General features: G+C 43.1%; 166 protein-coding genes and 1 tRNA gene (1 of these 167 running past the window's edge). 75 read left to right on the top strand and 92 right to left on the bottom strand.

Annotated features, from left to right (window positions below; all coding sequences use genetic code 11):
* The 9 genes from GKS34_RS16680 to GKS34_RS23300 form a co-directional block, all read right to left on the bottom strand.
* Positions 1-4,809, bottom strand: the 5' portion of a protein-coding gene (locus tag GKS34_RS16680; RefSeq protein WP_163386107.1) for a DEAD/DEAH box helicase. The gene continues 1,506 nt to the left of window position 1, outside the view; 4,809 of the gene's 6,315 nt are visible here — the first part of the coding sequence; it begins with the start codon at positions 4,807-4,809; its stop codon lies off the left edge, out of view.
* Between the two features lie 36 nt (positions 4,810-4,845).
* Positions 4,846-6,513, bottom strand: a complete 1,668-nt coding sequence (locus GKS34_RS16675) for an AAA domain-containing protein (RefSeq protein ID WP_163386106.1) — start codon at positions 6,511-6,513, stop codon at positions 4,846-4,848.
* A 106-nt stretch (positions 6,514-6,619) separates the two neighbouring features.
* Positions 6,620-12,019 carry a sacsin N-terminal ATP-binding-like domain-containing protein gene (locus GKS34_RS16670; protein WP_163386105.1) on the bottom strand — a complete coding sequence of 1,800 codons (5,400 nt, stop codon included), beginning with the start codon at positions 12,017-12,019 and terminating at the stop codon, positions 6,620-6,622.
* A gap of 45 nt (positions 12,020-12,064) precedes the next feature.
* Positions 12,065-12,838: a hypothetical protein gene (locus GKS34_RS16665; RefSeq protein ID WP_163386104.1), complete on the bottom strand. Its 774-nt coding sequence runs from the start codon at positions 12,836-12,838 to the stop codon at positions 12,065-12,067.
* Positions 12,839-12,915: 77 nt separating this feature from the next.
* Positions 12,916-17,871: an Eco57I restriction-modification methylase domain-containing protein gene (locus GKS34_RS16660; RefSeq protein ID WP_163386103.1), complete on the bottom strand. Its 4,956-nt coding sequence runs from the start codon at positions 17,869-17,871 to the stop codon at positions 12,916-12,918.
* 17 nt (positions 17,872-17,888) lie between these two features.
* Positions 17,889-18,977, bottom strand: a complete 1,089-nt coding sequence (locus tag GKS34_RS16655; RefSeq protein WP_205602094.1) for a Fic family protein — start codon at positions 18,975-18,977, stop codon at positions 17,889-17,891.
* A gap of 97 nt (positions 18,978-19,074) precedes the next feature.
* Positions 19,075-20,289, bottom strand: a complete 1,215-nt coding sequence (locus GKS34_RS16650; protein ID WP_163386102.1) for a protein NO VEIN domain-containing protein — start codon at positions 20,287-20,289, stop codon at positions 19,075-19,077.
* A gap of 9 nt (positions 20,290-20,298) precedes the next feature.
* On the bottom strand, positions 20,299-22,140 hold the full coding sequence (locus GKS34_RS23305) for a helicase-related protein (RefSeq protein WP_205602093.1): 1,842 nt from the start codon (positions 22,138-22,140) through the stop codon (positions 20,299-20,301).
* Positions 22,091-23,194, bottom strand: coding sequence for a DEAD/DEAH box helicase (locus GKS34_RS23300; protein ID WP_205602092.1), 1,104 nt, complete (start codon positions 23,192-23,194; stop codon positions 22,091-22,093). Before GKS34_RS23300 ends, GKS34_RS23305 begins: the two co-directional genes overlap by 50 nt.
* Before the next feature lie 565 nt (positions 23,195-23,759).
* On the opposite strand from GKS34_RS23300, the gene GKS34_RS16640 reads away from it, so the two are divergent.
* From GKS34_RS16640 to GKS34_RS16585, 12 genes are all read left to right on the top strand, one after another.
* Positions 23,760-25,061 carry a hypothetical protein gene (locus tag GKS34_RS16640; protein ID WP_163386101.1) on the top strand — a complete coding sequence of 434 codons (1,302 nt, stop codon included), beginning with the start codon at positions 23,760-23,762 and terminating at the stop codon, positions 25,059-25,061.
* 605 nt (positions 25,062-25,666) lie between these two features.
* Complete coding sequence (locus GKS34_RS16635) at positions 25,667-28,927, top strand: SusC/RagA family TonB-linked outer membrane protein (RefSeq protein WP_163386100.1); 3,261 nt, start codon at positions 25,667-25,669, stop codon at positions 28,925-28,927.
* Positions 28,928-28,942: 15 nt separating this feature from the next.
* Positions 28,943-30,673, top strand: coding sequence for a RagB/SusD family nutrient uptake outer membrane protein (locus GKS34_RS16630; RefSeq protein WP_163386099.1), 1,731 nt, complete (start codon positions 28,943-28,945; stop codon positions 30,671-30,673).
* A gap of 100 nt (positions 30,674-30,773) precedes the next feature.
* The gene (locus GKS34_RS16625) at positions 30,774-31,622 is read left to right on the top strand and encodes a sugar phosphate isomerase/epimerase family protein (RefSeq protein WP_205602091.1); all 849 of its coding nucleotides are present in this window, start codon (positions 30,774-30,776) and stop codon (positions 31,620-31,622) included.
* Positions 31,623-31,680: 58 nt separating this feature from the next.
* Positions 31,681-34,134 (top strand): ThuA domain-containing protein, encoded by a 2,454-nt coding sequence (locus GKS34_RS16620; protein ID WP_163386098.1) that lies wholly within the window; start codon positions 31,681-31,683, stop codon positions 34,132-34,134.
* 82 nt (positions 34,135-34,216) lie between these two features.
* Complete coding sequence (locus GKS34_RS16615; RefSeq protein ID WP_163386097.1) at positions 34,217-35,239, top strand: AraC family transcriptional regulator; 1,023 nt, start codon at positions 34,217-34,219, stop codon at positions 35,237-35,239.
* 169 nt (positions 35,240-35,408) lie between these two features.
* Complete coding sequence (locus tag GKS34_RS16610; protein ID WP_163386096.1) at positions 35,409-36,086, top strand: SOS response-associated peptidase; 678 nt, start codon at positions 35,409-35,411, stop codon at positions 36,084-36,086.
* Positions 36,087-36,610: 524 nt separating this feature from the next.
* Positions 36,611-36,868 (top strand): hypothetical protein, encoded by a 258-nt coding sequence (locus tag GKS34_RS16605; protein ID WP_163386095.1) that lies wholly within the window; start codon positions 36,611-36,613, stop codon positions 36,866-36,868.
* Positions 36,869-36,997: 129 nt separating this feature from the next.
* A complete protein-coding gene (locus GKS34_RS16600) occupies positions 36,998-37,864 on the top strand; it encodes a hypothetical protein (protein WP_163386094.1) in 867 nt (288 codons plus the stop codon).
* A gap of 322 nt (positions 37,865-38,186) precedes the next feature.
* Positions 38,187-38,936: a hypothetical protein gene (locus tag GKS34_RS16595; RefSeq protein ID WP_163386093.1), complete on the top strand. Its 750-nt coding sequence runs from the start codon at positions 38,187-38,189 to the stop codon at positions 38,934-38,936.
* 177 nt (positions 38,937-39,113) lie between these two features.
* Positions 39,114-39,284 (top strand): hypothetical protein, encoded by a 171-nt coding sequence (locus tag GKS34_RS16590; protein ID WP_163386092.1) that lies wholly within the window; start codon positions 39,114-39,116, stop codon positions 39,282-39,284.
* A gap of 210 nt (positions 39,285-39,494) precedes the next feature.
* Complete coding sequence (locus GKS34_RS16585; protein WP_163380139.1) at positions 39,495-39,734, top strand: hypothetical protein; 240 nt, start codon at positions 39,495-39,497, stop codon at positions 39,732-39,734.
* Positions 39,735-39,786: 52 nt separating this feature from the next.
* Here GKS34_RS16585 and GKS34_RS16580 read toward each other — a convergent pair whose 3' ends face one another.
* Positions 39,787-40,017, bottom strand: a complete 231-nt coding sequence (locus GKS34_RS16580) for a hypothetical protein (RefSeq protein ID WP_163386091.1) — start codon at positions 40,015-40,017, stop codon at positions 39,787-39,789.
* 180 nt (positions 40,018-40,197) lie between these two features.
* Here GKS34_RS16580 and GKS34_RS16575 point away from each other — a divergent pair, with 180 nt between their 5' ends.
* Both GKS34_RS16575 and GKS34_RS16570 read left to right on the top strand, forming a co-directional pair.
* Positions 40,198-40,740, top strand: coding sequence for a uracil-DNA glycosylase family protein (locus GKS34_RS16575; protein ID WP_163386090.1), 543 nt, complete (start codon positions 40,198-40,200; stop codon positions 40,738-40,740).
* Complete coding sequence (locus GKS34_RS16570) at positions 40,727-41,572, top strand: agmatine deiminase family protein (RefSeq protein ID WP_163386089.1); 846 nt, start codon at positions 40,727-40,729, stop codon at positions 41,570-41,572. The genes GKS34_RS16575 and GKS34_RS16570 overlap by 14 nt, the downstream gene beginning before the upstream one ends.
* Before the next feature lie 877 nt (positions 41,573-42,449).
* Here the strand turns inward: GKS34_RS16570 and GKS34_RS16565 are convergent.
* The 4 genes from GKS34_RS16565 to mltG form a co-directional block, all read right to left on the bottom strand.
* Positions 42,450-42,534 (bottom strand) — tRNA-Ser (locus GKS34_RS16565).
* 140 nt (positions 42,535-42,674) lie between these two features.
* Positions 42,675-43,634, bottom strand: a complete 960-nt coding sequence (locus GKS34_RS16560; RefSeq protein WP_163386088.1) for a YihY/virulence factor BrkB family protein — start codon at positions 43,632-43,634, stop codon at positions 42,675-42,677.
* Complete coding sequence (locus GKS34_RS16555) at positions 43,631-44,059, bottom strand: acyl-CoA thioesterase (RefSeq protein WP_163386087.1); 429 nt, start codon at positions 44,057-44,059, stop codon at positions 43,631-43,633. Before GKS34_RS16555 ends, GKS34_RS16560 begins: the two co-directional genes overlap by 4 nt.
* Positions 44,059-45,105 (bottom strand): endolytic transglycosylase MltG, encoded by a 1,047-nt coding sequence (gene mltG, locus GKS34_RS16550; RefSeq protein ID WP_163386086.1) that lies wholly within the window; start codon positions 45,103-45,105, stop codon positions 44,059-44,061. Before mltG ends, GKS34_RS16555 begins: the two co-directional genes overlap by 1 nt.
* Positions 45,106-45,324: 219 nt before the next feature.
* On the opposite strand from mltG, the gene GKS34_RS16545 reads away from it, so the two are divergent.
* From GKS34_RS16545 to GKS34_RS16525, 5 genes are all read left to right on the top strand, one after another.
* On the top strand, positions 45,325-45,954 hold the full coding sequence (locus GKS34_RS16545; RefSeq protein WP_163386085.1) for an L-threonylcarbamoyladenylate synthase: 630 nt from the start codon (positions 45,325-45,327) through the stop codon (positions 45,952-45,954).
* A 63-nt stretch (positions 45,955-46,017) separates the two neighbouring features.
* On the top strand, positions 46,018-46,653 hold the full coding sequence (locus GKS34_RS16540; protein WP_163386084.1) for a WbqC family protein: 636 nt from the start codon (positions 46,018-46,020) through the stop codon (positions 46,651-46,653).
* Between the two features lie 84 nt (positions 46,654-46,737).
* A complete protein-coding gene (locus GKS34_RS16535; RefSeq protein ID WP_163386083.1) occupies positions 46,738-49,263 on the top strand; it encodes an ATP-dependent Clp protease ATP-binding subunit in 2,526 nt (841 codons plus the stop codon).
* A gap of 261 nt (positions 49,264-49,524) precedes the next feature.
* Complete coding sequence (locus GKS34_RS16530; protein WP_163386082.1) at positions 49,525-50,454, top strand: hypothetical protein; 930 nt, start codon at positions 49,525-49,527, stop codon at positions 50,452-50,454.
* 2 nt (positions 50,455-50,456) lie between these two features.
* A complete protein-coding gene (locus tag GKS34_RS16525; RefSeq protein ID WP_163386081.1) occupies positions 50,457-51,746 on the top strand; it encodes a hypothetical protein in 1,290 nt (429 codons plus the stop codon).
* Between the two features lie 32 nt (positions 51,747-51,778).
* On the opposite strand, the gene GKS34_RS16520 is transcribed toward GKS34_RS16525, so the two are convergent.
* Positions 51,779-54,058, bottom strand: coding sequence for a GH92 family glycosyl hydrolase (locus GKS34_RS16520; RefSeq protein WP_163386080.1), 2,280 nt, complete (start codon positions 54,056-54,058; stop codon positions 51,779-51,781).
* 14 nt (positions 54,059-54,072) lie between these two features.
* A complete protein-coding gene (gene galE, locus GKS34_RS16515; RefSeq protein WP_163386079.1) occupies positions 54,073-55,095 on the bottom strand; it encodes a UDP-glucose 4-epimerase GalE in 1,023 nt (340 codons plus the stop codon).
* 159 nt (positions 55,096-55,254) lie between these two features.
* Between galE and rpsU the strand changes: the two genes are divergently transcribed.
* From rpsU to hpf, 3 genes are read left to right on the top strand one after another with little or no spacing between them, the layout of a single operon-like run.
* Positions 55,255-55,449 carry a 30S ribosomal protein S21 gene (gene rpsU, locus GKS34_RS16510; RefSeq protein ID WP_162344160.1) on the top strand — a complete coding sequence of 65 codons (195 nt, stop codon included), beginning with the start codon at positions 55,255-55,257 and terminating at the stop codon, positions 55,447-55,449.
* A gap of 56 nt (positions 55,450-55,505) precedes the next feature.
* A complete protein-coding gene (locus GKS34_RS16505; RefSeq protein ID WP_163386121.1) occupies positions 55,506-56,390 on the top strand; it encodes a tyrosine-type recombinase/integrase in 885 nt (294 codons plus the stop codon).
* Between the two features lie 31 nt (positions 56,391-56,421).
* The gene (gene hpf / locus GKS34_RS16500) at positions 56,422-56,727 is read left to right on the top strand and encodes a ribosome hibernation-promoting factor, HPF/YfiA family (RefSeq protein WP_163386078.1); all 306 of its coding nucleotides are present in this window, start codon (positions 56,422-56,424) and stop codon (positions 56,725-56,727) included.
* 73 nt (positions 56,728-56,800) lie between these two features.
* Here the strand turns inward: hpf and GKS34_RS16495 are convergent, their stop codons facing one another.
* Complete coding sequence (locus GKS34_RS16495; protein ID WP_163386077.1) at positions 56,801-58,456, bottom strand: ArnT family glycosyltransferase; 1,656 nt, start codon at positions 58,454-58,456, stop codon at positions 56,801-56,803.
* 78 nt (positions 58,457-58,534) lie between these two features.
* Positions 58,535-59,629 (bottom strand): Gfo/Idh/MocA family protein, encoded by a 1,095-nt coding sequence (locus GKS34_RS16490; protein WP_163386120.1) that lies wholly within the window; start codon positions 59,627-59,629, stop codon positions 58,535-58,537.
* Between the two features lie 198 nt (positions 59,630-59,827).
* Here GKS34_RS16490 and GKS34_RS16485 point away from each other — a divergent pair, with 198 nt between their 5' ends.
* The 3 genes from GKS34_RS16485 to GKS34_RS16475 all read left to right on the top strand — a co-directional run bounded on the left by GKS34_RS16485 (position 59,828) and on the right by GKS34_RS16475 (position 62,119).
* Positions 59,828-60,781 carry a glycosyltransferase family 2 protein gene (locus GKS34_RS16485; protein ID WP_163386076.1) on the top strand — a complete coding sequence of 318 codons (954 nt, stop codon included), beginning with the start codon at positions 59,828-59,830 and terminating at the stop codon, positions 60,779-60,781.
* Positions 60,762-61,610: a lysylphosphatidylglycerol synthase transmembrane domain-containing protein gene (locus GKS34_RS16480; RefSeq protein ID WP_163386075.1), complete on the top strand. Its 849-nt coding sequence runs from the start codon at positions 60,762-60,764 to the stop codon at positions 61,608-61,610. The genes GKS34_RS16485 and GKS34_RS16480 overlap by 20 nt, the downstream gene beginning before the upstream one ends.
* A gap of 95 nt (positions 61,611-61,705) precedes the next feature.
* Entirely contained in the window at positions 61,706-62,119 is a 414-nt protein-coding gene (locus tag GKS34_RS16475) for an NUDIX domain-containing protein (protein WP_163386074.1), read from the top strand.
* Positions 62,120-62,827: 708 nt separating this feature from the next.
* Here GKS34_RS16475 and tsf read toward each other — a convergent pair.
* The 9 genes from tsf to GKS34_RS16430 form a co-directional block, all read right to left on the bottom strand.
* Positions 62,828-63,655 carry a translation elongation factor Ts gene (tsf, locus tag GKS34_RS16470; RefSeq protein WP_163386073.1) on the bottom strand — a complete coding sequence of 276 codons (828 nt, stop codon included), beginning with the start codon at positions 63,653-63,655 and terminating at the stop codon, positions 62,828-62,830.
* A gap of 108 nt (positions 63,656-63,763) precedes the next feature.
* Entirely contained in the window at positions 63,764-64,525 is a 762-nt protein-coding gene (gene rpsB / locus GKS34_RS16465; RefSeq protein WP_163386072.1) for a 30S ribosomal protein S2, read from the bottom strand.
* A gap of 47 nt (positions 64,526-64,572) precedes the next feature.
* Entirely contained in the window at positions 64,573-64,959 is a 387-nt protein-coding gene (gene rpsI, locus GKS34_RS16460) for a 30S ribosomal protein S9 (RefSeq protein ID WP_163386071.1), read from the bottom strand.
* A 12-nt stretch (positions 64,960-64,971) separates the two neighbouring features.
* Positions 64,972-65,415: a 50S ribosomal protein L13 gene (rplM, locus tag GKS34_RS16455; RefSeq protein ID WP_162344171.1), complete on the bottom strand. Its 444-nt coding sequence runs from the start codon at positions 65,413-65,415 to the stop codon at positions 64,972-64,974.
* A gap of 299 nt (positions 65,416-65,714) precedes the next feature.
* Positions 65,715-66,317, bottom strand: coding sequence for a Uma2 family endonuclease (locus tag GKS34_RS16450; RefSeq protein ID WP_262888588.1), 603 nt, complete (start codon positions 66,315-66,317; stop codon positions 65,715-65,717).
* A complete protein-coding gene (locus GKS34_RS16445) occupies positions 66,287-66,997 on the bottom strand; it encodes an RluA family pseudouridine synthase (protein WP_163386069.1) in 711 nt (236 codons plus the stop codon). Before GKS34_RS16445 ends, GKS34_RS16450 begins: the two co-directional genes overlap by 31 nt.
* A gap of 631 nt (positions 66,998-67,628) precedes the next feature.
* Positions 67,629-68,693, bottom strand: coding sequence for a sensor histidine kinase (locus tag GKS34_RS16440; RefSeq protein WP_163386068.1), 1,065 nt, complete (start codon positions 68,691-68,693; stop codon positions 67,629-67,631).
* Between the two features lie 8 nt (positions 68,694-68,701).
* On the bottom strand, positions 68,702-69,391 hold the full coding sequence (locus GKS34_RS16435; RefSeq protein ID WP_163386067.1) for a response regulator transcription factor: 690 nt from the start codon (positions 69,389-69,391) through the stop codon (positions 68,702-68,704).
* A gap of 149 nt (positions 69,392-69,540) precedes the next feature.
* Positions 69,541-70,335, bottom strand: coding sequence for a DUF3108 domain-containing protein (locus GKS34_RS16430; RefSeq protein ID WP_163386066.1), 795 nt, complete (start codon positions 70,333-70,335; stop codon positions 69,541-69,543).
* A 184-nt stretch (positions 70,336-70,519) separates the two neighbouring features.
* Between GKS34_RS16430 and recA the strand changes: the two genes are divergently transcribed.
* Positions 70,520-71,569, top strand: coding sequence for a recombinase RecA (recA, locus tag GKS34_RS16425; RefSeq protein WP_163386065.1), 1,050 nt, complete (start codon positions 70,520-70,522; stop codon positions 71,567-71,569).
* A 30-nt stretch (positions 71,570-71,599) separates the two neighbouring features.
* Here the strand turns inward: recA and GKS34_RS16420 are convergent, their stop codons facing one another.
* Entirely contained in the window at positions 71,600-72,847 is a 1,248-nt protein-coding gene (locus GKS34_RS16420) for an ABC transporter permease (protein ID WP_163386064.1), read from the bottom strand.
* A gap of 114 nt (positions 72,848-72,961) precedes the next feature.
* On the opposite strand from GKS34_RS16420, the gene queA reads away from it, so the two are divergent.
* Complete coding sequence (queA, locus tag GKS34_RS16415) at positions 72,962-74,011, top strand: tRNA preQ1(34) S-adenosylmethionine ribosyltransferase-isomerase QueA (protein WP_162343083.1); 1,050 nt, start codon at positions 72,962-72,964, stop codon at positions 74,009-74,011.
* 176 nt (positions 74,012-74,187) lie between these two features.
* On the opposite strand, the gene GKS34_RS16410 is transcribed toward queA, so the two are convergent.
* Complete coding sequence (locus GKS34_RS16410) at positions 74,188-76,206, bottom strand: monovalent cation:proton antiporter family protein (RefSeq protein WP_163386063.1); 2,019 nt, start codon at positions 76,204-76,206, stop codon at positions 74,188-74,190.
* A gap of 127 nt (positions 76,207-76,333) precedes the next feature.
* A complete protein-coding gene (locus tag GKS34_RS16405) occupies positions 76,334-76,813 on the bottom strand; it encodes an Mpo1 family 2-hydroxy fatty acid dioxygenase (protein WP_163386062.1) in 480 nt (159 codons plus the stop codon).
* Positions 76,814-77,009: 196 nt separating this feature from the next.
* On the opposite strand from GKS34_RS16405, the gene nhaC reads away from it, so the two are divergent.
* Together nhaC and GKS34_RS16395 are read left to right on the top strand one after the other, a co-directional pair.
* Positions 77,010-78,497: a Na+/H+ antiporter NhaC gene (nhaC, locus tag GKS34_RS16400; RefSeq protein WP_163386061.1), complete on the top strand. Its 1,488-nt coding sequence runs from the start codon at positions 77,010-77,012 to the stop codon at positions 78,495-78,497.
* On the top strand, positions 78,494-79,096 hold the full coding sequence (locus GKS34_RS16395; RefSeq protein ID WP_163386060.1) for a 3'-5' exonuclease: 603 nt from the start codon (positions 78,494-78,496) through the stop codon (positions 79,094-79,096). The genes nhaC and GKS34_RS16395 overlap by 4 nt, the downstream gene beginning before the upstream one ends.
* Here GKS34_RS16395 and GKS34_RS16390 read toward each other — a convergent pair.
* Both GKS34_RS16390 and GKS34_RS23625 read right to left on the bottom strand, forming a co-directional pair.
* Positions 79,089-79,685 carry an IMPACT family protein gene (locus GKS34_RS16390; RefSeq protein WP_163386059.1) on the bottom strand — a complete coding sequence of 199 codons (597 nt, stop codon included), beginning with the start codon at positions 79,683-79,685 and terminating at the stop codon, positions 79,089-79,091. The two genes, GKS34_RS16395 and GKS34_RS16390, sit on opposite strands and share 8 nt — an antisense overlap.
* A gap of 49 nt (positions 79,686-79,734) precedes the next feature.
* Positions 79,735-79,863, bottom strand: coding sequence for a hypothetical protein (locus GKS34_RS23625; protein ID WP_262888584.1), 129 nt, complete (start codon positions 79,861-79,863; stop codon positions 79,735-79,737).
* 52 nt (positions 79,864-79,915) lie between these two features.
* Here GKS34_RS23625 and GKS34_RS16385 point away from each other — a divergent pair, with 52 nt between their 5' ends.
* Positions 79,916-80,893, top strand: coding sequence for a glycosyltransferase family 2 protein (locus tag GKS34_RS16385; protein WP_163386058.1), 978 nt, complete (start codon positions 79,916-79,918; stop codon positions 80,891-80,893).
* Here the strand turns inward: GKS34_RS16385 and GKS34_RS16380 are convergent.
* From GKS34_RS16380 to GKS34_RS16360, 5 genes are read right to left on the bottom strand one after another with little or no spacing between them, the layout of a single operon-like run.
* Complete coding sequence (locus GKS34_RS16380; RefSeq protein WP_163386057.1) at positions 80,888-82,165, bottom strand: M16 family metallopeptidase; 1,278 nt, start codon at positions 82,163-82,165, stop codon at positions 80,888-80,890. The two genes, GKS34_RS16385 and GKS34_RS16380, sit on opposite strands and share 6 nt — an antisense overlap.
* Positions 82,162-83,379: a type IX secretion system outer membrane channel protein PorV gene (gene porV, locus GKS34_RS16375; protein ID WP_163386056.1), complete on the bottom strand. Its 1,218-nt coding sequence runs from the start codon at positions 83,377-83,379 to the stop codon at positions 82,162-82,164. The genes GKS34_RS16380 and porV overlap by 4 nt, the downstream gene beginning before the upstream one ends.
* Positions 83,376-86,639 carry a type IX secretion system sortase PorU gene (gene porU / locus GKS34_RS16370; RefSeq protein WP_163386055.1) on the bottom strand — a complete coding sequence of 1,088 codons (3,264 nt, stop codon included), beginning with the start codon at positions 86,637-86,639 and terminating at the stop codon, positions 83,376-83,378. The genes porV and porU overlap by 4 nt, the downstream gene beginning before the upstream one ends.
* The gene (gene pssA / locus GKS34_RS16365) at positions 86,623-87,327 is read right to left on the bottom strand and encodes a CDP-diacylglycerol--serine O-phosphatidyltransferase (protein WP_163386054.1); all 705 of its coding nucleotides are present in this window, start codon (positions 87,325-87,327) and stop codon (positions 86,623-86,625) included. The genes porU and pssA overlap by 17 nt, the downstream gene beginning before the upstream one ends.
* Positions 87,324-87,977 carry an MBL fold metallo-hydrolase gene (locus tag GKS34_RS16360; RefSeq protein WP_163386053.1) on the bottom strand — a complete coding sequence of 218 codons (654 nt, stop codon included), beginning with the start codon at positions 87,975-87,977 and terminating at the stop codon, positions 87,324-87,326. Before GKS34_RS16360 ends, pssA begins: the two co-directional genes overlap by 4 nt.
* Positions 87,978-88,033: 56 nt before the next feature.
* On the opposite strand from GKS34_RS16360, the gene GKS34_RS16355 reads away from it, so the two are divergent.
* From GKS34_RS16355 to GKS34_RS16345, 3 genes are read left to right on the top strand one after another with little or no spacing between them, the layout of a single operon-like run.
* A complete protein-coding gene (locus GKS34_RS16355) occupies positions 88,034-89,089 on the top strand; it encodes an NAD(P)/FAD-dependent oxidoreductase (protein ID WP_163386052.1) in 1,056 nt (351 codons plus the stop codon).
* 30 nt (positions 89,090-89,119) lie between these two features.
* The gene (locus GKS34_RS16350) at positions 89,120-92,569 is read left to right on the top strand and encodes a biopolymer transporter Tol (protein WP_163386051.1); all 3,450 of its coding nucleotides are present in this window, start codon (positions 89,120-89,122) and stop codon (positions 92,567-92,569) included.
* Between the two features lie 16 nt (positions 92,570-92,585).
* Positions 92,586-93,464 (top strand): YicC/YloC family endoribonuclease, encoded by an 879-nt coding sequence (locus GKS34_RS16345; RefSeq protein WP_163386050.1) that lies wholly within the window; start codon positions 92,586-92,588, stop codon positions 93,462-93,464.
* A gap of 8 nt (positions 93,465-93,472) precedes the next feature.
* Here GKS34_RS16345 and GKS34_RS16340 read toward each other — a convergent pair whose 3' ends face one another.
* From GKS34_RS16340 to GKS34_RS16260, 17 genes are all read right to left on the bottom strand, one after another.
* Positions 93,473-93,832, bottom strand: coding sequence for a DUF2237 family protein (locus tag GKS34_RS16340; RefSeq protein ID WP_163386049.1), 360 nt, complete (start codon positions 93,830-93,832; stop codon positions 93,473-93,475).
* Between the two features lie 83 nt (positions 93,833-93,915).
* Positions 93,916-94,590 (bottom strand): energy transducer TonB, encoded by a 675-nt coding sequence (locus GKS34_RS16335; RefSeq protein WP_163386048.1) that lies wholly within the window; start codon positions 94,588-94,590, stop codon positions 93,916-93,918.
* 74 nt (positions 94,591-94,664) lie between these two features.
* The gene (locus GKS34_RS16330; RefSeq protein ID WP_240459336.1) at positions 94,665-95,030 is read right to left on the bottom strand and encodes a VanZ family protein; all 366 of its coding nucleotides are present in this window, start codon (positions 95,028-95,030) and stop codon (positions 94,665-94,667) included.
* A gap of 25 nt (positions 95,031-95,055) precedes the next feature.
* Positions 95,056-95,433, bottom strand: coding sequence for a glycine cleavage system protein GcvH (gcvH, locus tag GKS34_RS16325; RefSeq protein WP_163386047.1), 378 nt, complete (start codon positions 95,431-95,433; stop codon positions 95,056-95,058).
* 50 nt (positions 95,434-95,483) lie between these two features.
* Positions 95,484-102,554 carry a T9SS outer membrane translocon Sov/SprA gene (gene sov, locus GKS34_RS16320; RefSeq protein ID WP_240459335.1) on the bottom strand — a complete coding sequence of 2,357 codons (7,071 nt, stop codon included), beginning with the start codon at positions 102,552-102,554 and terminating at the stop codon, positions 95,484-95,486.
* A gap of 103 nt (positions 102,555-102,657) precedes the next feature.
* Positions 102,658-103,260, bottom strand: a complete 603-nt coding sequence (gene ruvA / locus GKS34_RS16315) for a Holliday junction branch migration protein RuvA (RefSeq protein ID WP_163386046.1) — start codon at positions 103,258-103,260, stop codon at positions 102,658-102,660.
* On the bottom strand, positions 103,257-105,521 hold the full coding sequence (locus GKS34_RS16310; protein ID WP_163386045.1) for an NADP-dependent malic enzyme: 2,265 nt from the start codon (positions 105,519-105,521) through the stop codon (positions 103,257-103,259). Before GKS34_RS16310 ends, ruvA begins: the two co-directional genes overlap by 4 nt.
* Positions 105,522-105,554: 33 nt before the next feature.
* Positions 105,555-106,655 (bottom strand): DUF4837 family protein, encoded by a 1,101-nt coding sequence (locus GKS34_RS16305; RefSeq protein ID WP_163386044.1) that lies wholly within the window; start codon positions 106,653-106,655, stop codon positions 105,555-105,557.
* 77 nt (positions 106,656-106,732) lie between these two features.
* A complete protein-coding gene (locus GKS34_RS16300) occupies positions 106,733-108,124 on the bottom strand; it encodes a lytic transglycosylase domain-containing protein (RefSeq protein WP_163386043.1) in 1,392 nt (463 codons plus the stop codon).
* A gap of 19 nt (positions 108,125-108,143) precedes the next feature.
* Positions 108,144-109,577, bottom strand: coding sequence for an Asp-tRNA(Asn)/Glu-tRNA(Gln) amidotransferase subunit GatA (gene gatA / locus GKS34_RS16295; protein ID WP_163386042.1), 1,434 nt, complete (start codon positions 109,575-109,577; stop codon positions 108,144-108,146).
* Positions 109,578-109,581: 4 nt separating this feature from the next.
* Positions 109,582-109,791: a Sec-independent protein translocase subunit TatA/TatB gene (locus GKS34_RS16290; RefSeq protein ID WP_092176689.1), complete on the bottom strand. Its 210-nt coding sequence runs from the start codon at positions 109,789-109,791 to the stop codon at positions 109,582-109,584.
* Positions 109,792-109,904: 113 nt separating this feature from the next.
* Positions 109,905-111,101: a murein hydrolase activator EnvC family protein gene (locus GKS34_RS16285; protein ID WP_240459334.1), complete on the bottom strand. Its 1,197-nt coding sequence runs from the start codon at positions 111,099-111,101 to the stop codon at positions 109,905-109,907.
* Between the two features lie 49 nt (positions 111,102-111,150).
* Positions 111,151-111,894: a lipoprotein insertase outer membrane protein LolB1 gene (lolB1, locus tag GKS34_RS16280; RefSeq protein ID WP_163386040.1), complete on the bottom strand. Its 744-nt coding sequence runs from the start codon at positions 111,892-111,894 to the stop codon at positions 111,151-111,153.
* Positions 111,887-113,632, bottom strand: coding sequence for a tetratricopeptide repeat protein (locus GKS34_RS16275; protein ID WP_163386039.1), 1,746 nt, complete (start codon positions 113,630-113,632; stop codon positions 111,887-111,889). The genes lolB1 and GKS34_RS16275 overlap by 8 nt, the downstream gene beginning before the upstream one ends.
* A gap of 193 nt (positions 113,633-113,825) precedes the next feature.
* Positions 113,826-114,257: a dUTP diphosphatase gene (gene dut, locus GKS34_RS16270; RefSeq protein WP_163386038.1), complete on the bottom strand. Its 432-nt coding sequence runs from the start codon at positions 114,255-114,257 to the stop codon at positions 113,826-113,828.
* Complete coding sequence (locus tag GKS34_RS16265; protein WP_163386037.1) at positions 114,247-115,776, bottom strand: polysaccharide biosynthesis C-terminal domain-containing protein; 1,530 nt, start codon at positions 115,774-115,776, stop codon at positions 114,247-114,249. Before GKS34_RS16265 ends, dut begins: the two co-directional genes overlap by 11 nt.
* Positions 115,777-115,794: 18 nt before the next feature.
* Positions 115,795-116,580: an enoyl-CoA hydratase/isomerase family protein gene (locus GKS34_RS16260; protein ID WP_163386036.1), complete on the bottom strand. Its 786-nt coding sequence runs from the start codon at positions 116,578-116,580 to the stop codon at positions 115,795-115,797.
* Between the two features lie 312 nt (positions 116,581-116,892).
* On the opposite strand from GKS34_RS16260, the gene GKS34_RS16255 reads away from it, so the two are divergent.
* Both GKS34_RS16255 and GKS34_RS16250 read left to right on the top strand, forming a co-directional pair.
* Positions 116,893-118,359: an NADP-dependent isocitrate dehydrogenase gene (locus tag GKS34_RS16255; protein WP_163386035.1), complete on the top strand. Its 1,467-nt coding sequence runs from the start codon at positions 116,893-116,895 to the stop codon at positions 118,357-118,359.
* 201 nt (positions 118,360-118,560) lie between these two features.
* Positions 118,561-119,850 carry a glycosyltransferase family 4 protein gene (locus tag GKS34_RS16250; RefSeq protein ID WP_163386034.1) on the top strand — a complete coding sequence of 430 codons (1,290 nt, stop codon included), beginning with the start codon at positions 118,561-118,563 and terminating at the stop codon, positions 119,848-119,850.
* A gap of 4 nt (positions 119,851-119,854) precedes the next feature.
* Here the strand turns inward: GKS34_RS16250 and GKS34_RS16245 are convergent, their stop codons facing one another.
* The 12 genes from GKS34_RS16245 to GKS34_RS16190 form a co-directional block, all read right to left on the bottom strand.
* Positions 119,855-121,345: a lipopolysaccharide biosynthesis protein gene (locus GKS34_RS16245; protein ID WP_163386033.1), complete on the bottom strand. Its 1,491-nt coding sequence runs from the start codon at positions 121,343-121,345 to the stop codon at positions 119,855-119,857.
* 137 nt (positions 121,346-121,482) lie between these two features.
* Positions 121,483-122,766: a Gfo/Idh/MocA family protein gene (locus GKS34_RS16240; protein WP_163386032.1), complete on the bottom strand. Its 1,284-nt coding sequence runs from the start codon at positions 122,764-122,766 to the stop codon at positions 121,483-121,485.
* 45 nt (positions 122,767-122,811) lie between these two features.
* Positions 122,812-124,263 carry a DUF1501 domain-containing protein gene (locus tag GKS34_RS16235; RefSeq protein WP_163386031.1) on the bottom strand — a complete coding sequence of 484 codons (1,452 nt, stop codon included), beginning with the start codon at positions 124,261-124,263 and terminating at the stop codon, positions 122,812-122,814.
* An 81-nt stretch (positions 124,264-124,344) separates the two neighbouring features.
* Positions 124,345-127,602: a DUF1553 domain-containing protein gene (locus tag GKS34_RS16230; RefSeq protein ID WP_163386030.1), complete on the bottom strand. Its 3,258-nt coding sequence runs from the start codon at positions 127,600-127,602 to the stop codon at positions 124,345-124,347.
* Between the two features lie 261 nt (positions 127,603-127,863).
* On the bottom strand, positions 127,864-129,402 hold the full coding sequence (locus GKS34_RS16225; RefSeq protein WP_163386029.1) for a RagB/SusD family nutrient uptake outer membrane protein: 1,539 nt from the start codon (positions 129,400-129,402) through the stop codon (positions 127,864-127,866).
* 5 nt (positions 129,403-129,407) lie between these two features.
* Positions 129,408-132,554 (bottom strand): SusC/RagA family TonB-linked outer membrane protein, encoded by a 3,147-nt coding sequence (locus GKS34_RS16220; protein ID WP_163386028.1) that lies wholly within the window; start codon positions 132,552-132,554, stop codon positions 129,408-129,410.
* 540 nt (positions 132,555-133,094) lie between these two features.
* A complete protein-coding gene (locus GKS34_RS16215) occupies positions 133,095-133,760 on the bottom strand; it encodes a glycosyltransferase family 4 protein (protein WP_240459333.1) in 666 nt (221 codons plus the stop codon).
* 378 nt (positions 133,761-134,138) lie between these two features.
* Positions 134,139-134,843, bottom strand: coding sequence for a class I SAM-dependent methyltransferase (locus tag GKS34_RS16210; protein ID WP_163386026.1), 705 nt, complete (start codon positions 134,841-134,843; stop codon positions 134,139-134,141).
* On the bottom strand, positions 134,843-137,284 hold the full coding sequence (locus GKS34_RS16205; protein WP_163386025.1) for a hypothetical protein: 2,442 nt from the start codon (positions 137,282-137,284) through the stop codon (positions 134,843-134,845). The genes GKS34_RS16210 and GKS34_RS16205 overlap by 1 nt, the downstream gene beginning before the upstream one ends.
* Positions 137,285-137,389: 105 nt before the next feature.
* On the bottom strand, positions 137,390-138,367 hold the full coding sequence (locus tag GKS34_RS16200; protein WP_163386024.1) for a PorP/SprF family type IX secretion system membrane protein: 978 nt from the start codon (positions 138,365-138,367) through the stop codon (positions 137,390-137,392).
* A 1-nt stretch (position 138,368) separates the two neighbouring features.
* Positions 138,369-142,733, bottom strand: a complete 4,365-nt coding sequence (locus tag GKS34_RS16195; RefSeq protein WP_163386023.1) for a T9SS type B sorting domain-containing protein — start codon at positions 142,731-142,733, stop codon at positions 138,369-138,371.
* A 472-nt stretch (positions 142,734-143,205) separates the two neighbouring features.
* Entirely contained in the window at positions 143,206-143,694 is a 489-nt protein-coding gene (locus tag GKS34_RS16190; protein ID WP_163386022.1) for a DUF6508 domain-containing protein, read from the bottom strand.
* A 284-nt stretch (positions 143,695-143,978) separates the two neighbouring features.
* Here GKS34_RS16190 and ffh point away from each other — a divergent pair, with 284 nt between their 5' ends.
* From ffh to GKS34_RS16170, 4 genes are all read left to right on the top strand, one after another.
* On the top strand, positions 143,979-145,316 hold the full coding sequence (gene ffh / locus GKS34_RS16185) for a signal recognition particle protein (RefSeq protein ID WP_163386021.1): 1,338 nt from the start codon (positions 143,979-143,981) through the stop codon (positions 145,314-145,316).
* A gap of 876 nt (positions 145,317-146,192) precedes the next feature.
* A complete protein-coding gene (locus GKS34_RS16180) occupies positions 146,193-147,224 on the top strand; it encodes a chemotaxis protein CheB (RefSeq protein WP_163386020.1) in 1,032 nt (343 codons plus the stop codon).
* Positions 147,225-147,753: 529 nt separating this feature from the next.
* Complete coding sequence (locus tag GKS34_RS16175; RefSeq protein ID WP_240459332.1) at positions 147,754-149,637, top strand: leucine-rich repeat domain-containing protein; 1,884 nt, start codon at positions 147,754-147,756, stop codon at positions 149,635-149,637.
* Between the two features lie 25 nt (positions 149,638-149,662).
* Positions 149,663-149,944, top strand: a complete 282-nt coding sequence (locus GKS34_RS16170) for a hypothetical protein (RefSeq protein WP_163386019.1) — start codon at positions 149,663-149,665, stop codon at positions 149,942-149,944.
* Here GKS34_RS16170 and GKS34_RS16165 read toward each other — a convergent pair.
* A complete protein-coding gene (locus tag GKS34_RS16165) occupies positions 149,925-150,998 on the bottom strand; it encodes a glycosyl hydrolase (protein ID WP_163386018.1) in 1,074 nt (357 codons plus the stop codon). The two genes, GKS34_RS16170 and GKS34_RS16165, sit on opposite strands and share 20 nt — an antisense overlap.
* A 1,359-nt stretch (positions 150,999-152,357) precedes the next feature.
* Here GKS34_RS16165 and GKS34_RS16160 point away from each other — a divergent pair.
* The 11 genes from GKS34_RS16160 (at position 152,358) to GKS34_RS16110 (ending at position 162,903) form a co-directional block, all read left to right on the top strand.
* Positions 152,358-153,170 carry a class I SAM-dependent methyltransferase gene (locus tag GKS34_RS16160; RefSeq protein ID WP_163386017.1) on the top strand — a complete coding sequence of 271 codons (813 nt, stop codon included), beginning with the start codon at positions 152,358-152,360 and terminating at the stop codon, positions 153,168-153,170.
* A 1,384-nt stretch (positions 153,171-154,554) separates the two neighbouring features.
* Positions 154,555-155,295 carry a hypothetical protein gene (locus tag GKS34_RS16155; protein ID WP_163386016.1) on the top strand — a complete coding sequence of 247 codons (741 nt, stop codon included), beginning with the start codon at positions 154,555-154,557 and terminating at the stop codon, positions 155,293-155,295.
* Positions 155,296-155,563: 268 nt separating this feature from the next.
* Complete coding sequence (locus tag GKS34_RS16150; protein ID WP_163386015.1) at positions 155,564-156,490, top strand: prenyltransferase/squalene oxidase repeat-containing protein; 927 nt, start codon at positions 155,564-155,566, stop codon at positions 156,488-156,490.
* A gap of 571 nt (positions 156,491-157,061) precedes the next feature.
* Positions 157,062-157,301: a hypothetical protein gene (locus tag GKS34_RS16145; RefSeq protein ID WP_163386014.1), complete on the top strand. Its 240-nt coding sequence runs from the start codon at positions 157,062-157,064 to the stop codon at positions 157,299-157,301.
* A gap of 265 nt (positions 157,302-157,566) precedes the next feature.
* The gene (locus tag GKS34_RS16140) at positions 157,567-157,980 is read left to right on the top strand and encodes a hypothetical protein (RefSeq protein WP_163386013.1); all 414 of its coding nucleotides are present in this window, start codon (positions 157,567-157,569) and stop codon (positions 157,978-157,980) included.
* Positions 157,981-158,397: 417 nt separating this feature from the next.
* Positions 158,398-158,808 carry a DUF6157 family protein gene (locus GKS34_RS16135; RefSeq protein ID WP_163386012.1) on the top strand — a complete coding sequence of 137 codons (411 nt, stop codon included), beginning with the start codon at positions 158,398-158,400 and terminating at the stop codon, positions 158,806-158,808.
* A gap of 230 nt (positions 158,809-159,038) precedes the next feature.
* Entirely contained in the window at positions 159,039-159,878 is an 840-nt protein-coding gene (locus GKS34_RS16130; protein WP_163386011.1) for a CPBP family intramembrane glutamic endopeptidase, read from the top strand.
* A gap of 128 nt (positions 159,879-160,006) precedes the next feature.
* Positions 160,007-160,573, top strand: a complete 567-nt coding sequence (locus tag GKS34_RS16125; protein ID WP_163386010.1) for a YdeI/OmpD-associated family protein — start codon at positions 160,007-160,009, stop codon at positions 160,571-160,573.
* 154 nt (positions 160,574-160,727) lie between these two features.
* Positions 160,728-161,327: a DUF998 domain-containing protein gene (locus GKS34_RS16120; RefSeq protein WP_163386009.1), complete on the top strand. Its 600-nt coding sequence runs from the start codon at positions 160,728-160,730 to the stop codon at positions 161,325-161,327.
* Positions 161,328-161,783: 456 nt separating this feature from the next.
* On the top strand, positions 161,784-162,278 hold the full coding sequence (locus GKS34_RS16115) for an RNA polymerase sigma factor (RefSeq protein ID WP_163386008.1): 495 nt from the start codon (positions 161,784-161,786) through the stop codon (positions 162,276-162,278).
* On the top strand, positions 162,262-162,903 hold the full coding sequence (locus GKS34_RS16110) for a hypothetical protein (protein ID WP_163386007.1): 642 nt from the start codon (positions 162,262-162,264) through the stop codon (positions 162,901-162,903). The genes GKS34_RS16115 and GKS34_RS16110 overlap by 17 nt, the downstream gene beginning before the upstream one ends.
* A 151-nt stretch (positions 162,904-163,054) precedes the next feature.
* On the opposite strand, the gene GKS34_RS16105 is transcribed toward GKS34_RS16110, so the two are convergent.
* Together GKS34_RS16105 and GKS34_RS16100 are read right to left on the bottom strand one after the other, a co-directional pair.
* Positions 163,055-163,933, bottom strand: coding sequence for a mechanosensitive ion channel family protein (locus GKS34_RS16105; RefSeq protein WP_163386006.1), 879 nt, complete (start codon positions 163,931-163,933; stop codon positions 163,055-163,057).
* 11 nt (positions 163,934-163,944) lie between these two features.
* The gene (locus tag GKS34_RS16100; protein WP_163386005.1) at positions 163,945-164,817 is read right to left on the bottom strand and encodes an alpha/beta hydrolase; all 873 of its coding nucleotides are present in this window, start codon (positions 164,815-164,817) and stop codon (positions 163,945-163,947) included.
* Between the two features lie 391 nt (positions 164,818-165,208).
* Between GKS34_RS16100 and GKS34_RS16095 the strand changes: the two genes are divergently transcribed.
* Positions 165,209-165,814, top strand: a complete 606-nt coding sequence (locus GKS34_RS16095) for an outer membrane beta-barrel protein (protein WP_163386004.1) — start codon at positions 165,209-165,211, stop codon at positions 165,812-165,814.
* Positions 165,811-166,470 carry an outer membrane beta-barrel protein gene (locus GKS34_RS16090; protein ID WP_163386003.1) on the top strand — a complete coding sequence of 220 codons (660 nt, stop codon included), beginning with the start codon at positions 165,811-165,813 and terminating at the stop codon, positions 166,468-166,470. Before GKS34_RS16095 ends, GKS34_RS16090 begins: the two co-directional genes overlap by 4 nt.
* 214 nt (positions 166,471-166,684) lie before the next feature.
* Here the strand turns inward: GKS34_RS16090 and GKS34_RS16085 are convergent, their stop codons facing one another.
* A complete protein-coding gene (locus GKS34_RS16085) occupies positions 166,685-167,098 on the bottom strand; it encodes a hypothetical protein (RefSeq protein ID WP_163386002.1) in 414 nt (137 codons plus the stop codon).
* A 237-nt stretch (positions 167,099-167,335) separates the two neighbouring features.
* Positions 167,336-167,944 (bottom strand): Uma2 family endonuclease, encoded by a 609-nt coding sequence (locus GKS34_RS16080; RefSeq protein ID WP_163386001.1) that lies wholly within the window; start codon positions 167,942-167,944, stop codon positions 167,336-167,338.
* A gap of 231 nt (positions 167,945-168,175) precedes the next feature.
* Here GKS34_RS16080 and GKS34_RS16075 point away from each other — a divergent pair, with 231 nt between their 5' ends.
* Positions 168,176-168,370 (top strand): hypothetical protein, encoded by a 195-nt coding sequence (locus GKS34_RS16075; RefSeq protein ID WP_163386000.1) that lies wholly within the window; start codon positions 168,176-168,178, stop codon positions 168,368-168,370.
* Here the strand turns inward: GKS34_RS16075 and GKS34_RS16070 are convergent.
* Positions 168,354-169,808, bottom strand: coding sequence for a sodium:solute symporter (locus GKS34_RS16070; protein ID WP_163385999.1), 1,455 nt, complete (start codon positions 169,806-169,808; stop codon positions 168,354-168,356). The genes GKS34_RS16075 and GKS34_RS16070 overlap by 17 nt on opposite strands.
* 110 nt (positions 169,809-169,918) lie before the next feature.
* On the opposite strand from GKS34_RS16070, the gene GKS34_RS16065 reads away from it, so the two are divergent.
* Positions 169,919-172,933, top strand: coding sequence for a serine hydrolase domain-containing protein (locus GKS34_RS16065; protein WP_240459331.1), 3,015 nt, complete (start codon positions 169,919-169,921; stop codon positions 172,931-172,933).
* Between the two features lie 24 nt (positions 172,934-172,957).
* On the opposite strand, the gene GKS34_RS16060 is transcribed toward GKS34_RS16065, so the two are convergent.
* Positions 172,958-173,359: a response regulator gene (locus GKS34_RS16060; protein WP_163385998.1), complete on the bottom strand. Its 402-nt coding sequence runs from the start codon at positions 173,357-173,359 to the stop codon at positions 172,958-172,960.
* A 314-nt stretch (positions 173,360-173,673) separates the two neighbouring features.
* Here GKS34_RS16060 and GKS34_RS16055 point away from each other — a divergent pair, with 314 nt between their 5' ends.
* Positions 173,674-174,096, top strand: a complete 423-nt coding sequence (locus GKS34_RS16055; protein WP_163385997.1) for a Dabb family protein — start codon at positions 173,674-173,676, stop codon at positions 174,094-174,096.
* 10 nt (positions 174,097-174,106) lie between these two features.
* Here GKS34_RS16055 and GKS34_RS16050 read toward each other — a convergent pair whose 3' ends face one another.
* The 8 genes from GKS34_RS16050 to GKS34_RS23850 form a co-directional block, all read right to left on the bottom strand.
* Entirely contained in the window at positions 174,107-175,870 is a 1,764-nt protein-coding gene (locus GKS34_RS16050) for a capsule assembly Wzi family protein (RefSeq protein WP_163385996.1), read from the bottom strand.
* Positions 175,845-176,135 carry a thiamine-binding protein gene (locus tag GKS34_RS16045; protein ID WP_163385995.1) on the bottom strand — a complete coding sequence of 97 codons (291 nt, stop codon included), beginning with the start codon at positions 176,133-176,135 and terminating at the stop codon, positions 175,845-175,847. The genes GKS34_RS16050 and GKS34_RS16045 overlap by 26 nt, the downstream gene beginning before the upstream one ends.
* Positions 176,136-176,138: 3 nt before the next feature.
* Positions 176,139-176,699 carry an aminoacyl-tRNA hydrolase gene (gene pth, locus GKS34_RS16040; RefSeq protein ID WP_163385994.1) on the bottom strand — a complete coding sequence of 187 codons (561 nt, stop codon included), beginning with the start codon at positions 176,697-176,699 and terminating at the stop codon, positions 176,139-176,141.
* A 138-nt stretch (positions 176,700-176,837) separates the two neighbouring features.
* The gene (locus GKS34_RS16035) at positions 176,838-177,428 is read right to left on the bottom strand and encodes a 50S ribosomal protein L25/general stress protein Ctc (RefSeq protein WP_163385993.1); all 591 of its coding nucleotides are present in this window, start codon (positions 177,426-177,428) and stop codon (positions 176,838-176,840) included.
* A 27-nt stretch (positions 177,429-177,455) separates the two neighbouring features.
* Positions 177,456-178,382, bottom strand: coding sequence for a ribose-phosphate pyrophosphokinase (locus tag GKS34_RS16030; protein ID WP_163385992.1), 927 nt, complete (start codon positions 178,380-178,382; stop codon positions 177,456-177,458).
* A 122-nt stretch (positions 178,383-178,504) separates the two neighbouring features.
* Positions 178,505-182,524 carry a response regulator gene (locus GKS34_RS16025; protein WP_163385991.1) on the bottom strand — a complete coding sequence of 1,340 codons (4,020 nt, stop codon included), beginning with the start codon at positions 182,522-182,524 and terminating at the stop codon, positions 178,505-178,507.
* Between the two features lie 294 nt (positions 182,525-182,818).
* Positions 182,819-183,046: an avidin-fold protein gene (locus tag GKS34_RS16020; protein ID WP_240459330.1), complete on the bottom strand. Its 228-nt coding sequence runs from the start codon at positions 183,044-183,046 to the stop codon at positions 182,819-182,821.
* Entirely contained in the window at positions 183,012-183,128 is a 117-nt protein-coding gene (locus GKS34_RS23850; protein ID WP_494337703.1) for an avidin-fold protein, read from the bottom strand. Before GKS34_RS23850 ends, GKS34_RS16020 begins: the two co-directional genes overlap by 35 nt.
* 99 nt (positions 183,129-183,227) lie before the next feature.
* Here GKS34_RS23850 and GKS34_RS16015 point away from each other — a divergent pair, with 99 nt between their 5' ends.
* From GKS34_RS16015 to GKS34_RS15995, 5 genes are all read left to right on the top strand, one after another.
* Positions 183,228-184,031, top strand: a complete 804-nt coding sequence (locus GKS34_RS16015; RefSeq protein WP_240459329.1) for an endonuclease/exonuclease/phosphatase family protein — start codon at positions 183,228-183,230, stop codon at positions 184,029-184,031.
* 159 nt (positions 184,032-184,190) lie between these two features.
* Complete coding sequence (locus GKS34_RS16010) at positions 184,191-185,183, top strand: glycoside hydrolase family 43 protein (protein ID WP_163385990.1); 993 nt, start codon at positions 184,191-184,193, stop codon at positions 185,181-185,183.
* A 14-nt stretch (positions 185,184-185,197) separates the two neighbouring features.
* Entirely contained in the window at positions 185,198-186,157 is a 960-nt protein-coding gene (locus tag GKS34_RS16005) for a glycosyl hydrolase family 18 protein (RefSeq protein WP_163385989.1), read from the top strand.
* Between the two features lie 49 nt (positions 186,158-186,206).
* On the top strand, positions 186,207-187,172 hold the full coding sequence (locus GKS34_RS16000; protein ID WP_163385988.1) for a nitrilase family protein: 966 nt from the start codon (positions 186,207-186,209) through the stop codon (positions 187,170-187,172).
* 7 nt (positions 187,173-187,179) lie between these two features.
* Positions 187,180-187,602, top strand: coding sequence for an NUDIX hydrolase (locus tag GKS34_RS15995; protein ID WP_240459328.1), 423 nt, complete (start codon positions 187,180-187,182; stop codon positions 187,600-187,602).
* 15 nt (positions 187,603-187,617) lie between these two features.
* Here the strand turns inward: GKS34_RS15995 and rocF are convergent, their stop codons facing one another.
* The 4 genes from rocF to GKS34_RS15975 all read right to left on the bottom strand — a co-directional run bounded on the left by rocF (position 187,618) and on the right by GKS34_RS15975 (position 193,696).
* A complete protein-coding gene (gene rocF / locus GKS34_RS15990; protein WP_163385987.1) occupies positions 187,618-188,568 on the bottom strand; it encodes an arginase in 951 nt (316 codons plus the stop codon).
* A 108-nt stretch (positions 188,569-188,676) separates the two neighbouring features.
* Positions 188,677-189,978: an acetyl-CoA hydrolase/transferase family protein gene (locus GKS34_RS15985; protein ID WP_163385986.1), complete on the bottom strand. Its 1,302-nt coding sequence runs from the start codon at positions 189,976-189,978 to the stop codon at positions 188,677-188,679.
* Entirely contained in the window at positions 189,975-192,620 is a 2,646-nt protein-coding gene (locus tag GKS34_RS15980; protein WP_163385985.1) for a cation-translocating P-type ATPase, read from the bottom strand. The genes GKS34_RS15985 and GKS34_RS15980 overlap by 4 nt, the downstream gene beginning before the upstream one ends.
* Positions 192,617-193,696, bottom strand: coding sequence for a site-2 protease family protein (locus tag GKS34_RS15975; protein WP_163385984.1), 1,080 nt, complete (start codon positions 193,694-193,696; stop codon positions 192,617-192,619). The genes GKS34_RS15980 and GKS34_RS15975 overlap by 4 nt, the downstream gene beginning before the upstream one ends.
* 248 nt (positions 193,697-193,944) lie before the next feature.
* On the opposite strand from GKS34_RS15975, the gene GKS34_RS15970 reads away from it, so the two are divergent.
* From GKS34_RS15970 to GKS34_RS15955, 4 genes are read left to right on the top strand one after another with little or no spacing between them, the layout of a single operon-like run.
* Positions 193,945-194,361 carry an OsmC family protein gene (locus tag GKS34_RS15970; protein ID WP_163385983.1) on the top strand — a complete coding sequence of 139 codons (417 nt, stop codon included), beginning with the start codon at positions 193,945-193,947 and terminating at the stop codon, positions 194,359-194,361.
* Positions 194,358-194,597, top strand: coding sequence for a hypothetical protein (locus GKS34_RS15965; RefSeq protein ID WP_163385982.1), 240 nt, complete (start codon positions 194,358-194,360; stop codon positions 194,595-194,597). Before GKS34_RS15970 ends, GKS34_RS15965 begins: the two co-directional genes overlap by 4 nt.
* Before the next feature lie 26 nt (positions 194,598-194,623).
* The gene (locus GKS34_RS15960; RefSeq protein WP_163385981.1) at positions 194,624-195,625 is read left to right on the top strand and encodes a PDC sensor domain-containing protein; all 1,002 of its coding nucleotides are present in this window, start codon (positions 194,624-194,626) and stop codon (positions 195,623-195,625) included.
* Positions 195,618-198,512, top strand: a complete 2,895-nt coding sequence (locus GKS34_RS15955; RefSeq protein ID WP_163385980.1) for a PAS domain-containing hybrid sensor histidine kinase/response regulator — start codon at positions 195,618-195,620, stop codon at positions 198,510-198,512. Before GKS34_RS15960 ends, GKS34_RS15955 begins: the two co-directional genes overlap by 8 nt.
* On the opposite strand, the gene GKS34_RS15950 is transcribed toward GKS34_RS15955, so the two are convergent.
* From GKS34_RS15950 to serA, 7 genes are all read right to left on the bottom strand, one after another.
* Positions 198,505-199,809 (bottom strand): dihydrolipoamide acetyltransferase family protein, encoded by a 1,305-nt coding sequence (locus tag GKS34_RS15950; RefSeq protein ID WP_163385979.1) that lies wholly within the window; start codon positions 199,807-199,809, stop codon positions 198,505-198,507. The genes GKS34_RS15955 and GKS34_RS15950 overlap by 8 nt on opposite strands.
* A gap of 86 nt (positions 199,810-199,895) precedes the next feature.
* Entirely contained in the window at positions 199,896-201,155 is a 1,260-nt protein-coding gene (locus tag GKS34_RS15945; protein ID WP_163385978.1) for a competence/damage-inducible protein A, read from the bottom strand.
* A gap of 113 nt (positions 201,156-201,268) precedes the next feature.
* Positions 201,269-201,763 (bottom strand): dihydrofolate reductase, encoded by a 495-nt coding sequence (locus GKS34_RS15940; protein WP_163385977.1) that lies wholly within the window; start codon positions 201,761-201,763, stop codon positions 201,269-201,271.
* A gap of 11 nt (positions 201,764-201,774) precedes the next feature.
* Positions 201,775-202,737, bottom strand: a complete 963-nt coding sequence (locus GKS34_RS15935) for a DUF4412 domain-containing protein (protein WP_163385976.1) — start codon at positions 202,735-202,737, stop codon at positions 201,775-201,777.
* Between the two features lie 84 nt (positions 202,738-202,821).
* Positions 202,822-203,745 carry a universal stress protein gene (locus GKS34_RS15930; RefSeq protein WP_163385975.1) on the bottom strand — a complete coding sequence of 308 codons (924 nt, stop codon included), beginning with the start codon at positions 203,743-203,745 and terminating at the stop codon, positions 202,822-202,824.
* 836 nt (positions 203,746-204,581) lie between these two features.
* Positions 204,582-205,025 carry a DinB family protein gene (locus GKS34_RS15925; RefSeq protein WP_163385974.1) on the bottom strand — a complete coding sequence of 148 codons (444 nt, stop codon included), beginning with the start codon at positions 205,023-205,025 and terminating at the stop codon, positions 204,582-204,584.
* Between the two features lie 155 nt (positions 205,026-205,180).
* A complete protein-coding gene (gene serA / locus GKS34_RS15920; RefSeq protein ID WP_163385973.1) occupies positions 205,181-207,073 on the bottom strand; it encodes a phosphoglycerate dehydrogenase in 1,893 nt (630 codons plus the stop codon).
* Between the two features lie 264 nt (positions 207,074-207,337).
* Here serA and GKS34_RS15915 point away from each other — a divergent pair, with 264 nt between their 5' ends.
* From GKS34_RS15915 to GKS34_RS15865, 11 genes are all read left to right on the top strand, one after another.
* Positions 207,338-207,541: a hypothetical protein gene (locus GKS34_RS15915; protein WP_162343948.1), complete on the top strand. Its 204-nt coding sequence runs from the start codon at positions 207,338-207,340 to the stop codon at positions 207,539-207,541.
* Positions 207,542-207,553: 12 nt separating this feature from the next.
* Positions 207,554-207,934 carry a DUF983 domain-containing protein gene (locus tag GKS34_RS15910; protein ID WP_163385972.1) on the top strand — a complete coding sequence of 127 codons (381 nt, stop codon included), beginning with the start codon at positions 207,554-207,556 and terminating at the stop codon, positions 207,932-207,934.
* Positions 207,935-208,077: 143 nt separating this feature from the next.
* The gene (locus GKS34_RS15905; protein WP_163385971.1) at positions 208,078-208,755 is read left to right on the top strand and encodes a TetR/AcrR family transcriptional regulator; all 678 of its coding nucleotides are present in this window, start codon (positions 208,078-208,080) and stop codon (positions 208,753-208,755) included.
* Positions 208,748-210,460 (top strand): peptidase domain-containing ABC transporter, encoded by a 1,713-nt coding sequence (locus tag GKS34_RS15900; RefSeq protein WP_163385970.1) that lies wholly within the window; start codon positions 208,748-208,750, stop codon positions 210,458-210,460. Before GKS34_RS15905 ends, GKS34_RS15900 begins: the two co-directional genes overlap by 8 nt.
* Before the next feature lie 5 nt (positions 210,461-210,465).
* A complete protein-coding gene (locus tag GKS34_RS15895) occupies positions 210,466-211,821 on the top strand; it encodes an HlyD family secretion protein (protein WP_163385969.1) in 1,356 nt (451 codons plus the stop codon).
* Positions 211,818-213,212, top strand: coding sequence for a TolC family protein (locus GKS34_RS15890; RefSeq protein WP_163385968.1), 1,395 nt, complete (start codon positions 211,818-211,820; stop codon positions 213,210-213,212). The genes GKS34_RS15895 and GKS34_RS15890 overlap by 4 nt, the downstream gene beginning before the upstream one ends.
* Positions 213,213-213,214: 2 nt before the next feature.
* The gene (locus GKS34_RS15885) at positions 213,215-214,258 is read left to right on the top strand and encodes an App1 family protein phosphatidate phosphatase (RefSeq protein ID WP_163385967.1); all 1,044 of its coding nucleotides are present in this window, start codon (positions 213,215-213,217) and stop codon (positions 214,256-214,258) included.
* A 177-nt stretch (positions 214,259-214,435) separates the two neighbouring features.
* Positions 214,436-214,660 carry a hypothetical protein gene (locus GKS34_RS15880; RefSeq protein ID WP_163385966.1) on the top strand — a complete coding sequence of 75 codons (225 nt, stop codon included), beginning with the start codon at positions 214,436-214,438 and terminating at the stop codon, positions 214,658-214,660.
* A 46-nt stretch (positions 214,661-214,706) separates the two neighbouring features.
* Positions 214,707-215,867: a helix-turn-helix domain-containing protein gene (locus tag GKS34_RS15875; RefSeq protein WP_163385965.1), complete on the top strand. Its 1,161-nt coding sequence runs from the start codon at positions 214,707-214,709 to the stop codon at positions 215,865-215,867.
* Positions 215,868-216,371: 504 nt separating this feature from the next.
* Positions 216,372-229,520 carry an MBG domain-containing protein gene (locus tag GKS34_RS15870; RefSeq protein WP_163385964.1) on the top strand — a complete coding sequence of 4,383 codons (13,149 nt, stop codon included), beginning with the start codon at positions 216,372-216,374 and terminating at the stop codon, positions 229,518-229,520.
* A 41-nt stretch (positions 229,521-229,561) separates the two neighbouring features.
* Positions 229,562-230,542, top strand: coding sequence for a PorP/SprF family type IX secretion system membrane protein (locus tag GKS34_RS15865; protein ID WP_163385963.1), 981 nt, complete (start codon positions 229,562-229,564; stop codon positions 230,540-230,542).
* Positions 230,543-230,686 lie beyond the last annotated feature (144 nt).

Here is a 230,686-nt window from a genome sequence, read left to right as displayed (position 1 = left end):
CTTTTCGAGATACCCGGTACCACCAGGAACGGTGTCAAAAAGCAGGAGGTATCGATCAAATTTTCCTGTATGCTGATTGTGCTCTCTGTATTCAGAAATGGCAATATGTTGAGGATTCCCATTGAAATACTTCTTTAATCCCAGCTCAATACCGGCTTGAAACATCTTGATTTCTGCTTCGGAGTTAAAGTCTTGAACAGGCAAAAGAATTTTCAGCACTTCTGTCTGTATTTCCCGAAACAGAAACACTTCAGCAAATACTTCATCAGGCTTTCCCTGGTACGTTGCATTTTTATGCTTACAGTATCCATAATGAAATTTGTAGTCTTTCTCCCTGATATTTGAAGTGGACTTTCCACAATACCCACACGTGACAAAGCCATGCATGGGTACTTCGGTGTTACTGATTTTTATCCGTCTGGCATCTACCTGTCCTTGCCTTCCCAAATTGGCATCCGTAATGGTTACGTTTTTGACAAACTCTATCCCAAATGGAATTTCTTTCATTGCCCAGGCACCAGCAGATTGGTTGGCTTTAAAATCGAAATGTCTATTGACATGAAAAATGACACTTTCTCTGTCTTCTTTGTCGTCTTTTAAAAAAGCATCTGCTTCATTATTGAAGGATTTTACACTGGTAAGCCTTGCAAAATAGTGAAGATTCGAGGCTGCACCCCAGGAGGAATCACCACATTTGGGACAGTTGGGTTGTGAGGCTTGAATCGAACCGATCTCCAAATGATCGCAGATGGAGCAAAACCGTTTTTGATGGAAATTATGCTTATCTGTCCAGCCAAAGGTATTCAGACCGGATACTTTGAACTTGTAAGACTGGGAATAGAAGTGATTTTCAGGGGCCAATTCTCTGATTGCCTGGCTGGCACTCCTGACAATTTCAAAGTCCTTGCTTATTGGGGGTTTTGTACTTTCCTCTGCCTGGTTTCCCAATACTTTAGCCAGGAGTGTCACCCCCGTTTCCGGAAATGCATAATTTGGAAGCGCACCTACATTGGTCAGGTATTCCAGGGTATTTCTTTTTCGGATACTACTGATTATGCCACTGAGGTTTTTTGCTTCAGCTTCCAATTCCTTCCGCTCTGGGTCAGATGCCCCTAGTGTTGATTTCTTCAGTCTGTGTAGTAAATCTGTTCTTTTGTCCTGAATATCCCCAATCTCTTTTCTGAGATTTTCAAAAATGCTGCGATGCGAATGATAGTAGTGGTCGCTTTTCAGACTTTGGTGAAGCCCATCGAAAACATCATCACCCACCTCGTTTTGATATTGTAATTTGAATCGTTCAAAGAGCTGTGCTTCCTTTGATTTGACGAAATTCAGGATACGGTTCATGAAAAAATCTTCATTTAAAAGACTCTCCGTGGAGAGTTTCATAAATCTAATATTGGGCGGAATATTATTTGCTCGATGGTCAGCTGAAGTCCAGCTATCTATGCAATAGGCGAAAAAATGCCTTTTGAGTATTTCCTTTGCTTCCAGATAGCATCCCGGAGTATTCACTTCTCCAGCCATCATATCCAAAGGAGCTTGGTAATAAAACAAATCGTGGGACTTGCTTTGAGCAAAATTCACCAACAAGGCTGAACCGGATTTTCTCCCTGCCCGACCAATCCGCTGCAAGAAGTTGGATGGCAAAGGCGGAATGGAATTATTGATGGCTGTGTTCAACGTACCTATGTCAATACCCATTTCCAGGGTACTAGTAGCTACCATTACATTTTTGGAGTTGAACCGGGGCCTTTCCTTGAAATCCTTTTCAAGCAACTCTCGGCGCTTTCGTTCCAATAAACCGGTATGTTCGGCAGCATAAATACGCGGAGACCGGTTTCTGTTGTAAACCAACTGATAATAATTTGGCTCGGCAATCATGTCCTCAGGAGTGATACTTGAATAAGTGCCAGAACACCTATACATCAGGCATTTACCTCCCGTTAACCCCAAATAAGCATCCGGGGTGTATACCTCATGCTCGCAGGAATCACAGCGTATGGTTTTTACTGATTTGCTCACGCGAAGACTTTGTGGATTAATGGCAAAATTCACCTGACCTCCCGCAGTTTTTCTGTCCAACACTGCCAATGATTCCAATGCGAGAATCAGCTCAGTGAAAAACTCATTCACAAAATCCACATGATTGCTGGCCATTTGGAAGGACTTTTTGAAATAGCTGTGAAACCAATTGGTCTGCTGAGCAAAGGTACTGTCCAATAACCCTCTTGTTTCTTTTTCGAAAGTCAACAACTTAGGAAGCCGGTTTCTCGGATGAAATCTTTTATTGAGGAAATGTCGCTTGTCTTTATTCCAGTTTAGGTCCCAAAGCTTTAAATCATGCTCTCTAAATTTATCAAAAAACGGGTGGTTGATCCCTCCTCTGTTTCTGACCCGATGCAGAACCAATGCCAAAAAACGGTCAAAATCTTCTTTTTGAATGCTTTGTGAGGCTTCATTGCTTTCCAACCATGGATAAACTTTCTCCCAAACCTGAGCAAGGGCAGCCCTATCAAAAAAGACACCCGATGAACCTGTTTTTTCCAGTGTTCTACCAATCAGGGAGTTGTACCCAAATTCCGCATATATTTCCCATCTGATCCGATGATCAAACTCTCTTTGAAAAGCAGTAGCGTATTTTCCGTTATCCGAATAGTCCCTTGGAGAGGCTTTGCCCAAATAATCTGTAGGAAAAAAACGGTAATAATAGGCATCAAGAGGATGCTTGTCGCTTTCATCTGCATTGGTTTTCCAGTACGTTATAAACTGATCCGCCAGCTCAGCAAGATTTAAAGCCCCTTCCTGTTGATTGATTACTTTTTGAAGAGAGGATCTGAAAGTAAAGCGGTAATTTCTGGCTTCCACAAAACTGGCTTGATGGGCCGCATCCTGTACCGCATTGGTAAAGGCCAGCACTTTTCGTTGCTTTTCATTCTGTCCATCAAGGTCGGAAGACAAAGTTTGACTGACCGCAATTGAACTTAGTGTAGGAATACGGGTACCAATGATAGCAACCGTATTTCTGGTATTACATTCCGGACAATAATGCTCTGCTCTTCCTTTATCATTGATCTTTTTGAAAGCAGAGATATCCACCCGGCCTTCCTGATACGTGTTGTGAAACTCTAAATTCTCCCCACTGACATGGTACCTGAAATGGTCTGAAGGTTCATAGCCTACCGCTGCTGCGTCTTTATTGGAAAATTTACTGGTCTCATTGAAAAAGTAGATGTGCTTGTGATTTTCAAAGAATTTCCCGTAGACATCATTCACATCCCTTTCGAATCGCTCTTTATTATCATGTTTGACTCCTAACCAACCTGACGCTCCGCATTCCCGACAAAACCATGGTGGCATCGCTAGGGTATAATCTTCCGGATTAACACTATCCTTCCAGGTAAACCTTGGCTTAGATTCCACTGCTCTCAGTACTCCACTGAGTTCCCGGATCCAAAGCTGGGTTTGAGCAAAAAGAAATGGAGATTCCTTCCCACTTAATATATCCAACTCTTTCGCTTGCGTAATAATCGCAAAAAGTGACTGAATCAATGTTTCTTTGGGACTGAACTTAAGCGTCTCACTCCATTGGGGGTAAGTATCCCTGTAGTTAACATTTTTATTAGATAACATTTTAGCCAATTGCTCAAGCGTAAAAATCCCTTCTCTTTCATTCAGCACTTCTACCAAATCACGGACAATACGCAACTCCCTTAATTGATTGGATAAGTTTTCCTTACTCAATCCCCAGATTTGTAGCTGCTTTTGAACAAAGACCTCAAAGGGTTCATCTGGAGCAGGGCTGCCGTCTTTGAGTGCTTTGATGCTTGGATTTTGGTCCCTCAGACCATCTATTGCTTCGAAGAAATCTTCAATCTGCTGTCTTTTCTCCGAAATCACACATTCACTCTCAATAGCTTCACCAAATACCTTGGAAGCATACTCCGCTAATAATTGGGGAGCATCCGGACCTGATCCGATGGTTGCCGAAGTTCCCACCGGACAAAGGTGATTCTTCGGTACATTTATTTTTAGCTTCAGCCTTCTAATCAAATTGGCCACGTCTGTACCCTGTGCTCCGTCATAGGTATGCAATTCATCCAATACCAGGAACTGAAGTAACGTGGGATCTTGAAAATTCCCTGCCCAAAGATCATGGTAATTGGCCTTCATTAAGGCATAATCCAACATCTTAAAATTGGTCAGGAGGATGTCAGGGGGGGAGCCAAGGATAGTCTCCCTATTCTCGATGATATTTTTTGGCCCCATGGTCGTGGGGAAATTTTTATTGTCTTTCCCTTCTCCGATGAAAAGGCCTGCAGTAATCTTTCCCTTAAGTCTTTCATCTTGGTGGATAAACTCCGCCAACCGCTCTGCCTGATCGGTGGCTAGCGCATTCATGGGATACAGAATAATTACTTTGATGCCAAATCGGTTTTGCTGATGATAGCAATAGTCCAATACGGGAAATAAAAAGGACTCTGTTTTTCCCGAACCTGTTCCTGTGGTAATCAAGGTGGGTTCTGGTTTTTTATCTTCGGTGCTAAGCCGATGCCAGGCCTTCACCTGATGATCGTATGGAGGCCAATCTGGTTTGATAGTTAGGGGTATATGGGCTATCTCTTCTGGGTTAGCCTTTACAAATGGCAAACGAAGCGAGATATACGGCCCCTTAAATATCCCCTCTACGGGGTGAGTAATAAAGTCATAGAATGCCTGATGCACTTTCTTGTCCTGAAAAGTAAAGGTAGCCTTGAGATAGGCTAGAATGGACTCTTTGATTTCTATGGCTTGTTGAAGGCTTAGCATTCTTGATCTATCAGTTTATTGTCCAATTAAATTATTTTATAGACATAACCTCTTAAACTCCTCAGTCTTATTTTCTGTCTTATCCAAAATCAAGGACACCTCCAAGGACTTTGAACTGATAAAGTCTATCTCTTCCGAACTGATAATCAACGTTCCTTTTTTTGCTCTACTCGTAGCTACATTGAAAAGGTTGTCATTCAGATCAAATCCTCCTGCGTTTTTTAATGGAAGAAATAAGATGGTATAATCTACCGTGATGCCTTGAACTCTATGAATGGTGCTAATCGTTGTACGATTAAACTTATTAGAGAACCGATTGAAGTGATAATAAATCCTTTTTTCATTGTCAATGTAAGGCGTCAACAAAGCCACCTCGATATTTTTATTTGAATTCACCAAATCAGCTCCAATTTTTGCCACAATCATGTTCAAATCAATTTGATTTCTGATTTTTACTGAAATAGGAACTGTCGCAAGTGTGGTGCCTCCTTCGTTATGAAAAAGAGATTTAAATTGAGAGGTGAGGTTATTGTTGTTTTCAAAATCGGAAACACTTTCCAGTGAATTGTCATAGAAAATCCCAGTTAGCTTTGCAGAAGGTATTGGAAGTCTTCTGGTCTTGGTCAATCTATAAGAAAACTCCGCCTTGTTGAAAGCATATGTTTTTAATCCATCAATGATCTTATCTATCCTTTCATTGATTTCACCGGATAGCTCTCTACTCAAGACCATAGGAGGTAACTGTTTATGGTCCCCAATGACCAAGAACTTATGGGCAAGTTCTTTGAACATGGCAATAGTTGCCAAAAAGGCCTGTGATGCTTCCTCAATGATCAACAAATCGTACCTTTTCCCTTCCTGTATCAGTTCAAAAATTTTCTTTGAAAGCTGGTAGTAGGTAGACAAGAGCAGTTCTTTCTGAATAGGAGTGATGGAAGTAATCGGTTTTAAAGCAGGAATCTTCCTTTTCTCGTCAGAAGAAAGATTGGTCTTGAAGACAAGCCCGTTCTCAAGGGCATCTCGTAAGCCTGGCTGTTGGGCAATTTCTTTAAGCGCATTATTGGTCAACGCAGTCAAGCAGACTGATTTCTTATGGTTCAGAAAATGTGCACAGATTTGGGCAGCTAAGTATGACTTACCAGTTCCTGGAGGGCCTTGAATGACTACCTGATCGTTTAAATCGAGTAATTTAATGATGTCAACAGAAACATCTTTAGCATTATCAAGATTTACCGGTTTCCATTTTTCTTCGCTTATTCTACTGTTTAAATTTAAAATCTCATTTTCAGGAAACTTTGTCACAAATGCTAATAGGTTATGAAGATAGTCGAGAGGTGGATCTGGAACGGCTAATACAATTCTTGGATGGATTTTTTTCTTTAAATATTTTTCTCGAACTTCCTCTAATAGCGCATAGTCGAAATTTGAAACCAGTACGTAGATCCATTTTTCATCATCAGAGTTCAGAATGCCTATCGTTTTTACAGGCGTATTTTTGGAGGATAACCTGGGCTTTTCTGAAGTCCGGAAAGTGGTATAAGTAAACATCCAGTCAGCGGCAGACTCAGGTGCATCCGGTCCTACAAAACACAATTCATATTCTTGTTTGATTCTTGGTACAGTATCACTTTTAAACCTCAGAACCACATTCCCATCTGCTGTGGTCCCCCATATTCTCCCGAGGAATAGTTTCCCCTCTTCCATCAAAATCTTCATTCGGGAATTGGCATACCTCTTCCATTCTTCCTCTTGAAGTTCAATCTGCCATCTATAAAATTCCTGATGGGCGTCATTGGGGAAGGCGTTAGGATTAATCTTCATCTTCATTTCCAGCACTTAAAGCTTCTAAACTGTCTGTCTTTGATTTTTTACGGATATCCTCAAATATGCCTCGATATTCTTCTTTGAACTTTGTCCTTACAATCAACATTACTTCTTGGAGATCCATGGCGCCATCCATAAAACTATCAAGTACCGAAACAGAAGGTTTAGCTTCTATTCTGAGGACTTGATAATCTGCTTTTAGATCATCGATTACTTCTTCCCGTGATTTGCAGAACTTGGCATCTGAGAAACTAGGGCCTATCCAAGAATAAAGAAATGTATTTGGATGTTCCAGTTCTTTCCATGCTGAAGCTTTTAAATATAAGAGTCCTGATTTTGCAGATCGACATTTAATTGTATATGTAATTCCGTCTTTATATACAGGCTGCAACTGAGAATAATGATGTGATTCCATTAAATTTTGTTCTGCTTCACTGATATTGTACCCATTATGATACAGATAAGATAAGCCTTTAATCAGTGCTGCAAGATTCAAGTCTTTCCTAAAATCTTTCGGCGCATTATCTCCAAATACTCTCATGATAGCCGCCTCTTCTTCCTGGGAATAAGGAACTTCATATTCCTCCTTTTCGGTGTCAGATATTCCAACATCATTTACATTACCATTCGATGAATTACTTTCGGGTACAGCATCAGATCCTTTTTCATAATTTGAAGCAGGTTCCTGAATTTCATTTATTAATTCTTCCTTGGTCTCTTTTGCAACCAGTGAACTAGCTTTATTCTGCGATTCGTCTATTTTGTTTTTCTTCCATTCTGGAGGATAGCTGATGTTTTTTTCCTCCAATAGTTCGATCACCTCGTCTTCCGATAAAATCAACAAGTCAATTAGTGTTTTCTTATTTACTTTTTTTAAGCGCAAAAGCTTCCCCAAATACTCAAAAAGCTCTGCCGCATTGACACTTTTCCAGCTCCTTAAATAATAAATATTGGAATCAAGGATTAAGAATTGATTATCTGTATTTACAATTGGAGGATCGGTTTTTTGACATGCCAATTCTATCTTATTTGCTTTATAAAAAATCAAGGGATTTAAAATTTCATCAAATTCGAATTTTTTACTGTCCAGGTCATCAGGCAATTCGAGAAGTGCAATAAACTTCAGTCTCAATAATAAACGTTCCTTAAAACCATCATTACCTAAATTTTTGAATTGTGGCTTAAAATCTTCTGAGGTGAGAGCGGGTATGGTAATTTTGCTAGCTATTTTTTTTAGGTCGTCGTGAATAAGGTTTGGTGCCTTGGTTATTCCAATATCAATGCTTTGATCTATGTAGTAGAGTTCTGTTATTGGCTTCCAGTCACCCAATTGATTGGGAATTGAACCGTCTCGTAGGAACTGTTCGAATACTTCTCTTTCTTGTCCGGTAAATTGCGAGTTTTCAACAATCTTGATAAATGTCTGCCAGACGTTTGATTTCTTGAGACTGGAAATCGAGGGTTTCTCGTTGAATACTGATATACAAGCGATTAAATCAAGTTCCATTTTAAAACCAAGCAATTTTTCAACCGGCTGGCCTTCAAACTCTTTTTCTGATAGGTCAATTAGCGGCAAAAATTCTTTAGTAAATAAAATTCCCTTGAGTTTGTTACTATATATTTCACTAGGTTTTCGTAATTCGCCATCTTGGCAGGGAATGCTTTTTTGGTTTTGAATTGTCCAAAGAATCAGATTTTCGGATTGATAGGTATTGAATGCACAACGATATGTTATTTTCGTGAATACACTTCTTTTAATAAATTCATCTTTTAAAAACGATTCCCAAAAGTGTTTATTAAACTCATAATTTTCCATAAATTGAAGTAAATCCAATTCAATATATGGTTTAATTTGATGTTGTGCTCCATACCCTTGTTGGGCATTTGACTTGATGTATGGAAATTTAGTTTCAAGATAATCTAGAAACAATTTGTTTATCCTTGCCCTTATTTCTATCTCTTTTTTAAAAATTCTAAAATTTTGAAATACTCCAATATCATTGAGGAAGGACTTAATATTCGGGTGAATTTCAAGGTATTTCGGTGAAATAAATCTACTTCCAAGCGATTCGGAATCAATTATTTTTTCGAAATCGATATTTGGATTGAACTCTGATGAAAAGAAAAGATTAAAGGCTTCCGATTTTATTCCTTCTTCTTTAGTAAAAAGGGAGAGGTAATTTAGACTGCTGTAATGCTTTTTAGTAAGTTCCCTGTCCTCATGTAGTTTATTAAGCTCTTGAATGATGACCTGGTGGTCTTCCCAGCTCGATTCTACATCCTCATTTATAAAGACATATTCATCTAACTTATGCTGAATAGTATCTTCTTCAGTTTTTAAAACTTTAGCTCCCATGGATTCAAAGAATTCCGCCCATTGTGCAAGGAGATGATCACCATATTCGGAAGAGATTAAATTTTGGATGGGTATGGATACCAAGGCATTTTTGTCTTGGCTTTCTTTGGAATAATAGCTTCCGATGATCGCCTCTTTAGGCTCTATAAAGGTTCCCGCTTCAGTTTTGACTTTTATTTTGATCTTAGCAATTTCGTTTTTGAAATGGCTTCGGTTTTCGAATATCAATTGAGTATAAGAGACGAGGTCGTTTTCAGAAACAGATTCGATTTCAGGAAGAATGTATTGTCCAATAAAATCCTTCGCATCGGTCTTTACCCCAAATGTTCGAAAAATTTTTGACCAGTCGCTTGCTTTTTCATTTTGTATGTAATCTTTAGATATAAAGCTTATGTCGATTTCCGGGTGATTTTCGTAAAGGGTCTCAAGCGAATTGGTTCCTGTGTAATCCGCTGATAGATAGCAATCACCTAAAGATTTAACATCTTCATCTGAAGTGAAAACAGGTAATTTTGAAGCTTTTTCTTTGTAGGAGTTTTCATTTTCCCCGGATTCTTTGGACAAGGTTTTATATATTAACTTCCACAATTGTTTGCTGCCGGCCAGATATTCCAAGTTTTCACTAAAGTGCTTGTGGATAACAGTGGAGCTTGAAAAAATCTTTTTTGCCAAAGGTAATGCACAATCCTCTGACCAATCAGCCACTCCGAGTTTTGCCCAAAAAGCATCAGTTGGCACCTCATCAGAAAAGTAACTTTTTGGGTCAATAATGGTCACCATCGATTCCGGTAGAGCATGATCATCTATCAGTTGGTTGATTTCGGTATTGGATAGGTAAAGACTGCTGCTATTGAAATCTGTAATCATTTCGGACTCTCGATCAAAAACCGGAAATGCCCTAAACTGGTCTTCTCCGAAGAATTCCTTTTCTGGTAAGATTTCATGGTGTTTGAAAAGCAGTTGAAAAAACATTCTGTTGTTTTTAAAGATTTTGGCATTCGCTTTTGCAGCGGTTGATCCTAATATTTCCTTTTTGATAAAAGATAAAGGGGAATATTTTTTTACCTCAGTCTTCAGGAATTCCAGCTTGTTCAGCTTTTCGTTTAATACCGGAATGTCAAGCCAATCTAAAAGCGAGGCATCCTCTCCTAAACTGAAATATACCTCATCTTCACACTTAAGATCCCCGTTCTTGGAGAGAAAAATTTCCTGGTCAGAATATTCACTAAGGACTCCTTGCTCATTAAGGAAGGAGACGAATGCTAAGTTTTGATCGGGCATTAGCAGGTATTCAGCAAATTCCTCATTTTTCAAAAGGGAGGATATGGAATCATGAGTTAAGACTTCTCCAAACTCATATTGCTCCAAGAGAATCTTGATGTCATGAGAGCTGGAGAAAGAAAGAGCAAGTATAGGCCCTTCGATAGAAAGATATTTTCTGAAATTTTCCTCACCAAGTAGAGAAAGTAAACCAGATTTATCCACAGTAAGGTCCATAATTTTTTGTGGATTTCCACCCAAATCTGGTAGGAATGCCACCTCTGATAACATCTGCTCAAATCCAGATTGGAATCTTTCAAGGAAAAGCTTTTTGTCTTTTTCCTGGGTGTATTGAATCAATTTCCCAAAATCCGGAATCAATTTTAAAAATTCAGGTGTCTTATACTTATTAGAAAGGTCTTCAAGCCAATTGACAAACTTTTTGCCTCCCTCTTCGAACAGGTAAAGATTCCATTCCAAGTCAGAATGAATATTGTTTCTTGAGCCATCAGGAATAAAGTCCCCGTTCATTAAAAAAGGAAATCCAAGACTTTCATCTGTGGGTAAATATGTATAAATTTTTGTGTCATCTGAAATTTCAATGACTCCTCTATTTTTTTTGGTAGCAAATTTTAAATTTGAAAATTGAAGATCCTTGTACTTTTCAGGAACACGTTCATCTTCAAAACCAATTAAAGCATTAAGCCTTGTTCTTACTTTTTCATCTACTTCAATTTCTAAATACTTACTTACCTCCCAATTCAATTCACTTACACTGGAAGTAAAATTCAAATTAATCCCTGAAAATGAAATTGACTTAACATTCCTTAGAAATAAAAGAACCCTTTCATCAACAAATACTGTTTCAAAAACCCTCTCAAGTTCATCAAAAGTAACTTTACCCTTCTTTAATTTTATACAGAATGCTACGTTAGGTGAAGTAAAACCATTATTTCGAACTTCGATTGGCATTTCGCTAATCGGCGTCCAAATTGGAATTAATTGCCAAACAGTATCAATACCCTTTTGACGATGGAAATCTTCATCAAATCGAAAGGAATAGCTACCTGAATGTACTAAGACATAATTTGAAAGCTTAAAAATAGACTTGAACCCAATTCCTTTATATCCAATCTTATCTGGATCAAATTGCTTATTGCCTGAGTCTGCATCACAAATAGCGTTAACATTTCCAGCTGAAAAAGGAAGGCCGTTATGGGTAACCAGAATATAATCTCCCTTCAATTGAAATCTAATATTTACTTTATTTTTACCAGAGTCAGGGTAGTCATCCGCATTCTGTATCAATTCAAAAATAAAAGTTTCAGGTTTGCGATTTAAATCAGACGAAATCCTTCTAGCGAAACCAGTCAAAGCTGATCTTGCTTTTCCCCTTGTAGAATAAAAATCTCCGCTGATTTGATTAATCAATTGTTGAGGAGTCATTTCTATTTCACTTGGAGGACGAAATTTCAAATCTATATGAAAATAAAATTCATCCTTCTTTTGGATTCTTATTTGGTCTTTGGGTACGTTTAGATTTACCCAATAAAGAGTTCCTTCTTCAAATTGAACCCCTCTTGGTACACCTAAAGTGATGTTCGATTTCGTTAGAGGATGTAGAATTAAATCTCTACTATTTGGATGTCTAATGTCATAAAAAAAACCTTGGCCATTAGCTTGATTAATAGCAAACTGAGCTTGAAATTTTAAGGCTTTGACTTCCCAAAAAATTTTTAAAAACTCAATTACCTCTTTTTGGGTCTTCATACCGGAAGATATTTTGTGGATCTTTTTAAGTATAATTCAAATTGATTAACTGGTAAATAAAAAGTTATTAAGGCTACATTCATGAATTATATTTAGCCATCTTTTCTCTTTGGTCCAATAAAAATCATTTTCGGTTACGTAGTAAAGATTTAGGATATCGAAATAATCATTTGGCTGGACTTTCATTGATTTTTGCTTGGTGAAAAGTTCGAAAAAGGAATCCTTTACTGGGAATATTAATGGAAACTTCTCATCAATTTGTTTCAAGGTCTTTTTAAGATCCTTTGAATCTTCAAATTCAATTTCTTTATTATGCTCAATCCTTAAAAAAGATTCAATATCAACTAGGATTCCAAGTAAAAACTCATTTTTTCTTTCAGTCCTACTGATCTCTTTAAATGAAATTTTAAGCTCTTTCTTGTTTGAATTGATTTCTTCATGAAAATCATTTTTCATCTTCATGAATGAATCATAAGCTTGCTTATTATGTAAATAGGTGCTATAGTCGGCCAATCCATTTGTGGATATTTGGTTTATAATGGGTTTTAAATCGATGACTTCTAGGTTTAGTTTATGGATTAAATTTTTTGCCACATAATGAAATGGTGTTTCATTAATAATTTCATCTGCAAAATCAATAATTGCTTTGGCAGTAAATTTTACTTGTTCTTCATCCAATTTGTTTTTGATTGCCCTGTGAGAAAAACCAATCTCCATCACATTATTCCAGGTAGCAACCAACTTTACATTTTCTGGTTTCTGAATTGACTTGTTGCCTAAACCGTACCAAATGTTTGTGTCACAAATTACTTTTTTCATGTTTTATCGTTTTAATAGAAATATTCAATCTTCTTACCCTGCTCATCCATCCACCCGGCGTTCTAAAATCTAAAAGGTTAAATTCCCAATCTCCCCTCAAACACCTCCCAAGCCTGCTTATAATCTTCGACCCGATCACACTTATCGAAGGGCGCATAATAAGTCACCTTTTTCCCTAGATACAATTCAGACTTGGTGATGGTGTGCTCGTAGGTTTCTCCGGCTTTCATATCCTTGATTTCGTTCCATTCGGCCCGGTCGAGGCCTACGCCGGTGAGGCCTTTGGAACAGGTGAAAACGATATTCCCACGCTGATCGTACCAGGTGTCGTCCTCGTTTTGCTGCAGGACGGGAAACTGTACATTGTAGATCAGGATCAGTTCTTCAAGAGTCAGCCCAAGGGTCATGGCCGTGATCACATCTATCTCCACCAGTGCCTGACGGCGCTCAAACCAGTTCCGGAGCGGGGTATGCCAGTTCCAATCTGGTGTCAGGGAAGCAAAGGGCTTTATGCGGACATCCTCTTTGGTCCAGGTATCTTCCCTAAAATCCTCCTGATAATGCCGCCCCCAAAGTGGGGCGTAATACTTATTCAAGCAATTCAATAAAAGCGTACGGGAAAACAGGCCAGATTTGAATTTATCTGCTATACCTAATGGGAAAGCCTTGATTCTACTGTCGGTTAAATTGGAAGTTCCTACAGTTTTTATGAAGAAATCTAAAACAACTGAGGAAGTAATTCCAGCAAACTCTATAAGTTCAATTTCAGATTTGAACGTTACAGAAATTAATCCATAAATATGTGTTGTTTTTGGAGGTATTATCGCTCCATTTAAAGTCCTTTCTCCTGCTTGGGAAAGCATCTTTCGGAAACCTATTTTATAGTAATCCAACCAGTTATCATATCTTGGTGACCCATCTGCATTTACTCCAATCTCAAAAGCCTTGATGGTATTTCCATAGCCTGCTGTAACATTTTGGGGAATGTAGTTGGTTCTGGCAATGTAGGAATCCTCAACTTCCGCCAATTCCACTACATCGTAATGGGAGTTAAGGACACATTCCTCTCTTGGGGTTTTGTACAATGGATTGGAAACAAAGAAGTGAGGTCCACTGTAAATCATTTCATATTCTTCAAGATTCGGATATTTGGTGTTTCTTGAAATATTTCCTGCATTTAGGTCATTGGTTTCGTCCCAGCAAACTGTAATCTTGGTTTCAAAATTTTCGGTCTTATTTCCAAATTCACCTAATTTTTCCAGTACTGCCATGATTTCCTTGGCATGGATGCTGACTAATTTGGTGGACTCCCAATCATCAGAACCTTCAAATGTCCTTGCTAATGTTTTAAGCTCCTTTAAGGTAAAGTTTACAATTCTGGAAGCATGGGGCTTGATATTCCATATCATCTTTCCAGTAGTTTCATCCTTAACTTTGTGTCCTCCAGCTGTACCGCTTCCATCATGAAGAAAACACCCATAAATTGTAGAAGGGTGAAACAAATTGTTAATTGATTGAAAGGAAGGGGTAGCTTTTTTTCCAGAATAAATATGGGTTCCATAAGAATTATGATGGTCAATTTCGGAAAATAGCATTAGTTCATTCTTAAACTGAAAATGATATTTCAGTCTCGGATAAATTTCTCTCCTAAGCGAGTGTCCATTAGGATCATCATAAATTCCTTCTGGGTGCAGCAATCCAAGGAACCCTCTATCCGAAACCCAATGGAGTCCGTTCTCGAGGACACATTTGTAGAGGTTGGTCTGTTGTCCTTTAAGTAAGGGATAGTTTTGGCCAGCATTCATAAAGACGGCTGCCGCTTCTGTGCCGATATATTCTTCAAAGTAGGCTTCCCGCTGAGGTTCTTCCTCCAAGAAAGCTTCTTGCAGTTTTCGGACTTTTGGAGCAGATACTTTCCGTATCACCAGTTCTGGAAAGGTCTCTGACATCAGCCCTTTTTCTTCAAAAGTAAGCTTCAGCCAAGGCGGATTTCCCACGGCCACATCAAATCCCCCTCTTTCCTTAAATACCTCGATAAACTCCAGTTGATAATGGAAAAAGCGGAACTGCTCCGCCAGTTTCTGCACGATCTGGGAACGTGAATTGGTAAAGAGGCTGATACGCTCCTTGTCCATCTTTTGGGAGAGTCGCTTCAGGGTTTCTCCCTTATTTTTATTGTACGTCTTGAGTGTTAGTTGCTGGGGCTCTGGAGCAGCAAATAAGTTGGACTGTACCGGCTTGGGAGGAATAATAAAGCCTCCCGCTTCCTGTACTTTGGCTTCCAGGTTGTCCAGGTCCATATGCAGGATGGCCTCGATATCGGTCAGCCATTCCCTGCGGGTCGGGAGTTGACTTGCCTGTCGCATATCCCAGAACCAGAGACTGCACCAGTAGTCCATGATCATCTTTAGCTTATAGTAAGGTGCATTGGTTTCTCCACGTTTTTTGGCGAGTTTTTCCTTCTCGCTATAACTTTTGGCTGTCATAGCCACCTGATCTCCTTCACCATAGGCACCGAAGAAGGTATCCCGCACCTTGGTCTCGATATTTATGGAAGCCTGGAATTTATAATGTTCCTCCAGCAGGAGGTCTATTCCTTTCGAGATCAATTGTAGCTGCTGATATTCATCCGCGTCTATGGGTTTGCAGAATTCTTTCTTCCACTCACTTACTGCCTTGGCTTCGGCAGCATGGGCTTCCTTGAGCAGTTTGATACCCGCAGAAGGCACCATATTTTTGTCCGGAAGCAGGAAGTGGTAGATATCATCCGGCTTTCGCTTACCCATCGAGATATGCTTTGGCGCTTTCTCCCACCACTCTTTGGGAAGGGATTTTTTTGATGATTGGGAAGGATACTCAGCAATAATTTCCGTTTTCGTGTACACTTTCAGCCAGGCACCGACCACGGCATTTCCTACCCCCAGTCTATAGCCGAAGAAGGGCGTCTGCATATCCTGATGGATCACATTGAGCCAGAGGGAAAGCTTGCCCAGTTCTACGGCGGTAGGGTTTAAATCGACACCATAGACATTATTAAGTGCGATATAGGCTTTGATTTTCTGCAGTTCTTCGCGGTATTTGTCCGGGGCGACTTTCTTCTTGAGCTCCTCCTGTCGGTAGCTCAGGTAAGCTTCGGAGAGTTGGTTGATCACCTCGTTGTGAAAAGCTGCCGCACCCATGGCGGGTTCGAGGATTTTCAGATCAAGCAGGTCCAGGGCTTTCATTTCCCCCTTGTCCAGGCGCTCCAAGATTGGCTTCAAGGTGTATTTGACCGTACACTCTGTCAGTACTTCCGGGGTATAGTAGGAAGCGGATTTTTGTCGGTCACGACCGGAAAGTCGGTAGATAAAAGTGCCCTGTGGGATGATTTTTACCTTTTCATCCTTGTCCCTGTAGATTTCATCCGGATCGAAATCGTCAATGCGGTGACGCGGCACCAGATAGGAACCCTCGGTGCGGGCCACCTTCTCGGACGTTTCCTTGGCTTTAAGCTTGCGGTGCACTTCAATATTATCTGTCTCGGCGAAGAAGCCCCGGAAGGCCAATAAGCTTTCATAGACCGAACCCAGTTGATTGATGCCCAGGTTGGCGTAGGAGATCCTTCCACGGGTCTTACCCCTTTGTTTACGGGAAAGGGAAAGCTGACAGATCACATCCTGCCAGATGACATTGCGAATCTTGACCTTGGGAAGGATTTCCAGTTTGCCGTCATCAAAAAGCGGTGAATCTAAATGCCGAACCCTGAAACTTTTGTTCCGGGTTTCATCCGCTTTTTCCTTGTATCCCGTACCCAGCAAGTGAAATAAGCTGCTCAGCGATTCATGGAAGAAATAGCCATTTTGGGAACTAGCCGTATTGAGGGGCACCTGCTCCAGGTCACGCAGCATTTCCAGCGAGTACCCATGTTGATACACCGCATCATCCGCCGGCAAAATATCCAGGTCATTCCTTGACTCCGCATAGAATAGGAACAGCAATCGATACACGTAATTCAGACACTCATTTTTTAGCGTGTCTGCCTCGATACGTAACCCATTCTCAATTTTTAATTCTTCATTGTCAACGTTTTCAATGTCATTTTCAGTAAGTACACTGCTCTTTTCATAAGACCTTTCTTCCGAAAACCTCAGAGGTCTATTTTCTTGATTCTTCAAGAAAAAGACGGCTTCATTTGCCAGGGCTTCTACGGCATGAATCACCCCTTCCTTCAGGTCTTGGGTGACTTCGTAAGCGGACTTATGTGAATCCTCCTCCAACTGATCCATCAGCACGATTTCGGACTGAGGAGCCAACGCTTCCCTGGCCAGCAGGAAATAAAACAGGGCATAGTATTCGCGCTTGACTGAACCTTCGGAGAAGAGTTCTTCCAGATCAAAACTCAAGTAAGAGCCGCGAAACCATTTTTCCTGTTCCAGCAGGAAATACGTATTTCCTGCACAAAGCAAGATATACTTGGGTCTTCGGTGCTGATCCAAAAGGAAGAGTTCTGAAAGCGCTTTGTTGATAATCATGGGTGAAATGGTCAAGCCATCAGGGACCTGGAAGACATTTCCCCACTGGGAGCGGTGGTATTTTTGGGGCGGGTTCGGATTGCTTTCTTCGTCGAAATGATAGCGTTGTTCAAACAAGCCATCAGGGTCTTCCTCCCCCTCCTTGATCAGGGCACGCATTTCCATGATCATCAGGAAAGGTTTGTCACCACGATAAAGCGTATGACGTATAGGCAGTACCGTCTTTTCATCCACATGAAAAAGTTCCTGATATTCGGGTTGGTTGCCGGGGTAACCCAATGCATTCAGTACTTCCGAATGGAAGCGATGGGTTTCAGTGATCTTGTCTTTTGTTCTCCAGTTTTCCTCCAGGTAGGCCTGCTTGAATTTAAAATAACGGTCCTTGAGCGCCGTAATGCGCTTGATAAATTCCTTGATATCCTCAGGGGCATATCCGGTCTTATCGAGTACCTTTTTAGTAAAGTCCTCGTCAAAGTAATTGGCGGCAAAAAAGTCTCCGGTATTTTGGATGAATTTGATCATAGGTCTATCACTATTGACTACTCAAGTGAGCTGTTTTCGAGAATATTCATTAAAGCAGTATTGAGGTAAAGTTTTTCCTTACCTACTTTTTTGGATTTCAAAAAACCTTCTTCTTCCAGGGCACTCAGGTAGTTGCCTACTGTCTTGGGAGTGCCCAATCCTATATTAATCAACGATTGTCTTTTGGTATAAGGGAGTCTGAAAATAACTTCGACCAGGTCTTTGGAATAGACTTTTGGGAGTTTGGCCCGAATAGCGTCAGCAGTCTTTTCCATCAATTGTGTCACCTGATCCAATCTTTTCAGCCCGTGGTTCGCCGTCTTTTCGACCATTTCCAGCATGTATAGGATAAAGCTCTCCCAATCCCCCTGCTCGGTAACTTCTCGTAGATGGTGGTAGTACTCATTTTTGTGTTGAATGATATACTCGCTGAGATAAATTGCCGGTATTTCGAGTAGCCCGCTTTGATTCAGGAACAGCAATAGCAAGATTCTTCCGGTACGTCCATTGCCATCAGCAAAGGGGTGGATCGCTTCAAACTGATAGTGCATCAAAGCCATCCTGATCAGCGGGTCAACGAAATCCTCTTCGTTGATGAATTTTTCCCAGTTGGCCAGTTTTTTGCGAATCAACTGCTCTCCGGTGGGAGGGGTATAGATTACCTCACCGAAAGGATTAGATAAAGTAATGCCCGGGGTGTTTCGAATCCCTGCTGTATTTCCTTTGATCTTCTGTACCAATTCTATGCAAAGGTTGGTGGTGATAAATGGTTTGGATTTCATTCGATCCAAACCCAGCCAAAGAGCTTCTTTGTAGCGAAGCACTTCTTTGGTTTCTGGACTTTCAAATTTTTTATCAGCTATTAGTGCCTGGTACAAGTCATCATTAGTGGTGATGATATTTTCTATCGCAGAACTCGCCTTAGCTTCCTGCAGATGTATCGTGTCGAGAAAAAGTGTCGGATTAGGTAAGTTCCGGATGGCACCATTCATTTGAGCCAAAGCCCGACTGGCTGATATGGTTTTTAACAAGATACTTTTAGTCTCCAAATCCACTTTTGGAGGAAGTAGGGGGAGATCGTTGTATGGAATAGTTCTGTCAAACATAATCAGCTACAAGGGTAAAATTTACATGTGTATTGGGTACAAGGGTAAATTTATTGATTTTTTACTCTCATCTGGAAAAAGGAGGAAAATTTTACCCTCATTTCTTCAATGAAATTTTAGAATTAAAATTCACCTGATACGAAACAGGCATCAGGCAAATCGAGGATAAATCTCCACTAATTATTTTCAATTCTGCCGGAGAAACGCTGTCTTTAAAATGGAATAATCGATAGAGGTAGTATTTTTCTGGATACCTTTTGCTACATTCCAACTCATTTCGGGTGATGTAGAATATCGATTCAAAATTTCCTTTAGTGGTTTTTACTTCGATGAATTTTGGCTTCCCATCCGGATGAAATGAACGGATATCATAGCCCAATCCATCACCCTCTTCTCTTGATGAATGTTTAATTTTTTTCGCCAGATCAGGCCGTCCTTTTTCGATCAGATACTCTTTTTCAAAATTGACGACCCACAATTCTCCCGCATCGCCAGTCCGCCTATTCTCAATTTCATTTTGGATAAAGTTGATCAGGGCCCCTTTGAAAGTGGGCTCCTTTTTCATGACGGATAGCTCTTCACTATTCAGATAGGAAATGGAAGTCGAACCCACAAGTGAGCGTTTTGATTCTCTCTGGACTGTTTCTTTCAGGTGCTTAACTACGGCATAAATAAAGTCCTGGGTCAATACATGATGATTTGGATCCTGATAGCAGGTATCGTCTAATCTTCTGGCGTGCATTGCGAGCAATTCTTGATCTTTTTGGACTTCTGCTTTGACAAGCTCACAAAGGCCCAGATAGTGCCCGATATTTTCGATCCTCCCTCGGCGCGGATAATATGGGTACGCTACTTTTTCAGCGAAATCCTTAAACATCCCGAATTTGTACAAAAAGTACCTTTCCGGATATTTAAGAACGAGGTAAACCAAAATAGCCCGATGATCTTGATAATCATTGTCGTTCCCAAAATGTTCCCGGTTTAAAATCTTAAAATCAGATCTGAAATTTTCGATCCGCTCTCTAATGTCGAAGTCTTCGTCAAAAAGGATTCGGAGCATATCCCGGGTCCTTTCAGGAGCCAGTTCTGCATTTTTTCGAAGCATTCGTTTTGGCCAATATTTTCCTGAGGACAGGAGGTTTTTAGCCTCGTCCATTGAGGATTCAATATTGGCGGCCAGGTCTGCAGCCTCAAGGTTAAAATGATCTTGAAAGTGCTTGATGGCTTTCCATTTGTATCGCTCTTCCTGGTTGATTCGGTTAAATTCCCTTTTGTATTCAGAAATGTAGTTTTTGATCAGATTTGGGTTCATTGTAAAAAATTAAAGGTTATAAAACACGGCAATCACCTTGAGGTGCGCTTCATTGTTCAGCGAATTCAAATCCTTGAAGTACTGACTGGATTGGCTGATAATGGTTTCCACATATCGCTCTTCGTCTTCTATCCGCCGCTTGATAAATCCGGTTTGAGGTACATCGGAGAAGGTGAGTTCCAAATGATCCTTCGCTGATTTTTCCCAATTTTTGAGTTTTTCTACATATACTGCCAACTGCTTCTCCATTTCCAATTGCTTGATTTGCTGTTTCTGATCCATGTGCATCAGCTTGGCGAAATCGATAACATCTGGAAGTAATGCCCTCAAACTTTCTAAGTGTTCCTCCTCAATTTGTTGGGTCAGCAAATTCTGTTCGATGGCAAACCTTTGGATAAAATCCCTTAGCGAATCAGGCTTTTCATGAAGGCCGCCCGCAATTTTCATGGGAATGGCAAAGAAGTCTGAGATCACCGATTGGCCGAGATTATTGCTTACCTGGCCATGGATCACATACCAGGCGGTCCCGATAGGAATCTTTCCATGTCTCGCCACCAAAGCAACTTCCTTATCCACGGAAGCCTCCAGTTTGGTCATCAGGAATCGAATGACTGGATGAAGGTCATATAGGATTTGGAATTTTGCCCATTCACCTTTTTGCTTCCTCGCCTCTACAATGGCATTCTGAACTGTATTTTTGTCCAAGGAAAGCCTGTAGGTTCCGTTCAGGGTCGGTTTGGACTCCTTGGGCAGGTCGAAAAGCACCCGGTTTAGCTCTTTGGTGTTTTTGATTTCGAGATAGGTGGCGTCCACAAATTCTGCTTCATCATATTCCATCAACCTTTCTGCTTTCAACTGTTCGATTAAATCCTGGTAATAGTCCCCATCACTGGCATAAAGTGAAAGCTCTGGAACAATGGGTTCTGGTTCAACAAAACTGGTAGTCACATCCGAATCACCTCCGAAAAGGTCATCATCGGAAACATCAGGCAGCGCAAAACCAAAGAAAATATCTTCATTTTGCTCCATAATCGCCTCCTCTACCTTGATTTCTTCCGATTTGCTGTCATAGAGTTTGAAGACGGACGCTGCATCCCCAAGGCTGTTGTAAACTTCTTCTTCCTTTTTGGTTAGATTTTCGAGGATATGAAAATCAGTCTTTATCCCTTCCATATCTGATTTGGCAATCAGGTAATGGATAAATGGTGTCTCTGTCTGCCCATATCGGTCAATCCTACCATTTCGCTGTTCCAGGGTGATAAGCGACCAGGGAATATCATAGTTGAACATGATATGGCAGTAGAAATGGAGATTGACACCTTGCGAACCAGCATCAGAAGTAAGCAAAATTCTGATTTTGGAATCTTTTTTCCCAAAGTCTTCTACCAGACTCTGCTGTTCCATATCCGATAGCCCTCCGTGAAAAGTTTTTAGGCTATCGTCATCGAGTTCAAAATCTTTTTTCAGGTTTTCAGAAAGGTAATGGATCGTGTCTATTCGCTCGGCGAAAACCACAATGCGTGTATCTTTAGTTCTTCCTGACCAGCCCAATTCGATGAGTTTTTCTTTAAAGGATTGGTACTTAGAATCTTTCTTGTTTTCTATGATGTATTGAAGGTCAGTTTTTAGCTCCTCCAAGAGCAGGATATTGTCTTCTGCATTATTGGAAGTTTTTCCACCCTCTTTGATGCGGTTTATCCTTCTGGAGATACTTTGAAAAGCAGCAAGTGGGGAGGACATATAGGCTTTGAACAAGCCAATGGAGAAGAGTAAATCGCGCTTTTCTTTTCGGGCACCTTCATCAAAGAGGTTTTTTTTCAGTTTCCAGATTAATAGTCTGAAGCGCTTCAAACTTGATTTTTTGTTGCTTGGAGAGAAATTCTTCTTCCTTTTCTGTAATCTGACAGTGGATAGGGACGATCTTCCTTTCCTGAAAATTTGCCCTGACCTGATCATCCAAAATATGCTTTTTAAACCTGCGCACATAATAGGGTTCCACACCAGATTTATCATAATCGCCTGACCTGGGAATGGCTGTCGGTTCGATCATCTGAATCAGGTTGGCAAAAGTTTCTTTTTTGCCATTGTGGGGCGTAGCCGAAGTCAACACCAATGATTCACAGCGAGTGGCCAGGAATTGAGCCAAATCCCCACGCTGACTGCTGCTGTTAGCAACTGTATGACACTCATCGATGACTATAACGTCCCATCTTGACTTTTCTATAAAATGCCGGAATTTGGCATTATTCTTCAGCGTATCAATGGAAATGATGGTCTTGTCATAATACTCGAAAGGATTTTTGTTTGCCGGCAGTTCTGTCCTGATTTGAGCAATACCATGGGAATCTAATCGCACCAAAGGAATCGCAAAACGGTTCCAGATTTCCTGTTGGAATTGACCCAAGATGGATTTTAAGGCTAATACCATGATTCGTTTGCCTTTTCCTCTTTTGATCATTTCCGCCAGGAATATTCCCACCTCTATGGTCTTGCCCAATCCAACGCCGTCTGCAATTAAGAGTCTTGGACGGGGTAGTTTAAAAGCTTTTATGGTAGGGTCTAGCTGGTAGTCTGAAAGGTTGAATGCGGCTTTATGAGCAACATGGATTTTGTTGCCATAGTGCGTACTGTTTCTCAGCTGGGTTTCCAAAAAAAGTTTTGTTCTCCTGTATCCAAAGTCCGTGTCGGCTACCAAATTCGTTTTGGCTGGATCCAGCACCCGTATATCAACATCCAGTTTGGTGTCGAATTTATAGCTCTTTCCCTTCACCAACTCACTAATGCCTTCTACGTCCAAAATGGAAGAACCATCATAATTCTCAGTGATTTTCGTAATTAAAAAATCTTCTCCTCTTGTACTAATTCTAGCCCCAGGAGCAAATTGTTGCTGAAGTGCTTCACCCATTCTCAAAATTTGTTTTACTAAAATAGTTCTAAAAGCAGCTAAAAATAAAAAACTTACGGCTTAAATTAAACCTTTAATGTTGAAAAGAAAAACTAAATTTTATTGATTCTTTGTATCCTTATCGAACAGATCGAATTTTTGGGATTTTTCCATTGTTTTTTGTTCTAGATGTACTAGACGACACAAGTTTGATTCCATTTAATGTTTAAAGGGTTTTTGGCCTAGATGATTTAATCTTAGTTAACGAAGATGGCGAAACCTGGATATTTGTGCATGGGTTTTTTAAAATAACACAATTAGTTCTTCGACTTCGGGATTTCTGGTGGAGGAGTGGGGGTAACGCAGCTAAGTAGTAAATCCTGGAAAAAATTTTAATTTTGTTCAATTACAAATTCAAAATACCAAGTTCTTGGTAGACTGGCAAATTAGTTTATAATTCGCTAAAATGATGCTTCTCGGGATCCTTGGTGGTGTATAATCGTTGCCAATTTTGGGGATTCTTACTATACCAAAGCTGGAGTGCCGTAAACCACTGCCAACAGCCATGTAAACAAAAGGAAGGAATATGTCAAAAAAATTAATGCTTAAAGTCACCAAAGAAGAGATTTTTCTAACCAATGAACTATCAATTGGAATTAAGCACACCAATCTTTTTGGCAAGGAGATTTTATTCAGAAAAGAGGTGCTCTTTTGGGTAACCGAAGTAGTAAAATTTATAGATGGAATATTATTTATTAAAGTTATAGATTTTGACTCGGAACATGGAAACTTCGATACCACGCAGCCAGGCTCAGAATATGCTATTGCAAAGATAGAATTTGAAAAATTTGAGAAGGAAAAATTTGAACCTATTTTAAGTTCCTATAAAGCAAAGGATTTGAATACCTTATGTGGAATTGAAGTTGGAGGTAGGCCTTCAGAAAATAGCAGACCGGAAAATGCTCGGAATAAATTTATAGAGGCGCAATTTTCAAAAAATACTAACATGCAAACGGGAATAGGACCCTCCCAGTTTGATAGCATTCATAAGGCAATAATTATTAAAAGGAACTTCGTTGTTAGTTTCGATGAATTCGAAATCATAGAAGGTGGCGTTCGCTTCAAGAAATCAATACTTGATGAGGTACAAGAGGAAGTGGAATTTTTTATTGGAAATCCGCTCCTTTTAAAAGAGTTTAATTTAATTAAAGGATGGTTCAAGAAAAAGTTAAAAATAGAGGGTATAACGGTTTTTGCTGAAATAAAACTTGATACAAATGAAATCACCGTTTTAAAAGCTGAATCAAAGGAAGTGGAGCTGATAAATAATGAATTAATCGAAGCCATCCAACTTGAAAGGGTAACAAACCTTGCCTCTAAGATCACTCCAAATAGTCAAGACGATTTCCTTTTTTCTTTAGATGAGTTATTTCAAGAAGCGGATTTGGAAGATTTTGGGGGAAATTTGTTTGGTCAATCCGAAAATGATATTCTTGACATTCTTTTGAAGAACGACGGCATTAGAAATGCAAAGCATCTACGCTATCTAGCCGATAAGGTCCAAAGTGTTCAATTCAAAATTCAATTCACATTCCTGCCAAATTTTGGGTTTTTATTTTCACATATTGGCAAAAACAAATCCCACTACATTTTGGAGCTGCTAAACTCAAATGCCACCTATATCTGGAAATTCCCGTCAGAACATGGAGAAGATAATCATTTTTATTTGGTAAACGAAGAATTGAAGAAGTTGTATGAACTAAAGAGGCGTAACTACAGGAATCAAGCAGACGAATCAATATTTCAAGTTGTGGTTCACAACGGAGTTGGTAAAGGTGAAGTTGATATCGCTTTTTGGAAACGAGGTTTAAAAGATGCTTTAGACTAAGAGGGGATGACGATTTTTTTTCTGCCTGCATGGAGTTTTTGGAGCGGTGACTGGAATTTCCCATTTCCTTATCCAGTGAAGAACTCCGGCCATTAACCAGTGAAGATTTTGAATGCTTTAGGGCAATGAGGGTGGAGTAATTTTTGATGCCAATAACAGAATTATAAAGCAATCCGGTTTACGCAAGAACTACTCTGAAGTCCAATATCAGGTTGCTTTTTGGGGCTCCCCCTTTGGGTCGGGCTACCGCTTCGCTTCATTCCAATCTTTTTCCTCCTGCACCACCGGCCTAAAAAAAGGATTTTCATTGCTATCCCTAAGCCTACTTACATCATCAATTAAATCATACCAGGTTAACTGCCGATCGAAGATTGATTTTTTAAAATTAAAGTTTTCCTTCTCAAACGGTTCAATTTCCTCAGGACCTGGATTATGGGTAACTCAAGAATTAAAAGTTTTTGTTCAATATATTTCGCCGATGAAATTTAAACATAATTGTAAATTTTACTTCCTATATTGATTTTTGTAATAAAATATATGTTAAAATCTAATAAATATAGAATAAAGAAATGAAATAAATGATATTATAAAATTAAATATTAGCTATGGAACCCAAAAAAACAAAAATCTATTTTCTGACGCTCACACTTGCCTTATGTGGTTTAGGAAATGTTAATGCTAATGAAATAATCCTTTCAGAGAAGGGCACTGAAAACCTCGAAGGAGGTTTTGCAAACTACATTCATTTTAATAATGTCCATGTAAAGGACATAGAAATTTTGAAAGCCATCATATTTCAAAAACAACCAAAAGTTATTGAGGTTGACCAAAATTTGGATGTTATTATATCCGGGAAAGTGACAGATTCTAATGGTGAACCAATACCTGGAGTGACGGTGTCTGTCCCAGGTACAAGTACAGGAACTATAACAGACTTGGATGGAACATATTCCATAACTGTCCCGGAAGGTGCTACATTGGTGTTTTCATTTATTGGTTTTGAAACTCAGCAAATTCCCGTTGGTGATCAGAGTATAATTAATACCATATTAAATGAGGACATGACTTCATTAGATGAAGTGGTAGTAGTTGGATATGGGACTCTTCAAAAGAAACTACTAACAGGAGCTACTTCTCAAGTTAGGGGATCTGATTTAGCCGACCGTTTACTTACAAGCCCATTAAACGCCTTACAGGGTATGGCACCAGGAGTAACGATAACTCAAAATGGTGGCCAGCCAGGGTCAGAATCAAAGATATATATCCGAGGCATGGGGACGATTGGAAGTGGCAGTCCGCTATATATTGTTGATGGTGTCCAAACTGAAAGCATTGAATATCTTAATAGCACTGAAATTGAATCCATTGATGTATTAAAAGATGCCGCGTCTGCGGCTATTTACGGATCCAGAGCATCCAATGGTGTAGTTTTAATCACCACTAAACAGGGAACAGCTGGAAACAAGCAAATTACTTTTGATGCATATTACGGGTGGCAGAGTTTGGCAAAGAAGCCAGATCTTTTGAATGCTCCGGAATATGCTATGCTCATGAATGAAAAATTCGAAAATTCGGGGGATGCGCCATTTTTTCAAGGACAACGAATGGAAGAAGTAAATTCTATGGGGGAAGGGACTGACTGGATTGGCCTCTTGTTTGAAGAAAATGTTCCTACTCAAAATTACTCATTAGGATTTTCAGGTGGTACAGACCAATCTGTTTATTCAACAGGGCTTACTTTTACTGAGCAAGGTGGGATTTTTGGAGGTACCTCACAGAATAATTTAAAACGTTTCACTTTCAGGATAAATTCTGAACATGATTTTTATGATAATATCTTGAAAATCGGAGAGAATTTAACTGTTACGCATGTCGACCTACAAGGAGCTCATCAAGATGGTCGTGGTGGCAATTATGTTAATCAAGCACTCTCAATGCCACCTATCTTGGGGAATAGGGATTCCAACGGTAATTTCGTTGATAACTCTACCGGTTTATTGGCGGATTTTGGAGGAGGTTCTTTGTCAAATCCATATGCGATGTATGTCCTTAATAACCAACAGAAAAATAATACTGTAAAGATTTTAGGTAATTTTTATGCGGAATTACAACCAATCGAAGGACTTAAGATTAGATCTAGTATCGGGACAGTATATGAAACTTCAAATTTTAGAAGTTATATACCCACTCTTCCGCCTTTAGGTCAATTTGCGAATCCATCAGTTCGTCCATTCGATGAGGTCATCCAAAGCAATAATAACCGCACGCGGTGGGTAATTACTAATACAGCATCTTATGTATTGAACCTTAATAACCATGTTTTTGATATGGTTATTGGTTCTGAGGCACAGGAAACCAATGGTATTTTTCTCAGTGCTGGAAATAAGAATTTAATTTTTCAGGAGTATAAATATGCGTTCATTGATAATGCATTGGGAAAAAGTAATGAGGGTCTAATGAGTATGGATGGATATCCTACTGAACATAAATTGTTGTCCTATTTTGGTCGTATCAATTATAATTTTAATGAAAAGTATCTGTTTAGTGCGACCTTACGTTCGGATGGTTCTTCAAATTTTTCAGAAGAAAATCGAAGAGGATATTTCCCGTCATTTTCAGCAGGTTGGGTTATTTCTGATGAGCCCTTTATGGAATCCTCAAAGTCATGGTTAACTTCTTTAAAATTTAGGGGAAGTTGGGGACAAAATGGAAACCAAAATATTCCACCATTTAGATATCTGGCCACGGTTAATTCCAATTACTCCTACTCTTTAGGAACTCAAGAAAATGGGTTTCTTGCCCCAGGAGCCGCCTTGAACCGAATGTCAAATCCTGATTTACAATGGGAGAAATCAGAACAAACCAATATTGGTTTTGATGCATACTTGTTTGGAGGAAAGGCCAATGTAAATTTAGACTATTACCACAAAGCAACCAAAGGTTGGTTACTTTCTCCACCAACCCAAAGTGTTCTTGGGTTATCTCCCCCATGGATAAATGGAGGTAATGTCAATAATGAGGGAGTAGAACTTGCATTAGGATATTTTGAGAATTTAGGTGATTTTGATTTAAGTTTAAATATAAACGGCGCATATAATAAAAATATAGTTACAGATGTACCTAACGATATAATTCACGGGCCTGGGGGGGCTTTGTGGGATAATTCACAGGAATATTATCGGACACAAACCGGCTACCCATTAGGGTATTATTGGATGCTGGAAACTGACGGAATATTCCAAAATACCAATGAAATTGAAAATTATTCAATAGATGGTATTAGGATTCAGCCTAGTGCTCTACCTGGTGATTTGAGATACGTTGATCAAAATAATGACGGTGTTATTAATGATGATGACCGCATAAATGTTGGAGATCCTTTTCCTGATTTGGTTTACGGCTTCAATTTAAATTTAAATTATAAACAAGCCTTTAGTTTAATGGTAAATGCAAATGGAGTGGCTGGTGTCCAGGTTGTACAGTCATATTATAATTATGCGAGATATTTCCCCAGTTATACATCCGAAGCTCTTGGGAGATGGCACGGAGAAGGTACATCCAATCATTATCCACGTTTGGATAAAGCAAATACCAATTGGACAAATAATTCAGATATATATGTTTATCAGGCTGATTTCCTCAGATTGAATAATATCACCCTAAGTTGGGATGTTGCTAAAACTTTTACTGCTCACCCTCTTAGCCAGTTAAGATTTTATGCTGCAGTTTTAAATGCCTATACCTTCACTAAATATAATGGTATGGATCCAGAAATAGGAAGTGGAACAGGTTATCAGATTGGTCAGGATAATGGGTTTGTCCCTAACCCACGGACAATTATGATAGGTGTTAATATAAAACTTTAAACATTTACAATTGCTATGAAAACTATAAAAATATTTCTCGTTTTATTGATTATTTTATTACAAACCGGATGTAGCGATGAATTTTTAAATACAGAACCCTTGACTGAAAAAACGGAACCTTTCTTTTTTAAAACACAACAAGATGCTTACCAAGCTCTCATAGGCTGTTATGCAGGTTTTCTGGATTACGATAACACATCCTATTCTTGGTGGGCAGAATACACCACTGCTGAAATTTTGGGCGATGACGGAGTGGCAGGTTCTGCTATTGGGATAAATTTGGAGGCTGATGCAGTAGACCGTTTTGATATAAATGTCAACCCTTCATCATTAAATATATATAAGGCTCATTATAATGCTGCTTGGGTTGCAATCAACCGAATCAATACTTTATTGAGTAAATTAGATTTAATTGATTGGACGGATATGAGTGGCGGTGAAAACTTAACCAGAGAAATGGCCGAAGGAGAAGCAAAGGTATTAAGGGCCTACATCTATTTCTGCATGGTTCGTCGTCATGGCAATATTCCATTAATCACTGAAAACACTGAAAACCCTGCGAATGAGCCACAAGCTGATCCAAGTTTGATATACGTTCAGATTTTGCAGGATTTGGAAGATGCAGCAAATTTATTAAATAAGGGGGGATATTCTCCAGAAACTTCTACTGGTAGAATGTCTGAATGGGCTGCAAAAGCTTTGGCAGCGCGTGTTTATTTGTTTGCCACCGGATATTATGGTAAAACCGGTCAGGAAATTCCTCTAGGCATTGGCAAAGGATCAGTGGATAAAATGGGGTTAATATCGAAAATTAATGAAGTCTTATCAGAAAATGAGATAAAAGGATATCTAACGGACATCATTAATAATGGAGGGTTCTCCTTGATTCCTAATTTCCAATCCTTGTGGATAACAGGATCAGTAGAGGCACAGAGACTCGATCCCAATTTCCCAGGCTATGTGGGGGAAAATAATCCCGAAGTAATCATGTCAATGAAAACCACTTATCTCAATGGAAATCATAATGGCTTTTCAAAATGGATAGGACCTAGACAGGTGAATTCTGATATTGTATATGGTACTGGTTGGGGAATCGGGCTTCCACTTGCAAAAGGATGGGATTTGTTTGACCCCAATGATACTCGTAGAAGCGCTTCTTTGTTGAATCTTCTTCTTGAAAGAGGAGAGGAAGGTTACAATTTATGGAGTACAAAGGATCAGCGCTCCTTTACCGGCTTTTATTATAAAAAATACATTCCCCTTAATGCTGAACCTGGATTACAAGATGGTACGCGTAGAGGTGGAGGGGGGTGGCCGAATTCTTGGTACCAAGACTATATTCTTATTAGGTATGCGGATGTCTTGTTGATGGCTGCAGAAATGGGTATTGATGCCCAGGCAAATCTTGATGCCGTCCGCGTTCGTGCTTACGGACAATCGTATGTCGATGCTAATCCATTAACCCCTACTTACGAAAATATAATGCATGAACGCCATTTAGAGTTCTTTGGTGAAGGGATCCGTTACTTTGATGTATTAAGGCAAGGGGTTGAGGAAGCTGCGCAAATTCTTACTATTCCAGCACCAGGAATAGTAGTTAAAGACGGGCCTAATATATATGGGAGCACTAATATCATCGTAGATGGGGAAAATGTTCAAAAAACTTCTGGATTGCAGCAAATTCCATGGGATGAAATAAATCTTTCGGATGGCCTTCTTATTCAGAATGTTGGTTGGGAAAGATAAATTTGATTTAGAATATCATATTGAATTTTAAGTTCAAAATTCCCAACTGGTGCTTCTTAAAAAACTAGTAAATATTTAGTTCAACTTAAAAATATACCTTATGGCTATTAAAATTGGATGCTTTGCCCTTATTAACCCATTCCAAACTTTAGATAAGCAGGTTAAACAAATAAAAGAATGGGGCTTTAATTATGCTGATATCACTGACAATGCTGATGGGGCATGTTTGGGCTCTCATTTCGGCTTCAATGCCGTGGCAAGCCTTGACGCAAATGCTTTTGATTTAAAACGGTTATTTGAATCCAATGGCATAACCATCACCAGCGTTTGTGCCCATGCTACTTTGTTAGATCCTTCGGCTCCATGGCGCTATGGTACCTCCCAAATTGTGAAGGCTATAAGAATGGCAGCTTCTATTGGTGTGAAACATGTAATTACTACCGAGGGAGATACCCATACAGAGTTCGGAAAGAGTCTAACAACGGACGAGGGTATATTTTTAATGCGTGAAAAGCTTCATGAACCTTTGCGAATGGCCCAGGATTATGGGGTGAAGATCTTATTGGAACCTCATGGGCACCTTACTGATTCTGTGTCTACCATGGAAAAAATTATTGATGCCTGTAATTCCGATGCCTTGGGGATCAATCTTGATACCGGAAACATGTGGTTAGGCGGAGGAGATCCAGTTGAAATGATTCATAAGCTAGGGAGTAAAATTGAGCATGTACACTGGAAAGATCTTCCTGAGGAATATATGGAGGAAAGAGGAAAAATTTTCGGTTGCGGCATGGCTCTAATTCCATTAGGTAAAGGTGTAGTAGGTATAGAGAATATTTATGAAGAACTCGTCAAAGCTGGATTCGATGGCTATTCAACCCTAGAGGTTGCTGGAGAGGAGGCAGTGCTAGAAAGTTATAATTATTTGAAAGCTTTAGGAGCTGAATAATTCAATCTGAAAAAGCAGCTGACTGGTTGGTCGGCTGCCTTTATATACTTTAACCCATATGGATCTATTACATCGTAACTTGTTTTTATCGACATTAGTGCTTATAACCGCCATATTCTCTTGCAAACAAGAAAGTGAGAGAGAAAAACACATTTTAATTTTCTCCAAAACGGTTGAATTCCGGCACGCCTCCATTGAAAATGGAAGGGAAATGTTTTTAAAATTGGAAGCTGAAAAACGGTTTAAGGTAGATACTACTGAGGACGCAGCTTTTTTTAATGATGATTCGTTGCAAAAATATAGTGCAATAGTATTCCTTAGTACTACAGGGGACATCTTAGACCATGCTCAACAGGCGGCTTTGCAGCGATATGTACAAGCTGGCGGTGGTTTTTTGGGGGTCCATGGGGCCAGCGGAGCAGAATACACTTGGCCGTGGTATGGTAAATTGTTAGGTGCACGCTTTGAAAGTCATCCATCTGAGATTCAAACAGGAGATATTTATGTAACTGAAAAAGATCACCCAGCCAACAGGGACCTTCCTTTTCCATGGGAGCATACAGAGGAGTGGTATAATTTCGAATCCATAAGTCCTGATATTAAAATTTTAGCGAAGGTAAACGAAAGTTCCTTCCAGGGAGGAAAACACGGCGACAACCACCCAATTTTTTGGTGTCAGGAATTCGAAGGAGGAAGATCTTTTTACACTGCCTTGGGACATAGGCCAGAAGCATACAGAGACAGTACTTTTATATCCCATATTTTAGCTGGATTGGATTATGTAATAGGAGACAATTCACCTTTAGATTATGGAAAGGCCACGATTTTGCCAGCCCCAGAAGAAGTGCAGTTTCACAGGAACATTTTATTGGACAGCTCTTATGTGGAGGAGCCAATGGAGCTGGCGGTTGCTAAGGATGGTCGTATTTTTTATATTGAAAGGAAGGGTAGAATACGGGTTTACAATCAAAAGACGAAAGAGGTAAAGGTTGTCGGAACTATTCCAGTTTATCATCGTTACGAGGACGGCCTATTGGGCCTTACCCTTGATCCTGATTTTGAAGATAACAAATGGATTTATGTTTTTTATTCAGCCCCTAATAATGCATTCAACTATCACCTTTCCCGTTTTACCTTAAATGGAGAAGAGTTAATAAACTTTGAGTCGGAAAAAATACTTCTCAAAATTCACGAGGAGTATTCGGTAAGCAATCATACTGGTGGATCATTGTCTTTTGGTCCTGAAGGAAATCTTTTTATTGCCACTGGAGATAACACTAACCCATTTGGAGACTCAAAAGGTTACGCTCCAATAGATGAGCGGCCGGGAAGAATAGATTTTGATGCTCAACGCTCATCGGGGAATACTAAAGATTTGAGAGGAAAGATTTTAAGAATCCATCCAGAAAAGGATGGCAGTTATACCATACCTGAGGGTAATCTTTTTAAGGATAGTAGTCAAGGTAGTCCAGAAATCTATGTAATGGGTACACGAAATTCTTTCCGTATATCCGTCGATCCGAAAAATTCATGGCTGTATTGGGGGGATGTAGGACCAGATGCCGGTAAGGACAGCATTCAGGGGCCACGTGGGTATGATGAAATAAATCAGGCTCGGGAAGCAGGCAATTTTGGATGGCCATACTTTGTTGGAAATAACCTTCCCTACGCCCACATAAATTTTAGTAATGGAAAAATTGGTAAAATCTTCGATGTTCAGGCACCAATTAATAATTCCCCACGAAATACGGGAGCTAAAATATTACCCCCGGCCAAAGGGGCTTTTATTTATTATCCTTATGTTAGAACTGAGCAGTTTCCTCTTTTGGGACAAGGTGGTCGAACAGCTATGGCTGGCCCTGTATATCATTTCGATCCTGACCTAAAATCTAATATTAAGTTACCTGAATATTATGACTCAAGCCTTTTTATCTATGATTGGATTCGAAATTGGATCATGGTTGTGAGAATGGATAATCAAGGCAATTATTCAGCTATGGAACCTTTTATGCCTTCCACTGATTTTGAAAAAATTATTGACATGGAATTGGGGCCTGATGGGGCTTTGTATATATTGGAATATGGAAAAGTTTGGTATGCCCCAAATACAAACGCGAGGCTTAGTCGGCTGGAATTCAATGAGACACTTCCGGAGGTTTATTCTGAAAATTTGGAAAAAAACAAGTTAGAAAAAAAAGTAATTCCCAATAATTCAGAGCAGGTTAATATAAATGAAAAGTCGGGAAATTTTCTAATTTCAAAAAGTGATTGCAAAGCTTGTCATGCAGTTGACCAAAAATTAGTAGGCCCTTCCTATATAGAAATTGCGATACGTTATAAACCAGAACCTGATATTATAGATATGTTGGCCGATAAAATAATTAATGGTGGTGCAGGTGTGTGGGGTGAAAACCTTATGAGTGCGCATCCACAGCACACAAAAGAAGAGGCTAAAGAAATGGTAAAGTATATTCTAAGCTTAAAAAGCAATTTGCCCGAGATAAAGAAATAAACGATGAAGTTCAGATTATCTAAAATTATTTCTCCTGGATAGATTTTAGAATGATTTGTCATTTCCAAGATACAATAACCAAATGCAAACAAAAATCCCAAAATACAGAGAATTGGATAAAATCTATCACCCAGATTCTTGCGATCCATTAATAAAGGCTTTTAAAAATGGGAAAATAAAGTTTGCCGGCCTTAAAAGGTTTAATTATCCAGGTGAAGAGCTTCCAGACAGGGTGTTGCCAGGGGTCAACAGCCTGGGTTTTTGGGATGCAAAAATTAGACAAACCTGGGGACTAGGATGGCATCGAAACGAAGGGATTGAATTCACCTTTTTGTCTTCAGGACATTTAGATTTTTCCTTGGGCAAGAAGGAATATTTCTTAAAATCAGGAGATTTAACCATAACCAGGCCCTGGCAGCCACATAAAGTAGGAAATCCAAATGTGGAAATAGGTAAATTGTACTGGTTGATTATTGATGTTGGGGTTAGGCAACCCCATCAAAATTGGGAATGGCCTGATTGGGTAATGCTTGCGCAAGAAGACTTGAATATGCTTACAAAAATTTTAAGACAAAATGAAAAAGCTGTTTGGATGGCAGATAACAAAATTCACCAATGCTTTCAAAAAATCGGGGCCTGTCTAGAGGAGTCAAAATATAAAATACCTCATTCTAAACTTAATTTATTAATCAACGAGCTATTATTGTTGGTACTTGAAATGTTTAACAATGAAAAAGAAGAAATAAAGTTGGATGGTACCTTGACCGATAATCTCCGAACGGCAGAGTTGTTTTTTGAGGATTTAAAGAATGATTATGATCGCCCCTGGACATTAGAGACAATGGCTGTTCATTGTGGACTGGGAATTACCAGTTTGACAAAATATAGTAAACAGTTGACGAATCTACCGCCTATTAATTATTTAAATAGTATTAGATTAGAGGCAGCTGCTGAATTGTTAAGAAATGATAATGATAAAAACATAGCTGATATATGTTATGAATGTGGATTTTCCAGCAGTCAGTATTTTGCAACTGCTTTTAGGAAAATGTATAAATGCACTCCCAAAGAATTCAGGTTGATGGTATGGGAAACGGAAAGATAAAAGCTTATCATATAAGTTGGGCTACCGTTTCCATTCCAATCTTTTTCCTCCTGCACTGCCTGCCCAAAAAAAGGATTTCCATTGCTATCCCTTAGCCAAATTTCAGGAGAGAAGTTAAATAGGTACCCCTATTATTTGTAAATTGAATGCTTACCATAAACCGGAAACCATGTGTGGCAGATATTCCGAAAAAAATGACCTAAAGAAAATTGAGGACCAAATGAAATTGAGGTTGTCCGAAAAGGCCAAAAACTGGAAGCCATCCTTCAATATTGCTCCTTCACAATTGGCCCCGGTAGTAACATCTGATGAACCTGATCTGATGGATGTCTTTCATTTCGGTTTGGTGCCACACTGGGCGAAGGACAAAAAGGTTGGATATAAAATGATCAATGCCCGCTCGGAAACCCTGCTTGAAAAACCCTCCTTTAAACCCCTTGTGGTAAATAATAAAAGGTGCCTGGTCCTTGCTGACAGTTTTTTTGAATGGAAAAAGGAGGGCAAGGAAAAGCAGCCATTTCGGATTTTACTTGCCGATCGTGAGGTCTTTTTTTTCGCCGGGCTTTGGTCGAGTTGGAAGGATCCTGATGGGGAAATTTATAATTCATACTCCATAATCACCACCTCCCCGAATAAATTGATGGAAAAAATCCATGACCGAATGCCAGTGATTTTGACAAGGGAAGAGGAAAAATTATGGTTGGATCCCGATCAAAACCCCAAAGATTTGTTAAAATTGTTGAACGCTTACCCTGCTGATTCCATGGAGGCATATGAAATCGAGCATGACGCAAGCAACAAAAAGTGGAATGATTATAATCCATGCGAGATTCAATGTGACCATTAAGAAACAATTAAAAACACATTAAATATCCAAGGAGGTCAACAAACCCGGAAACAATCACCCTGGTATTCTGGATCCGGTTTCGGAATAGAAAAATTAGGCCTCTATGCACTTATAGACAGTTTTTCTATAGAAGCTGGATGGGGTATTCCTATTTCACCTTTTCATACTTTCCGTGGTAACTTCAAATTTCATAATCTTTAATAGCCGTTCGTCCTTGTCCCTCAAATTCCCCTGTTCTCTACAGCTGGATAAACCCTTTTAGTGCTAAAGACCATTACTTGATTCCTTTTTATTCCAGCTTTTCCAATACCATGATCGATCCTGTTCCCGGTTGTGAATTATGATCCATGCAAAGATAGGGGCAGCGGTACACCCGCCAAGGATACGCTTCGCCCGACAAAAAAAATAGGGATTTCCGGAGGAAGCCTTCCACCATTTTTTTGCCCGGCCCTTGGCTTGGGTGCCCCTGGCAGCCCCCGTTCTCTTGGGCATAATCAAATTTCAAACCTTTAACAGTTAAAGTCATGTCACAATTTAAAAAAACTTACATCGGCAAAGGAACCCAGGTAAAGGACCTAAACATCATCAGGGTATCCATCTCCAAAGAAACATTGGAGGAAGTTCTAAAAGACCATATGGTCGACTACGACGGCAAGGAATACCTGGTATTTGAAGTCGCCTCCCTGAAAGAGCCGGATCAATATGGGAAAACCCATACGGCCTATATCAGCAAAAAAGTAGTTGCACCGAAAGGGGGGAGGTCTAAGAAATCGAAACCTTGACAAAGAGCCCTCCGGGGCTTTTCTTTCTTTTCAGACCATATTTATGATATTTCATTGAAACGTAGGCTTAAAATACTTGCTCTTGCTATGCCTAACATGTGGCTTTATCTTTTTAATTTTATTTTCAAAATGAAGAAAATGCTTGAAGATCTGCAAAAGCACCTGAATAGATTAATGAATGGCCAAAATAACCGGCCTGTCCCTGAATTTGAAGGGTATTCACCGGCAGAAATGCATTCGATTTTGCACTTTACTTTTGAACCAAGCAGTCCAATTAGTTTGCAGAAATTGGATGCTGCCGATTACAGAAAAATACCATTATTAAATCAGGTTAAATACCTCGCTACATTAATAGAGGATAAGGGTGAGCTCAAATTGACAAAATTGGGATTCCTTCCGTTGAATGTGGTGGCTGATATCTATGATCTAGGCCTAATTAAGGACAAATATTTTGAACTACGATCAGCTAAACAACTTCGGGAAGCAGATGTACCTGCTATTACTTTATCAAGGATATTGCTTATCATCTCGGGACTGGTAAAAAAACGGTCAAATAAACTGAGTTTGACCAAGCAGGGACAAAAAATCATACAAAATGACGATGCGCTAACCCGATTGATCATAAGAACCTACGGGGAAAAGTTCAATTGGGCCTTTTTTGATGGGTTTGGAGAAAACGGTATCGGCCAAATTGGTTTTGGGTTTTCCCTCATCCTATTAAGCAGATACGGCCATGAATGGCAAAGGAACAGCTTTTATGGCCAAAAATATTTTAAGGCATTTCCGGATTTGCTAAATGTCCCCGATCCCCCATATAGCAACCGAATTGTTGATTGTGAAAATTGTTTTTCCTATCGTGTTTTTGAAAATTTTATGAGATACTTTGGTTTGGTAGAGGTAAAATACGAGGGCGAGCTTTGGAAGAACAACCTTTCCGTTTTAAAAACAGATCTCTTTGATAAACTGATCAGCGTTGAAATGCCTAAGCAAGTGTAATTTAACCATGCAATTTAAAATATCTTTTTTGAGAACTGTTTAATGAGTTTAGTTGGGCTTTTTCGCTTCACCGGTGGAATCGGGTTACCGCTTAGCTTCCGTTCAGGTATTTTTCTCTGCACCATCTCCAAAAAAGGGATTTTATCGTTATCCCTATGCTTTTAACTATTCCCAATTCGGACAATAATTCTTCGGTCAGATGATTACAAAGCTAAAATTTTAAAAAAAATGTAGGTTTCCTAATTAAAGCCCTATTTTAGCCATCTAGCTTTGTTTTTTAAAGTGAGGAATAAAAATATTTACTATTCAAAATAATTATTTTATGGAATTAAGAAAAGAACTTGACAGCTTTATTAAGGACTTTTACGGCTACGGTAATCTTAAAAGTGATATCTGGTTCATTGGCATGGAAGAAGGGGGTGGTGCTACCCTGGAGGAAATAAAGTCAAGGCTAGAAGTATGGAAAGCAATGGGGGCTGGAAAGGTAGTAGATGCATATGATTTCCACCATAGGATAACGGATGATAAGGGAAAGAATTTCGATTTTTTGTTCAGAGATGGCAACCCCGCTGTTCAAAGAACCTGGCAAGGTTTGATTAAACTCTTGCTGTCCTACAAAGCTGAGACTTATTCAGCGGAAAAAATCAAAGAAAAGCAAAGTAAGGGTTGGGGACGCCTTAAATCAGATAATTGTATGCTGGAGCTATTCCCTCTGCCCTCCCCAAATGCCAATGATTTTAATTATACTGAATGGCTTGGTGATGAAAACTTCACCAGGAAGAATTATAAAAAAGAAAATGAAAATCGCAGGATACAGGGACTTCAAGAGCTCATTAAAGTAAACCAACCAAAAATGGTTGTGTTTTATGGGAAAGCTTATGGCGATAAGTATAAAGCCATCGCGGGTCTTGACGGAAGTGATTTGCTGGAATTAAAAATTACTTCAGAAAAGACGGCCAAAGTTTTTGTAGGCTCCCCAACCTCCTATGTTTTTATTCCCCATCCAACGGCGCACGGCATGTCAGATGAATATTATCAGCAATTAGGAAGAGCATTAAAAGAGAAGGTATGATAAAAATGATTCTTTACAATTTCAGTTGAATTGGTATTTTTAGAGCCTTGGAACACGAGTTTGATGTAGTTTGCTCTATGAAAAGATGAGAACAGTGGTCCATCTACCAAGGGTACGCATCGCAAGATCAAAAAATAGGGTTTCCTGAGGAAGTTTTCTAACTTTTTTAAAAATACCGTGGGGGAAATCCAAAAAGACCATATAGCCGGCTGTTACGGCAAGAAATACCTGGTATTTGAAGTTACCTCACTGAAAGAGCCGGAGCAATGTGGGAAAACCCATGCGGCCTATATCAGCAAAAACGTAGTTGCTCCGAAAGGAGGGGGGGTGAAAAAATCGAAACCCTGAAAAAAAGACCTCAAGCGGATTTTTAGCATCAGGAGCATGGATAAGTGGCCTATACCTATTTCTGTTAAGTGGGATACACCAGAAGCAGAAATTACCTTTTAAAGGTTCATTATTGGTGGAGTTTGTTAAACAGAGAAAAAGGTTGCTGGTGAAGAAAAACCGAATTTTAATGTTTAAATTATTGACGGTATAATGTTAATATAATAAACAATGAAAGATATCTCCCTGATCGTAATGCAATTGAAAAACCGGCAGGTTCAGATTGAACGGAAGATCAACCAGCTGATAGACCAGAACCTGGATCCCTTTCCCTTTGAAAGATTGGAAAAGGGAAAACAGCTAAATGAATTGATTCAAAAAATCCTGCAAGCCATCGAAGGGGATGATTTGATTCTGGCCGGTATGCATATTAAAGAATTGGAAATTGAAGGCTTGAAACTGGACCTTTGATGTTATAGCCGCTTTTGGGGTATTGAAAGAAAAATATTACTGGACCCGATTATTAGTGACCTCTTTGTTCCAGTTTCCTCATAAGCTCCTCGTTTCTGCGCTCCAGCTCCCTGATCTTTCTGTCGGAATTGTATTCGTTGGGTTTAGATAGGGAATAGATAAACCAAACCCACACCGTAATGGCCACTATCAGACCTGGCCATTCGTTCTCGCTGCCCAGGGCACCGAACATGGCTACCATGCCAATAAAGGAAACGAGGATTAGTTTGATGAGAAATTTCATGGCTTCAATAGTTAAAAATAATACCTTAATTTAATCAAATTCTCGGTAAATTAAAAGTGATTTAGTTGGAAATGTGTATATAAATATCTTTATATCAATGTATTAGAATTATTTGTTGCACAAGGATAGTTAATTATTTTGTATTAAATTTGAATTTTGTAGTGCATTTAAAGAAACGACATGATTACAGTTCAACATAGATTTTTAGACCACCAAATAAATCCAAAAGTAGAAACGCTGATAATCGGAACCTTTAATCCAGAAACAGCGGACAATGATGCTGAATTTTTCTATGGTAGAACCAGAAACTATTTGTGGAGACTCCTTCCAACAGCTTTTGGCAAGGCAGACTTAAAAGGTGCTTCTAAGCAGGAAAAATTAGATTTTATTAAGCAACATAAAATTGACCTTACTGACCTGATTGAAGAAATTAAAGTTGAAGAAGGTCAAGAAGCCAATTACTATGATGGCTACATCGACAACAAAGTAACTCGATGGAAAGACATCATAGCACTTATTGACACTCTTCCAAACCTGAAAAGGGTTTGCTTTACAAGAAAAACTTTCTCTGATATACCGAACATGAAAAGGCAGCTTTTAAACATCCAAAAGTATTGTGAAAACAAAGGGATTGCTTTCAAGGCTTTAACCACTCCAGCCAGATTTTACCGAGAAGACAAACAAACTGAATGGACAAGATTTTTATTAGATGGTCACAGGTAAAGAAACAGATACGGTATATTTTTCAGAAAATCTGCAGGATGACAAGAGATTTACAAAGACCTGCAATACTTTAATTGGACTTCTTGAAAAGCATTCAATAAAGTATGATTTGTTAAAAGCCACAAAAGACATTTGGTGCAGAGACTACATGCCAATTCAGATTGAAAAGGGAAAGTTTTTACAATTCCGTTATGAACCCTCTTACCTAAAAAACGAGTTAGAACTTCAATTAAATCCAAAAGAAGTTTGTAGAGCCAACAACCTGGACCCTCAATTTTCCAAAATCAACCTTGACGGTGGAAATGTCGTGAATTGGTCAGATAGAGCAATTATTACTGACCGAATTTTTGACGAGAACCCAGAATATTTAAATAAAAACCGCTTGATTGGAGATATTGAAAAACTTCTTGAAGTCGAAATAATCGTTATTCCACAAATTAAATCTGATATGACAGGTCATGCAGATGGGATGGTTCGATTCGTTGACAAAAATACACTACTTGGAAACGACCGAGAACAAGAATATAAATATTGGAAGGACGGAATTAACAAAGTCCTAAAAGAGAAAGGAATTGACTATATCGATATTCCATTTCTTGACCACAAAGAAAAAACTTACCCTGACCATGCAATTGGGTGCTATGTAAACTACTTGGAAGTCCATGACCTGATTATACTGCCAATATTTGAAACAGAAAAAAACAAAGACCAAGAAGTTTACAACAAGTTCAAGGAGATTTTTCCAGACAGGAAAATTGAGACGATTAATTGCTATGAAATCGGACTTCATGGCGGTCTATTGAACTGTTCAACGTGGACGATAAAAGACTGAAAATGAATAAAAACGCACAATAAAATTGTATTAGGGTAATGGGGGCTGAACTGCTAAAATTGAGCATTGCTCCTAAGAAACTGACCGTAGGGCGGGCAGTGAATTGCTCCGAAATCCCTCACTATGCTTATACTTGACTGGAAAGTGGAGTCCTCCCAAAATAATTACCATAAAGGTAGTGACAAGAATAGGAGAGCGCTTTGCACTTCCGCCTTGTAGATTACAAGAAATCCGGGCTGAGAGCTGGCAAAGGTAGAAGCATGTCTGACGAGGGGTTTTGGAATGACATACCCTCTTTATTAAATATCCTTCATCCAAAACCCAGAGGGGTTTGCTTCTGTGAGCGAAGTGTACGGATTTTAGCCAAAAGATACACAATAGCGCGTGTCCGCCGTGGCGGAGCGGGGTTTCCCTGAGTTATCAGGACAGGTTGATTACTTTTTGATCCCGACTCGCTTCGCTGCCCGGGACATGCTCTGCAGCAAAAAGTAATAAACATAGGAAATATCCAGAAGCGAGGTAGTATAAAAAAACACCAACCTTCACTCAGACAATATTAAAATCTTTGTTGATAGTGCCAAAGTAATAATCTTGGACGTAAGGATCAGGGGAGGTGAGAGAGTGGGATTAACGCCATTTTTACCATTGGAGATAAAGGGGAAGCTAAAGTTCTTAAATAAATTGGGATAGGGGAGGGGATGTATACCAAAGGAGGTATAAATTTTAGGAAAATAATAAATGGCAAAAAAAGCTTTGCCTCTTAACGAATTGTATATGGGCAAGACAAAAATTGTTATAATTCGCCCCTGAATTCGCCCCTGACTAAAAAATAAAAACCCTAACCTATTATATTTCAAGTAGTTAGGGTTTTATTCAGCAGAGGAGGAGGGATTCGAACCCCCGGAACCTCGCGGTTCAACGGTTTTCAAGACCGCCGCAATCGACCACTCTGCCACTCCTCTAATTTTTAAATAACCTGTTCCGACTCGTAAACATTATCCATCGGTTTCTGTTCTCCCTGATCAATTTATCAGGTTTCGGTCTGCAAAGGTAGGTCATATTCTAGCTTTTACAAATAATTGCCGCTGAAAAAATAGCTGAATCAGTTATTTTTTTCTTTTTTCAACAAGACCTTTTCCGGCCGCTTTTTGCTTCCTGCCTTGTCCAAACTCACATTGATCTCAAAACCAATCAAGACCAAAATGGAAGTGATCCATAACCAAAACATGACCGCGATCATGGTACCAATCGAACCGTATAATTTATTATAACTGTTAAAATTGTTTAAATAGAAAGTGAAAAGGAAAAATCCCAGCGTAATCAAAAAGCCGGCTACCACCGAGCCGGTAGAAAAAAACTTCCACTTGTCATGCACCGCAGGAGCAAAACGGAAAATATAGGCCGTAGCTATCATAAATAGCGTGAGCAACACGAAAAATCGGAAAAAAGCAAGGGAATAGTAATAAATGCTGTTGCTTACAAATTCGAATTCCGAAATACGCAACAACAATTCACTGCCTACCAACATCACCAAAACGGCACCGCAAATGCTTAATACCAAAACAAATACAATACTTACAGCAATCAACCGAGTGCGGAAAAAGCTCCTGTATTCTTTGGTCCGGTATACAGCATTAAAGGCATTCATCATGGATATCACTCCATTGGTGGATAGGTACAAGGCCAGGAAGAAGCCCAGCGACAATAAACTCTGCCTGGGTTTACTGACAATATCCATAATGGTTGGAGCCGCTTCATCGTAAATATTATCAGGCAAAATATCGCGGACAAACAATAAAATGTTTGCAGTCGTCACTTCTGGAAAAAAGAACTGAATAAAAGGAATGGTATTTAGTAAAAATAGAAGCAAAGGAAACATGGCCACGGTAAAATTAAATGCCATAGCACTGGCCCTTTCGAAAACATCGTCTTTTCGGAGATGGTGAAAAAAGATTTTCCCTACATCGTAAAGATTCTGATCCGGATTGCCAAAATGGATCGGCCTGAGTTTTAAGGCTTGCACGTGTAGCCCCTCCAGAAATCCATTGATCCGCTTTTTCACGAGTTGTTTTTAACTGAAGTTTCAAAATAAGGGCGCATCATTTCTACCAGTTTTTCCGGGGGGCGACAAGGTCGGTGCGTATCTGTTTTGAGAAATGTCAGGAGAGTTTCCCCGGTATGGATCAATACCTGCTGCTCGTTGAAAATTTCGTAGTGAAACCGGATGCGTACTCCCGGAATCTCCCTGATGCTGGTACGGATGGTCAGTTCTTCATCGTATTTTCCCGGCAAGATAAACCGACTCTGGTTTTCCAACACAGGCATCATGATACCATTTTCTTCCATTTCTTTGTAAGAAAACCCAATACTCCTCAACGCTTCCACCCGAGCTACCTCGTAGTAAGTGGCGTAGTTGCCATAGTACACGTAGCCCATTTGATCCGTTTCTGCATACCTAACTCGGAGCTGATGGTCTTTTGTAAACATTATCGGTAGATTTTTGAAGCATTTAAAGCGTTTTGATACCGCCGGGCATTGTTAAGATGCTCTCGAAGGGTCCTCGCAAAGGCATGATAACCCGAGAAATCTTCCTTGGCACAAAAATACAAATAATTGTGCTCCTGGTAATTAAGCACCGCTTCCAGGGAGCTGATTTCCGGAAGATTAATTGGGCCAGGAGGAAGACCAGCATATTTGTACGTGTTGTAAGGACTTTCCACTTCCTTGTGGACGTTTAATACCCGTTTGATGCTGAAGTCACCCAAGGCAAATAGCAATGTGGGGTCGGCCTGCAAGGGCATGTTCCGCTCCAGTCGATTAATGTATACCCCTGCTACCACCGGTCTTTCGTCGGCTTTGTTGGTCTCTGCCTGCACAATGGAGGCCAATGTGGATACCTGCAGTGGACTCATTTGCAGTTGTTCAGCTTTGGCTTTACGCTCATCAGTCCAAAATCGATTGTATTCCCGATACATGCGATCAAATAGCTCTACAGGAGCCTGGTTCCAGTACACCTCATAAGTATTGGGTATAAACATAGACATGACGGATAAGGTGTCAAAACCGTATTTTTCCAGAAAAGCACCGTCCTCCAGCAGGGATAAAAAATCATTTTGATCCATTTCGAGATTGGAGGTGATCTTTTCGGCCAGCTCCTTCGGGAGGCGGATGTTGTTAAACGTAATGTTTACGGGTGTTTGCATCCCCGAACGCAACAAAGTTATCAGTTCCCGGTTCGACATCTTTGGTTGAATGGTATACCTGCCAGGTTTCACAGCTTCGGTATAGTTCATCACCTTAGCGACAAAGCTAAAAGTAATGATTTCATTGACGATGCCCTTTGCTATCAGGCTATCCCGCACTTCGTCGAATGAGCTTCCAGTAGGAATGGTGAATATTTCCGGGTTGTCACGATCTACCAATGTATTTGGCGAAAAAAAAGCCTGGTAAAAATAAAAACTTAGCGAGGTCAGTAAAACAGAAAATGCCACTAACCCCACCAGTAGGTATTTCTTTTTTTTGTCTGTAAGCATGCGATCCTTTGCTTGACCTGCTGGCATAGCGTCCTTTTAGCGTGCAGGTCCTGTTTTCAATGTTTTAGACAAATATACTATTAAAACAGGGACTTGGTTTTCTGGACAAATAAAATCCAGATAAAAACACAGCTGTGCTTTCATATTGAAGATTAATTGTTTTATTTTATTGTTTGGCATCGGGAAAAAGTTGCCGGGAGGGCTTTTTAATTATCGATTATGGCTGCGGCATTTATCAAACTTTATCCAGAAAATCCGGACCCCAGAAGGGTAAACCAAATAGTGGAGGTCCTGAGACAGGGAGGAATAATTATTTATCCTACGGATACCATTTACGGTATGGGATGCGATATTTTCAACCAGAAAGCGATAGAAAGGATCTGTTTGATCAAAGGAGTTAAACCCAAAAAGCAAAATTTTTCGTTTATATGCTATGATCTCAGCAATATTGCTGAATATACCCGGGCGCTTAGCACTCCTGTATTCAAAATGATGAAAAAGGCACTTCCCGGTCCTTTTACATTTATTTTGGACGCCAACAATAAAGTGCCCAAAATGTTGAATAACAAAAAGAAAACCGTGGGTATTCGCGTCCCAGATCACAGCATTCCCCGGACATTGGTAAAGGAGCTGGGGCAACCTATCCTCACCACCTCCATTCGTGACGAGGATGATGTGATTGAATACAGTACCGATCCAGAGTTAATCTATGAAAAGTACAAAGATTTGGTAGATCTGGTCATTGATGGAGGATACGGTAATAATGTGGCATCTACAGTCATTGATTGTACCGGTGATCAAATAGAAGTAGTGCGGGAAGGTTTGGGGGAAATTAGTGAAATCCTCTGAGGAATATGGCGTTTCTTTTGTGAGAAGCCTTTCTTAGTCCTAACTTTAAGGAAATCGAGTTGAATGAATCAGGAGTCTCCCGAAGTCGTCACAGATGCCTTGTATTTACCGCCCCTTTCCTATTTTGTTGCGATAGGAGATAGCCGGAAAATTATTCTTCCCGGTGGGGACTTGATGAGAAGGCAGTCATTTGTAAATAAAACGGTGGTTTTGTTGGCAAATAAAACGGAGGTGCTCAGTGTACCGGTGCATGGTGTCAGGAAAAAACAGCCGATCAGGGATGTCAGAATCGATTACCAGCAAAAGTGGTTGAATGTTCACTTAAAAGGAATACAGAGCGCTTATGGAAAGTCTCCTTTTTTTGAGTATTTTTATTCTGACTTGGAGCGTGTATATTTACGAAAGCATCCGTATTTATTGGATTTAAATCGGGAACTACTGACACTTTGTCTCACATTTCTGAGATGGGATGTCATATTGGAGGTAAGTGAAAAACAGGTGGAAGAATTCTCCTATCGCGATATTCGGGGCCTGATTCACCCTAAAAGACTGAAAGAGAGAGGAAACGTCTATGCCCCTTACCCTTATCAGCAAATATTTGGCGCAGACTTTGTACCTGATTTGTCTATTGTGGATTTGTTTTTCTGTGAAGGTCCCGGTGCCAACCGCATTTTGAACTTGTCAGAAAAAAGTAATTGAACAATATGCAAAAGTATTGTGTTTTTAACACAAATTCAATAACATTAATCAACGATTTGAAATAATACCATAAGAAAGGATATAATGGAAGCAAAATTTTCAAACAGAGTTAAAGAGGTGATTTCCCTCAGCCGCGAAGAAGCTTTGCGATTGGGGCATGATTACATCGGTACAGAGCACCTCTTGTTAGGAATGATTCGCGAAGGAGAAGGTGTGGCTGTTTCCATTCTAAAGAAACTTGGCGTCCCTTTGGATGAGCTGAGAAATTCCGTGGAGCGGGCGGTTAAGGGCACAGCAAACCATAATGTTAAAAATCTGGCCAACATACCATTGACCCGGCAATCCGAGAAAGTATTAAAGATCACGTACTTAGAGGCTAAAATATTCAAAAGTCAGCTTATAGGTACCGAACACCTACTGCTTTCAATCTTGCGAGACGAGGATAATATCGCTACCCAAATACTTCAAAAATTTGACGCTACTTACGATTCGGTGAAGGAAATGCTGGAATTTCAGACAGATCAAACTCCGCGGTCTGGCACAGAGGCAGATGATTCGGATGAAGAAGGATCTAAATTGTTTGGTTCTTCTAGTGGTTCTTCCGGGAGTTCTAAAGGTTCAGCTGAGAAATCCCGCACTCCCGTTTTAGATAATTTCGGTCGCGACCTAACCCGCATGGCGGAAGAAGATAAATTAGACCCCATTATTGGCAGGGAAAAAGAAATTGAACGAGTTGCGCAAATCCTTTCCCGAAGAAAGAAAAACAATCCCATTCTGATCGGTGAACCTGGAGTTGGTAAAACGGCTATAGCTGAAGGTCTTGCCTTGAGAATCATACAGAAAAAGGTTTCCAGGGTATTATTCAATAAAAGGGTAGTAACACTGGACCTTGCCTCATTGGTAGCCGGTACCAAGTACCGCGGGCAGTTTGAAGAACGTATGAAAGCGGTGATGAACGAATTGGAGAAATCTCCAAATGTGATCTTGTTTATCGACGAGTTACATACCATTGTGGGCGCTGGTGGAGCAAGTGGTTCCCTGGATGCTTCCAATATGTTCAAGCCTGCCCTGGCCAGAGGAGAGATTCAATGTATTGGAGCTACTACGTTGGATGAATACAGGCAGTACATTGAAAAAGACGGTGCTTTGGCCCGAAGATTCCAAATGGTGATGGTAGATGCTACCTCCCCTGAGGAGACGGTTCAGATCTTGGAAAACATCAAAGATAAATACGAAGATCACCATAATGTAAATTATACTCCTGAAGCCATTCAGGCATGCGTAAACCTGTCGGACCGATATATTTCAGATCGTTTTCTACCGGATAAGGCTATTGATATCCTTGATGAAGCAGGTGCCCGAGTACATATTAATAATATCCATGTGCCGGAAAACATCCTGAAGCTGGAAGAAGAAGTAGAAAAAATCAAAGTAGAAAAAAACAGGGTAGTAAAAAGTCAGAAATACGAAGAAGCTGCTCAACTCAGAGATAAAGAAAAGAAACTCCTTGAGCAATTGGAGAATGCCAAAGCCAAGTGGGAGGAAGATAGCAAAACCAAACGTTACACCGTAGAAGAGGATAACGTGGCCGAGGTGATTGCCATGATGACTGGTATTCCTGCCAGAAGAATCGCCCAAAATGAAGGAGCCAAGTTGCTCAACATGGGAGAAGAGTTGAAAGGCAAAGTAGTTGGACAGGATGAAGCCATAAAAAAACTGACCAAAGCGATTCAAAGAACAAGGGTAGGGTTGAAGGATCCTAAAAAGCCCATCGGTTCGTTTGTATTTCTGGGCCCAACCGGGGTTGGAAAAACTGAATTGGCAAAAATGCTGGCTACCTACTTGTTTGACAAAGACGATTCACTAATCCGTATTGACATGTCCGAATACATGGAGAAATTTTCTGTCTCCAGGTTAGTAGGAGCGCCTCCAGGCTATGTCGGTTATGAAGAAGGTGGTCAGTTGACGGAAAAAGTTCGAAGAAAGCCTTATTCTGTTGTTTTGCTTGATGAAATCGAAAAAGCTCACCCAGATGTTTTCAATATCCTTCTTCAGGTATTGGATGACGGGGTGTTGACCGACGGACTTGGTAGGAGAGTCGACTTTCGAAATACCATCATTATCATGACCTCCAATATCGGTGTCAGGGATTTGAAAGATTTTGGTGCAGGAATCGGTTTTGCATCCAAAGCCAAAGAAGAAAATATGGACGAGGTGATGAAATCCACCATTCAGAATGCACTTAAGAAAGCATTCAGTCCGGAATTTCTTAACAGATTGGACGATGTGGTAATTTTCAACTCGCTCACCAAAGACCATATACACCAGATTATCGATATTAATCTGAAGAAGTTGTTTACCAGAATTACCGATCTGGGTTATGACATCGAGTTGACAGACAAGGCCAAAGATTTTCTATCGGAAAAAGGCTACGACAAGCAGTATGGTGCCCGACCCCTTAATAGAGCCATTCAGAAGTATCTGGAAGATGCACTGGCAGAAGAGATTCTTAAAGGGGAGCTTTCGGAAGGAGACGTGATCATAGCGGATTATTCCGGAGAAGGTGATGCGCTGGAAATCAAAGTAACTAAAAAGGAAAAAGCAGATTAAATAGGCAGTTATATCAAGCACTATTCATTATTGGGGGGCAGCCATTTCGGCTGTCCTTTCCTTTTTGTTAAAGCAGACCCGGTTTTTAAAAACATGAGTTGTTTTTTTTCGTAAAAATAGGCTAAACCAACCTGTTTTAATTCGTTTTTAATCGGGTTTTCGCAAATTAAGCCGTAGGCAAAAGTTTTGAAGAAAATGAAAAACACATTTCGTAGATGCCCTTTCTCTAACTGCCGCGTATAGCGTTTAATAAATGAAAAAATGAATATTTTTATCGAAAAATTGATTAAACTTTTCTTTTTATTATCAATCATTCCCTTTTTGCTATCCGAAAAGCTTCAGGAGAAGTATGACCTGAAAATCAACCCTCAGGTAGCTTATTCTATTTTTACAGGGCCAAAAAAGATCGCTAAGATTGAAGAGAAATTTATTGACGAAACCAGTGGGATGGCCGTCTCCCGTAGGTTTCCAGAGTTGATTTATGTGCACAATGACAGCGATGGATCTCCTGAAATATACGTACTGGATACCGCTGGCAAGTATCAGGGAACGCTTCAGCTGGAAGGAGTAGCTAACCGGGATTGGGAAGACCTTGCCATGGGCCCTGGTCCCAAAGAGGGAGAGCCCTACCTGTACGTGGGAGATATTGGCGATAATTTCAGCAAATACGAAGAATTGATTATTTTTAGAGTTCCGGAACCCAGAGTGGTAAAAGAGGAAATGACGGTAGTACCTGAAAAGATTATGCTGAGGTATCCCGATGGAGCCAAAGATGCGGAAACGTTACTAATAGATCCTATCAGCGGAGATTTGTATGTATTGACAAAAAGGAATGCCCGCAATACGCTGTACAAAGCTGCCGCAGCAGACCTGTACGATGAAAATACAGTGGTTTTGGAAAAGGTGATGGAATTGCCTGTAACACTTTCAGTTGGAGGAGATATTTCAGCCAATGGCTTACAGGTGATCATAAAAAACTACTGGGTAGTGTATTATTGGGAAAGAGAACCGGGCATGTCTCTCGAAGAATGCCTGCTGCAAAAGCCCAGGCTTCTTCCTTACGATCCCGAACCCCAGGGGGAAGCGCTGGCATTTAGTCCTGATGGAAATAGTTATTTTACCCTTAGCGAAAAGAAATTACGTGTTGACCCAGTTCTTTACCGCTACGAAAAAATGCAAAAAGCAGATTGAGATTGACTAATAACGATACTCAAAAGGGCCTGTTGGCCAAAGCTTACGATTCTGGTTTTGAACTGGCCCACGATTCCTACCAGTCACTGAGCAGGGGCAGTGACGGTAGGTTGTATTATGTGCTTTCATCCGAATCTCTGGAAAAAGGAGGGCAGCTCTTTCGCTTTGATCCTGAAACTGAGCAAATCGACTGGCTGGCTGATTTGACCGAAGCCTGTGGAGAATCCGAACGGAATGCCATCCCACAAGGCAAAAGCCACGTTCCTTTTTTCGAAAGTGGAGGGAAACTTTACTTTGGTACGCATGTAGGCCATTACGAAATGATTCAGGGTATGGAACGGCTACCCGAGAACCCTCCAAATGGCCTGAAATTGTATCCTGGTGGACATTTTTTATGCTGGAATTTGGAAACGGAAAGGCTGGAAGATCTGGGAATGGTACCCAATGGGGAAGGAATCTTGAGTCTGGCCATGGACACGCACCGCAACCAATTGTACGCCATTACCTGGCCCTATGGAAACTTCATTCATTTTGATCCGGGAAGCAAGGAAATCATACATATAGCCTCCATCGCTGAAAAAGGGGAAGCCGGATTTCCGGGTAAGGATTACCGGGTATTGTGTCGCTCCATGCTGGTCGCTCCTGATAACGGAAAGGTGTATTTCACCAATGCAGAGGGAGATATCTTCTCCTATAGTCCCTACCTAAAAACCAGACCTGAAAAGCTCCGGAACGTTCACATGCGACGGGATTACTTTGGATATTACGATCCCAAAATACCAGGAGACATGGGGTACAACTGGCGTAAAATTCTTTGGCACGGGGCAGAAAACACAGCTTATGGTATTCACGGCAATTCGGGGTACCTCTTTCGGTTTGATCCTAAAAAGGAACAATTGGAGGTAATCGACCGCCTGTGTTCCTCGGCTTCGAAAAGAAGTGGCATGTTTGACCAGTTTAGTTATGGTTACCTGGGGTTTGATTTGGCACCTGATGGAGAAACCCTTCACTACCTTACAGGAGGACCTGTAGGTGATGGACTGGGCGAAAGGAAGAAAATTGCCAAAGGGGCCGCCAAAGCATTGGAAAATCTTCATTGGGTGACATACCACATTCCTTCCGGGAAATATACGGATCACGGTCCTGTCTATTATCCGGATGGAAGCATTCCGACGTATGTGAATTCGCTTGCACTGGACAAGGCTCAGCAGGTTTATGCCCTCGCAAGAATGAAAAAACCCTGGGGAGAAATTCAGGATCTAATCAAATTGCAGCCGGGCAATTCCTCTTGAATTAAGAAAAGAATGGTAAGTGTTTCAGGAAATTAAGGGTTTTCGCTCATTTGCAATCGAAGTACGCCTCCATTGACCAGGTCCTCGTGACGAACACCCATACCCTGGAATAGTTTTCCATTAAAGCGTTTTCGTTGTATATAAAAATGATCGGGTCCGTTATTCTCAGCCCATATCGTAAGGGTTTTTCCAGGATAATAATTCGGATGTAAGCGGATTACGGCTTTGTCAAAAATAGGACTCCCCAGTTCGTAAATGGGGTTTACTTCTGTTCCCCCATTCATCTGGAATAAGCCGAGTTTCATTAGGACAGCCAGCGAACCCATAAGTCCTTGATCCTCGTCTCCATTATAACCCAGGTGCGGAGTAAGCGCGGAAAACGCTTTATCCAACACTTTTCTAGACCAATACTGCGTGAGATCTGGCCGATCCAAATAATTGAAGATATAGGCCATCTGCATGGAAGGCTGGTTCCCGTAATTTACCGGGATTCTACGGTATTCGGGATTTGTTTCTACGGCATGAGAGGTGCCTGAGGTGAAACCCAGTTTTTCTGCTGCCAGAAACTGTTCCTGGAGTTTTTCTACGGCCTTTTCCTTTCCACCCATTAGTTGGGCCAGGCCAGGCAGGTCGTGAGGCACAAACCAGGTAAATTGAGCCGCATTGGCTTCTACAAAACCCTTTCCATATTCATAAGGATCGAAAGGATCCATCCATTCTCCTTGTTCATTTTTGGGACGCATCCATCCGGATTCGGGATCGTAGACATTTTTATAATTTTTTGATCGGGCCAAAAACCGCGCAGCGTCCTCTTTTTTAGACAGGGCCTTGGCCAATTGCGAAAGGGTCCAATCCTGAAAGCTGTATTCCAGTGTTTGCCCGGCTCCTTGTTCGTGTCCGCCAAACCTGCCCCGGGGGTTGGGATAGGGAACGTATCCTTTGTCAATATAGTCTTCCACGTTACCCCCCTTGGCGCTAAGGTGTTCGTATCCGGATCTGCCCATTATTCCCCCGGGAAGGTGGTTTTTCTTCAATCCCTGATAGGCGGTTTCGACATCAAATCCGCGAATCCCCTTTTGATACAAGCCAACAAAAAAGGGAGTAGAGGAAGCTCCGGTCATGACATTGGTGTAATTGCCTCCCGAAGGTCCTCTGGGAATCAAGCCCCCGTCCAGGTAATACTGCAGAAAACTATTGGCAAATTCCTCGGCTATATCCGGATAGACCAAAGCCCATAATACACTGATGGTCCACTGCGCACCCCAGAAAGAGTCGGAATTAAAATGCCTGAATACGGGATTCCCCGCTTCGTCCAGTGGCACTTGTCCAATGCGAAAGCTGCTACCTGTATGATCTGGATAGGCACCATTTGCATCGCTGATGGTACGCCTTCCCTGCAAGGCTTTCCAAAGGTCGGTGTAAAACCGCCTTCGCTGCACTTCAGTATTTCCTTCTATCTGGATCCTGCCCAGCATTTCGTTCCAAACCTCCCGGGTTTCCAACTCCACCTGCTCAAAATCCCAGTGAGGAAGTTCTTGCTGCATGTTTTCCAAAGCGTTGTCAGGATGGGTGTATGAAATACTTACCTTCATTTGCAGTGGTTTTCCCCCAAGGTCTCCGAAGCCCGCAATGATATGGTGAGAATCCGGATGCTCCACCCAGTTCGCTATATCCTGGTCAAATGCTACCTGAAAATGGACGGTGATCGGTTTGGGTCGCCTGGAGGTAGGGGCATTCGTGACACTCCCTACCAGTGTTCGGTCTCCTAGTTTTTTCAGGCGCCCATCCAACATCGCACTTGGACCCAAGGTGCCTCCCAGGTGAAATAGAACGCCGGTTTGTTTTCCGGAAGGAAAGTGATAGCGATGCATACCTACCCGGTGGGTGGCCGTAAGTTCAGCTTCAATGTCAAAACGATCAAGGTATACCTGGTGGTAGCCTACACGGATGGTTTCCTTATCATGGCTGTAAGTTGAATAATAGTCATTAAGCAAGTCCTCTGGCGCATCCGTATAGCTCAGAGGCATCACAGAAACCCCAGACATTTGCCAGGCATGGATGTGGCTGAATCCCTTGATACTGTCCGCATCGTAGCGGTAGCCGCTGTTCCATGCACCGTCTATTTCGTGGTCCGGACTCAGATTAACCATACCGAAGGGTCGGGTAGCTGAGCTAAAATAAAACCATCTGGAATTGGCAGCATCCAAGAGCGGGTAAACCATGTCTGCAGGCTGCGGATCTGGCTTAAGCTGAAAGCTGAAAAGGGATAAAAGAGCGATATAAATAACTAATCGGGAACCGAGCGTATTCATAAGGGATTATAAGGTTAAGCGGGGTTTTTGGAAAGGGCTAACTGCCAGTTCCAGCTGTCACGAAGGGAATCTTCCAATGTATACTTTGGTTGCCAGTTAAGTTCGCGGTTGATTTTTTCGGTATCCGCCCAAACCTTTTCCACATCTCCCGGTCTTCTGGGACCAATCTTGTAATTTAAATCCTTTCCGCTGACTTTTTCAAAAGCGCGGATTACTTCCAGGACGGTGTTTCCCTTCCCGGTGCCAACGTTGAATAAGTCGTAGAGGGGAGCGGTTTTATTTTTAAGATAGCTGATCGATTTCACATGTGCCTCTGCCAGGTCCATTACATGGATGTAATCCCGCACACAACTGCCGTCCGGTGTATCGTAATCATCTCCGAATACGGTTAATTCATTTCGGATTCCTGCTCCTGTCTGGGTAACAAAGGGAACCAGATTGGATGGGACTCCGGTTGGCAACTCTCCAATAAGTCCTGACGGATGAGCTCCGATAGGATTAAAATACCGCAAGGCGATGGCGGATAGCCTGGCTTTACTTTTAACGTGGTCAGTTAAGATGTCTTCGCAGATTTTTTTGGTATTCCCATAAGGGCTTTCGGCATCCTTCCTGGGGGTGCTTTCTTTGACCGGAAGGGTGTCCGGCTGCCCGTAGACGGTGCAGGAAGATGAAAACACCAGGTTTTCCACCCCGTATATTTCCATGATTTCCAGTACTACCAAAAGGGAGAAAATATTGTTTCGATAATAGTTGAGCGGATGCTCCGTACTTTCTCCAACCGCCTTGTAAGCAGCAAAATGGATCACTCCGGTTAGTTCATTCTCCGAAAATATCCTTTCCATTAAACGTTTATCGTTGCAGTCGCCTTCGTAGCAAGGGATGGATTGGCCGGTAATTTTTTGCAAGCCATCTAAAACGCTTTTTTCGGCATTTGAAAAGTCATCTACGATGATGGGTTGGTAGCCAGCATCCACCAGCGCGACAGCGGTATGTGAACCGATGTATCCGGCTCCTCCGGTAATCAAAATTTTTTCCATGACCAAATATAAAGTTAAATCCCGTTGGGGAGAAATAATCCCCATGAAAAACCAGGCAAATGTATGCATTGAACCGATTCATCCTTCTTTGGGATCACAGTTTACTTTGTATTTCCATTTACTTTAATTAACTTTGCAGGCTGAAAGGAGGTGTATAATATGATCGTAGTAAACGTAAAAGAGAACGAATCTATCGAAAAAGCGCTGAAGCGTTTTAAGAAGAAATTTGACAAAACCGGAGTTATCCGTGAGTTGAGAAGCAGGCAGCATTTCGAAAAACCTTCCGTAAGCAGAAGGACAGAGGTAATTAAAGCCGCCTACAAACAAAGAATGCAGGAACAGGAAGGGAAATAAGAAAACCCTTCGTTTTCATAAAATTTATGAGCATATTGGTGTATCAAATCACCGATATGCTTTTTTCATTTATAAATTACCTGGAAAACGAAAAAAGGGCGAGTGCACATACCGTGCTGGCTTATAAAAATGACCTGGAGCAGTTTTCCGATTTTTTAGGAAGTGCCTTTGGGCTGGACAGGCTGGAAGAAGCTACCCATGCGGAAATCAGGGCCTGGATGGTGGACCTGATAGAAGACGGGCTTTCGGAGGCTACTGTCAACCGCAAAATGGCAACTCTCCGAACTTTTTTCACATTTTTGCTCAAATCTGAAGTTATTAGCCGGGATCCGACGGTCAAGATACGGTCCTTGAAAAAAGGAAGAAAACTCCCGACATTTATCCCGGAAAACGAAATGGAAGCACTTCTTGAGGCCGCTAACTACGATGCCGGTTATGAAGGGCAGCGGGACCGTATGGTGATGCAAATTCTGTACCTTACCGGTATGCGATTGTCCGAATTGATCGGTTTGCGATGGAATGCGATAGACCTCGGAAACGGGCAGGTAAAAGTACTGGGAAAAGGTAAGAAATACCGAATTATACCCGTATCTAATCAGCTTCAAAAGAAAATACTTTCCTATAAAAAAGTATTCGAGGAAACATTTTCATTTGCAGACGGAAATGACTATTTTATCGTTAGAAACAACAAGGAAGCAGCTTATCCAATGATGATTTATCGAATTGTCAGAAGATACCTTGATCTTTTTATTCAGACCACCAAAAGAAGTCCCCACTTGATGCGACATACCTTTGCCACCCATTTGCTAAATAAAGGAGCCGACCTTAACGCGGTCAAAGACTTACTGGGGCATTCCAGCCTGGCTGCTACTCAGGTCTACACCCATAATTCGATCGAAAAACTGAAGGCTGTGTACGAACAAGCACATCCTAAAGCGTAAATAAAAGTCAAACTTTTAAACAGTGATTACTATGAAATTACAAATGCATTCAATTCATTTCGACGCCGATCAGAAGTTGATCAACTTTATCCAGAAAAAAGCTGACAAACTGGACACGTATTACGATCAAATCATTGACGGAGAGGTTTTTATGAGGCTGGATAAAAATGATAGGAGTGAAAACAAAATCGTGGAAATCAAGCTGAATGTACCCGGAAAACAACTTTTTTCCAAAAGTCAGAACGATTCCTTTGAAGCCGCTGCCGATGATTCGGTGGAAGCATTGAGAAGGCAGATTAAAAAATTCAAGGAAAAGGTGGTAATCGCCAAGCAATAAGAAAAGCCTTTTAAGTAAAAAAAAGCTGCTCTCGAGCAGCTTTTTTTGATAGTAACCGTTCCGCAGGACTTCTTTACGGAGCTAATCGTTCGACCCAATAATATTTTTTACCCCATTGCCTCTTTGCTGCATTCGTTTCTCCGCTGAAAATGGCCGTTACCATTTCTTGCCAGTACTTCGGATCCCAATTAAGGCTGGCCAGATCGCTGGAAAACGCTCCGTCAGGCAGGTCTTTTAGGTGGGCCCCATCACATATTAAATACCGAAATTGTTCCGGAACCTCCGCCAATTTCTTAAATGTTTTCAAGGTATATGCTGTTCCCAACCCGATCCGGATTTTACTCGCATAGTGAGGATGGCCTAAAAAGGCGATTTGGCTGTTTTCCGGAATGGATTGTTGTTCCAGGTGTCTACGAACCTGTACTCCCTGATGAGGGATGGAAAGGGGATGCGAGAGCAAAGAAAGGTTGAAAAACACCAACAAAACTGATGTACCCAATACTTGTAGCCGGTAAGCAGGGATAGCAAGCTTAAATGCAAGGAAGAGACTCAAACTAAGCCCGGCTACCCATTGAATATAAATAAGTGGTGGATTTTCCAATCCAATTATTGGCAACAAGGCTACCGCCAGCAATAGCCAGTTGATTCCCAGAAAAGCCCATGCCGCTACGTTCAGGCTGGTATTTAGTGCTTCGGGTTGTCGTTTAAGGAGTATTCCTGCCAGCCCAATGGCTGCTACAGGGGTGACCGGAAGAAGATACCTTTCGTAAAAGGTGGAGACCAAACCGGTCATGGCGATTATGGATACAACCCAAAGGGCCACAAATCCAAAAAACACCTTGTTTTCATGAAAAACGGCTATTGTGTTTTTTTTCACATTTTTAATGGCCGGAATAAACCAGGGAACAAACAAAACCAGCATCAACAGCAGTGCAAGCGACAAATGTCGGATTATTTGCAAGAGCCTGCTGCCTACACGCATGCCCAGCTGGTCTTCGAAAAAAGAGTCCAGGTAGACGGGGCCGAATTTAAAGTACATGGCCACAAACCAAAACAACCCAATGGCTACCCCGCTCAGTAGGGCAGGCGGATACAGCAATTGCTTCAAGGACAAAGGTTGCCAGGGGTTAAATCGCAGGTAAGCGACGGCAATTAATCCCAGTGCAGCAGCAGGAAGTCCTTTCACTTCAAATGCCAGGCCCAGGCTTAGGTAAAATAGCCAGAGATATTTTTTCGGTGCCTTTTTTCCGTTGTGGATCAATCCGGCCACTCCAAGGGCGGCAAATGTCATAAAAAAAACCAGTAATATATCTGGAATGGAGCGGGTACTGCTAAAAATAACAATAGGATGGGTAGCCACTATCCAGGCGGACCATTGCGGCAAACGACTATTGCTGCTGATCAGGCTAACAATGCGATACACCAAGGGTATCAAAGCCGCTCCGGCAATCAAAAACAGCAGTCTGGAAGATAATGCAGAAACCCCGAGGGTTTTGAATCCCGCCAAAACTGCCCAGTACGTAAGAATGGGTTTTTTAAAGCGAAGTTCGCCATTCCCCAGATAGGTAGTCAGATAGTCCCCATTTTGCATCATTTGTATGGCCGCATCCGTATAGTACATTTCGTCCGGATAATGCAAATGAAAATCAAGCGCAAAAGGAGCAATTAATAACAGGAAGGCTGCCAGAGGTAATTGGTAGCCTTCGATCCATCGTCGGGGTAGTTCCATATGATCAAAAAGAAAGTACGAAAGTAGAAAAAAATACTGCTTTTGGGAAGGCATTTCTTCCCAAAAGCAAGCTTTCAACTAGACCTTAACGCTTCTTCCATTTTCGGCGGATTTCAAAATAGCTTCTACAATTTTTATGTCCCTCAATCCCTCTTCTCCGGGAACCAAAGGGGCTTTATTTTCCAAAATGGCCAGTGCATCGTCATCCATCTGATTGGCTTGTTGCCAGGGAACCTGGTAAGGATGGTTGATTTCTCCCAAGGGGCTTTTTCCCTTTACACCGGCATAAGCCGAATAAGGCTGCATTTCGATGTCTCCTTCTTCACATTCAATAGTCAGGAAATTGATGTTTTCTGCAAAACTGGTCTTGATATCGGCACGCACGCCTCCGGGAAACTCCAATTTGGCCTCTACCACATCCGCGAGTCCGTCCTGGTATATTTCCGGACGGGTGGATAGGGCCGTTGCCGAAATCACCGAAACGGGCTCCATATTGGTACCCATGCGGGCACCTTGTATGGAATAGACCCCCATATCGTAGATGACCCCTCCGCCCATTTCCTTCTTTTGCTTCCAGTGATCGGTTCTGTTCTCCCGGTATCCTGCAGCACAATTTACATAATTGACCTTTCCGAGTTTATTCTGCCGAACGATGGACCGGTATTCCTGGGTATTAGGCTCGTGTTGTAGCCGGTAGCCAATGGTAAGTTGTACCTTGTTTTTCTCACAAGCATCGATCATATCCTGACATTCTTTACTGGTCACCGCCATGGGTTTTTCACACCAGACGTGCTTCCCGGCGTTTGCCGCCCTTATGGTGTACTCCGCATGCATGGAAGGAGGGAGCACCACGTACACCACGTCTATATCCGGGTTATTTGCAATGCTGTCAAAATTCTCGTAGTTGTAAATGTTTTTATCCGGCAGCTGGTACTTTTCTTTCCAGGCTACGGCCTTGGAAGGAGTACCGGTTACAATTCCTGCCAAGTAGCAGTGTTCGGTTTGTTGGAGAGCGGGAGCCAACAGGTCGGTACTGTAATAGCCCAGTCCTACCAAGGCCACTCCGATCTTTTCTTTTTTGGAACGGGCCAAAAGGTTTAGGGGATTGACCAGGGCCAGACTGCTGCCCAGCGCCATGGTTTTGATGGCATTTCTTCGGGAATGGGTGTTCATTGGGTTTAGTAGTTTGGTTTGATAAAAAGAAATTACCAGGAATACCTGGTTTTTCATCTTCAATATACGGATTTTTAACACGTAGACCAATCATACCAAACAGGTTCGGATAAGGTAAGCAGTTGTAAATAGGAATGTTTTTAAGACTCCATTTGTCCCCGTTTTCAAAAAAGCGTAATTTCGTTAAAATTTTGTTCTATGGCCCAACCAGAGATTTCCGTAGTCGTTACTATTTTTAACGAAGAAGGCAATATTCCTCCCTTGCTGAAGGCAATTTATGCTTCCCTTTCCTCCATAGACTACGAACTAATTCTGGTGGATGATGGCTCCACGGACCGGTCTGTAGAAAAAATGAAAGCCCTGGCCAATGAGCGAACACGAATTTTGGTTTTCAACAAAAATTACGGGCAGACAACCGCACTGGCTGCCGGGATAGACCATTCGAACGGACAGTTTATCGTGACCATGGATGGTGATCTGCAAAACGATCCCAGCGATATTCCGATGATGCTGGAAATGGCGAAAAAGGAAGACTGGGACGTGGTGGCCGGGAGAAGAGCTAACCGGCAGGATGGTTTTGTGCTCCGAAAACTGCCTAGTAAAATAGCCAATTGGTTAATCCGGACTACTACCAAAGTGTATCTTTCCGACTACGGCTGCAGCTTGCGGATTTATAAAGCTCAAATTGCGCAAAACATGGGATTGTATGGCGAACTTCACCGCTTCATTCCCGTCCTTGCCCGACAGGAAGGAGCTCGAATGACAGAAGTGGATGTCAAACACCATCCCCGCATTCACGGAACATCCAAGTACGGTCTCAGCCGCACTTTTAAAGTGATCGCGGACCTTATCCTGATGCTTTTCTTTCAGAAGTACTTTCAGCGCCCCATCCATATCTTTGGCACGCTGGGACTGCTGTCCCTTGCTTTGGGTGTATTGGTCAATTTTTACCTGTTGGTGGTAAAATTAATGGGAGAAGATATTTGGGGCAGACCAATTTTGCTGGTAGGTTCTATCTTGGTGTTGGGAGGTATTCAGCTGATCACTACCGGCATAGTGGCCGAAATTATCGTTCGAACCTATTTTGAATCGCAAAACAAGAAAACCTATTCCGTGAAAGCAACCCATCAAGGTGGTCAAGAAGCGAATTAAACTCTTACTGAAAATACTTCTAACCGGAGCGGCCTTGTATTTGGTTTTTAATAAAATCGATACAAAGACCACCTGGCGGGTCATCCAATCAGCGCATGTAGGCTGGTTGGTGCTGGCTTGGGTATTTTTTATCGTCTCCAAGGTATTCAGCGCCTTTCGGTTGAACAGATACTTCCAGGATATTGGCTTGGAACTGCCTCAAATCAAAAACCTGAAATTGTATGCCATTGGCATGTTTTACAACCTTTTTCTACCAGGAGGTATTGGAGGCGACGGGTACAAGGTCTACCTCTTGAATAAGATCCATGGTGCACCGGTAAAAAAGCTAATCCATTGCGTGTTGCTGGACCGGGGAAACGGGCTTGCCGTACTCTTGTGGCTTATGTTCGGTCTGATGCTTTTTCTAGATCTGGCATGGGAGTATCCCATTTCCCTATTTTGGTTGGGCCTGCTGGCCATGTTGGCACTTCCTTTTGGGTTTTATTTGGTTATGTATCTTTTTTTCAGACCATTTATGGCTTCCATTCCGGTAAGTACGGGGTACTCTTTTCTCAACCAGGTTTTGCAGCTCTTCAGTGCGTATTTTATCCTGGCGGCACTAGAGGTGGAGCAGCAGTTTATTACCTACCTGTTTGTCTTTTTGGTTTCCAGCACGGTATCGGTATTGCCTTTGACCATCGGTGGGGTAGGGGCCAGGGAACTGGTATTCGTGTATGCCCACGATCTGGTGGGTATCGATCGGAACGTGGCGGTTGCCTTTAGCCTGCTGTTTTTTTTGATCACCGTGCTAACCTCCTTAAGCGGAATTCTTTTTAAGTACAGAAAATAATAATATTCTATCAAGTGCTTAAAGGTAATTCTCCGAAATTTGGTATTGCATGATTTTTGAAGCCTCTATCCAACACTTACCAAAGCTATCAAAGGATGTACCATTACGATTATCCGCGACCTGCCTTGACCACCGATGCCGTAGTACACGATGTAAAGGGAAACCGAGTTTTACTGATAAAGCGAAAAAATCCACCCTTCGAAGGTAAATGGGCCTTGCCGGGGGGATTTGTCGAGAAGTATGAATTACCCGAACATGCCTGTAGAAGGGAGCTGAAAGAGGAAACGGACCTGGATCTGCCTGTAGGGAAAATGTTGGGCGTTTTTGCAGAAAAGGGCAGGGATCCCAGAGGCTGGATGGTAAGTGTGGCTTTTTTGTTCACCATCGAACATCCGTTGGCAACCCAGGCAGGATCAGATAGCAGCGGAGCAGCATGGTTTTCGCTCTCCGAGCTTCCGGAGCTTGCTTTTGACCATCGCAAAATACTTCAGGAGGCGGGCTTGATTTAAACCATAAGCGGTATTCTTTTTTCGAGACCAGTCAACCACCAGGCAATCCCCAAATCTGCCAGGCAGAATACTTGGATTAACTCCGCCCGCTCGGTAGGAATGGGAGTATTTTTAGCTTAGAACAAGTTGTTTTTTTGGTCTGACCTGTTTCTACGATTGCGATTCAATGTGATTTCCGTCCCTAAATCCCCAGCCCTCTAGGCGGATTGCTGAAATGGGGAATTGTTGCTTAAATAGGATAATGTAATCAGGATGAAGGACGGCAAGTTTTTTGAGTTCCGTAAAGCCGAACGCGTATAAAATCCCTCCGCCGCGGCGGAGGGTGAAGCGCCTGTCCAGACCGGAGTCGGGAGGGTTTTTTTCCTGCCCATACCATTTATACGCTTACTGATTTCTGTAAAATTGCGGTAGGACTAACAATAAATAAAATTTAGATCTGTAAACTATTTTCAGGACGGGGCTATTTTCGTCCCTAAATCCCCCAGCCCCCCTTGAGAAAGGTGGACTTGCTGAAATTGAGATATTAGGCTGATCAAGTAATGGTTAATCGGGCCAACCTAACATAGGAGGCAGGGAAAGTACCCGGCAAAGCTGAAATGGATGAAATCCCGATGCTGTGGAGGAAGGCGATTGGGATTTTACCCAAAACGAAAAAAACCTGACCACAAAGGGTCAGGTTTTTATTTTATAATTGTTTGTTAAGAGTAATTATCCAATGGAAATACGCTTAAAATCCACTACCGTCAGGCCTTTATTGACACTTTCCAGGTACTGGGCGATGGTCTTTCCGGGATCTTTTACAAAGGTCTGGCTGAGCAGGGTATTTTCTTTGTAAAACTTATTTAATTTTCCCAGGGCAATTTTTTCCAGCATGGCTTCAGGTTTCCCCTCTTGCCTTGCCTGGTCTTTACCTACCTCAATTTCTCTTTCTACAACAGTTGAATCAACACCGTCTTTGTCGATGGCTACGGGGTTCATGGCAGCGATTTGCATGGCCACGTCCTTTCCTGCCTCCGTTACGGCATCTCCTGACTGGTTGAGCGCTACAAGTACGCCTAATTTGCCATTGGAATGGATGTAAGGTTCTACCGCTTCGCCAGAAACTTTCTCCAGATGAGAAACTTCAATTTTTTCACCAATTTTACCGGTCATTTCGGTAATTTTCTCTCCAACGGTGCTTCCCTCAAAAGGCAAAGCCATTACCGCATCAATAGAATCCGCATTGCCTTTTACGGTTGCGTCCAATATGGAATTGGCAAAGTTAACGAATTCGTCGTTTTTGGCCACAAAGTCGGTTTCACAGGTAAGGGAGATAAGGGTTCCGGTTTTGCCATCCGCGCTAACGTGCGTGGCTACAACCCCTTCTTTGGTTTCTCTGTCCGCTCTGGAAGCGGAAACTTTTTGTCCTTTTTTTCTCAGGATGTCAATAGCTTTTTCAAAATCTCCTCCTGCTTCGGTGAGGGCTTTTTTACAGTCCATCATACCGGCGCCGGTCTTTTGTCTCAATTTGTTTACCTCTTGTGCAGTAATAGCCATTGGTCTATGTATTTTTTTGTTGATTGAAAATTAGGTACTGACAGTAAAACAAAAATTGAACACGAGGCCATTGCCCGTGTCCAATTTTATATAAAATGTCAAAGTGGATTATTCGTTGGTTTCAGCGTCGGCCGCTTTTTTTGCTTCTTCCTCTTCGGAAAGTTTGGCTTCGTCTTTATCTTTCTTTCGTTCAGACAAACCTTCTTCAATGGCTGCACCGAAGGCTTTCACCAGGAGTGAAATGGATTTAAATGCATCGTCATTAGCAGGGATAGGAAAATCCACCTCGTTAGGGTTGGAGTTTGTATCCACCAATGCAAACACAGGAATGCCCAGCTTTTTGGCTTCGGAAAGTGCAATGTGTTCCCTTTTGATATCTACGATAAACAGGGCCGCAGGAAGACGGGTAAGGTCAGCGATGCCACCCAATACGTTTTCCAATTTTTCCCGTTGACGGCTGATCATCAACCGCTCTTTTTTCGCCAGGTTGTTGTAAGAATCGTCCTTGGACATCTTGTCGATGGTGGACATTTTCTTCAAGGATTTACGGATAGTGGCGAAGTTAGTCATCATGCCTCCCAGCCATCTTTCTGTAACGAAAGGCATTTTGAGCCTTTTGGCTTCTTCCGTTACCAAGTCCTTGGCTTGTTTCTTCGTTGCGACAAACATTACTTTTTTGCCTGAGCGAACGATCTGCTTGATTGCGTTGGATGCTTCTTCAAGGCAAACGAGCGTTTTGTTTAGATCAATAATATGGATCCCATTCTTCTCCATGAAGATATAGGGTGCCATTTTAGGATCCCACTTTCTTGTTAAGTGTCCGAAATGAACACCAGCATCCAGTAAGTCTTTATATTCTATATTGGCCATTTAATAAAATTGTTGTTTTTATAGTTTGTGGAAAAGAATATCCGCAATTATCGTTTAGAGAACTGGAATTTCCTTCTTGCTTTTCTTCGTCCTGGTTTCTTACGCTCCACCATTCGGGAATCTCTGGTTAGGAATCCTTCTTTTTTCAAAGCACCGCGGTGCTCCTCGTTGATTTCGCACAATGCTCTGGAGATGGCCATACGGATAGCTTCTGCCTGCCCACTGATTCCTCCTCCGTCTACGTTGATATTGATATCGAAGGCTCCGTCTTCGTTGACCAATACCAAAGGTTGCTTGACCACAATCTGGTGCAACTCAAAGGGGAAATACTTGTCCAGCGCCCGCTTGTTCACCGTGATGGCACCGTTTCCGGCTTTCATGTAAATTCTGGCTACGGATTCTTTTCTTCTTCCGATTTTGTTAATTACTTCCATTGATGGCTGGCATTAAAGTTTTACTTCTTTTGGTTTCTGCGCACTGTGAGGATGTTCCGAACCGGCATATACATACAGGTTGGTGTACATTTTCCTGCCCAGCCTGTTTTTTGGCAGCATGCCTTTGACGGCTTTCTCTACCAGGGTCCGGGGGGCCTTCTCCATCAGGATTTTGGGGGTTGCTATACGCTGTCCTCCCGGATATCCTGTATGTCGAACGTACACCTTTTCGTTCCATTTCTTTCCTGTAAGCCTGATTTTCTCGGCATTGATGACAATCACGTTGTCACCACAGTCCACATGAGGGGTAAAGTTTGGCTTGTGCTTCCCTCTCAACATTTTTGCCACTTCACTCGCAAACCGGCCCAGGATTTTGGATTGGGCATCCACTATCACCCAATTTTTATCCACCGTGGCATCGTTCGCTGATATGGTCTTATAGCTTAAAGTATTCACTGTGTAAACGTTTAATAATTAGCTTGTTAAATACATTTCACCCTTAAAAAGGGACACAAAGATAGAAGTTAATTCCATCAATTGCAAAGGAATCTAAAGTTTACTACCTTATTTTCACAAGAATAGGGCTGAGATATTGAGTGCGAAAAGGGAGGAGAGGATCTGATATGGGGAGTACTTCTTGGGGTTATGTAGGGTAGATTCATTGGTTTGGTGGGGAAAGCCGGGTTGAATAGTAAAAATCCGTGTAAACTATCGCAAGACCTGGCAGGCTTCTAAAACCTGCCAGGTCTCACTCGCTACTCCATTTCCTTAAAAAGCGATTCCAAATCCAGCGCAAATCCTTCGATGCATGCTGATTTGACGATATCTCCACCTGTATAAAGCCGAGACGGTACATACTTGTCCGCTTTGAGTGTATACACCAGCAGGGTCTGCTCATTCGGATGAATGATCCAGTATTCCTTTACCCCACTTTCTTCGTAGACTTCGTATTTATATTGGAGTTCCTTTTTGTTATTCCCCGGGGAAAGAATTTCTATGATCAGTTCCGGCGCTCCCAGGCAACCGGCATCATCCAGTTTTTTTGGATCGCAAATCACACAAATATCCGGCTGCACCACGGTAAATATTTCTTCATTCTTCAATGACTTTACCGGCAGGCGCACATCAAAGGGTGCTCCATATACTTCACAGGGCTTACCTTTCAAAAATTGGTACAATTCCGTGGCAATGTGCAGGGATATTTTCTGGTGCAGCCTTTTGGGTGCGGCATTCATTTTAAAATACCGTCCTTTGATGATTTCCATCCTCTCTTCCAGGTCCCATTGGAGATAGTCGGAAAAGGAATAAGGCCCGTATTCCGCTGCTACTAACTCGTCTTCTCCAATTGCTTGATTAATACCGCAAAATCTTTGGGGTAGGGGGCTTCCGCGGTAATGGTTTCACCGGAGAGGCCCTCAAAGGTGATGGAACGCGCATGTAGGGAAACCCGCTGCATAATGGGACGTTCTTCGGTGTCTTTTTTCAGGTTAAACTTGCGCTTGAGTTGGGACAGGTACAGCGGCTTGCCTCCGTAGAGTGTATCCCCGCAAATGGGGGCGCCCAGATAGGCCAGGTGTACCCGGATCTGGTGCAGCCGGCCGGTGATGGGCTTGCAGGCGATCAGGCTGTGCGAAAAATAGGTTTTTAGTGTTTTGAAAAGGGTCTGCGCCGGTTTTCCCTGTGCCGCTATGCGGGCGATCCCCTTGTTGCTGGCCGTCAGGTTGCGGTCTACCAGTACCCCATCGAAATCGTGAATACCCTCGGCTACGGCATGGTATACTTTCTCTACGGTACGGTTTTCGAATTGCAGGGAAATGTGCCGGTAGGCTTCAGGGTTTTTGGCAAAGACCAGGCAGCCGGAGGTTTCCTTATCCAGCCGGTGGCAGACCTGCAAGTCCTCCCAATACTCCTTTCCGATGGCAAGCATGTTTTGCGCCTCATGCCGGTCTTCCAGCGTGGCGAAGTAGGGAGGTTTGTTGACGATGATGTAGTCCTCCGTTTCCAGCAGTATCAGTGATGTAAAGTCTATTTTTTTCATGCCTCCCTATTTCGGCCCAAAGTTCCGAAATTAGCCGGTATAAAAAAACCAAAAGAAGAGAAAGGGGCAGGCTATGCTATTTCGAGTATTTTTTCTCGCATTAGCCGCAAGGGGTTCGCTACGGGCGCGGCGGATGGTTTCATTGTGATTCGAACGCGCACAAATCACTCTTGCTAAGGGGGTGATGGGGGATTTTTTCGGGTGTTCCAAGGCGTATCCGAAATCAGGTAGGATTAATTCGTTGGTAATTTAAAGCCTGGAGTGTATCCCAGCGATTTGTTTCGGAACGTACGTATTAACGGCCGCAAATCGATTGGTTGATAACCCGACTCCGGTTGGTATATTTCACCTCGCTGCGCCTCCGTTGCGGTCCCGGCATGATGATGCTCAAATTTACGCTGCTTAACCATATTGATACCGAACTGGATGACCTGTTGCTACCGTATCAAATTGACCTATCCATTCGCATAAAATCGAAAATACGGAGCTTCAGGAACATGTCGAACGGGTGGGTAAGGTGTTTTATGAAAAGGCGAAAGTTAGCTGAAATACCCTGGCCTTAAAATTACACTTCCTTCGGGTCTGGTAGCTCAACTCCCCAGAATTTGAACAGGAGGGCCGTCTCTAACGCTTAACCCTTTTTTTCCAACTTTACAGGTCCACTCCCTACCGGCAGGTCAAAGCTGAAAATTGAGCCCTTGCCCACGATGGAACTCACCGAAATGGTGCTTTTGTGGCCTTCCAGAATGTGCTTGACGATGGCCAGGCCCAGCCCCGTTCCGCCCTTCTCCCGGGACCGGCTCTTTTCTACCCGGTAAAAGCGCTCAAAAATCCGCTTCAGGTCCTCGGGATGAATGCCCATTCCCTGGTCTTTTATTTTTACCGTCAGGTGGTTTTTGTGGTTTTTTAACTGGATCGTAACTTCCCCTCCGTCTTTGTTGTATTTGATGGCATTGGAGATCAGGTTTTGGAGCACCCGGAATATTTTTTCCCGGTCGGCATGGGTGAAATAACGTTCGTCAGCAGCATGCTGAAACTGAATCCGAATATCCCGTTTATGGGCCTTGCCCTCCAGTTGCTCGATTACTTCCAATATGGTCTCCCGCAGGTCAAAATTAATTGGATGAAAGCGGATAAAGCCGCTTTCGATCTGGTTGATCGTGATCAGATCCTGAACCAGGTTATCCAGGTTGTTCAAGCTCTTTGCTGCCCGTTTCAGAAATTTATCCCGTACCGTATGGTCTTCCACTGCTCCGTCCAGCAGGGTATGAATATAGCCCTGGGCGGCAAAAATTGGGGTTTTTAGTTCATGGGAAATATCGGCAATAAATTCTTTCCGAAAGGTTTCGTTTTTTTGCAGGGTTTCGATCTCCCGGTTTTTCGCCGCAGCATATTCATTGATGTTCGTCTCTATGCTTTTTAAGGGGGGCAAGGAGGCTTTGATTTTTTTCACACCTTTGAAAGACACATCCTTGCGCTGGATTTTTTCCAGTACGTTGTAAATATTGCTGATTTCCTTAAAAACCAGGAACTCCAGGCTTAGGTGGATGAGCAGGTAAGAAATGGAGAAGGAAAGGGCGGCAGTGGCCATCAGGACCATGGCCCCCACCTCGTCTATCAGGGATAAAAAAGCCACCAAAAGCAAGGCAATGGATATGGCCAGTACAAATGCTATTCCCCTGGAAGTACTGAACATACCCGGGATTAGATTAAATTAAACTTATAGCCGACTCCTTTTACCGTAAAAATGTAGTCATCGCCAATTTTTTCCCGAACCTTCCGGATATGTACGTCAACGGTGCGTGCCAAAACAAAAACGTCTGCCCCCCATATATTTTTGAGCAGTTCGTCGCGGCTAAATACGATGTTGGGGTTTTTAGCCAGAAAATAGAGCAGTTCAAATTCCTTTTTAGGAAGGATGATGGTCTTACCCGCCTGAGAAATGGTATAGCTGCTTCGATCAATGACCAGATCCCGGATTTCAATTTTAGTACTGTCCGGTTCTTTTTTGTTTTCCCTGCGAAATAGGGCGCCAATACGGCTTACAAGAGCCCGGGGTTTGATGGGTTTGTGAATGTAATCGTCCGCACCCACATCAAAGGCGGCTACCTCTGAATATTCCTCCGAGCGTGCCGTTAAAAAGACAATAAAGGTATTTTTCAGCTCGGGAATATTTCTGACTTGCCGGCAGGTTTCCACTCCGTCCTGGTTAGGCATCATGATGTCCAGCAGGATGACGTCGGGTTGGAAGGTACGGGCCTTTTTTACGGCCTGAATCCCGTCATTTGCAGCACTTACTTCATAACCCTCTTTTTCCAGATTGTAGGTGACGATCTCGATGATATCTTCTTCATCGTCAACCACCAGGACCTTTAATTTTTGTTTGTCACTCATGGATTAATAACAACAGTAAATTAAAATTACGTTGCAAAGGTAGGTAAAATATAAAAAATAGCTTTACATCCCGAAGGGTTTGACTAAATGAAGAGTAAATTTATGAGTTGAATTTCCGGTGTGTTAGGTTACTATTAACCAGGTGTTAATCAATTGTTACGTAGTGATTCAGCGGAAACAATATCCATGTTGATGGAACCGACCACCATGCTAGCTTTAATCTTTACCGGTATTCGGTTTTCATCCGCAGTTATCCACATTTTGATGGGTTTTTTGCCCCGAAATAATTTATTACTGGGCATCACCGGACTGAAAACATGGGTATCAAAGTCTCCGATGGAGGTGGATACCTCGTCTTTTCCCTCGTATATTAACTTTAGGTTATAATTTTTTTTATCGAAAAACCCCTTAATTCGAATTTCGTCACCTTTTTTCAATCCCTGAAAGTCCATGGTCCGCAGCAGGTAATACCCGCTTACAATATCCTGTACCTGGTAAGGTACGTCAAAAATCTCCGTTTTAACGAGCTCTTCGTTTTCCCGGTCGTACAGCTTTACTTCAGCAGTTCCATCATCCTGGTCAAAATCAATGACTTCATGCTTTCGATAATTGCCTTCTTCAATGTGACGGTAGGAGCGGTAGGGGACGATGCGGGCCGTGTCAATGTAGGTACCCCAATTGTCCTTTACATAGAATAGTTTGAAAATATTTAGCGTTTTGCCATACACATCAATTTTATAGGCTGGCTTTCCATTTACCCGGTGGATTTCATCTGAAATCACCATTTTTGCTTCTGCTGCATTGATAAAAAAGTAGCTAACATTAAAGGTCAGCGTTTCTCCTTTGCCAAAAGCCTGGTTTTTTCTTACTGGTACCGGGTCGGGAGCCTGGATTTTCACCAGTAAAAGGAGCGTCAATAATATGATTTGCAGCTTTAAGACCATGCGTTTTTTAAAAGCGAATACTTCAAAGTCCGTACCATTTTGACTATCAATGCCAGGGACTGGATTGTTTGAAGCTATACTAACGAAATCCGAAAACAATGGTTATCCGGAGTTGTGAATGATCCCTCGAATGTTTACTTTCACATTATCAATTGAACGATTTTAACTTCTGAAGATACATAGTATGAGTGCGAACACTGAGAAACTAAAAGCCCTGCAGTTAACCCTGGATAAGCTGGAGAAAACTTATGGCAAAGGTACGGTAATGAAATTGAGCGACAATGTGGTGCTGGACGTGCCTGCCATTTCTACTGGTTCCCTTGGGCTGGACATGGCATTGGGGATTGGCGGCGTACCCAGAGGGCGGGTGATCGAAATATACGGACCGGAATCTTCCGGAAAAACCACCCTTTCCATGCACTGCATCGCGGAGGCCCAAAAGGCAGGTGGCCTTGCTGCATTTATTGATGCAGAGCATGCCTTTGATAAATCCTATGCGGAAAAGCTTGGCATCGACATCGAAAATTTGCTGATTTCCCAGCCCGACAGTGGGGAGCAAGCGCTGGAAATAACCGAACACCTTATCCGATCGGGAGCCATAGACATTATTGTGATAGACTCGGTGGCCGCACTTGTTCCCAAAGGAGAATTGGAAGGCGAGATGGGTGATTCTAAAATGGGTCTTCAGGCACGGTTGATGTCACAAGCCTTGCGTAAGCTGACCGGTGCCATCAACAAAACAGGCTGTGCCTGCATTTTCATTAACCAGCTTCGGGAAAAAATTGGCGTGATGTTTGGCAATCCTGAAACCACCACCGGCGGTAATGCGCTGAAGTTTTATGCTTCGGTAAGACTGGACATTCGAAGGATAGGACAGATCAAGGAAGGTCCGGATAATATTCTTGGCAACCGAACCAAAGTTAAAGTGGTGAAAAACAAGGTTTCTCCGCCTTTTAAGGTTGTGGAATTTGATATCATGTATGGTGAGGGCATTTCCAAAGTAGGCGAAATCATCGATTTGGGAGTGGAATTTGAAATAGTAAAGAAGGCAGGTTCCTGGTTTTCCTACGAGGGAAACAAATTGGGACAAGGAAGGGATGCTGTCAAAACCCTTCTGCTGGACAATCCGGAATTGATGGATGAATTGGAGCTTAAAATCAAAGAAAAAGCAGGAATATTGAAAGAAAGCAAGGAAAAAGCTAAATCTAACGGGAAAAGTAAGAAAGAAGAATAAGTAGAGAATTCCTTCGGATTCCGGTAGTGGTTATGCCGTTCGGATAGCTTCTACCGGATCCATTTTGGCGGCCATGGAGGCAGGAATGATTCCGGAAGCAATCCCGATGGCCGAGGATAAGCCGATTCCCAACAGGATATTTTTAAAACTAAGGATAATTTCAAGATTGCCCAGGGAAATAAAAGTGGTTCCGAACACGATTAATAATCCTGCCAACCCGCCGATAAGGCTTAGAAAGGTGGCCTCAAAAAGAAACTGCAGGAGAATAAAATAGTTTTTTGCACCCAACGATTTTTGAATACCAATGATGCCGGTCCGTTCTTTCACGGATACGAACATGATATTCGCAATCCCAAAACCACCGATCAATATCGAAAACCCCCCAATTACCCAGCCAGCGATGGAAATAACTGCAAAAATAGAGCCTACGGCATCCTGGATAAATTCCGATTTGTTCAAAGCAAAATTATTTTCTTCAGTAGGCTTTAATCCTCTTTTTGCCCGGAGCAGTCCGGCCATTTCGTTTTCCATATAGACCAAACCCGGATCATCCTCCTTGCCTTTTGCAGCAATGGTGGGTTCGATTCCGTTTTTGCCTACATAGAATAGTTTACTGAAGGCGCCGTAGGGCACCAGCAAGGCTTCGTCTTTGGATGGGGTATCAAAGAGACCTTCCCCTTCTTCCTCAAGTATGCCAATCACGATAAACTTTAATCCTTTGATTTTAAATTCCTGTCCCAGAGGATTTTGATTGGGAAACAAGGCATTGGCGATTTTGACACCTATAATAGAAACATTTCGGGAGGAATTGATTTCCATTTCGGTAAAAAAGCGTCCTTCTTGTAGGGGAATATCGTATACTTCTTTATGATTGTAAACCACTCCGTCCAGATTGGCCATTTCGTACGCGTTACTGCCCGCCTTTACCGTGGTTCGGGTGGTGGCAAAGATGGTCACCGAAGCAGCACTCTTGAGTCGCTCATCCAAAAAAGTATATTCGGAATACGTTCCGGGTGGCCTCCTGAAATACCGCCACCAGGGGTATTCCTGGGGGCCAGAGGAAAAAGGAAACCGATCTACCCGGATCACGTTGCTGCCCAGAAAGGTGAGGCTGTCTTTGATGTTTCGTTCCAGGGAGTCCACAAGGGTAAAAACAGCAATGATGGCAAAAATACCTACCGTTACGCCTAGCAATGAAAGAATGGTCCGTGTCAGGTTGGACTTTAATGCCTGCATAGCAAAGCGAAAACTTTCCCAAATAAGACGAAATACTATCAATTTTCAGATTATTTAAAATAATTTCACAAGATAAGTAGAATAAAGGTAAATTCTTACTATCTTTGCATTTTTTACGATAATTACGTTCACTCGTTATTTCCAAAATTAATACACATGAAGTTATCTGATTTCAAATTTGAAATTCCTAAAAAACTTATATCCCTACACCCTCCGGCAAACAGGGATGAGTCCAGATTGATGGTGATTCATCGCGATACCGGGAAAATAGAGCATAGAGTTTTCAAGGATATCATTGAGTACTTTGGGGAGGGCGATGTATTCGTCACAAATAACACCAAAGTATTTCCTGCCAGGCTGTATGGAAACAAGGAAAAAACGGGAGCGAAAATTGAAGTTTTCCTTCTTCGTGAGCTAAATCAGGACCTCCGGCTTTGGGATGTATTGGTAGATCCAGCGCGAAAAATCCGTGTTGGAAACAAGCTGTATTTTGGAGACAGTGATTTGGTAGCAGAGGTGATAGACAATACCACCTCCAGGGGTAGAACCATTCGGTTCCTGTTTGATGGCACTGATGAAGAATTTTATAAAACCATCGATACGCTCGGAGAGACTCCGATACTTAAAGAATTTATAGAAAGGGATGTGGTCGATTCGGACCGGGAACGATACCAGACCATTTTTGCCAAACATGTAGGGGCTGTTGCAGCACCTACCGCTGGCTTGCATTTTACTCCCCATCTTTTAAAAAGGCTGGAAATTAAAGGGGTGGAAGTCAGCCCGATCACCTTGCATATTGGTTTGGGTACCTTCCGTCAGGTAGACGTGGAGGATCTGACCAAGCATAAAATGGATTCAGAAAATTACGATATTCCCCAGGAAACCGTAGACCTTGTTAACAAGTCACTGGATGCCAAAAAAAGAGTGGTCGCCGTGGGAACTACCTCTTTGAAAACCATAGAATCTTCGGTTACCGCTAATGGCCGTCTGAAGTCAAGCAGTGGATGGACGGATAAATTCATCATTCCTCCCTACGAGTTTAAAATCGCCAATGCGCTTATCACCAACTTTCATTTACCAGAATCCACCTTATTAATGACGGCATCTGCCTTCGGGGGGTACGACCTGATTATGAAAGCGTACAAGGAAGCTATCAAAGAAAATTATAAGTTCTTTAGTTACGGCGATGCCATGTTAATCCTGTAGGATTTTCTGACATAAATTTAATAATATCGAATCCTGTTGGTTTTACCAGCAGGATTTTTGGTTTGATACTCTTAGCTTGGTGACAGGCAGGTTGGATGTTTCAAGTTTGCTTGGATCAGCGGCAAATCCTGATTTTCCCAAATCTTGGAAGATCCTTATTAGGATTTAGGTGACCGTTAGGAAATGCTGACGTCTTCTTCAAATTTTTCCAACGCCTCTGGTCGGGCCACTACGTATACGATATCTCCTAACTTAATTTTGGTGTCTCCATCGATATCCGTTTTCGTCTTTCCATCTCTTTTGATTGCCACCAGATTGATACCTACTTTCTCTCTCAAATTAATTTCCTTGATGGGCTTTCCGATAAATGCTCCGTGATCCTTTTCAATTTTGATGCCTGCAAAATTAATTTCCGGAATATCCAGGGCGATGGTGGAACCGCTGTCGCCTTGAAGCGACCGAAACACCTCGTAGTTATGGTAGCGGACATCGTGGGTGAAATCATCAATTTCTCCTTTCGGTACCAGGTATTTGTTCAGTACCCTGGTAAATATTTCAATAGAAGTTTCAAATTCTTCGGGTATCACCTCATCCGCACCTAGACGGAGCATGGCCTCTATTTCGTTTACATATCGCGTCCTTACGATGATAAAAGCATTTTGAGTAATCGCCCGGATGTTGGTAATAATGCCACGGGTTGCCTCGTGATTGGAAATAGCAATCACGGCCACTCTTGCTTTATGGATGTTTACGTGTTCGAGTACCACCGGATTGGCAGCATCTCCATACATGATGGGTTCTCCTTTGGCAGACTCTACACGTACCGTTTCCGGATTCATCTCTATGATGGCATAGGAGATGTTAGCTCTTTTTGCTGCTCGTGCCAGGTTCCGGCCATTCAGTCCAAAGCCGATAATGACTAGATGATCACCAAGTTCGTCGGTTTCTATCTTAGTCGTATGTACCGCTGTTTTTTCTCCAAACCGAGCTTTTATTTTCTTAGGTAAGGGGATATTCAGTACCCGGTAGGCCAGCTGTTCTCTTTGCTTGAGTATAAATGGAGTCATGACCATGGTCAAAATGGAAATGGCCAGAAAGTATTGATAGGTAATGGGGTCGAGAAGTTCGTATTCGAGCCCCTCTTTTGCCAACAATAAGGAAAATTCACCTACCTGGAAGATGGAGAGACCCACGATAAACGCTCCCTTAAAATCACTGCCAATGGATTTGACTGCCAGAGAGGTAATCAGGAATTTCACAACAAAGGTCAGCGCGACCAGCGCCAGGATAATCAGGATGTTGTCCAACAAAAAACTCAGGTCGAATAGCATGCCCACCGACACAAAAAAGAAACTTAGGAATATCTCCCGAAAGGGTAGAATTTTCCCGGTAGCGTGGTGGCTGTATTCGGATTCGCTTATAATCAGTCCTGCCAGGAATGCACCTAATCCCAGCGACAAGCCTAGCAGTGATGTGACATAGGCTACAGCAAAACAGGTAACGATAATGCTCAACAAAAAAAGTTCTTCATTTTTTGACTTGGCTACGCGGTAAAGCAATTGAGGGATGAGGTATTTAGCACTTAGGATGGTCAATACGATCACCAGGCCGCCTTTGAGCACCATATAAGTCAATGAAAGGAAGATATTGTCCGACTCCCCGGCAAGCATGGGTGTTAACAGCACCAATGGAACGATGATGATATCCTGAAAAATCAAAATGGCCAGCGTGGTTCTGCCGGAAATGCTATTCACCTGCCCCGTTTCCTGGAGGAGTTTTAAAACAATGGCCGTACTACTCAGGGCAAATAGAAACCCAAAAAATACCGCTTTATTCCATTCATATCCAAAGGAATAGGTAATCAAGGTAGTGGCCCCGATGGTAAGGAGCACTTGCAGACTTCCTCCAATGAATACCGCCTTTTTGATAGCCATCAGGCTTTTCAGCGAAAATTCCATCCCGATCACAAATAGCAGCAGGATTACCCCAATCTCTGATAAGACTTCCACCGCCGTGGAAGCATCTACCAGGGAAAGACCATAAGGTCCTGCTATAGCTCCAGTCAGTAGGTACCCAATGATGGTAGGTAACTTAAGCCGCATGAAAAGCAAGATCACCAAAGTAGCCAGACCGAATATGACTACAATGTCAGACAAAAGCGGTATTTCAGCTGCTGCGAGTATAAAAGGATTCATTTATATTTTAAAGTTAAAAAGACGTTGGGATCAAATTTTCTTGAATATAATAAAAATACAGCAGGCATTTAAATGGGATAACCACTTCAAACATAAAAGGGATGTCCCGATAGGGTTATTGAAATATTTAATACGCAAGCCCTAAACGCTTGTATATGAAATGCATTAGCCAGGCAGGACCAATTAAAAGGAATTGCAAATCTTTTAGAAATGAGGGCTTCTTTCCTTCGATTTTATGTCCGTAAAATTGAAAAATCCAGGCAAGGACAAATAGAACCAAACAAAACCCCCAAAGTGGGAACGGTAAAATTAAATTTAATACGCTTGCAACGGCCAGACAAAGGGCTGTAAACAGCATCATCCCTAAAGCTAAAGGAGGCGAAAGTGCCAGGTAGTAAATCCATACCAGCAGCAATGCTGGGGTGGCCCAATTGGCAAAATGGCTCAGCATAAACTCCATCTCTTTCAGTGGGCCGGGTGGAATACTATAAAGCAAGCCCACTAAACTGAAATAAATAGCCGGAACACAAAGCCAATGTATGGATTTGTTAGTTGGATTTTGGTGGCTGAGGCCATATTCCTGTAGCAGGCTGTCTATTTTTCTCATGAACCTGTATCTTTAAGCCAAATTATTTGGTATTAAGTTAAATAAAATAATTGAAAAACAAATGTCTTCCCATACATTCAGAATAAAATTCGGAATGTGTCCGTTAGCGTTTAAGTAACAAAGAGTATCAGCGGTAAGGGCGTTAAATACATATTTTTTTTTAACTTTAGGTTTATCTTTTCTTAGACCAATTGTAATGGGTACAACTTCTAAAAGGCCCTCCATCTGGGAGGCTTTATTTCCAATCATCTTCCTGATTGTCCTTTTGGTGATCAATATCAATGTTTTCGGCACAGACGGACTTTTTGGATCCAATCAGTTGGTATTGGTGATTTCTTCCGGGGTAGCTGGATTGATGGCCGTTTTTAGATTGGGCGTGAAATGGGTTGTCATCCAGGATGGCATGATCAAAAGTATTTCATCCGCAATGTCTTCTATTTTAATCTTGCTATTAATTGGGTCCCTTGCGGGAACCTGGATGCTGAGTGGAATCGTACCTGCAATGATTTATTACGGGCTCCAGGTGTTGAATCCTACGATATTTTTATTGGCAGCATGTGTGGTATGCGGAGTAGTATCCGTGGCCACCGGAAGTAGCTGGACCACAGTGGCCACGGTAGGAGTCGCCTTGCTGGGAATCGGGACGGCCCTTGGTTTTGGGGAGGGGATTATTGGTGGAGCAATTATTTCAGGGGCATACTTCGGGGATAAAATGTCACCGCTTTCGGACACTACCAATCTGGCTCCTGCCATGGCTGGAACGGATTTATTCACGCACATCCGGCACATGGTAAAGACCACCGTACCTTCCATATCCATTACCCTGCTGATCTTTGGGGTTATCGGGGTGATGGGGCAACCCGAAGGTACAGTGGGCCAGGTACAGGCGATTTCTAACGTGATTTCTGAAACCTTTGTGGTCAATGGCTGGCTATTCATTGTTCCCTTGCTGGTTTTGTTTCTTATTTTTAAAAAAGTCCCAGCCATTCCCACCTTACTCGCTGGTGCACTACTTGGAGGGATTTTTGCGGTCATTTTTCAGGGAGAGATTATCCGGGAATTATCCAGTGGCATGGAAGGAGGAGCCCTTCTTCGATCCTTTCGGGTAGTAATGCAAGCTTTATTCGGGGATACAGCTATTGTTACCTCCAATGAAATTGTAAATGAACTATTAGTGACCGGTGGGATGGCCGGGATGCTGTTTACCGTTTGGTTGATATTATGTGCGATGGTTTTTGGAGGTATTATGGAAGTAAGCGGCATGCTTAAAGTCATCGCGGAGGCGGTGATTAGCAAAGTAAACTCGGTAGGATCCCTGATTGCCGCTACCGCCGGCACCGGTGTCTTTTTCAACCTTACCACCTCGGACCAGTACCTGGCTATTTTGGTTCCTGGCAGAATGTATGCCGATATTTATAGGAAAAAAGGTCTGAAGGGCGAAAATTTGAGCAGAACCCTGGAGGACAGTGCCACCGTTACTTCGGTGTTGATTCCCTGGAATACCTGCGGTGCTACCCAGGCCTCTGTGTTAGGAGTAGCAACCCTTACTTATGCCCCTTATTGTTTTTTTAATATTATAAGTCCGTTTATGACGATTCTGTTTGGGTATATGAATTGGGGAATCAATTACTACTCGAACAAAGAAATGGAACAGATTACAGAAGAAGAAGAGATTTTGGCATGATACCACTTAAAATAAGCAAAGAAGAAGTAAATGGATTGGAAATAGAAGCATTTCCCGGTGAAATCATCTTAGTTCAGGACCAAAATGATTTGCGGCGCATGGAATCAGATCTTGCTTCTCAAAAATTTATTGGCTTCGACACCGAAACCAGACCGGCTTTCCGGAGAGGGGTTTCCTACGATGTTTCCTTACTTCAGTTATCCACCAGGGATACGGCCTACCTGATTCGCCTTAATGAATTGGGGTTTCCTGTTCAGGCAAAAGCCCTGCTGGAAAATGCGAATATCGTTAAAGTAGGGGCTGCAGTCAGAGACGATATCAAAGCGTTAAAAAAACTAGCCCCGAACTTTACCCCTGATTCTTTTTTTGATCTCAATGAAGAACTACGCAGAGTGGGTTTCCTAAATGTCGGTGTCAGAAACCTTAGCGCCATGGTCCTGGGGATCCGGATTTCCAAATCCGAACAGGTGTCCAACTGGGAAGCTCCAGCCTTGACAGAAAAGCAACTGCTCTATGCAGCAACGGATGCCTGGGCTTGTTTGGAGATTTTTTTAAAACTATACCGACAAGGCTACCTGGATGAAATCTTCTCTATGTAAGAAATTCCAGAGAAGGAATGGTCGAAAGAATTTTTCTTACTGCATCGGCCTGTTTTTCACGGCATTCCACCCTTATCTGGCAATGCAAGTCAAATTGCTGGTCTGAAATTTTCAGGTCATGGCGTTGGATGAGGTGCATGACTTCATCGAGAGATAGGTAATCAAAGCGAATGATAATACTGGCAACGAGGATTTTTTGGATCACTTCGCCGGCGTCAATGGCTTCTGCAGCAGCAGTTTTGTAGGCTCGCACCAACCCGCCCACACCGAGTTTGACGCCGCCAAAGTACCTCACCACCACCACCAGGGATTGCGTGAGCTCCCGGGAGCGAAGTTGCCCCAATATGGGGTCCCCTGCACTATGATGGGGTTCACCATCGTCATTGGCTCGATATACCTCCTTATTCCTACCCAAGATATAAGCATAGCAATGATGCCGGGCATCGTGGTAGGTTTTTTTGAGCTCATCCAGGATCTGTTGGATTTCTGCCTCGCTTTCTACCGGGTATGCAAAAGATAAAAATTTACTCCCTTTCTCTTTGTATAGCCCTTTAGTAGGTGTTTTTAACGTCAGGTAGGTGTCTTCCATGAATTCGAGTGGTTCTCAGGTAGCTGTCAGTTGGATTAGAATTGCTAATTTAGCCAAATAGAATGTATCCTCCAGCCAGTATCCGGGTATGCCGTAGAAAAGAAAGGCTGTTGCTGCTTTTTAGGCTGTTGTCTAAGACGGGTATGGGTTTCTTGTCAACATCAGGTTGATGGTACATGGGGTAATATTCCCTGCATGAAGAAGGGGTAATAGAAAGCTTAATTGCTCAAATGAATCAGAAGGAGAAGGAAAAGGAACCGCTGGTTTCTGTGATTTGCACTTGTCATAATCAGGCGCCTTACGTAGCAGCTGCTTTGGAAAGTGTCTTGCGGCAGGACTACTCAAACGTAGCGCTGTTTGTAATAGATAATGGGAGTAGTGATTCCTCACAGGAAGTAATTCGGGACTGGGAGGAGAAAAACAAAAATCAAATAGAAATCAGGTACCAGTTTCACGATACTCCAATCAACTACTGTCGGGCATTCAATATGGCTTTGACCCAGGTCAGAGGAGACTATGTGGTAGATTTGGCAGCTGATGATTTCCTGGCCCCCCGTCATCTGACCAGGGCGGTACACCGTCTGCAGGAAACAGAAGCAAAAATTTATTTCAGCAATGTTCTCCAGTTGTTTTCCGATGGGAGGGCGCGTCCTTTTTATCCAGTGGATGATTCGGGAAAAGCAACGGTTCCTGTTTTGGCAGGCAATGTGTTCGCTGCCGTGGTGAGGAGATACATCATTAGTTCCGCCTCTCTGGTATTGGATGCGGCAGTACTTAAAGCGGCTGGTGGCTATGACGAAACCCTGGCCTATGAGGATTTTGACCTGCTTGTGAGGATGGCAAGAGACCATGCGTTTGTCTACGGGGATTTTTTAGGAGTAAATAAGCGAATCCTGGCAGGTTCTCTTTCTACCCGGCAATACCAATCAGGCCATTCAGTCTTGCTTCCTTCCACCTTCCGGGTTTGTGAAAAAGTAGCCGCTCTGGTACGAACAGAGGAAGAAAAACATGCCTTGAAATTTCGGATTTTGCACGAGACTAAACATTCTCTAGCTTCCGCCAATTTCAAAATGGCCAGGCAATTTTTAGAATTATATGCGGGCAATTTTCCCCGTAACTGGAAATTTTATCTGTTTAAAGTCTGGTTGCTGACCAAATGGGATGTGTCTCGTACTTACGAGTGGTGGATAAAAAAGCAAGTGTTATAGCTGACCAACAATGACTTCCTGCATCGATTTGGGAGAAAAATAATTTTCACCCATTTCCTGTAATTGGCTGCCATCAAAATCTTTTATGAAGGCCAATTTTCGGGCATAAAATGAAAAATCAAGCCCTTCAAAATAAACCAACTGGAAGTGACTCATCAGGTCAAAAGGGCTACTAAAGTTAGCCAATAGGTTTCCAGCCAGGTAGTTTTTTATTTTTTCCAATTCTTCCCCAGGGATTGGATCCGTTATCAGACGCTGAATTTCCTTATAAACTTCCCGGATCACCTCATCACCATAGCCACCTTTCACGTCAGCAGCCACCATCCAGTAAGAGCCGCCGTTAAGGTTGCCTAAAAAACTGTTGATTCCGTAGGTATACCCTTTTTCCTCCCGAATATTACGAATCAGGCGGCTGCCAAAATAACCTCCCAGGACGGTGTTGAACAAGGAAAGCGGCAGGTAGTCCGGGTGGGTAAGCGGGACCATCCATTTGCCGATACGGATACTAGATTGGAGGGCATTGGCTTTCGCTTCGGCTTGTCTACCTAGGGTCGGGTTAGCCAGCGGTGGGCGGATGTTTTTTCCTGAAAACAGTGGTAAATCCCCAAAATAGTTTTCCAATAAGGTGAGTTCTGCTTCTGAAAGTTGCCCGGTAACAAATAAATGAGGCTGGGTAAGAAATTCGGTTTGGTAATAGGAAACAAGCTGCTCCCGGGAAATGGCATCTACATCCGATTCGGTAGCCTGTAAACCGAAGGGATGCTGCTCCCCAAATAGGCCGGATCGGATTAGTTGATTGGCCCGGGAAGAAGTTTGTTCATTCTGAATGCTGATGCTAAGTTTTTTCTGGGATTTTCGTTTTTTCAGGTTCTTTTCAGGAAATACAGCCTCTGTAAACAAGGAACGAAAAACCGGTAAAACCTTCGTAAGGTGTTTTTTAGTAGTTAGCAAGCTGAGTCCCTGCCGTTCATAGCCTGAAATCACTTCTACCTCCGAGCCGTGGAAATCAAAAAAATCATCTAATGCCTCCGATGGCAAATCTTTTGTTCCCTCTGATAGCATGTGCAGCATAAAAAAAGGAACCAGCGGATAAAAACCTTCCTTTTCCTTGAAATGCACCGGAAAGATTACTTCCATTTTTACCGCATCAATGGTTGGGGAAGGAATATAAAACAACCGGGTGCCTCCTTTTAGGTAGCGGCATTCGGGTGGAGTTAGGTTGATTTGATCGGGTATCTGGAATGTGGGAGCCTGACTGCGGTCTATGCTCATCTTGGAACGTTATATAATAGTGTGAACCTCAGGGTTTCTGCCAATGGATGATTTTGTACCTGTGGGACGAGGTAGGAAAAATCAAACCCAAGACGGTTGAATTTAAACCCCACGCCCATGGTAAAATACCTGCGGCCACCTTTTTTAGGGTTTTCATAGAAATAGCCGGCACGCAAAGCAAATTTATCGTCGTAGGAATATTCCGTGCCGAAAGAAACCATTACTTCCTGGATTTCTTCCCGAAACCCATCCGGGGCATCAAACGGTGATCCGAACATACCGCTGATTAAAGGCCGGGTTGGATCCTTTCCAGCCTCAATAACCGGCTCGTTGGTATTGGGGTCCAATACCAATTGCCCGTTTTCATCCACCTCATACAATGGAGGGGTAGGAACCAACATTTTATTAAAATCCAGGGCAAAGGTGATGGTATTCAGTTCGTCCATAGGAATCTGCAAAGCCGATCCGAACTTCAGGTTGGTAGGCAGGTAATCCAGGTCCTCGGCACTGTTATAAGTGATTTTCGGGCCTATATTCGAGAGGTTAATTCCCCAGGAAAGATTGGCCTCTTTATCCGAAAGGATTATTTCCGAAGTGTGGTAGATCCCCACATCCGTGCCTATGCTTACTCCGGGTCTGCTTTCGTTTCCACCGGCAGAGCTTAAATTACCCGAAAGATTAGAATGGATGAATCGCGCGCTGATACCAAGGGAAAGATTATCCGATAGCTTTCGGGAGTAGGTTCCTCCTATTGCGATGTCCCGGGGGCTGAAATCCCCCAGCGGATTTCCTCTGGTATCCGTCAATTGGATATCGCCCATATTAAAATACCTCAAATCCAAACCAAATGCCGAAACATTATCTATCCGCTTGTAACCAGTCAGGTAGTTCAGCGACATGTCAGGGACTAAACGCCCCAGCCAGGGAGAATAGGACAACGAAAACCCCATGTCATCTTCGATGAATGCAAGCTTGCCCGCATTCCAATGGGCAGAGTTGGCATCAGGAGAGGTGGCCACCCCCACATCTCCCATACCTGAATGCCTGCTGTCCGGGGCAAAATTGAGAAAGGGTACTGCGGTAATGATTACACGCCTATCGACATCCTGCCCGGATAGCTGTGGTATGGAAAGTTGTGCATGGCTATCTACCTGAAAAGCGATGAACGCCACAAAAAAAAGTGAGAGTTGAAGAATGTTTTTTATCAATTTCATTGAATAATAATTTTGCCTCCTTTTCTTCCTGAAGTGCCGTCTTCTTCAGAAAAGAGTTCTATTTGGTAAAGATAAGTTCCTTTTGCCGGATATTTGGTTTTGCTTTGTAAAAATATCCATTGAATGTCTGTTAAAAACCGTTCGGCTTTTGGAAAACGCCGCTGCAATGAAAATATTTCACTTCCTGACAAAGAAAATATGCTTAAGTTCAAAAGTAAATTTTCTCCCGGACGATTGTGGGAAATGAAAAAATGCACCTCATTCGAAGCCGGGTTGGGGAAGGAGCGTACGGTTTCCACCAGGAACTTAAGACTGCCTTCCACTCTTAACTGAAGGGTGGTTGTGGAGGTATTTCCCAAGAGGTCAGTTGCTTTAATCTCCAGGATATTCGTGCCTTCCATCAGGTCCTGCATGAGAAACTTAAGGTATCCTTGCCGGTAATTTCCCGACCTGGCTGTATAATAATCCGTGATAGAAACCGGGTTTTTTTCATTGAGTTTTACGGTGATGCTTTCCGGATTACCCGAATCAATACCGGATTCATCAGTTAGAAATATCCAGATAGGACTTTGTGCAGTAGGTATAAGCTGCCGTGTTTCCAGGCTGTCAAATACAAACACCTCCATTTCCGGACCGCTGTTATCCGGACCCACTCCGCTGTTTCCGGATTGTATCGGAATCTCGGATCCACCAAAGGCCTCCCGCGACCGCTGGTTATCCATTGCGTAAAGCTTGATTTTTCCGGTAACAGCTTCTTCACTCAATCCCCTATTTCCCAAAAGAAGTTCCCCTTCAAATTGCCCGGCTCTAACCCTTCCTGTACCCCGAAATAAAGGTTGATGGTAATCCAGAAAGGTGGTAACCGGGCTTTCATTTCCTACTGTTTCTACAGATTCCGGTTCATTTTCGATACGAATTTCATACGTTCCGTCAAAGCTTGAAATCAGGGCTCCGGTAAGAGGGTCCTGTATTTCTCCATGGTATTGTATGCGTTGAAGCCCGGAAAGCGTGTCTGTTTCCAATCCGCTTTGGAGGTTTTTCAGGGAAGTAGTCATCGCTTCCAATTCCGGAATTGTCAATCGTAAGGATGGGTCGCCCAAAAGGGAGAAATTTCGGTTTAACGATCCGGAAAGGCTTTCATTTTTGGTTTTTTTGAAAATCTCTCCTAAGGTTAAGGTTCCTCCGGCATCAAAGACCGCTTCAATGAAGGCTTTGTTTAAGGTAAAATTGACACTGCTGAATACCGGTCTTCCGGTAGATAATACAGCAATAGCCCCTTTGTTTTTGGCAAACAGCAATTCTTCTGCACCTGACCGTAAGAAGGGGCTGTCGTGCCTTCCAAATTCACAGGTGGCGGTGACAAAAATGGGGTAACGCCTGTTTTCGGCCCAGTCATCAATGTCGGGTACCGTAAAAATCTGCTCGGCCGCCCAGGTTAGTTCATTGCCATGACCTACGTAATTAACCATTAACAGCCCGGAGTTAATCTCTTCTTCCAACTTGTTTTTTGCTTCAGGTACGGTTGGTTCGGATGGATCCTGTTCAAAAACATCCAGGTATAATTTTCTAAGCTCAAATTCGGGATGGGTTTTATGCAAATAGGCTGCGTGCCTTTCAGCATCTCGTAAGTGAATGTTTTGGTCCCCGTCGTCGGCGACAAACAGCAGTTTTCTTTTCCAGGGGCCTGCGGTAGCTTCGCTGTACTGAATGATCTTGTCCACGGCTATTGCCGCTTCTCCAGGGCTGATGGCGGGTATTCTGCCTACTCCTATGTCCAATTCGTGGTCCCCCGCATTGGATTCCTCCCAATGACCTTTACCCATTGCCAGAAATCCAAAGTAATCATCTGAACCAAAAGTAGTCAGTGGATCCAGACTGCTTCTTGAACTGTAGGTGGGAACCAGGTTGGGTCGTCCTCCTAATTTTTGCTTATAATCAAAACTTCCCTTTCCAAAGAAAAGGACGTATTTGAGGTTTTTCCCCAGCTGCCACTGAATGGCCAGGAAGTTACGGATGCTGGTTACGTCCGGATTCCCATAGCCGAAGCTATCGTAAATAGCCTGGGTTACCACCACTGTAGTTGCAATCCCTTGAGTATTTTTAAATTGGGCCAGCCTTTCTGCCTGGGAAAGAAGCGAGGGGGCGGTTACAATGATCAACTCAGGAAAGCCGGAAGGTAACCCGGTAGGCGAAGAGATAGCTATAGGTTTAGGAATTTCGGGAACCTGCTCAGGGTCAAAAACCACTAGTTTTTTGGCAGAGGTGGTGATGGACTGATTCGATCCGAGTGATTTTACACGATGAAAGTCACTGACATCCCAAACGGTGTGCAGATTTTCGGAAATCAAGGTGGCATTTTCAGACAGGTTGTAGAAAACACCAGCAGGTAGGGCAGAGGGCGCATAGGGAAAGCCAACCAGTAGGTCTTTCAGGTAGCCTGCTCCGTTTGGGTTTGAGGTAGTATAGGCAAAGCGTATGGAGAAGTTTCCGTTTGTTTCTGCAACTGGCAATATTGATTCAAATAAAGCTTCCTTGCCTTTGACAGCGTAGCGACTGTCGGGGATAGAGGGGATCAATAGTTCGCCTAATGTTTCACCATGGGAGCTGAACCGAAATTGGCTTTCGCTAAAGGATTGGGCCATCATCCGGGCACGAATGAATACCTGTCCATCCGGTAAGGTCTCTGGGAGTGGAAGCGTGATGGTTTGAGTGCCGTTATTAAATGTACGCAGACCGTACCAGGACCTTCCCGAAGTCAAGAGGTTATATTCCTCCGATTTAAAACTATGGAATTGAATTAGGGATCCATTCCAGGACTGTTGCAGAGGATATACCTCTTTTTCGGAAACATTTCGGACAGGATTCTTCGGGGCCATTCCGGTCCGGATCAGGTAGAACAAGCTATCAGTGTAGGGATGGGTCTCTAATTGGGCCTCGCCGTTTTGCAGATTCACCCGATCGGGCTGGCTAAGAAAGAAATAGAGATTGTCGCCAATCTTTTTTTGAGGCACTTCTTTCGAGTAAAACAGACTGCTATCCAGCTTTTGGGTTAAGGCTCCGTCTTCACCGTATAGGGAAATTTCGTCCAGATTACCCAAACCCCAGGCATTGGCCTGATCCTGGGAAAGCCGGTAAATGCCTTCGGAAACAATGGGGATTTTAAACTGTTGCTGGGGGAAAATCGGAGCGGCCAGCATTAAAAATAATCCCACCATCAAGCCCCTACTCATGTCCATGGAAAAGTTATGTTTCCCCTTCATTTTTTTCCAGTCGATTGCTGATCATGGACAGGAAAATATAAGAAACTACCGCTATGGGAATGCCTGCCCATCCCCAAATTAAAATTCCTGCCAATGAAATTAACAGCATGAGGTAGCGGGATTCGTTTTTTTTCCAACCAAAATGCTTGAACTTCAATGCCAACAAGGGTAGTTCCGCAGTCAATAGGAACGAAAAAATAAGCGTTAAGGCTGAAAGTACCCACGGATTGTTCCAGATTCCTGCTAAAATTTCCATTTCTTGGCCCATCAAAGGAAGGGTTGAAAAAAACAAGGCATTAGCCGGTGTGGGCAAACCTATAAACCGATCGGTTTGTCGCTCGTCAATATTGAATTTGGCAAGCCGTAAGGCAGACTGGATCCCTATCAAAAAGCCAATGTAAGGTAAATATGCCGGTCCTTCGGATGATTGGATCAGCAAAAAGACGATAAATGAAGGTAGTACTCCAAAGGTAACCAGATCGGCCAGCGAGTCCAGTTGTTTGCCAATCTCACTATGTACGGCAAGCATTCGCGCAGCGAAACCATCGAAAAAATCAAAAATGGCTGCTGCCAAAATAAAATAAAAACCATAAACAGCCCCGTTCACCATGACGTAATGGATCCCCACCATTCCTGCTAAAAGATTCAGACAAGTGATCAGGTTCGGGATGTGTTTGGTTAGCTTCAAGAGGATGCTGTTTTGCCTACGAATGGATTGGTTTCCTTTTCTTCTCCAATGGTTGTTTTGGGACCGTGACCGGGATATACGACTACTTCATCCGGCAGGGCAAAGAGTTTTTCCCTGATGGCTTTAATAAGTGTTTCGTGATGACCTCCGGGGAGATCGGTACGTCCAATACTTCCCTTAAAAAGCGCATCACCTCCGATACAGGTTGCCGACTCCTGGTGATAAAACACCAAATGACCCGGAGAGTGCCCGGGGACCCAAAGAGAAAGCAATTGGGAATTCCCAAACTTGATATACTCGCCTTCCCGAATGTAATGGTCTGCTTTACTTTCCTGATATTGGGCAAACCCGTAATTTGGAGCGTAACTGCTAACCGCCTTTAGTATTGCCTCTTCTTCCTGATGATACCATAGTGGAATGTCATAGGTACTTTTAATAAAGGCATTGCCCAGTACATGGTCAATGTGACAGTGGGTATTCAGTAATTTGACGGGTGTCAAACCATTTTTGGAAATAAAGTCAAACAATTCCCCTTTTTCTTGTTTTTCATAACATCCCGGATCAATGATCAATGCTTCCTTACTTTCATCGTAAACCACGAAGGTGTTTTCTGCAAAAGGGTTGAATGTGAATGACTTAATCTGTAACATAATAAAATGGTTTGAAATTCAAGTTCAAAATAACAAAGAATGAGTTAATTTAGACTATGGAAGTTGATTTTTTACTAATTGGTCAGGGTTTGGCTGGCAGTATTTTATCTTACCGCCTGATAAAGGCAGGGTTTAAGGTATGCCTGGTGGACGATGGTAGCCCTACGAGTAGCAGCAAAGTCGCTGCCGGACTATATAATCCCATTACCGGTAGAAAAATGGTAAAAACATGGCAGGCTGATATATTGTTTGATGAGATAGAAACGTTTTACAAAGAATTGGAAATCGTTTTAAACCAAAACTTTCTGCATCCCACCGGCATCTATCGGCCATTTATTTCCTACGAGGAGCAAAACGAGTGGGTGGCAAAAAGTGCAGATGCTCAATACGACCGGTATATCGGCGAGGTATTCCGGGAGCCGGGTTTTCCCGGGGTCAGTGATCCTTTTGGTGGGTTGTTGCTCAAATCATCCGGGTACCTGGATATAAAAAAGATGCTTCAAGCATACAGATCCTGGTTGATGAACAGGGGAGACTTGATCCAGAGCCGCTTTTCGGAAGAGAAACTGATAGAAGAGGCTTCCGGAAATTGGCAGTTTCAGGAAATCCATGCACCAAAACTGATATTCTGTAATGGAATAGGAGCTAAGGAAAGTGCCTTTTTCAAATGGGTTCCTTTTACCCCTGTGAAAGGAGAAATATTGACGGTCAGGCAAGAATTTACATCGCGAGAAATAATCAACAGAGGGGTTTTCAGAATTGATTTGGGAAATGGGATAGCGAAGGTGGGCTCTACTTATAATAATCGGGAAATAGACTTGACACCAACTATTTCCGGGAAGCGTGAGATTCTGGATAAATTGCGTCAACTCGTCCCAATAGAGGTCACCGGGATTGTTGATCATCAGGTAGGGATCCGTCCGGCTATGGGGGACCGTAGACCTGTACTGGGAAGGCATCCTACGAAAGCGAACGTTTACCTATTCGGAGGTCTGGGAGCGAAGGGGGTATCTCTGGCTCCTTATTTTAGTAAAGAAATGACCGAATATTTAATTTCGGGCAAGGAACCTCAAAAAGAAGTGAACATAAATCGTTTTTTTAAGTATATTTAAGATATTGGCAAACAATTGGAAGGCAAGTAAATGAGACTTAAAAATCTAGCACTTATTTGGGTACTGGTTTTTTGTAGCTGTGGCGGTTCGCTTATGGCTCAATTTGATCAGGAAAGATTTGGGAAAAACAGGATTCAACACAAGGAAAAAGATTGGTACTTTTTCGCATCAAATAATTTCGAAGTTTATTACTACGACGGCGGGCAGACCAATGCCAGAATGGCGATCGATTTTTTGGAGGAAGAATTTGATAAATTAACTCAGTCGATCGGCTACGTGGCGTATACCAAACCAAAAATTTTTATTTACAATTCAAATCAGGAATTGCTGGAAAGTAATTTAAACCTGAATAACAATAATTACACGGTAGATGGTCAAACTTTTTTCAGCAAGCTGCTTGCGGAAGTAGCCTATTCTGGTTCCTGGGAGTCTTTTAAAAGTGAATTACTTTACAAGACATCAAAAATAATTATCGAAGAAATGCTGTACGGTTCCAGTATTTCCGATGCTTTTCAGGCGAATCTGATAAACAATTTCCCGGATTGGTTTATAGACGGGGCAGCCAGGTACCTGGCCTATGGATGGAGCAGGGAGATGGATGATTTTGTCAGGCATTACCTTCGAGACAATGAAAACCCCAAACTTTTTAAATTACAAGATAAGGAGGCTGGTCTGGTAGGGCAGTCTATCTGGAATTACATTGTAGAAAAGTACGGCAGAAGATATATATCCAGCATCCTAAATTTAAGTAGAATCAATCGAAACGAGGAAAACAGCATATCCAACACCTTGGGAAGAAGGTTCCGTGATTTTACGAATGAGTGGAGGGATTTTTACACCGGGATTAACAAGGATGTTTTCCAAAACTTCAAGGATATCAACGAAAGTAATGTCGTCGTTTCTACTCCTAAAAATAAGTATGGTGCCCTATCCAGCCTGAGCTTTAGCCCGGATGGTAAGCACCTGGCTTACGTCCAGAATGTGGAAGGTAAGTACAAAGTGAAAGTCAGGAACCTCTCAAGTAATCGGGAAAGGGTTATTTTAAAGGGAGGTTACGCCTCCTATGAGCAGGAAGCAGATTACACTACCCCAGCTCTGGCCTGGAGAGATACGCTGAATCTGGTTATCGCAACCTTTAAACGAGGAGTTACCACATTGCGCATGCGCGCAATTGATGGAAGTAGTCAGGATAAAATATTTTTGCGGAATATCACCCAAATTCTCGATCTGGATTTCGCTCCCGATGCTCGCACCATGGTTCTTTCCGCTATTAACAACGGGAAAACCGACATTTATACGCTGAATATGCGTGGGCAGGGCACAAGACTCACAAACGACATATTTGATAATCGAACACCCATCTATCTGAACGATTCCACCATCATTTACTCCTCCAACAAAACCGACCTGCCGGATAGTCTGATGACAGGTGTGATGGATGTACATCATTTACCGGATTATTACAACCTCTACCAACTGAACCTTGGAGACAGTATCTATGAAAATCGGTTGACAAACCTGAACCACATAAACCTGCATCCCAAAAAGCTCAATAATGCGATGATTCTGCATCTTAGCGAACAAAGCGGTATTACCAATATCATGCGGCTGGGTTTAGGGAATTCGATTTCAAGCCAGGTTTCTGCTTTCAATAAAAGCGTTGAATCTTTTGATTATGATTTGCAGACGAATAAGTGGGCGTATGCCGTAAGAGATGGAAGTCAAAGTAAATTGGTTGTGGAAAGCTTTCCAAATCTAGACCAGTTTACACCCAGCACACCCAGGATACAGTTGGAGCAAGCAAAAATGCTAAACGAACGGATCTCCAACCGGAGAATCCAACGGGAAGACGAAACTGATGATGAGGCAGGTCCTGACGAGGAAGATCAAGTGGGGACTATTGAAAATGAAACCAATGAAACTGAAACGGAGGCAGCTGAAGTAGCCGAAGCGGATTCCAGTGCAGCGGTGGTAAATCTGGAAGATTTGCTAATCGGAGGAGCTGTGGAGGAAGGGATGGCTCCGGAAGCCAGCGAACCGGTCCTTATGGACAGCGTGCCGGAAAGCACAACACCCCAAACCACTGCCATCAATGTAGACCGGCTCAGGTTTGAGCGGGAAGAAGGTCTGGATACCGATAATTATACCTTTGATACCATTCCGAACCTTTATGGGCAAGAGTCATCTCGTGGACTTCAGGAGGAGCCCTCCCCTGCAGAAAGAAGAAGTAATATACTGGATGCCTTCAGGCAGCAAAACACGGTGAAACGGATTCAGGGCCCAAGAAATTACATCCCTCAGTTCATCACGACCAGTCTGAATACCTCGTTTATCGTGGATCCGTTAAGAGGTTTCGGTATTAACTTAAATGGCAGGATGACCGATCTTCTTGACAATCATTCGATAAAAGGAGGAATCATGGCCGCTATGGATTTTCAATCCGGTAGCGATGTGTACTTTGAATACGAATACCTTAAATACCGACTTGACTTCAGGGGAAGATTTGATAGAAGGTCGATTATAAGAGACGAAGGTGATCTCACCTCCCAAAAATACGTTCTCTCGAAATCTGAGATCAGCGTTTCTTACCCCTTGTCGGTTAGTACCCGGGTAAGTCTCGCCCCATTTGTGGCTAAAACCCAGTACTTCAACCTAAATCCGGATTCCATACTCAGAGGAGGTGACGGCCCTCAAAACAGGCTGGATATCAATTACGCAGGCGGGAGAGCTGAATTGGTGGTGGATAAAACAAGGCAACTGGGCCTTTATATGGAGCAGGGCTTGAAAGGAAAAATCGGAATGGTCCATTACCAGGGGCTCAATATGACTGAACGCTCCTTTACCAATGCCTACCTGGATATTCGTAATTATCAGAAAATACATAAAAATATTACTCTGGCCACGAGGCTTTATGTGGGTAGTTTCTTCGGAAACAACCCACAAAAATACCTGGTGGGGGGGATGGATAACTGGTTATTTAATCAGTTTCATCAGCCCCCAACCAACAGGCCTGAAGTTTCCCCTATCCGAAATGAGTCGGGCGTGGAAAATTCCAATTTATTGTTTGCGGAGTTTGTAGATCTGCGAGGTTTCGATTACGATGAAATCAGAGGAAATAATGTGATTACCTTTAGTTCCGAATTGAGGATTCCTTTATTTTCTTACCTCTCCAGAGGGAATATTACCTCAAATTTTATCAGGAACTTTCAATTGGTAGGGTTTTATGATGCCGGATCTGCCTGGACCAATGCAGCACCCTGGGAAAGGGTAAACGATCAAAATACCGAAATAATCAATACTGAAGGGTCGCCATTTGTCATTACACTAAATAATTTTAATAATCCATGGTTGCAAAGTTATGGGGCAGGTATACGAACCGTTCTATTGAATTATTACGTAAAGCTGGATGCTGCACGACCTGTTCGAAATTACACCATAGAAAAGACAAGATTCTATGTAACTTTGGGCTATAATTTTTAAAGACTAATCTTTTGTGATGATAAAATCCATGACAGGCTTTGGCCTGGCTGCCTTTGAAGACCAGAATTATTCCATTCAGATTGAAATAAAGGCACTGAATTCCAAATTCCTCGATCTTAGTTTCAGGTCTCCCAAACAGTTTTCGGATAAGGAAAACGAAGTAAAAACCCTGGTATCTGCTGCATTGGAAAGGGGAAAAGTGAATATCTCCATTGAATTTGTTTCAAAGTTAGATGACGAACTTCCGATCGTAATACAAGAGGATCTTTTTCAAAGATACTTTCAAAAATATGCTGAAATGGCCGCATCGGTGGAAACCAATACACCTGAACTATTCAAACTGGCACTGCAATCTCCCCATGTGATACTTTCAAATTCGGACAAGTCAGACAGTGCGGAAGCTTGGGAAAAGGTGAAGGAGGTGTTGATACAAGCCTTGGAAGAATGTGACATCTCCAGAATAAGAGAGGGTGCTGTATTGATGGAAAAATTCTCCGAAAGTCTTGACTTGATTCAGAGGGGTTTGGATAGCATAAAAGAATTGGCACCAATTCGAAAAGAACGACTAAAAAATAAAATAAAGAATAATTTTTCAGACTGGGTCAAAGAGCAGGATTTTGACGCCAATCGCTTTGAACAGGAATTGATTTACTATTTCGAAAAGCTTGATATCTCAGAGGAAATAGTGCGACTCGAAGCGCATCTAAAGTTGTTTTCTCAGGTGCTGAATTCAAATCGATCAGAGGGTAAAAAAATGGGCTTTGTCAGCCAGGAATTGGGTAGGGAAATCAATACCATTGGATCAAAAGCCAATGATGCCACAATACAGCATCAGGTAATCAACATGAAAGATGAATTGGAGAAAATAAAGGAACAGGCGTTAAATATTTTGTAAGCCCCTCCTTATTTGGCTGCGAATTTCACTAATTCCTCCAGTCCTATCAGGTCTAATGTTTTTTCGTGAGTGGCCTCCAATAGTACCTTGGGAGCGACATTGGCATGGTAGGCCTGGATCCATCGAGTCAGACACAGGCACCACTTGTCACCAGGGATTAAGCCTGGAAAATCATATTCAGGCCTGGGAGTAATCAAATCGTTACCCACTGACTGGCTAAATTCCAAAAATTCTTTTGTCATAACGGCACAAACGGTATGGGTACCGGTATCATCCGGGCCAGTGTGACAGTACCCATCCCTGTAAAAGCCAGTTTTGGGGGTGAAGCAGCAAGGTTTAAGGGTTTGTCCAAATACGTTTTTTACCATGGCTGGGACAGCTAAACAAAAAAACCATAGATGAAGATACATCTATGGTTTTTTTTGTCTAATATAACATTTAACGCTAGTAATTAGCTTAGCTTAAATCGGATTGGAAGTCTCATTTTCACCCTAACTGGCCGACCACGTTGTCTACCTGGTTCCCAAGCTGGAGCGTTTCGGACCACTCTCATGGCCTCTTCATCACAGCCTCCGCCGATTCCTCTCAGGATATCAACATCCTGTATGGAACCATCCGTATTTACAACGAAAACAACGTAAACTGTACCTTCGATTCCCATCCTTCTGGCTTGGGTTGGGTACTTCAGATTATTTGAAAGGTATTTGTTCCAACCTTCCATTCCTCCCGGAGGCGTAGGCATATTCTCTACTACGTCAAAGATCTCATCTGCTTTTTCTTCAACAGGCGCTTCCGCGATCTCAACTTCTTTGATAACCGTTTCTTCCTGAACGTCTACGTCAAAGTTAACCTCGATTTTTTCTTCGATTTCAACTTCATCTGGAATCTCTTTGATCTCAGGCTGCTCTACCGGTGGTGGCGGTGGCGGCGGTTGCTCAGTGATGGGAATATCTAATAATTCTTCAAAGTCATCATCGATCGATCCTAAATCCTTGAGCTGGCCATCATCATACGACCTATACTCAAAAGCAAATAGAACCAGACCAACACTGACCATCAACCCAAGATTCAGGAACATTCCTGTCTTTTTGGTTAGATCAGCTTTTGGCGTTTTTTTGGCTTCCATGGTATAATTCCTTTTTTTATTTTATTGAATCGGTTTGTTTATTCCAAGTAACAATCATAACAAATTATTTTTATTTATACAAGAGTGCTGCTCTTCTTATTCATATAAACAAAAATAACTGTACCAATAGTTCCTCCCAATATATTGGTGATAATATCCAGGTAGTCAAAAGACCTGCCTGGAACCAGTAGTTGCAAGTACTCTGTGAAGATAGCAATAAAAATCCATAAAACTAAGTATTTAGTAAAATTATTTGATTTTTCTCGCTCTTTGGGCGTATATTTTTGGCGTATTACCCTGTTCCATAGAAAGGCCATTCCGCAGAACATTCCAAAATGGATCAATTTATCGGAGCCGTAAAAATGCGGTAGCTCCGGAACATTGCTACCGGGGCTGAATAGGGCATATGCCATGCCCAATGACCATCCGAATGCGAGCATTTTCCTAAGATTCAAAATCTCTTGTTTATTGCCCGATTAGCGTTTCATATTCCTCGGGTGAAAGCAAGGCAAGGCCGGTCTCGTCTTCCAATTGGATTTTTATCATCCAGCCCTTGCCATAAGGGTCGTCATTGACTAATTCCGGAGATTCTTCTAATTCTTCATTCAATTCCAGGATTTCACCACTAACTGGCATGAAGAGATCCGAAACAGTTTTTACGGCCTCTACCGAGCCAAAAATATCTCCTGCATCCAGGCTTTCCCCTACGGTGTCTACCTCTACAAAAACGATGTCCCCTAATTCCTTTTGAGCAAAATCAGTGATACCTATAGTGGCGGTTTTGCCTTCGATCCGGACCCATTCGTGGTCTTTTGTGTACTGTAAATTTTTTGGAAAATTCATTGGCTATTCATTAACAACTCAAAAATACGATGTTTCTTATCAGGACAAAATTATTGGCTTAAATTAAATGTCAATTGGCCTCCAAAAGAGGTAGAGCTTCTCCTGAAAGCCGTTGAGACTTTCGGATCGTTAATGGTTCGGTCAAAATAAAACTGGATATTTAATTTTTGGTTAACCACATAGCCTATGCTGGGCCGTAATTGAACATTCAGGTTTCCATTAGTGAGGGTGTTTTCTCCTTCAATTTTCCGCTGTACGGTATTGGTGTCTACGATTCGGGTAGATATCCTTATAGTCAGGTCATTATTCAGCACCTCTTGTCTCCCTTGAATCTTGAAGGGTACTTTTACCCCGGCCTTGGTATACCCCAGATCAAAGCGAAAGTCCTGGCTGTTTTGTTCCGTCACCTGGGCATTGGAAAAATTTAATCCGATATTTCTTTGGGTATTGTATTCAAAGCTAATATTCATCCGGTCTTTGGTCAGTAAGTCCACGCCGATCAGGGGGCCGAATTCCTCGGAAATGACGACATCGTTCAAAATCATAATGGGAATATACGATCCAAATTCATCGGTCATGCTGGGCATGGGCAGTTGTTGCAGGGTGTTGTACAATTCCAATCCTTCCTGGTAAATCAGGGCATTGGAAAAATTACTAACGTCATAGGTAGATGTGTAATTATGGGTAAGATTAATGGAGGAAAAATATTCGCTTAAGGCTGGTAATCGGGCCAGTCCCCGGTATTCTACCCGCCAATTAGGTAGCGGAAATTTTGGGAATGGATTCAGCGAAACAGAAGAAGCCTCTTGACCCGAATAAGCCGCTAAGAAAGCGGGAATTAACACATTTTGCCCGTTGATGTTATAGGCGCCACCCGGATTTTCTGTTTCCAGCCTGGACTGGATAATGGACCGGAAATTTTCAAAGTTCGTGAAAAGAGGCGAAACATTTTGTGTGTCCTGGCCATTGAATACTGTTTTCAGGATATTGTAACTAATACTATAAGACCCTAATCTATTGGGGTTGATTGAGGTAAAATCATCCGCTCCCGGTCCGGATCTGCGGAATATTTCACTGTAATCACCATTTTCCCGTTTACGGAAGTCTACCGTAATCCGAAAGTCTGTTAAGGGCTCTATTAGCGAGCTTACCTGTAAGTTTTTAGATTGGTTTTGGCGAAAGGCTTGGGTAAGGGAGGTGCTGGCAGCCAAAACGCCCCGATTAGCCAGTTCATAGCGTACATCACTGTTCTGGCTACCCATTAAAAACCCAAGGCCTGGGTTTAGAAAACTTTTGTCCATACCTAACAAGCCGGTGTTTGGCAGGTAGCCTGGTAGAAATGTTCCTTCCGTAATTTGATACCGAAAATTTACTTCCTTTATCATCATCAGAAATTTCAGGGCCTCTGCCCCAATACCCTCGGTGGAGGGTTCGTCTTCATCTTCCTCGTCTTCCGCGGCAGCAGGCGGGGGAGTTCTGCCGGGTATTGTGGGGCGTTTTGGCGCATTTAAAGCATTGAGTCTTTTGTTTTTATTATACAGTTGCACCAAGTCCAACTTGCCGGAAACCGACCGGTCCCGGGAGTTTTGAATTACATTTCCAAGTGTATCTTTCTGCCCGATGGCCCCCGTGAGCCAGCTGTAGGTAGCTTCGTATCTCAAGTCGGCGCTAATCCAGTCAGTAATCGGCGATTTTTCCAGCGGGAGGCTGTAGTTTACCACTGCCTGTTGGTTGTAGTTAGTGGTTCTGCCCAGCCTTCTGATGTTGTTTCTCAGCGAATCCAGTTTTCCCTCTGTATCCAGATCCCCTTCAGGTTCGTCTACTACTGCACTTACACTGGAACTTACATCTACGGACAGGCTTTCGGTCAGGTCCCAATTCAAGCCATAAAAGCGGTTGATGTAAAAACTTTTCTGAAACAGGGGATCCACTCCAGCAGTACTAAGCTGGTCGTTACGGTTTTGGGTGCGCATAAACCTTCTGTCGACATCGATCCTTGCCGAAACCTGACTCGGAGAAAAATTGATGTTAAAATCCCGGATTAACTGCAGGTGGTCACTTCGCAGGAAGCCCATTTTCTGAAAAGGGGTGACGATAAGGGGATCCGGCTGGTAGTTATAGGCAATGCTTCCCCTGTAGGTTTCGAAGTTGTAACTTTCCAGTTGGATATTGCTTTGCTTTACCGAGCCATAGGCATAGGAGAAGGAGAAATTTTCAAGGTCATAAAGGCGGTTGGTTTCTTTTTCCGGATTCCTTATTTTTCGCACATTGTTCAGACTAAAATTATTTCGTTTGGATTGGTCCAATACCAGGTTTTGATAGGCTTCCCGCTCGGCGCCCGTGCGGAATTTTTGCAGGGCTATTTCAAAAGGTACGTCTGGATTTAAAGGATCAAATTCCGGTTTCGTGGTTGAATTTTCCACACTTACATAAAGCGGAATACTCATGCCCAATCCTTCAGGTAAAATTTTATCCACACTTACATTGGCCGAAACGTCGTATTGGGTAGTGGATTCCCGCGCCCTTTCTGATAGTCTGGTTTCCAATCCCCCGAAGCCGAATGTGTTGTGCCTAATGGAGGAAGAAATCGTAGCCACATCGGCAATTTGAGCATTTAATCGAGCATTGGCTGCCCAACCGGAAGACTTATTGAAATCAGTTGCCCGCAATTCATTTGCCCAGACGCAAACAGATTTGCTTGCTCCTCCGGTGATTCCCGGGTTGCGGATACCAATCATCATTCCCTGTATGAAATTCAGCTCCGGCCTGCCCACAACGGTGATCCGGTACTGCCTCACCTGTACGGAATAGGGGAGGTTCTGAGGTCGTTGGTTGTTGTCTCTTTCCGCTTTCACGCCTACAATTTCATCGATGGCTACATCTATTTCATTTTCCAATGGCCAGATTTGCCGGGGATCTCGTGTGCCGGGTGGCGTGATATTCAGGGGCACTTCGATTTCGTAATAATTGTCAGTGTAATCCGTACCTATACGCAAGAAGGCTGTCAGCTCACCGTCGGTGGCGTCCTGACTATCGGCATGCAAAAACATTTTTAGCCTGCCGTATTGGACCAGGTCCTGGCTTGCATTCTTAAATACGGCCCGGGAGTCCCTGCTTTGAAGGTTTTCTACACAAAGTCGTAGCGATTGCTCATTCAGCTGTCGTTCGATGGTGGAGGTATTATCCCGGTCTCTGAATATGCCTGGAGGTAACACATAAGGGCTTTGGTTTTCGCCACCTTGCCCATTTTCTTCAATATTTACCACCCCAACGGTTAAGTTGGAATTGTCAGGTTCGGGTATTTCGGAAAATCCTTTTTCAAAAAGTGATTCCTGAAATATCCGCCATTGGCTACCTACCAGACGGAAATGACCCATTCTCAAAACGACGGGTTGTCGGAAATCAGTAAGGTAGGTCCTCATGAACCGAATTGATTTAAACCCGGAAATATTTCCTACGGATGCGTCCGGCTGTCGAATAGGTATCCGGAACAAATACCAGTTAACTTCTTCTCCGTTTTCTACATGGGTGACACGGTCTACGATGTTGTTTTCGCCGATTTCCATTTCACCTGGACGAAGATCTACTTCGTATTCGTAATAGCTTTCTACTTCGTTCAGGGTATTATCGTTGTTCAGATCCTCGTTGTCCGGAACATTGGAACCAGAGGGAGTGTAGGGCAGGTTGGTATTAGAAGTGATGGGCGTATTGCCTTCCAAGCCATTGAACTTCTTGTACCTTTCCAGAATTTTCACATCGTTTTGATCAAATTCATTATCCAGGTAATACCGAAAATCATCTGCTGCAGGATCTTCAATTATCCGGTCCAGGGATTGGGGAGTTACATTGAGCCGGTTTAGGAACCTATCCTGGTAAAATTCAGCTTCCGCTTCGCTGCTCAGACCATTCAATCCCACATCCTGGTTCTCCCTGGCTTCCGGGGAATTGTCAAATGCTGGCGTAAGAAACTGCTGGTTGGTCACCCGCCCCCATTCATTGATGGACGTACTTGCCGCATCTCCATCGGCTGGCAATCCGTTTTCAAATGCATGGCGGCCGTCTACAATTACATCTTCGGATATTTCACCCAGGTTAAAGACCAATTTTCCCCCAGTGGTATTGTTTTCGTTGAAAACGCCATCCAATACCCTCCCATTTGGCCCTGGAAGGAAAGGGTCCATCAGCCAGAATTCAATGTATTCGATATTCGTTCGGTCAAAGTCTACTTCTGAAGTAATTGCTCGGGTAACGCCACCGTAATTTTCTCTGGGATTGGGAAGCAATCCGGAACCATCTAGGGAAGGGTTGAAATTATACATTCCTCTTTCGTGGGGAAAATACGCCATTTCAAACAAGGGCTCCGGGGTGATCAGTACATCCCTATTGCGGCCCTTAAAAATTTCCTGGGGAAGTACCCGGCGCACATAATGATTTCGCCGGTCATCATTGGTAATGTTTGGGGGGACCCCTCTTCCTGAGGGTCTGTAAAACACGTTATCTATGGAATACCAGGCCAGCCTGGCTCTCTTGTACGCATTGCCCAGCCTATCCTCCGTCATGGGGCTTTCATCGAAATGGTTGTCTTCGGTGAATGGGGTGGCAGCTAATTTCCAGTTCTGGGGCGAAGAACCCAAATTGAACGGGATGATGGCTGTCTCAAAATCATCGATATAGGATGCTCCCTCTCCATCAACCTGATTGGAAGTACCGGGGATCAGGTGGGCAAATTCACCACTGAATTGAATCAAAGAAGTTTCTTTGGTCTCGGTAAAAGGCAAAGCATCCGCCAGCTTGGTGAGAAATAGAGACTCCTCATTGTAGTTCACGTCCAATCCCCAGAGTGAGTTCCGGAGGGTTTCATTACCAGTAGCGATCCTTGAAATATTAGGTCTTTCGTTGAGGTAGAGAAACGTGCCCCCAATATTAAAATTTTCGTTAACCATGTAATCCAGGCGGGTGCCCAGCAAACTTCGGGTCTGAAAGGAGACCAAATCGGCTTTTTCAAAACTGACACTAATTCTTTTGCCCGATTGCAAAATGCCCTCATTGATAATGACCACCCGGCCGATATTGTAATCGACGGTGTAATCCACTCCCTCCGTAAGTGGGATGTTTCCGGCGGTTACCAAAACGGACCCTTCGCTGATATTCAAGCCGGGCAACATGATTTCCGAAGCAGATCCCGAGGTAAAGCTGCCTTTTAGGAAATATTTGTTCAGACGTGTGACCAGTTCTGCATCCGCCTGGGTAGTTTGATATAAGGTGTCGTAGACAAATTTGTCTATCAGGTTAACCTCTGAGGGTAGAAAGTAGTCTTCAAGTGTCTCCCCGAAGGGTTCCAACACCGGAAATATTACCAGCCCCTGCTCGGGTCGTATGGTCAGGCCTTGTACGAAGTCAAAATTACCATCCGGTTGTGGATCGTTTTGCGGATTGAGGTCATCCAGTTTCAGGAGGCGAATTAGGGGGATGTCTTTGACATTTTGCCCTTCAAGCAAGCTGGGATTGTCCAGACCCGTGCGGTCATCCCGGTAAATAACCTGAAGCTGAAAGCCTTCTTTTTGGATTTGATTGGCATTCAGGTTGTAAATATTTTTCATCATCAGGTCCCAGGTAGGAATTCGGGTATTGATCCGCGCTGGGCGGAGCATTTTCAGGAAGATGACATCGTCTTCCGGCCTGTTTTGATAATCCTCAGATAGTTCTCCTACCTTATAGCTTTGACCGTTATAGGTGTATTCGTAAGATACGGCAATAACCTCATCGTTTTGGAGTTTCCGGGACAAACTGAAATAGCCCAACTGCCGGTGAAAGGTGTATTCGTTTTCGGCCAGTTTACGTGCGCCATTGATTTGCTCAAATTCCACGCCTCTTTCCAGACCCAAATCAGAACTGATGGCCGTGGCTGCAGTCTCGAAATCCCGGTATGCTGTATTGTTCCTTAGGGTATTGTAAAGTTCGTTGGCACTGTTGGCCGCGGGAGATTGGGGGTTACCGGGACCGATGCCAGGGTTTTCAGGATTATAAATTCGCTGGCCTTCCCCGAGGTCCATAAAGGCAGCGAAGTTTCGTAACGTTTGTGTGTTATTGGCCCGGTTCATTATGTAGACCTCTACCCGGGTAATTTGTACTCCTGACAAAACCTGAGGAAGCCCCCTTAACCAGTTTTCATAGTTGTTTCTAAAAAAATGACTTAGAAAAAAGTGGCGGTTTTCGTCGTAAGCGGAGGCTCGGACTTCAAATGGCCTTCCTTGATTTCCTCCTTCAATAATAATTTCATCCCTTCGTCCCCGTTGTGTGGAAGCTACGGTTGTCATGAACAGTTTACCAAACTGCATCTGGGTTTTCACGCCAAAGAGGTTTTGCGCACCCTGAATCAAGCTGTTTTGGATAGGCATGCTGACATTACCAATTTCTATGGTTTTCAGAATGTCCTCATCGAAGCCGGCATATTCCACCTTTAGCTGGTTTTCGAAATCAAACGAATTGTTGCTGTCAAAATTTGCTCCAATCCTCACTTTTTGCCCCAGCATGCCGTTGACGCTCATTTGTATTTGTTGATTGAAATTGAACCCCCCATTGCGTTGCTGTCTGATGGGAATGGATGGGTTATCAATTCTCCGGAAGATACCCCCGAAATCCAGGTTTACATTTCCGGTAGGCACAATGGTAATTTCGTTTCCGCCAAATATCCGGTCAAAGGTAGGACTCATGGTAATGGGAGGAATGAGTCCTCTGCCCCCAACAGCACTCTCTCCGTCAAGTCCTCTGGAGCGGTTTCGCCAATATTCCTGGCGGATGCGCAACTCCTGCATCCGGGAATATTCCTCAAAGTCCAGTGAATACCCTGGATCCAACGAACCAGAATCCAGGTCCTGATAGATCCTGTAATTAACCGCCGTATCTACTTCCACCTCAATCCGTTGATTTTGGTTAGGTGATAGGATAAAAGGAGATTTATTTCGTAAAAATGGGTTTTGATAGGGGTAGAGAGGCTGCGTATTGAGGTCATCCCAAAGCAGAAACGAAGGTAATTCCTTTCTCTTGTTTAAGGTGTCCATTTTAGTAGGAATGGTATCGGAAGCTGGCTCCTGATAGGCATTTGCTACGGAATAAGACATACCTAACATCAGACTAAACACTCCCGGAAATAGAATGCTGGACAGATGAAATGACTTTATTCTCCAAAAAATATATGAGAAAGTAAAGGCCAATGTTTCTTGGTTATGATGACGACTTTAAAGATGCTTTAATTAATGCTTCCAATGAAACATCAGGACCACTTTTTTTCAAAACAGTCAGGATATTTTTCTCCGCCTGCGCCTTGGTAAAACCAAGGGTAATCAAGGCTTGTAACGCTTCCTGTTTTAATTTATTGCTGCTTTGAATAAAGCCAGGTGCCGAACCGTCTCCAGTCGAAATCCCCTCTTTCTTAATTTTATCTTTAAGTTCCAATACGATGCGCTGGGCAGTTTTTGCACCGATCCCTTTTACCCGCTGAATGGTGGCGTGATCGTTTTGTAAAATGGCCTGCTCCAACTCTTCAACGCTAAGTGAGGACAAGATCATCAAACCGGTGTTCGGTCCTACACCATTAATGGAGATCAATTCTAAAAACGCTTTTTTTTCCGAGGGTTCTTTAAATCCATACAAGGTATGACCGTCTTCTTTGATATGCTGGTAGGTATGCAGGTAGGTTTGTTCTTCTTCCTTTACCTTTCCGAATGTAGTAAGGGAGATTTTAACCTCGTACCCGATTCCCTGGATATCAATGATCACATAGGTAGGGTCTATGTAGGCAAGCTTTCCTTTTAAATAGGCGATCATGGTGATTCGATACTTTGGGCATCCACTACAGCAATGGCTACCATGTTGACAATTTCGCGAACCGAACTTCCTAGTTGTAGTACGTGGACGGATTTATTCATTCCCAATAGAATAGGACCAATTGCTTCAGCATTTCCTATTTCTGACACCAATTTGTAGGCAATGTTTCCGGAGGCCAGGTCGGGAAAGATCAGTGTATTTGCTTTATTATTGATCAGTGCACTAAAGGGGTAATTTTCTTTTTGGATACTTTCATCCAAAGCTACATTGGCTTGCATTTCCCCTTCAATAATCAGTTCCGGAAATCGGTCTTTTGCTTTTTGGGTGGCCAGGGCTGTTTTGGTGGGGACGGTGCCTTTTGCCGATCCGAAATTGGAGAAAGAAAGAATGGCAACTTTGGGGTCAATATCGAAAAACCGGACACCGTTGGCAGTGAGTCCAATAATCTCCACCAGTTCATCGGCTGTTGGATTTTCGTTAACCGTTGTGTCGGCAAAGAACAATGGTCCTTTATCCGAATTCATGATATACATGCCGGCTACCCGGTCAACACCTTTTTTCACACCAATAATATGGAGTGAAGGCAATATGGTTCGGGGATAATCTTTGGTGAGTCCTGATATCAGGGCATCAGCCTCACCCACCTCCACCATCATGGCACCGAAATAGTTTCGGTCTTTCATGAGTTTTCTGGACTCATGGGGAGTCAGCCCTTTGCGTTTGCGCTTGTCGTATAAAATCTCCCCAAACTGCCTGATTTTACCTTTTTCTTCGTTGGGATCGATAACGTTTACCGATTCCAGGTCCAGGGAGTTTACCTTGATCAGTTTTTTGATTTTTTGTCGATTACCCAATAGTATCGGCTCGCCGATTCCTTCGTCCCGAATCAACTGGGCTGCTTTCAGGATTTTGGGATTGTCTGCTTCCGCAAAAACGACCCGTTTGGGCTCTTTCTTTGCGCGGGCGATGACGCGGGACATCAAACGCTGGTCTATTCCTATTCGTTCTTGCAGATCTAATTCATAGGCTTCCCAATCCTGAATATGAGTTTTGGCCACTCCGGAAGCCATGGCAGCCTTGGCTACTGCCGGCGCTATGGTGGTAATGAGCCTGGGATCCAACGGCTTGGGGATCAGGTATGTTTTGCCAAACGCCAATTTGGATTCACCATAGGCTTTATTGACGATATCAGGCACCGGCTCTTTTGCAAGGTTGGCGATCGCATAGGCAGCAGCCAGTTTCATTTCTTCATTGATACCCGTGGCCCGCACGTCTAGCGCGCCTCTGAAAATATAGGGAAAACCAATGACATTGTTGACTTGGTTAGGATAGTCTGACCGGCCCGTTGCCATGATGATATCTTTTCGGGCCGCCATGGCTTCTTCGTAGCTAATTTCAGGCGTTGGGTTGGCCAGTGCAAATACAATGGGATTGGCAGCCATGGACTGAACCTGTTCCTGGTTGATGATATTACCGGCAGAAAGACCCAAAAATACATCAGCCCCTTTCATGGCTTCCGTGATATGGTGAAAATCTTTGTCGGTGGCAAACATTTGATGAATTTCATTTATCCCGGGCCTGTCCTTCCGGATGACACCTTCGATGTCACACATAACGAGATTTTCCAGTTTTACACCAAGACCAACGTAAAACCGTGCGCAAGATACCGCCGCTGCTCCGGCACCACTAACGACGAGCTTAATGTCTTCTATCTGTTTGCCGATCATCCCTAGGGCATTTAGTAGGGCAGCTCCGGATATAATAGCTGTTCCGTGCTGGTCATCGTGCATGACCGGGATTTTCATCAATTCCTTTAGCCTCTTTTCGATGATAAAACACTCCGGAGCTTTGATATCTTCCAGATTAATCCCACCGAAAGTCGGCTCTAGCGAGCGAATAATCTTGATTAAACTGTCCGGGTCATTTTCGTCAATTTCCAGATCAAAAACATCTATTCCAGCAAATTTTTTGAACAAGACACCCTTGCCCTCCATCACTGGTTTGGAAGCTTCCGGCCCGATATTTCCCAGTCCCAATACGGCAGTACCGTTTGAAATAACTGCCACAAGGTTGCCTTTGGCTGTGTACTTGTATATGGAATCCGGGTCTTCCTGTATGGCTTTGCAGGGCTCGGCTACGCCAGGAGAGTAGGCGAGGGCCAGATCAAGTTGACTGGAAAGGGGCTTCGAAGGTATTACTTCTATTTTCCCTGGTTTCTTGAATTGATGGTAATTTAATGCATCCTCTTTTCTGATCTTCATTTTCAGGCTGGGGAAAAATGGTACAAATAGGACTTAGTTCTCTTCTTCCTCATTTTCAAATGAAGTGGCTTGTAAAATGGTTTCAATTTCCCGGAGAGAGGCTCTATGAGCCTCATTGGGATAATATACAAACCCTTCCATGTAGAATAGTTTCCCTTTTTTGTCATCTACCACTGTATACGACAAAAAGGATCCCCCCATGGATAAGTTGTTGGTCTTCCAGGAGCCTCGCATCTCAACACTGAATTTACCATCAATTTGGGTAGTTTTGAATACGGGAGGTACCTGCTTTTCGGTAACTAAATAAGATTCTTTATTGGCCGGATCACCAAATATACGCGTTTTGGTGATCTCGTCCCTGAAAGCGATGATGTTCTCTGGGAAGACCTGTGACTCATCGGTATAGTCGGTTTGGTAAAAAAACATACTTATATCTGGTTTGTCCGGTCCGGGTGTAGGTTGTCGATACCATAAAAAATTTTCTTCTTCCAGTACAAATTGGTAAGAGGCAGGTAAATTCAAAGTCAAACCAAATTTTTCTTGGGATTTGACCATTGCTTCCCCATTTTTTCGATTAAACAATGCTCTAGCCAGCCCTTCCTTTTCTCTGTTGATGAAAAAATTTTGAAGCTGGGTTTTGTTGGCTTGCAGGTTTCGGACCAGTTCTTCTTCATTTTCTCCAAAGAGATACAGGACCTCCTGACCTCTGGCAAATTCATCCTTATTTCGCAACATGAATAAGGATGAATCCTCTTTACTCATCTCAACCGATTCAGGCGTGAACTGATTATTGATGACACGGCTGGCAGGACTGGAATCATCGAAAGTGGTGACATATACCATGTTATTGGCCATTTTCAATATGCGAGTTAGTGCTCGGGGATCGACTTTTCGCATGTAAAACATCGATTCGGCACGAATAATACCCTGAATATTGGCCTCGAATATATCTTTTAACGCATCACCAACAGGCCCCGCATATTTGGCGGAGTCAATTACCAAGAGTATTTCTCCTAGCGAACCTCTGGCTCTCGGTTTGTTGCTGGAGGAATCATTTTCTCCACTTCCCTCACATGAAGCAAGTGCAAAAGCTGAAAACAAGATTAAAATGTATAATTTGATATTTTTTTCCATAGGTTGATTGTTTGCCTAAGCCTAAATTAGGAATAATTGCCTATTGGAAAAAATAAAATTAAAAATATAGTTTTAAATTATCCAATAATCAATTTTTGACCAGGCTTGATTTGGTTTGTATTGAGGTTATTCAGCTTTTTAAGCTGTTCTATGGTCACACCTTCTAATTTTCTGGAGATTAGCCATAAGGAATCTCCCGGTTGCACGGTGTACATTTTCCCGGCACGGTTTTGAGAAACCGCAGGTTGCTCCGAGGAAGCAAGACTTTTTTCAAAGGTGCTATGATCCTGATGAATGTGAATTACCTGGCCAATTCGGATTGTGTTGGAATACAGGTTATTCCATGATTTCAACTGGCTGACGGATACACCGTATCTTTGGGCAATTTTACCTAAAAAATCACCACTTTGTACCCTGTACGTAAGGTTATGGATTGGTTTTTCCGGTTCGTCCGGTTTGGATGCGAGGTACCGCTCCTTTTCTACCATCAAGGAATCGACCAACCTGGACTGGTTTTCGGTGATGTAGGCATGCATGTATTTGGGGACATTGATAGTCATGTTTTTCTTGAAATCTGGCACTTCTCCTCTTAGAAGGGAGGGATTTAAGTATTCCAGGTCCTCAAGGCATAATTCGGTATGTTTGGCTAAATCCCTCAGTGTAAATTCGGCACCCATACTTATCTTGTCGAAGTCCATAGCATAAGCCGGCTCTTCTAAAATTAAATTATGTTCTTCGGCATGACGAAGCACGTACATGATGGCTTGAAATTGGGGAATGTAGCTCCTTGTCTCGCGGGGTAAATAACGGTAAATACCCCAAAAAGTCCGTTTTCCTCCAGATCTTCGTATGGCCTTGTTAACATTTCCCGGGCCACAGTTATAAGCTGCCAGTGCCAATTCCCAATTGTTGAACCTTCGATTTAGGGCTTTCAGGTAACGCAATGCGGCATCCGTGGATTTCTCGGGATCCAGACGGTCATCAACATGGCTGTTGATGTACAATTGGAATTCTTTTCCTGTTGCAGGCATAAATTGCCATAATCCGCTTGCTCCCACTCTGGATCTGGCCTCGGGATTCAATCCTGATTCGATGATGGATAGGTATTTAATATCCTCCGGCATGCTGTGCTTTTCCAATGCTTCATCAAACATCGGGAAAAACATGTCTTGTCTGGCTAAGACCATGCGGGTGTAATCCCTGTTTCGAACCGTAAAGTAATTAATGAAAGCAAAAATGGTCTCATTCAACTCGAAGGGCATGTCGGTATTCATGGCCGCTATGCGTTTTTCCACCTCTTCATAGGTGAAATCCGGTATGTGTTCGTAATCGTAATAGGGAGCTATCGTTGCGATACTATCCCCTCCGTTTGTCAGACTTGTTACCTGATCCTGGGCATTTGCTGCAGGTAAAAACAAAATCCCGGCAAGCAAGCTCCTCAATACGTTTTTCAAAAATCCTTCCCTCATATCCGTAATAATAAGTAAATTAATTAGTTGATGTCCGCTCACTCAAATAGTTAGCGAAGGCATATAATTCCGCTTCTTTAAACGAATTGGTCATTATTTGGAGACCAATTGGCAAACCTTCTTTATCCTTTCCATTTGGAATGGATATGGAAGGCACTCCTGAAACGGATGCCTGAACGGTAAAAAGATCTTCCAGGTACATGGCCACCGGGTCATTCGAATGCTCCCCAAATTTGAAGGCCGTACTTGGCGTCGTTGGCAAAACAATGTAATCGAACTTGGTCAATAAATTTTCAGTAAATTCCTTTATTAACCGCCTCACCTTTTGGGCTTTGGTGAAGTAAGCATCGTAATAACTGGCGCTCAACACAAATGTACCCAACATGATTCTTCTTTTAACCTCATCACCAAACCCCTCAGACCGGGTAAGTTTGTACATGCTTTCCAGGTTGTGAGCATTTGATGACCTATACCCGTATTTAACACCATCAAATCTGGAAAGGTTCGAGCTGGCCTCGGCAGTCGTCAGGATATAATAAGTAGGTAACACGTAATCCAACAGCGGAAAATTCACTTCTTCCACCTGATGGCCTTCGCTTTTTAAGTTGTCGAGCACTTGCAATGTGTGCTCTTTTATTTCCGGTTGCAGGGAATCGGAATGTACCGTCTCTTTGAGATAGGCGATTTTGGCCGGCTTGTCAAAATGAAGCAAATTGCTATAAGCAGGAACTGGTTTTCGTGACGAAGTGCTGTCGTAGTCATCCGGTCCTGCCATGATTTCCAGTACCAAGGCATTATCTTTGACATTTCTTGAAAAGACACCGATGGTGTCAAAAGAGGAGGCATAGGCAATCAATCCAAAGCGGGAAACCCTGGAATAGGTTGGTTTGATACCGATAACTCCGGTGAAAGCTGCAGGCTGGCGTACTGAACCACCTGTGTCTGTTCCGAGCGAAACGGTACAGAGATTAGCTTGTACGGCTACCGCCGAGCCACCGGATGATCCTCCGGGTACACGGCTTTCATCCAATGCGTTCAAGACGGGGCCGTGTACGGAATTTTCGTTGGAAGATCCCATACCAAACTCATCGCAATTGAGTCTGCCAATAATAATGGCATCCTGGTCGATAAGTCTCTGAATGGCGGTGGCTGTAAATTGGGATTCAAATCCTTCCAGAATTTTGCTGGATGCATTGGCAACATGTCCCTCGTAACAAAGAACATCTTTGATGCCCACTACCATGCCTGCTAATTTGCCTGCTTTGCCAGCAGCAATTTTTTCATCTATGGCGGCCGCTTGTTCTAAAGCGGATGGGCCATAAACTTCAACGAAGGCGTTTAATTGCGCCTTCGTCTTAATGTTGTTTAGGTAATAATTAACTATCGCTTTGCAATCCGTTTCCTTTTTTTCCAGCGATTTTTTTATCTCATCGAATGAAAGAAATTTTTCCAACGTGTTATTTTTTTGCTTTTTTGTTGTCATCCTTCAGTCCTTCCTCCAAATCATCCTGGATCTCTTTGGTGGCATCTTTAAATTCACGGATACCCCTGCCCAGACCTCTAGCCAGTTCAGGAATCCTTTTTGCCCCAAAAAGAAGGATGACTACCAGAACGATTATCACAAGTGATCCTCCTCCGATATTTTGTATAAAACCCAATGTACTCATGTTTTGCTTATTTTGATTATGAAATTATTACAAATATAGAACTGTGCTTTTCTAACGCAAAGGAAATAAAGCATGTTGTAATTTTTTTTTCTAAATATAGTAAAATTTAAGCATTATTTGCTAGAAAGCCAAATACTTGGATCCATTACTTCCAAACCTTTCCAGGTTTGAAAGTGAAGTTCAGATATGCCGTCTGCATCCGTATACACGGTACCAAGTACAGTGGACGTATTGACATCTTGGCCGGATGTTACCGAAATGGTTTTTAGCCGGCTGTACATGGTATAAAAATCACCGTGCTTGATAATTATGGTGCCTCCCATACCTGGAACAGTGGTTATTTTCGTAACCCTCCCCGCAAAAACGGCCTTAACCGGCGCATTATTGTTGGTTTGAATGTCCACCCCGTCATTTGTTTCTGTGATTCCTTTTAGGGTAGGGTGAGGGTAGGTCCCGTATTTTCTGGAAATAAAACCGGATTCCACAGGCCAGGGTATTTTTCCCCGGTTACTGGCAAATGACGAAGAAAGTGCCGTAGCTTTAGGCGCAGCCGGGAGGCTTTTTTCCGCAGGTTGTTCTGCAGTGGTCTCGTTTTCTCTTTCCGCCATGGCTCTGGCCAGTCGCATTTCTTCTTCGATCACCCGCTTGATCAATTGATTCAATTCTTCCTGCTGCTTCCGGGTGGCAGCAATTTCCTTTTTTAATGCCTCTTCTTTTTGACTTAGCGAACTTACTAATTGCTGTTGTTCAGTTTTTAGTTCATTCAATTCCTTCCTTTGCTCTTCCTCCTGTGCCAATACAGCGAGTTGATTGGAACGTTGGGCCTCCAGTTCCTGTTGCTTTTGGATCAGGTTCTGGCTTACTTTTTCCATCTGTTCCACCTGTTTTTTACGCGCATCACTATATTGCTTCAGGTATTTTAGCCTCATGTAAAATTGTTTGAAGGTGGCCGAGGTAAAAATAAACGCTACGAGGTTAACGCCCTGATTCAATTTATAGGAAGTATAAATCATTTTTGCATACTCCTCTTTCAGACTTTCCAATTCTTTCTTTAACTGATCAATACGGGAAGAGGTCTGCTGTATTTCCTGTTTTACCAGCCGTAATTCCCTGTTTAACGTCGCAATGTAGCTTTCTCTGGCTTCCAGTTTCTGATTGACAGCCCGCAATTCTCCCAATGAAACCCTTTTTTCATCCGTGGTTCTTTTTAGTACCGTATCAAACTCACGCAGCCTTTTTTGAATCCTGGCCTTTTCTTCTTCCAGCTCTGCTCTGTTAGCCGTTACCTGGGCCGGTGCGGGTTCAGCCAACAGGATAAATGCAAAAAACAGTAGAAAAACTGAGCGATGAGAAGGAAAATTAAAAATTATATGGAAAGCTGATTGGATCATCCGTTAGTTCTACTTTTACCATTTCTGCATTGAGAAAGAAATTGGATTTAGGTTTTTGTGGCAGGCTGAGTACCATTTTAATGATGGCCTGGTAAGGAAAGGGCTGGCCCTCTAAGTCCCGGAAATCCATGTAAGAAGCAGATACACTTCCGGACCTGGTTTTTGAAGCCTCACTTTCCAACTGCGTAACCTTTCCATGACTTGCATCTATCAGGGTTTTGTACCGTATATTTTCTCTTTCTTGTCTTAATTCAAAAGTTTTTCCGATTCGGATCAACCGGTCCCGGTAGCTGAATTCGTGTGGAATATTGGCGAACAGCAGGTTTTGAAATAAAGAGAACGACAGTGGAACTCCGAATTTTTCCTGAAATTCCCCGTAGCCCATGTCAATTTTCTGCCCGTTTATCCGGTCCCGAATTTTGATTTGATCCGTGCTGATGTATCCCCTTACCGCTTCAATTCCCAGTCCGGGAGACATGTTGAACCAGATGATGCTGTCTTTCTTGGCTCGAATGTTTAACGTTCCCTTGGTGATTTTCCCATCCTGTTCTTCCAGGGTCACCCTGCCTTTTGCCGTAAGGTAGTTATAATCCAGGTAATATGGCTCGAATTCTTCCATTACGCTGTCTGCGCTATAGGAAAGTGGTTTTCGCGCGCATGAGCTCACGATGAATACTCCTATAACGAAGGCGATTAACTTGGCCTTACTCATAGTATTTTTTATTTTGGATTTTTAATGTTAAAAATTCCGAAGTATCCTCCAGTTCTTTAGCCTTGTTCCAGTAATCCAGTGCCTTTTCCTTTTCTCCCAGTTTGAATAAAATATCACCATAATGCTCCAACATCTCTCCGCTAGGTTCTTCCAGGTTTTCCAAGGCTTTTTCCATGTAGGTTTTGGCCTCTTTGTACCTGCTCAATTGGAACAATACCCATGCATGAGTATCCAAATAGGTCGGGTTTTCAGGAAATCGGGACACGAGTTTGTAAGACATGTTATAGGCCTTCTCCAACTCCTTTTTTTCCAGAGAGAGAAAGTAGGCATAATTATTTAAAATATGTTCATTATTTTTATTTTCCGATAAAACTTTTTCATAGGCAGTGAACGCTGCGTCTGTTTCTCCCAAGGCATGCAAGGCATCACCCAGTTGGGCATTGGCCATTAATGCAAGCTGTGGATTGTTTCCTGCATTCAGGCTTATGGCTTTGGTAAGTGCCGTTTTGGCGGCTTCGTGATCTTTAGTTCCCAACTGTGCAGTACCCAGGAAAAACCAGAACTCGGCCTTTTCGGGATAAACCGCTGTAGCAGTTGAGCCCATCTCCACAATCTCTTCGAAAGGCTGTTGGTTTTCAAACATCAAAGGCAAAAGTCTTTGAAACAATTCCTCATTTTCCGGGGCTGCAAGCAGGGATTTTTTGAAGTAGGAAATGGCCTCTTGCAGTTTTTTTTCTTCAAGTTTCCACTTCCCCAAAGCTGCCGTTATTTCCGGATTATTTGGGTGCTGCGACTCCATTGTTTTGGCAAGCGTGGCCAGCAATTGGTCGCGTGCGGTATTTTTTACCTGAGAGAGAATCCCTTCAAAAGCCCTGGCTTTCGTTGCAGCATCTAAGTCAGGGTGCTTAAACCCATCCAGTAGATATTGCCGGGCTTTTTCCGTTTCTCCTTTTTCAAGGTAAAGCGTATGGGCAGCCATTTTTAATTCCGGTTGGTTGGGGTAGGTGGACATGGAATTCAATACCAATTCTAAAGCCTGGTTGGTTTGGTTATTGTTGAATAGGATTTCTACCAGAGCCAGCACGTAATTTGGATTTCCAGGATGGGCTTCGATAAGCTTTCGACCCTCTGCCACTGCCATTTCTAAATTATTTTTTCTTAGGTAAATGCGTTGCTTTTGAGCCGTGAGCTGCTCTACCACACCGTAGTATTCCTCCGCTTTGTTTAAAGCAATCAGTGCTTTGTCAAAATCCTGTAAATTAAGGTAGATAGATGCCAATTCCAGAATGTATTGCTGGTAGTTGCCCTCTCTCTCCATTAATGTTTCTAATATTTCTGCTGCTTCCCTGCCTTTATTCTGTTTGTTGTAGATTTCTGCAATTTGTAAATGATAATATTTGTTGTCCGGTGCAAGCGCAAGGGCTTTTTGTCCATACTCCAGCGCTTTATCAGGTTGGTTGGCCCGAATCATCATTTCAGAAAGCTTGTAATAAATGGCAGGCTCTTCCGTATCAAACTCCAATGCTTTATTAAAGTAAAAATAGGCTTTTTTGAAGTCTTCAAGTATGAGGTATTTTTGCCCTTCGATAAAAAGTCTGTCCGCCATCATTTCTTTTTCCTGGGCTTTCCTTTCTTTCCGGCTGAGTTTTTTTTGCGCAAAAGCAGACTCCGGAAGGGTGCAGGCAAGTAATGCCAGCGAGAAAGTCCAGACCAAAGGTCTTAAATACCACTTATTCATTTATATCTATCTTAGTGTTAAGCGTAAAAACATCTTATGAAATGGGTTGCCTACACGTAATTGCTACGACTTGCTCAGCGCTTCTGAGAAAGGGGTTGTAGGGGCATTTTACGTTTTAAATTCAATTTTCATACAATATATGAGGAAGTTTGGTTCCCCATGGCAAGAGTGCATGCATGGATCCTAGCCCCAATCAACTACCGGTACTTCCGTAACCTCCAACTCCTCTCTTGGTTTCTGAAAGGTTTTCTGTCAGCTTCCACTCGATTTGCTCGTGTTTGGCCACCACCATTTGTGCAATCCGTTCTCCATCCTGAACGATAAAATCCTCCCTGGAATTATTGACGAGTAAGATTTTAATTTCTCCCCGGTAGTCCGCATCTATGGTGCCAGGGCTGTTGAGTACGGTGACGCCAAACTTGTATGCCAGCCCGCTTCTGGGTCGAATCTGGGCTTCAAACCCTGCCGGTAGTTCTATAAATAATCCCGTTCCTATTAGTTTTCGTTCCAGCGATTTTAAAACAACCGGAGAATCGAGCTCCGCCCGCAAATCCAAACCAGCAGATAACGGGGTTTGGTATTCGGGTAGGGGATGCTTCGATTTGTTTATGACGTTAATTTGCATGCTTTGGTTTAATTATGGATTTTATCAGCGAATATAATTCCTTTTTTTCCATGTAGAAAATGAAGGCCACAAAGACCAAAAAGATCGCGTTATGCAATAAGAAGTCGAGTACGGTGTTTCCCGTATCCAGCCAAAAACCGCCGTAGCTAAACAAGAAAGCCAGGCATAGGTAGGTCACATCTTTTTTGGTTTGGTAGGGGATGGGGTAGTGCTTTTGGCCGGTAACATAACAAAAAATAACCATGGTCAGATAACAACCAAGGGTGCTAAGGGCTCCCCCTATAAATCCGAATACAGGTACCAGAGTAAGAATGATCACGACCGTGACCACCGCTCCGGTAAAGGTAATGTAAAAGCTGTATTGCGTCTGATCGGTGATTTTGAACCAAATGCTGAGGTTATAATACACGCCCAGGAGCAGGTAACCCATCAATAATAGGGGTACCATAGGAAGTGCAATGGCATATCCCTCCGCTTGAAAAAACAGGGATCCAATAATATCAAGGTTCACGGCGACCCCTACCATAAGTACGGTACAGAAGATGATAAACCAATGCATCACCCGCGCAAAAAGCTGGGGATTGTTTTTGTTTTCTGCTTGCTGAAAGAAAAAGGGTTCTCCGGCATATTTGAATGCCTGTATGATAAGACTCATGATAATGGCCAGCTTAAAATTTGCTCCGAATACTCCGCCAGCTTCCCGGGACGTCAAATTCGGGTAAAAGCCCTCCGGCAGGGCAAATTCAAACAGACCTCGTGAAAACACCTCATTGGTCACACCCGCCAGTCCCATGAAAAGCAAGGGCATGGCGTAATGCCACATGGGATTCAGGAGTGAAGCCTTTAGCTCAAATTTCCATTTTCCCACCAGTTTCCAGACCAGGGGTAAAATCAGGAAATTGGCCAGCACATTGGATAGCAGTATATAATCCACCCCCCAATTTGGCTGGTACCACTGGGACACCCAGGGTTGTAATGACGGAAGAATATCGCCGCTCACGATATGAAAGGCTATCACGATAAAGAGGACATTGAACCCTACGTTTAGAAAAATATTAATTAGTTTAACCGAAGCGAACGTAACTGACCGGCCTTCTAATCTTAGTTTGGCAAAGGGGATGGCCATCAGCGCATCAATGGTAAGGATCATGGCTGCCCATTGAAACAAATGCCCTTTTCCCGGGAAGTCAAATAATAGGGAAAGAGGCGCTGCCGAGACGTAAAGGGATGCTCCCAACAGGATAGCAACCAGTGTAACCAACGATTGGGCATTCTGATACACTTTTTCCGGAGAAAGGCCTTTTCCCGTGGCAAATCGAAAGAAAGTGGTCTCCATACCGAAAGTAAACACTACATTCAGGAAAGCGATCAGGGCATAAAGGATGGTAAAAGAACCCAGATCTTCTTTTGGAAGGTATCCTGTATATAGCGGAACCAATAAAAAATTAATGGATTTTCCGAGGATACTACTGACACCGTAAATGGCGGATTGCCCGGCTAATTTTTTTAACAGGCCCATAAAAAATAAAAAAGGGGATTACTCCCCTTTGAAGTTAGGTTTTCTTTTTTCCAGAAAAGCATTGGTCCCTTCCCGGTAGTCTTCTGATTTGACACATCGTGCAAAACTGTTCGCCTCAATCTGGTAGCCATTTTCGTCACTGGCGTAAACAGCATTCACACAGTCCACAATCATTCCGATAGATAAAGGAGCCTTACTCATGATTTTTTTAAGTATTCCCTCTGCTTTGGCGATTGCTTCCTCTTTGGTAGCCTCTACGTGATTCAAAAGTCCGAGGGATTTTGCTTCATTCACGTCCAACATGTCTCCGGTCATCAGTATTTCGGTAGCTTTGGTCCTTCCTATCAAGTGTGTAAGTCGTTGTGTACCACCATATCCCGGAATAATACCTAAATTTACCTCAGGCTGGCCGAATTTAGCATTGGCAGTGGCTATTCGCATGTGGCAGGCAATTGCCAGTTCGCATCCTCCGCCCAGGGCGTAGCCGTTGACCACCGCTATTACCGGTTTATGACAGGATTCAATGATTTCAAAAACCTCCTGGCCAAATTCAGCGAATTTCCTGGCATTGAGTTCATTTAGCTCGGCAATTTCAGTAATGTCCGCACCTGCCACGAAGGCCTTATCTCCTGCGCCGGTGATAATAACCCCACGAATGGATTTATTGTCGTTCACCTCGTTGAAAATGTTTTTCAACTCCTCCAAGGTGTTGAAATTTAGAGCATTGAGCTTTGACTCTCTGCTGATGGTCAGGTAAAGTATTCCGTCTTTAGTTTCGGAAAGAATATTTTTTTGTTCTGCCATTCCAGTTATTCAATGGTAAGCTTCAAATATACGAGGAGCGTAATCAATCACAAAAGATTCAGAAAGAAATCGTCCATGATTAAAAACAGGATATAAATAAAATGGTCAATAAAATGCATTTCGAATCTAAAAAAGGGAAAGTCATAATAGGATACTCATTGTCTTCGTTTACAAATACTCAGGGTGTGGTACCAACCACTTCTCTGAGCCTGATTATTTTAGCTTTCGATTTTAATAATTAGTCCGTGGAAAGGGTACTGTACCAATTTTTCCTATTTTTGTACCATCTTACGAAAAATAAACGCAAACTACATGTCCGAAAAAAGAAAAATTACAGTTGCCTATGGAGATGGGATTGGTCCTGAAATAATGAAGGCCACCTTGTCCATTTTGGAAGCAGCAGGAGCTGCCATCGAAACTGAAGTCATCGAAATCGGAGAACAGGTATATTTAAAAGGAATTAGTTCCGGGATTGAACCCAACGCCTGGGATTCGCTTCGGAATACCAAGGTTTTTTTAAAGTCCCCTATTACTACTCCCCAGGGTGGAGGTTTTAAAAGCCTGAATGTGACCACAAGAAAAACCCTGGGTTTATATGCCAACGTAAGGCCTTGCAAGGCTTATTCTCCCTATGTCCGGACTCATTTTCCAGAAACGGATTTGGTCATTATCCGGGAAAATGAAGAGGATTTGTATGCAGGTATTGAGCATCGCCAAACAGATGAGGTTTTTCAATGCCTCAAATTGATATCCAGGCCAGGTAGCGAGAAAATTGTTCGGTATGCTTTCGAATATGCCCGGATGAACAACCGGAAAAAAGTCACCTGCATGACCAAGGACAATATCATGAAAATGGCCGATGGTGTTTTTCGCCAGGTGTTCAACGAAGTGGCAAAAGAATACCCCGAAATAGAAACCGATCACAAGATCATTGATATTGGCACCGCCCTGATTGCCGATCGTCCCGAAATGTTTGATGTGATCGTGACATTAAACCTCTATGGTGATATCATTTCGGATGTGGCAGCTCAAATAACCGGTTCAGTGGGACTGGGGGGATCTGCCAACATAGGGGAGGAGGTAGCCATGTTTGAAGCCATTCACGGTTCTGCACCCGATATTTCGGGCATGGGTATCGCTAATCCTTCCGGCCTGTTAAATGGAGCCATTATGATGTTGGTTCATATCGGGCAGCCAGATGTAGCGGAGAAAATTAGCAATGCCTGGATGCGTACCCTGGAAGAGGGAATCCATACCGGGGATATTTTTCAGGATGGAATTAGTAAGAAGAAAGTAGGTACGCAGGAATTTGCCGAAGCCGTTATCGAAAGGTTAGGAAAAAAGCCGGAGAAAATGAAAAAGGCTTCTTTTGCCAAGTCAGAGCGAAGTGAGAAAGACATCAAAGAGGCCTTGGCCATCCGACCAAGAAAAGCGGCAGAAAAGGTATTGATCGGTTTGGATGTCTTTATTGACTGGAAGGAAGGTATCCGGGATCCCAATGTCATTGGCGACGCATTACGTCAGGTCGATTCCTCCGGACTGAAGATGCAGTTGATAACCAACCGGGGGGTAAGAGTGTACCCTGGAGGCATGAAAGAGACATTCTGCTCAGACCATTGGCGGGTGCGGTTTTTTAATGCCGACGAAAGTGTCATTTCGCACGACCAGCTAATTGACGTGCTACAGCAAGTAAAAGGACTTGGTTTTGACTTTATTAAAACGGAAAACCTCTACACGTTTGACGGAGTCAGGGGATTTTCTCTGGCACAGGGCGAGTAATTCTTTCTATTCATTCACGCACGCAGGCCATTTCAGGCCGGCATGCGTTGATTTTTAGCAGTATGAAATCGAGCATGACGTACCCGTCACACCCTGGGATGATTATCAACCATGCGAGATTCTCCCGATTAAAGATCGGGACAGGCTATCCCGACCTTTGGTACGGGACAGGTTATGACCGATGAAAAAAATTATAAACAGATGAAACGGGTTTTGATCATCACCTACTATTGGCCTCCAAGTGCCGGATCAGGAGTGCAGCGCTGGCTTAAATTTTCCAAATTCTTGCCTGAATTCGGATGGCAGCCGGTAATTTTTACGCCGGAAAACCCGGATTTTTCCCTAACAGATCCTTCGCTATCGGAGGAAGTGACTGCGGCAACTGAGGTGCTGAAATTTCCGATTTGGGAGCCCTATCACCTTCTAAGAAGAATTAAAAAAGACAAAGTGGCTGATCCTTCGCGGATTCTGGAGCAAAAGAACCCTTCCCTCCTGGATAAGCTAGCAGTCTGGATCAGGGGAAATGCCCTAATTCCGGACCCCAGAATTTTCTGGGTAAAACCATCGGTTTCGTTTTTAGAGAGTATCTGGCAGCAGAATCAATTTGATGCCATTATTACCACCGGTCCGCCCCACAGCATGCACTTGATAGGGAGAAATCTTAAGCGAAAAACCGGCATCCCCTGGTTGGCAGATTTTCGCGACCCCTGGTCGGCCTGGGAGTTTTTGGACACGTTAAAGCTTACAGCGCTGGCTAGAAACAGGCACCGAAAACTGGAGGCCTCTGTCTTTAGAGAGGCAGACGGTGTGATGACCATTTCCCCCACCTTTGCATCAGAAATGAAAGAACTGGCCGACCGGAAAATCCATGTAGTTACCAATGGGTTTGATTCGGATGACATGCCGCTCAATTTTAGAAAGAGTCAGTCAGGTAGCGGTCCGATTCAAATTGTCTATTCGGGGGTAATTGATGGTATCCGAAATCCGGCTCCTTTTTTACAAGCCCTTAAAAAAGTATTCGGTAATGAGCAGGGTAAGGTAAGGCTTACCTTTGTTGGAAAAGTAAGCCAACAAGTAGAGCATCTGATCCGACAGGACGATTGGCTGGATAGGCATGTAGAGCTTACCGGTTATCTGAGCCATTCGGAGGTATTTACCTATTATGAGAAGGCGCAGGCTCTATTGCTAATCCTCACCAATACAAAGAACGCCCGGGGAAATATACCTGGGAAACTTTTTGAGTACATGGCCACCGGCAGGCAAATAATTGGTCTGGGTGACCCGGAAGGAGACGCTGCTCAAATCATCCGGAAGGCAGGTGCGGGGAGGGTTTTTGCCCATGAGGACATTAACGGTTTATCTCAACATCTGTCAGAACTGAGCACCTTTTCGAAATCAAATGAAACCGGGCAGCAAATTCAACAATTTCACCGGAGAAATTTGACCGGGCAATTGGCAGGGCTGCTTCAGGAGATTGGGGATTATTCCTAACCTGCTAATTGCCGGATCGGTTAATCCATTTTTTAATCATTAACCGAATCCATTCTTCTGCTTCCGGAGCGGCTTTCAGGTAGTATACCAAAGGCAAGTAAACCAAAAGGACGAGCCCACTTCGAAGAATCAAATCAACAAGTACCCAGTCCACTGTGGGTAATAGAAAGAAGGATACTGCCCAACTGACGCCTCCGGCAAACACTATTTTGAATACGCCCAAAGTGAAAGGGTTAAAGCCGAGCCTAACTTTGACATAGAAAAATTTAATAAAATTGTAAAAAAACATGGCTAGAAGGGAGGCAAGCGCAGCGCCTTCGATTCCAAATAAGGGTATAAAAAGCAGGTTAAGCAAAATCACCGCAATAGCCATTAGCAAGGTAGCCGTAATGTTAAAAACATAGAATCGTGAGAAAACGATGATTTCTCCATTGACCGAAAACAATACATCGCTGAGTTTACCCAATCCAATAAGCAATACCACCCATTTTCCGGCCTCGTATACTTCCCGGTTAGGTACGAAATGGTAAAGCGTGTCTATATTCACCCAAATCAGCAAAAACACCAGGCCACACACCAGCAATTGGTGGATGGCTATTTTTTTATAAAGAGCATCTATTTCCGGCAATTGGTTGGCAGCGAATTTCTCGGAAATGATAGGCATGGCCACCTGGGAGATGGCTCTTCGGGGCATTTCGATGACCACGGCAATGGAAAACCCAATGGTATAGACGGCATTGGCGTCCAGTCCTATCATGGAGCTCACCATGAGGCTGTCGATTTTCATTATCAGTAATGCTCCGGCCGTACCCAGCATGGTTATGATATTGTACTGAAAAAAAGCCTTCTTTAAAGCGCCCGGAATACTGCCCCAATTGAATTGAAGCTGAAAAATGCCTATTTTCCGCATGTAAAAAGCCATGCTTACCAGGGTAAGCAAATAGACCAGGACCATTCCCCATATCATGAGGAAAAAGGGATAGAGGTCAAAAAAGTACCCGATTACCAGCAAGCCCATCAACAAACGCAGCAACACATCCCGAATCAGGGAAGGGATGGCGATTTTCAAAAAGGAACGGCTAAAAGCCTCCAATAGGGTGTTGACCACTGAGAGGAAGGTGATTAGTAGCGCCACTTGAATGTATTCGTTGACCTCTGGCGAATTCTCTGAAAAGGCCGCGCTGATTGGCTCTTTGAAAAGCAGGAAACACACCAACAGAGCGATATATCCTACAAAACCCAGGAAAAGACTAAAGGTGAAAAACGAGAACTTTTCTTCTTTTACCTGCGGAAAAAATCGGGTAATCCCGTTACCGACTCCCATTTGTGCAAAGGGCACCATCAGCAAGGCCATGTCCTGTATGGTTTTAAACAACCCGATTTGTTCTGGTTTCAAGACATAGGGCATTAGCCAGAGTAGGTTAAAATACCCAATCACCACGCCCATATAGGCCGAAATAGTAGTCAGAATGCTTTGTTTGGCTAACTTACTCAAAGAGATGCTGAATAATGACGATCAGGCAAAGGTATCCGGTATCTGGTAAATTTGGATCAAAGTACCAGGATTTTTGCTAAGCAATAGCAATTGCGGACAAACGATTCCAGGAGGTCTTATAAGTTTAGCTAGAAGGATTACATGGTATCAAATTGGGAAAGGTTGAGGTTAGGGTCTATACTTTCATTGGAAAATCGCATTTCATCCCAAAAAACCTGTCTTCGGCCTGTGGCTGCCTGTCTGCCCAAAATGGCAGTTAGTGTTGATTGAGATCCTGACATCGCTTCGTTCAGGTAATTACCGGACTCTATGCTTGAGATAAAGCTTTTTACTTTATTTTCATTGGAATCATGTAAAGAAGACGTAAAAACCCCTGCGGACTGTTGCTGCCTGCTTTGTTCGCTGGAATCCTCCCTTAAAATACCGGAATCCCACTTGTTCTCCCCATCAATGAAGACCCCTCCACTGTAATGGGCGGTGGCAATTCCGTTAGTGCCAATGAAGCGAGCACACACATCACCAAAAGTTGGCCCTAATTGGGTGGAGTGAAAACTCACATTGATATTATCAGGATATTTATATAACACCTGATAATTATTCCAGGCATCTCCAAAGGCATCCACCCCATTTCGTCCACCGGATCCAATGGCACTAACAGGATTTTTTTGCAGGGTCCAATTACAGACATCCAGCATATGTATACCCTGATCCAATAAAATTCCTCCTGACAAAGCCCTGAAGTGGAACTGATTCCGGATCCTCGCTTCATCATTGGACATATTGTCAATGGGTTTCAAAGGTACGCGGGAGGAAAGATAATAAAGTTGAGCATTGACGATATCTCCAATGTCGCCCCGCTGCACCCTGTCCACCATTTCACGGTAGGCCGTGGCATGACGGATCTGAAATCCGATAACCATACTCAACTTCCCATTGATACTTTTTCCTGCTGCTTCTACTCGTTTGCAACCTTGTACATCCAAGGCGACGGGTTTCTCACAGTAAATGTGTTTGCCAGCAGCTACAGCCGCTTCTACAAAAGCTGGGTGGGTGTAGGCGGGAGAGGAGATCAGCACGGCATCCACTGCTTCATTATTCAAAAGGTCTAAAAAGGCTTTTGAACCTTGGTAAATATTGGACCGGTCAATTTCCGAAAACCCTTTTTCCTGGTTGAGCTTGTCCAATTTCTCCTTGGCTGTAATTAGTTGATCTTCAAATAGATCTGCCATAGCTACAATGTTGATATTGGTATGTTTGGACATGGCTGTGATAACAGAGGTACCACGGTTGCCACAGCCAATTATTCCCACCTGCACAGCAGAGTTGGCTTTTGAACCGAACGCAGTGACCGGTTTTAAAAGGGTAATAGCAGAAATAGCGGTGGCTCCTTTTATAAAAGCTCTTCTTTGAATGTTTGTCATAGTATGTTAGGAAATTACTCCGGTTTTTTAAGAATTTGTTAGTAATCAGGACAAAATATCTTTGACCACATGCCCACTGACATCCGTAAGACGGAACCTTCTCCCTTGGTGTTTAAAGGTTAGTTTTTCGTGGTCAACACCCAAAAGATAGAGTAAGGTAGCCTGAAAATCATGTACGTGCACCGGGTCTTTGACGATATTGTAACCAAATTCGCAGGTTTCCCCGTGGGTATAGCCCTTTTTTACACCCCCACCGGCCATCCACATCGTAAAGCATCGGGGATGATGATCACGGCCGTAATTATCGACTGTCAGCCTGCCCTGCGAATAATTGGTTCTTCCAAACTCTCCTCCCCAAATCACCAAGGTATCATCCAGTAGTCCTCTCTGCTTCAAATCCATTACCAGCGCGGCTCCAGCTTGGTCCACACTCTTACTCATCACTTTTATATCCTTAGGCAAATTCCCGTGTTGGTCCCATCCCTGATGATAGAGTTGAATGAACTTGACATCCTTTTCAGCCAATCTTCTGGCTAAAAGACAATTGGCAGCAAAAGTACCCGGCTTTCGAGAATCGGGACCATACATATCGTAGATGTAGTCGGGTTCCTTCGAAATGTCCATGGTTTCAGGAACAGAGGCCTGCATTCTATAAGCCATTTCATATTGGGCAATACGGGAATTGATCTCAGGGTCCATTACCTTTTCATATTGCTCCTCATGGAGCTCCTTTAAGGCATCCAGCATCCTTCGTCGGCTTACATTTTTAAGTCCCTCCGGGTTATTAAGGTAAAGGACCGGATCCTTCCCTGAACGAAACTGAACCCCTTGATGAAGTGAGGGCAAAAAACCGCTACCCCAAAGTTTTGCATAAAGTGGCTGTCCACCCTGTCTTCCCCTGGAAAGCAAAACACAGAAATCAGGTAAATTCTTGTTGTCACTACCCAACCCATAACTGATCCAGGAACCTATGGATGGCCGGCCACTCAACTGGGATCCTGACTGAAAAAAAGTAATGGCCGGATCATGGTTGATGGCTTCGGTATGCATGGACTTAATAAAGCACAATTCGTCCACAATTTTTGCCGTATGAGGCATCAGTTCACTGACCCAGGCACCACTTTTCCCATATTGGGCAAAATCAAAAACAGAGCCCGCCAATGGAAAGGAATTTTGACTGGAGGTCATGCCGGTAAGTCGCTGTCCTGCCCTAATGGATTCGGGTAATTCCTGACCAAAACGTTCATTAAGCAAGGGTTTGTAATCGAAAAGTTCCATTTGTGAGGGTCCGCCGCTTTGGAAAAGGTAGATGACCCTTTTTGCTTTTGGTACAAAGTGCAAATTATCCAATACGCCGCTTCCATCGGTTCCTGGGGTCATTTTGGCCATGAGTTTACCAGGATCCAGTAGGGAGGAAAGGGCTAAACTGCCTAATCCCAAACTAGTCTTGGTTAAAAACTCGCGTCGATCGATATGTTGATTATGCAATAAACTCATTTTACAATTTTTTTAATGAATGGGAGGCCACTGATTTCATACCTAAACCTTGAAAAGCAGGGTGGTCAATTCATTTGGTCATCATCTTTTATATACGGCTTCATCGTAATTGATTAATGTTGATGCTACCAGAGATAGTGCCGCCACTTTTTCCTTTGGCAGGTTTGGGTTCCTATTATATTCTCCTACTTTTAGCAGGCTATCTGCTGCGGCTGGGATTTCGGAAAAATTGGCTAATTCAGCCAGATAAAGCCTTTCCAAAATCTTTAATTCGACAGGATCAGGACTTCTACTGGTCATTGCCCTGAAGCCGTATCGGATTTGATTTTGAAGTTCATTTCCTCCACTTGTTAACATTTTCTCTGCCAATATCCTTGCTGCTTCCAGATATTGGGGGTCATTCATTAGCACCAGAGCCTGTAATGGTGTATTTGTTTTTTGCCTTTCTACAGTACAATTGTATTTATCGGATGCATCAAAATTGACCATAGATGGAGGGGGAGAACTGCGTTTCCAAATGGTGTAGAGGCCTCTTCGATAAAGATTTTTTCCAGTATCCTGAACGTATTCTCTTACATTGGCGGTAGCCAATTCTTTCCATAAACCTTTTGGCTGATAGGGCTTCACACTCCGCCCTCCGATGTCCTTTACCAGCAGGCCGCTGGCAGCAAGGGCATTGTCCCTGATCATCTCCGCAGGCATACGGTAACTGGGACCCCGTGCCAGCCAAACATTTCCAGGATCTTTTTCTTTGAGTTCTTCATTCAGACTGGAGGATTGCCGATAGGTACTTGAGGTGACCATTAGCTTAAACAGTTCCTTAAGGTCCCAACCCGATTCCATGAACTGAACTGCCAGCCAATCCAACAATTCCGGATGGGAGGGGAAATCACCCTGATTTCCGAAATCATCAGAGGAAGCTACTATCCCTTTGCCAAAAATCATTTGCCAATATCGATTGACCGCCACCCTTGCGGTTAAAGGATTGTCCTCATGGATCAGCCACTTGGCCAAACCTAATCGATTTTTGGGTAAATCATCCGGAAACTCCATCACGGCCTTTGGCGTATTGGGAAACACTTCATGGGTAGGCGCATCGTAGGCACCCCTATCCAAAATAAATGAAGCCCGGGACTCTTCTCTCTCTCCCATGACCATCACTTCCGGCTGAGCACTGAGAATCGCATTTTCTTCTCCGCGAAGTTGCGTCAGTTGATTTAAGCCTTTTTGAAAGTTCTGATTCAAATTAACCAGGTAAAAATCAAGCAAATCTTCTTCTCTTCCTTTTTCGGCAATTGAAAGAATGGGATCTGATGCTCCATACAATTCCTCAATTTCCATAGCGGAAAGTCTACGGTCAAACACGCTGAATTCGTCCACTAGCGAATGGTCCAGCGTTTCCGCAAAATTGGTTCCCCGCTTACCGATTTGAAGATTTCCCGGATGGCCCGTACTTAATTTGTCCTTGCCGTATGACAAGATACTCCGTTTTAAATGATCCGTTTTAATATCCAGATCCAGCTGCTTTCCATTGAGAAAAAGTTGCAGACCCATTGCCCTACTGGACCCGTCATAAACCATGGCCAAATGAACCCATTCTCCGATTGGTATTTTATCAAGGGAATGTACTTCGATGGCATTGGCAGGCCAGGTATGGCTCATTAAGCCAGCTAATTTTCCGTCTTTCCTAACCAATAATTCATAGCCACGGTATCCGTTGGCAAAGCCCCCGGTTTTAGAAAAAATAGGACCTTCTAAACTGTCTTTCAGGGCTTTGTACCATAAGCTTATGGTGAAAGGTTCATTTCGCTCAAAGTAGGCCATTTCATTGCCCAAATCCACATAACTGTCTCCTACTAACTTAACCGCATTGCCGAACTTTCCTTCTACAATTTGTATTTCCTTGTCTTTCTGAATGACCACCATGTCGGCAGGTTTAGATGGTTCTGCCAGATTTTTAAATTGATCGTTGACCGGAGCATCTAGTGGGTAATGACCAATCCTTCCTTTGACCTCAACTTTATGATTGGGCTTCGATTTTAAACTCGCTAGCCAATTTTCAAAGCCTTTTTGGAATTTTTCCTGATCGGGGTTCAGGGAATTTTCCATCTCATGAATCCTTTCATTAATATAGGATAGCTTTTTTTCTACTTCCTCATCGGTAAGTATGACAGTGGGGCTGGGTTCTCCCATATAGGGTACCTGTCCGGTTTCTTTAACATTATTAAAAAACGCAAACAGTTGATAATATTCCTTTTGGGAGATAGGATCGTATTTGTGGTCATGGCACCGGGCACATTCCGTGCTCAAGCCTAGTATAGCTTTTCCTAATGTATTGGTGCGGTCGGCCACATATTCTATCCGGTACTCTTCTGCAATTACGCCTCCTTCCTGGCTTTGGGGATGATTTCTATTGAAGCCGGTGGCTAATTTTTGGTCTTTGGAAGCATTAGGCAACATGTCACCGGCCAACTGCCAAACGATAAAATCATCGTAGGGAAGATTTTCATTGAAGGACCGGATGACCCAATCCCGCCAAGGCCACATGTTTCTCATGCCGTCATCCTGATAACCATGGGAATCCGCATATCGGGCTACATCCAGCCATTCAGAGGCCATGCGTTCCCCATAGTGAGGAGATTCCAATAAGCGGTCCACCAGCTTCAGGTAAGCATCAGGGTGGTCATCATTCAAAAAATTGTCCACTTCCTCCACGGTGGGTGGTAATCCGGTAAGGTCAAATGATACCCGCCGGATTAACGTTTCTTTGTTGGCCCTATCGGAGGGCTCAAGTCCATTTTCCAACATTTTTGCATGGATAAATGGATCAATTTCATTTGTGGCCCACTCCTTTTTTTCAAGGGATGGGACTTCGGGTTTTTTGGGTTTGATAAAAGACCAGTGCGGTTTATAGTCGGCTCCCTGTTCGATCCATCTGGTGATCAAAGCGATTTCAGAAGTTGATAAAGAGAGATTGGATTCCGGTGGGGGCATCATCACCTTGGGGTCGGAAGAGACCATTCGCTCATAAACGGCGCTTTTATGGGGCTTGCCCGGAACGATAGCGTAATGGTCTTTGTCATCTCCCAACGCCGCTAGGGCGTGTTCCTCTATATCTAATCTCAAACCGGCCTCTCTTTTGTTGTTATCCGGACCATGACAGGCAAAACAACGGTCGGATAATATGGGCTTAATATGAAAATTAAAATCAATTTCGGGAGGTAAGGAAGCCTCCACTTCCTCCGGGAATTTTACTTCAGATTCGTAACGAATCGCCCAAATTATCAGGAGTACAATAGCCACTGAAATCGATATTTTGACTACTGAATTTTGACTCATTTTACGTTTTACTTTTCCTTGCCAAGTATTCACAATGTAAAAAGAAATTAAACAAAGTTAAAAAAGAAGATGAAACGGCCAGTATTATTCTGATCTGATCCTTTTTAAGCACCCAATCAGTATTTCCCCGACCATTTCATCTCCATCCTGCAAAACAAAAAATTCACCAGTCACAGCAAAAACACTCCCCCTTTTTTTTTATCATGTAGTAAGGATGCCTCAAGTGCCTGGATTACTTTTTAGCCTTCCTATCAAGCTAGATTACCAACCTGGATTTTGTTCCAAATTCTCATTAAAGGAAATTTCATTATCCGGAATAGGCAATAGGTTATCTTTTTCCTCATATCCGGTTGGAAATTTCACCTCGATCAAACCTCCGTCGGCTCCCCTTACTTCAACGGGATAGAGGTCTTGACCAATATTCCAACGTTTAATATCTGCCCACAATATGCCTTCTCCGAAAAACTCGACCACCCGCTCATGTCTTAAGGCTTCTCTCGCTTCCTCTTGGGATAAATCAGTTGGTAAACTGGTAATGGTAACATCCATTCTTTCGGTTCTGATCCTATTGATTATGCTAATGGCCTCCTCTAAATTTTGGTTGGTTTCAATCAGGGCCTCTGCTTTTGCCAACAAGACATCCCCATAACGCAAAACAATAAAGTTTAAAGGGGATACCCTGGGAGACAGCAATGGTATTCCTTCACCCACATTTTTTCTAAGGTTGTAGCCTACCCTTTGACCGGTATGGTTAGATACTTCTGTGGGGTACACCATGCCTTCAAAAGTGGCTCCCGGCCGAAGAATACTAAAATCCAACCGGGGGTCTCTTCCTTCAAAAGGATTATTTGGATCCACTTCAGACCCATCAATCATCTCATACTCATCGATGATATGTTGGGTAGGGGCGGGATCGCTGGCCCCTGCGGCTGCTACACTTCCCGGAAGTGCCAACCAGGCAAAGAAATTTCCCTGCCCCTGCTCACCAGCAATATATTGAATATCAAAAAGGACCTCTTCGTTGTTTTCATTATCCAATTGAAAGAGCCCTTCATAGCTTGGGAAAAGGGCATACATGTCCAGCGCATCAATTTCATCCACTACCTCCAGTACTTCGTCGTATTTATTCTGGTACAAATAGGCCCTCATTTTCATTCCCAAAGCGGCTCCTTTGGTGGCCCTTCCCAATTCATAGGAAACAGGATCCAGTCTTTGAATAGCCTCATCATAGTCTGAAATGGCCTGTGCCCAGGTTTCTTCTCGGGTATTTCTGCTTACAGAGGTTACTTCCTCCGTGTTCATCACGGTGGTAATGATTGGAACTCCTCCATATGATTCTGCCAAAAGAGCGAAAGCAAGGCCCCTAAGAAAATGGACTTCTCCCAAATAGGTCGATTTTTTTGCTTCAGGTAAATCTACCCTTTCAATATTCTCAAAAAAGTCATTAGAGAAATTAATGATCCGGTAGCACATGGTCCATCGCTCATTTAACAACCCACCTGAAGTAGCGGCGGTTATGGTGCCATTTCCGATCTGCTTTTCCATGCCGTTCCAGTGCGCCCATTGGTAGGCATAGGGAGTTACAGCATCGAAAGTAGGTCCTGAGCCGTAAACACCCCGGTGTTTTAATACACTGTAGATTCCATTTAAAGCCAGCTGCACATCATTTTCGCTCTGCCAGAAAGAGACGGTGGTAATCCTGTCCTGGGGATAAACCTCAAGAAAATCCTCACTACAACTATTAAAAGTCAATAGGCCCAATAGGAGGATACTAATTGTTAATATATTTGTCGTTTTCATAATACCTAAAGATTAATATTGACACCAACGGTTACTATTTTTGGAAGGGGATAAAAATTCCCTCCGGAGTCAAATGTGTTCCGCTCCGGATCAAATCCTTCGTAGTCCTTGCTGACAATGGCTCCCACATTTTGGGCGTTGCCATATAAATAAAGCTTCTGGATACCCAGCCTTTTGGTCATTGCCGGATCGAAGGTATATCCCAGTTGGATATTTCTTAATTTAACGAAGGAAATGTCATTTACCCAAAACGAGGATGGTTCACTCCTCCAGGTATCACTAATGGAAATTCTAGGAACATCGGTCTCCATATTCTCAGGGGTCCAGGCGTCTCTCCATCGTTTGGTAATGGTTCCTCCTGAGATTCCAAGAGGTTGAGTCCAGGCGTTTTGGGTGTAAACACTTGCACCGGCAATACCCATGACAAGGGTACTCAAATCAAATCCTTTGTACGAAACACTTGGTGTGAAACCAAAAGTATATTTGGGAATGGTATTACCCAAAGCCATCTTATCTTCAAATCCCAAACGTCCGTCATTGTTGACGTCCTCATATTTTAATTCACCTGCCTGTGGTACATAACCGTTATCATACATGTGCTCACTGGCTTCCTGATCCGATTGGTATATTCCTATCGCATTGTATCCGTACAATTCTCTATATGAAAATCCTTCTCGGATAAGATACAACTGATCCGGGGCATTTTCCCTGAATTTGGTTACCTCGTTCATGATGTAGGTCATATTAACACCCAGGTTATAGCCGATTTCATCCCTATTTGAAGCGAATTTGGAATAGTTAATATTGAATTCAAACCCGTTATTGATCATTGCTCCCACATTTTCAAAAGGTGCGCTAACCCCACCAAGGATAGATGGAATGGGCAATTGAACTATAATATCGTTAGTGGTTTTCCGAAAATAATCCGCCTCAACATATAATCTGTTGTTTAACAAACCGAACTCCACACCAATATCTGTTGTCTCTGAAGTCTCCCAACCGATGGTTTCGTCCACCAGGGCAACGACGCCAGCTCCTGGAGCAAAGCTACCTGCAAAGTTATGACTGAGTCCATTGGTTTGGCTGACAACAGCCAGATAAGGCCAATATGAGTTGATATTTTGATTCCCCAATCTACCCCAAGATGCTCTTAGCTTGAGATCAGTAAATACATTCAAATCCTGTATAAAGGCTTCTTCACCTAATCTCCATCCGGCTGAAAATGCCGGAAAAACCCCCCATCTATATCCCTCCTTAAATCTGGAAGAACCATCTGCCCTTAAATTCAATTCAAATAAATATTTGTCAGCCAACGCATAATTAACACGTCCAAAATAAGACAGCATCCTCAATTCGTTCATATTACCGTTGGCCTGAAATCCTGCCGTTCCGGCATCTACCTGGGTCAATCCCTCTTTGGGAGGATCTGACCTTCTTCCATAAACATCTTTGATTACCGTGCTTTCTACCTGTGTACCTACTATGGCTGACAAGTTGTGTATGTCATTAAAAGTCTTGTTAAAGTTCAACGTGGAGAAAAGGATATTATACGTGCTTTGAACGTTGTTTCTGCTGGCTTCCAATATCGTGAGGTAATCCAGGTTTCGCCCTTCCACGCCAGTATGGGTATAACCGAATTCCAGACTATTATGCCTATCCCTAAGATTACTGTTGTACTGGGAAGTAAAGTTGGTTTTCAAGGTCAGGTAATCTGTAAACTCTATATCAGCATAGACATTCATTTTAAAGAAATTGTTCTCCGTCAAGGTCAGCCCATTTGCTGTTTCAATCAAAGGATTACGGTTTCCAACGATGGTATTCCCGTTGCTGTTGATCGCTTGAACTGATCCAAAGCGGCCATCTTCTGTATAAGGTGCCGTGAAAGGATATCCGCCATTAGAAAATATGTACATCATCCTTCCCAGATTGAATGGTTCTTCCGAAGCTTTTTTGATACCGTTCATCCGTCCGCCGATTGTCAACCAATCATTCAGTTTGGATTCCAGGTTAACGGTCAAACCATAGCGGCTGGAATTGGAATTCTGCATGATTCCATCTTGATTTAGATAGTTCATTGAAATGTAATATTTCGTCTGTTCTGAGCCCCCACTGACAGATAAATTGTGCTCAGTAATGGGAGCTGTTTTGAATACCTCATCAAAGAAATTCGTATTGGGGTACTGGTAGGGATCATCATTATTTCTAAACTCATCAATTACCGATTCCGGAAATAGAGGGCTTCCTCCCTGGTTCATTAAGGCCTGGTTCCACATACCCATGTATTCTACACTGTTATCAATAATATCATACCTTCTTCCCAGGGATTGCTGACCAACATAGCTTCCTATACTCACTCTGGTCTGCTCTCCAAACTTACCCGATTTCAGGGTAATCAGAACTACACCATTGGCGGCACGAGACCCATAAATTGCTGCACTCGCGGCATCTTTCAACACTGTCATGCTTTCAATATCATTGGGGTTGATTTCGTTGATGGAAGCTTCTACACCATCTACTAAAATCAGAGGATTGGAATTATTCAACGTTCCCCAACCCCGGACACGGATCTGAGCTCCATCACTACCAGGCTGACCTGAGTTTTGACTGATCCAGACACCTGGCACCTGCCCACTCAGGGCCTGAGAAGCATTGGTGAGCGGACGATTCTGAAGTTCGTCATCAAAATTTACGGTTGAAACGGCTCCGGTTAGGTTTTCCCTTTTCTGGGTTCCATAACCTACCACTACGACCTCTTGGAGGGAGGAAGCTTCCTCAGTAAGTGTTACGTCGATCACGCTTTGGTCTCCCACCACAAATCGCTGGGATTCAAAACCGATAAAGGAAAAAACCAATGTTGCGCCTTCCTCTACCGTAAGGGAATAATTTCCGTCCAGGTCTGTAGCTGTTCCCAAAGTGGTACCGGGAACAGAAACGGTGACACCAGGAATCGGTTCACCATTCGCATCTACCACCGTTCCTGTGACGGTAATGTCAAAAACAGCGGCAGCATCATGAAAGTGGTTTTTTGATTCTTCAGCACCGTTTGCTAATACGGGAGCGGCATACAAGCCGAGGAATAATAGGAAGTGGAACATAAGGCCACCTCTGTAGAATTGATAAATTCTACTTCTGGGAGGTACGTTTTTTTTCATCTGTTCGAGGGTTTTCAATAATAAATGAATTTGAATGTTTTTTAAGTAATGGGATTGACTGTTACATATTAGATTAATTAAAATTGAAATTTTATTTACTATAAATTGATTATTACGGGCTTTTTTTGCCACTACACTATTTAAATCTAAATATGTCTATTTCAAAAAAAGGAAATAAATAAATTAAAAATAGAAATAGTAAAACTTTGTGCGTAAAAGCTACTGAATAAATTTATAATAGTCAAGTCACATTAGATGAACAGCAAATTATGCATGTATAAGATAATTAGGCTCTTGGTAGTATTTCATTTTTGAATAAATGATAATAATCCAATGCAGGGCTATTAACGGTTTACTGATTGTCATCACTTTCAGTGGAATCAATTTTCGACTGAATCCAAGCCGGCATGTTCCGAAACCTTTTTGACGATCTGTTAAAATCTGATTATTTAAAATTAAATTGGTGGTGGGAGGGGCTGAAAAACGAAAAAAAATAAATCCGAATAATAACCAAAAAACAACCGATCATACCTTCTAATTTTATGAGAGTAATTTCAAAAGCTTTTCTTTTCTTTTTTCATAACTAAATTTACTTCTAATTCTCTCAGATGCATCTGAGCGGAGTTTCGCCAAATTACTCGTCGTGAACTTAGTGAATATTTTTTTCAGGTCATTTATATCTTTTGTTGGTAATAGAAAGCCAGAATCTGCAATTATTTCTGGTATTTCACCCACGTTTGACCCGATGGGAATGCAACCACATAACATGGCTTCAGCTAACGCATTTGGAAAGCCCTCAGATGAAGAAAGCTGTAAATAAAATTGTGTTTCCTGAAATAGCAACCTTATCTTTTCCTGAGGAAGACGACCAATCGAAAAAATGTTTGGTAATTGAGATTTAAAATTCTCGTCCCCGACAATAGTAAACGTGTATTCCGGGAAGGATTTTGCCAGTTCTACTATTAAATCTATCCCTTTTACCAATGCCCTGTTTTGCTTTGAAATTCCAGTGGCGACGGTGATAAATGAAAAGGGCTGTTTTTCGTTTCCATTATCAAACCAAAAAGAGGCATCAAAACCGTTGTGTATAACGAGAATTGGGGTTTTAAGACCCGGCACCAAATTCAAAAGACCTTGGTTGCGGGGTAAAGATCTATCATACGTATAATTGGACTTGACTAACGATTTGGCTACGGGTACGATCAATGAGCAATGTTTGAAACTGAATATGGTAGCCATTTTCAGCCATTTTTTCCGGTAGTTTCCGTAGTTTATTCCGGGGAAGTTCACTGCATCTGTTCCCCCGCATTGTATGATCACTTCCTTTCCAAATAGTTTACCCATGATTACAGGAATAACAGTATGATAGCCAGAGAAGAAACAGAGGTATTTTTCTGTAGATGGCAGTAGAAAAAATAATTGGAAACTTTGAATAAGTAATGAAAAGGGTAAAAAGTAGGGATTGTCGGTCAAGGTTAGGTGTTTAACCTGAAAATTTGACCTTAGCATTTTCAAGTCCCTTTGAATAAATGAGGTGTTTATCGGAGAAATATAAACTATCATTTCACAAATCCTTAAACCAATTTAAAATATTAGTTTAATACGGATCCAAATTCTTGTTAATAAAATAACCCATTTATTGCTATGGGAGATCTTTGTAATTGGCCTCTCTTTCTTAAAAACAAAGTATTGGTAGTCCTTTTCTTTGTAGTAAACACTGTAGGTCTCCATCTTTTCAAGATAGAAGCCATTAGAGGAAACATTTTTAACAAGATTACTTGTTTCTAACGGCTGGTCAATCACCTGAAGGTTTTTTGGTTCATTTTCGATTAACCATTCAAGAAACCGGGGGGATGGGATATGGACAAAAATGATGGTGTTTTCATTGCTGTGCCAGCTAATCGTCTCAAAAAGGGAAAAATGATCTGATACCGGAATGTGCTCCAATACATCGGGAAGGACAACAAAATCATAGGTTTTTCCTTCTTTCCGAAATCCTTTCATATCGGATACCTCGAAAGAAAGGTTTGTAAGGGTAGGCCAAGCCTTCTTTGCTTGATCGATGCTTTTTGGACTAATGTCTACTCCTAAAACACTTCCTTTTGGTGTCTTTTTTGCAATAAGATGGCTCACAGTGCCAATGCCACAACCGATTTCTAATACATGGTGGTGTGGTTTTAAACCAGCTTGGACCAGTTTATCTATGATGCTTAGGTGTCTTGAATTTACTCCAATTCGTATTTGATTATTAGCAAATTCATCGTAGAATTGAGCTACGTGTTGTTCCATTACATTATCTTTTTTGCCCGACTTTTTTTCGAGTTAATAACCAATCCAATTATTAAAAACAATAGTATGGTATACTGGGTAATGTTTGTAATCCACACCTTTGACTGGTAATAATCAGGTTTAAATTGCATCTCCACCCTAACCTCGCCCTCAGGAAGTACCAGTCCACGCAACAAGTAATTTACCCGGTGGATTTCAGCTTCCTCGCCATTCACAATCGCTTTCCAGCCTTCAGGGTAGTAGATTTCTGAAAATACGGCCAGGCCTTCCTTCTCCACCTGGGCAGAATACACCAACTGATCCGGTGCCCTGCTTTTCAGGGAGATGCTACCGCTACCTGCCGGTAACGATTGGCCTCCGGCATCCTGGCTGGAATTATAAGTGGCTTCTGTTTTAGTTTCCAGCCCTGCCAGGATATTGATCTCTTCTTCGTTGCTGTCCACCGGTATGATTTCCTCGGGAAACCAGGCGGGTCCGTTGGCCTGCGGATTGGTGAATACGGCATTTTCCGACCTTCCAGCCAGAATGTATTTGGTATTGAGCATGTTCAATACCTGTATGGAATTATAGTCAAAGTTTCCTTCCTGAGCCTTTTGAATAAAATTGTTCATTTCCGGAGTCAATACCCGCTCGATGAGGTCCTGATAACGACTCATTTTAGCCCCATGGTAGCCGCCAATACTGTTGAAATAGTAGCTGGTTCGGGCTTCGTTAAATGGGTTCTGTATGTTTAATACCCGGAAATATCCCTCGTCCTGCATGATTTTCTGGTCTGCCGGAGTGGCAGCAAAATGCTGTTCGCTTGGGTTTTGGGTGAAGCTTTCCTGATTCAAATACCTTCTGTTTACCCCGTATAGATCCACCAGCAGCAATAGTCCTATTGCCAAAATTGCCCATTCGGTTTTTAATTTTTTATACAGAAGCAGTCCAATCAGCACTGCAGTAGCGCCAATGAAAAACAGCGAGCGAAAGGTGTCGGAGAGCAATAAGCTTTGCCGATCCTCCTTTAGTGCCGAAAGAAGCCATTCAGGATATCCCGTTGCATTTCCCTGAAAATTCAGACCAAAAGCTACTAGCACAGCCAAAATAATTAAACCGGCAGTGATAGCGACCCCTTTCAGGAATGTTTTTTTGGTAGAGGGTAACTGGCTTTTCTGAAGCATGTTTTCCAGTCCCAATGCACCAAGCACCGGAATTAGAAATAAAGTTACTCCCAGTGCCATGGATACAGCTCTGAATTTATTGTATCCCGGCAGGTAATCAAAGAGCGTATAATTAAACCAGGCCAGGTTTTTTCCCCAGGAAAGCATCAGGCTCAACAGGGTAAGGGCCAGAAAAACATTTCGGTATAGGGGAGGGGCAAATAAGATCCCAAGTACAAATAAAAATATCATAATGGCTCCGCCATAAATAGGGCCGCCGGTAAAAGGCTGGTTGCCCCAATAAGTAGGGGCATTTTGAATAAACTGATTGGTTTGTGCAGGATCCGCTCCCTGGGATCGCAGGGCTTTCTCCGAGGCCGAATCTTCCGGCAATGCCTGCTGGCTGGCGCCGCCATAATAATTGGGGATTACCAGGGTAAAGGTCTCCACAATCCCATTGGACCAGCTGAACGCATAGTCCTTGTCCAGTCCGGTATCGTTCTCCCCAGTCTCCGGTAGGTTGCTCTCACCTCTGATAGAATAAGGGCTGTATTCCAACACCGAAGTAAGTCTTGCCAAATTGCCCATGCCTCCTAGAATGGCTCCTGCCAATAGCATGACAGTAATTTTTGAAAATTCCAGGATACGGTTTTCTTTATAATAGACGACCAGTTGCCCGATGCCATAGCCCACCACCATGATCAGCGTGTAATAGGTAATTTGCAGGTGGTTAAACTTTAGCTGCAATAAGACGGCCAGGGCAGTAACCGCGACGCCCAGGAGCTTTTTCTTATGAAAAGCCAGATGAACACCCGCTAGGATCAGGGGAATAAGGCACACCGACCATATTTTGGCATTATGTCCCGCTTCCAGACTCAGAAAGTTGAAGGTATTGAAGGCAAAGGCCCATGCCCCCAGGACAGCTACGATGGGTCTAATCCGAAACCCGAGCAAAAGCAGGTACATGGCCGTCATGCCAAAGAAAAGGGCGCTGATGGGGTGGGGAAGCCCCAGCGTCAGAATTTTAATGAGGGTATTGGTAATGTCCCCTTTTGGGTCGAGGTGGATCAGGTAAGCCGGCATGCCCCCAAACATGCGGTTGGTCCACAGGGCTTCTTCCCCGGTACTTTCCCGGTGGTCCAGAAGCTCTTTGGCCGATCCTTCCCATTGCAGGATATCAGTTTGAAACATCATTTCCCCTTCAAACACAACGGGAGAAAAGTAAATCACTACGATCAGGTAAAAGGAAAGAATGGCTAAAAAATGAGGTAGAATTACTTCTTTAAATTTAAAATCCATGATCCTAAAGGTTGGTCTACGTTTTTTGAAAGGAATGCCCTGCAAATTAGTAAATTTCGCGGGAATAATGGCACAGCATATGGGATTGGAAATAATTGAAAGCGGCTAAAAATACCGTTGTTGGGGTGTTTTCAGCCATTTGTTTTGGATATAATACCCAATGGAAAATTCGTGACTGTTATTTCGGTAGTTGTTTTTACTATTTAAATTAAAATCATAGGCATAACCAAACCGGATGTCTTCGGTAATAAAGAGATCCATAAGCAGCGCTACGGCAGTTCGGGTAGAAAAAGGGGAAGCCTCCGGTACCTCGGCCTTTCCAAATCCGGAGCGGAAAGAAGTACCCAGCCAAAACCGTTCGTTAAATAAAAACATGGCGTTGAGATCATAGCTTCCAGGGCCATTCAAGTCTTCCCGGACAAGCAGGGAGGGTTTAAACGTGACCTCTGTCGTAATGGGAAGCAAGCCGCCCACCTGAAAATAAAAATGGTAATTGTGGGTGGCCAGTGCCAGGTCCTGGTTTTGCAGTATTTTCTGGCCTACCAGATTAAACGCACTGATTCCGGAAAAAAACCGCGGAGAGTAGTAGAGCAGCCCGGCATTAAGATTTGGGGTAAAGGCATTGATCCGGCCTTGGGGAATCCCTGGGTCGTTAGGGTCATCGGGTAGTAGCTTTCCGGCATCCAACAGGTGCTCGGAAACCCCGGAACTGATACCCAATCCTAAAAAGCTTTCCTGCGTTAAGCGTACCTTATAGGTGTAGGTCAAAAGCAGGGATTGGATCTTATTGGGGCCCAATTGATCCGAAATGATAGACATGCCATAGCCCATGGTTTCTTCCAGATTACCCATGTCCGCTGAGAGGGTGTAGGTTTGGGGAGCCCCTGGGAAATTCATAAACTGAGATCGGTAGGTGGCCTGGACGAAGGGATCTACCTTGTAGCCGGCATAGGCTGGATTGATGTGCAAAGCATTAAAAACGTATTGGCTGTATTGAGGCATTTGTTGTCCCTTTCCGCTTGTTGGGAGAAGAATCGCTCCAAGTAGAACCCAAATCAAATATGTGTAATAGCTACCCTTCATTTCATTCTTTGATTACCTGTATCCAGCCCTGGTATTCCTTTTCATTGCCTTGCGCATCCATCCCCCTCACCTGATAATAGTAGGTACCTGATAGGAGCCCTTCGGCAGCCCAGTCATTTTGATAATCCTCCGCTCCAAAGACCAGGTCTCCCCAGCGATTAAATATCAATACTTCCACCTGGTCAAACTTGTGATCCGCCCGAATGACAAAGGTATCATTCTTCCCATCAAAATCAGGTTTGATCACGTTTGGAATGAACAAGGGGAGGATGCTTTTTTGCTCCAGGGCTGTGTTATTTTCGGGTTGGGTATCTACCCCCTCACTACTCACTTCTGCCCGGTTGCTTATTCTGCCATCTTCCCGAGCAGACACGGTCAGGCGTATTTCCAACTCCGCGCCGACTGGAAATCGGTCCAGTTCCCAGATCAGTTGTTGCCCCTCCTGGCGGAACTGTGGGGCCGCCGGCAATCCGGTATTTTGAACGCTGGCCTGCAAGTATTGCAAATTAGGAGGGAGAAAATCGACTATCCGAACCCGCGCCGCTTCATCCATTCCATCGTTGGTAATGGTAAGAAGGTACTCGAATTCATCCCCGTCACGGACCGGTTCGGTACCGGATGTTTTTTGAATGGAAAGATCCACCATTACCGGGCGCACCTGAAGTTCTTCACTGGCAACCGTTTCGTCAAAATTCTCCACTTCTACCCGCGCCTCATTGGTAAAACTCCCTTCGGAGGCTGCCAGGACAGATAATTCCAGCAGGATGGTTTCATCGGGTTGAATTTCCGGAATGACCCAGATTCCTCCTTCAGAAGCCTGGGGACTGGTAGAGAGCAGCATTAGCCCCTCGGGTAACAGATCAGTTACCTGTACTTCTTCCAAGGGGAAAAGGCTTGTGTTGGTCAGAGAGAGGGTATAATCGACCAACTCACCTTGGACAGCCTGCGTCCGGTCAATGGATTTCTCCAGATCCATGCTGATTCCAATCACCGTAATCCGGATCTGCGCTTCGGCACAATTGGTCGGCACTTCGGACTGGCAAATGCGGTATTGCAACAGGTAGGAATTGGGAGGCGTGTCTTCCGGCAGAAAAAACGAACCGTTTTCATCCAGGGAGTATACCAGATTTTGTTCCTCTCCGGCTTCATCGGTGATGGAAAGGATAGACAGGGAAACATCCTCACCAGTTACCGGTTCCAGTTTCAGGCTGTCATTGGCAAAAATGGATGGAAGACGGTGTTCTTCAAAATTCTTGAACGGACCAAATTGTTCGCCATTGGCCACTATGGGAGCCACTTCCACGGTAAGGATCGCTTCATTACTGGTGTAACTGCCGCATACCGGGTCCTCCGTAATTCTTCGAAATCGGGTCGTTTCCATTAGCGGAGGGGCAGGAAAGTCTTTATTGGTAGCCCCTGTGATGAGTACCCATTCAGCATCTCCGGATTGAATTTCCCACTGGTAGCTGAAATCCCCCGACCCACCCGAGGCGGTTTCCCCGATTAAAATCTGCGGGACCTCCATTTGGTACACAGTTTGGTTTTCCTGTATTTCGAAACCAGTTACTTCCGGGTAGAGTACCACTTCTACGGGCAATCGCTGGTCTGATGGGCAACCATCTGCTTGCTGCTCTGCGTAATAAGTCCTGCCTGATTCCAGGCTGGTTTCGCTGGAAAGAGGGTTGGTGCCTTCCGGAGTGAGGTACCACTGAATGTTTTCTCCTGTGGCCACCAAGTCTGCTACCGTAAAATTTCCGGGAGCACAGAATTCCTGCAAGCCTTCTCCCTGCGGTGCTGGAGGAACGGCACTTAAATTGATCGTGACCTGCGTTGATCTTTCACCAGAACAGATGCCTGTGATCGTGTATTCAAACGTATAGGTTCCAGTGGTCAGGTTGGCCGATGACCAGACATTTCCCACCAAGGCACCACTATTGCTTAGCTCTTCCCATGTTCCGTAGTTATTATAAGGCCCTTCCAGAAAGTCAAACAAATCCACAATTTCTCCTTTACAGACGATCACTTCCTGGCCAATTCCTGGTTCCGGATTCAGGCTGGCCTCATCGATGGTAAATTCCAGGGTCTCATTCAGGCAGGAGCCGGGCGTGTCATTACTCAGGCGCACCCCGTACACTCCCTCATGTGTGGCCAGATTAAACGGCGTAAACTCCAGACTGGGTTCGGTGCTGAGGACCTCGTCGGGATTGGCTTTATTGAACCATTCGAAGGACAGAAAATCAAGGTTTTTTATGGACAGCGATCCGTTATCCCCTTCACAGAGGTTTTCTGGGATGATTTTGGGAAGGTTTTCCCCACTTATTTGAACCGTGGTGTTGGTCAGATTGCCACAGGCATCTTCCAATTGTACGCGGTACCTTCCGGCTTCCAGATTTTGGAAAAGCGGATCCGAACCATTATTAATTTCAAATGGCAATCCATCCTTTTCCACAATCTTGTAAGTGATGGGCGGGTATCCGCTCGCATCTACGGACAATTCATAGCTACCCTCCACGCACTGAAAGGTATTGATACTGGTAAAAGAGCTTCGTTCCTTTACTTCAAATTCTTCCAAGGTCTCCAGGCAGAAATTATAGGAGGGCTCATTAGGGATAATGTCCTGACCGTTTTTCCAGACCCGGATGGATTTCACCAGCCGCAGTTCACCATAGTAGCTCAGATTGATTGTGGTGGCACCATTGACAATCAGGATGGAATTTTCAGCATTCAGTTCTTCTCCTTCTACGTAGGACATGCCAGTTTCCGGATGGCCCCATTCTCCGGTGTCCGTGTTTCGTTTTTGAATCCCAAATCGGGTGGTTTGGTTTTCGTCCAGGTTGTCCTGATGATTCAGCGATAGATTGAACGAACCGCAATTTTCCTCGATGTTCAAATCATTTGTCAGAATTTCGGCACCTTCAATGGTGATCTCGGTTACATGCTCGGTATTGCAAGTGGTATAGGAGGTAAACTCGTAGTCACCGGCAGGGAGATTACTCATAAAGAACCTTCTGGGATCGTTTTGACTGATGTTTTCAGAAAGGTCCAGGGGGAGTTGTCCGGCAAAGCTTGCCGGGCCTGCGGTCATTTCTATTAGGGTAAACTCGTAATCAAAACTATTTAGTTGCAGTGAGCCGGTAGTGGGGCCGCAGCCCTTGTAAACGGTTGGCACCGGCCCGCTGAGCAAGTCTTTGAATTCCCTGGAGATGCTGGCAGTACTGCCACAGGCATCCGTAATGCTGAACGAATACGTTCCAAAGGGGATGGGCATTTCCTCGGAGCCAAAAAAGAGATTTTCCTCCGTAAATGGTCCGGGGTATCCCTCGTTGAACAATTCAGGGTCAAAATCTCCCGGGTATTCGGTAAAACTAACCGTGTAAGGGGCGACAAAATTGGTTGGTTTGATGGACAGCCTCCGCTTGCCGCACAGGCCAGCGCCCCAGAAAAGGTCTTCGGAAATGGTGAGTGTTCGGTCGATAAGGTTGTTTTCCAATACTGCTGTTTGTCCACAATTGTCCGTTACCTCCAGATCGTAGGAATAGGCTTCTCCTGTATAAAAGGGGAGGTTTCCATAGATGACGCTTTCCGTAGCCCCGCCTTCACTGAGTTCCGTGGTGATTTCCTGAGTGGATCCATCCGGGGCGAAGACGGTGAACCGGGCTTGCAGAGGGTAGGCGATTTCAGCACCAACCGAACGCACCAGATGGCCCACGGCAATTTCACCGCAACTGCTTAATTCTGCCTGGAATTGTTGAAATTCCTCCTCCAGAATGAATTCGGCTTTTTGTACTTCAAAAGATTGGGAAAGGCGGTCGCCACATTCGTCCGTGACAACGACGGTATATTTGCCCGCAGGAATGGCATCAAATACCGGGCTTGCCTGTGGAGGGCGTTCGACATCCCCTCTTAACTCAAACGTTTCCGGATTGCCCTGATTGACGACGACTTCAATGCTTCCAAGGGCATTCTCACAGAGATTTTGGGCACTTACCGTATACGATAAAGGTTGAAAGTTGGAAACCAGCTCAATTTCCGCCGAAACTTCCAGGGGATTTTCGTTCAGGGTAAAAACAGCGGCCACTAGATAGGTGCCTACCGGTAAATCAGAAAAGACACCCGATTCATTTTCAACCAGGGGACTATCCTCCCCTAATCGAAATAAACGGTAGATCAGGTCCGTGGGATCGCTTTCCACTTCCAGGCTCGCGCTAATCGTCCCATTTCCGGTACAGGTCACCGGGTTGGTTTCCAATACCAGGTTCGGTTCGTCCTGGGCCGCTAATGTCAGCGGTGTCAGAATACTTGAAAACAATAAAAAAAGTATTCCAAAAAAACGTATTAAGTAATTCCCTTTCAATTCTACCCTCATTAAAACTTCATTTTCCTTTACTCCAAAAAAGTATCTTGACTAAACGTATTCTTTAACATGAAATCAAGCCTGTCGGTAGGCAGGTGCGAGATTCCCTGTCTGCCGCTAGGCAGGCATATGACCTTTTAAAAGCAATTTATAAACCTATGAAATCGAGCATGATGAGAACGTCACACAGTGGGACGATTATCAATCATGCGAGACTCTCCCGAATAAATTCGGGACAGGTTGTGACCATTAAGAAACAATTATAAACACTTTAAATAACGTATAAATTATTGGAATCGCTTGTTGATTTTCCGTTATTTTTCCAAAATTATTTTAATTTCCAGGTTTTGGACCTGAATTTAGTTTTTTAAAAATAAATAAGCCAGAAAATAGGTTTCAGCTTTGTAAAAAAGAATGGTGGGTGATTAAGCGCTGAAAAGTGGAGGGGGAAATAAACTTGATTGTAGGGATTGTATTACGACTGTTAATCCAGGTTTCCGGACGAATTCACTAATGAATTGCCATCCAGGGAATGGATGATGGCTTTGAGAAGATTCAAAACAAACCTATCCTTAATTTTCGATTCCAGGAAGGTCGGACCGTATATGGTCTGAGATCGCAGGAGTACGGTCATGATTTTACCTAAGGTGACCGCATCCAGGCTGTACAACTGGGTTTGATCCTGATAATACCTTTCTGCTTCGCTTTTCCAGGACATCCAATCGAAAAGGGGTACCAGTCTCAACTTTAATATGGCATCCAGTAACCTGACATGAATTCCGCTCAAGGACAGTGTACTCAGTGGGACATTACTGAAGTCCTGTACTCCCAATATTTTTTCCGTCTTATAGAATTTAAGCTCCATTTCATGGACTAAGTCAATAATAGGAATCAGTTTTTTTCTGTCTAAGCTGTTACAGTGGTCTGAAAAATTCCCCAGGGGAATAAACAGCGGGATTTGGTCTTTGATCATTTTTGTTTGGTTTTTGGTTAATTAAATAATAACTCATTGATAATTAATTGGTAGTGGTGTAATCGAAAGTGTAAGTAACGACTTTTTTTTCATCAAAAAAATACCCCGATTGGGGTATTTTTGTATATTAAATACACCTTTTTGCGTTTTTTTTATAACAAAAATTAATAGAAAATTACTCAGATACAAGAAAAAGGGCATTTATCTTTCAAGGAATACTTTCCCATCTTCCCTGACAAGCTTAAAAAAAAAACCTATTTTTGTTGCTTCAAAAGAATAAAGACATGTTTGATAATCTGAGTTATAAATTAGACAGGGCTTTTAAGACCTTAAAGGGTACGGGTAAGATTACTGAGATTAATGTTGCCACTACTGTAAAGGAAATCCGAAGAGCGCTGATCGATGCCGACGTCAATTACAAAGTAGCCAAAGAGGTAACCGATAAGATCAAGGAAGAGGCCCTCGGCAGGGACGTGCTAATATCGGTATCTCCGGGGCAACTTCTAGTGAAAATCACCCAGGAAGAACTCACCCAGATGATGGGGGGCAGCAAGGAGGAGATCAATATCAAAGGAGATCCAGCTGTCATTCTGATATCCGGTCTTCAGGGTTCGGGTAAAACCACCTTCTCGGGAAAACTGGGAACCTACCTGAAAAAACAAGGCCGGCAGGTACTTCTGGTCGCCTGTGACGTGTACCGTCCGGCAGCGGTGGAGCAACTCAAGACCCTTGGAACGCAGATAGGTATCGAAGTCTATGCCGAACCCGGCAATCAAAATGCCCTTCAGATCGCGCAGAACGGCGTAGAATACGCCAAAAAATCCGGCAAAAAGACAGTCATCATCGATACCGCCGGTCGCCTGGCAGTGGATGAGGCCATGATGGACGAGATTTCTTCCTTAAAGGAAAACCTCAGGCCTTCGGAAACCCTGTTTGTCGTAGATTCCATGACGGGTCAGGACGCGGTCAATACGGCCAAGACCTTTGACGAGCGCCTGAATTTTGACGGAGTGGTGCTTACCAAGCTGGATGGCGATAGCCGGGGTGGAGCGGCTATTTCCATTCGCCACGTGGTGAATAAGCCCATCAAGTTTATTTCCACCGGGGAGAAAATGGAAAACCTGGACCTTTTTTATCCCGATCGGATGGCCCAGCGGATTTTGGGCATGGGAGATGTCGTCTCCCTGGTAGAAAAAGCCCAGCAATCCTTCGATGAAGACGAGGCCAAGCGGCTGAATGCCAAAATCCGCAAAAACCAGTTTGATTTTGACGATTTTCTTTCCCAACTGGAGCAGATCAAAAAGATGGGCAACATCAAGGACCTACTGGGAATGATCCCGGGCATGGGCAAGGCCATGAAGGGACTGGATATAGACGACGAATCCTTTGTCCCCATTGAGGCCATTATCCGCAGCATGACCCCACAGGAGCGCGGCAATCCCGCTTTGCTGGACGGCAGCCGCAGAAAACGCATTGCCGATGGCAGCGGGCGCAGCATACAGGAGGTTAATAACCTGATGAAGCAATTCTCCGACATGCGCAAGATGATGAAGCAGATGAATAAAATGGGCGGTGCCCAGAAAGCCCTGGGTGCAATGGGAGGCAATATGAAGCGGCGGTAAGAAAGCCGTATCCTCATATCTTATATATACCGGCGGGTTTTCTTGCCGGTATTTTTTTTTCAGGATAAAATATTAATTTAGGTAGGTGGAAACGATGGCTGCACCTGGATCCAAAAGAATCGGGTCAGGGCATGCCCTAACCCGACAACCGACGCCCCACCATTCGACCAAAACCCAATAGATCAATCCATTGGGCAAAAACGATTTCAAAACATCGGAAAAAACACGGTTTCTTCTATCATGGCATTTTTACTGGACAGTAATAAGGGTAGACCGGAATAAAAATAAACTTTCATTCTTGATTTTATATACGAAGCCCTTAATTTGACCACTAAAAACCCGGTTTCGGGCATAGGGCCCAGTACGAATACAGCTAACCAGGCTCAAAACATAGCTGTATACAGATGTTTCTAGCAAACCAGGAGATTCGATGTTTGAGGGACTCCCTTCCGCTCCGCTCAGGGACCGGGGATTGAGGGTTTGATGATGGCTTTTGGTTTCGTTTCCTTCGGCGCTGCTCAGGGAATGTAGGGGATGGTGATGGAGGTGATTGGGGAAAACAAAAAAAATGGAAAAACCGCTAACGTTCGATTAGCGAACAGCTTCTTGCCCGACGTAGGCATCAAGCGACCGGTTCGGCTTGTATCTTCGGATGATCTGCCGGGCGGCTATGGTAAATCAAGAAATGAAAAAACTAGTTGAAGGTCTGGGATATTTTTCTAAATTTAGGGGATTTCTACGTAAGGCCAAGAGGGAAGTAACCGCAAGGGCTGCGGTTAGCCGGTCCGGTATTTGGTTGCAATTTTTAGAAAACCAGAGGAAATAGAATGTTGTGGATTAGCACTTAATTAAATTTTAATTAGTTGTTAAAAAAAAATGAAAAAAAGCAGTAAAACCGATAAGCCTGAAAAAATTTCCCGGGTAGTTGTAATAGGTACATCTGCAGGGGGGCTGAGTGCATTAAAAAAACTAATAAGCCAACTTCCCAAAGACTTCCCCCTTCCGGTATTGATTGTTAGACATATTTCTCCTGATGCTACGGGAAATGTACTCATAGACGAGCTCAATAAGTTAAATACCGTAAAATGTCAGCATGCAAAAAGCGGAAACAACTTGAAGCCCGGAAATTTATACCTGGCGCCATCAGATCATCACCTGTTGATTGGAGGGAACCTGAAAATGCTGGTGACTAAAGGAGCCCATGAAAACAGGTCGCGTCCTGCTATTGATCCGTTATTTCGGTCAGCTGCTGTAGCGTTTGGGACTGGTGTAATCGGGATATTGCTAACCGGTTATCTTGATGATGGAACATCAGGAATGAAAGCTATTAAAAGATGCGGAGGAATATGTATCGTACAGGATCCTGACGAAGCCGAGTATCCAGATATGCCAAGAAATGTCCTGAATAACATAAAAGTAGATTATTGCCTGCCCATAGCTGAAATGGGGCCCCTGCTTTACAAGATTATTCCACGGAAATTACCGATGCGCAAACCTGTTCCAAAAGATGTTTTAGTAGAGGCTAAAATTGCCGAACGTGTGTTAAGCGATTTGTCTTCCGTAAATAAACTGGGCGATCAGGTTCCTTTTAACTGTCCGGGTTGCGGTGGTGTTTTATGGAAAGTAGAGAAGGATAGCAATTTACGGTTCCGTTGCCATACCGGGCACGCCTATACGGCAGCTTCCCTTTTTGCTGAACAGACGAACAAGATTGAAGAAACAATGTGGACTGCACTACGGATGTTCGAGGAGCATAAAAACTTACTGACTGAAATGGCACGAGGGAAAAAAGGTGTTGGTTCTCAAACAGCAGTTGAAAGGATAAAAAAGTCACAGGTTCATATTGATAGGATTAGATCAATTTTGAAAACAACTGAGAATGAAGGTGGGGATGATATGCCTACCTGACGAAAACAGCAACTAACAACTAGGTTTTAGTGCGGCTTGTAAAGCCAAGCATGAAAACGCTGCAGCACTACCTGCCCCGGTTTATTCGGAGGGAACCGGTGAAGTGCCTATCGGGTTTGAGTCTGGATTTTTTGGATATCTAGGGGTCCTTCCTGAATAAAATGCTGGGACCACATTATACGTCTAAAGAAACCTGTTTTGGCGGCGATTTTCAGTTAATTCAAGTTTTGTTTGGAGGCGATTTTTTGAAGGTTGGGTATGCCTCTAAAAGCCCGAAAAAATTCTATGCTTCTCCCTGCAGCCCAGCATCCTTGCGAATCCAGCGTAACCTTCCCCGTTTAATCTCACTTAAAGTCCGTCAAACCCAACCTACCTTTAACCATTGAAAGCTTTACGACTTGAAATTGTATTGGGAAAAGAGTGCATGAATCGAGGAGAAAATAAATCATCTATTTTTCCTGAATTCCTTATTCTAAATACTTAATTTGGCGAACTGAAAATCATAAGGCGTTTTTTTACATTGGTTTGTATGGCTATGGGCTCGTTTTTTTTGCCACGAAAGCAGGTATGTTTGCTGTTTGTATTGGGTTTGTTGATCGTTGGCTGCCAAGGCATAGATGACGGCACCAAACCGGTTATTGCCCCTCCGCTAACAAACGGTGGGGCTGATTTTTTTGATGTCACCGACTTTAGCGTCACGTTATCGGCAGATGACCTTCGCGCAAATGAGACGGGAAAGTGGGCCATCCACAGTGGTCTGGTAGACAATAAGGTTTTTTTCAGCAGCGAGACTAACCCTAAAGCGGTTTTTCACGGCTTGCCGGGAGAGGAATATAGCTTACTCTGGCATGTGAGGAACGGCAGCAATGTGACTTCGGATACCGTAAAGGTGCATTTCTCCCCTCTTCAACCCGAAATTGTAGATGACAGCCATTCCTACTATCAGACCAGACGGAGGTTATATGCGAAATCCTATGACCGGGGTAAATGGACCATTGAGGGAAATTATCAGCAAATCAGGGGTCAGTCATTAGGAGGTATTTCAGTGCCCGATGACGAGGCCGAGTACATTACGTTCTATGGGTATGAAAACACCGACTATAAATTTACCTGGACCACCTGGTACGGAAGTAAAAGTGCCTCCGTTACTTTCATCTTTAGGTCTGGTGAGTACCATCAAGACGAGGCGTTGGAAGATTTAGGAAAGTTAAATAAACCCCTTTTAGTCAAACGAAACGATGCTGGCGACGTGACAGAGCTTAATATGTACAGCGATCCGTATGGCTGGATGTTTGGTGATAGTACACAGTTTCCTGCACTTAAGGCATTGAAACACCTTACCAAGCTGCAGCTAAACGGCAGCAGTTTGTCCAATGTTCCCCATGTCATCTCTGCCTATTACCATAAGCTACAGGTATTAGACCTTTCCCATACCAGAATGACGCAATTAGGGGATGACTTTGGCAATCTAACGGAGCTCGATACCTTGTACATGAACTCGCTAGACATACCGTCTTTGCCGGAAAGTTTTGGGAACCTGAAGAGTCTCCGGTATCTGGAGATGACAAAGATGGGACTTACCAGTCTTCCTGAGAGCTTCAGTAACCTAAGCAGCCTCAATTTCCTCAATTGCGAATTGAATTACATCGACAAGCTGCCTGAAACGTTTGGTAATTTAAGAAGTCTGGAGACCTTCCGTGGTCCCGTTTTAGCAAAAAGCATTCCCGCTTCTTTTTCAGCCTTGTCAAAACTCAGCTTTTGTTTTTTCACCGTAACGGAAAGACCTGCCGTATTGCCCGATGATTTTGGTAGGCTCTCTGAACTGGACACTTTATGGCTTTCAGGTGATTACAGGGCACTGCCTGAAAGCTTCTCCTCACTGGTTTCACTGAGGAATTTGTCAGTTCTTTACGGAAGTGGACTCAGTAGTATCCCCGAAAGCTTCCGTAATTTGACGGAGTTACGCATGTTGCGTTTGGTGGTGAAAGTCTCCGAGCTGCCGTTTTTGATATCCGGGATGGTTAATTTGAAAAACTTTGCCCTTCACGGTTTTTTGGATTTTTTACCGGATGAGATTGGTACGTTGACCAATTTAGAAACCTTGGGGGCAAGCCATGTAGCGTTAAAGGCCATACCTGAAAGTATAGGACAACTGAAGATTCTAACCACCCTAAACCTGAGCGGGAATGAAATTACGGATGTACCCGTTACAATTGCCGATATGGCTAGCCTGAAAAACCTGTACCTTGGGAGGAATAAAATTACGAAATTTCCCCGAACCATGGGGCGTCTATCGGATACGCTGCGGGATTTGCAGATAAATGGCAATCCTTATCTGGAAGGAGAATTGATATTTTTGCAGGATGCACTGCCAAATACAAGTATCCTAACCTGGCTTGCTGGGGATAATTAGGATTGGTCTCATTCTGAAATCGAGCATGACGCAAACAACTCAGGGAGAAATGATTGTTTTGGTGAGATCCTTCTACGAACCGGGCAAGTTCGGACCGCTGAAAACATATTTTAAACACTTGAAAGCCATAAGCTTTAAAGACCCAGCTGCGCTAAGGGTGCAGCAAGGAAACCAGGAAAATGCCGGTATCGGGCCCTTTCTGAGTACCTGTCAATATGGCCACAACTGGGGTCAACCGGCCCAATCTACCGCAGCGAAATGGGTCTCGGATATTGACAAGAACTGCCTTATTTTTTCAATTCCTTGAAGTCTTCCAGCCCCAGAATTTTTTCCGGGGTATACATCTCCTTCACTTTTTCCACGGGGTTTCGATTGTTGGTGGAATTGGACCAGGACATGAACCAGACCCAATAGGGTTGCTCTTCAAATAGGTCCGTGTTTGGAAAGGCGCCGACTTCGCCCATAGCGATGGGTTTGCCGTTGCCCAATTCCAAAAGCTGGTCGTGATCCGATTTTTTGTAGTTGCCCCCGTAAATATCTGTCGCCAGGATATCCACGTAGTCATTGCCGGGGTAATACAGATCGTATGCCATTTTATTCCGGGCTAAGGTAGCATTGGCATTCCAGACCCATATCAAGTTGTTAAGTTGGTGGTAATCGGTAAGCCTGTGGTACAGGTTTTTCCAGAGTTGCCGGTAGCCATTTTCTCCAGGCTTCTGGCCCCACCAAAACCAGTCCCCGTTCATTTCATGATAGGGCCGCCATAGCACCGGAATGCCCGCAAGTTCCAGTTGTTTTAAATAGACCGCAATTTCATCCACCTGGTTGGCCCAATTCTGGTAGGTGCGGGTGCCAGGCCGGATCAGGTCGTTCCATTCATCTTCGGAAAGTTCGTTCTGTACACTTCCTTTCCAGGTACAGGGTTCTTCATCGGTAGGACGACATGCGTGCCACATGAGAGTAATGATATTGCCTGTTTTGAATCGTTCGTTTACTTCCGCTACCAGGGCATGCCGATGGTAGACGGCGTCCTTGGCGTTGGTTGAGTCGGCAAAACCAAAATCACTGCCCCAAACGACCGGATACTCACCGGTGATTTCCTCCGTCTCTTCACTATGTTTCGATTCGTCACCAATATAATTGTGCTGACCCGAAAGTACGTACTTTCCGGAATAATCGTAGAGCATCCTAAGCAGCTCTTTGGCTTCGGCCGAGGCATTGGGGTTGACCGGCGCTTGGTAAGCACCTGTTTTTTGCCCAAGCACACTGGATGACTGTATAAAAAGAATGCTTACGAGCAAACAGAGGTAACGTTTATCAAGCAATTTCAGGGCGATTATGGGTTTGTGTAGGGGTATCATTTCTTTTGGCATGGTGAATAAACAATAGTAGCGAAAAATCCTGTGGAGTCAAACCAACCCTATCGGTGGAGTACCTGTGGACCTGGCAGATTACACATTAAACCTGTACAAACGCCTTGGATGCGAAATTGTGGGAAGACTGCGACCTGCCGGACCATGAATAAACTGATAAGGGGCTTTCCAGTTAATGCTTTTCATTTGCGATAGACCTGCATTTGACCCATTGCTGCCGACTCGGACAATTAAGCCGGTTCGTAGGAAGAATCATCCAGATTGAAATTAACTGGTTCAGTCAAAATCAATTTCTACAATTTCGTTGAAATGGAAAATAAACAACGAAGCACAAAAAATAACCCCATACATACCCTATCTAAGCTGTTTTATGCAGTCAATTAACCAAACTTACGTCGCCCTGTGTTTTGATATTTCGCCCCTACAGGGCTGAGTTTACGTAATTGGAATTGGCACCTTGCCTCGTTCAATGGTTAAATGGTACTTCGGAAGTACCCTTTTTTAGATTAAACCCTGTCTACTGGTTTACCATCTACTGAATTAAAAAAAAATAGTACTGATTTTATCCTATTCCCTGACACTTCCTAATTTAATCGTTGATGAAAAAGGTTTTTTCCCTCTATATTGAAAGCAGTCTAATTCAGTGCAGTAGCTTTTAATAATCCGGTAAGGCAGGTTCGTTTGGAAGGGGCAGTTGGTTTTTGACCAGGGAAAAGGAATTTCACGCTGTCAAATTTAATGGTATTTCATATGTTTATAATTGTCTTTTAGCGGCCATATGGAATCTCGCATGATTGATAATCATCCTAATTTGTGACGTTCTCGTCATGCTCGATTTCATGTGTTTATAATTGTTTCTTAATGGTCACATGGAATCTCGCATGTTGGATAATCATCCCTGCATGTGTCGCTTGCGACATGCTCGATTTCATCTAAGTGATTCGTTTTAAATAAGATTGATAAATTGCTTAAAAGAAAGCAAAAAATCGCCTTTAGTGACAATAATATAGTAACAGTAAACAACTCCCTTTTCATATTTCATTGGGTGTAAAGTAGATATATACATATCGACAATTGACTAAGTATAAATTCGAAACCGGTGGGGAATAAACAACGAACCGCGAACAGCGTATATGACTTATAGCGGGTTCAGTGCTTAAATGAAGCTTTGTGCTTCGTATCAAGTTCAGTGGTGGCAGACAGTTTAGTGCTTCGAAATCCCTGCCTGCGGCTGGCAGGCGCTACTGCTCTTATGCTTGATCAATTGAGGCCAGGCCTCCAAAGAAACATCGGCCCATCAGGGCCCGGCCTCCATCTGCAGTACCGTTTGTGGCAATAAAAACATAAATGAAAGCTAATAAACATATCGAAAGAGACGGACCAGCAACAACAAAGATTTTTGACAACAGAAGTTTGAAAGTTGACTACAGAACGTTAGAGCCAATACTCAAAAAAGGCATGATTGTTTTAGATGTTGGATGCGGAACTGGTTCAATTTCAAAAGACATAGCTAATATAGTAGGTGATTCTGGAAAAGTTATCGGAATAGATAACACAGAAAAATTTATTCAAAGTGGTAAGGTAGCATATGGAAACACACAAAATCTGTATCTTATATATTCTGACTTATTCGACTTTGAGACAAATGAAAAATTTGACTTGATTACTTCGGCAAGGACTCTCCAATGGTTAAGTAATCCAAAAGCGGCATTATTAAAAATGAAGTCTTTATTGAAGCCAAATGGCAGAATTTCAATATTAGATTATAATCACGATAAGTTAGAATGGAATCCTGAACCGCCCATTAGTATGAAGGAGTTTTATAAGACTTTCTTAAAATGGAGAAGTGACGCAGGAATGAATAATAATATTGCCGATGATTTACCCGAACTAATGATTGAAATAGGAATGGTGGACATTGAAAAAATAAATTCAAATGAGCATTATGATAAACATAGAAGTGACTTTAATTCAAAGGTTGGAATTTGGTCTAAAGTAGCTGGCTCTACACAAATGGTAGAAGAAGGATATTTAGAAAACGACTTAAGGCTAAAGGCTATTGAAGAATATAATGAATGGCTAGAAAGCAAAGCGATTTCTATGACTATGAAACTGAATGAAGTGAGAGGGAAAATGCCAGGCACTAACAACATTGTATAAGCGTAATGCAGGCTGAATGGATAGAATTGCGCTTTTCTGCTCTTAATAAAGGTTGCGGTGACGGAAGCCTGCACTTTGCTTATGACCGTTGGCCAATTCTGCAATTCAAAAACCAACTAATTCAGTATTTATTCGTAATTTGAGGTTTGAAAAAAGTGAAAACTATGATCGTTCAAGCGAAACAGTTACCTGACTTTAACGAATTGCTTTTGACTTTGAAGAGTCAATTCTCGAATTACGCGGTTTATACGTCTAACTCCATACCTCAAAAAAGTATAATTGTGCGAAAGTCTGCCACAGTTGGTGCACAAATAACGCTTCGAGGCAACGAAATCATCGTTGATGCCTGTTGCCCTAATATTTTTATATCAGGCCTTTTAGGTCTTATAAGTACCATTTTTCCGCCCTATCATCACTTCGAAATGAAGATGACAGGTTTCTTGAAAAAAAGGTACAGCGGACTAATTCACTAATAATAACTTGGTTGCCCTGTTCAACAAACCAGTTCGTAAACATGCAAGCAGGTTTCTTAAACAGAAAAATTTAGAACTTAACGAACTCTAATAACCCAAAACCATGCAAATAGTAGATGGCGGGTAGGCCATTAAATTCAAGTTTTTCGCCTCATAGCCTGGTTCGCTTCAGGCATGTAGAAAAGCACTTCCCTGCCTACCAATCAGGGAAAACCCGCTTTCTTAGCTGCGCACCCTGGCCATAATACCAAGTACTACAAAAAAAATAACAACATGACAGTACTATGGCACAGTTGATTGGAGGAATGGTCCCGGCATTTCTACAGCGACTGCACGTTTGTTTGGAGAAAAGGAAATTTCAGCATTTGGCATGGAGACCATGTCGCCAGGAGTTCCCAAAGTTTCCAATAAAGAATTTCATAATATATGTGGCAAGTTAGGATTTACCCATTACGAAAACAGGATTAATCTTTACCAATTAGTTGATAGGGGGCGTTTTCGTTTTATTGCACTACCCTTGAAAATTCGAGGAGGGACAGGCTCACCGGTAAGAGCGGTTGCCGTATTTGAACACAAGGGCTGACAAAAAGTAGTTCCGGGCAGGCGGGTAAGCGACTCGTTTTTAGAGAAGGGTACTGATTTGGGATACATTCCGGAGCAATGGGGGCGCTAGAGCCGTAAGATGGCTGAGATTTCCGGCCGGTGTCATTCCAACAGATTAAGGCTCCTTTCAATGGTCTTTAAAGAAAAATTTAGTATTATTAATTCCCTGATTGGGAAGGTGAAATTGGGATGGCAGACCTAGCGAATTTGGTTAAATATCCCTGACTTTTGTTTGGGATAGACATACAAGGTAGGTGCAAGTAAACGCAACCATGTAGTCCAATGAAACATCTATAAAGGAAAACATTATGGGAAAATTTCTTTTAATAGCAGTGGGATTTCTAATTTTCATTTCGTGTGAAATGGAGGACCCGATTGATGCAGAAATTAACGATAAGTATTTAGAACTTGCCTATGATAGAAGCTATCAATATCCAGATGGATTTTACTTTAAAAATAACGTAATGGGAAATGTTTACTATGAGAATACCGTGAGCATAAAGCCAACTGATGAAAGAGAAAATATTTGGATAGAACTAGACACTGACGATATAAAACAAGCTAAAACATGGTCTGACTTATCTAACGAATTGAGCTCTGTTTATAGAGAAGCGGTTTTGGAAGCCGAAACTGACAAATATTTTGAAATTACTAGAGTAAATATTCAGAATGAAAATGACACTCTGCTTTCAAGAGTTCATCGTTCTGGTTATTTTATTTCTCTTTATAATAGATTTACCGATATTGATACTATTGGAGTTTTTAACGGTGAAATGACTTCTAATAAAGTAAAGGAGCTAATCGAATATTTGTGGACAAGTGGTACATTGAGCATTTATGACAAAGTAGTTGAATCGTCAATTACGGACAAAGAAGACCTGTTTGTACATGAAATCCAGTCGCTAAGAACCGTTTATGGTGACTTTGGAATACACGATATTATTTATGTATATGATAATGAAATCAAACTTGATAAAGCTACCAAGATACTAACAATAAATAGAGAATTAATAAAAGAGATTGAAGGAAATTTTAATGAAGGATGGTAGACCACGAATGCCTAACATGCAATAAATGATAGGGCGCAACGTGCTATCGAACGACATAAAATTTATAGAACGGATGGGTACCTTGAAAGGAAATCGGCTTGAAATGCTAACTGTTTTATCTACCAAACCGTTGACCCCCTGTGAATCCTATTCCCTGATGCTTCCTAAACCAACTGTTGGTAAAAATTGATTTTTAAAGTATATTGAATGGTAAATTTTTTGGTTTAGTCAGGAAACAACGGCATTGTTTGACAGTCTGTTTAGTAAAATGAACGAACAACAACTCATAGAATGGTTACTTGAAGGGGATGTTTCGATACAATATCAGGTTCACCGGGATTTTTTGGGGGATGACAGAAAAGATTTGCAGGACAGAATTGCCCATGAAGGTTGGGGAAAGGAATTTTTATCCAAGCGTAATTCAAATGGTCATTGGGGCGACAGCTTCTATCAGCCAAAATGGATTTCCACCCACTACACCCTGCTTGACCTTCGCTATTTACATCTCCCTCCAAAAAATGAGCTGGTGAAAGGTACTATTGAACTGATTCTGCAAAAAAATAAAGCGGATGATGGAGGTATTCGTTTGGGACCGAGCACATCGCAACACAGTGATGTTTGCGTAAATGGAATGTTTTTAAATTATTCATCCTATTTCAATACCTCAGAAAGCGCCTTACGCTCCATTGTCGATAGCATTCTGCATGAAATCATGCCGGATGGTGGTTTCAATTGCAGGACCACTAGAAGTGGTGCAAAACATAGTTCTCTGCACAGCACTATCTCTGTGCTTGAGGGATTGTATGAGTTTCAGAAATCGGGATACGAATATCGAAAGGATGATATTCGCCATGCCATTCGGAGTGCAATGGAATTTATTCTGCTTCATCGCTTGTACCGGTCTGACCATAGCGGGGAAATCATCTCAAAGGACTTTTTAAAATTCTCCTATCCAGTCAGGTGGAAGTATGATATTCTGCGGGCAATGGATTATTTTCAATATACCCGAAGCAGTTGGGATGCCAGGATGGAAGATGCGATAAGCGTAATAGAAAACAAAAGAAATAAAGACGGTACCTGGAACATGCAGGCTGCTCATCCGGGAAAAGTACATTTCGTTATGGAAAAAACGGGTAAACCAAGCCGATGGAATACCCTTAGAGCCATGCGTGTTTTAAACTATTTTAAAAAATAAAGAGGAACTACAGACAGTAGTACCAAAATACCAGGGGTCGGATATTTCGGCAGACGCGGCAATGGTTAATACTTTTTGGATGCCCTTTTCCTAAATGGGGCCCAGAGATCCCTTCCGGAACTTAAAAGCACCCATTTTTATGGTAAAGTTTGCCTGCTCAATTACCTTTCCCTGAATTAAAAAAAAATAGTGCCAGCCTGGATTCTATTACCTGATGCTCAGTAACCTAACCATTGGTAAAATGATGTTTTTAGACTATATTAAGGGCAGTTTTTTCCGGTAGTTTGCTTAATTATAATCCGGAAATGCAGTTTTTTTTACTACGGTAACAATCGGTTTTTTAGGGTGGATCGTTTACACTGAAAAGCCGAAATTAAAAGTGCTTCGGGGTATTTAGGTAAAAGGGTCACGTTCCGTAGGATGACTTTTTACATAAGCCTGATTTATTCGTTCCAGGTAGGAAAGATAAACCGGTTAATTGTAAAGGTAATTCCGTCAATAGTGAGTAATAAGGGGTATGAATAAATCGGTTGGCAGTCATGTTTTGGTGAAACGGTCAACTTTAAACTGATTGGATGAAACGAAAAACCAAAAGAAAGGTATGCTATTAACCCAACAACTACTTACTTTTTGGGTATTCATTTTCTTCGTAAATGGACAGTTGAATGCTCAAGAACCAATAATGCAGGTAGATTCTACTAAGACTGAATTTTTGGTAGGAGACTCAAGTCGGTTTGACAAAATTGATTCGGTAACTGAAACTATTAGTGAGCAACTAAAAATTCTTCAGGAAAAAAACCGCATTAATTAATAAGACGGTTGAAACAATTGATGACAACACCAACGATTCTTATTTTACTTAAGCGGTAAAGAATTATAGCTTTTCGCTGATTTACGAGGTACTTGGTTATAAAAGCGACACTTCGGCCAATTGGATTTCAAAAATTGTTTCTATTCTAAGTTTTCTATTTCTCAGCATCAGAATCTATTTCTTCTTCAATAAGGATGATAAGCACAAAGTACTGAGGGGTTTTTTAAACGGCTATTTCATTCTTCTTGCCTTTGTTGCCCTCCTTTTGCCCTGGACTTCCTCCATTCTTCCAAATAAGGAAGTTGACCAAGCTCAAATACTTCGCATTACAGAGAGTACAAAAAAGCTAAATGAAGAAATAGAAAAAGTGAAGGCGACCAATTTCAATGAACTAATCAATGATATTCAAGCATTGCAAAAGCTAAGAGTAGACACAATTCAATGGGCAAAAGAAAGTAGTTTAAGAGCATTTGATGCTGAATTCAGGGTTCTCCAAAATCAGCTGCATCAAACAAATGAAAAGTTAGACAGTATTCAAAGCAGAATTATCACCGAAAGCAATGAGAATATTGCAAGTGGCGGGCAACAAGCATTTCAAACTTTATTAATCGTTCTGACCTTTCTTATAGCAGTTATTTTCTTCCTTTTTTTCGTAAGTAGAAAGCCGTGGGATGGATAGATTTTCAAACAAAATCGTAACCAACCTGCACCGCCTGACCTTTGTGATAGAATTATTCGAACCCCTGAGCCATTATGATCACTATGCAAAGGGCATTACCCTAACCTTGGCATCACTGTTGGATTAGTAAGGGAATTACATTCCCATCAGGTATAGAAGGTTCTTTAGGTAGTTCAATTGGTGTCACTGTTGGAGTCTTTATTGGGCAACTTTAAGAAGGTTAGTTAATTAGTTAAATTATATGGCTAAAACCGGAGATATAGAAAATATCCCGGGCTGGCCACTTTAGTATTACCGATAATCTCGGTAGTATTAATTAAAAAGTAATGTTTTTTGGGTAGATTGCGTAGAAAACCTTTGGCGATTGTTGTCAGCCCAAAAGGAAAATGAACTACAAAGTAAAAGACAACTAAAAAAATGAAAGTGCATTCCACAAACTATTTTGACACTTTTATTGAAGTGGCAGCGGACACCAGGGCCAGTTGCGGAATCATACCGCCTGCCAAAAGCAAAAAGTCCATTGCTGAAATGCAGCACGAATTGATTTCTAAAAATCCGTATTGGTACACTTCGGATGATATTTTTTTCCAGGTATTTGCAGATCGGAATGACTTGACCAAAGCGGAATACCAACAAGCAAGAGAACAGTTTTTCTCAAAGGGACAACCTTGTTTCCGTGCTTCGCCATTGACAAAAACATACGGCTTTGGTGTGCATTGTAACAATGAAGGCAAAGTGGCCCTCTTTGGAATGGAAACAGAAAGTTACCATCGGTTTTTAGCCGACCCTACCATCAAAAAAGTCAAGGCTATGAAATCAAGTAGGTAAAAAAGGATCTATTATTTGAAATAAATTACCTTTTAAAAAAAGGGAAAGAAACAAAGTACATCAAACGGCATTGACATTGGAAAGAAATAACTGGTTATTACAGGTAACGCACTTCATTCGTTTCAAGAAGTAAAGATAAACTGGTCTGTAGGAGAAATAATTTTTTCAATAGTGACTTTACAGTAGCGTGAATAATAAAGTTTGGAAACCCTCAGAAAAAATGGATAGAAATGTCAAAAAGGAATAACCTCAATATTTTCAAATACTTTGGTCTAACCTTTCTAATTTCATGGAGTCTATGGTCTCCCTTTTATTTTTCGAATGAGGTTAGCGAATTTTGGGTATTGCCAGGAGCATGGGGTCCAACTATTGCGGCCCTGATTCTAACTTACTATGATTATGGTAAAAAAGGAATTCGAGAACTTTTAAGGAAGCTTCTAATATGGAAGGTGCCTGTTAAATACTACATTTTTTCCATTTTCGGAATTTTTTTCCTAGGCCTTATTGCGGTATTATTTCATAAAACATTTGTTGGAAGATTTCCAGATGCTGAGATTATTTTAAAAGGGATGGGCTTATCCGAAGGACAAGTAGGCTTGGCTATTTTACTATCACCAATTTTCTTTTTAGTTAATACCCTTTTTGGGGGTCCCATCGCGGAGGAACTGGGGTGGCGAGGTTATGCCCAAGGAATGATGCAAAAAAATTTCAGCCCCAATTTATCAGGCTTAATTATTGGATTTCTATGGAGTATTTGGCATTTACCGCTAATACTATTCTTCCCTAAAGCAATTGGGAGTATACCAATTTTGATATATATACCATTAATGACCGCGATGGGGGTTATTTTTTCGTGGCTATACAACAGAACAAAAGGAAGTGTTTTATTAGCAGTATTACTGCACGGTGGAATGAATTTTACACTCGGTTTTCTTGGAGCTGATGTTTTGAGCAATAAAGACCTGCTTATGACTCAAGTGGGACTTATCATGGTTGTGGCAATAATATTATCTCAAACTAATAAAAAAGAAGAACCAAATCAGCCTGTTGCCAACAACAGCCATATGTAATGCGGGGTTCAGCCGGTGATTCAACTATAGATTCTCGTTGTAATACCGCCACTTCGCTTTATAATTAGGTGTAAAATAAACAAAATAGGAACAAACTTATCGCCATGCGAAACTAATCTGAAAATAAATTGGACACCTTTTATCCCAAAGACAGAAAAGAATGGCGTGAATGGCTTCGAGACAATCACGATAAGAAGCAATCTATTTGGCTTGTCTATTACAAAGCGAGATCAAAGATTCCTACGGTATCTTACAGCGACGCCGTTGATGAAGCGCTATGTTTTGGTTGGATAGACAGCAAAACAAAGCCTTTAGATGAAAAGCGATTTATGCAATTTTTCAGTAGACGGAAAGAGAAAAGTGTTTGGTCAAAGGTCAATAAGGAAAAAATAGACCGGCTGACACAAGAGGGACTGATGACAAAAGCTGGTTTTGAAATTATTGAAAAAGCAAAACAAAACGGTTCCTGGACAATATTAGATGATGCGGAAGCCCTTTTAATTCCAAAAGACCTTGATGAGGAATTTCAGAATAGGCCCAACGCAAAGCACTATTTTTTAGGATTAAGCAGATCGGACAAACGAAATATTTTACAATGGTTGGTTCTTGCTAAGCGACCGGAAACAAGGAAAAAACGAATAGAAGAAATGGTGGAATTGGCAGATAAAGAACAAAAACCGAAGCAGTTTAGGTGAAAAAGGATTGGATAAAATGGCATTGGGGGGGGTGGTTGGCAAATGCCCCCTAGCAGTCAAGTAGAAACATAAATAAGAGATTTCAATTCTTCAAATGCTTTTGTTTATCTTCTTACCTGGGTCCAAAAATATTTTAGTTACTTTATTCAAAAAAATGCAGAAACCTTTAATTTATAAAATCTGCGGAGCTCTTGGAATCATTGGTTGTGTCATGGTGATAGCTAGTGATTTTATAGGAATAGCCGTACACGAAGAGCATGATCCCATAAGTGACACCATCAGCATGCTGGCCATTGGAAAGTATGGATGGATACAGGATCGGGGCTTGGATTTACTGGCATTGGGGTATTTTGCCCTTGCCGTAGGACTTTATAGCTGGAAACGCAAAGGCACCAAATGGATCATTAGCCTGATTATTTTAGTAGTAATCAGTATTGATCTTGTCATGATTGCTGAGCACAATCAATATGCGGGAAGACCGGGTTACACGGGTTACAATATTCACATTGAGCTGGTGTATTTGTTGGCTGGCTTGTTCCTTATATTAACAATTTTAATCAGTTTTGATTTAAAACAGGTAAGGCCGTTTTTAAAAAGATTTTCACTATGGATTGCTTCGCTATGGCTCATTTTTGCCCCATTTCTACCATTAATCCCAGATGATTTGGATGGCGCCTATGAGCGGCTAATCTGTACTTTGTTAGTGGTTTGGCCTGCTGTTTTATCCTACCATTTAACTAAATTTTCAGATTGAGAATGCTAAATCAAAATATTTTAAAAGAAAACGAACGGTTAAAAAACTTGCATCCAATTTTAATACCTCCTAAGAAATCGAGCCTGCCTGAGGCCTGACTGGCATGACGCTAGCGATACACGTAGGGATGATTATAAAACACCTGGCTGCCGGAAGCCAGGTGCGAGATTCTCCCGATTAAGGACCGGGACAGGCTATCTCGACCTTCGGTATGGGACAAGTTACGACCTTTGAAAAGCAAATCATAAACATATAAAAATCATACAATTTTTTGAAAAAGAATCCGGGGAGGTGTAATGTTTTTTGACTTTGGCCACTAACTAAAGAAAAGATCCAAATGATGAATAAAACGCCGTCATTGATTTATTTGATTCCCTTCATGGGGTGTAGCTATAGGCAAACATTGAACCGATGTTGGGTCCATCCGGGTTGGAAGATAGGGGTAAAACTATCCAGATGAGTAAGGACTTCTACCAGGTTTCCATACTGCCTTTTACCGCCATCATCATCAAGCTGTGCAGGGCGTACACCAATTCGCAGGAGGATTATGAAGACTACTATCAGGAAGTGTGCCTCCAGATCTGGAGGAGCAGGGATAATTTTAAAGGCCAATGCGAATGGTCTACCTGGGTGTATCGGATTGCTCTGAACGTTTGTTTGACCCTACTCAAGAAAAGGAAAAAAGAAGGGAAAACCATCTTTGTTTCGGAGGCATTGCCCGATACGGTTTTGATTGAAAGCAGTGCCTTCGAAAATGAATCCCTAAACCAATTGTATGCAGCGATCAAACATTTATCAGAAATTGACCGGGCGGTGATCCTCTTGTATCTGGAGGAAAAGACGTATCAGGAGATTTCGGAAATATTAGGGGCGAATCCCAACAGTATTGGTGTAAGAATTAACCGGATTAAAGAACGATTAAAAAAAATATACGATGAAAAATTCAATTGAAACAGTATGGAAAGAGGGTTTTCTACATGAGAAAAGCCTGGTTGCTCCCAAAATAAATGATTTGTACAATCAAAAGTCAATACACCTGATTGACCGAATGAAACGATTGTTCAGGGCAAATGTAATGGCTATTGTCATCATGGCACTGTTGATCCCACTTGTACATTATTTTCTGGACGCCCTTTGGCTGGGATTGGCTGCATCTACGCTGCTATTGCTGACGGCATGGTACAGTAAACGCCAAATGCAGGAAATCAAAGACTTGAATCAGGGGGCAACGAGCTTTGATTACCTCAAATCCTTTGATCGATGGCTAAAAGACTCCCTTGCAAAAAATCAGAAAGTGGTACGCTATTCATACCCGGTATATTTTCTTATCGCTTGTGGCACCATAGGCTCCGCCTGGATCCGGGAGCCCGAACTTACCCAAAAAGTACAGCAACAATTTCCAGGGTTAACCTTTGTTGGAAGTTACCCCTTGATCGGCTTGATTCTGGTAGGGCTGATAACGCTATTGATGGTATATTTTTCGGACAAAATCTACCAGTGGGACGTTCGGTTGGTATATGGTCGCATTTTCAAAAAGCTGGAAGAAACCATTTCGGAAATGGAACAGTTGAGATAAGCGTACCGGGAGAAATGAAAAATAGGAGGATAGAAATTGCTGTGCGATATTGATTTCACGATTGTTTCATGCCAAAAAATGCAGGGTGCTACGGGATGACATTTGATTTCCGAATGGACGATATCGTTTTATAGCTACCACTATACCTCCTTTATTTCCCAACACTCTCTCCTCCGACCGGAGTAGGACCTTTGAGTTCGATGATATTTCCCGGTAGTGGAAAGCCAGCGTCTTCCAGGGCTTCGAGTACGGCCAGAATGGCCTGCGAGCGAACAAGCACATCCGGGTACTTTTTATTATAAGTATTTACCCAATAAGTTACCCTTACCAACAAATGGCTATCACCCATGTCGGTCACTAAGGCCGATGATTCCTTTTGACCTGATAAAACGCCCGCTACCCCTTTCAGGGTATGGATGATCAATTCCTGGGCCTTCCGGTAATCGCAGCCGTATCCCAATCCCACCGTAAAGCCATAACTCAGGTACCCGTCTATGGTGTAATTGATCAAGGGGCTTTTGATAATGGAGGCATTGGGCAGAAATACATCTTTGCCGTCCAGAGTTTTAATCTGAGTGTCCCTCAGATTTAGGGCTCGGACTTTTCCGCTGAGCCCCTGAATCTCCACCAGGTCCCCAATCTTAAATGGCCTTTTGAATGCCAGTAAGATGCCTGCCAGAAAGTTTTCCCCGATGTCTTTTAGCGCAAATCCTATAATAAACGCAGTGATACCCGCTCCCGCGAGTATTCCACTTACTATACCTGTAAGGCCCAAAAACCGTAACACCAAGGTGATGCCAAAAAGCAGAATCACCAGTCGGATGCTGCCTGCGATAAAACTTGACAGTAAGCTGTCCTCCGTTCTTTTATCAAGTCGGTTTCGGACAAGTTTTTTTATCCAGCGGGATAGGTAAATAAAAAACACCAAAATCACCAAACCAATCAAAAGAGCTACGAGCAATTGCCGCAGATCTGCCAGGTCGCCCGTGACAAGTGTCGTAAGTTTTTCAAGGGATTCACTAAAGTTCATGGCGCAGGTTTTTATCGTGGCAGTAGGGGACGATCAGGACCCAAAATGAGTTGTCGAAGCCATTTTTCCGCCAAATCTGGCCAGGTTTCAGCCGCAGGGTTTCCTTTTCGCAGTCCGTAGCCGTGGCCCCCTTCTGCCAGTAAATGCAAGGTGACCGGAAGCTTCTCGTCCCGAAGGGCAGCTGCCATCACCAGGACGCTATTTCCATAGCGGTCATCGGTGGTACCGAAAAGAAACTGTGGAGGCGTTTCTTTACTCAGGCTAAGCTCGGGTGTCAGACTGCGATCCTCCCCTTCGTCCAGATAGGCCGGATAGATCAGCAGGGCAAAATCCGGACGGGCCGAAAGGCTGTCCAGGCCATTGACAGGAGTGTAGGTTCTTTCTCCAAACCGGGTACTGGCCCGTGCAGCCAGGCTGGCTCCCGCCGAAAAGCCAATGACTCCCAATCGCTTGGGGTCCAGCTTCCAATCGCTGGCTTTGCCGCGTACCATGCGGATGGCCCGCTGCAGGTCGTAGAGCGCAGGTTCCCGTTTGTCCGGAACCCGGTATTGCAGCACAAATGCCGTAAATCCCAGTTGACTAAGCCATTCCGCTACCTCGTAGCCTTCTTTGTCAATGGCTAGAATGGAATAGCCGCCACCCGGACAGACAATGATCCCTGCGCCGTTGGCCGGTCCTTTGGGTTCGAATACTACCAGCGCCGGGTCAGTCACATCGGTCAGCCGGGTTACGTTCCCACTGGTATTGGCTGTTTGAACGGGTGGATGTTTGGCCTCCGTTTCACCGGGGACCTTATCCGGCCATAGGTAAAGGGTGTCGGTGCCTTGTGCTTTGCTCATGGCTGAAAAGATAAGCAAAAAGATACAGGTTAAACAGGTTTTCATTCAGGAAGGGTTTTGATACTTGGTAGAACAAGGATATTATTGCATCGGCTGTACCGAACTTCGTAAGTTAGTAGTTTTACCCGAATTCTGGCGAATATTACTTGGAATTTAGCGGCTTTCATTCCTCAAAAAAGCAACAACAAAAATGCCTATTTAAAAAAATCAGAAAACTGTTACAACTACTAAAGACCCGGATAATGGCCTTCTTGCCGGTACTCTGCTACCCTTTCAGACAGGTTGGTATTTGGATTAATTGGTAGTTATCAGCCTATTTAAATTATATTCCTTTTATTTTTAAACCATTGAATTAAACTTTTCGTAATAAGGCTTGGGATTTTCGAATAACCAAGTCTTTAACTAGCATTCATAAAATTCAACAAAATTCTTTTCGATGAAACACTTTCTCCTTATTCTCATTTTTGTTTCCGGATTTTCCAATGCCTTTGCCCAATTTAACAGAGGTGATTGGTTTGCGGGAGGTAGTTTTGGCCTCTCATTCAACACCAGCGAACTAAGTGCCCAGAGAAATTCCTCGGATTTTAATATCAATCTTGATCCAAATTTGGGCTATTTTATCAGCGAGTCTGCCGCCATCGGGTTTGTTCCCCAAATCAGTTTTAGTAGAAGCTCTGTATCGGATGTGAACATGGAAAATTCCAGTACCAACCGGCTATCCGGGGGAATGGGAATATTTTACAGAAAGTATTTTACAGTGGCCGATAAATTTCACCTGTTTTTCGAGCCAAGGTTGATGTATATTGGCTCCAACTTAGAGGGTGAGGACTTTCGTTATTTACGTTTGTCCATCTCCCCCGGAGCGGCCTATCGAATCAGTCCAAAATGGATGGTGGAAGCGTCTTTGGGTGGACTCCTTTATTCCAGGTCAGTTTATTCCTCAGGGTCTGACCAGGAATCCAAAGACTCCAGATTTACTTTTGATTTGATCACTACCAATAGTATAGGGATCGTTTATTTTTTTAAACAAGCAGCCCAATGAAGCAATTATTTTTTTTCGTTTTGGCTATAGGGCTTTGTTTGGTAGGCTTTCAGGGTATGGGCCAGGTTTCCCAAGGCACCCATGCGTTAGGCCTGGGGATTAATTGGGAAGACAGGGATATCGTTGGGGAAAGGAATAACTTTGTAGACAATTTTAAAGTATCTCCTTCCTACTCTTATTTTATTAAAGACCGGCTAAGTGTTATAGGTGAGGCCAGTTTCCATAACCGAAATAGTGGATATGCTTATCCAAACGCTAACCTCAATGGATTGGCCTACGGATTTGAAAGAAAAGAGGCGGATGTTTCTATTGGATTGAGAAAATACGTCGGAATCCAGCCCAAATTGTTTTTGATGGGTACCTCCGGCTTGAAGTACCACTGGAATGATATGTATTCCCACCAAGTATCTAATGGTGATGAATCAAGTTCCCAACAAAGTACCAGACAATTTGGCCTTTTTGGAAATTTGGGGCTGGCCTATTTTCCACATGAAAAATTCAGCTTTGAACTGGTTTTTTTAGATGTTCAGTTTTTCAGGATTTACAATAAAATCAGAACCTATCATAGTGTAGACACGCACCAGTACCATGAATGGAGTTTTGAAGTGGAGGGCTTCCTCAACCAACCTAGTCTTGCAGTAAGGTATTATTTCTAACATTGCCCGGTAAGAAAGCCGATTACCTATGGTCCATAACCTTAAAAAGTAAGCGGAATGACTTTTACTAGTATCGTTTCTGCGATTTGCTGTTTGCCTCATTTCTATCGATTGAATAGTCGACGAAAATGAGGCAAACAACTAGCAAATCTTGTGGACTGCCTGGACCGGCATCATCTTATCACATTTAATGGATGGTCTTCCTTATCAGAAGCTATTCGTCCATTTGGGTGTCGTAGCTGATCACTTCTACCTGCAGGTTATTTACTGAAGAACTGATTACCTTCCATTTTTGAACCTGGGTTCCTCCCCAGTAGGGTGCCGTTAATAGTAGGATATCACCGTCTTTTTCCCAGGTTCCTTCAAAATCACTGGTGACGATAGGAGGGGTGCCGCACCAGCCGCTATTTGCTCGATGGATCAATTTTCCATTACTAAAAAAGCGATAACCATAAGTGTTTTCCTGCAGCTCGTTTACCTTTTCCATAGCGATGCCATTTTCCTGGTACTTGAGATTACTCCAGTTGCCTACCGGAACGGGCCCGGTTTGCAGGGCCGAAAGGCTTTCGTCTTCCATGCAGGAAAAAAACAGCAAGCCAAATACAAATGTAAGTACGGTTGTTTTCATATGTTTTTAATTGATTTATTAGGGGCCATATGGAATCTCGCATGCTTTATTATAATCCCACCGAGGGTCGCTTGCGTCATGCTCGATTTCATAGGAGGCAGTTTTTGGTTTTGATTCCTAGACGCAGAAATGCAACAAGCTGTTGAGGGGAATGACAAACTTTTTTAAATTTTTAGTGATCTGATTGGATCCGTTCGCTTCTTTTTTCGGCTTAACATTTTTGTACAAAGTGGATTGTTAATCCAATTGATCAAACAATTCCTCCAGGTCAAGGCAAAAATCAGGCAGGCAGGAGGATGCTACCTTTTCCCCAACAGTGAAAAGTTTGGAAGGGACAAATCGCTCGTCACGAAGCGTATATACCAGTAGTGTTTGCTCTTCTGGATGGATGATCCAGTACTCCCTTACGCCATTTTCTTCATACACGTCATATTTATGTTGGAGGTCTTTTTGGTTGTTTCCCGGCGAGAGAATTTCTACAATCAGATCCGGTGCACCTATACAGCCTGCATCATCTAATTTACTCCGGTCGCAGATCACACAAATGTCGGGTTGAACAACCGTGTGGATGTCCATATTATCTTTGGCTTTCCCGGGTAACCGCACATCAAAGGGCGCTTCATACACCTTACACACCTTTCCTGTTAGTAATTGAAAAAGTTGGCTGGAGATCTTCAAAGAGATGTCCTGGTGCTTCCTGCTCGGAGCAGCAGTCATTTTATGGACTTTTCCCCTGATCAACTCTACCATGCCATCCACCTGCCAGGAAAGATAGTCTGAATAGGAATAGCTTCCATAGGCTGAAAAGGGCTCTTTTAATTTGTCTTGGGATTCTTTCGTAGTCATGATGATTAAATTTACACAATTTTGACTAAAAGCGAATCAAAATTAGGCACTTCTAAAAAAGCCGGAAAAGCCCGAACCCATCCATTACTTTTTCGGACAAAATAGTGCCCGAAACCGGACCATAACTAGTACCGGAATTATCAAAAACCTTCCTGGAATTGGAGATTTGCCTTTTTTAAAATTAGGCACGCCAGTGGAACGGGTATTAAACCACCATTGAAAATTACTAATATGAGACTGTTCACCGGACTGGTCCTTTGGGCCATTCTTTTTGTGCTTTGCTGGCCCATCGCTCTGCTGCTGCTTTTGCTTTATCCCTTGATCTGGTTGCTGTTATTGCCCTTTCGGCTGCTGGGTTTGGGGGTCACATTAACCTTATCCATGATCTTTGCGTTGTTCATGCTGCCCTTTAGTCTGATGCGCTAGGTTTTTTTTGCGCACTTAGCAGCAAGCCAAGATAGGTGATGGCAGCGTTGACCAGCAGGATTTCAAAACCAAACTGAAAGCCATCAAACCATCGGGCAGAATTCCAGTCCAGGATAAAGGAAAGAGCCGGGCTCAGCAGACAGATATAAGGTACCATCCGGTCGCGGACGGCCAGGGGATTTGTCAAGCCAAAGGCAAATAACCCAAGCAAGGGACCGTAGGTAAACCCGGCGGCCTTAAACACCGCGCTTACCACACTGCGGTCGTTCACTTCATTAAAAACAACAATAGTTAAAAACACCAAAAAGGTAAACCCGATATGGATCCAACGCCGGGTCAGATCCTGGTTGCTGTCCTTTTTGGCGGGGAGATCGATGATATCGATGCAAAAGGATGTGGTCAGAGCGGTGAGCGCAGAATCCGCACTGGAAAAAGCAGCGGCCGTGATTCCCAACAAAAACACCACTCCTGCCAGCGTGCCAAAATGGTTTAGGGCCAGACTGGGAAAGAGTTCGTCCGTAGCTCCAGGCAGGGCTATTCCATTGACCGCTGCGTAGTGATAAAGCAGCACACCAAGGGCCAGAAACAGGAGGTTGGAGAGAAAGAAGGTAATCGCAAACCAGAAGATGTTTTTCTGGGCATCCTTTTGGTTTCGGCAGGTGAGATTTTTTTGCATGACGTTTTGGTCCAGCCCGTTCATGGCAATGGTAATGAATACCCCACCGGCAAACATCTTGAAAAAGTTCTGACTGGTATTGCCCTCCCAGACAAAGATATTGGATAGCTCACTGTCTCCAACAATCGCCAGCATTTCCCCGGCACTTTTACCCAGGTGTCCAGCGATCACGGCGATGGTAATAATGACAGCTAAAAGTAGAAAACTGGTCTGCAAGGTATCGGTCCAGACAATGGTTTTGATACCGCTTTTGTAGGTATACAGCCAGATCAGAATCATAGTGACAAAGACGGAAGCATAAAAAGGGACCCCAAAAGCATCAAAAAATGCAATTTGAAGAACGGTAGCCGCCAAGAAGAGGCGAAAGGAAGCACCGATGGTCTGAGAAATCAGGAATATAGTAGCTCCGGTAAGGTAGGTTTTTTGGCCAAAGCGGCTTTTCAGGTATTCGTAAATAGAGATTAGATTTAGCCGGTAAAAAAGCGGGATCAGTACCAGGGCGATGATCGCGTATCCGACCATGTTTCCCATAACAAATTGAAGGTAGGCCCACTGGGTATTGCCCACCTCGCCGGGAACAGAAATAAAAGTCACTCCTGAAAGCGAAGCGCCTACCATTCCAAATGCCACCAAAAACCAGGGAGATTCCCGGTTGCCGGTATAAAAGGTCAGGCTATCGGACTTGAGGGAAGTCAGGTAGCTGATTAACAGCAGCAAGGCAAAGTAACCGGCAATTACGCCAAATACGAGTAGTGGACTCATGGCATCGGGATTGAATTGAAAAATTTATTCCCAATGATAGCTATTTTCTTTAAATCCGTTCCAAGCAGAAGCCACAAAATTGGTATCTTTCCGGATAAATAGTATAAAGAATGCAGAAATTCAAAACAGATCGGATGGGAAAAGGAAGAAATGGTTTCAGGAATCCGGCTATCCGTTCAGGAATTAAAACAGTGGTGGTGATGGGCTGCTTTTTGGGTATCCTTATGCCGCTTTTTGGGCAGACGCAGCGTCCTCCTTTTTTGGACGAGCGCTTCAACCCTTGGGCTGATTCGGTCCTTGCTACCATGAGCCAGGAAGAGAAGATTGCCCAATTGATCATGATTCCAGCTTATTCCAATAAAGATCAGGTCCATGTGGATTCAATTTCCAATTTGGTCAAAAAATATGGGGTAGGAGGGATTATCTTTTTTCAAGGAGGTCCGGTCCGGCAGGCACACATGATCAACCGGTTTCAGCAGGAGTCAAAAATTCCCCTAATGATCAGCCTGGACGGTGAGTGGGGATTACGCATGCGCCTGGACAGCACTGTACGGTATCCCTATCAAATGGCCTTGGGCGGTATTGATGACGAGGAACTCTTATACGAAATGGGGGTAGAAGTAGCCAGGCAGGCAAAGAGATCTGGTATCCATGTCAATTTTGCACCGGTGGTGGACATTAACAACAACCCCGGGAATCCGGTCATTGGGTTCCGCTCCTTTGGGGAAGATAAGGAAAATGTAACCCGCAAATCAATGGCCTACATGAAAGGCATGCAGGATCAGGGTATTCTGGCCTCGGCCAAGCATTTTCCAGGCCATGGAGATACCGATGTGGATTCTCATTACGGATTGCCGGTTCTTCATTTTTCCAAAAGGCGGTTGGAAGAGATCGAACTGTATCCTTTTCGGAAACTGATTGACCAGGGACTGGGAAGCGTAATGGTGGCTCATATGCAGATACCGGTTTTGGACGACACGCCCAATCTGGCATCTACGCTATCCAAACCCATCGTAACGGGCCTTTTGAAAGAGGAAATGGGATTTGAAGGCCTGGTCTTTACCGATGCGCTAAACATGCAAGGGGTGGCAAAGTATTACCCGCCCGGTGTGGTGGATGCCAAAGCCCTTTTGGCGGGCAATGACATGATGCTCAATACTATGGACGTACCCGCCACAATACGGGAAGTGAAAAAGGTGTTGGAAAATGGAGAAATCAGCACAGAAGAAATAGACCAACGGGTTCTCAAAGTACTGAAAGCCAAAGCCTGGCTTGGGCTGGATGATTATCAACCTGTAGAAACGGAGCACCTGATGGCAGATCTCACCAATTCCGAGGCTGAATTTTTAGCCCGAAGATTAACCGAAAACTCCCTAACACTGCTTCGGAATAGGGATAACCTGCTGCCTATTAAGGGGCTGGAAAATGTGAAAATGGCTTCATTATCCTTGGGAACTTCCGAAATTACGGATTTTCAAAAGGGATTGGAGAGGTATAACCCCATGCCTCATTTTACCTTTCCAAAAGAGGGTGATCTTACCGCCCTGCAGCGACTGAAGCAGGAACTATCGGACTACCCCTTAATTTTAATTGGGTTGCATGGTTTGGGTATCCGGGAAGGAAACAATCAATTCGGAATCAGCCCGGAGATGGTGGTTTTGATTCGGACGCTAATGGAGGACCATGCAGTGGTAATCAGTGTGTTTGGAAATGTCTACAGCCTTGGTAAAATTCCCGGATTGGAAAAGGCAGACGGGTTGATCGCAGCCTATCAGGAAACCCCTTTGACACAAGACCTCGCCAGCCAGATGATTTTTGGAGGGGTAGGAGCAAAAGGGAAATTGCCGGTAGCCATTAATTCGCATTTTGGTTTGGGAGACGGGCTTGAGACACAAGGTGGATTCAGGATGGCGTATACCCAGCCGGAAGGAGTGGGAATCCCTTCGTCACATTTGTTGGGAATTGACTCCTTGATGAAACTAGCGATTCAGGAAAGAGCCATTCCAGGTGGGCAGGTGTTGATAGCCAAAAAAGGCAAGGTTTTTTATCACAAAGCTTTTGGATACCATACCTATGATTCCCTGCAGGAGGTCCGACTAGATGACTTGTATGATCTCGCTTCTGTAACTAAGATCAGTACTTCCCTGGCTGCATTTATGCATTTGAAAGGGCTGAACAAATTTGATGAAAGCGAAACGTTGGGCACTTACCTGCCTGCCGCCAGAGGGACCAATAAAGAACACCTAAAGTACCAGGATATCCTTACCCATCAGGCCAGGCTACGCGCGTGGATCCCATTTTGGAAGAGTACCATCCGGAAAAATGGAAGTTTCAAGTGGTTTACTATGAAGGCAGATTCTTCCAGAAGGTTTCCCGTAAGGGTAGCCGACAACCTGTACATCCACCGCAATTACAACCGGAAGATTTATAAAGAGATACTTGAATCTCCCCTAAATGACGAATCTGAATACGTCTACAGCGACCTGTCCTTTATTCTGGCTCCCAGGGTAATAGAGGCGATTACGGGAGAAAAGTTTTATGATTATCTGGAACGAAACCTATACAAACCGCTGGGTGCAGGAACGCTTACCTTTAACCCGTACAAAAAGTACCCCCTGGACCGGATTGTTCCCACCGAAGTGGATACGGCATTCCGTAAGCAATTGCTTCATGGCACCGTGCACGACGAAGGAGCGGCCATGTTGGGAGGTATCAGTGGCCATGCCGGGCTTTTTGGCACTTCAAACGATGTGGCTAAATTAATGCATTTGTATCTGTATGATGGTAGCTATGCCAGGCAGCAATTGATTGCACCTGGAGTGGTACATGCCTATTCCAAATGTGTGTATTGCGAAGCGGGAAATTACCGGGGCATGGGATTTGATCGTCCAAATCGGCCCGGAGACCCTAATGGGAACGCGGCACCTAGTGCACCGGTCAGTAGCTTTGGGCACTCGGGATTTACGGGGATTTATACCTGGATTGACCCGGAAAATGAACTGGTGTATGTGTTTTTGTCCAATCGTGTATACCCTACCAGAGAAAACCGAACCATCTATCGCCTGAATGTACGTACGAATATCATGGAAGAGGTATATAAGGCTATGGATAAAACAACAAAATAGGGGAGGAAATAATTATAAGAGGCCTTACTGACCCAGTATTCTGGATTTTAAGGCCTTTACTTTTTCCAGGGTGAGCGGTTTGACGATGTATTCCGCTACAAGGGAATAGCTGTTCGCCCGGTCCACCTCGTCCTGGTTGATGGAGGAAGATACCATGTAAATCTTTACCAGATGATCAAAATCAGCGGCCGATATCCGTTCTAAAAACTCCCATCCATTCATTATGGGCATGTTGATATCCAGGAGAATAACATCTGGAAGGGGCTCTTTTTCTACCATCCTTTTTTCAAAATCCTCCCAGGCAGCTTCCCCATTCAGGAAATAGGATACTTTTTCAGTAAATGAGGTAAATTCAAAAATTTTTTTTGTCCCGAAATTATACAAAGGATCATCATCCACGATATAGGTAAATCCAATCTTATCCATAAAAATTGCTGTTCGTTATTGCTGTTGCTAGTTTCTGCTGGGTGAACGTGTGGCAATAAGTCTTAAAAGTAACTGATTTTTATCAGTTTTAAGAGGGACAATTAATAAATCTTTTCAGAAAGTGAATTGTAAAATGCAATGCTAGCTATTAAAGGCGATTTGCCGCTGCCTGATTGGCGGCATCTTTGACGTGAATGGAGGTCTCTAAACCATGGGATGGGAATAAATGCCGGGTTTAAAGCGAACATTTGATTAATTTTTGCTTATTTTACCGGTAGATTTATCACAAAGCCAACCCTAAAATCCCAAACGAAATGAAAGGACTGTTTACTTACCTGGCAATAGCGCTGATCGCATTCGGTTGTCAACCCAATGAAACATCTACTGAAACTAATGAAGAAATAGTACAAATGGAAGAAGCACCTACTCAAAAAGACCTGCTGCGGCATGTGGTCTTATTTTCTTTTAAGGACTCATCCAGTCCCGAAGACATAAAAAAAGTAGAGGATGCATTTATTGCCCTCGAGGATAAAATTCCTCAGATCAGGGATTTTGAATGGGGTGTTAACAACAGTCCGGAAGGTTTGAATAAAGGGCTAACACATTGCTTTTTAGTTACCTTTGAAAGTGAAGAAGATCGGGAGATCTACCTGCCACATCCAGATCACCAAGCTTTTGTAGAGGTTTTAAGTCCTCATATGGAAGATGTTACGGTGATTGATTATTGGGCAAAGTAAGTTGCAGATTCTAGAACAAGTAAGCTAATTTAAGGCGGCTATGAAAATTTGTTTTTTTATAGCCGCTATTTCCAAGGCTGTTGGATTTTCGGATTGCATAGTTGTAATTATGCGATTGTACCAGACGTGCTGTGGCAGAAAAAAGCAGGCGATCAAATTGATGGTCCCAGTGAGCTCCAATGTTCAAATCTACCCAAGGTAATACTCCCAACCCATTGCCAAGGTTGAAATTATAAAAATTAACATCTCTTGCGATTCGCTCCAGCGAGAGGCCAAACTGGTTGAGCTCTTTTACTTTGCTGAGGGTAATCCTGGCACTGTTTCCGCTATGGCCAAGTCCGGAACCCAACACCTGTCCATGATGGGTAAGTCCATGGAGAACCTGAAAATTTTCATACAAACCCAGTCCACTGTGGTTCTGATTTAGGATATTTCCTTCGTATTTCACAAGGCTGTTGATGCTGTTTTCCGTCTGAGTCATTTCCATCTGTAGGTAGATATGTCCGCCTTTGTCAAGCGGGATAAGTTTGCTCAACCCAAGTGTATATCCGCGGGCATGTTCGGGATTCAGGATTAGTTCTCTCCAATTCAGCGCATGGTCTGTACGGATATATTCCCCGTATAATTCCATCTGAGCCTGAGGCCATACCCATCGGTAAAACACCGATAAATGTTGATCCGTCTCTCGGAATCTGGAGGTATTGAGACCTACCCGTTCTTTTTGCAGGCCTTCAAAAATCGGAAACCAGGCTTTCCAGCCGTCTTCTTCCAATTTCCTGCTGTACATTAAGAAGGTACGGGCAAAACCTACAGACAAGCCTTTAACCCACCTTGGAGCATAGTTGAGTGTAATTCCTGTAAAATAGCGCCAGTCATCGGGATATTCCCGGTAACGATCAAAGCTACCATCGCTGTAATAGGGTAGGTTTGAATTTTTCAGTTTCCCGAGAAAATACTGCCCACCAAAATGACCTATACCGGTTTTGGCTGGCTTCCGGGTATGGACCGTTCCGTGTAAAAAGCTTTCAGCGTTATCGCTAATCAGTAAGGCCTGTTGTTTTCCAGGACCCCACCAGAGATTTTCTGTAGAGATCCCTGCCGAAAAGGCACCAAAATTTACTTTTAAGTGTGAATTTCCAGGCAGCACCCGTTGAATTTTATCGGTTCCATGCCTTACAGGTATGTCCAGTCGGCCGACGAAATTACTGATTCGTTGAAAAAATACCTCTGGAAGCGCCGGATTGTATTCCTGGAAAGGCAAATTTTGGGCGTGGAATACTTGCGGATATAGCTGAAGACTTACAGGGCCCAGAGAGGCCTGAACGCCTCCTTCCAGAACATGTTGAAGACCCCTGGCAGGTAAAATCGGCCCTTCTCCCCAGCCATAGGGGTGTGACGAATTGAAGTTTTGACTAATTTGAATCGGCAACACATGAAATTGAATGGTTTTGTTTTTCTTCAGAATCGGTTTACCGAAATATACCTGCGGCAGGCTGTCACTGCCCCGGTAGCTGTCCTGGATGGTTGTCCAGGATAAGGGTAGCTGAAGCAAGCTGTAGTGAAGCGGAAAACTTCCATCCAGTTGTTTCCTTCGTAGATGGTCCTGAAGGAGAGGGAATGTTACAGGAATACTCTGGGCAAGGATAGGCACGGTGAAAAGAAGCATCAGAAACGGCGCCAACCCCCTCATTAATCCTGAGGGGGAAATTTTTAAGTGGTTTGGACCCAGCCAATTCATTCTTTGATGGCTATCGGTGAGGATTGGTTTTGTCATCCATGCTTACATCCTGACCAGGCCGGATCTGCATCCGGTAGTAGACCAGAATTTCCTCTGCTCCAGCCGCGAGCACTGCTTCTTGTGCTTTTTTTGCAATGACCATTAGTTCGTCTTCAGGGCCTTCCATGACGGTTTCGAAGGGGTTCACTTCGTATTTTACTCCCGAAGCGGCGATAACCGCGATGGCCTGGTCTACCAGCTGATAGCTGTCCAGGGTTTTGCTTTTCGGAATTATCTGAATTCCCAGGTTGATGTTTGGCATGTTTTATCGGTTGAAAAGATTCATGGTTCGTTCCAGTCCTAGGGTGCAAAAGGAGGTGATCATCTCCCCTGCCTGATCCATAGGGCCCGGCAATTCCTCTATTTCCTTAGGTGTCCATCTACCCAACACATAGTCTATCTGCCTCCCCTTAGAAAAGTCATCGCCTATACCAAACCGAAGTCGGGCATAATTTTGGCCTCCCGTGAGGTCTTCGATATTTTTGAGCCCATTATGACCGGCAGAAGAGCCCTTGGCTTTTAAGCGTAATTTTCCAAATGGGAGGGCGATATCGTCTACTACTACCAAAACTTTCTCTTTTGGAATTTTTAAACTATTCATCCAGTAATTAACCGCTTTTCCACTTAAGTTCATGTAAGTAGTAGGCTTGATCAGGTGAATTTGCCTTCCCTTGTATTGGAAAAAGCAGGTAAATGCAAGCCGGTCACTTCTCCAGGAGAGATTCTCTTTGTCTGCTAGCCTGTCTAAGATCAAAAATCCTACGTTGTGCCGGGTTAGTTCGTATTCCAGCCCAATATTTCCCAGGCCTACGATTAGGTATTTCATACGTTTCCTCTTGCGATGTTGTTCGTTGTCATTTTTTTGGCCAATTCGACATCAATTCAAATTGGGTTGGCGAAAAAAAATCCTGCTCCGTAAAGATACAGAACAGGATTTGATTGACGATGCATAAAGGAAAGCAGATTATACTTCTTCTTCTTCCTCTCCTGCTTTTTTGCCTCTCAAGGCTCTTGGGATACCTACGGTAGCGATCGTAACATGAGGGCTGTTAAGTAATTCAAAATTTTCAACATTTAAATCACCCACTTTGACAGATTTACCTAGTTCCAGGCTGGATATATCAACTGGAATTTCATCCGGAAGTTTCTGCGCCAGGCCCTTTACCAACAAGGTTCTGGTTTTAATTTCCAGCTTACCACCTTTGATAATTCCAGGGGATGATCCGAATGGTCGTACTGGGATTTCCATCTTAATTGCTTTCGTTTCGCTGAAAGCCAAAAAGTCAGCATGTAGTAAAACCTCACTTACAGGATGGAATTGGCCCTCCCGGAGGATAGCCTTAATTTTGGTGCCTTCAATGTTAAGGTCTACCATGTGGACTTCCGGAGTGTAAATTAAATCACGGAACAAGATGGCAGGGGCATAAAAATGAATCTGCTCTTTAATACCCGGACCGTATACCACACAAGGGACATTTCCTTCTTCACGAATTACGTCAAGGGATTTTTTGTCGAGATTTGCTCTTTTAAACCCTATAATCTCAATTGATTTCATAACTATATTTGGTTAAATTAAAATTCTTTAAATAAATAAGGAGCTTATAGAGGTATTTCCCTCCACGGCATGGATTGCTTTTGCAAATAAATCGGCCACGGTTAGCACCTTGATTTTAGATGATTCCTGTTTGATGGGAATGGTATCTGTTATCACTAGCTCAGATAGATTTGAGTTTTCAAGGTTTTCATACGCTTTTCCAGAAAGTACTCCATGGGTAGCAATAGCCCTTACTGAATTTGCTCCCTTATCTAAAATAATATTGGCAGCTTTGCAAATGGTACCAGCAGTGTCGACCAAATCGTCTATCATCACTACATCTTTTCCTTCCACATCCCCTATCAATTGCATGGAAGCTACTTCATTGGCTCTTTTTCTATGCTTATCACAGACCACCATATCTACTTCAAAATGCTTGGCATAAGCCCTGGTTCTACCCACTCCGCCCACATCCGGGGAAGCAAAAATCAGGTTACCTAACTCCAGGCTCTTCAAATAGGGCACAAAGATAGCTGAACCGTTTAAATGATCCAAAGGAATATCAAAAAAACCTTGTATCTGCCCGGCATGCAAGTCGCAAGTCATGATTCGATCAGCTCCTGCAGAGGTTAACATATTGGCAATCAATTTGGCGGCAATGCTCACCCTAGGACGGTCTTTTCTGTCCTGTCTGGCGTAACCGAAATAAGGAATTACGGCGCAAACTTTATACGCACTTGCACGTTTGGCAGCATCTATCATCAAGCATAGCTCCAGCAGGTTATCAGCGGAGGGGTTGGTAGACTGGATGAGAAATACATTACATCCCCGAATGGATTCGTTATAACTCGGAGATAATTCGCCGTCACTGAATTTGGCAAGGGTCAGATCTCCGAGTGATTGACCATATGCTTTTGCAATACTTTCTGCCAAGAAGGGTGTATTCGAACCTGAGAAAATCTTGGTCTCTGGCATGGTTGGTTTTTTAGGTGGTATGAATTCATGAGAGAGACAAATGTAGTAAATTTTAACGGTTTTGTTTTTTTCAAAAAATCATCGAGGAGATTTTTTCTTCAGAGACTTCCCGTTGGAAAGAACTATAACTTGAATTGGTCAAAATTTGCTAACAGGTAATCCAGTTCTTGTTGAATTTTCTTGCCAATTTCGAAAAGTTGGGTGTCATCATTGTATTCTGCCTTACTTTCCAGGCGATCTGTTAGTGAGAGTAGCACAAAAAAACCTGCAGTGGCTGCGGATCCTTTCAATTTGTGCCCCAACTCAATGAGGGAGGTTTTATTTCGTTCCTCAAGCGCTTTCTTAAACTTTATTTGGCATTCCTGAAGGGTGGTGTTGGCAATTTTCAGCAACTCTTTGCCGATGGCCGTGTCACCATCAAAAAGGCTTAACATATGAATCTTGTCAAAATGTTGCTTTTTGCTATCTTTTTTCTCCCCCGATTCCAGATTTAATTTTACAGCCTGTTGCTCAGGGATGAGCCACTTGATAATCGTTTGAGTAAGACTCTCCTGTACCAGGGGCTTGCTCATGTAGTCGTCCATTCCTGCCTCCAGGCAGCGCTCTCTTTCTCCTTTTACCGTTCCGGCGGTCAATGCTATGATCGGTAAGTCCTTCCCGTTTTCGATGGATCGAATGGCCTTGGAGGTTTCATAGCCATTCATAATAGGCATTTGTACATCCATTAAAATTAAGTCCGGCTTTTTCCTCAGTACGTATTCGTAAGCCTTCAACCCATTATCTGCCTCCACGATCTGTATGGTAGGGCTAATTTTGGACAGAATGATTTTGGATAACTTCATATTTATCGGATTGTCTTCTGCAATAAGCACCGTGTAGGTGGTATTGGCCAAAATGTTTTGGCTCACGGATACCTCCCGTAACTGGGTAGGCTCGTCCAATTCGCCGGGTTTAGTGATTTTTCGGATGATTTGTGCTACCTGATTTATTTTTACGGGTTTCAAAATACGGTGATGGATTTTCAGGATCTCCATCTTACCCCGGTCCAGCGCATCATCACTTGAGCTGCTTAACAATACAATCGGAACCTGGGCAATTTTCGAATCTCCGAGTTTTCTGATTTTTTCGGTTGTCTCCAATCCGTCCAAAAAGGGCATGCGTAGGTCCATGAAAACCAAATCGAATTTCCCCTTTTTTTCTAAAAGCTGAAGTGCTTCCATTCCATTGGCAGCCTGGAAGCAGGTGATGTTTCGGGCATCCATGATTTCGCTAATTAGGTTGCGGTTTGTTTCGTTATCATCTACCACCAGAACCTGCTCAATACCATGGTCCTCCGGCCATTTTTCAACTTCTCCCTGCTCAGCCATCAATTGTATATCGAAATAGAAAAGGCTTCCTTTTCCAGACTCACTTTCGAGTTGAAGGCGGCTTCCCATAAGTCCCAGCAGCTTATTGGAAATGGTCAGGCCCAGTCCGGTACCGCCAAATTTCCGGGTAGTGCTGGCATCCTCCTGGGAAAACGCTTCGAAAATTTTTTGTTGCTTCGCACTAGAGATGCCCATGCCGGTATCTTTGACCGAAAAGCGAAAGAGTACGGGCAGTTCTTTTTGGATACTTGCGTCTAATTTCTCAACCTTTAATTCTACTTCTCCTTTTTCGGTAAATTTAATGGCATTGGTCAGCAGGTTTACCAGAATCTGTCGCAACCGAACATCATCGGCATAAATAAAGCGAGGGAGGCTGGGAGAAAGGTTTACTAATAATTCCAATCCCTTGGAATGCGCTTGGTATTTGGTGATGTCTGCTACCTGAGTCCCTAGTTCAAAAATATCCGCCTTTTCAACGGATAGCTCCATCTTACCGGCTTCAATTTTAGAGAAATCCAGGATGTCGTTTATCAAATCCAAAAGAGAATGCGCCGATTGGGACACGGTTTTCATGTATTGAAGCTGAGTATCTGACAAGGGTGTTTTCATGAGTAAATCCGTGAAACCGATCACTCCATTGAGAGGAGTTCGAATCTCATGGCTCATGTTCGCCAAAAATTCTGATTTGGCTTTGTTGGCGTTTTCTGCACTTTCCTTGGCTTCCTTAAGCTGGTTCTCAATTTCCTTTTTTTGGCTAATATCCTGATAGGTCCCGTACATGATCTCCGGCTTGCCGGATTTATCCCTAGAAAAAACTTTTCCCCGATCCTGGATCCAAACATAATGCCCCTCTTTATGTTTCAATCGGATTTCGTATTGGTAAAAGTCTGTTTTTTGGTCGAAGTGCTTTTGCAAAACGTGATTCCGGTGAAGCAGGTCCTCAGGATGACAAAGAGTATTCCACTTTTGGGAAGAAAAGTCGTTCATTTCATCCTCCTCGAAACCCAGGATTTCGGCAAAGCGTTCATTGATAAGAATCTTGCCTGTGGAGATATTCCATTCCCAGGTTCCGGTGTTGGTTCCCCGGATAATGGCATCGAGTCTTTTGCCTTTCTCCATCAAAGCTAGCTCGGCTTTTTTCCGCTCACTGATATCATTGGTGATGCCTACCATGCCTGTAATCCTGCCAGAAGCATCTTTTAATGGTATTTTGGATATCAGGCAATACCGCTTTCTACCATTTTTCTGCTCTTGGATGACTTCTTTGTTGATGATAATTTCGCCATCCAGAATCACCGATTTATCCTCCTCGAGAGCTCCACGGGCGGTTTCTGTATCGAAAAGCATCTCGTCAGTTTTTCCTAATACTTCCTGCTCATCGGCTATTTCCAGATAGTTAAGTTCAGCACGATTGACAAGTGTTTTTTCAAAAAGGCTGTTTTTTGCGTAAATGTTGATGGGTATGTTATCAATGATCGTTTTTAGCAATACGCGCTCTTTATTGATGGCTGCAGCGGCAGTTTCCAATTCGTTTAGTGACCGTAGGGATTCAGTCATATCCATGCCGTTACCTAAGATGAAGGAATCACCCAATTGCGACTCAAAAAGCACATTATTAAAATGAAAGGTGACGGTCCTGCCTGAGCGTGAAACCAATCTGCCCTTACCATTGAAGGTTTTTTCCTTTTTGATGGCTTCCAGGTATTCCGTGAAAAGCATCTTATCCAGAGCCATGCTTCTCATGTTTACTCCAATGAGGTCTTCTTGCTTGTAACCAAGGATTTCTGCACCATCCCGGTTGATGTGAATGATTTTACCATTAAGATCGTGCTTGAACATCAACCCGTGCACGTGCTCAAAGAAATCGCTAAATTCCTTTTCTTGCTCTTTTAATCTTAATTCTTTTTTCTTTTGCTGACTGATGTGATTGATAATGCATATAACCTCCGGATTTCCGGAAGCTATTTTTTCACATGTTAAATCAAACCATTCTTTTTTCCCGTTAATTGTTAGGAAATATTCCAGATTTTGCTTTCGCGCAGATTTAAACACATCTCGGATCAGTCCGTCGAAGAGAGCGGCCTGCTCTTTTGGGAAACCGACCTCACTTATTTTTTTATGCAGGAACTTTTGATGCGGCATCATCAACAACTCGTTTTTGGAAGTAAAAAAATCAGAAATCTCTAAGTTGCTATTGACCATAAATACCAGATCACCCACATTACCAAGAAACTTTTCCAATTTTTGATTTAACTCGTTGAGTTTTAATTTCTCTACCCGGAGTTGAATCAGTTTTTCTACCTCCTTAGAAAGTATTTCCAATGCACGGGCCTGCTTGGGGCTCAATTTTCCTGGCTTATTATCCAATACGCATAACGTACCTAACGGAAATCCGTGTTCCGTTTTGATAGGAAAGCCGGCATAAAACCGAAATTTTTCTTTTCCTGTCACGAAGGGGTTAGTGCTAAACCTCGAGTCCCTGGTAGCATCGGGCACTTCTAAGATTCCTTCATTTAGAATGGTATACTGACAAAATGAAACTTCCCGGCGAGTTTCGAAGAGATCAAGTCCGACAATGGATTTAAACCATTGCCTGTCTTTATCTAATAAAGTAACTAAGGATATAGGAGTTTGGCAAATTTCTGCTGCAAGTTCGGTCAGATTATCAAAGGAAGCCTCCGGTAGGGTATCCAAAAGTTGGGTGGCAAACAAAGCTTCCAATCTAGCGGGTTCGTTTTCCGGTAACGGCGCATCCATCTGTTTCATTGTGGACATTCTATCATTATTACGGGGTGATGTTACTGAAAAATCCAAGCATATCCTAAGATTACCCGTGCAATTTTCCCCATTAAGACTTTGAAAAATCCATTAAATTATATAAAAAACAAAAATAAATGTTTGTATAACATTTTAAGGGTGATAAAAATTGGCCTCTTCGAGGTATTATCCTAAACTTCCTCTAGAATTGATTCTCCCGAACTCTTATCTCCGGAGGTCCATTGCCATTTTTCATCTGTTAATAATTTTTTTTCAACGGTCAGATGGAATCTCGCATGATTGATAATCATCCTACTGTGTGACGTTCTCGTCATGCTCGATTTCAGGTAACCTGATTTTTCCGTTGGGCAGGATTTCAGGAACGGACCTGCAGATTCCAGTCATAATTTCATGAGAATAAATAACCTGATGGTAGCTCATGGTGATGATTCCATTTTCTTCGACGATTCCCATCAGATGACCCATTTGAATAGTTTCGCTTTTACTACTTGGCCCATAGCACACGATCTTTTTGCTCATAGTGAAAACACATGTTTCCATTCAAAGCTCCGTTTGAAGAATTGTGGACCAGTCTGAATACTTTATTGTGGTATAGGATCATGGAATAAATAGGTAGGAAAAAAGGGAATCTTCTCTGCCTGTTAAAATAAATGGAAATTAATATCTTTGAAAAAACTATTTATAAAAAATAATACCCTGCATGATGAAGACTCGTATACCAATCAAATGTTTTTTACTACTGTTTTTTTCGGTTTTGGGGTTATTTCCTTCCTACATTTATGGTCAGGAGCAGCCCCGGGTTCGGGTATTAGCCTACAATATCCACCATGCAAATCCGCCTTCCAATCCAGATTCCATTGACCTGCCTGCCATTGCTCGTGTTATTCGTGAAAGTAAGGCGGATTTGGTGGCATTGCAGGAAGTAGATGTATATACTCAGCGTTCCGGAAAAGGGCTTCACCAGGCCGCGGTATTAGCAGATTTGACGGGGATGTATTATTATTTCTCCAAATCCATTACCCACCAGGGAGGAGAATATGGGAATGCCATTCTTTCCCGATTCCCCATAGAATCAGCGGAAAAAATCGCCCTTTCTGCGGAGGATGGCACAGAGCCTCGAACCTTGTTATCTGTTCAGGTGAGCCTGCCTGGAGGAAAAAAGATTTTGTTTGCATCTACCCATTTGGACTTTAGCAATGCAAGCAATACCGCCAGACAGGCAGCGGATATTACCGGTCACTTTGAGAAAGCTACCTTACCCATCATCCTGGCTGGGGATTTTAATGCCTCACCGGGGTCCGACGCAATTAATGAATTGGATAGCTATTTCAAGAGGAGCTGTGAAGAAAATTGTCCCCCGACGATTCCCGTAGTCAATCCAAAAAGGACGATCGATTTTATTTTTTACAAAGCTGCAGGCAGTTTGGCCGTGACCGGACACCATGTAATCCCCGAAACGTACGCATCCGACCATTTACCAGTGCTGGCCACCTTTACCTGGTGAAAGATTTCCTATAAGTTAAAGTCCTGGTTCTGTTGCGCAAGTGGTTTTTTCCTGGTAAATTCATCTGAAAGTAACTTAGGAGCTTACAGTTTAATATAGATTAATATAGATATTCTAATATATTGAAGGCAATAAGCTACACATAATAAGTGAGAAGCAATGAGAAACGTTATATCTGGATTTAGTGCCTTTTATTGTTTCCTGGTTTTTATTTCCTGTTCCACCCCGGAGTCCGAAAAAGCTGTTTACGCCGGAAACCCGGTTTTGGAGGGCTGGTATGCAGATCCTGAAGTGATTGTTTATGAGGATAAGTATTGGATTTACCCTACCTATTCAGACGATTTTGATCGGCAGGTTTTTATGGATGCCTTTTCCTCCCCGGACCTGGTTAACTGGACTAAACACGAGCGGATAATTGATACGGCGGCCGTAAAGTGGGCCAGACGGGCCATGTGGGCGCCAGGTGTGATCAGCAAAGGTGATCAATATTATCTTTTTTTTGCTGCTAATGACGTTCACGAAGGCGAGGTAGGGGGGGTAGGAGTGGGGGTAGCGAATCAACCTGAAGGTCCTTTTCGGGATTTACTCGGTAAACCCCTCATCAACGATATTGTCAATGAAGCCCAACCCATAGACCAGTATATTTTCAAGGATACAGATGGCATTTATTACATGTATTATGGGGGTTGGGGACGTTGTAATGTGGTGCGATTGAAGGATGATTTTACAGGATTACTTCCCTTTGAGGATGGGGAATTGTATAAGGAAGTCACCCCGGAAGGATATGTTGAGGGCCCATTTATGTTTGTTCGGAACGGTAAATATTATTTCATGTGGTCTGAGGGGGGGTGGACAGGTCCGGATTACCGCGTAGCCTACGCAATTTCGGATAGTCCCTTCGGGCCCTTTGAAAAAAAAGGAGTGATACTGGAACAGGATGAAAAAATAGGAAGGGGAGCGGGACATCATTCTGTACTTAAAATCCCGGGAGAGGAAGAATATTACATCGTCTATCACCGTAGACCACTGGATGAAACTGATCCAAACCACCGGGTGACCTGCATTGACAAAATGGAGTTTGGACCCAACGGTGAAATCCTGCCCGTCATCCTGACCTTTGAGGGCGTAGAAAAAAAACCAATAAAACCATAAATCTGATATTGGTGATGATTCGATTGTTAATTCTATCATTATTATTTTCTTCCGCTTGTTCTCTGGGTGTGGGAAACGAAAAGGTTCCGGAGCGCAAGTCCCAGGTTTTGGGGTACCTTTATAGTGAGGATGACTGGAGGTTTGGACTGGAGGGTATTGACTGGTCCATGTATACGGATATAAACCTGGCTTTTATCCAACCCGACCATACGGGAAAATTTAGTCAGGATGATGTCTACCATGAAATTGTAAAATCCGCTCACGAAAATGGTTCCCGGGTTTTCATTTCGATCGGCGGAGGAGACCCACCTGAGTTTTTGGCAGATTTAATGTTACCTGAGCAGCGAGATCACTGGACGGAACAAATTGTTGCACTTGTCAATACCTATGGATTCGATGGAGTGGATGTGGATCTTGAAAATTCGCTAATTAACGAGCATTATGCTCCTTTTGTTCGCGAATTGTCCCGTAAATTAAAAAATTCCGGTAAGCTGACGACGGCAGCTTTAGCAAGCTGGAACAGCGATTTGATTCCGGATGACGTATTCGGCTTATTCGATTGGGTTAACGTCATGTCCTATGACGCTACCGGGCCCTGGGATCTTGAAAATCCCGGTCAGCATGCGCCTTTCGAAAAGGCTGTTTCAGATATTCATTATTACCTTGATCAAAGAGAGATACCCTCGGAAAAAATCCTATTGGGCTTGCCATTTTATGGGTATGGGTTCGGTCCCGGAGCTCCTGCCAGCCTCACATACAGGCAAATTCTAGAAAAATACCCTTCTGCATACATGCAGGACAGTTTATCCTTTCCTGATGGAGGTGTTTTCTACTACAACTCACCTGCACTCATTCAGCGTAAAACCGAATTGGCGAAAGAACAAGGCTTGGGAGGCGTTATGATCTGGCATGTTTTGGCGGATACCAAAAATGGGAATTCCTTATTAGATGCAGTTAGAAAAGGAATGAAATAACGTGTGAAAACCTGAAAGTGACATCAGGCTATTGGAAACTTTATAATACATGGACAAGAAACAGGATTTAAAAATAGCATCGGTTCAATTCGAAAATGCAAGTGGTGATAAAACCAAAAACCTGGATACCATCGAATCCTTATGTGAAAACGCAGCATTAGCAGGTGCTCAGGTGATTTCTTTTCATGAATGCTCCATTACAGGGTATACCTTTGCCCGAAAATTAAACAAAAAACAATTACTAGACCTGGCTGAATTTGTTCCCGATGGTCCGAGTACGGAAAGACTCAAAAGAATTGCCAGGAAATATGATATCACTATTTTAGCTGGCCTGTTCGAAAAAGATGCAGAAGATCGTATTTTTAAATGTTATGTTTGCGTGGATGCGGATGGACTTAAGGCAAGACACCACAAGCTTCATCCTTTTATTAATCCTCATTTAACTCCAGGGTCAGGTTATTGTGTGTTTGAATTACATGGATGGAAATGTGGGATTTTAATTTGCTATGACAATAACATCGTGGAAAATGTCCGCGCTACGAGCCTTTTGGGAGCAGAGGTGATTTTCATGCCCCATGTCACCATGTGTACGCCATCTTCCAGGCCGGGAGCTGGCTTTGTTGACCCTTCGCTTTGGTATAACAGGCAGAAGGATCCCACCTCACTCAGGATAGAATTTGATGGAATGAAAGGGCGTCAGTGGTTGATGAAATGGCTACCGGCAAGGGCTTACGATAACGGAATTTATGCGGTGTTTTCCAATCCGATAGGAATGGATGATGACCAGTTGAAAAACGGCTGTTCCATGATCATAGATCCTTTCGGTGATGTTATTGCCGAATGCCGAAAACTGGATAATGACTTCTGCCTGGCTACCATAAATGCTGAAAAACTTGAGCAAGCAGGTGGGTTTCGGTACAAAAATGCCAGAAGGCCGGATCTTTACCGGGACATAATTGGGAAGGAGCATAAGCCCACGCAAAAAGTAGCCTGGCTTAATCAAGACAAGAAATAGATACAAAGTGGAAATACCAAAGGTACCGGAAAATTTTTACCGGGTTAGTGTGAAGGCCCTGGTGTTGGATGATTGCGATCGATTTCTTCTGGTCCGGGAGGACAACGGGTGGTGGGAACTGCCTGGAGGAGGGTTGGATTTTGGAGAGAGTCCCCGGCAAGGAATAAACCGGGAGATTTGGGAAGAAATGAAGCTGAAAACAACCTATGTCGCCGATAAACCAGCTTATTTTTTTACGGTGAAAAATCATAAGGAGGTTTTTATAGCCAATGTGGTATACGAAACCAAATTGGCTCACCTGGATTTCGTTCCTTCACCCGAATGCGTAGGTATCCGTTTTTTTTCAGCCCGACAGGTGCTGAATGGAGATAAAATGTATCCCAATGTCCGTGCCTTTGCATCGATCTTTGAAAGTCAGCCCTTTCGGTGAACCGTTTCAATGGAGTTAAAAATGAGAGACTAGCGAACGGGCAGTGGATTCCAGCACATCAAAAGCATTTTTAGCCATGGCATTTTCAGTGTCAAGGGTCGGATTTACTTCTACGATTTCCCAGGCACAAACTCTTTTGTCTCTGATAAGGGCTTCGTTTAACCGGATAGCTTCTTCCAGAATTAGACCATCGGGAACAGGTGTCCCAGTGCCTTTTGAAAGGGATGTGTCCAGGCTGTCCACATCGAAAGAAATGTAAATTTGTTCGCAGTCTTTTAAGGAAGCAAGTGCTTTTTCGGCTGTTTTTGGGATACCGGCGATCCGCAAATCACTAATGGAGATAGAGGGGATTTTGTGATTCCTGATCAAATAATTTTCTGCTTCTTCCGTGTCCCTTACCCCGATAAAAACAATGTCTTCCGGGAGTATTTTCGGACTGCCCCCACCTATTGCCTTTATCTTTTCCCAATAGGCTACCGTCCCTGGTAGCGGTTCGTTTATTTTTTGATCCAGATTATCCAGCCCCAGACACATAGCCAGGGGCATGCCATGCATATTTCCGGAGGGCGTGGTAAAAGGTGTATGTAAGTCAGCATGAGCGTCTATCCAAATTACGCCGAGCCTTTTTTCGGGGTGGGCAGCCTTGATACCCATGATGGTGCCCGCTGCGGTGGAATGGTCTCCGGCAAGGATGATGGGAAATTTTCTAGCGATGCGAAGGGATTTTACAGTGGTGTACACATTCTGAAGTACCTCATATACACCGTCTATGTAGTTGGCATAGGGGTGTTGGTTTCCTCTCCAAAGATAATCGTTCGCATCTTCTACATGGATGGGATCAAACCTGGTAAAAAAATCGGAGGACTTATCCAGACTGGCTACTTTTAGCGCATCGATCCCCATGCTTGCTCCTCTTGTTCCGGCTGCCAGTTCTGATCGTACTTCCACCAATTTTATATCCCGCATCGATAATCAATTAATTTTGACACAAAAATCTTACAAATTGAACTCGGATACAAGTTATATCTTTTTGCAAAATAATCGACGTAGAAAGGAGGAGGGGTTTCTCCTCCTTTACCTGAACGGGTAAACAAAATTTCCAAATCTTTCGTGGATGGCCTTGTCCAATTCCTCCTGGTGTTCCGGAGCGGCAATTTTTTTAAGTTCATGCGCCCGCTGCCGGAGGTTTTTTCCGTACAGATAGGCGGCCCCATATTCGGTGACCACATAATGCACGTGTGCTCTGGTGGTAACTACTCCGGCCCCTTCTTTGAGGAAAGGGACGATTTTGGATTTGCCTTTTTTGGTACCGGCCCGCAAGGCCATTATCGGCTTACCGTCTTCCGAAAGTGCAGCACCTCGCATAAAATCCATCTGACCACCGACACCCGAATAGTGATAGCTTCCAATTGAATCTGCGCAAACCTGACCAGTCAGGTCTATTTCTACACATGAATTAATGGAAATGACTTTCGGGTTCTTTCGGATGATGGCAGTATCGTTTACATAGGCTGCTTCGTGAAACGAATAGGCCGGATTATCATGTATACTGTCGTATACTTTTTTGGTGCCGATCACGAAAGAGGATACCACTTTGCCGGGATGTTTTTTCTTAAATTTATTAGTGATGACGCCTTTATTCATCAAATCAATGACTCCGTCTGAAAACATTTCAGTGTGGATTCCAAGGTCTTTGTGGTTCTGTAAGGATTGCAGTACCGCATCAGGAATGCCTCCAATACCGAGCTGAAGGGTCGAGCCATCGTCAACCATTTCTGCCACAAATTTTCCTATTTTGTAATCTGCCTCGTCCAGTTTGGCAGAATAATCTACCTGTGGTAGGGGCTCATCTACTTCTATGATCCGGTCGAATTTACTGACGTGGACCTGACCATCGCCCATCGTACGGGGCATTTGTTGATTGATTTGAGCAATAATGAATTTAGCAGTCTCGACGGCCGGACGGGCCACATCTACCGAAGTACCGAGGGAACAATATCCATGTCTATCGGGAGGAGAAACCTGAATCATCGCGATATCTATGGGTAGGATGTTTTTTCTAAAAAGCCTTCCAATTTCACTTAGGAAAATGGGTACGTATCCCCCTCGTTCACTATTTACTGCCTTTCGGACATTTTCGGACACAAAAAGAGAATTAATGTAAAAGCTTCCTTTGCAGGACTCATCGGCCAAGGGCATGTCTCCAAGGGTAGTAATGGATACAATTTCCACATTTTCCAACTCCTCTTTCCGTTTTGAAAGGGCATTAAGCAATATGGTAGGTGTTGCAGCACTACCATGAACAAATATTCTTTGGTGACTGGTTACAAGTTGAACGGCCTCATCTGGACTTACTGATTTAAATTCTTTATTCATAGTTTTCTACGTATCAATTTGTATAATTCATTTACCCACAATACCAGGGAGGAAAGGGCTACCCAACTAAGGAATTCTCCAGGGGAGAGCGGGTGAAAATTAAATAATGAAGCCAAAGCAGGAATCTCAATTATCAGAACCTGAATGACTATGGAAATAACCAAAGCATAATTTACCCATTTATTACTAAAGAGGCCAACTTTAAAGGCAGAACCTTTTATGCTTCGCATATTAAAAACATTGAAAAGTTGAGAAAAGGCTAGTACAATGAAAACAACAGTCCTGGCTTTTTCCATACTCTCTGGCAAATAATACTGGAAGGCAAATAGGGACATTCCAGTCATCAGGAACGTGTTGAGGAATAAAAATGGTAGAATTTCGCGGTTAATAATGTTTTCTTTTGGATGGATTGGTGGTGAATTAAGTTCGTTGCCTGTCCCTTTTTCGGTAGCCAGGGCTTTATCGCAAAATCCATCTGTAACCAAATTTATCCATAATATTTGGGTGGCAGTCAGCGGCATGGCAAACCCAAGGGCAATGGCAACTATCAAGGTGACAATTTCGGCAAAATTAGTAGTGATCAGAAAAAAGCTAGTCCTACGGGCGTTGTTGAATACAATTCTTCCCTGTTCTACGGCTTGAACGATGGTGGCGAAATTATCGTCGGCCAGGACCACTAACGAGGCTTCTCTTGCCACATCGGTGCCCATTATACCCATGGAAACACCAACATTGGCTTGTCTTAAGGCCGGGGCATCGTTAACCCCATCTCCTGTCATTGCCACCAGCTCTCCTGATTCCTGCAAGGATTTGGCGATTTTTAATTTCATCAAGGGACTTAATCGGGAAAAAATATCCACCTCCCGTATGGCCCGGGTAAAGTCCTCTTTACTCAATTTCTGAAGTTCTGCATCAGTGAGTACCTGTTCTCTACCAGGAAGGACAATCCCTACTTCTTTTCCTATTGCGAAGGCCGTTTGGGAATGGTCACCGGTAGCCATGATTACCCGGATACCTGCCTGGTGACAGGCTTTAACCGCTTTTTGGACTTCAGGTCGTGGCGGATCTACCATTGCTGCCAGGCCACAAAATACCCAACCTTTATCAGATGGCGGTTCCGGATTTCCTTCAGGATGGAAAGCCAGAGCCAAAACCCGAAAGCTGTTTTTCGACCAATTGTTTAGAATTTCCCTGATGGCTGAACGGTGTTGTTCTGTCAGGGTGGAAACCCTGTCTTTGTCTTGAAATTGGGCTGATTTTTCAAGGATTTTTTCCGGTGCGCCGATATAATACTGAAGTCGCTTTCCTGATTTTTCCACAATGGTGGACCGAAATTTTTCAACAGTGCTGAAAGGAAAGTCTTTTACTATGGGCAGGGTCCTTTGGATTCCGGCTTTTCGGGCCAGCACTGAAAAAGCCGCCTCCGTAGGGTCTCCGGTTATCTGGTACCTGCCTTTTTTTGTGACTGAAACAGAAGCCTGGTTGCAATGAGCTGCAATCTCCAGCAATGAATTGAGAGCCTTTATATCGGCCTCATTCCCTGAAAATTCCCCTTTTGTTTCCCAGCCTTCTCCGCTCACGCCTATTTCCTCCCCACCTACCTGCCATAGTTTTTTAATGGTCATGGTGTTTTGAGTAAGCGTTCCCGTCTTATCCGTCACGATGGTACTCACAGATCCAAGGCTTTCGGTAGCAGAAATTTCCCGAATGATGGCGTTTTTTTTGGACATTCTGTTTGCGCCTATGGCCAACACTATGGATAGCACAGCCGGTAGCCCTTCCGGAATGGCAGAAACCAGTGCCGCTATGGATATCAGGAGAAGCTCATCTACAGGAATTTCTTGGAAAAAGTAGCCTACTAAAAACAGGATTATTGCACTCAATATGGCTAGGATAGCCATTTGTTTGGCTAACCTATTGGATTTAATTTTGAAACTGGAATCTTTTGCCGGGATGGATTTTAGACTTGCCGCAATCTTTCCAATTTGGGTGTCCGGGCCGGTGGCGATAACCCAGGCCAAGGCGTTCCCTCCAGAGACAAAGGTACCTTTCCAGACCATGTTTTTCCGGTCAGCTAATGGACTGTCTTCGAGGCTGGGATCACAGTTTTTTTCAATGGGTACAGGCTCTCCAGTAAGGGAGGATTCCATGGTTCGGGTGTCCTCGGCTCGGAAGAGTATTCCATCTGCAGGTATAAGATCACCCTCGGACAAATGCATGACGTCACCGGGTACCAACTCTCTAGAAAGGATGGTTATTAATTTTCCGTTTCGAATTACAGCGCATTTTGGAACCAGTAAGTTTTTCAAGGCCTGAACAGAATTTTCAGCTTTAAATTCCTGAACAAATCCAATCAGAATATTGATGACTACGATGGCCAAAATGACAATTACGTCTACATGATGTCCCGTCAAAAAAGAGATCAATGAGGCAACCAAAAGGATATAGACCATGATATTTTGGAATTGCCGGAATAATAGGAACCATACCGATTTCTTTTTTGGATCGGGCAGTTCATTCCAGCCATAAACCTGGCGCAATTGGTCAGCTGTTTGAGTACTTATTCCGGATTCTGAGGTTTGTAATTTTTTTTTGATTTCCTCAGTGCTAAACCGATGTGGATTGTCCGGAATCTGAATCATTGGGCCAACGCATTTTTGACCATTATAAATTCCGAAATATTTTCCTGGTCTAAAATGCCTAAGAAATGGTTGGCTTCGTAGACCAGAGCTACTTTTTTATTTTCTGAAGTCATTTTTTTGAAGGCATCCTGCAATGGAAGGGAAATTTCCAGTTTTAGGGGTTTTTGATCGGCCACCTTTTCGACAGGGGTCTGTCGATCCCCTTGCTGCAGGCCAAGTACTATTCCCTCTCTACTAAGGATTCCTATAGGAGTATCTTCCTTAACTACGACAAAGTGTACTGCCTGGCCTTCCAATAGTTTATCTACAGCTTTTTGTAAAGGGGCATCAAAGGCAAGAATTGGGAATTTCCGCATCAGCACGTCTCCCACCTTATATCCTTCCAAAAAAGAAGATTGTTTCGTTTGATTGACTTCTGCCTGAGCACCTAAAAAAATAAAAATGCCAATCAGTACTAAAACCGGGTTATTAAATAACCCAAAAAAAACAAAAGCGATGGCCATCAGTTGACCGATTCCTCCAGCAATTTCGGTGGCTTTAATACGGGGCATTCCAGTGGATAACAAGGCTCGTAACACCCGACCTCCATCCATAGGAAAGGCAGGTAATAAATTAAATAGTGCTAAAAAAAGATTGGCTGATGCCAGAAAAAGCCAAATGCTATTGCCGTTAAGTTTGGCTTCCTCCAATAAATTCAGGTCAAACCCCGTTAGTGACACCACTATGGACAGAAGCAAAAACAGCACAACATTTACCAGTGGCCCTGCGATTGCTACTTTAAGTTCTTGCTTGGGATCTTCCGGAAGTTTTTCCAATCTGGCTAATCCTCCAATGGGCAAGAGAATGATATCCCTTGTTTGTATTCCGTATCTTTGTGCGGTAAGAGCATGACCGAATTCATGCAAAATCACACAAATAAAGATTAATAGAACAAAAATGATCGTCCACCCGGTATCAATCCAGGGGGTACCGGATCTTACGTTGGAAATTATAATCCACAATAAAAGCAGCGAAAAGGTCCAATGAATGAAAACCTTAATGCCGCTGTATTTTCCTAGATATAATGAAAATTTCATTTTTGAGGGTTGAACTGGATAGTAACGGAATTGGAAATTAGCAATAATGCTATTTGTAAAAATAAGGCTTAGATCTTGATTTGCAAGCCGGACGAATTAAAGAAAAGAGGGGTGGAGCAACTGTTTTCTGCTCAGCCTTTCACTAAAGCAACGGCAGGTTTTGATTTGCTTTTTATACCTTTGCAATGCTTATACCTAATCGGTAAGGTATTGTCTATTAACCAAAATTTATTATTTTCGAACTCGAGATGAATAAAAAGCAGATCACCCTTCGCATGATTTCTGATCATGAATACGAATCAGTTAACACAACCGGAAACAAAGTTCAGATCGATATGTACACTGGCGAGGAAAAACAGCACCAATCACCCATGGAATTGCTGCTATCCGGACTGGCTGGCTGCTCCGCAGTAGATACAGTATTGATGATGAAAAAAAAGCGCCGGAATGTGCAGGATTTCAAAATTGAGGCTGAAGGCATACGGAATGACGGAACACCCTCTTTTTATAAATCCATCCAATTACATTTTATGTTAACATCCCCTGATGCTACCCAAAGTGAATTTGAAAAAGTGGTCAAATTGGCCGTTGGAAAATACTGTTCGGTGGCATCCTCTTTAAAATCCGAGATCAATTACACAGCGGAGGTAATCAGACCGGCATGAGGGTAGTCAACGAAGTGAAAAAAGAGGAAGTTAAGATTACCCTTTTTGATTGGAACAATAAGTATCTGATCAAGTTTGAAACAGGGGGCATGGAGCAGACGTTTAAAATTTCTGCATTGGATGTACCAGAGGAAAAGTCGTTAGAACTGATGCTGGAGGGTGAATTCTTTGAAGATGTGAAAGAAAGGTTCAACGAAATGCATCAATCACTTCAAAAAGCTATGAAAAATTTTTAACTTTGTTTATATTTAAATATTCAAAGATGAAATATTTATTTTTCGTACTATTTTCCATTTTATTGTTTTCTTCCGCCTGTCAATCGGATCCTAAAAAGGTACATCAACAGCATTTTCAATTGCTGGACTCCGTGATTCGAAAAGTGGAAGCTGATTTAATACCCATGGAGGCGGACATTGCTGCTTTAGCTAATTATTCATCGTTTTTATTTCAAAAGGCAGATAGCCTGGTTCCCCTTGGAGACGACAGCAAATTTCTTTCTGATGAAAGGGGATTCATTTATAATAAAAATGAATCGGGAGATGAAAGTACGGTTTTTGTTTCTATTGTGGCCAAGAATAAACCACTCGCTATTCGTGAAATCCATATTACTGAGCCATTGGATAGTGCTTTTATCAAAATTTTAGAGAAAAGGAAAATGGTGTGCCAGATTTATTTCAATTCAGCCAGCCATTTCAATCGGTTATACCCTCCCTACGACCTTTTAAATTCACTAGATCCTGAAATAGACATAACGGCATTTAATTTTTATTACATGGCAGATGAGGCCCGAAACCCCAACAGAAAGGCCGTTTGGGTACAGGAGGTGTATATTGATCCGGTTGGTAGAGGTTGGATTTTATCGCTGATTCATCCTGTTTATCATGATAATGAGTTAAAAGGTGTGCTGGGTTTTGATATTACACTTTTTGACCTTATGAAGGCATTCCTGGAAAAGTCTGATAAAAAACTGATGCTCATAGACAGCCAGGGTACTATCGTAGCTGGAAAAGCTGAAGCTATCGAAGCATTAAGCATGCCTCCTCTGAAAAACCATGCCTATATTCAAACCATTCAATCAGATAATTTCCGGAAGGAGAATTTTAACCTGTATAAAAGCAAAAGCAAGGAGGTAAGACAAATGGCGTCTAAATTTTTGTTGGAAAAAGAAAACTACCATAGTTTTGAGATGGGTGGTAGGTTGTTTGAGGCTTATTGTAAGAGGATGAACTTAATGGACTGGTACTTATTGGATATCCATGACTGACAGGGAGAAAAACAGGACGGAAAATTACCGGAGAGAGGCAAAAAAATTCTGGTGGCTAAGTATAGGTGCCATTTTGTTTACGGTGACCCTGGCTTTTTTCTTTTACCGTTCCTTATCCAAAAACCTGGTAGAAAGCCGAAAAGTGTTCCTCAACAAGCAAGTCGAGCTGGCTGCAAATGAAGCTCAGAGAACCTTCAACAATTTGAATGAAGACTTGATTTTTTATGCAAACAATCAGGAGAGACTTCTTCCATCCGGAAACAGCGCATTGAAATCCACAGTAGATGAAACAAGGGTAAGACGATTATTGAATAATTACATTAATCTGATCGATACCCTGTTCATTGAAAAGGGAGATCTCAGAAAAATTTACCAAGTCTCAGATGCCAATTATTTTTCGGTAACAGAGGCTAAAACCGGGATTGGGGAGCAGGATTGCCGCTATTGTTTTAGGGTCAAATCAGATAAAGGAAGCGTGACGCTGTTGGTAAAGCTAAATTTGGGAAAGTACTTTTCCAGACAACTGGTCAATTATTACCTGGGATCCAATACCAATAAATTGGTTTTTTTGGAAGGAGGCTTTTACCAGTTGATCGATGATACCATTAAAGATCCAGTGTTCCTGGATAAGGGGCTGGAGGAAACCATGGTTAGAGAAATTGAAGGAGGCCTGAGAGGTGAGTATGAAGGTGCCTTATCTGAAAATGGATCATCTGAGGGGCAGGTATCTTTACTAATTCAATATCCTTTTACTTTATTTCGTCTGGAATTAGAGAAGCCCATTGCATTTGTATTCACTCAAAATAAATCATCAGTTGTATCGGGGGTTTTTGGAAACTACTTCCACTTATTTCTTTCCCTCCTTGCATTGTTGATGTTGGTGGTTTTTTTCCTATCAAAGTTTTTTAAGGTGACAAGTGAAAACAACCAATTATTAGAAAAAAAATCCAGGGATTTAGATCAATTACTGCGGCAACAGACCATGCTTTTACAACAGTCGAGGGGCTTTATGTACTATCAGGATAAAGGCCTGAAATTGTATCATGTAAGCGACAACGTAAAAGAGGTTCTTGGTTATAGTCCGGAGGAATTCCAAACTTTTGCTTTAGAGGATTGGGTGTGCGATGAGGCCGATTCATTCATACTAACCAAAAAAGAGGCTATAGAACGAAAAGATGATTTTTACTACTTCGAGGCGCATTCTAACCGCAAAGAAGGGGCCCCTATACGAGTAAAGATTTTTGAAAAGCTAATTTTTGAATCTGACGGAAAATTTGCTGGTACAGTAGGAATCTGTACAGATATTAATGATAAATACATCGCCGATCAGGAGCTGATACGAAGTGAAAACCGGTTGAGGTCGGTGTTGAATAGTTTACCGGATATTATATTCATCTACAATAATAAAGGCGACTTTTTGGATTATTACGTACAGTATGAGGAGCTTTTGTTGCAGCCACCACAAAAAACACTAGGGAAAAACATGAGTGAAGTGATTTCCGGTGAAGCCGGGAAGAGGGCCATGCGCGCATTTGATAGGGCTGTTATAACAGGCAAGATGCAAACCGAGGAATTAGATTTATTACTCGATATAGGCAGAAGGTATTTTGAAATACGGTTTTTTAAACTGGATGAGGAGCGGATGATTTCTGTTGCAAGAGATATCACTGGGCACAAACTCTGGGAAAGGGGACTTAGGGAAGCCAAAGAAGCGGCGGAATTGGCTAATAGGGAAAAATCAAACTTTCTGGCAAATATGAGCCATGAAATAAGAACTCCATTAAATGGATTATTAGGAATTACGGGCTTGTTGTACAAGACTTCCCTTTCTGAGGAACAACAGGAGCTGCTTTCTATTATCGGCGATTCCGGGGAATCATTGCTTCATATTGTAAATGATATTCTGGATTATTCCAAAATTGAGGCTGGGAAAATGGAATTGAACCCGGTGTTTTTTAAGCTTAAACCCGAGATGGAAAGAATAATTAATATTTTTTCCGGCATGGCACATGAAAAATCCCTTCGAATCAACTTGGTAATAGATGATTCGCTTCCAGATGTCATTGTGTTGGACAAGGATAAATTGGCGCAAATATTTTTTAACATTATTGGCAATGCTGTGAAATATTCCCTTAAGGGAGGGGAAATCACTGTGTTTGTAAAAGGAGAAAAGCTATTTTCCAGTAATCTTATCCTCCATTGTGCAGTAGAAGATAATGGAGTAGGGATAGATCGAGAAAAATTACCCGAATTATTGAAGCCTTTTACGCAGGCAAATGCAGCCTCAAACGGAGACTACAAAGGTACCGGATTGGGATTGGCCATCGCCAATAAGTTGATCGAATTAATGGGAGGTGTTTTGCAGATTGAAAGTGAATTGGGAGCGGGTTCAACATTTTCCTTTACGCTGATATCAAATATTGATGGTGAAGAAAACCACTCGAATGGAGATACTTCATTTGAAAAAGAAGTAGTTGATTTTGAAAGAGTTTCCGACGATTTCCCACTTAAAATTCTGATTGTAGAAGATAACGACATTAACCTTAAATTCATGGTTATGCTGTTAGTCCAATTAGGCTATGAGCCAGATATAGCCATGAACGGGCTGGATGCCATCAAATGTGTTGAAGAAGTACAATACCATTTGATATTTATGGACAATCAGATGCCGGGAATGAATGGAATGGATGCCACGAAAGTGATTCGATCCATGGAAAATGGAAAAGTAGTGGTCATCGTAGGGTTATCAGCCAGCGTATTTAAAGAGGATGTAGACCTTGCCCTTTCCAACGGTATGAATGATTATCTGACCAAACCGGTAAAAATCCAACAAATCATCGATACCATTAAGAAATGTAGCCGGGCCATTATAAAGGCTACTAAATGACGGAAGTCAGATCGAAATTTTCCAGGTAATCAGCCACTTTTTTGACAAACATCCCGCCTAATGCACCATCAACCACCCGATGGTCATAAGAATGAGATAAAATTAATTTATGGCGTACAGCAATCATATCCCCGGTTGGCGTTTCTATGACTGCGGGTTTTTTAGTAATGGTTCCCACCGCAAGTATGGCGACCTGAGGTTGTACGATGATGGGGGTACCCATAATATTTCCGAAGGAGCCTATATTGGAAAGGGTATACGTGCCACCTTTAAGTTCTTCTGCATTCAGTTTGTTTTCACGCGCTCTTCTGGCGAGGTCGTTGATTTTTTTGGATAGGTTAGGAAGGTTGTATTGATCTGCTTGCCGAATCACAGGCACAATTAGGTTTCCATTGGCCAGTGCTACAGCAATACCTATATTAATATCTTTTTTCTTGATGATTTTATCCCCATCTACTGAAATATTAATCATCGGGAAATCCTTCAAAGCTTTGGCTATGGCCATCACAAAAAAGGGCGTAAACGTGATGGGTTCCCCTTCTTTTTTTCGAAAATCTTCTTTTATTTTATTTCGGTAAAGGACGATTTCAGTGAGGTCCGCCTCAACGAACGAAGTTACGTGTGCAGAGATGTTTTTAGAATCCAACATGCGATGTGCAATCATCTTACGCATCCTGTCCATCTCAATAATTTCATCCTGACTGTCACTTAGTGGGATAGGTTCTTCGGGTGGAGGAGTGGGCTGGGGGGAGGACTCTTTCTTTTTCCTCAGGTAGGAGAGGATATCATTTTTAGTGATTCGGCCATCTTTTCCCGTCCCTGGTATGGCAGCTAGTTCAGTTTCTTTTATTTCTTCGGCTTTTGCAATACTAAGCACCAGGGGTGAGTAAAAATTTTTTTCTTCAATTTTTTTTCTTTCTTTTTTTGAAACGGCGCCCAAGATCAGCGAGGTGTATTCCGGAACATCCGGAATGGTGTCGGTTTTTGGGGAGGTAGGGTTTTTTTGGAGATTCTCAGAAGTTGCAGGTTTTGGCTGTCCTTCATCAGTTTCTTTTTCTACTGTTTCAATCAGCGCAATTGGCTTGCCCACTTCGACTACTTCTCCTTCTTTGGCCAAAATAGATTTTAAGGTGCCAGCATGGGTGGCGGGTACTTCTGTATCCACCTTATCGGTAGCAACCTCCAAAACAGACTCATCCTGCTCAATAAGGTCCCCTTCTTTTTTTAGCCAGGAAAGGATTGTGCCCTCCATTATGCTTTCTCCCATTTTGGGCATCACCATTTCTACTGTTGCCATAGTCCTTCTGTAAATCGTATTGAATTTGCCTCTAGGTATAAATCTAAAATTTAGGAACTGGTTTGCAAAAGGAAACCTTTTAAATTTTATGTGGTTGCCCGTAAAATGGTCTCCCTCAATAAATTTAATGCAGCAATAGCAGTCAGATGAATGTTGACGGTTCGGTCTTTTGTCAGCTGTAATTTCCGGGTGTGGCATGCTTGGCCGTCATCACAGGCAATCCAAACCAATCCTACGGGTTTTTCTTTGGTCCCTCCTCCCGGACCGGCGATACCACTTGAGGCGAGACCAAAATCGGAATGAAACTTGTTACGTGCATGACGCGCCATTTCAGTGACCGTCGCTTCACTGACGGCTCCATTACTGGTTAAAACTTCCGCTGAAACTCCTAAAACGGCTTCTTTAAACTCATTGTGATAAGGGATAATTCCTCCATTAAAATAGTCACTTGATCCCGGAATGCTGGTAATCAGATGCGAAATATACCCTCCGGTGCAACTTTCTGCGAGCGCCAGGGTTTTTCCATGTTTTACGAGTAAATGGCCGATGGCAGTGGGAAGGATATCGTCATTGAATCCATAAACATACTTAGAAATCAGAGGCAATAACCGTTCGATATGGGTCTCCACCTCTGCAGCCAGTAATTCCTGGTGGGTACCAAAAGCGGTAAGTCTGAGTTTTACTTCTCCCAAAGAGGGCAGGTAAGCGAGGCGAATATGAGCTGGCAGCTTTTCTTCCCAGTCTGAAATCAAATCGGAAAGCCAACTTTCACCGATGCCAACTGTACGGACTAGTTTGTGGTAAATGACAGGCAGTTGGTACTTTTTCTTTAAGCGGGGAATGACTTCCTCCTCCATTAAATACTTCATTTCATGCGGTACTCCTGGCATGGACATGAAAATTTTCCCTTTTTCCTCAAACCACATGCCGGGAGCGGTCCCTACCTCATTTCGGATGTATTTGCAATTGGAAGGGAGGTATGCCTGACTTCGGTTAGTAGCTGTCAATTCCTTCCCTCTGCTATGAAAAAGGTTCCTCACATCTTCCAAGGCATCGGGAAACAACTCAAGGCTGGACCCAAAATAATCAGCAAGAACCGATTTTGTCAGATCATCTTTAGTAGGGCCCAAGCCTCCTGTTATTAAAATGATGTCTGCGGTAATCGCAGCTGCTTCAAAGGCCCCCAACATGGATTGGTGATCGTCTCCAATAGTTGTCTTTCTTACGACCCGAACACCTATTTTATCCATTTCCTCACTTAGCCACTTGCTGTTAGTGTCCATAATCTGGCCATAAAGGAGTTCATCGCCTATTGAAATGATTTCTGCTGTAACCGGTTGCTGCATGAAACAAGGGTTTGTTTTTTATGGTGCAAAATTAAAAAGTTTCCTGATAGTGACTGGGGTTTGCAACCTTAATTTACAACTGGGACTCATTTTATCCGAAACAATTAAACAACTTATTTTCTGCGATAAGTAACAAACGCGTGGTTATAGGGATTTTTGTCATCCTTTTTTACTTCCACCTTATCAACCAATTCCCATGCGTTCGGGTCGAATTCCGGGAAAAAAGTATCCGCATCTGGGGAAGCCTCAATCTCGGTAATAATCATTTCATTAGTATATGGAAGAGCTTCCTTATAAATATTTGCCCCTCCTAGAATAAAAATTTTTTCCAGCTCACTGGATTTTGCTATGCGAAGTGCCTCTTCCAAATTGTGTGCCACGAAATGACCCTCCGGAACCTTGAAGTCGCGGTTTCGGGTGACCACAATATGGGTTCTTCCCGGCAAAGGCCTGCCTAGGGAAGTAAAGGTTTTCCTTCCTATAATGACATGGTGGCCGGATGTCGTTCTTTTGAAATGGCTGAGATCTGATGGGAGATGCCAGGGTAAATGCCCATTTTTTCCGATGGCATTATTAGCGGCTTTTGCCACAATAATCGAAACTGTCATGTACAATTAACTTATTTCGAGGCTTTCATTGCATTTGGGTATTCCGACAAATCGAAGTTAGAGGGTCGGTCAGTATCTATCTCAATCATCCTCATTTTTGAACTGCTTTCGTCCTCTTTACTGGCAAAATCCATTTCCATAATTTGGCCGTCGGGCAAGTTTGTAAAGTAATCTCGGTTCTCTTCTTTCATTTTTTTCGTAATGAAGGGACTATTTTTACTCCAAAAGGACTCCAGCCCTTCGATGGGTCGTTCACTCACCCAGTAGCTTCCCTCCGCATCGTCACTTACTACTATATATTCTTCACAGGTATAGCCCAAAATATCTTTGGTATTTCCGGTTTTTTCAAATCTAAAATCTTCTGAATCTAAGGAGGAATCTTCGGCAGTATCTGCTGTTTCAACTGCCTCCATCATACCTCCCCAGTCGATAGAAAAAGCCATACTTGATTTTTCCTCATCATTTTCCATCAGCATTACTGTTGCCTGGTTTTTGTGATCCATAATAATGACAGACTTTTCCTTCGATTTCTTATCGTCAGGATCTATAAACTCCATTCCGAAATAATCCGGGTTATCAGATAAAAACGAATGAAAAGTAATGGGGTCAGACGCTTTTCCTTTTTCATCTGTGCTTTCAATTTCCATAACAGCGATACCAGAAAAGCTGTAAGAACTTTCCGTTTCTACATCCATATTAACGGAGCTCATGATTTTGCTGTAATCATACGAACTGCCCCCTGAACGACCCCCTTCACCATTTTCACCAACCTCCATATCTCCATAAAGGTTACTGAAAGCCTTTTCCAATTGCCTTTGAGTTGCTTTTGCCACTTCTTTCTCAACTGTCTTTTCTACAGCGCGAGCTACTCCCTCTGAGGCCGCATTTTTCAATCTTTTTAGTAGCTGGGCCTCCGAATCCCAACTTAAAAATGATAGGGTTAGTAGGAATAAAAAGGTGGATTTAATCTTCATAGTTTAACTGGTTTTATTTTCAATTATAAAGTTATGAAATATATTTTTAAAGTCCTAAAACATGTTTTTTTGTATGTGAAAGGGCTAAATCTCCAGGATATACTCGATGATGCCTGCGTTTTTTCCTTTAGGGCGAGTGACAAGTAGGGGTACTTTGTCATTCATCTGTATGAGCCTTTCCGCCATGCTGCCAATAAATAGAGCGGTCGCTGCAGTTCTTCCTTTGGCTCCAATAATAATGATATCAGCCTTGATTTCCTGGGCTTTCTGAATGATGTCCACAACCGGATCGTCGTCTTCATCTTTGGTGTATAGGGGTTGGATCTTGATTGCTTTGGTGTCGATTTTTCTAATAAACTTTTTATAGTTTACCTCCGCATTTTTCAACATGATTTGGCTGAATTCTTCATAGGACTTCCCAGTAAAATGGTAGCCCGAAGGCACTGCATATACATTTTGACAAATGATTTCAGATTTGCCTTCGTTTTTTTCCGTGATTTCAATGGCCTCCTCCAGGGCATCTTTGGAGTAATCCGAAAAGTCACTTGGAACCAGGATCTTTTTGATCTTTGGCTTTGCATTTTCGGGAACAATCAGAAGGGAGCAGGAAGCGCGCCTGGCAAGTCGCTGAGATACTACCCCTGATCCGGGAATAGAGGTTTTTCTTCCAACCAAAATCATGTCTACCGATTTTTCATTGGCCAGCTTTAATACTTTCTTGGATAGTTGACCCTCTTTGACTACAAATGTACTACTGACTTTTAAATCTGGATCAAAGTTTTCCTCCACTACCTGCTTCATTTGGTTCTTTCTTTCCTCCACCATATTTCGGATCAGGTTTGGAAACTCTGCCAGTATATCCTTTGGTATAGCCAGGTTGCGAATAACGTTGGTGAAATAGATTTTTTTTGATTGATTACCCTTTGCTATGAATGCGGCAAATTTTACCAGAGTTTTGTCCATCTCCGTTTGATCCAGACAAACAATGATTTTTTTGATCTGATACATTATATAATGTTAAAATGAGTGGATTCCTAAGAGCTATTTTTGGTTGGGCTGCAATTTCATAAAACAGAAAAATTTAAATTAGTTAATTATTCCGTTAATACAAGTGAATATTTTCTGTTTTTCAAGCTTAAAAACAGAAAATACCATGCTATGCCGTTTTTCGAATGGTATGGGGGGGTTGAGAAAAATTGTCTTGATACCTCTATTTGAGGTTTGGTATAATAGGTTGTATATTTGTTTCAAGGTTCGGTTCTGCGACATGTTCAAACTTCACAAGTTAATTAAATTACCGAGTGAAGCACCGCTTCAAAACCAGGCCTCATCTTTCCTTGAGAAAGACCTCGTACCCTTTTCAGGGTGCAGGATAACAGTGGAAGGTTGCGATGAAGGTGCAGCTCAAATCCTGTTATATCGGAGGTTTGTAACACTCCAGGGATCGAACCTTATTTAAAGGGAGATCGCTTTGCGGCCTCCCTTTTGATTTTTCGTATGCTAAAAAAAAGTGAAACCCATCATTTTTATATTCTTCTTAAGCTTTATTTCACCCATTGTAAATTCACTCCGGAGGAGAAAAGAAAATTGCTTTCGCCGATTGGAGGACGATGGGTTTAATTTTTCGAATTTCATTCAAGATTCTGCCTGCGATATGGAATCTGGATTTCTCAATTAAATTTCATCTTTTGGTGTTTTATTTTGTCTCGTAGCCGCTGAATGCCCCTTTTCCTTATTAAAAGGGGCGAGTATCCTTTACGAGGTCCTATTCCGATTGGCAGGTTTGATTACTTTCACTACTTACTCATCGAAAAACAAACGGATTGTCATCAACCTAATATTAGTTACCGCTTATATAGGATGTAATCGGAAACCAAGGGTTCCAGACCATTCTGCCGGAAGTCGGTGGCGATCTGTCCCCGATGATACGTGGAATGGTTGACCAAATGAAAAAGAATATCCCCTACGGCGTTGGTATAGACCTTGCCTTTTGAATTCCCGTAGGTTATGATGGTATCCATTGGATAGTTATCCAGAATAGTGAGGGTGTGTTCATGATTAGATTGATTAATTCCCTTCTCGTCCGAAATCGGCCTTTCATCCCAGACGCCAAAAAGGGGCATTCTAGGGTCAATTCGGTTGTTCCATATTTGTTGGGCATTGAGAATGTGGTTATACAATTTGATGGATTTTTCCGGAATTTTTTCCCGGTTAGCCATCATAGCTTCCCATAATCGTTGATTACTGTCATGCCCATATGCAAATAGTTCCTCAAAAAACGCTTTCATTGGTCACTTCTTTTGGTTTTTGCCTGCTGGTTCTTACCGTTAATGATGGAAAGTAACGTTGCCAATTGATATCCTTAAAATAGGCTATTTTTCGGAAAAACCACAAAAAAAGGGAGGCCGCTTAGCAGCCTCCCATGATTGAAGTGTCGGTTGTATCAGTATAATACCCGAAACCGTATCGTACCCTCTATTGCCTTTAATTCATCAATTACTTTTGAGCTGTAAGCCTTGTCTATATCGGTGATCACGTATCCAATCTTTTCGTTGGTTTTGAGGTACTGCCCTACGATATTAATCGAAAAATCAGCAAGAACACGGTTAATTTTGGCCATGATCCCCGGTTCGTTAAGATGAATATGAATCAATCGGTGCGCATCCTGCAGAAAAGGCAATTGTATATTAGGAAAGTTGACGCTATTGTAAGTGTTGCCGGTGTTGATATATTCAATGATTTTACCAGGAACAAACCGGGCGATGTTTTGCTGTGCTTCCAGGGTACTACCACCTATATGGGGAGTCAGGATGGTATTTGGAAGGCCTATTAATTCCGAAACAAACGGTTCGGAATTGTTTTTGGGTTCGCTTGGAAACACATCGATACTTGCTCCTGCCAGATGGCCGCTTTCCAACGCCTCCTTCAGAGCGGGCACATCCACCACATGTCCGCGGCTCAGGTTTATGAGGTACGCCCCTTTTTTCATTAAGGCAAGCTTTTCCTGATTGATAAGCATTTCATTTTCTTTCCTGCCATCCACATGCAAACTGATCACATCGCAAGTTTTTAATAACTCATCCAGCGATTCAATTTTGGTGGCATTACCAAGAGCCAGCCTTTCGACGACATCATAATAATAGACGTCCAATCCCATATTTTCAGCCAATACCGATAGTTGTGAGCCAATATTGCCATAGCCGATGATACCCAGCTTTTTTCCCCGGATTTCAAAACTACCGGTGGCACTCTTATCCCATTTTCCCAAGTGCATGCTGCTGGTTTTATCCGTCAGGCCTCGCATTAAAAAGATGATTTCAGCAATGGCCAATTCCACCACTGACCGTGTATTGCTAAACGGGGCATTAAATACGGCGATGCCTTTTTCCTGACAGGTTTCAAGATCTATCTGATTGGTACCGATACAAAAAGCCCCGATAGCGATTAATCGGTTTGCATTTTCCAGTACCTTGGAAGTTACCTGCGTTTTGGACCGGATCCCCAATACAGAAACTTTCTTAATCTTTTCAGCCAGTTCCTCTTCGGAAAGGGCTGAACTGATCACTTCGACGTTATAGCCCTCCTCCTTCATAAGTTCTATGCCTATGGGGTGTACATTTTCCAATAGCAATACATTAATTCTGCTTTTGGGGTAAGAGAATTTCTTATTCATTTTGTTTACATAAAGGATTTCGTCCAGGCTTGGGGCAATGTGGTCTGCTTTAGAGGAAACCGATGGACGGTGGACATTTTCGGTGAAAGCATAAAATTTATTGGCCACTCCGGAGGCTTTTATTTCGTAGTCGGTATAGCCGTCTCCAATTACGTAGATATCTCCTTCCAGATTAAGTTTACGTATGGTTTCGGGCTTCCCATTGTTTTTGGAAAGTGGGTTATCTTTATTAAAACCGGAGATTTTTCCCGATTCATCGTAAACAAATTCGTTGGCAAATACATTTTCTGGCTTGATGCCATAATCGGTCACGATGGGAACCACAAAGTCTTTAAATCCATTGGAAATAATATAAATATCTGCAGCGTTTTCCTGCAAAAACTCTTTATTTCTTTGAAAGGAATCAGAAACTTTCTTTTTCAAAGCGATCACCAGATCCCCTATTTGTTCTTTGTTGGCATTTAAAATGTCTAACCGTTGCACCAGGCTTTCTCGAAAAGTAAGCTTGCCTTCCATGCCCTGATCAGTAATGTCCCTGATTGCCTGAAGTTTTTTTGCTTTTTCAGGGTCATTCTTCAGGCTGATTTCCCCCAGAATATCCAGGGCTTCTACCTTTGTAAAAGTACTGTCAAAATCAATGATGAATTTTTTTGTGACGGTCATTTTTCAGCGAATTTTTAATGAGTTGCAAAATTAATAGATTATCAGGGAAATTGAAGGTTATGACACAAAATAACTTTCGGGAAAACTTGGTGGTAAAAATTCGGGAATGGTTATACCTTTGCAGCAAACGCAGGTCTTGTCCAAGCAATGGTGCTCGCCATCCAAACAGAAAAAATAACAAATTATCCTTGAAAAAGTTGGTGTTGAGGTGGTGACAATTGACTGATGAAATGACCAGCAATAATTTGACTTAATGCAGTAAAGATGCCGCTAGCGATTGATAATATCAGAGTGGGTCGGGTCTACCGGCTTGTAAATTACGGGGAAATTCGTTTTTTGGAGATTATGGAACGAACAGGCAGAGAAAATTTTAGAGTAAAAGATCTGGATACGCTTGAGTATTACGAACTGGAGGAACTATTACGGTGGGGAAAGGGTAAGGATTACGATTTGGATGAAATCCGATAATTTAATAGACCGATGAAAAAGCAAACAAGCCTTACGGAGGCGATTTTAACAGCCAGATGTCCTAAATGCCGAAAGGGAGGCATTTTTCCTGTATCTCTTTTCAGTTTCAATAAGCTGACTGAAGTACATCAAACCTGCCCCCATTGTGGGGTAGACCTGGTACCTGAACCTGATTTTTTTTATGGAGCTATGTATATCAGTTACGCATTATCAGTTGCGCTGTTTGTTACCATCATGATCGTGCTCAATATCTTCTTTGATGATCCTGCATTGACGGTGTATATCGTGTCGGTTGTTTTTTTTAATATCCTACTCTTACCGTTGATGCTTCGGTTTTCTAAAGTGCTATATCTCTATGGCCTGGGTAAGATCAGCTATGAACCAGAGGTATAAAATACCGGGAATTAGATTCTAAAATCAGCATCCTACTTTTCCTTTTTTCCACAAAAAGATTTTTTGGTTTTTTATCTAGTAAGTAAAACTTACTTTTTGTTGGTTCGTATAAGGATACGTATAGTTTTACTTTGCGATAATATATGGAGCAGATTTTAGCGCGCATGGTTGTTCCTATCAACCAGGAAATCTACCTGAAAGACCCTTTAAGTTCGGATTTGGGGAAGAGGATCCTTCGGGAAAGTCCTGAACTAATAGAATCATTGGGTATGGAGGGCTTTAATTTCAAGAGACTGTCTGAAAAGGTGGGAAGTACGGAAGCAGCTATCTACCGGTATTTTGAGAATAAACACAAACTCTTACTTTACCTTACCAGTTGGTATTGGGGTTGGTTGGAGCATTACCTTGTTTTTGCCACCGCCAATTTGCATGACCCGATGGCTAAGATGAAAATGGCGATACGTTTGTTGGTGGAAGGCCCGGTATACCAGAATAACCTGTACCTTGATATCCAAAAGTTACGGGTCCTGGTTACGGAAGAGTCTTACAAAGCTTTTTTAACCAAGGAAATTGATACGGAAAACAGCAATGGATTATTTACTCAATTTTATCGGTTTACGGAGCGAATAGCCACTATTATTAGTGAGATCAACCCAAATTATGCCTATCCCAAAACATTGGTTAGCACCCTGGTGGAATCAACCTTACTACACGCTTTTTTTCTGCGGCACATGCCTAAAATGACAGAATCAGGGCTTGAAGGAGATCAGAAAATGGGGTTTTATGTTGACATGGTATTTAAAACGTTAAAAGATGAATGAAAATCTGATTAATACTCCTTTAAGGAGGTTTATTAGCCTTCTTAGAGATGAGAAAAAGGAAATTTACGCCATTTATTTTTATGCGGTATTGAATGGTTTGGTCTCCCTCTCCCTTCCCCTGGGGATTCAGGCAATTTTAAATTTCATTTTGGGAGGGAGGCTTACTACCTCATGGGTGTTGCTGGTCATTATTGTAGCTCTCGGGGTAATTTTTGGAGGGTATCTGCAGATCAGTCAGCTGTATTTGACAGAAAAACTTCAGCAACGGGTCTTTGGTAAGTCAGCGATGGAATTTTCCTATCGGCTGCCCAGGATAAAAACGGAAGCTTTTAGGGGAAAATACGCTCCGGAACTAGTAAACCGTTTTTTTGATACGATTAATTTGCAAAAGGGACTCTCCAAAATACTGATAGATTTCAGTACGGCGTCGCTCCAGGTGTTTTTTGGTTTGATTTTATTAGCCATCTACCATCCTTTTTTCATTTTGTTTTCCGTGATGTTGGTATTGATATTGTATTTGATTTTTAAGTACACCAGCCCAACAGGTATGGCTACCAGTCTTAAAGAATCTTCCGCTAAATATGAAGTAGCATTTTGGCTGGAAGAGATAGCTCGAACCTTGGGAACATTTAAACTTTCCGGTTTTTCACCCTTGCCCTTCAAAAGGGTGGATAAATTGGTAGGCAAGTATCTGGAATTTAGAAATTCTCATTTCGCTGTCTTGATTTTTCAATATAAAATCATGATCGCTTTCAAGACCTTGATTGTGGTTACCTTGCTTGTAGCGGGAAGTTTATTGCTGATGAACAACGAAATCAGTATTGGCCAGTTTGTAGCAGCCGAGATTATCATTGTTTTAATAATCAATTCCGTTGAAAAACTGATTTTAAGTCTGGAAACAGTCTACGATACCCTTACCGCTACCGAAAAGTTAGGATTGATAATGGATATGGACCTGGAGCGGTCGGAAGGTATTGATAAGGGATTAGACCTGTCACAATCGGGTTTGGCTTATGAATTCAGAGAATTGACCTATCATCCGGGGGATAAAAAATTCCCTAATATTCAGGATATTAATTTAAAAATTGATTCCGGAGAGAAAATCGTGATTACCGGTGAAAGTGGAGCGGGCAAAAGTACCTTCCTTCAACTGATGGCTGGTTTAATTGAAGATTACCAAGGCAATATTATAGTCAATAAGTTACCGATGGAAACTTTAGCTTTGGAAAAGCTCCGGTCGATGATAGGTGATAGCCTTTCCAGACAATCCATTTTCCATGGAACGATCCGGGAAAATATTACGGTGGGAAATGAAACCATCTCTGAAACCAAACTTCGAGAAGTACTTCAGCTGGTAGGCTTGAGTGATTACATTTACGGACTTAAAGATGATTTGGAAACCCAATTATTACCGGAAGGGAAGCATCTGAGCAATGCCAATATCAGCAAAATCATACTCGCCCGAAGTTTGTGTTTCGAACCTAAACTACTGTTGTTGGAGGAAGAACTTAACTATCTCAATGGGATGGAGTCCGATACGCTTTTGAATTACATCTTTTCAGGGCCCTGGACCCTGGTGGCGGTTTCTGCGGATGATAGAATGCTCCGAAGAGCTGACAGAATTTTAATTTTGGATGCCGGAAAAGTAGCCTTTGATGGAAGCTTTGAAGCCTTTCAGCAATATAAAAAGAATAATAAAAACTAACAGCCATGCTTAATATTTCAAAAAACTCGGTAAAAGGATACATTAATCCCTTTCTGTTTGATAGTTATCGCATGACTATACCTAGTGATCAAAGCAGAAAGCGGGTTAGAATTCTCTTGTACATTTTGTTAGCGGTATTCGTGTTTTTATTCTTGCCCTGGACTCAGAATTTCCGATCTCAGGGAATGGTAACAGCGTTAAAACCCGAGCATCGGCCACAGACGGTGCATTCGGTCATTCCGGGACGGATTGAACAATGGTATGTACAGGAAGGGGATTTTGTAAAAAAAGGAGATACGATCATGTTTTTATCAGAAGTAAAGGATCAGTACATGGATCCCGCTCTACTGGAAAGAACCCAGATGCAGGTGGATGCCAAAGAGCTTTCGGTAAGGTCTTATGAAGAAAAGATCAAAGCACAGGAGCAGCAGCTGCGGGCTTTAGAAAAAAATAACGTTTTGAGAAAAGAGCAGGCGCAAAATAAACTCCAACAGGCACGGTTAAGTGTGCAATCCGATAGCATCATGCTGGAGGCTGAAAAGGTAAACCTGACAGTTGCTGAGCGGCAATATTTGCGAATGGAAAAACTTTACGAGGAAGGGCTGAAATCCCTGACTGATCTGGAGACCCGTAGGATAAAGTTGCAGGAATCGCAGGCTAAAAAGATCAGTGCGGAGAATAAACTGCTGAGCAGTAGGAATGAAGTGATTTCGGCCACCTTGGAGCTCAATGCCATTGATAATGATTTTAGAGACAAACTGGCCAAAGTGAATTCAGAAAAGTTCACCGCTATGTCCAGTCAGTTTGATGCGGAGGCCACCGTCACCAAATTGCAAAACGAACTATCCAATTATACGGTACGATCGGGTATGTATTATGTGTTGGCTCCGCAATCCGGTTATGTAACGAAGGCGATTCAGGTCGGCTTGGGTGAAACGATCAAGGAAGGGTCTGAAATCGTCAGCATAATGCCTCAGAATTATTCCCTGGCAGTAGAAATGTACATTGATCCGATCGACTTACCGCTGGTAGATGTAGGCGATAAGATTCGGTTTATTTTTGATGGTTGGCCGGCCATCGTTTTCTCCGGTTGGCCGCAATTATCCAATGGAACCTTTGGGGGAAGAGTGTATGCCATCGATAATTTTACCAGTGCCAACAACCAATACCGGCTGCTTATCGTGCCCGACCCGGATGAAGAACCCTGGCCTGAGGCCTTACGAATCGGTTCGGGTGCTGACGGCATTGCCCTGCTGAATGACGTACCGATATGGTATGAAATCTGGCGTCAGATGAATGGGTTCCCACCAGATTATTATACCCTTAAAGAAGTTAGAGAAATGAAAAGTCAGGCGAAATGAGATTTCTATTGCTATTTTTCAGTTGCGTCTTTGTGGCCGGTTGTAGTTCTGGAAGGGCTCAGGAGATCTTGACATATAGTGATTTTATGGTATGGGTTCGGGATTTCCACCCTGTCGCAAGACAAGCGGAACTGACGTTGGATTTGGGAAAGCAGGAACTGAGAGCGGCCAGAGGCGGCTTTGATCCGATGGTTTTTGGTAACATGGATCAAAAACACTTTAAAGGTACCGAGTACTATAATACTCAGGAAGCGGGTCTTTTTCTGCCCACCCTTGCCGGGGTAGAACTGCAAGGTACTGTTGAACGAAACACTGGAACTTTTCTAAACTCAGAAAATGTCGTTCCCGAGAATGGGCTCTTTGCCATAGGTGCGGCAGTCAATCTGGGTAAAGGCCTTTTCATTGACCAGAGAAGAGCAAGCCTTCAGCAAGCAAAAATCTATGCCATGGCGACGGAGATAGAGCGAATTCAGGTACTTAATGACTTATACCTGGAAGCGGTCAAAGCCTATTGGAAATGGGCGGGCAGCCATGCCAACCTTGAAGTTCGGATAGAAGGGCTGAAGCTGGCCTCTATTCGCTTTGAAGGGATTAAATCCAGCTTTGAGCAGGGTGATCTTCCAGCGATCGACACTGTAGAAGCCTACACACAGGTATTGAGTCGAACCATACAACTCCAAAAAGCTGAAAACAGCTTTTTTGCCAGCACACAAGATTTAAATGTGTTCTTGTGGGACATGGAACAAAACCCAATCTACCTGGACCCGGATGTCGTTCCCCAGAAACTGGAGGAATATTTTCCAGTAGGCATAGAAAAAGAAGCGTACCGGGAGCTGGTTGCCAGACACCCCGAATTGCGGCTATTGGATTACGACCTGGACCATCTTGAAATAGAACGACGCTATAAGGCAGAGCAGTTGAAACCGACGGTTAAGTTAAAGTACAATTTCCTGACAGAAAATTTAGGTGGGAGGGAAGGAATCGGGTTCATGAAAAACGACTATAAATTCGGGGTGGAAATTGCGAGCCCCTTGTTTTTGAGAAAGGCGAGAGGAGGCCTTGGTCTTACCAAAACCAAAATTTCTATGGTAGGAAACAAGCGAGACCTAAAATCACAGCAACTTCGTGCAAAACTGGAGCAGGGTTTCAACGATTACCAGGTGTTAAATCAGCAAATTTCCACCTTCAGAAACAATATCAGTGGACTGGAGCGCTTGGTAGAGGGGGAGAGAGTCAAATTTGAATTGGGTGAAAGCTCCTTGTTTTTGATCAATGCCAGGGAAACAAGTCTATTTGATGCTATTTTGGTCAATAATTCCCTTTTTGTGGATAAAAACATTGCCTTTTCCAAAGTCCGGACGGCAGCTGGCCTGGGTTTTGAAGGCTTATAACCATGAAGCATTTCTTTTTTTTCAGGTGGTTAACGTTTCCTTTCCGGTATGCTTTTTCCAAAATCAAAAAAAAGATTGGAAAACTGGACCGGTTACGACTTGAGGTTTTTCTCGTTATTGGAAATGGATCCCAGGTGTTTCTAAAGGGCAGGGTGGTGGAAGCTTACCGCCAAAGTCGTCCTTCGGAAAAGAAGAGTGCCCTGCAAAATATTTTAGCTACCATACGCAGGTATGCTGGTAGCAGTGTGCCGGATGCGAAAGTACAAGTACAATACGGTAGTTTTGGAGCGGAGTTGACGGCGGATTCAGAGGGGATTTTCGAGTCTTTATTGTATCTGTCTGATTCGGAAGAACCCCATCCAAAAACCATTCGCCTGTCATTGATTCCGGAAGAAGGCCTCGTTCCTGAAAAAGCCTGGGTGAAAAAGGAAATCCAGCAGGTGATAGAGCCTTCGCCAAGGGCAATAATATCAGATATTGATGACACAGTGATCATTTCTAAGGCTACGAATCTGGGAGAGAAGTTATGGCTTTCAGTTTCCAAAAATGCGTATACCCGAAGACCTTTTCCAGGTGTAAGCGAATTTTACCGGCTACTTACTGTCGATGGGGAGTATCCGGTTTTTTATGTTTCCAGCAGCGATTGGAACCTTTTCGATCTTATTAGGGACTTTTTAAAATACCGAAACATTCCCCTTGGGCCCATTCTTCTTAAAGATAGTCATGTGAACCTAAGAAATATCTGGAAATCCGGAGGAGGAAACCACGACCATAAATTGGAAAAGATTCGTTTTCTTATGGAATTTTTTCCGGAGCAGCAATTCCTGCTGATAGGAGACAGTGGACAGCATGACCCGGAGCTCTACGCAGAGGTAATTCGCGATTTTCCCGGCAGGGTGGAAGCCGTATATATACGTAGAGTTGGAAAACAAGATCTGGACAGGGAGCGAGAACTAAATCAGCTGCTTCCTCCAAACAAAGTGGCCTGGGTAAAAACGACTCAGGAAGCCTTGATTCATGCGAAGGAATATTTGTATCTTTCCTGATTTTTATATTTTTGAGTTTCAAATCACCTTTATCGTATATAAAAGGTATTAAATTCGTTGTGTAATTAAAACAAATTGTGTTTCTCCTAAAAAAAAATTAATTTTCGAATCCAATGAATTGAATAAACCTTCCGATACCTGATTCAGTGTGTCCGCTTTTTTTTAGAATAATAACCCATGTCCGGAACATTGATCATTATGTTGTTTATTTTTCCCATTGCTGTAATGGCGGCTTTGGAGTTAATCGCAAAAGGGAATAGCCTGAAACCAGACTTTCATGAGTTTTCAATTAAAGAAAAAATTTTCCGGAAAAAGTGGCTCCCACTGAGGGATATGGCTAAAAAACTACACTTGTGGGTTATTGATCATTCGTTAAATTTGGTTCAGGAAGATTTCAGGTAAGATTAGAATGGAGGCAAGCTTACTTTTATTTATCAATATTTTGTTTTTGGCAACAGTTAATGCTATCGTTTTGATAGCCATAAGCTACAGGATGGGTACCAAGACCTATCTTTTAGGTTGGTCTTTGCTTTGCTACAGCTTGTTCTTTCTGGTTTATTTTTTGTGGTTTCATGCGGGTTGGATTTTACGGTTTCCCCATTTTATTCGGACCGTAAACCCACTGATGTTTTTGACCGCTCCATTTTTTTATTTTTATATCCGAAATTCCCTTTTAAACAGAGAGGGTTTGGACCTTAAAGACACGCTTCACTTTCTTCCTGCACTCCTTCATGTGCTGGATCTTTTGCCCTTTTATTTACTGAGTTATGAGCGCAAACTCGAACTGGCAAAAATGTTTGTGGACGATCCCAAAACGCTCAATCTATATGCCAATGGTATTATTCCCACCTATGTAGTGGATAGTTTCAGGATTGTTTTGATGTCAGCTTATTTGGGATACTCTATTTGGCTGCTGTATCGGTATAATCCAAATTGGATAAATCCATTCCGGAAAGAGACAGTCAAAAATCCCCTTTCGGTTGTTGCCTTTTTGTTTGTCATGATCACATTTGGGTACTTTTCATACCATACCTTTTGGATGATTGAGACCTTGGCAGGATTTCAATTGCCCGGTTTGTTATCATTTTTTACCTGGGTAACCCTGGCTGCCATAGCCGTCCTGAGCATTTACCTTCATTTGAATCCGGAAAAGTTGTATGATTTGCGGCACGAAAAGATTTCGGAATATGATGTAAACCCGGAAATCCACTCAGGTCCCGAAATAGAAAATAAAGAGCAATTTAAAGATGAACAGCTCGGAACGATTAAGCGGATAGCCGATTTATTGACCCAAAGACAAGTATTTCTCCGGCAAGATTTGAAAGTGGGGGAATTTGCGGACATGGCGGGTGTGAATAGCAGAGACCTGAGTATTTTGCTTCAGAAGGTATATCAGAAAGGCTTCAGGGAACTGATCAATCATTATAGAATTGACTATGCCATTGACAAATTGAACGAGGGCTACCTGGACGACCGTACCCTTGATGCTTTAAGCAGGGATTGCGGCTTCAACAGCAGGGTGACTTTTTTTAATGCTTTTAAAAAGGAGATGGGCGTAAGTCCCAGTGAATATTGGTCCCATTTTCAGTCCGGGGAAGATTTTTCCTGAAAGCCTGTTCTATCGGTTTTTAAATTTAGATGATTCGCTTTGGGAGGATGGATATACAGAAAAATTTACGCCCGACATCCCAATTCATAAACACGAACCCAAGGAGAGATTTCTCGTATTTTTGATACAGATATTAGCCAATTCGGAAAAGTTTACAAAATTATGTCTTTTCCAAAAAATTAACACACCACTTTCCTGAAGTGCTATTTGTATTTCCTGTTCTGTAAAATGGACTTTTCTGACTAGGTGTTAAGAAAACTGCTTTTGGAGTACTTTTCCGAAATGTTTTTCTCAAAAACCACCTACCTTTCCCACATGAATCACAGTTATTTTAAAAATTTTTAGGATAAAGCAATGAATAGAAATTTTACCAAACAGCTTTTTTTAAGCCTGGCAAATACCTGGATTTTAATTTAGAAATATATTTCCAATTCCTTTTTGGTTTCCCTTTTTAGCCAGATCGGGAACTCATGATTTTGGACCTTTTTAAAAATCAATACAGCAATGAGAAAATCAATACCCTTTTTAAACCTTCAAAAAAAGTTAAGGACAGGGAGCGTGGCAGCTATGCTATTGTTCAGTTTCATCCTTTCCGGGGGAATTTCGGATGGTTTTGGCCAGGGCAATTCCAGCCAGGAATTTGCGGAGCAAAATAAGTTCCTGGCAATTTTAGATGACAATACTGCTTCTGACTACACTTATTTTCCAGCTGGGAATGTTGCCTTAGATCCTGCAAGCACTGAGAGGACTTACAGTGCTTACCTGAGTCCTGCCACTAATGAAAATGTTGTGCCAGTAAGCCATACCTATGGGGTTGTCAGCAGTAGCGGAATATTGGCTTCTACCGTTCTGGACTATGCTGCAGTACCCGGTACAAATAATATTAACAACCATACAATCACTGCACCTCTTTCCACCAGTACCAATTTCACCATTGACTGGGGGAATGGAGATGAAGGCCCTGATACTTATACGAGTAGTCTTATACGAGTAGTAGGTGGAGCAGCAATTGCGCCGGTAGATGGTGGCACACCTGGGGCTACAGATGGCACTATTTTTAATCTCACTAGTCACGGCCTACAGCTAACCGCCAACAATAGTTTCTCAATTGATGCATTAAATTTGTATCGTAGAGGTGATTTAAGTGGAACCGAAGATTTTACCATTACAGGTTATAAAAACAACAATCAAACGGTGACGGACATTCTGACCTGGACTGTGACCACCACGAATGGAACGGAGGTATTTACTCGCGGAGCAGGCTCCTGGAACAATAACCCCGCCTGGGAAAATATTGATAAATTAGTGATCAGTTGGCCTGATCCGATGACCAACCAAAGCGCTTATCAAGAAATTGCCGTAGTCGACATTACGGTTTCCGATCCTACGGCCAGCAATAGTGCACCAACCGTATCCACATCAGCCGCATCATCCATCACCGCTACCGGAGCCACCCTAAGTGGCAACGTAACCGATGATGGAGGTGCCAATGTAATCGAACGCGGTTTTGTGCATGCTACCAGCTCTAATCCAACCACTTCAGATACCAAAATACAAGACGGAACCGGAACGGGCGCATTTGAGGAAGCTATTACCGGCCTTACCGCAGAAACCACTTACTATGTGCGGGCCTATGCGATTAATGGAGAAGGCACTAGTTATGGGACTGAGGAGAGTTTTACAACGAGTGCCGTGTCTGGTAGCCAAACAACCCTGGAATTTACAGGGGGCTATACGGCAATTGCTTCCTACGGCGCATCGCCACGTTCAGGTGACCTAACCATGTCCGAAGATGGAATAAATTACACTTTTGAATCAGTAGGAGGAGGGAGTGGTGTCATTTCCCGAAACACATCAGGTGATGGTGATGCGATCGTATTCACAATGAATTCATCACATTCATACCACAGTTTTAAAAGAACCGATGGGGCTAACTTCCAGCTTGACAATATTTCCATAGAGTTTAACATTAGCAATACTACAAGTGCCACGTTGACAGGATATGATAACGGGTCAGCAGTAAGCGGGGCGACTAAATCGATTACGTTTGCTCAAAATATTATTCAAAATATAGACGTTTCGGAAAACACGAATTTTGATGCTATAGATGAGTTTAGGATCACATTTTCCGGAAGTCCTGACAATAATGCTACCACTGTATTAAGTGATGTAACGTATTCACCAACGGCAGCCTCTTACAGTGTCCCAAGCATAACCACCTCAGCCGCATCCTCCATCACTGCCTCCGAAACGACATTAAATGGAGAGGTAACCTCGGACGGAGGAGCCGCCGTTAGCGAGCGAGGCTTTGTGTATTCCCTTACGGATAATACCCCAACCATAGGAGAATCTGGCGTAATAAAAACGGCAGTTGGTAGCGGGACAGGGACATTTAGTAATGTCATTTCGGGGCTGTATCCTTCCAGCACCTACTACTATCAGGCCTATGCCACTAATAGTGAAGGCACCACTTTCGGCGGGGTTCAGAGCTTTAGTACCTTGGCCTCCTATTTAGAAAACTTCTCATGGTCGGCTGATAAACTTTCTGCAAGTGCTACAGGGGTTACGTATACCTTCAATTATGAGATTGTAACAGCAAACCCTCCCACATTGCTATATGCGATAAATTATGGTGGGTGGGAACTGCCATTTTTGGGCTTAAGTGAAAATGGCTATTATATTACAGATCTTGAGAAGGAAGATGTTACCGTTAAAATCAATAATGTAGAGGTTAACAGGGCGGATTTTGGTGTTCGAAATTGGAGTAGATCACTGATAGATATAAGATTAGTAGACCCAACCTTGCCTTCCGGGTCTCAGGTAGAAATAATAATCAAAAACGTAACCAATAAAAATACCGGATCCTCGGCATGGACTTGGATTAGGACGTCAACAAGTGGAGGACATGAATTGGATGGAGCCGCAAACCCAGACCCTATTGTTTTAAGCCCTCCAACTGCTACAGGAGCGATAACCATTACTGGTGATCCAAGCGATCCGACTTCTGATTGGTTATTAAGCGGCGGGAAATTAATTCCTTTGGTAGATGGGGCAAAAGTAAATGTTAGTGAAGTTACCAATTCCCTGGCTTCAGGAAATCTCACTATTGAAGCAGAGACAGATGTATTCATTGACGCGGCTCTTGTACCCACTTTGGCAGCGGCAAAAATTCTTACCTTAAAGGCAGGTGGAAATGTTATTCTTAGCCCTGGAAGTGAAATCACCGCAACCGGTGATAAGCTTGATCTGATCCTTTGGTCAGATGCCGATGGCAATGATGACGGAGTGGCCTGGCTCAACTGGAACACCGCATCCCAGGGTGCATCTATCCATACCAACGGAGGACATCTCTGGATGGGAGGTGGATCCGGATCGACAACCTGGAACGGCCTGACTGTAGGAGATGGTGTAGCGAGAGGAAATTCCATCAATTCTAACGGAATTACTTTAACAAAAAGTAATATTCAGACAGGGGGTGGTAATCTGGCATTCTATGGTAGAGGAAGGACTGGTGCTGCGGTAGGCATCCCGGTACCTGCCAACGAAGCAGGTTCAAGCGCGGGAACAGGTAACAATATTAACGGAATCAGAATACTGGGAGGTACGCAAATCAACGCAGGAACAGGAACAGTGTACCTGTACGGCTACGCCGATGCCACTTCCGGAAATGCCAATGGAATAGAGATGAGTCAGGTACCTGGCGGACCTGGCCTGATAACCAACGCGAATACCACCCAAGAAGCCATAATTTTGGAAGGTTACGCAGAAAACAATCCCTTGGCCTCTAATTCCTGGGGTGTATATACCCATTATTCTACGGTACAAAACACAGCAAATGGCACCATACATATCAAAGGTGGAGGAGCCAAACAATCCGGTGTCACCATTGCAGCCGGAGGGGCCGTTTTATCTCAAGCAGGCAAGATAATTCTTGAAGGTACGGCAGCCGGTACAGGAAGTCCATACCCGGTTTTGATTCAGGGAGCAGTTGGCCAGAAAGTTGGTTCGGATGTTACCGCGTCCAGTGCGGCTATTGAAATCATTGGCAACACTTTCAGTATTTCCGGAACAGATCCAAATGGCAGCATAGCTTCTTCAGGTAGTCTAACGATTAACCCTTTAACTGCGGGAACCACCATTGGTATCGGTGGTGCTTCTGGTACCCTTCAATTGGCATCTTCCTACTTCTCCACCCATTTTGCTGATGGCTTTTCGGAAATAACAGTAGGAGACGAAAGGGCTGGCCTGGTTTCAGTAGGAGGCACCTTTGTTTACCAAGACCCACTTACCATTAAAACGGATGCAAGTATTGTCTTTGCTTCAGATGCAAATGTAAGCAGTGCTACTGCCAATGCGTTGACACTTTGGACTCGTGCATATGGAAATAACGATGCCACTGATGCCAATTATGGTATGATATGGTTGCCACAAGGAGCTTCCATCCATACCGGAGGTGGAAATTTGACCATGGGCGGTGGTTCGGATCCCGCAGTAGGATATGCATTAGGTGATACTAGTGTGCCATCAAGTGCTGAAAATTATGCCCGCACTCGGGGGGTGGTCATGAATGGAGCTGTTAATGCAGATGGTGGTAATATTATTATAAATGGTAAAGCATCAAGTATTGTAACACATGCCAGAGGAGTAAATATCGCAGGACCTGTGAAAACAATAGGTAGTGGAAGTATCACAATCGATGGAATAGCAAAAGGTTCCTCGGATGGCATTGCATTGGGAGATAGTTATTTTACGCCTGATGCTATCGGTATATTGGAAACAGAGACCGGAAATATCTTCTTGGATGGTAAGGCAACTGCCTCCGACAAGAATGGGATTAATATCTCAACTTCGGGATCTTTAATTAAAACGAATGGGAATTTGTCAGCCGTCAGTAACGGAAGAATATCAGCTACTGCAGGTGCGTTGGATATTGGCGGAAATACCAGCCTGGAAGCTGCTGACAATATCCTCCTGACACATGAAAGCAATGATTTTGGAGGCAGTTTATCCGTGAACAATGCGGCTGATATCCAGATTATAGATCAAAATGAAATGGCACTGGGAGCCATTAACGCAAACGGATTGATTGATATTGCCACGCTTAGTGGAAACCTGACACTTTCTGGAAATCTGACCACGAGCTCAACGTCAACCGATGCTATTGTACTTAATGCTGGTAAAAATGAATCCATCGGTGCAGAGACTGGCGGAGATATTATCGTGTCCGTTTCTCCGATCATTTCGACGGGGGCTAACGGCATTGTCAAGCTGTTCAGTGGTTCTGAACCTACAAGTACAGGGCTTACAGCTTTGGTGGGAGGTTCGACCAATGTCCGCAGGGAAGTGGACGAAACGACAACGACCTTTGATCCTGTTTTGGCAGTTGGAAATACCTATGCGTTGTACCGTTATCAGGATATTATCCAATTGACCCTGGATGATCAGAATTTGGCTACCTCAAAAACCTATGATGGCACCAACAGTGCAGCTGTTTCGGATATCGTGCTGTCGGGAGTTCGAACTGGAGAAGAAGTTACCGTGACCGGGGAAGCTACTTATGATAACAATTCGGTAGGTACGGGTAAAACCATTACGGTGGTGTATACGCTTGGAGGCGCTGATGCAGCCAGGTATATCGCTCCTGAAAATACGGTAGTGACTACTGGTGAAATCGCGCCGAAAGAATTGACCATTACGGGCCTTACCGGAAATGACAAAGTTTATGACGGTACCACCACGGCCACTGTAAGTGGTACGGCTGAATTGAATGGACTTGAAACAGAGGATGACGTGACCCTGGAGGGTACAACAGTTTTCAACTTTGCAGATCAAAATGTCAGTACCGCTATTTCGATTACCGCATCAGGTTATACAATCAGTGGTGCTGATGCCGGTAATTATAGCCTGGCCCAGCCAACAGGACTAAGTGCGGACATTACAGCCAGAGAAATCACCCTTACAGCAAATAGTGATTCCAAGGTATATGACGGTACCGCCTTGACAAACAATGGCTATGCTATCACATCAGGTGCTTTGGCTGATAATGAAGTATTGGATGCGGTTACGGTGACGGGCTCACAAGTAAATGCTGGCTCCGGTACTAATGTACCAAGTGTCGTTGTGATCCAGGATGCTTCAAGCACTGATGTTACAGCTAACTACAACATTTCCTATCTTAACGGGACACTGGAAGTAACCCAGGCCGCCCTGACCATCACAGCAGACAACAAGTCTAAAGTGTACGGTGAAATAAATCCAACATTGACTTTTACCTATACCGGTCTGGTCAATGGAGACACCGAAGTAAGCACCGAACCTGCTATCAGCACCATTGCTACAGCAGGATCAAATGTAGGCACTTACCCGGTGACTTTAACCGGCGGGTCGGATGCGAACTACGCTATCAGCCTGGTAGCGGGTGAACTGGAAGTAACACAAGCAGCATTAACCATCACCGCAGACGACAAGTCGAAAGTGTACGGTGAAGCGAATCCATCCCTGACCTTTACCTATACCGGTCTGGTCAATGGGGATACGGAAGTCAGCGATAAACCAGGTATTAGTACGACTGCCACTGAAAGTTCCAGCGTAGGCACTTACCCGGTGACTTTAACCGGCGGGTCGGATGCGAACTACGCTATCAGCCTGGTAGCGGGTGAACTGGAAGTAACACAAGCAGCATTAACCATCACCGCAGACGACAAGTCGAAAGTGTACGGCGAAGCGAATCCATCCCTGACCTTTACCTATACCGGTCTGGTCAATGGGGATACGGAAGTCAGCGATAAACCAGGTATTAGTACGACTGCCACTGAAAGTTCCAGCGTAGGCACTTACCCGGTGACTTTAACCGGCGGGTCGGATGCGAACTACGCTATCAGCCTGGTAGCCGGCGAACTGGAAGTAACGCAGGCCGCTTTGACCATCACAGCAGACGACAAGTCTAAAGTGTATGGTGAAGTAAATCCAACATTGACCTTTACCTATACCGGTTTGGTCAATGGGGACACGGAAGTGAGCGGTGAACCAGCAATCAGCACCACGGCAGCAGCAGGATCTAATGTGGGAGTTTACCCAATTGCCCTGACCGGTGGATCGGATGCCAACTACGACATCAGCCTGGTAGCGGGTGAACTGGAAGTAACCAAGGCCGCCCTGACCATCACGGCGGATGATAAGTCCAAGGTGTATGGCGAAGTCAATCCGGCCCTGACTTTCACCTATATCGGTCTGGTCAATGGGGATACGGAAGTCAGCGATGAGCCAGGCATCAGCACGACTGCCACAGCAGGGTCGAATGTGGGAGCATATCCAGTCACCTTAACTGGCGGTTCGGATGCGAACTATGACATCACGCTGGTAGCCGGCGAACTGGAAATAACGCAAGCGGCTTTGACCATTACGGCCGACGACAAGTCGAAAGTGTACGGCGAAGCGAATCCATCCTTGACTTTCACCTATACCGGTCTGGTCAATGGGGATACCAAAGTCAGTACCGAACCGGCCATTAACACCACGGCCACAGCAAGCTCCATTGTAGGAAACTATCCAGTTAACTTAAGCGGTGGTTCGGATGCTAACTACAATATCAGCCTGGTAGCCGGTGAACTGGAAATCACCCAGGCGGCCCTGACCATCACGGCGGATGACAAGTCCAAAGTGTACGGTGAAGTAAATCCAACATTGACCTTTATCTACACTGGTCTGGTCAATGGCGACACGGAAGTTAGCGATGAGCCAGTAATATCAACGACAGCAACAGCCAGCTCCAACGTAGGCACCTATCCGGTCACTTTAACCGGTGGATCGGATGCTAATTACGCGATCACACTTGTAGCAGGCGAACTGGAAGTGACGCAAGCCGGCCTGACCATCACGGCGGATGACAAGTCCAAAGTGTACGGTGAAGCCAATCCGGCCCTGACCTTCACCTATACCGGTTTGGTCAATGGAGATACGGAAGTCAGCGATAAACCAGGTATTAGTACGACTGCCACTGAAAGTTCCAGCGTAGGCACTTACCCGGTGACTTTAACCGGCGGGTCGGATGCGAACTACGCTATCAGCCTGGTAGCGGGTGAACTGGAAGTAACGCAAGCAGCATTAACCATCACCGCCGATGATAAGTCGAAAGTGTACGGTGAAGCGAATCCGGCCCTGACCTTCACCTATACCGGTCTGGTCAATGGGGATACGGAAGTCAGCGAGGAGCCATCAATCGGTACATCTGCCACAGCAGGATCAAATGTTGGTCTTTACCCAATTGCCCTGACCGGCGGTTCAGATGCGAACTATGACATTTCCCTGGTAGCCGGCGAACTGCAAGTAACCCATGCAGCATTGACCATCACGGCGGATGACAAGGCTAAATTGTACGGCGAGGCCAATCCGGCCCTGACCTTCACCTATACCGGTCTGGTCAATGGCGACACGGAAGTTAGCGATGAACCTGGTATATCCACGACAGCAACAGCCAGCTCCAACGTAGGCACCTATCCGGTCACTTTAACCGGTGGATCTGATGCCAATTACGCGATCACACTTGTAGCCGGCGAACTGGAAATAACGCAAGCGGCTTTGACCATTACGGCCGACGACAAGTCGAAAGTGTACGGCGAAGCGAATCCATCCTTGACTTTCACCTATACCGGTCTGGTCAATGGGGATACCAAAGTCAGTACCGAACCGGCCATTAACACCACGGCCACAGCAAGCTCCATTGTAGGAAACTATCCAGTTAACTTAAGCGGTGGTTCGGATGCCAACTACAATATCAGCCTGGTAGCCGGTGAACTGGAAATCACCCAGGCGGCCCTGACCGTCACGGCGGATGACAAGTCCAAAGTGTACGGTGAAGTAAATCCAACATTGACCTTTATCTACACTGGTCTGGTCAATGGCGACACGGAAGTTAGCGATGAGCCAGGTATATCCACGACAGCAACAGCCAGCTCCAACGTAGGCACCTATCCGGTCACTTTAACCGGTGGATCGGATGCTAATTACGCGATCACACTTGTAGCAGGCGAACTGGAAGTAACGCAGGCCAATTTGACCATCACAGCAGACGACAAGTCTAAAGTGTATGGTGAAGTAAATCCAACATTGACCTTTACCTATACCGGTTTGGTCAATGGGGATACCGAAGTCAGCGATAAGCCTGGTATCAGCACTACGGCCACCTCCAGCTCTAACGTGGGAACGTATCCGGTGATTTTAACCGGCGGTTCAGATGCGAACTATGACATCAGCCTGGTAGCGGGTGAACTGGAAGTAACGCAAGCAGCATTAACCATCACCGCCGATGATAAGTCTAAAGTGTACGGTGAAGCGAATCCATCCCTGACCTTTACCTATACCGGTCTGGTCAATGGCGACACGGAAGTTAGCGATGAGCCAGGTATATCCACGACAGCAACAGCCAGCTCCAACGTAGGCACCTATCCGGTCACTTTAACCGGTGGATCGGATGCTAATTACGCGATCACACTTGTAGCCGGCGAACTGGAAGTAACGCAGGCCAATTTGACCATCACCGCAGATGATAAGTCTAAGGTGTATGGTGAAGTAAATCCAACATTGACCTTTACCTATACCGGTTTGGTCAATGGCGACACGGAAGTTAGCGATGAACCTGGTATATCCACGACAGCAACAGCCAGCTCCAACGTAGGCACCTATCCGGTCACTTTAACCGGTGGATCTGATGCCAATTACGCGATCACACTTGTAGCCGGCGAACTGGAAATAACGCAAGCTGCCCTGACCATTACGGCCGACGACAAGTTTAAAGTATATGGCGAAGCGAATCCATCCTTGACCTTTACCTATAGCGGTCTGGTCAATGGAGATACCGAAGTCAGAACCGAACCAGGCATCAGTACGTCTGCTATCGCAGGATCCAATGTAGGTACTTACCCCATTGCCCTTACCGGTGGTTCGGATGCGAACTATGCGATCACGCTGGTAGCGGGCGAACTGGAAGTGACCCAGGCCGCCCTGACGATCACCGCTGATGATAAGTCAAAAGTGTATGGGGAAGCGAACCCAACCCTGACCTTTACCTATACCGGTCTGGTCAATGGAGATACGGAAGTCAGCGATGAGCCATCAATCAGTACAACCGCTACCGCGAGCTCAAACGTAGGAACGTATCCGGTCACTTTAACCGGTGGTTCGGATGCGAACTATGCCATTACCCTGGTAGCTGGCGAACTGGAAGTAACACAAGCCGCCTTGACCATCACGGCAGACGATAAGTCTAAAGTGTACGGGGAGGAAAATCCCTCCCTGACCTTTACCTATACCGGTCTGGTCAATGGGGATATCGAGGTGAGCACCGAACCGGGTATCAGCACCACTGCTACAGCAGGATCCAATGTGGGTACCTATCCCATTGCCCTGACCGGGGGATCGGATGCGAACTATGCGATCAGCCTGGTAGCGGGGGAACTGGAAGTAACACAAGCTGCATTGACCATCACGGCAGATGATAAATTGAAAGTGTATGGGGAGGTAAATCCAGCCCTGACCTTTAGCTATACCGGCCTGGTCAATGGAGATACGGAAGTGAGCACAGAACCAGGCATTAGCACCACAGCAACGGAAAGTTCCAACGTAGGCACCTATCCGGTCACCTTAACCGGTGGTTCAGATGCGAACTACGACATCAGCCTGGTAACCGGGGAACTGGAAATCACCCAGGCCGCTTTGACCATTACGGCGGATGATCAATCGAAAGTGTATGGCGAAGCCAATCCGGCCCTGACCTTTACCTATACCGGTTTGGTCAACGGCGACACCGAAGTAAGCGAGGAACCTGCCATCAGCACGATTGCCACAGCAAGCTCCAGTGTAGGCACCTATCCGGTTACCTTAACCAGCGGCTCGGATGCGAACTACGCTATCAACCTGGTAGCGGGCGAACTGGAAGTTACCCAGGCCTCCCTGACCATCACCGCAGACAACAATTCTAAAGTGTACGGCGAAGCCAATCCATCCCTGACCTTTACCTATACCGGTCTGGTCAATGGAGATACGGAAGTCAGCGATAAGCCTGTCATCAGCACCACGGCGACTGAAAGTTCCAATGTAGGAACGTATCCGGTCACTTTAACCGGTGGTTCAGATGTGAACTATGCCATTACACTGGTAGCGGGCGAATTGGAAATTACTCAGGCTGCGCTGACCATTACGGCCAACGACAAGTCTAAAGTATATGGCGAAGCGAACCCAACCCTGACCTTTAGCTATAGCGGTTTGGTGAATGGGGATACGGAAGTCAGCGAGGAACCGGGTATCAGCACCACGGCAACTGAAAGCTCCAATGTAGGTAGTTATTCCATTGCCCTGACCGGTGGTTCCGATGCCAATTATGCCATCAGTCTGGTAGCGGGCGAACTGGAAATCACCCAAGCCGCTTTGACCATCACGGCAGATGATAAGTCGAAAGTATACGGCGAAGCCAATCCCTCCCTGACGTTTACCTATACCGGTCTGGTTAATGGGGACACGGAAGTGAGCACAGAACCTGCGATCAGCACCACTGCCACGGCAGGATCAAACGTAGGAACCTATCCGGTCACTTTAACCGGCGGCTCGGATGCGAACTATGCGATCACGCTGGTAGCCGGTGAGCTGGAAGTAACGCAAGCCGCCCTGACCATCACCGCAGACGATAAGTCCAAGGTGTATGGCGACGAAAACCCAGCATTGACCTTTACCTATACCGGTCTGGTCAATGGAGACACGGAAGTCAGCGATGAGCCGGGTATCAATACCACGGCGAGCGAAAGCTCTAATGTAGGTACTTACCCCATTACCCTGGCCGGTGGTTCGGATGTGAACTACAATATCAGCCTGGTAGCCGGGGAACTGGAAGTGACCCAGGCAGCCTTGACCATCACCGCAGATGATAAGTCTAAGGTGTATGGTGAAGTAAATCCATCCCTGACGTTTACCTATATAGGTCTGGTCAATGGGGATACCGAAGTCAGCGATAAGCCTGGTATCAGCACTACGGCCACCTCCAGCTCTAACGTGGGAACGTATCCGGTGATTTTAACCGGCGGTTCAGATGCGAACTATGACATCAGCCTGGTAGCCGGGGAATTGGAAATAACACCAGCCGCCCTGGCGATCACGGCAGATGACAAGTCTAAAGTGTACGGTGAAGCGAATCCATCCTTGACCTTTACCTATACCGGTCTGGTCAATGGGGATACGGAAGTCAGCGATGAGCCGGGTATCAATACCACGGGCACAGCAGGATCCAATGTAGGTACTTATCCCATTGCCCTGACCGGGGGATCGGATGCGAACTATGACATCAGCCTGGTAGCGGGTGAACTGGAAGTAACCCAAGCTTCATTGACCATTACCGCGGATGATAAGTCTAAGGTGTATGGTGAAGTAAATCCATCCCTGACGTTTACCTATACCGGTTTGGTCAACGGGGATACCGAAGTCAGCGAGGAACCGGGTATCAGCACGACTGCCACAGTAGTATCAAATGTAGGTACCTATCCAATTTCCCTTACCGGCGGTTCGGATGTGAACTATACAATAAGCCTGGAAGGAGGAACCCTTACCATTTCTCAGGCTACCTTGTCGATACAGGCCTTGGATCAGACAAAAGTCTTTGGAACCGGGGATCCTCAACTGGAATACAGTGCCGAAGGATTTCAGGCAGGTGATGACGAATCGGTTCTTTCAGGTACACTGGAAAGAGTACCTGGGGAACAGGTTGGAGATTACCCGATCGGATTGGGGAACCTGGCTGTTGAAGCCAATTACCAACTCGAATTCCAGGGAGCCGTCTTCACCATTGTTTCCTCCAGACTCGCAGTGATCAATAACCTGCCCGAGATGGAAACCCCCTGGTCCGTGGATCCGCAGTTGCCCAAAACACTTACCGTCCTAACGGAGGACGGACAGATTCTGGAAGTGGCTGTGGATTGGAATGCCAGTGGGCTGGATGTCTATAACAGTGGCTTGTATACGATCACCGGGGAATTACAACTGGCGGATGGAATCCAGTATGAGGAATACGAAAAAGCGTACCTGGATATTCAGGTGTTGAAAAAGCCAGCCCCAGAGGACCTTACCTTGAGCCATCAGGAATTTGATCCGGGAACCACGGAGCATTTCTTTGAGATCGGAAATCTGATCATAACCGATCCGGTAGATGCCATCCATCAATTGGAGCTGGTAGCGGGCGCGTTGGATAACAAGTATTTTGAAATTCATGACCGCATCCTTTACTGGAGCAGCGCAGAGCGTGTACCAGGACAAACCACCTTCTCCATTTTGGTTCGGGTAACAGACAGAGATGGAAATGTATTGGAAAAGCAACTGGATCTGACCCGCAACAGAATCGATCTAAACTCCCTGACCGTGTACAATACGTTTTCACCGGAAGATGACGGTACCAACGATACCTGGGGCGTTCCAGACCTTCGACACTTTAGTGGTGTTCGTCTTCAGGTTTTTGATCGCAGTGGAGAGCGCGTTTTCTACACCGAAAATCCGGATATCCGCTGGGATGGAACCTACCGGGGTAAAGCATTGCCAGCCGGAGCCTATACCTGGATACTGGAGGTAACTGAAACAGGAGCGAAGAGAATGGGAATCTTAAACCTACTTCGAAAGTGATGAACCGTAATATTATTCTTTACCCCATTAATACAGAAAAAATGAAGCAATTTTTAGAGACCCATCTGCTGCGAAAGCTATTTGTTACCGGATTGGTAGCACTGCTGGGGGCGACTAGCTTACAGGCACAGTCCCGCAAATACATCAGTCAGTTTTCGCATTTTCAGAGTTATTTTAATCCCGGACTGACAGGTTACGAGGGGAGTACGCTGAGGGGCTTTGTTCGGAACCAGTGGGCAGGGCTGGAAGGAGCACCGAAAACCTACTTTGTAAGTGCCGAGATGGATCTCGGTGAACTTGCGGGCCTGGAGGATCCGGCTCGAATGGGCCAAAACGCCCTGTCCCTTAACCTGCTGCACGATACCTATGGGGCTTTTAAGGAAACGGAGCTGATGTTGGGTTATGCATCCCGGGTACGAATTACCGAAAATCACCAATTGCGGTTAGGTGCCGGCATTAATTACCAGCAAATAGGGTTGGACGGGAATGCCCTTACGGTAGAGGAGCAAAACGACGCGACACTGGGCAACTACATGGGTACTTTTTCGACCATGCAAATTTTGGATTTCAACCTGGGGCTGGCCTTTACCCATCCGAATTATTACCTGAGTTACGGCATGCATCGGGTGAATGGAGGAAAAATAAGTTCGGGAGATGATTTTATGGAAGGTTACCCGGCCAGCAAAATGCTACAGGCGGGATATCGGGAAAGGCTGACACTGAATCTGGCACTCATTACCAATGCCTTTTACCGGACGCAGAAAGGATTGCCGGATCAATTTGACATCAATCTGAAAACGCTATTGATGGACCGGCTCTGGATAGGAGGGGGGCATCGGTTCAACTACTCTAGCAACCTGCAATTTGGCGTATTGACGGATCGCATGCGCCTGGGATATGTATATGAATTTCCGCTGGCTCAATCTTACCAGCTGCCTGGAAGGATTCATGAATTCACGGCGATCTTTAACCTGTTTCCCAAAAATCAGGACGAGAAAGGAACTATTCTTCCTATTTGGTAACTAAAATAAGCGAATAATTCGCAAATGCGAAGCAGGGGCAATGCACCATCCGTGCATTGCCTTTTGCTTTTCTTTGAATAGGGTGGGAATAAAAACACCTGAAAACGGAGTTATTACAGTTCAGCAGAGGCTCGGGCAAACGCT

It is taken from the genome of Cyclobacterium jeungdonense (assembly GCF_010994275.1).
Taxonomy (GTDB): Bacteria; Bacteroidota; Bacteroidia; order Cytophagales; family Cyclobacteriaceae; genus Cyclobacterium; species Cyclobacterium jeungdonense.
The sequence above is the reverse complement of the archived record's forward strand: the minus strand, read 5'-3'. Positions and strand labels throughout refer to the sequence as shown.

Bases quoted from the DNA above. Each gene is read 5' to 3' on its own strand.
- GKS34_RS16675 (WP_163386106.1), bottom strand. From the start codon at position 6,513: ATGGAAGAGGGGAAACTATTCCTCGGGAGAATATGGGGGACCACAGCA.
- GKS34_RS16670 (WP_163386105.1), bottom strand. From the start codon at position 12,019: ATGAAGACCCAAAAAGAGGTAATTGAGTTTTTAAAAATTTTTTGGGAA.
- GKS34_RS16665 (WP_163386104.1), bottom strand. From the start codon at position 12,838: ATGAAAAAAGTAATTTGTGACACAAACATTTGGTACGGTTTAGGCAAC.
- GKS34_RS16660 (WP_163386103.1), bottom strand. From the start codon at position 17,871: ATGATCAAATTCATCCAAAATACCGGAGACTTTTTTGCCGCCAATTAC.
- GKS34_RS16655 (WP_205602094.1), bottom strand. From the start codon at position 18,977: ATGTTTGACAGAACTATTCCATACAACGATCTCCCCCTACTTCCTCCA.
- GKS34_RS16650 (WP_163386102.1), bottom strand. From the start codon at position 20,289: ATGAACCCAAATCTGATCAAAAACTACATTTCTGAATACAAAAGGGAA.
- GKS34_RS23300 (WP_205602092.1), bottom strand. From the start codon at position 23,194: ATGGGTGAAGCACTTCAGCAACAATTTGCTCCTGGGGCTAGAATTAGT.
- GKS34_RS16640 (WP_163386101.1), top strand. From the start codon at position 23,760: ATGTCAAAAAAATTAATGCTTAAAGTCACCAAAGAAGAGATTTTTCTA.
- GKS34_RS16635 (WP_163386100.1), top strand. From the start codon at position 25,667: ATGGAACCCAAAAAAACAAAAATCTATTTTCTGACGCTCACACTTGCC.
- GKS34_RS16630 (WP_163386099.1), top strand. From the start codon at position 28,943: ATGAAAACTATAAAAATATTTCTCGTTTTATTGATTATTTTATTACAA.
- GKS34_RS16625 (WP_205602091.1), top strand. From the start codon at position 30,774: ATGGCTATTAAAATTGGATGCTTTGCCCTTATTAACCCATTCCAAACT.
- GKS34_RS16620 (WP_163386098.1), top strand. From the start codon at position 31,681: ATGGATCTATTACATCGTAACTTGTTTTTATCGACATTAGTGCTTATA.
- GKS34_RS16615 (WP_163386097.1), top strand. From the start codon at position 34,217: ATGCAAACAAAAATCCCAAAATACAGAGAATTGGATAAAATCTATCAC.
- GKS34_RS16610 (WP_163386096.1), top strand. From the start codon at position 35,409: ATGTGTGGCAGATATTCCGAAAAAAATGACCTAAAGAAAATTGAGGAC.
- GKS34_RS16605 (WP_163386095.1), top strand. From the start codon at position 36,611: ATGTCACAATTTAAAAAAACTTACATCGGCAAAGGAACCCAGGTAAAG.
- GKS34_RS16600 (WP_163386094.1), top strand. From the start codon at position 36,998: ATGAAGAAAATGCTTGAAGATCTGCAAAAGCACCTGAATAGATTAATG.
- GKS34_RS16595 (WP_163386093.1), top strand. From the start codon at position 38,187: ATGGAATTAAGAAAAGAACTTGACAGCTTTATTAAGGACTTTTACGGC.
- GKS34_RS16585 (WP_163380139.1), top strand. From the start codon at position 39,495: ATGAAAGATATCTCCCTGATCGTAATGCAATTGAAAAACCGGCAGGTT.
- GKS34_RS16580 (WP_163386091.1), bottom strand. From the start codon at position 40,017: ATGAAATTTCTCATCAAACTAATCCTCGTTTCCTTTATTGGCATGGTA.
- GKS34_RS16575 (WP_163386090.1), top strand. From the start codon at position 40,198: ATGATTACAGTTCAACATAGATTTTTAGACCACCAAATAAATCCAAAA.
- GKS34_RS16570 (WP_163386089.1), top strand. From the start codon at position 40,727: ATGGTCACAGGTAAAGAAACAGATACGGTATATTTTTCAGAAAATCTG.
- GKS34_RS16555 (WP_163386087.1), bottom strand. From the start codon at position 44,059: ATGTTTACAAAAGACCATCAGCTCCGAGTTAGGTATGCAGAAACGGAT.
- mltG (WP_163386086.1), bottom strand. From the start codon at position 45,105: ATGCTTACAGACAAAAAAAAGAAATACCTACTGGTGGGGTTAGTGGCA.
- GKS34_RS16545 (WP_163386085.1), top strand. From the start codon at position 45,325: ATGGCTGCGGCATTTATCAAACTTTATCCAGAAAATCCGGACCCCAGA.
- GKS34_RS16540 (WP_163386084.1), top strand. From the start codon at position 46,018: ATGAATCAGGAGTCTCCCGAAGTCGTCACAGATGCCTTGTATTTACCG.
- GKS34_RS16535 (WP_163386083.1), top strand. From the start codon at position 46,738: ATGGAAGCAAAATTTTCAAACAGAGTTAAAGAGGTGATTTCCCTCAGC.
- GKS34_RS16530 (WP_163386082.1), top strand. From the start codon at position 49,525: ATGAATATTTTTATCGAAAAATTGATTAAACTTTTCTTTTTATTATCA.
- GKS34_RS16520 (WP_163386080.1), bottom strand. From the start codon at position 54,058: ATGAATACGCTCGGTTCCCGATTAGTTATTTATATCGCTCTTTTATCC.
- galE (WP_163386079.1), bottom strand. From the start codon at position 55,095: ATGGAAAAAATTTTGATTACCGGAGGAGCCGGATACATCGGTTCACAT.
- rpsU (WP_162344160.1), top strand. From the start codon at position 55,255: ATGATCGTAGTAAACGTAAAAGAGAACGAATCTATCGAAAAAGCGCTG.
- GKS34_RS16505 (WP_163386121.1), top strand. From the start codon at position 55,506: ATGCTTTTTTCATTTATAAATTACCTGGAAAACGAAAAAAGGGCGAGT.
- hpf (WP_163386078.1), top strand. From the start codon at position 56,422: ATGAAATTACAAATGCATTCAATTCATTTCGACGCCGATCAGAAGTTG.
- GKS34_RS16495 (WP_163386077.1), bottom strand. From the start codon at position 58,456: ATGGAACTACCCCGACGATGGATCGAAGGCTACCAATTACCTCTGGCA.
- GKS34_RS16490 (WP_163386120.1), bottom strand. From the start codon at position 59,629: ATGAACACCCATTCCCGAAGAAATGCCATCAAAACCATGGCGCTGGGC.
- GKS34_RS16485 (WP_163386076.1), top strand. From the start codon at position 59,828: ATGGCCCAACCAGAGATTTCCGTAGTCGTTACTATTTTTAACGAAGAA.
- GKS34_RS16475 (WP_163386074.1), top strand. From the start codon at position 61,706: ATGTACCATTACGATTATCCGCGACCTGCCTTGACCACCGATGCCGTA.
- tsf (WP_163386073.1), bottom strand. From the start codon at position 63,655: ATGGCTATTACTGCACAAGAGGTAAACAAATTGAGACAAAAGACCGGC.
- rpsB (WP_163386072.1), bottom strand. From the start codon at position 64,525: ATGGCCAATATAGAATATAAAGACTTACTGGATGCTGGTGTTCATTTC.
- rpsI (WP_163386071.1), bottom strand. From the start codon at position 64,959: ATGGAAGTAATTAACAAAATCGGAAGAAGAAAAGAATCCGTAGCCAGA.
- GKS34_RS16445 (WP_163386069.1), bottom strand. From the start codon at position 66,997: ATGAAAAAAATAGACTTTACATCACTGATACTGCTGGAAACGGAGGAC.
- GKS34_RS16440 (WP_163386068.1), bottom strand. From the start codon at position 68,693: ATGTTCAGTACTTCCAGGGGAATAGCATTTGTACTGGCCATATCCATT.
- GKS34_RS16435 (WP_163386067.1), bottom strand. From the start codon at position 69,391: ATGAGTGACAAACAAAAATTAAAGGTCCTGGTGGTTGACGATGAAGAA.
- GKS34_RS16430 (WP_163386066.1), bottom strand. From the start codon at position 70,335: ATGGTCTTAAAGCTGCAAATCATATTATTGACGCTCCTTTTACTGGTG.
- recA (WP_163386065.1), top strand. From the start codon at position 70,520: ATGAGTGCGAACACTGAGAAACTAAAAGCCCTGCAGTTAACCCTGGAT.
- queA (WP_162343083.1), top strand. From the start codon at position 72,962: ATGAAGTTATCTGATTTCAAATTTGAAATTCCTAAAAAACTTATATCC.
- GKS34_RS16410 (WP_163386063.1), bottom strand. From the start codon at position 76,206: ATGAATCCTTTTATACTCGCAGCAGCTGAAATACCGCTTTTGTCTGAC.
- GKS34_RS16405 (WP_163386062.1), bottom strand. From the start codon at position 76,813: ATGAGAAAAATAGACAGCCTGCTACAGGAATATGGCCTCAGCCACCAA.
- nhaC (WP_163386061.1), top strand. From the start codon at position 77,010: ATGGGTACAACTTCTAAAAGGCCCTCCATCTGGGAGGCTTTATTTCCA.
- GKS34_RS16395 (WP_163386060.1), top strand. From the start codon at position 78,494: ATGATACCACTTAAAATAAGCAAAGAAGAAGTAAATGGATTGGAAATA.
- GKS34_RS16390 (WP_163386059.1), bottom strand. From the start codon at position 79,685: ATGGAAGACACCTACCTGACGTTAAAAACACCTACTAAAGGGCTATAC.
- GKS34_RS23625 (WP_262888584.1), bottom strand. From the start codon at position 79,863: ATGTACCATCAACCTGATGTTGACAAGAAACCCATACCCGTCTTAGAC.
- GKS34_RS16385 (WP_163386058.1), top strand. From the start codon at position 79,916: ATGAATCAGAAGGAGAAGGAAAAGGAACCGCTGGTTTCTGTGATTTGC.
- GKS34_RS16380 (WP_163386057.1), bottom strand. From the start codon at position 82,165: ATGAGCATAGACCGCAGTCAGGCTCCCACATTCCAGATACCCGATCAA.
- porV (WP_163386056.1), bottom strand. From the start codon at position 83,379: ATGAAATTGATAAAAAACATTCTTCAACTCTCACTTTTTTTTGTGGCG.
- porU (WP_163386055.1), bottom strand. From the start codon at position 86,639: ATGAAGGGGAAACATAACTTTTCCATGGACATGAGTAGGGGCTTGATG.
- GKS34_RS16360 (WP_163386053.1), bottom strand. From the start codon at position 87,977: ATGTTACAGATTAAGTCATTCACATTCAACCCTTTTGCAGAAAACACC.
- GKS34_RS16355 (WP_163386052.1), top strand. From the start codon at position 88,034: ATGGAAGTTGATTTTTTACTAATTGGTCAGGGTTTGGCTGGCAGTATT.
- GKS34_RS16350 (WP_163386051.1), top strand. From the start codon at position 89,120: ATGAGACTTAAAAATCTAGCACTTATTTGGGTACTGGTTTTTTGTAGC.
- GKS34_RS16345 (WP_163386050.1), top strand. From the start codon at position 92,586: ATGATAAAATCCATGACAGGCTTTGGCCTGGCTGCCTTTGAAGACCAG.
- GKS34_RS16340 (WP_163386049.1), bottom strand. From the start codon at position 93,832: ATGGTAAAAAACGTATTTGGACAAACCCTTAAACCTTGCTGCTTCACC.
- GKS34_RS16335 (WP_163386048.1), bottom strand. From the start codon at position 94,590: ATGGAAGCCAAAAAAACGCCAAAAGCTGATCTAACCAAAAAGACAGGA.
- GKS34_RS16330 (WP_240459336.1), bottom strand. From the start codon at position 95,030: ATGCTCGCATTCGGATGGTCATTGGGCATGGCATATGCCCTATTCAGC.
- gcvH (WP_163386047.1), bottom strand. From the start codon at position 95,433: ATGAATTTTCCAAAAAATTTACAGTACACAAAAGACCACGAATGGGTC.
- sov (WP_240459335.1), bottom strand. From the start codon at position 102,554: ATGTCTTATTCCGTAGCAAATGCCTATCAGGAGCCAGCTTCCGATACC.
- ruvA (WP_163386046.1), bottom strand. From the start codon at position 103,260: ATGATCGCCTATTTAAAAGGAAAGCTTGCCTACATAGACCCTACCTAT.
- GKS34_RS16310 (WP_163386045.1), bottom strand. From the start codon at position 105,521: ATGAAGATCAGAAAAGAGGATGCATTAAATTACCATCAATTCAAGAAA.
- GKS34_RS16305 (WP_163386044.1), bottom strand. From the start codon at position 106,655: ATGGAAAAAAATATCAAATTATACATTTTAATCTTGTTTTCAGCTTTT.
- GKS34_RS16300 (WP_163386043.1), bottom strand. From the start codon at position 108,124: ATGAGGGAAGGATTTTTGAAAAACGTATTGAGGAGCTTGCTTGCCGGG.
- GKS34_RS16290 (WP_092176689.1), bottom strand. From the start codon at position 109,791: ATGAGTACATTGGGTTTTATACAAAATATCGGAGGAGGATCACTTGTG.
- lolB1 (WP_163386040.1), bottom strand. From the start codon at position 111,894: ATGAGTAAGGCCAAGTTAATCGCCTTCGTTATAGGAGTATTCATCGTG.
- GKS34_RS16275 (WP_163386039.1), bottom strand. From the start codon at position 113,632: ATGAATAAGTGGTATTTAAGACCTTTGGTCTGGACTTTCTCGCTGGCA.
- dut (WP_163386038.1), bottom strand. From the start codon at position 114,257: ATGCAAATTAACGTCATAAACAAATCGAAGCATCCCCTACCCGAATAC.
- GKS34_RS16265 (WP_163386037.1), bottom strand. From the start codon at position 115,776: ATGGGCCTGTTAAAAAAATTAGCCGGGCAATCCGCCATTTACGGTGTC.
- GKS34_RS16260 (WP_163386036.1), bottom strand. From the start codon at position 116,580: ATGGCAGAACAAAAAAATATTCTTTCCGAAACTAAAGACGGAATACTT.
- GKS34_RS16255 (WP_163386035.1), top strand. From the start codon at position 116,893: ATGTCCGAAAAAAGAAAAATTACAGTTGCCTATGGAGATGGGATTGGT.
- GKS34_RS16250 (WP_163386034.1), top strand. From the start codon at position 118,561: ATGAAACGGGTTTTGATCATCACCTACTATTGGCCTCCAAGTGCCGGA.
- GKS34_RS16240 (WP_163386032.1), bottom strand. From the start codon at position 122,766: ATGACAAACATTCAAAGAAGAGCTTTTATAAAAGGAGCCACCGCTATT.
- GKS34_RS16235 (WP_163386031.1), bottom strand. From the start codon at position 124,263: ATGAGTTTATTGCATAATCAACATATCGATCGACGCGAGTTTTTAACC.
- GKS34_RS16230 (WP_163386030.1), bottom strand. From the start codon at position 127,602: ATGAGTCAAAATTCAGTAGTCAAAATATCGATTTCAGTGGCTATTGTA.
- GKS34_RS16225 (WP_163386029.1), bottom strand. From the start codon at position 129,402: ATGAAAACGACAAATATATTAACAATTAGTATCCTCCTATTGGGCCTA.
- GKS34_RS16220 (WP_163386028.1), bottom strand. From the start codon at position 132,554: ATGAAAAAAAACGTACCTCCCAGAAGTAGAATTTATCAATTCTACAGA.
- GKS34_RS16210 (WP_163386026.1), bottom strand. From the start codon at position 134,843: ATGGAACAACACGTAGCTCAATTCTACGATGAATTTGCTAATAATCAA.
- GKS34_RS16205 (WP_163386025.1), bottom strand. From the start codon at position 137,284: ATGGATTTTAAATTTAAAGAAGTAATTCTACCTCATTTTTTAGCCATT.
- GKS34_RS16200 (WP_163386024.1), bottom strand. From the start codon at position 138,367: ATGAAGGGTAGCTATTACACATATTTGATTTGGGTTCTACTTGGAGCG.
- GKS34_RS16195 (WP_163386023.1), bottom strand. From the start codon at position 142,733: ATGAGGGTAGAATTGAAAGGGAATTACTTAATACGTTTTTTTGGAATA.
- GKS34_RS16190 (WP_163386022.1), bottom strand. From the start codon at position 143,694: ATGATCAAAGACCAAATCCCGCTGTTTATTCCCCTGGGGAATTTTTCA.
- ffh (WP_163386021.1), top strand. From the start codon at position 143,979: ATGTTTGATAATCTGAGTTATAAATTAGACAGGGCTTTTAAGACCTTA.
- GKS34_RS16180 (WP_163386020.1), top strand. From the start codon at position 146,193: ATGAAAAAAAGCAGTAAAACCGATAAGCCTGAAAAAATTTCCCGGGTA.
- GKS34_RS16175 (WP_240459332.1), top strand. From the start codon at position 147,754: ATGGCTATGGGCTCGTTTTTTTTGCCACGAAAGCAGGTATGTTTGCTG.
- GKS34_RS16170 (WP_163386019.1), top strand. From the start codon at position 149,663: ATGACGCAAACAACTCAGGGAGAAATGATTGTTTTGGTGAGATCCTTC.
- GKS34_RS16165 (WP_163386018.1), bottom strand. From the start codon at position 150,998: ATGATACCCCTACACAAACCCATAATCGCCCTGAAATTGCTTGATAAA.
- GKS34_RS16160 (WP_163386017.1), top strand. From the start codon at position 152,358: ATGAAAGCTAATAAACATATCGAAAGAGACGGACCAGCAACAACAAAG.
- GKS34_RS16155 (WP_163386016.1), top strand. From the start codon at position 154,555: ATGGGAAAATTTCTTTTAATAGCAGTGGGATTTCTAATTTTCATTTCG.
- GKS34_RS16150 (WP_163386015.1), top strand. From the start codon at position 155,564: ATGAACGAACAACAACTCATAGAATGGTTACTTGAAGGGGATGTTTCG.
- GKS34_RS16135 (WP_163386012.1), top strand. From the start codon at position 158,398: ATGAAAGTGCATTCCACAAACTATTTTGACACTTTTATTGAAGTGGCA.
- GKS34_RS16130 (WP_163386011.1), top strand. From the start codon at position 159,039: ATGTCAAAAAGGAATAACCTCAATATTTTCAAATACTTTGGTCTAACC.
- GKS34_RS16120 (WP_163386009.1), top strand. From the start codon at position 160,728: ATGCAGAAACCTTTAATTTATAAAATCTGCGGAGCTCTTGGAATCATT.
- GKS34_RS16115 (WP_163386008.1), top strand. From the start codon at position 161,784: ATGAGTAAGGACTTCTACCAGGTTTCCATACTGCCTTTTACCGCCATC.
- GKS34_RS16110 (WP_163386007.1), top strand. From the start codon at position 162,262: ATGAAAAATTCAATTGAAACAGTATGGAAAGAGGGTTTTCTACATGAG.
- GKS34_RS16105 (WP_163386006.1), bottom strand. From the start codon at position 163,933: ATGAACTTTAGTGAATCCCTTGAAAAACTTACGACACTTGTCACGGGC.
- GKS34_RS16100 (WP_163386005.1), bottom strand. From the start codon at position 164,817: ATGAAAACCTGTTTAACCTGTATCTTTTTGCTTATCTTTTCAGCCATG.
- GKS34_RS16095 (WP_163386004.1), top strand. From the start codon at position 165,209: ATGAAACACTTTCTCCTTATTCTCATTTTTGTTTCCGGATTTTCCAAT.
- GKS34_RS16090 (WP_163386003.1), top strand. From the start codon at position 165,811: ATGAAGCAATTATTTTTTTTCGTTTTGGCTATAGGGCTTTGTTTGGTA.
- GKS34_RS16085 (WP_163386002.1), bottom strand. From the start codon at position 167,098: ATGAAAACAACCGTACTTACATTTGTATTTGGCTTGCTGTTTTTTTCC.
- GKS34_RS16080 (WP_163386001.1), bottom strand. From the start codon at position 167,944: ATGACTACGAAAGAATCCCAAGACAAATTAAAAGAGCCCTTTTCAGCC.
- GKS34_RS16075 (WP_163386000.1), top strand. From the start codon at position 168,176: ATGAGACTGTTCACCGGACTGGTCCTTTGGGCCATTCTTTTTGTGCTT.
- GKS34_RS16070 (WP_163385999.1), bottom strand. From the start codon at position 169,808: ATGAGTCCACTACTCGTATTTGGCGTAATTGCCGGTTACTTTGCCTTG.
- GKS34_RS16065 (WP_240459331.1), top strand. From the start codon at position 169,919: ATGCAGAAATTCAAAACAGATCGGATGGGAAAAGGAAGAAATGGTTTC.
- GKS34_RS16060 (WP_163385998.1), bottom strand. From the start codon at position 173,359: ATGGATAAGATTGGATTTACCTATATCGTGGATGATGATCCTTTGTAT.
- GKS34_RS16055 (WP_163385997.1), top strand. From the start codon at position 173,674: ATGAAAGGACTGTTTACTTACCTGGCAATAGCGCTGATCGCATTCGGT.
- GKS34_RS16050 (WP_163385996.1), bottom strand. From the start codon at position 175,870: ATGACAAAACCAATCCTCACCGATAGCCATCAAAGAATGAATTGGCTG.
- GKS34_RS16045 (WP_163385995.1), bottom strand. From the start codon at position 176,135: ATGCCAAACATCAACCTGGGAATTCAGATAATTCCGAAAAGCAAAACC.
- pth (WP_163385994.1), bottom strand. From the start codon at position 176,699: ATGAAATACCTAATCGTAGGCCTGGGAAATATTGGGCTGGAATACGAA.
- GKS34_RS16035 (WP_163385993.1), bottom strand. From the start codon at position 177,428: ATGAAATCAATTGAGATTATAGGGTTTAAAAGAGCAAATCTCGACAAA.
- GKS34_RS16030 (WP_163385992.1), bottom strand. From the start codon at position 178,382: ATGCCAGAGACCAAGATTTTCTCAGGTTCGAATACACCCTTCTTGGCA.
- GKS34_RS16025 (WP_163385991.1), bottom strand. From the start codon at position 182,524: ATGTCCACAATGAAACAGATGGATGCGCCGTTACCGGAAAACGAACCC.
- GKS34_RS16020 (WP_240459330.1), bottom strand. From the start codon at position 183,046: ATGAGCAAAAAGATCGTGTGCTATGGGCCAAGTAGTAAAAGCGAAACT.
- GKS34_RS23850 (WP_494337703.1), bottom strand. From the start codon at position 183,128: ATGATCCTATACCACAATAAAGTATTCAGACTGGTCCACAATTCTTCA.
- GKS34_RS16015 (WP_240459329.1), top strand. From the start codon at position 183,228: ATGATGAAGACTCGTATACCAATCAAATGTTTTTTACTACTGTTTTTT.
- GKS34_RS16010 (WP_163385990.1), top strand. From the start codon at position 184,191: ATGAGAAACGTTATATCTGGATTTAGTGCCTTTTATTGTTTCCTGGTT.
- GKS34_RS16005 (WP_163385989.1), top strand. From the start codon at position 185,198: ATGATTCGATTGTTAATTCTATCATTATTATTTTCTTCCGCTTGTTCT.
- GKS34_RS16000 (WP_163385988.1), top strand. From the start codon at position 186,207: ATGGACAAGAAACAGGATTTAAAAATAGCATCGGTTCAATTCGAAAAT.
- rocF (WP_163385987.1), bottom strand. From the start codon at position 188,568: ATGCGGGATATAAAATTGGTGGAAGTACGATCAGAACTGGCAGCCGGA.
- GKS34_RS15985 (WP_163385986.1), bottom strand. From the start codon at position 189,978: ATGAATAAAGAATTTAAATCAGTAAGTCCAGATGAGGCCGTTCAACTT.
- GKS34_RS15980 (WP_163385985.1), bottom strand. From the start codon at position 192,620: ATGATTCAGATTCCGGACAATCCACATCGGTTTAGCACTGAGGAAATC.
- GKS34_RS15975 (WP_163385984.1), bottom strand. From the start codon at position 193,696: ATGAAATTTTCATTATATCTAGGAAAATACAGCGGCATTAAGGTTTTC.
- GKS34_RS15970 (WP_163385983.1), top strand. From the start codon at position 193,945: ATGAATAAAAAGCAGATCACCCTTCGCATGATTTCTGATCATGAATAC.
- GKS34_RS15965 (WP_163385982.1), top strand. From the start codon at position 194,358: ATGAGGGTAGTCAACGAAGTGAAAAAAGAGGAAGTTAAGATTACCCTT.
- GKS34_RS15960 (WP_163385981.1), top strand. From the start codon at position 194,624: ATGAAATATTTATTTTTCGTACTATTTTCCATTTTATTGTTTTCTTCC.
- GKS34_RS15955 (WP_163385980.1), top strand. From the start codon at position 195,618: ATGACTGACAGGGAGAAAAACAGGACGGAAAATTACCGGAGAGAGGCA.
- GKS34_RS15950 (WP_163385979.1), bottom strand. From the start codon at position 199,809: ATGGCAACAGTAGAAATGGTGATGCCCAAAATGGGAGAAAGCATAATG.
- GKS34_RS15945 (WP_163385978.1), bottom strand. From the start codon at position 201,155: ATGCAGCAACCGGTTACAGCAGAAATCATTTCAATAGGCGATGAACTC.
- GKS34_RS15940 (WP_163385977.1), bottom strand. From the start codon at position 201,763: ATGACAGTTTCGATTATTGTGGCAAAAGCCGCTAATAATGCCATCGGA.
- GKS34_RS15935 (WP_163385976.1), bottom strand. From the start codon at position 202,737: ATGAAGATTAAATCCACCTTTTTATTCCTACTAACCCTATCATTTTTA.
- GKS34_RS15930 (WP_163385975.1), bottom strand. From the start codon at position 203,745: ATGTATCAGATCAAAAAAATCATTGTTTGTCTGGATCAAACGGAGATG.
- GKS34_RS15925 (WP_163385974.1), bottom strand. From the start codon at position 205,025: ATGAAAGCGTTTTTTGAGGAACTATTTGCATATGGGCATGACAGTAAT.
- serA (WP_163385973.1), bottom strand. From the start codon at position 207,073: ATGACCGTCACAAAAAAATTCATCATTGATTTTGACAGTACTTTTACA.
- GKS34_RS15915 (WP_162343948.1), top strand. From the start codon at position 207,338: ATGCCGCTAGCGATTGATAATATCAGAGTGGGTCGGGTCTACCGGCTT.
- GKS34_RS15910 (WP_163385972.1), top strand. From the start codon at position 207,554: ATGAAAAAGCAAACAAGCCTTACGGAGGCGATTTTAACAGCCAGATGT.
- GKS34_RS15905 (WP_163385971.1), top strand. From the start codon at position 208,078: ATGGAGCAGATTTTAGCGCGCATGGTTGTTCCTATCAACCAGGAAATC.
- GKS34_RS15900 (WP_163385970.1), top strand. From the start codon at position 208,748: ATGAATGAAAATCTGATTAATACTCCTTTAAGGAGGTTTATTAGCCTT.
- GKS34_RS15895 (WP_163385969.1), top strand. From the start codon at position 210,466: ATGCTTAATATTTCAAAAAACTCGGTAAAAGGATACATTAATCCCTTT.
- GKS34_RS15890 (WP_163385968.1), top strand. From the start codon at position 211,818: ATGAGATTTCTATTGCTATTTTTCAGTTGCGTCTTTGTGGCCGGTTGT.
- GKS34_RS15885 (WP_163385967.1), top strand. From the start codon at position 213,215: ATGAAGCATTTCTTTTTTTTCAGGTGGTTAACGTTTCCTTTCCGGTAT.
- GKS34_RS15880 (WP_163385966.1), top strand. From the start codon at position 214,436: ATGTCCGGAACATTGATCATTATGTTGTTTATTTTTCCCATTGCTGTA.
- GKS34_RS15870 (WP_163385964.1), top strand. From the start codon at position 216,372: ATGAGAAAATCAATACCCTTTTTAAACCTTCAAAAAAAGTTAAGGACA.
- GKS34_RS15865 (WP_163385963.1), top strand. From the start codon at position 229,562: ATGAAGCAATTTTTAGAGACCCATCTGCTGCGAAAGCTATTTGTTACC.